A 196,599-nucleotide genomic window follows, 5' to 3' on the forward strand; every position below is an offset into this window, starting at 1 on the left:
TATTAAAGGGTTAGGGGGGAGCTAAATAGGGCTTGCTGAATAAATTGGAAAACTTTACAGGTAAAAGGTTTGAGGCATTTTGACTTTCAAAAAGTGCAAGATTTTATGGCGTGGGAACTTGAAAACCTTGCATTTCAGTTTGATTCCCAGTAAAAATTGCTCCCATCCAACTCTTGAAACTGTTCCCTGTTCCCTGTTCCCTGTTCCCTGTTCCCTGTTCCCTGTCTCCACGACAAGACTTTTTCAGCAAACCCTAAATATTTTTGATACATCACCAACGACTTTTAAAACATCCTCGCAGAAGTTGGAAATATCTATCATGAACAATCGGGAACTGTTTCCGAGGGAGGAAGCGTCATTGTGCGAAAGTGAAAGTTCTCAACTCTTCCCCTACTTTGGTACATCTGCCACTTCTCCCGTATACTTCCCCTTTTCATTGGGGGCTAATGTGGTTAACAATGGGTTGGATGTATTAAAAATAATGTGAATTTATGCCTAGAACTCCAAACGAATATGCCGTCTACATACTGTTGGAAAGTGGTCATCGGGAAGAAGTGCGCTTTCCCACTATTCAAGAGTTTCAAAAGTGGTATAGTGGTGAACTTGTACCAAAGTCTGCTTCTAATGATTTTATCAGCGTACCGATTAAGAATATTCAAGGCGAATATATGGTGGTACGCCCTTCTCGGATTGTAGGGATTCGGGTAGAACCAATTTTTAGTTCTAGTATTGAAAGATGATCAGAAAAACCCTTGCTTTGTTCTCCTTGAGTCTGGGAATTGCTTTTGTAAATCCAGTTAGCTCAATTGTAGCTCAAGTTACCATTCCCCAGCAAGTACCAGTACCGAGTACTCCTGAAGTTTTACCACCACTCCAACCCATTACCCCGGAAGCTGCTTGTAACTCCCAAAATTGCTTGGGTTGGGATGAGCAACTTTGGGGTGGAAATGGCGATCGCCAAGCTTTGTTAACTTCGATTGATAATAGTTTGCGTTATCTGGGAACGAATAAAGCAGCCACAGCGTATGCTAATTACCAGATTAAGGAGATTACCCTAGATCGGGTGCGTCGGAGTTTGTTACGCTTCCGGGAACTGGTTGTTAGTTCTACGTCAGCAGCTGAACTACAAGCAGCTGTTCATCGGGAGTTTGCGTTTTACCAGTCTATAGGTAACGATGGCAAGGGTACGGTCAAATTTACTGCCTATTACGAGCCTGTGTATACTGCCAGCCGTGTGAGAACTTCAGTATACAAATATCCCCTGTATAGAGTACCATCCGATTTTAAAGAATGGGCTAAACCTCATCCCAAACGGGTTGATTTAGAAGGTAAAAATGGTTTATTGGGAAATAAAAGTCGGTTACGTGGGTTAGAAATGCTTTGGTTCCGCGATCGCATGGATGCTTACATGATCCATATCCAAGGTTCTGCCCAAATTAGATTAACAAATGGACAGAGAACCTCTGTGGGTTTTGCAGGAGGAACAGATTATCCGTGGACGAGTATCGGGGGACAACTAGCAAAAGATGGCAAACTGCCACTCAGCGGTTTAACCATGCCCAAGTTAATTAGTTATTTCCGTAAACATCCCAAAGAGTTAAGTAATTATTTACCACGCTGGGAAAGATTTGTTTTCTTTCAAGAAACTAACGGTACGGCAGCTACAGGTAGCATTAGCGTCCCTGTAACAGCAGAACGTTCCATTGCTACAGATAAATCTCTCATGCCTCCGGGCGCACTAGCACTGATTAACAACTCATTTCCTTATCCTGCGGGTGGAGGTAGATTGGAGTCTCGGAGAGTTAGCCGCTTTGTCTTAGATCAAGATACAGGCAGTGCGATTAAAGGACCAGGAAGAGTAGATTATTTTATGGGTACTGGTAAATTAGCAGGCGATCGCGCTGGGATTACAGGTGGTAACGGTTCACTGTATTATTTATTGTTGAAAGAATAGGTAATAGGTGACAGGTAACAGGTGACAGGTGACAGCGATGAGTGATAACTGATCCATCTTCCCTGCTCCCTGCTCCCCTGCCTTTTCCCAGTTCCCAGTCCCCAGTCCCCAGTCCCCAGTCCCCAGTCCCCAGTCCCTAATATGGTGGATAAGCAAAATCATCATCATCAGCATAAACATAAGAACTGGTAACACCAGGCATTTCTGCTTTAGAAATGTCTGGTTTAATGACTTCCTTACCAAATTCTTTGTATTCTTCAAAAGCCTTACAAATTATTTCCGACTCAGGGGAATCTGAGGCGATCATATAATCAGTTAAAGTGGAAACTGTCGGATGTTTGTAATCTACAGTTGAAGCCACCAAAGCAATATTAGGTTCAATACCTCTTTCCTCACATTCAATGATGGGGCAAAAAATCCCGTGAGCATGAAATAACGGACCTTTGGGAGTTAATGGTTTCTTCTGAAAACCTGCATAAGCTTTTTCTAATTCTCCAGCAAAACCACCAGTAATTCTACCTTGTTGATATTCAACGTAACTCTTACCAAAACTAGCACCGGCTGAACCACTAAGAGTTAATTGTAAGGGTGATTGATGTAAAAACTTTTTATCTTCACCCACTAAAAAAATTAGATGGCGAGTATAAATTTTAAATTTAAGTTTATCAGCTAAAATTTCATCCTTGTAATCTTTGTATGTACCCAGTCTAATCTTTGTTTCCCGGTCTTGAACAGACAAAGGACCACGACGAACAATGACTAATCTGGGAGTAGTGCTAATAAACACCTTTTCGACTTCTCCAGAATTAAATTCATGGTCTACCTGTTGCCAGTTATCATCTGGTTGAAAACCAACAGCTTGGGCATTATCCCTGCTAATAGCTAAACCGTAACTCTGTAAACCATCTGTACCATAGCGAGGATTGATCATTAACCCCCAAGGGAGGACTTGGGATGGTGGGGCGTTAAATTTTTCGTCTTCAAAGTCGAATTTAGCAGATGCTTTCATGATCTTAGAATATCAGCGTGTTTAATCTTACAACTTTATCTTTTGTACCATAATTTGTACCATCCATCTGGGATGTGTGGCACTTTCTGAATTAGATTTTAACAATTTCGGTTTGGCTGTTGTTGGTTTGGGTTTAAGTAGGGGTAATTGGGTATAATTGCTACATGAGTTGGGAGAAGAGGGAATGAACCACGAAGGAGCGAAGAACACGAAGGAAGAGGAAAGAAGAGAAGAAGAAAGAAGAATGAGGAGGTTTAGTGATGAGGTGGAGAGTTTGTCTTATGCTGTGATTGGTGCTGCTATTGAGGTACATCGGGTGTTGGGGGCGGGTTTTTTGGAGAGGGTATATCATGAGGCGTTAGTTACTGAGTTTCGTTTGCGTGGTATACCTCATAAGTCTAAACATTTGGTAGCGATAAGGTATAAAGGTCATCCGGTAGGTGAGGGGGAGTTAGATTTTTTGGTTGGTGATTCAATTATTGTTGAGTTGAAAGCTGTGGAAAAGTTATCTCCTATTCATGAAGCGCAGGTTATTTCTTATTTAAAAATGACTAATTGCCCTCTTGGTCTTTTGATTAATTTTAATGTTCCCGTTCTCAAAGAAGGTATTAAACGAATTATCCTTTCTTCTTAACTCTTCCTCTTCTTCTCTCTTCTTCCTCTTCCTTCGTGTTCTTCGTGTCTTCGTGGTTCGTTAAAATTCATATTTTAAACACAAACAGAAAAAATAATTATTGCATTCTATGGAAATTGAAGAAATACAACCTAATATTCTAGGGGAAAAAACTTTTGAATTAATATGCCACTGGAATAATAATTTTGATAAGCCAGAAGAAATAGAGAAATCATCAGAATATAATATTTTTCGCCAATATGTAGAAATACCTTTTGAAATATTTTGTGAAGAAGTAGCTAAAGGGTTGCCTCCATATTTTAGTATTAATTTGATTAAAAAAACTCAAGATACTCTAAGAAATAAAAATACTTTATGTTTAAGAGCTTGTTTTACCAGAAGTAGATTATTAAATATCGAAATGACAAACGGCGGAATAGTCCTATTTACTGATAAAAATGTTCATGAAGAAATGATCAATAAAATAGCTAAAAATAAACCTGAAGAATTCGCAAGTTTACTTCTTAAAAGTTATCTGAAGATCGAACCAAATCAATTTACATTGCCTTGGTTTCATATCCGTAGCAATTCCTATATATCTTTAATCAACAAAGTACAAGGATGGTTTAAACAATGGCTACCGTTGATAATACTAGCAACTTGTGACGATCCTATACCACTTATTAATCATTTATACAATCCCAATAACTATGATTTAGACTGGGATGAAACAGGATTTTCTGAAAAAGAATTACAATGTTGGTTACGTGCTATCAATCGAAAAGGACAAGCTATTATATATGGTTCACCAGGAACAGGAAAAACATTTATTGCAAAACAATTAGCACAACAATTAGTTGGTAATTATGGTTTTTATGAACTTGTCCAATTTCATCCAGCATACACCTATGAAGACTTTATTCAAGGTATCCGCCCTCAAAGTGAAGATGGTAAATTAACATATCCACTTGTTCCCGGTAGATTTTTAGAATTTTGCAAAAAAGCAGAATTTTGTCAAGATACTTGTGTTCTGATAATAGATGAAATAAACCGTGCAAATTTACCACAGGTTTTTGGTGAATTAATGTATTTACTAGAATACCGTGATCAAGAAATTCCTCTTGCTGGTGGTAATAAATTTCGTATTCCTGAAAATGTCCGTATTATCGGCACAATGAACACCGCAGATCGTTCTATTGCACAAATTGATCACGCTTTACGTCGTCGTTTTGCATTTATTGAATTGCGTCCTAATTATGATTTGATTCTGAAATATCATGATGATTTAAATTTAGCTAATAATTTAATTAAGATTTTAAAAGAATTAAATCACGCAATTGATGACAAAAACTATGAAATTGGTATTTCTTTCTTTTTAACTCCTAACCTTAGAGAAGATATAGAAGATATTTGGAAGATGGAAATTGAACCTTATTTAGAAGAATACTTTTTTAATAACCCAGAAAAAGTAGATAAGTTTCGCTGGAATAATATCAAGTAATGACTAACTATATGAACTCAACAAATTTACAAATTATTGAAATCACAGAATATCAAAATAAATATTTTTCTCATGATGAAATTTCCGAAGAATACGGAATTACATTATATGAAAAATATCAAAACCAAGTAGATGTAGAATTTCCTAGTTACAAAACTCGCTATCAATGGAAATTAACCGCTAAAGGTTGGCATTTTTAAAACAACTCTTTTCTGAAATTATCTAGCCATATCTGGGACGATGTTCCGCTTACTCATTTCTGATATTGAGTAGAGATAGATATCAGTGGTGAACATAGCGATCGCTATTTGAAGAATGTAACCTCAATTTTGAGAAGTCAGGATCTGGGTATTAGAAACTCCTTAATAACTTGATTATTTTTTGAATTTCAGGAAATATAAGAGTTTTTGCTGTAGGTATAATCAATATTTTCGATTATCCTAGCTTTAGAGGGTTTTCGAGCAATTTCAGGGGAAATACCAAAAATGAACGCTATTAAGAAGATAGGAATTACTGCTATATCTGGAATGATGCTTTTAACACTACCATCCGTAGCCACAGCTAATGATCCGGGTGGTTGTTTTATGGTGACATCATCAGGTAAAACAGTCAGTTTGGGACAACTCTGCGGAATGACACCACCACCATCAACTCCCAAGGTTTTTAGAATACCTATTAAGCGTCGTATTGGTAAGACTCCGATTATAGATGTTACATTTAATGGTAATCAGGTTTTTGAGATGGTTGTTGATACTGGTGCTACTGGGATTTTGATTACCCAAGAAGTAGCCACAGCCCTGAAACTCCAACCTTCGGGAACGATGAAAGCCAGTATTGCCGATGGTAGCATAGTAGAATTTAAAACTAGCAATGTCTTGACAGTTTCTGTGGGTGGTGCTGTGCTGAATAATGCTAAAGTTGCGATCGCTCCCAAAGCTAGGATCGGGTTGCTAGGCCACGATTTTTTTGAGAAATATGATCTTAAAATCCTAGAAAAGCAAGTTGAATTTTATCCGCGTTAACACAGTTGATATCTGTATAAAATATTTACACCCTGGCTATTTAAACCAGGAGTATAAAAATTTAAATACAGAATTACAAACGTTGCAGTAAATTTAAACCGTGGGTATCAGTACCGCAGGTGTTAAATAGACCGTATTCTTCCGCTAACAGTTGCACTTCTTCCGATTCCACTACACATGGTTTCCAAGGACTGGGGTTTTTATAAGCGTAGAAAGCCTCAACGCCATCAATTCCGTATTCCGCAGCTTTGGGAATCAAATCAAAGTGCGATCGCCTGTAACGTGCTGGATGAGCAAGTACAGCTAGTCCTCCAGCGTCATGAATAGCTGCAATGACGTTAGCTGCTTGATAATCTCTGCCTATAGTCGCTTTTCTTTGCAGATAAGCTTTGATGCTGGAGTTTTCTATTTCAAACCCATAAGCCAAAATATGAACTTCTACATCCAACAAATTGGCATTAATTTCTACACCACTCCATAGGTGAGGAATACTGGTATCAGGATTACTCCATCTCCAGTCTTCTAACCAAGCGTGTGCTGCTTGATAACCACCAATACTATGATGGTCAGTAATTGCCAGCCCTTTTAAACCAATAGCGATCGCCTGTTCCATGAGTATATTCGGCTGCAATTTTCCATCCGAGTATACAGTGTGCATATGAAAGTTGAAGAACCTGGGACAGCTTTGAGCATCAATGCTTTGGAATACTTGTTTTAAAAGTTCTGTGGAAGCAGTAGTCCGGGCAAAATTTACAACCATAACCCCCTCTGAACAACAATATGCGATTTTGAATAAACCAACAAGCCACACTTACACAAGAGAAATTACTAGCACCGCAAACTAGTATTGGCCGCTACGCTTTCGGCTACAGTAATAATTTTTTTAGATTTGTTAAGACTACGTTAGCAAATCTCAATGCTCATGGTCATGAGTATTTTTGATTACTTCTATAAATAAATTCTAAAATTTTACCTAAATTTCTCTAAATACTGATAATATTTTAGCGCGAAGCCTTAAAAAAAGTTTGGCTTGATCAGAATTATTCTTTCTACCAAGCCGAAAACCCTACTCAACATTGGCTAGAATGTTTACTTTTGACTAAAGTTCTAAGTAATAAGACCTAATAATTCACCAGTTCCGGTCACAACTTCACCAATGGTATAAGCGGGAATATCCTGTGATTGAAAATGGGAAATGGCTTCTTCTGCTTGATGGGGTGGCAATAATAGCACAAATCCAACTCCCATATTGAAAGTATTATACATAGCTTCAGCACCAACAGAGCCAGCTTCAGCTAACCACTGAAACACAGGAGGAATAGTCCAACTACCAGGATTAATTTTAATAGCTTGACCTGTTCCCAGACATCGGGGTAAATTTTCTGGTAAACCCCCACCGGTAATATGAGCCATACCGTGAATTTCTAAGCCAGTTTTTAGGGCAGCTAAAACAGATTTAACGTAAATGCGGGTAGGTGTGAGGAAAGCTGCACCGATAGTTTCCCCATTTAATAAATCTGGGGTATCATCCCAAGAAAAACCGCCATCACTAACAATCTTTCTTACCAAACTCAAACCATTGCTATGAACACCAGCACTAGCTAAACCGATGGCCACATCCCCGACTTGTACCTGGGAACCATCCAACATTCGGCTTTTTTCTGCTATTCCTACACAAAAACCAGCCAAGTCATATTCACCCACTTGGTAAAAACCTGGCATTTCTGCGGTTTCTCCTCCCAATAAAGCCGCACCAGATAGTTTGCAACCAGCAGCTATTCCTGCCACTACTTGAGTTAACTGCTCTTTATCTAGCTTACCTGTAGCTACATAATCTAGAAAAAATAGCGGTTCTGCTCCCGATGTTAGCACATCATTAACACACATCCCCACTAAATCAATGCCAACGGTATCATGGCGGTTGAGAATTTGAGCAATTTTTAGCTTTGTACCGACACCATCAGTTCCAGATACCAAAACCGGTTCTTTATAACCTGTAGGCAGTTGAAAACAGCCCCCAAAACCCCCCAAACCTCCAATTACTTCCGGTCTAAAGGTACTATGAACCAAATTGCGAATTTGGTCTACAAAAGCTCTACCTGCTTCAACGTCAACACCTGCATCCCGATAATCCATGCCTAGTTACACCGTTATCATTCTGATTTTAACCCAGTCTTCTATGATTACATAAAACAGGGAATAGGGAACAGGGAACAGGGAATAAATTGGTGTGTACTTCATTAGACTGGGAAACGCTATATTTTTAATTATAAATTACGAATTAAATTGTAATTCATAAATAGCTATTGGTGCATCTTTGCCTTTAACTTTAACAGATTTATCTATAAGTTTCAAAGCAAATGATTCAGGATGGCATAAGCTTTTAACTACAGATTCTGTTAATAAAATACCACACTCATATTGCTTTGTTAGTCCTTCAATACGGGAAGCAACATTGACTGCATCACCAATAACTGTAGAATCCATGCGGGAGTTAAAACCCACTGTACCCATAACTACTGTACCACGATGGATGCCGATACCAACTGCAATAATTGGTAATCCTTTTTTGGCTCGCTCATAATTAAACAGTTCTAAAACCTGTTGCATCAAAATTGCTGCTTTTAGGGCTGAGTCTGTAGCTTCATCGTCAAACAATGCCATAATAGCATCACCTATATATTTATCAATAAAACCACCATATTCATCTATGGCTTTTCCCATACAAGCTAAATAGTCATTTAAAAATAAAAAAATTTCCATCGGTGTCATCGCTTCAGACATGGAAGTATAACCACGAATATCGCAGAATAAAATGGTCATTTTCCGCGTGGAAGCTATACCCACATCAATATTTTCTATTCCTTCGGGAGCGATAACGGAAACAAATTTATCTGGTACAAATTTCTCAAATGATTCTAATGTCTTTTGCAATTTACTAAACGATATCTGCAATGCGGATGACATTTCATTTACTGAAGTTGCTAATGCACCAATTTCATCTTCACGATTATAAATATCTGCTCGATGCTGCAAATCTCCATTGGCAATTTTAGCAACACTCATCTGTAACCGCTGTACGGGAACACTTAACTGGCGTGCTAAAATGTAGGCACACACCCAACCAACAGCCAATCCTACAGAACCCACTATCAAAGCTTGATTAACTGCATTGGTAACGGCACGGTTTACTCTTTTCAAGGATATACCTATTCTTAGTTTACCAAGTTTTCTACCCGATAGTGTGCGAATATCTGAAGCTACTTCCATTACCTGTTCACCCTTTTTCCCCCGCAACTTGTTAGCAAAATAAATATCGCGGAGGATAAATGTCTCGATGATGTGAGTAGATTTACTGGATTTTAGGGCATTGTTAGTGACATCTAAACTGACAACATCAGGAACATAATTGTTTTGAAATTCACTGGGGGAAGCAGCAACGATTTGATTGTCTTGAGATGAATCGGATACAAAAACATATACAATTTCTTCGTTTTCTCGTATTAGCAAATCTAGATTTAAGCGGATTTGACTCCAATTCTCCTCAGAAAATTCGTTGGAATATGTATAACTTAAGATATTGGATATAATTTTAGCATCATTCACTTTTTCTTGACGGTAGAGATTGCTTTCACTTTTTGCCCAGACTGTAACTATAGCAGTAACCAAACCAAGAATCAGCAAAGTGGTTGAAGTCATGATCTGGGTGCGAATAGAACGAAAAGTTAATATCTTCATAGTTGTGGAGTTAACTCTTCTACAAAAGTTACCCATCGCTGATTCTTGATTTTGCTAGAACAATCATCACCAAAGGCCAAAGTGACTGGACCCCCCATTTTTGCAGGAATTCGTTGTTTTTCCTCACCCCATCTAGTAGCTAAAATAATACTACATTCCAGTATATCCTCTGTTGCTAATTCTATTGGTTCCGAATTTTTACGATAAACAGGTGGTTTACCACGTACTACAACAGAAGTAGTAGAGTTTAAATTGACACCAGCTAAAGAGAGAACATCTCGCAGTCTAACACCATGTAAGTTAACTTTACCACTAGGCCACCACACCCGATAACCAACATTTTGCGTCAGGGTAACTTGGGGTAATTTGTCTAAATCCACTAAATTGAGTTCACGGTTGCCTATACGCACTTGGGCTTTTTCTGTACCAAATATGACGTGAGTCACATAAAATGCCCACATCCCCTCATCATACTTGTTTCTAATTTCTGGATACTGGCTATAGGGGAAGACTAAATATAGCAGTCCACCTTGCTCACGCGGAATTGGTTGACCATCCTTGGCAACTGCTAAGATAATTGGGTACTTGAGTAAGTCTTCTATTTTGATAGTCACCTGATAAGCGTCATAACAGACGAAAGTTATTTCCTTTATTTCTGTTTGATTACCTAACTTTTGCCATAGTGAATTTACAGACACTCCAGTAAATTTAAATACTTGTTTGGGATGAACAATGTTATTAGCATCAACAGTATTTATACTGGCTGTAGCTAAATCCTGCAACTGCGGCCAAGTTAATGTTTCCGTTTTTCCTGTTGCTGTCTGACCTTGTATAACTAAATTCCATTCACGCCGCTGGTTATTTTTGGCTTTTTCTGCCACAATTTCAGCATTGCGATCGCTCGCTTCTTTACGCCATACTGCCAATTGTTCATCTGTCGGACTTTCTGTACAACCTCCCAAGCAGACCATAGCTATCCCCAAGGATAACAAAGCCAAGTTTTTCCAGACATTCAATACAACCACATTCAAAACTATTACTTGAGACAGTTTACAAATGGCGCTAACTAAGTTAAAAACAGCACCATATTACAGTTTTACACCATATAGGTGACAGGTGACTGGGGAAGTGGGGAGATGGGAGATGGGAGATGGGAGATGGGGAAGTTAATAACCCAATGACTAATGACTAATGACAACTAACTACTAACAAACTTTATGGTATTACAAGTACAAAACAACACTTACGAAGCGAAAACACAGGAAATTGCTAAACAGGTTCTCGCTGCAACTGGGGATAATCGTTCATTTTTAGCTTCTTTACGCGACCAGATGCGCTGGGATGAGAAATTACTCGATTGGGCTATGAGTAATCCTGGTTTACGGGTACAATTATTTCGTTTTATTGACACTTTACCCGCTTTACACAGTAAAGCAGAAATTGCCTCCCATTTGCAAGAATATTTGGGAGATGAGTCTGTGGAATTACCCGCAGCTTTAAAAGGAATTTTAAACTTTGCTAACCCTGATTCTATGCCCGCACAGGTGGCAGCAACAACTGTGGGAACTGCTGTAGAAACTTTAGCACATAAGTATATTTCTGGTGAAAATATTAAGCAAGTCATTAAAACTGTTGAAAAGCTTCGTAAGGAAAAGATGGCTTTCACCATTGACTTACTCGGTGAAGCGGTAATTACGGAAACGGAAGCGCAATCTTATTTAGAAAGATACATGGAATTGATGCAGCAATTGGTAGCAGCATCGAAAAATTGGCCGCATATTCCCGCTATTGATGAAGCTGATGGGGAAATTATCCCCAAAGTGCAAGTTTCTGTGAAATTAACGGCGTTTTATTCCCAATTTGACCCGTTAGATGCAGATGGTAGTGAACAACGAGTCAGCGATCGCATTAAGATTTTACTACGTCGTGCTAAAGAATTGGGTGCAGCAGTCCATTTTGATATGGAACAATACGCCTATAAAGATATCACTTTAAAGATTCTCAAAAAGCTTTTACTCGAAGAGGAATTCCGTCAACGTACAGATATCGGGATCACCATCCAAGCATATCTGCGTGATAGTGAACAGGATGCTCAAGATATTATTGCTTGGTTAAAACAACGTGGTTATCCTCTGACTATTCGTTTAGTTAAAGGTGCATATTGGGATCAAGAAACTATCAAAGCTGCCCAAAAGCATTGGCCACAACCAGTATACAACGATAAAGTCGCCACAGATGCCAATTTTGAAGCTATAACTCAGCTATTGCTGGAAAATCATCAATATGTCTATTCTGCCATAGGTAGTCATAACGTGCGATCGCAATCTCGCGCCATAGCAATAGCAGAAAGTCTCAAGGTTCCCCGTCGTCGTTTTGAAATGCAAGTCCTTTACGGCATGGGTGATAAAATTGCTAAGGCTTTGGTAGATAAGGGTTATCGGGTGCGGGTTTATTGTCCCTATGGTGACTTGTTACCGGGAATGGCTTATTTAATTCGCAGATTATTGGAAAATACCGCAAATAGTTCGTTTTTACGCCAAAATCTGGAAAATAAACCTGCTGATGAGTTGTTAGCTCCTCCTATTTTATTATCTCACGCAGAGGAGGACACTTGCGTGGGCGGGTCTCCCGACTTGTGCAAAGTGTCCGTCGCGCAGAGGCGCAGAGAGGGAAATGAGGGTTTTGTTGGTGTTGCGGATACTGATTTTGCGGAGGAGGAGAAAAGAAGGGTTTCTCAAGCTGCTTTCCAAAATGTGCGTCAGCAGTTGGGTAAGACTTATTTACCTTTGATTAATGGTGAGTTTGTAAATACTACAACTTTTGTTGATTCTCTTAATCCTTCTAATTTTAGTGAGGTGGTTGGGAAAATCGGTCTTATCAGCGTTGAACAAGCTGAGGAAGCAATGAAGTTTGCTAAAGCTGCTTTTCCTGGTTGGAAGAAGACACCGGTTAAGCAACGTGCTGATATTCTGCGGAAAGCTGCTGAGTTGATGGAAGAAAGACGCGCTGAACTTTCGGCTTGGATAGTTTTGGAGGTGGGAAAACCTGTTAAGGAAGCTGACGGGGAGGTTTCGGAAGCTATAGATTTTTGTCTTTATTACGCTGAGGAGATGGAACGGCTGGAAAAAGGTGTAATTTATGACGTTGTTGGCGAAACTAATCGTTATATTTACCAGCCGAAAGGAATTGCTGTGGTGATTTCTCCCTGGAATTTTCCTTTAGCTATTGCTTGCGGAATGACTGTTGCTGCTTTGGTTTCTGGAAATTGTACTTTGCTCAAACCTGCGGAAACTTCTTCTGTTATTACTGCGAAGTTGACAGAAATCCTTATTGAAGCCGGAATTCCCAAAGGTGTTTTTCAATACGTTCCTGGTAAGGGTTCTCAAGTCGGTGCTTATTTGGTGAATCATCCTGATACTCATGTCATTGCTTTTACTGGTTCTCAGGAAGTAGGTTGTCGAATTTACGCAGAAGCCGCAGTTTTAAAACCTGGTCAAAAGCACATGAAAAAGGTAATTGCGGAGATGGGTGGCAAAAACGCGATTATTGTTGATGAAAGTGCTGATTTAGACCAGGCTGTTGTTGGAGTTGTCCAATCTGCTTTTGGTTATAGTGGTCAAAAGTGTTCTGCTTGTTCACGGGTAATTGTTCTCCAACCAATTTATGATGCTTTTGTCGAAAGGTTGGTAGAAGCAACTAAATCTTTAAACATCGGTGAAACCGAGTTACCCAGTACCCAAGTTGGCCCTGTTATTGATGCTAATGCACAATCTCGCATTCTTGAGTATATTGAAATCGGGAAAAAAGAGGCAAAGTTAGCTTTAGAGTTACCCTCACCTACCCAAGGTTATTTTATCGGTCCTGTGATTTTTTCGGAAGTTCCTGCAAATGGGGTAATAGCACAACAGGAAATATTCGGCCCTGTTTTATCGGTGATTCGCGCAAACGATTTTCAGGAAGCTTTAGAATTTGCTAACTCCACAAATTACGCTTTAACAGGTGGTCTTTATTCTCGTACACCTTCCCACATTCAACAAGCACAAGCAGAGTTTGAAGTAGGCAATTTATATATTAACCGGAATATTACCGGAGCAATTGTCGCCCGTCAACCTTTTGGCGGTTTTAAGCTTTCTGGTGTTGGTTCAAAAGCCGGCGGACCAGATTATTTGTTGCAATTCCTAGAACCAAGGAGTATTACGGAGAATATTCAGCGTCAGGGTTTTGCACCCATTGAAGGTAATGAATAACTAGATGATATCACCAGATCCCCGACTTCTTCAAGAAGTCGGGGATCTTTAAATCCATATATATTTATGGGTAAAAAAGATGATATTAAACAGGTTGATGCAATTGCGAGAGAATTTCGGATGTCACCAGAATTAAGAGATGTTTTTGGTACATTTCTAGAGGAAGAGAAAAGAAATGGTTATGGAGGAACTGGAAATAATAGAGGTGATTTTACAGATCAGGAACTTAGACAAAAAGCTAAAGAATTTTTAGAGGATATTAATTATGACTCCTAAAACATCTCTTGCTAATTCAATACTAAACTCAATCAAATTATTAAACCAATTATTGGCGAAACTTGCCGTCAAATTACATTTAGTTATGGGGATGAATTACGGTTACATTTTGGTGAACTGACTGCCTATTCTCATCCTAAATTAGCACATTTACGCAAAGGAACTTGGCGACTTAACACTAGGGCAACACCTTGGTATTTAATGATAGGAGATAATCTTTTCAGTCATTCATCTATGTTCGCAAATTATCAAAATGCTGCCGAACTTGCTAAAATACCGTTACAGTATTTGGAAAACAAAAAACTAACTAATTTTGTAATTGATAGTAATAATTTTAAACTCACTTTATCCTTTGAAGGTGATTAACAACTAATTTTAGAACCGGATTTAGAAGATGATTCTGGGCTTGCTTATTGGGAATTAATGATGCCAAATGAGCAAATTTTAACCGTTGGTCCGGGAATGTTTTGGGAATGTAAATCAATTCATTAACCTTATTAATCTGGATATCTGGATTCAGATAATATCCTCATCCTGTAAATCCTTAAATCCTGGATATCCTGATTCAGACAAAATCCCCATCTTGAGATATAATGAATAATTAAAATTGGGACTAGTCATGACTACTATTCCAGTTACATTAAAACCCTCAACTATTGAAGAATATTTAAACTATGACGATGGTACAGATACCCGCTACGAATTGGAAGATGGAGTATTAATTGAAATGCCTCCAGAAAGTCCTTTAAATCTCAGCATCGCTAGAAAATTACTATTCTATTTCTAAAATTACCACTCATATATGACCATAAATTGTGATTATGTTGGGTTTTCTCAACCCAACCTACAATATTTATTATCTATGAACTAGCTATTATGTTCCTGGACGAGAGCGAATATGATCAGGTATATGATAGCGATCGCCTAATATTTCTAACAAGGGACCATTAACGTCAAATTTAACCACACTTACCGAAGCGACCAAAATATTTACTCGATGACGGTAACATCCCAAATCAATTCCTAGTAAACTGCAAAGCATAATCCGAATTGTGGCTTTATGGGCAACTACTAAAACATTACCATCGGGATATTTGTCTATAATTTCACTAATCACAGGCATAGAACGGTTAGCAATTTGTACCGCAGTTTCTCCACCTAGTGGTGCATTCCAAGCAGGTTCTGACAACCATTTTATATAGTTTTCTGAATAATTCTCCTGCACAAAGGATTTACTCTTGGTTTCCCATTGTCCATAACTACCTTCTCTAAGTCCTTCCCTTACCTGCATCTCCATCCCAGTAGCATCACAAAAAGGTTTTGCAGTGGCAATGGTGCGTTTCATGGGACTAACATAAACCGCTTCCCATTTCAGTTTTTTATAAACATCGGCAAAACTCTCTGCCATCTGCATTCCTTCTTTTGTCAATTCTGCATTAGTTTCACCGCAGAAATTACCACTTTGACTAAAAGTAGTTTCACCATGTCGCAGTAAATATAAATTGAGTGTCATAGTTTGTATTGCGATGGGGATAAAAGAGCTTGTACAAAAATAAAATACCATTAATCTCGCAATCAAGTATGTGACACCAGGACAAAGGAAGCGGCCAAAAAAGTCAATTCCCTCACAAATTCAAAACTAGCGGTATTTAACCAAAATGAACCACGTCCGCGTAGCGTTCCGTAGGGATAAGTTTCTCAACCCAAGCTACTGTTACTATTCCAGCTTATCCACATTTACCTCGCAATTTCCTAATAACTCATCCAAACTATCTGGAAACGTCCCTCTTGTTACCATTTTAGTAAACACATCATAACAATCATCCTTAGCACCTTCTTTTCGCGGAAACCCCAACCACAAAATCACAATTGCTTTTAATTGGGGAGTATCAAACACCCGAAAAAATAGCCGATATCGTTCTGGTAAACCCATCTTTTTGACTCGACTATAGCGTTTTAATGCACCTGTCAAAGCAAAATGACTAGCAAAAGGATCAGAGGGAATTTTAGTTTCAATTGCTATAGTAATTGCTGCAAAAAGTTTCACCGTTGCATGAGTTTTAAACTCTGCTTCTGGTAATTGTTCTCGCAAATTAGCAACGCGATTTGATAATACTTGATATTGACTACCAAATAGTTGAGGATGAAAATAAATTTCCCAGTTATTACTAACAAATTTACTCATCGTCTAATGGCACACCTTCAATTAGTTGATGAGCAGCTTCAGACATTTCTGTTGTATAAGGTTGTAATGTATTATTTTTCAATGCTTCTGTGGTAGCAAAATCAAGAAACAGCCGCATTAATAGCGAGTCTTCTGCATCTTCATCATCATGCAATTGAGGAACAATTCGCACAATTGCTGTATCGGGTGATAAAACCTCAATCCAACCATCTGCATTCGCAAATTGGGGATGTTCACGATAAAAATCAGCAGGTAGTCGAAACCCTGCACTGTTACCAATTTTGGTACTACGAATATTGTAGGAATTGCTCATTTATTGTGTATGTACATGATGTAATTACATTATAGCAATAATCAATAATGTTTTGGGAATGCAAATCAATTCATGAACGTTATTAACTTGAATATCCTGATTCTGAAAATTACCAATCACCAACTACCAAATTTTAATATATCCCCAACTTATACAAAAAGCTGGGGATCTCAACCTAATTAATTATCTTCTTTTAGGACACTCAGGTAAACTTTTGTCAGTGTAATTACAATCAAAGTAAATTAATGCTTCTCTACTCGATTTAAAGTTTCTCGTTGTCTTGTAACTGTCTTTTTGCGGATCTTCATCTTTATCCCAAATCTTCAAATAGTATTTTTGACCATCATCCGAAGACCATAACTCATAACGGTACTCACCACCATAACCTTCACTTCGTAAGTAGTCAGCTAGTGCAGCATTGGGAGCAACTATAAGGGTAATTACGGTCAAGATAGGCAATATAGCCAATTTCAATATTTTAACTTTCTTCATAGACACACCTGTTAGATATTACATCTAAATCATAATGTAACTGCGTATCAGTGTCTAGATAAAAACCAGTAAAATTTACCTAAACTTTATAAATAATGTATAAAACTGTGCGCCTTTGTATTTGGGCGCAAAACAAAGATGTTAACATCCTCAAGATAGATATCCTCTCTCTTAAAGTATGCAAAAATAAGAATAGAAACAGATGTTAAAAAAATTTGACACCATTTTCTATTCTTAGCTACTTAACTCCTGAACTCCTATTCCCAGGAGGCATAACTTATGATAGATAAAGATATAAGAATTGTTTCTTTAATTCCTAGTGCGACGGAAATAGTTGCTACACTTGGTTTATGTGATGCCATTGTTGGGCGATCGCACGAATGTGACTATCCCCCAGAAATCGCCAATCGTCCTATTTGTACCCAAGCACGTTTAGATTGTGAACAGCCTAGCAATATCATTAATGATGAAGTGAACAAGATATTGCAATCTGCTTTGAGTATTTACAAAATTAAAGTTGATGTTTTAGAGAAATTGCAACCTACGCACATTCTCACTCAAGATCAATGTGATGTTTGTGCAGTCAGCTTACCAGAAGTGCAGAAGGCAGTCACTGAACTTACCCACAGTTCACCCCAGATTATCTCTTTACAGCCTAACACACTGCGGGATGTGTGGGGTGATATTGAGCGAGTTGGTCAAACCTTTGGGGTGGACTCAGTAAAAATAATTGAGAATTTAGAAGCTAGAGTTAAAATTTGTAACCGTAAAATTCAAGGCTTGTCTGTAACAGAAATGCCTAAAGTCGCTTGTATAGAATGGACTGATCCTTTGATCACGGCTGCAAATTGGATACCTGAATTAATCAACTTGGCAGGTGGACAAACGTTGTTTAGTGTTACAGGTAAGCCTTCTGCTCATTTGAACTGGGAAACATTGGTTGCTACTAACCCTGATGTAATTATTTTTATGCCCTGCGGCTTTGATTTACAACGGACTCAACAAGAAGCGAAGTTATTAACTCAGCGCCCAGAGTGGGAAAAACTCCACGCTGTCAAAGCTGGGAGAGTTTTCATTACTGATGGTAACTCTTACTTTAACAGACCTGGCCCGCGTTTGGTTGATTCTGTGGAAATTTTAGCCGAAATCTTGCACCCAGAAATATTTGAGTATGGTTATCAAGGCACTGGGTGGCAAACTTTACAAAACTAAAATTAGTGCAACCAATCGCTAAAAACTGTCTTTTCTTCGAGTTGGTACGTTAAATGTTGGAGACATCTGGGGAAAATTAAAATTAAATATGCGTTTTTTATAACCCCTGTAGAGACGTTCCATGGAACGTCTCTACTATTTATTTGTCGGAGATATCTTTCGCAATACCTTAACGCACCCTAGAACCACTACGCCTGTGACTCCTCAACTTGACCAACTCTGCGAATGTTAAGAATATCACTCATTTTTTTAATCTGCACAAACAAGTGTTCTAATTGAGAGCGATCGCGAATATCAATACCCAAGTCAATTAGTGCCGGTTGTCCCAAAGCAGTTTTCACGTTAGCATGACGCACATTTATACCTTGATCACTCAACCGCGATAAAATATCTTTTAAGATTCCCACTCGGTCAAGAGTTTCAATTTGAATCTCTATGGGGTAAGTGTGAGGACGACCATGATGTTCTATTCCCATATTCCATCTTACAGGTACTAGGCGCTCACATTCCACATTGTCCACATTATGACACCCTTGGCGATGAATAGATATACCCCGTCCCCGTGTCACCACACCAATAATCGCTTCACCAGGAATTGGCGTACAACACCCAGCTACATGATAAACCAGCCCTTCTACACCAATAATAGGTGAATCACTAGCACGGGAAGTAGTTGATGATGTTTCTCGTGAGGATTTGGAAATTGTTTCTTTAGGTAGAAAGGGGATCACATCAGCCACAGGTTGTTGTGCTTTCACCACTTCTCTCCAGCGATTCAATACCAAGTTTAAGGTAATTTCCCCGTAACCTAAACCCGCAAGTAAATCTTCCACACTGTGATAATTGCACTTCTCCGCCACAGTTTGCATAGAGGCTGATTTCAGCAGGTGTTCAAAACCAGTTTTACCAAGTTCCTTTTCTAATAAATCCCGTCCCCTCGCCACATTTTCTTCCCGGCGCGATCGCTTGTACCACTGTTTAATGCGATATTTCGCCGCCGAAGTCCTGACAAAATTCAACCAATCCAAACTAGGATGGCTATTCTTTTGAGTAATAATATCGACAATATCACCATTGTGTAATCGCGTGGATAATGGCACTATCCGCCCATTTACCCGCGCCCCCGCACAATGGTTTCCTACCTCTGTATGAATTCGATAAGCAAAATCTATACTCGTAGATCCGGGACTTAGAGGTACAACATCCCCCTTAGGGGTGAAGACATAAACATCATCTTCAAATAGATTGTCTTTAACACTATCTAAGTATTCTTGAGCATCTTTTAAATCACTTTGCCAATCCAATAGTTGCCGCAACCAAGTAAACTTCTCATCCGAGCCGGTCAGTTGGCTATGGGAAGAACTGCCTGTTTCTTTATACTTCCAATGTGCAGCAATCCCATACTCAGCAATATGATGCATTTCCATTGTCCGAATTTGCACTTCCAAAGGGCGACCGGTCAAACCAATGACCCCAGTATGCAAAGACTGGTAACGGTTGGGTTTTGGCAATCCAATGTAATCTTTAAATCTGCCGGGAATCGGGCGAAACGCATCATGAACTACCGCCAAAGCCCGATAGCATTCTTCATTAGTTTGTACAATTATTCGCAGTGCAGCCAAATCGTAAATTTCATGAAATTCTTTTTGCTGACGCTGCATTTTTTGATAAATACTATAAAGATGTTTGGGGCGGCCGCTCACATCCGAACACTGAATTCCTGCCTGTTGCATTCGTTCCCGCAACACTTCCGTAGCTTTAGCCAATTTTTCTTCCCGCGCTGTCCGCTTTTCAGAAACGTGCTGCTGCATTTCCCGAAAAGCATCAGGTTCCAAATACTTAAACGCCAAATCTTCCAATTCCCATTTAATCCGCCAAATCCCCAAGCGATTAGCTAAAGGTGCAAAGATATCTCGTGTTTCCTGGGCGCTACGGCGACGACTGGCTTCTGACATATACTGCAAGGTTCGCATATTATGCAAACGGTCTGCCAACTTCACCACAATGACCCGAATATCCTGCGCCATTGCCAAAAACATTCGCCGGAAATTTTCCGCTTGGCTTTCAGTTTTACTCGTAAAATTAATTTTAGACAACTTGGTGACACCTTCCACCAATTGCCTGACTTCTGCCCCAAAAAGCTCTTCTATTTCTTCAATTGTAACTTCTGTATCTTCAACTACATCATGAAGAAATCCAGCTGCTATCATAGCAGGACTGCCGCCCAAATCTCGCAGCAATCCAGCTACAGCTACTGGATGAGCTATATAAGCTTCTCCAGATTTGCGGTACTGACCTTGATGCAGTTGATAGGCAAATTTAAAAGCATTACAAATCAGAGCCATATCGCTATACGTTCGGTCATCTTCCGCTACGCTGCTTTTTACTGATGTTTCTCGTAAACATTTTTTAAGCCATTCCGGAAGACTGACATCTACTGAGGAATCAAGAAGTAAGCTGCTCATACAAGAGAAATGATAGGTTTTTGGTGGTTCAGTCAGATATAGACGAAAATGACAGCATCGTCAAAAGAAGATGCTGCTGCCTGCCTACAGACAGGTAGGAAAAACAGTGGGAGGATGACTTTTTAATTGCCTAGAATCATCCATTGCTGGTATTGAGGCACATAAGCCTGAATATCCATGAGTGGCAGACAACACCTCAAAGCATGATTTGAGGCGTGAGCTTTAATTGAGGTCTTCAAACAGTTTATTCTAGAAGGAAATTTTGTTAACACTAATATTTGCTAATTATATAGACAAATATCCAGTTTAATTAGTTGGCAAGTTGTACCTTCACAGGGTGAACTAGAACAGCCCTTGATTAACTTTTATCTGTCAACTGCTGCATTGACGTTTAACTTGGGACTTATAAGTGCAACCAGTGGTTGTTTGACAGCAGAACTTATTAAACCATTTTAGCTGATTTGACGTAATATGTCTAATGTCTAGAAAAGCAGCGACGTTTTGCAAAAATATCTTAACTAGCACTGGATGTCTTTGAATCAGGAAAAATATCAGGAATTCGCAACATTACTAGAGCAATTATGCTCTGATGTCACTAAAACTCAACTTGATGCCCCTACCCTACGGCAATGTCTTTTTGAGTTACAGCAATGGTTTGTCCAGCAAATTGTGTCTTTGACTGATTTGGACTCGCGCCAGCAGTCTTATCAGACGGAAATGAGTAAGCAACTACGTTTATTAGAAATAGATGTAATGTTTCTTCAAGGTGCAAGACAGTCAGCTACGGCACAGGCGAGAATCAAAACTATTGAAGAACGTCTAAATACTCTGATTCGATATTGTCAGGCTCTTCTGGAGTGATACGAGAAGTATTTCCGATCCCCGATTTCTTGAAGAAATGGGGGATATTTGCGTATCCTACAACATTTGTAGAGACGTTCCCCATGTAGGAATTCTCGGCTCTACATTCTTTTTCACCAGATGTCTAAATGATTTTAACTAAAATCAAAAGCATAGTGATGAGCATCTAACATCTACTTTTGCTAATCTGATAGACTATCCTAAATTTACGTTTTATATAAACAGGCAACCCAAAGCCGATAATTAACTATGAGTGAAGCTTTATTTAGTATTGAAAATCTCCGTGTAGCTTATCCCCAACGCAGCGGGGAAGAAGAAAACTGGGCAGTTGATGATGTATCTTTTACACTCCAACCAGGTGAAAAAATGGGGTTGGTGGGTGAGTCTGGTTGTGGTAAATCCACTATCGGACGGGCAATAATGCGTTTATTACCTGCTTCTAGTCGCGTTGAAGGTAAAGTAATTTTTCGGCGAGACTCGGTATTAGATTTAACGCCAGTTCAAATGCGGAAATTTCGCGGTGAAGCTGTAGCTTTGGTTTTTCAAGACCCAATGACACGCCTAGACCCGTTAATGACGATTGGTAATCATTGTCTAGAAACCCTAGAAGCGCATTCACCAGAATTATCCAAACAGCAAGCGAAGGAAAAAGCTTTAGCAACTTTAGAAAAGGTGAAAATTCCTGCCAGTCGCTGGAACCAGTACCCCCATGAGTTTAGCGGGGGGATGCGACAACGGGTGGCTATTGCGCTGGCTTTACTCCTCCACCCTAAGTTAATCGTTGCTGATGAACCCACAACCAGTTTAGATGTTACCGTTTCTGCCCAAATTTTACAAGAATTAACGCGATTGTGTGCTGAGGAAAATATGGGATTATTATTGATTTCCCATGATTTAGCAATGGTAGCGGAATATTGCGATCGCATTGGCGTAATGTATCAAGGTAAAATGGTAGAAATGGGTAAAACAGAAACTGTATTTGCTAATCCCCAGCATGAATATACCCAATCTTTATTAAAAGCAGCTTTGCATATTCAACAAGAAAAGGGAAAAGGGAACAGGAAACAGGAAACAGAAAAAGCAAATCCCATTTTAAAAGTTACAGAACTCAAACAACATTATACCATAGAACCGAATTTTATTGAACGTCTATTTAAAGGTGAAAATCAAACAATTAAAGCTGTAGATGGCATTAATTTAGAATTATATCCAGGGGAAATATTAGGATTAGTGGGAGAGTCTGGTTGTGGTAAAAGTACACTTTCTAGAACTATCTTACAATTAATTCGTCCTACATCTGGGAAAGTTGAATTTTTAGGACAAGAGTTAACTAACTTATCACGTCAAGAAATACGTTCTTCCCGCCGACAAATACAAATGGTATTCCAAGATCCTCATGCTTGTTTAAATCCAGCGATGACCGTGGGACAAAGTATAGCTGATCCTTTATTAATTCACAATTTAGCTAATGCTGAAAAAGCGAAAGAACAGGTTTTGTGGATGTTAGAAAAAGTCGGTTTAACACCAGCAGAACTTTATTATCAGCGTTATCCCTCGGATTTATCTGGAGGACAACAACAACGGGTAGCAATAGCACGAGCTTTCATTACTCGTCCTAAATTAGTAATATGTGATGAACCAGTGAGTATGTTAGATGCGAGTGTACAAACACAAGTCTTAGATTTAATGTTGCAATTAAAAGCCGAATTTGAATTAACGTACTTATTCATTACCCATGATTTATGGTTAGCGCGGTTTTTGTGCGATCGCATCGCCGTCATGAATGGTGGTAAAATAGTTGAATTAGGTTGCACCAAAGAAATTTTCGCCAATCCCCAACACCCCTATACACAAACCCTCCTAGCAGCTGCACCTTTATTAGCAAGAGTATAATGTCATTAGTCATTCGTCATTGGTAAAATTCTTACCCAGTCCCCAGTCCCTTCCAGTCCCCAAGCTAAATAATGTCTAAAAACCAGCCATCAAATCCTTACAAAAACAATATTTATCCTGCCGACAAATGGCAAGAAAGAATAGCACAAATAGCATATCGCTTCAATAAAGAATATCAAAAAGAAGCCTTTGAAGTTCCAAACGAAGTCCAAGAAATGCCAATATATAAAGAATGGAAAAATGGCATCTTAGCTTATAAAATTGCTTCCCCTTTTTGGGAAATTGCCCAACCTCAAAAAAACCAACATTGTTTAGATATTGGTTGCGGATTCAGCTTTTTAATCTATCCTTGGCGAGATTGGCAAGCATTCTTTTATGGGCAAGAAATTAGTAATATAGCTAGAGATACCCTAAATTCTCGTGGTTCACAGTTAAACTCAAAACTATTCAAAGGTGTGGAGTTGGGAGCATCACATCATTTAAACTACCCTTCCGAACAGTTTGATTTAGTCATAGCTACAGGATTTAGTTGTTATTTTCCCCTAGAATATTGGCAGGCTGTTTTACTAGAAGTCAAACGAGTATTGAAACCAGGTGGACATTTTGTATTTGACATTCTGAATTCAGAACAACCTTTAGCTGAAGATTGGGCAGTTTTAGAAACTTATTTGGGTGCAGAGGTGTTTCTAGAATCTGCGTCTGAGTGGGAAAAAACCATTAAAACTGGCGGTGCTAAAGTAGTAAAACGGCAATTAGGAGAATTATTCGAGTTATACAAAGTGAGGTTTTGAGATAAAAATTAGTCGTCTTATCCTACTAAAATATAACCAAATATAATATTATTAATCTAAGTTGCTAGTTAGAGAAAAGGGAACATAGGAGAAAGAAATTTAGAACTCAAAATTCAAAAACTCCTGACTACTGACTACTAACTACTGACTGCTGAACTACCAAGAATTTTGCCCAGATAGCCGCAATGATGATCCGCCATGCCACAGAAACAGACCTACCAACAATTGTAGCCATTTATAACGCTGCTGTTCCTACCCGCATGGCCACAGCCGATTTAGAACCTGTGTCTGTGGAAAGTCGCATGGCTTGGTTTCAGGGACGAGTACCCTCACAACGTCCCCTCTGGGTAGTGGAAATAGATGGTATAATTGCTGGATGGCTGAGTTTCCAATCCTTTTATGGTAGACCGGCTTACCATTGCACCGCCGAAATTAGTATTTACATTTCCCCAGACTTTCAAAAACATGGTTTGGGAAAGCAACTTTTAGAAAAAGCAATTAGTGAAAGTCCCAGCTTAGGTTTAAAGACCTTGGTCAGCTTTATTTTTGCTCATAATCACCCCAGTTTAAAATTGTTTGAAAAATTTGGTTTTCAACATTGGGGACATTTGCCCAAAATCGCCGATTTAGCAGGTGTTGAACGAGATTTAATTATTCTGGGGTTACGAGTTGGGGAGAAGTCATATAGCAGGTGACAGGTGACAGGTGACAGGGAAGAAAGCAGGGGAGAAACATTATCTTTCTTTTGACTCCTGACTCCTGACTCCTGAATTCTGCTGTATATTTAACGAGAGGTTAAACTGTCAAAGCGATATTCAGTACCTACTTTGAGTTGATTAGCATTGTACCGAGGAGACATCAACAGCGAAGAGTTGTAAGGATTCGGTAAATCAGGGGTGCGAAGATAAGGATCATTCTGTGCTTGTTGGACGAGAACATCGTGATAAACAGTGTTAACCAACTCAGCATCTTTAGCGATTTCATTATCCGGGAAAGTTGTTCCAAACTTAGCACCAGGACCTAATAAAGAATCTACCTGACGCTGTAAACTGCCATTTTCGTAGAAATTACGATCATTGCGAAAAAAAGCTCTCTCGACGGTATTGGTTATTGCTTCATAATTTTCTGATTCCATCTCGGCAACTGCAACTACAGGAAATGTAGCAGTAGCAACTATTACCAATAATCCACTCAATCCTTGCAAATTTATACTCATGTTTACAACTCCTCAATTTTTGGGCGAATCTTAATTTATGCTTAATTTCAGAACTCTCATCAGTTCAACCTTTGGTGTAGCACAACTTTTAACGGTTTGTAATGTCGTATTCTACTGAAACATCCAACCAATCGGATATTTGGGCAACTACTACTGATTTAACTACCCTGCGTCAGAAGTTACTGGATTTATTTTGCCAACTTGCTTATCAAGAAGGTGATTTTGTTCTCTCATCTGGACAACGTAGTTCTTACTATATTAATGGTAAACAGGTAACACTCCACCCCCAAGGTGCTTTGGCTGTAGGCAGGTTGATATTACATATCCTACCAGTAAATACACAGGCAGTAGCCGGTTTAACCCTGGGTGCTGATCCCATCGTTTCTGCTGTGAGTGTGGTTTCTGTCTATGAAAATAGACCCCTACCTGCGTTGATTATTCGCAAAGAAGCTAAAGGTCATGGCACAATGGCTTATATCGAAGGTCCAACTTTGCCAGCAGGTGCAAAAGTAGTGGTGCTGGAAGATGTGGTGACAACTGGCCAATCTGCACTGAAAGCCGTTGAGCGTTTGCAAGCAGCAGGTTATACCGTAGATAGAGTAATTTCTTTGATAGACCGACTTCAAGGGGGAGCAGAGTTATATAAATCTGCTGGCTTACAGTTTGATACGCTGTTTTCCATTCGGGATTTGCAAGAACGCTATCAGCAAATATAGCAGGTGATAGGTGACAGGTGACAGGGCAGATGGTGAGAAATTTCATTTCTTCTTTTGCCTCTTGCCTCTTACCTTTTGCCTACAGTATCTTTTTGGTAACTAAGCCACTTTTGAGTGCGTACTTTTCATTTTATAGAGAAGTATTTTAATATAAAAATCAATTGCACAGGATTTGTCAAAAATTTAATTTTTTCTAGGTTTATAATTGCCTTTCTTTGACTTCTGACTCCTGACTCCTATTTTAATAATAAGGTGAAATTATGTCTCAAAATACCATTAACTACATAATTCATGACCGTAATTTACGGGGTCATAGTCAGATTGACTGGCTTGATAGTTACCATACATTTTCATTCAGTCATTTTTATGATCCCAACCGCATGGGATTTCGTTCCCTGAGAGTGATTAATGATGATCGCATTGCACCAGGTGCTGGCTTCCCAACCCACGGACATCGAGATATGGAAATACTCACCTATGTTTTATCAGGTGCAGTTGAACATAAAGATAGTTTGGGTACAGGTTCGGTAATTCTTCCTGGCGAAGCACAAATTATGAGTGCTGGTACGGGCATCATGCACAGCGAATTTAATCCCTCGCAAACTGAAGAATTACACCTACTGCAAATATGGATGTTGCCAGACAAGCAAGGATTAAAGCCAAGGTATGACCAAAAAACTTTTCCTATGGAAGAAAAAAAGGGAAAACTACGCTTAATTGCTGCTAAGGATGGACGTGATGGCGCTGTAACTATTCATCAAGATATTGATTTATACGCCTCTATTTTAGAGCATGGTGATGTTGTCAATTATCATGTCCCGCATCATCGTTATGCCTGGTTACAAATAGCCAAAGGTGAAGCAACTTTAAATGGTAAAGAACTCATGGCCGGAGACGGAGTGCAAATTACTGGAGAAGAGAAACTAAAAATTAGTACAAACCTCAGCGCAGAAATCTTGCTTTTCGACTTGGCTTAAACAAAAACTGATCCCAGTACCGAAGATTTATTAACGGACTGGGCTTTTTTTTTGCTCAACCTAATGTTGCCCTTCTAAACGATATTTGACAATCAATAGACAATTTCTATTATCAGAATCACGTTCATAAACAACATGATCTGCCACACGCCGAATGAGAAACCATCCATACCCATGATCTTGTAGAGTACCTGGCTTTGGTTCAGGTATCTGATCAGGATTAAAAGGTTTACCATAATCCCAAATTCTGATTTCCAGTCTGTCTACCCACAGACTCAATTCAATTTCTATATTTGTTTCTGGCGGTAAAGCCCGATGAGCATGGCGAACTGCGTTAGTAAAGCCTTCTGCTAATGCTAAATTGAGGCGATAGAGTTGGCTTTCTGACCAGCCTCCTTGAGCTAAATATTGCAGAGAAAATTTTTCAAACCATTGTTGTACCTGGTTTTGGAGCTTAAGATCGCTCTTCACCGTCAGATGGTCTTGCTGCACTGTAGTAAGCATTGACCGTGACTTGAGTATTAAGTAAGTAAAAAAATGTGACTTTTGTTGGTTTTTTGGTGGTTTTAGATTTTGGAATTGGTTTTATTTTACATCCAAAACTTAAAATCCCAGAGCAAAAATAGACTGCGAAAATTGACACCTGTTTGTTTTCAACAGCATATAAACCATAAGTATGAGCAGCTAATGGGCTGTATAATCCTTGCGGGCAGTCTTTAGTCTCATAACTTCGGTATATGCTCTTGAAACTCACAGGTGTCACAGCACTTTGTGGAAACTAAAACTAGTGGAAACTAATTTAGAACAGTCCCAAAGTCAGAGATTTGTCTAAGGGTAATGCAGCACCAATACCTAACCAGATGGTGACAAAAGTACCAAACAAAAATACTGTTGTCGCTACTGGACGGCGGAAGGGGTTTTGGAACTTATTAACGTTCTCAATGAAGGGAACTAGAATTAGTCCCAAGGGTACGGAGGCCATTGCCAATACTCCCAACAGTTTGTTAGGAAGTGAGCGGAGAATCTGGAAAACAGGATACAGATACCACTCTGGCAAAATTTCCAAGGGGGTAGCAAAAGGATTAGCTGGTTCACCAGTCATGGCGGGATCTAGTACAGCTAGAGCCACAATACAGGCAAACGAACCCATAATCACGATGGGAAACACATACAGCAAATCATTAGGCCAAGCTGGTTCACCATAGTAGTTGTGACCCATGCCTTTGGCGAGTTTAGCTCTTAAGATAGGATCGCTCAGATCCGGTTTTTTCTGCGTGGACATTTTTAGATGTGTTCTCCTGCTTAGGTGAAGTTAAAGCATTCGTGAAAGCTATCAGATATTTAGGTAAGCCACAAATTTAGTATGACACTAGGGTCAGCTTTGCTAGTTGAAGTAAGTGTTCATAGCTTTTACAGCTTACAGTTTCAGAGAGTAGGGCTGGTTTTTAACTTATAAGTTATTTATTTGCCATAAGTTTAAAACAAACAACTTGGATCTGAGAACTGCTTTTACCTATTCACTGATAACTTTCGATTACAAAGGTCCAGAAATCCCTTGTTTGCGGATCATCAAGAAGTGGAATAGCATGAATACCGCAATTAACCAGGGTAAAACGAAGGTGTGGGCGCTATAGTAGCGAGTTAGTGTAGCTTGACCAACACTAGAACCACCACGTAGCAAGTCAGAAATCAGAACACCAACTACGGGAATTGCTTCTGGTACACCACTAACGATTTTCACAGCCCAGTAGCCAACTTGATCCCAGGGTAGGGAGTAGCCAGTAACACCAAAGGAAACTGTGATTACAGCGAGGATAACACCACTTACCCAGGTTAATTCGCGGGGCTTTTTGAAACCACCGGTGAGATAAACCCGGAAGACGTGCAGAATCATCATTAACACCATCATGCTGGCAGACCAACGGTGAATGGAGCGAATTAGCCAACCGAAGTTGACTTCATTCATGATGTACTGTACGGAAGAATAAGCTTCAGCAACTGTAGGCTTGTAGTAGAATGTCATCGCAAATCCAGTGGCAAACTGGATCAGGAAGCAAACTAGGGTAATTCCACCCAAGCAGTAAAAGATATTGACGTGGGGAGGTACGTACTTGCTGGTTACATCTTCAGCGAGCGCCTGAATTTCCAAGCGTTCCTCAAACCAGTCATAAACGTTGGCCATACAATCTCAAGTTCCTAAAAATTAGTTGCGGTTGATAAATCTCCCAATATCAATTTTGGGATTTTCACAAAGAGTAGCTCTGTTGCAGAATTGTTAAGATTTTCAGAAACTTAACACTCTGTAAATATCGAATATATTGCGATCTCTTTGCAAGCCAACGCTGAAAATGTTGGTTCCAAAGTAGATTTTATCGTTTTTGGGGAGGGATATGCACAGCAGCCGTTGATTAACAACTTGATGAGAGCAATGCACCTCTTCTATAAAAAAAGTAACATAGTCGAGAGATATATTTCATCAAAAACGTCGCAACTGGACATTGATAAGTAATTTGGGTTGAGGTGAAGTGGAAAATGGGGTTCATGAACAAACAGGTTTTTCGGTGCGGATTTTCGTTACTTCTGGCTTTTTGCTTGGTTTTTGGCTCTCTCATCCCACCAGCAACTGCTCTTACACAGCAGCAAAAGTTAGTTTCTGAGGTTTGGCGAATTGTTAATCGCTCTTATCTGGATGAAACATTTAACCATCAAAACTGGTCAGATATGCGGCAAAATGCTCTGAAGAAGCCGCTGCCAAATGACCAAGCAGCATACACGGCAATTCAGAATATGCTCAAAAGCCTCGATGACCCTTTTACACGGTTTCTAGACCCAGAGCAGTACCGCAGTTTGCAAGTTAATACTTCTGGAGAATTGACGGGCGTGGGTTTACAAATTGCCCTCAATCCCCAGACAGGTACATTGGAGGTAATTACACCTATAGAGGGTTCGCCGGCTGAAAAAGCAGGTCTAAAACCTCGCGATCGCATCCTGAAAATTGAAGGATTATCTACAGAAAATCTCACTCTGGATGAGGCTGCGGCGCGAATGCGCGGTCCTATTGGCAGTGTTGTATCTCTCTTAATTGGAAGAGAGGGAGAGGGAGAAAAGGAAATTACATTGGTGCGCGATCGCATTGAACTTAATCCTGTAGTAGCTGACTTGCGTTTATCCCCCCAAGGAAAACCCTTTGGCTATCTACGCCTAACTCAATTTAACGCTAACGCCGCCATGGAATTGGCACACGCTATTTCTAGTTTAGAAAAAAAAGGCGCGGCTGCTTATATTCTCGATTTGCGAAATAATCCAGGAGGGCTTCTGCAAGCAGGAATTGAAGTTGCTCGTCAATGGTTAGATTCAGGAACAATCGTCTACACTGTCAATCGTCAAGGTATTCAGGGCAATTTTGAAGCCTCTGGTTCGTCCATAACACAAGATCCTTTAGTGATTTTGGTCAATCAAGGAACTGCTAGTGCGAGTGAAATTCTGGCTGGTGCGCTGCAAGATAATGGTCGCGCCCAGTTAGTAGGTGAAACTACCTTTGGTAAAGGACTAATTCAATCTCTATTTGAATTATCCGATGGTTCGGGTTTAGCAGTGACAATCGCTAAATATGAAACTCCCGACCACCGAGACATTAACAAACTAGGTATTAAGCCAGACATAGTGATTACCCAACAGCCAATTAATCGGGAGCAAATTGGCACAGCAGCAGATAGCCAATATCAAGCCGCTGTGGAATTGTTGAGCAAAAATTCTGTAGTAGCAGGTTCGTAAGGAGGCAGGGGAGGCAGGGGAGGCAAGAGAGCAGGGGAGGCAGGGGAGGCAGGGGAGGCGGAGAAGTTATTTGTATTTTTCCCAGTCCCCAGTCCTCAGTCCCCAGTCCCCAGTCCCCAGTCCTCAGTCCCCAGTCCCCAGTCCCCAGTCCCCAGTCCCCAATCGCTCATAAGCTTGGTCGATGATGCGTTTACCTCGGAGGAAACCTGTATTAGCGCCGGGGCAAATGTATTGTAGAGTTTCTGGTGTAAAGCGATCGCGCAATGCCTGAACACTTTTCAGTTGTCTAGGCCAGTGAAAGGTTTTTGGTGTGCGTAATGGCACTGCTTCACCTTGCAGGTTGGGGAGTAAATGCCGTCCCGAAAATAATACTCCCCCAAATTCACGATAGTATAGACATGAGGAACCAGGAGAATGGCCAGGTGTCCAGATAACTTGTGTGGTATCATCAAGAGTCAATTCCTGACCGAAGGTAGTGACAGTTAAACCAGGTAACAAATAAGCTTCTTGCTCTTGAATGATAATCTCACAATCAAGGGCTTGTTGAATTTCTGCGGCTTTGCCAATAGCACCGCGATGAGTAATAAAAAACCAACGCACACCTTCTTGCTTAAGGTGAGTCCGTTGCAGGCATTCCCAAAAATCCTGATTTATTTGCTCTAGGGCTGGGCAATCGATGAGAATATTACCTTCATTTCTTACAATAAGATAAGAAGTCCCTCCTAATGTGTCTCGATTTGGTGGAAAGGCAATAACTTTGTTGATGCCCAAGTCGGTAGATGCTAATCCTGTTTCCGTCGAGGTGGAAAGGATTTCTCCTACTGGTATTTCTCCAGAAAGTATAGTTTGTGGCGGTTTAGTTGTATGACTTGGTTGTTGAGATAGGGGAAACATAGATTAATTGACAGATAAATAACCGAATAAATAAGTGACTAAATAGAGTTTTGGCGTAAGTTCTATATTTAATAATTTACTGATTTCTCAAACATTCTGACTCTTTAAACTCCTTAAACTCCTGATAGCGAAGCGTGGCGTAAGCCATAATCCTGAAATAATATGGCATTTTGGTTTTTACTCGTACTGGGACTAGCTACTTATCTGATAGTGCAGCGCAGTGTTGCTCATATCACCCGCACTCCAGTGTGGTTGTTGTGGCTTGTATTAATGACACCAGCATTTATCCTGTCTGGTTGGACGTTGGTCTATGGTGCAAAACAAGCACCCCCACCTGGGTTGATTATTTGGCCTTTGGTGATCAGTCTGCTGTTATACTGGATATTATTTCTGTCCGGGCATCGAGTCCCAGAAAATAGCCAGACTCAGCCCCAAGGGACAGGATCACAATCGGCTAATAATCCTACCGCAGAACCATTACCAGTGCGTCCTATTGAGCCAGCAGAAGAAACTAATCTGCGAAATTGTTTTCCTTGGTCGGTATACTACATTCAAAACATTGAGTATAGACCCCAAGCGGTGGTTTGTCGTGGTCAGTTGCGAACCACAGCTAATCAAGCTTACCAGCAGATTAAAGCCAATATTGAAGGGCAATTTGGCGATCGCTTCCTGTTGATATTTCAAGAAGGAATGGATGGTAAACCCTTCTTTGTCCTTGTTCCCAATACTCAAGCTGCTAAACAAAATACAAAACGCAGTCTAGAAAATGTAACACAAGCAGCAACAGCACTTACATTATTGTTACTGACTTTAGTCACTACCACCTTAATAGGTTCGCAAATTGCTGGAATTGAATTAGCGAAACTCAAATCTGACTTCACTCTCATCTTCAATGGTTTGCCCTACGCTTTAGGGTTAATCACGATCTTGGGTATCCATGAACTTGGTCACTATTTTACAGCGCGGTTCCATAAAATTCGCTCTACCCTACCTTATTTCATTCCTGTACCTTTTTTCTTGGGGACTTTTGGTGCATTTATTCAAATGCGAAGTCCAGTTCCCAACCGCAAAGCTTTATTTGATGTCAGTATAGCTGGACCACTTGCCGGTTTTATCGCTACTTTACCCTTACTTATTTGGGGTTTAGCTCATTCAGAAGTAGTACCCATGAGCGACAAAACAGGAATTTTAAACCCCAACGCTCTAAATCCTAAATATTCAATTTTATTAGCTTTACTCTCGAAATTAGCCCTGGGTAGTGAATTAACAGCAAAATCTGCTCTAGATTTGCATCCTGTGGCAGTAGCTGGGTTTTTGGGTCTAATTGTAACAGCATTGAATTTAATGCCCGTAGGACAATTAGATGGGGGTCATATTGTCCATGCTATGTTTGGACAACGCACCGCAGTTGTGATTGGTCAAATTGCTCGGTTGTTGTTACTCATACTTTCTTTTGTTCGTCAGGAATTTTTATTGTGGGCAATTCTATTATTATTTATTCCCTTAATTGATGAACCTGCACTCAACGATGTTACAGAACTAGACAACAAACGTGATGTTTTAGGTTTACTAGCAATAGCTTTGTTATTGTTAATTGTACTGCCACTTCCTGAAGTCTTGGCTCGTGTATTGCAAATTTAAAAGGTAACAGGAGGCAGGAGGCAGGAGAAATGAAAATTGTAACATTTGCCTCTTCTTGTTCCCTAATGCAAATTCTAGGAGGATAAAGGCTCAATGACACAGGAATTAATAGACCTCAGAGATTGTATTTTAAAACAGCGTTATAGCGAGGCTTTAGCTATTGTCGATGAATTAGAAGGGATGAGTAAAAAGGCGATATTACGACAGATTAAGTCTTTTTTAAAGGTGTTACTAATCCATTTAATTAAGAATCAAATTGAGAAGCGGTTAACAAATTCTTGGGCAGCATCCCTAAGAAATGCTATTTTAGAAATTCAAGATGTGAATTTAAAAGAAAATAAGAAATCATACTACATTAATCAAGATGAATGGAATAATTATATTGAAAATGAAATTGATGTAGCTATTCGTGATGCAAGTGTGGAAGTTTTAAATGGTGTTTATAGTCCATTTCAACTTGCGGAAATGGTAGATAAGGAAGAGATAATTAATCAAACTCAGGTTTTATTAGAGTTGAGTTATAATTCCTCAGTTAAGGAATTAGCAGCAGTAATTGATAATTATTTAGTTCAGTTACCTGGTGGTGAAGATTGGAAGTTAGGAAGAAGATGATCAAGAAATTATACTTCCTCATTAATTTCACCGTTGGTAGCTAAGGTAAGGGTTTAGCAATGCTAAACCCCCAATTTCCCAATCAAAAAGGTGTTAACCTGCGGGTGCATTAACTTTATTAGCTGCTTCCATAGCTTTTGTAGATGCAGCAGTGCTACCCATACGAATCTCAGAAGTGAAAGAAGCCATACTAAAGCCACCAAACCGCTTGAGTACACTTACCCGCATCCGCAGATTAGGACTAGCAAACCATAGCCTTTCTTCAGACCACATGGTTTCATACTCAGTAATCAGAGTTAAAGCGCCATCTTCACCAATTTTGTATGTTCCTGCTACGGGTGCTTTTTCTGCATAACCCATTTCTCGCAGTAACTTACCTTCACCTGCTTTATCTGCATCGGGTACTGTCACCAAAACAGTAGAACCTTCGTGTTTTTCTTCGTCCCATTCCATAGTCCCCTTCCAGGTAACTCTCGCACCACAGGAAGCTGCACTAGGATGAACTTCATACTGTTCACACAGCTTGATCACTTCTGGATGATCTGCGGCCAGCGACTCAATCACGATGTCTGATTTACCATCTTCCGATTGCTTAAAAGCCAAATGATGACTTGTCCGGTGAGAAAACCATTTCCCGGCACTTAACTCAAAAAATTCTTCAATATTCATGAATCAAACTATCCTGGATCAAAATACAAAAAATCCCACTTTTATTATTAAAAGGTAACAGGAAGCGTTCACCTAAACTTGATTTTCTATTTCTTCGAGTCTCTTGAGGGAAATGGTCGCAGCTTCAGCAACGTGAAGATGACTGTCTTTTTCTAAGTATTTCAAAGCTGAGACGCTCTTGGGAGTAGGGAGATTACCCAAAGCTTCTGCTAGACGCTGACGCACTAACCAATCCTCAGCTTGAGCAAAGCGCAGGATATGATCTACAGACTCAATGGATTTAATTTCTCCCAAAGCCGAAATAGCAGCTTGTTGGATCACTACTTCTTTGCTATCCAGTGCTTGAATCAGAATATCACGGGCGCGGGAGTCTTTAATATTACCTAAAGAAACAGCCGCACTAAATCTAACTAACCAATCAGTATCTTCATAAAATGCCCGTGATAGTGCTTCAACTGCTCTATTGTCACCCAAATATCCTAAAGCACCGGCAGCATCAGCGCGGATACCATAATCTGGATCAGTTTCCAAAATTCGCACCAGGAGCGGATAACATTCTGGGGTTTGCTTGATACCTAGAGCAAATACTGCCATGGAGCGCAGTTGCAGAGATTCGTCATCTAAGACCTTTTTAATCAAAGGTACAGCATCTTCTGGGGATATATGACGCAGGTTGGCAAGGGCCACCATGCGATCGCGCAAATTTGGACTTTCTAACTGAGTAGAAATTATTTCTAAGCTAGGAGCAGTCATTGAGTTTACAGCACTTTCTTTACTTATCTTTACTTTAACTTAATTAACTATCTCTACCCCAAGTCTCATTTTTATCTCCACAAATAGCAGTCAAACGTAATATCGAAACTGTATCTCAGGTGTGAAGAGAAGACTGAAGGCTAAACGTAGGGTTAAAAGGTACGACTTTTGAGTACAGGGTCAAACCTTCAGGAGAATAACAATGGTTCAACTCAGTGAACGTCCTGGCGTTAAAAGAATCACCAGCTTGCAAGATAAATTCATCTACGAAGTTGGTGCAATGTACGATGCTGAAAATCGCTTTTTAGAAGCACAGCAAGTAATGTGGCAATCCTGTCAAAACGACCAATTGAAGTCTTTAATTGAGACACACATTCGCGAAACCGAGCAGCAAATTAGAAACCTAGAGCAGGTTTTCAGTACCTTGGGACAACAACCACAACGAGTTACTTGTGATGCTGCTGCTGGTGTAATCAGTGACGGTCAAAAACTCATGCTACTAGCTGCTGATAATCACACAATTTTGGACTTGGGTCTAGCAGGAGGACAGTCAAAAGTTGAGCATTTCGAGATTGCCTGCTATCGTGGCTTGATCAAAGGTGCTGAACAAATGGGACAAAAAGAAGTAGTTCAGTTGCTACAGCAAAACTTGCAGCAGGAAGAACAGACGGCTCAAAGGATTGAACAGATAATACCGCAGTTACTTCAAAAAGCACAGACTGGTAACGGCAGAACAACTAAAACATCTCGCTAATTTACAGCGGGTTGCATTGAAATAAAAGTAATAAAATAAGTAGAGACGTTTTAGATAACGTCTCTACAATTCTAGGAGAGAGGTTTTCCATATAACTTTGAAATAGCCCTGGATTTGAGAGTAAGGTTAAAACAAAATCAATTCAGGACGATTTAGTTGTTCAATCAGCCAATTTTTAACTAACTGATAAATTTCATCTTTGACTTCATCTAGACCATGATTTGCATTTGGGTAGATAATTAATTGTTTAGGTTCTAGGGCAAGTTGATAAACGCGTTGGGAACAATAGGATGGTAGGACTTGATCAGCCACACCATGCACGAGCAAAATTGAGCATTGTGTGGCTAATTCAGCAACGGGTTCCGTGCCGTATGCTTGGGTAGCAAGGGTAACGACAGTGCGAACATCTGGTGATTGAGAAGCGGCTTGAATTACTACTGCACCGCCGAAGGAATGACCAACCAGAGCCAAATATTTAATACCTTCATCTTGTAAATAAGTCAGTCCTGCAAGAACATCGAGGATAGACTCTTCCAATTCCGTAGAGTAACGGTAACGCACTCTCAAAGAAGCGATCGCCTGAGATCTTAATTCTTCACATAAGCGGGGATAAAGTCCCTGTGCTGGTGTATCCCAGTCACCGCCAACACCCCCCACCCAAATCACCGCTTTTTCAGCACTATTCACCGGATAGTAACGACAATGAATTGAACCCCGACTGGTAATTAGTTTGACTGGAAAATATTCTCCCTGCTGTGGTGCAACTTTAACATCCTGCACCATCATCTCAAATGATTCATCATAGATAGGCTGCACAAGAACCTCCACAATCTTAATGGAATTCTCGGCTGTTGCTTCTGTTCAACACCCCAAGCTTTCCTTCATTTTCTCACCAGTAGTAAAGATTAACCTCTATCGACAGGTTAATAATGGATCTGGATAAAAATCTGATTCTTGAGTAGAGGTAATTCATGAATTACCTCTACTTTATGTTTTTCGTAAGTCCTGTTACAGACTAGGTGGCAAAATCAAATTATCAATTTGATGAATCACACCGTTGCTTGCTGGAATATCTGCTTTAGTTACCTGAGCATCATTCACAAGTACGCCCTTAGAAGGATTGACTTGAACATTAATTGTGTCTCCTTGTAGGCTAGTGACTTTACCAGATTTTAAATCGCTGGAAAGGACTTTACCTGGTACGACATGATACGTTAAAATTTTCACCAGGATTTCTTTGTTCTCTGGCTTTAACAAATCTCGTACTGCGTCTTGTGGTAATTTGGCAAAAGCTTCATCTGTGGGAGCAAAAATCGTGAATGGTCCAGATCCTTGCAAAACTTCTGTTAGTCCAGCAGCTTGCAAAGCTCTGATTAGGGTTTTAAAAGAACCTGCTGATTCAGCTACTTCGATAACGTTTTTGGTTTCTGTTGTACTGGTAGGTGTTTGGGTTGTCGGAGGTGTAGTAGTTTCAGGTTTTTCAGTTCCTGGAGTGCTAGGAACTTCTGTTTCCGGTTTTACGGGTTGAGTTGTTCTAGGTGCTTTACGATTTCTATAGCGAGGCTCATTGAAAATACTTGGTCTGGGATTGAGTACTCCACCGCCGCTAGACTGCGCTATCTGTGTTTTACTTTTAATATTGGCATCATGATTTTGGACTACTTCTGCTCCAGATGGTAAAGTAATCAGGATACTAACTCCGGTTACTCCTAGTATCCCAGCGATGTTGGTCAATAATTTGCCGTAATTAGCCTTCATAAATTTTATTTGTTTTCATTTTTGATGAGCTACATAAAAACTTATAACATTTCGCTCAACTAAAATCTAACCACGAGAGGTATTCTAGTTTTTGCCAAACATTAGACAACGCTGTTAATATAAGATTTGATAATTTGCTGATCTTGGTTTCCATCAGCAGGATTTAGCTACAAGCTAATGCGGCTTGGCCAATTCTTGTATGCGAGTTTGTTTGTTGTTTATATGCCCGGATGGCAAAATCCTCTATTTATGTCTCGACGAATACAAATTTTATAGTTAAAAAAAATTGACGTGACTATCTCATTTTCAAAAATACTTACAATCAGATATTTTTATATAGATAAAATTTAAGTTTTTCTCAATTAACAGCGACAAGCTAGAAGTAATAAACGATTGAGCAAAAAAGTATTTTAGAGGGATTTAAAAAATCATAACTAAATTAAATGATTAATAGCTGAGAAAAAATCATAAATTCAGATTTCCCCAGCAGAAGTTTGAGTCGATTTATATAGATAAAGTAGTGAGTTCGATAGATTGATAATTTCAGCTACCTGGTGTTTAGATAAATATTAATTGTGACATAGTTTTAGCAAATATTCAAATCATGGTTGAAATTAAATCAACAAGAAAATGATTCAGATTCGGAAAAATTACTTAAACTAAAGATAGAATTGTAAAATAGATAAATAAGTTAGTTAGTTAGCAGGAATAGAATATGCTGGAATTATATCAGTGGGAACTTTCTCAATATTCAGAAAAAGTGCGTCTATGCCTTGATTATAAAGGGTTAGAGTATCGCAAAATTGAGGTAACTCCAGGGATTGGACAAGTAGAATTGTTTCGTTTGACAGGTCAGAAACAAGTTCCAGTATTAAAGGATGGTCATAGATATATTGTAGACTCGACGGAAATTGCTAAGTATTTAGACTCAGAATATCCAGATCGTCCACTGATACCAACAGATAAGAAAAAACGCGCTGCGGCTTTATTGATGGAAGATTGGGCGGATGAGTCTATCGGTGTGAAGGGAAGAAAAGCTTTGTTTGCTGCGATTAGTCAAGATCAAAATTTCCGCAAATCTTTATTACCTGTCTCGACACCAGATATTTTAAAAAGTATGGTTGAAGGTGTCCCGGCTGATTTTCTCAATGTGTTGGGTTTGGGAGTTGGTTTTAGTCCCGATGTGATTACTTCTGCGATCGCTAGTTTAAGACAAGATTTAGAAATCCTCACAGAACTATTATCAGATAGTCCTTATCTGTTGGGAGATGAACCCACCATAGCTGATTTAGCCGTTGCCGGATTATCGATATTATTGAAGTTTCCACAAGGTCCTTACCTGGATTTACCAGAGTCCCTCAGAGGTAAAGGATTACCCATCTTAGCGAATAATCCTGATTATGAACGCTTTTTTACCTGGCGCGATCGCCTTTATGACCAATTTAGAAAACCCTTATCAGGTAAACCTCCATCTGCTGGAAGCGCACCAACTTCGATTCAAATTGATTAATTTTAGGTGACAGGTGACAGGTGACAGTAAGAAGTTCCCTGTTCCCTGTTCCCTGTTCCCTGTTCCCTGTTCCCTGTTCCCTGTTCTCTGACAAATAAAATGAATTCAGGACAACCATTAGGTTCAGTCATCGAAGGTTCGCTAACTGGGGGTTTAGAAGTTAGATTACACCCGGATATTTCTGTAGAAGATATGCGGGTGGGTAAATTTATGGTGGTACAAGGTGTGCGATCGCGCTTTTTCTGTATGCTTACAGATGTATCTTTAGGTGCAGCAAATGCGCGGATCATGGCTAATCCCCCCGGTTGGGAAGATACATTTTTGCGCGAAGTTTTAGCCGGAAGTGGTACTTATGGCATGATCAACCTCGCACCGATGTTGATGTTTACCCCCGAAACTCATGAGACTTCTTTCTCCAGCAATGGTAAATCTCTAAATCCGTTTATTCCATCTACCAATGGTTTAGCATCATTTCAACCCCAAACAAGCACGACGATGGAATTGTTACCTGTTAAAACCATTCCTAGTCACTTTAGCCAAGTTTACGAAGCCAGTGAAGAAGATTTCCGTAAAGTGTTTGGTTGGGAAGATGATCCCCACAGAAACAACTTCTCTATCGGTAAACCTTTAGATATGGATGTGCCGATTTGTATTGATTTAAATCGGTTTGTGGAACGGAGTAACGGTGTTTTTGGTAAATCTGGGACTGGTAAATCTTTCCTGACACGGTTACTATTAGCAGGTGTAATTCGCAAAAATGCGGCTGTTAACCTAATTTTTGATATGCACTCAGAATATGGGTGGGAAGCAGTCGCAGAAGGTAAAGAAGTTAACACCGTCAAAGGTTTAAAACAGTTATTTCCTGGTAAAGTCGAAGTTTATACTCTTGATCCCGAATCAACCAAGCGCCGAGGTGTACGCGATGCTCAAGAACTTTATCTAAGCTATGAGCAAATTGAAGTTGAAGATATTAAATTATGTGGTAGAGAGCTAGGACTTTCAGAAGCAGCTTTAGATAATGCCAATATCTTGTGCAATGAGTTGGGTAAATCTTGGATTCCTCAGTTATTCAATATGACTAGTGAGGATATTAAAATGTTTTGTGATGACAAGCCAGGACACCCAGGCTCAATTACTTCTTTACAACGTAAACTTCTGCGTCTAGATACTTTAAAATATATGCGAGCGGTTTGTCCCCAGAACTATATTAAAAAAATATTACAATCGTTAGAAGCTGGGAAAAATGTTGTCGTTGAATTTGGTTCCCAGTCGAATATGCTATCTTATATGTTGGTGACGAATATGATCACCAGACGTATTCATGAGCATTATGTCAAAAGAGCAGATAAGTTTCTGCAAAGTAAAAATCCATTGGATCGGCCAACGCCATTAATGATTACAATAGAGGAAGCCCACCGCTTTCTTGACCCAGCAGTGGTACAAAGTACAATTTTTGGAACTATAGCCCGCGAACTGCGGAAATATTTTGTAACACTTTTGGTAGTTGATCAACGCCCGTCTGGGATAGATAATGAAGTTATGTCCCAAATTGGAACTCGCATCACTGCTTTGCTTAATGACGAGAAAGATATTGATGCTATTTTTACAGGTGTATCTGGTGCGGGAGCTTTGCGCTCAGTCTTGGCCAAGTTAGACTCCAAGCAACAAGCCTTAATTTTAGGTCATGCCGTGCCAATGCCAGTAGTTGTGCGTACACGTCCTTATGATTCAGCTTTTTATGCGGAAATCGGCGACCAGGTTTGGGAACAAAAGTCAGATGCAGAAGTTTTCGCCGCCGCAGAACTAGCTAAAGCCGACTTAGGTTTTTAGTTATTGGGGATATTGAACTGGTAAGTAAATCCAAAATCCAAAATCCAAAATTTAGTAACATCCCTCCATCAAGGTAGCTTCATAAGTTCGGTTATCCGGCTGCTTTTAAGCAACAAAAGAGGGGTTTTTAACGTCACTATAGATATAGTCAGCGTTTTAAGGAATTTGAAAACAAGATTTAGCAGTCAGCCGATTTTGCTCTATAATAGGAAGATTTATCTGCTGCTCTTTACTATCTGCCAGATTTGCCGTACCATAAGAAAGTAAAACTCATACTGACTTCGCATTTGACAGTTGCTGTCAGCGGCTGAAGAAAGGAAGAATTCTTGAAAACAAACCAGTGTGCTTCTAAGATATTCCAAAATTAGAAAAGGGTCGGGGAACCCAATTCAGGGTAGCACCGTCGTGACAACGGCTATATAAATTAATTGCTTATAGTAGCTCAGATGATGTCTATTGATGTGTATGCCACCCTTATCCATCCGCCCTAGTTGAGAAAAGATACATTTTGTTTAGGGAGTAGAGGACAACGCACCAATGCCTACTGTTAACAGCGAAACTGAAAACCTGAACGCCAAATTCACGGCTGATATGGTGCGAACCTATCTGCGGGAAATTGGTCGTGTGCCACTGCTAACCCGTGAGCAAGAGATTGTATATGGGAAGCAAGTGCAGCAAATGATGACATTGCTGGATGCTAAAGAAGCTTTAGCTAAAAAACTAGACCATGAACCTAGTTTACCAGAATGGGCTGCCCATGTTAATCAATCTGAAACAGAAGTTAAGCAGACGGTAGCACTAGGTAAGCGAGCCAAGCAAAAAATGATTGAAGCAAATTTGCGCTTGGTGGTGGCTATTGCCAAAAAGTACCAAAAACGAAATATGGAATTTCTGGATTTAATCCAGGAAGGAACGTTGGGACTAGAGAGAGGAGTAGAGAAATTTGATCCTATGCGGGGTTATAAATTCTCGACTTATGCTTACTGGTGGATTCGGCAAGCAATTACGAGAGCGATCGCCCAACAAGGTCGAACAATCCGCTTACCCATCCATATTACCGAAAAGCTGAACAAAATTAAAAAAGTGCAGCGGGAATTGGCGCAAAAGTTGGGAAGATCCCCAACACCAACAGAAATCGCCAAAGAACTGGAGTTAGAACCTGCTCAGATTCGTGAGTATATGAACATGGCGCGTCAGCCAGTTTCTTTAGATGTGCGAGTTGGTGATAACCAAGATACCGAACTGCAAGAAATGCTGGAAGATGACGGTCCATCTCCAGAGTATTACACCACTCAGGAATTCTTGCGCCAAGACCTAAATAACCTGTTAGCAGAACTTACACCCCAACAGCGTGAAGTTTTAGCTCTCCGGTTTGGCTTGGAAGATGGTAATGAAATGTCCTTGGCGAAAGTTGGTGAACGGTTAAATCTCAGCCGTGAACGAGTCCGCCAATTAGAGCATCAAGCTCTTGCTCATTTACGTCGCCGTCGCGCCAATGTTAAAGAATACGTTGCCAGCTAAAAGTATAGGCAAGCACCCGCTTGTCAGTCATAAATACATATCACTTTTAGCGGTACGCCTCCTATATTTAGGGGGCAATTTTTTTTAGGAGGCAGAAGGCAGAAGGCAGGTGACAGGTGACGCGAACAAACGGACACGATATAACGGTATATATTATGCTTAACTGGGGAGTGTCATTTTTGTGCCAGTGATTACCATTCGGGAACAACAGCAAACAGCAACAGGGTTTGCAGCTAGTATCAGTTTTGGTGATGGTGAATATGACATTATTATTAGTGACCCCTTCACTCCCCAGGAAGAACAGGAACTAGAATGGTATTTTGAAGAGTGGCTGGTTTATCCCATTGTTGATACAGTCAAAGCCGAAAGAGCAAAAAATAGCGTTAAAACCTACGGTGAAAAGCTGTTTGACCAAGTTTTTCAGGATAGGAAAGCTTACAGCAAATATCAACAACTAAAGAATAATCTCAGTCAAGTACAAATAGAAATAGTTAGTAAAACGCCGGAATTTCAAGGACTGCATTGGGAAGCATTGCAAGATCCAGATTTTCCCCGACCTTTAGCCGTAGATTGTGTAATGCTGCGGAAAAGCGTTAACTCTGCTCTCGGTTCTGTAAATTTGCCAACTTCTCCAGTTATTAATTTGCTGGTAGTGGTAGCGCGTCCTGATGAAGAAAAGGATGTGGGCTATCGGACAATTTCCCGTCCGATGTTGGAATTGATCGAAAATGGTCAATTACGGGTAAAAGTAGAATTACTGCGTCCGGGAACATATCAGGCATTATCCCAGCATTTAGAAGATAAGGCGAATTTTTATCACATCATCCATTTGGATATGCACGGGGCGTTATTGACCCATGAACAGGTGCAACAACCCAGTGCAGTCAATCGTTATTTATTCAAAGGACGCTATGGACGGGATGACTTGCAACCTTTTGACGGTGTAAAGGCGTTTTTGGCATTTGAAGGGGAGAGTCAGGGAAAAGTTGATTTGGTCGAAGCGTCGGAATTAGCCGCTTTGCTGACTGGTAAGGGTATTCCTGTGTGTATTCTCAATGCTTGTCAGTCGGGTAAACAGGTGAAAACACCTCTCCCTAACCCTCTCCTAGAAGGAGAGGGAACTGGAAATAATTCTGCACTAGCGGGAGAAGATGAACTCCCCTCCTCGACACGGGGAGGGGTTGGGGGAGAGGTCAGAGAAACCAGTTTAGGAAGTCGGTTGATGAGTGCGGGAATGCAGATGGTGGTAGCAATGGGTTATTCTGTCACCGTGACTGCGGCTAAGTTGATGATGGAACATTTATATAAACATTTGTTTGCTGATAAACCTATCACGGAAGCTATTAGATTAAGTCGGCGAGAATTGTTTAATAATAAGGAACGAAAAGCCTATTTTAATAAGTTGATTAAGTTAGAAGATTGGTTGTTACCTGTGGTTTATTATAACCAGTCGGTGAATTTTAATTTACGTGCGTTTACATCAGAAGAAGAAGAGAAATATTTTGAAACTGTTGGTAGTCAATATCGCTTTTCTTTGCCGACTTATGGCTTTTTCGGGCGAGATTTGGAAATTCTCAAAATTGAGAAAGCGTTGTTAAAACACAATGTTTTATTGTTACAGGGTATGGGAGGAACGGGAAAAACAACTCTGTTAAATTATCTGCGGGAATGGTGGCAGAAAACTAATTTTGTTAAAAATGCCTTTTATTTTGGCTACGATGAAAAAGCCTGGACACTCGAACAAATTTTATTTTTTATTGGGCAACAGATATATGAAAAGTATGAATTTGCCAGGTCTCAAGTAATGATCCAAAGGGCGCAAATAGAAAAATTAGTCGCCAAATTGCGGGCTGAAAATTACGCTGTGATTTTCGATAATTTAGAATCAGTGACAGGACAACAATTAGCGATACAAAATACATTGCCAGAAACAGAACGGAATCAAATCCGCGATTTTATTGGGCGGTTGGTTGGTGGTCAAGCTTTGGTGGTGTTGGGTTCTCGCAGTCGGGAAGAATGGTTACAGCAGCAAACTTTTAAATTCAATGTTTATGAATTGCAAGGATTAGATCAAGAAGCGCGGACGGAATTAGCAGAGAAGATTTTAGAAATAAATTTACCTCCACACAAAATTGAGAAAATTCGCCAAGATGGGGATTTTCGGAAGTTAATGAAATTGTTAGCTGGTTATCCCTTAGCGATGGAAGTTGTGTTAGCAAATTTGCAAAAACAAACACCACAGGAAATTTTACAGGGTTTGCAAGCAGCGGATATAAATTTAGATGTTGCTAGTGAGGATAAAACTAAGAGTATTTTAAAATGTGTGGAATATTCTCACAGTAATCTATCACCAGAAGCGCAAAAATTACTGATTTGTTTAGCTCCTTTTAGTGGGTTTATTCATCGTACAGGTATTCCTAATTATATCAATGAGTTGCAGAAACTAGAACCATTTCAAGATTATCAATTTGATAAATTTGATGATGCTATTCAAGAGGCAATTAGCTGGGGTTTATTATCGCCGATGGATAAAGATTCACCCTTGTTAACAATTCAGCCTGTATTTCCCTACTTTTTGAAGACTAAATTAGCAACGGTTGATACTGCAACTCGTGAAGCATTGCAAGAAGGATTTAAAAACCATTATTTAGAATTGGCAGATTCTTACTATCAGTTAATGAAATCTAAAGATGCTCAAGAGCGACAATTAGGGATATTTTTCTGTAAGCTGGAGTATGAGAATTTATATAATGGATTGCAAATTTGTTTAGAGAGACAAGAAAATATTAGTATTTATTTCTGTTTATACGAGTATTTTGAGTTGATTAGTGATAATCCTAGCAACCTAAAATTAGCAGCAATAGTTTGTCAGCGGTTGGATAATTATTCAACTGCATTTATCAAAAGTGAGTTGGGTTATCAAATAGCATTTGCAATTGACAGACTTGGTAATTGCCAACGTACAGCCCAACAGTACAAGAAATCTCAAAAATCTTATGAAAAAACATTACAAATTTATGATGCCCTAGAGAGTGGAGAAGAAAGACAAAAACAACTCTGGAAAGCTAGTACCTACCACCAGTTGGGAAGAGTAGCCCAAGAAATGCGGGAATATGCACAAGCACGGGACTATTATGAACTAGCTTTATCCATCAAAATCGAATTTGGCGATCGCTATTCTCAAGCTAGAACCTACCACCATTTGGGAATGGTAGCCCAAGAAATGCGGGAATATGCACAAGCACGGGACTTTTATCAACTAGCTTTAGCTATCAAAATCGAATTTGGGGATAGATATTCTCAAGCTAGTACCTACCACCAGTTGGGAAGAGTAGCCGAAGAAATGCGAGAATATGCACAAGCACGGGACTTTTATCAACTAGCTTTAGCTATCAAAATCAAATTTGGTGATCGCTATTCTCAAGCTAATACCTACCACAATTTGGGATATGTCGCCCAAGAAATGCGAGAATATGCACAAGCACGGGACTTTTATCAACTAGCTTTAGCTATCTATATCGAATTTGGGGATAGATATTCTCAAGCTAATACCTACCACCAGTTGGGAACATTAGCCCAAGAAATGCGGGAATATGCCCAAGCACGGGATTTTTATCAGCAAGCTTTAGCTATCAAAATCGAATTTGGCGATCGCTTTTCTCAAGCTAGTACCTACCACAATTTGGGAGGATTAGCCCAAGAAATGCGGGAATATGCACAAGCACAGGACTTTTATCAACTAGCTTTAGCTATCTATATCGAATTTGGCGATTACTATTCTCAAGGCTTAATTTACCACAATTTGGGATATGTCGCCCAAGAAATGCGGGAATATGCCCAAGCACAGGACTTTTATCAACTAGCTTTAGCTATCTATATCGAATTTGGCGATTACTATTCTCAAGGCTTAATTTACCACAATTTGGGATATGTCGCCCAAGAAATGCGGGAATATGCCCAAGCACGGGACTTTTATCAACAAGCTTTGGCTATTTTTATCGAATATGGCGATGCCTACGGCGTGCCAAGCCTACACTTTTCTCAAGCTAGAACCTTCCACAATTTGGGATATGTAGCCCAAGAATTGCGGGAATATGCACAAGCACAGGACTTTTATCAGCAAGCTTTAGCTATCAAAATCGAATTTGGCGATAGATATTCTCAAGCTAGTACCTACCACTGTTTAGGTACACTGGCAGACGCACAGGAAAATTATGCGGAAGCAAGGGTGAATTTACAAAAAGCGTTAGAGATATATGTTGAATATAAAGAAGAATATTGGGGGAATATTGCGAGAGAGATTTTAGAGAGATTACCAGAGTGAAATGTAAGGGTTTAGCAATGCTAAACCCCTACCTGATATGCTTGTTGTAGTAATAAATTAAATAAAGAACCTTGGCGAATTATCACTGTTTATTTTGATCGCACCCAAAGGAATAAATTATGAAAGTACATATTGATGAAGAAGAGGATGCTTTATATTTACGTCTTGATTAATCCAAAATTATTGAATCTGAAGAAGTTTATCCAGGAATTGTACTTGATTTTAATAAAGAGAATCAGGTTGTAGGTATTGAGGTTTTACAGTTATCTAGTAGGATAAATCTGACTACCAAGAATATCAAGGTGGAAATTTCTCAATCTTCTTCTCAATCTTAAATTATATCATCAACCTGATAAACGCTGTAAAAATTCCGTGTGTTCTGGTGAATTTAATCCTGTTTGCAATACTTCTAAAACTTTAACCATATCTCCTGCTAATAATGCAGTTACAGATAACCATAATCCCGGCATAACTTGACTTTTAATAATTCCCTCTACATCAGGTTGCAGTAATATATATTCACTCTCATGTAACTGAAACCAATCTAATTTATTTTCTAAACTCTGCCAAACAATATATTCTTGAATGCCGTTCCGTTTATAGGCTTTTTTCTTATCATATAAATCATAAGCTGCACTGCTGGCAGCAATTTCCGCGACTAATTCCGGTGCGCCTTCAATATAATCATCATCGGTAATTCGAGATTTTCCACCCAAACTTTCATCAATTAATAAAACTCCATCGGGTTGAGGTTCATTATCTTGATCTAATCTAATAGTGGGTTCAATTCCTAGTTTAATTCCGGGGGTATGAATACGATAATTCCACAACCAACCGATTAAATTGCTGTGTGGTTCTGCATGACGTTGAAAGCGTAAAGGTGAGGCCACGTAAACTACTCCTTCGATTAATTCAGCTTTTTTAATATCGGGACTTTCTGCATAACGACGTTCAAATTCATGACGTGATAAGCGATCGCCATTTTCTAAAGGTAAAATTTGAGGAGTTGGGTTAGTTTGTGGCCGCTGCATTATCATTTGCTATACCTCCAAGAATTAATTGACACAATCAGCAGAGGACGGGAAAACCCGCCCGTATATAATCAATTATGGTGCTGGGGGTAAAGTTCCACCACTAGCAGTCGGGGGTTCGGTGTAATCGCAAAATATATTTACCCCTATTTTGAGGATATACAAAACTATAACAGTAGCAATGGCCGGATCTAGAGGTAAGCCGTTAGCTGAGGCTAAACCCACTAAAGAAACTATCGCACCTGTGAGTAAAGGTGAACTACCCGGATTTTTCGTATATTCCTTGATTTGACCACGAAACCCGTCATCGCCGCAAAGTTCATTTCGCAAGTTCTTCAGGGTGATGTCCCACAGAGACTTACCTTCCCCCATGATGACTTGACCATTTTTTTCTTGCCATAAATCTTGAAAAGCCTTTTCCATATCGCCATTGTGCTTTTCTAAATGCTCCATTGCTTCCAGTCCGGGGGTATAATCGGGCATTAATTCCCGCATAGCTTGGATTTCGCTGTTAGTGAGTTGCATAACTGATTCAGGCTTTTTACTGAGTGCGGTCAAAATTAACTACATCTCAGAGATTAGCATTTCACTTACCCAATAAATTTCCCTCTTCTTTTCCGAAATCCCCAGACTTGCTGTTGTAGTTAATCATCACACTGATATCACCAAGGTTTAAATCAACGGTGCATATCACAATTTGAGAGCAAATCAAGTGATCATAATCAACAATTTACCTGTTCTCACCCCTTGAGAAATGTACAAGTAAAATGTCAGACTCAAAATAGCTCAGATATTAAATCTAAATTTGGAAAAATAGATTTGTCATCCTCCAGAAGGGTGAAGACTTTAGGTAAAGCAGGAAATTTCTCAACAATGATATTTTTGGATTACCATCCAAAATCTATAAAAACTTCATTTTTTGAGGGTTTTTAATTCCAGATAATATATATAAAACCTTTGATGGAATGCCGAAGTATCAATGTTTAGTTATGATGCTAGGAAGTTTGAGACGAGTAGTTGATTTTATTAGAGGAGAAGTCGGGTGCTGCACAAAAATTCTAAGTTCATTCCCCAAGATAAGTTCAAATTTACCGCTGTTGGACTAGTTGTTGCTTTTGGGATGTTAGCTTTAGGTGTAATTGGGGAACGGACGAAAATAAACCTTAAATCTACAGTGATAGCAGCAGATTTACCAGGTTATACAAATCAGATTCAGAGTAGCAATGAAAACGCTCTTTTGTCAAAATTGAGAGATATTAGAGATCAAAGAGGTCAACTTCAGCCTAATACTCTTGATTCTCACGATTTACCATCCGAAGCTTTGACAAGCAATATTAGCACAATATCCACAACGACAAGACAACTACAAGGAAGAACACCTGTAAATTTTCCTGAAAAAGATGGAATTTATCTTTATGGTCAGTCCTCAACACCAAACCAGTTAGGACAGGGTTATATTGTGTTTCAGAAACAGCAAGGTAAGGTGATGGGTGCTTTGTATATGCCCAGTTCTGAGTTTAGCTGTTTTCAGGGTACAATCGCTAAGTCAGGGGAATTGGCAATGACAGTAAGTAGTTCTCCGGGTGAAGTTGGTGTAATTCAAGTATCAACTACCAGCAGAATACCCAGATTGACTGATGAAAATGCTAACACTTACGCGCATTCAATAGCACTGCAAAACTATCATCAGTTAAATTCTGTCAGTGCTAATGATAGACAAATTTTACAGGTCTGTCGTCAAGATTTAAGCAGTGCTAATCAGTAGTTTAATAAGTTTAATACTCAATTCCCGCTTGGGCTTTAATGCCTTGATCTTTGAAAGGATGCTTAACTAGAGTCATTTCTGTGACTAAATCCGCCTTTTCAATTAAAGCCGGTGGTGCGCCTCTACCTGTGAGAATTACGTGTTTATCTGGTGGTTTTTGGGCTAAACCTGCTAATACTTGCTCAACTTCTAAGTAACCGAGTTTGAGCGCAATATTAATTTCATCTAATAGTACCAGTTTAAAATCGGGGTTGCGGATGAATTCTAATGATTTATCCCACGCAGCACTAGCTTTATCTAAATCGCGATCGCGATCTTGTGTTTCCCAGGTGAAACCTTCACCCATGGCGTGAAATTCTAGCTGGTCTGGCCAATGACTGAAAACCCGCTTTTCTGAAGGTTCCCAAGCGCCTTTAATAAATTGCACGATCGCTACTTTATATCCATGACCGAGCGATCGCATCACCATTCCCAAAGCCGCAGTAGTTTTACCCTTACCATGACCAGTATTGACAATAATTAAACCCTTTTCTGGTTTTGCTTTAGCTATACGTTGATCTTGTATCTCTTTACGCCGCTGCATTTTTTGGCGATACTGTTCATCATTCAGAGATGATGACGATGACATTACCTCATCGATCAACCGCGAAAGTTCTTGATCAGATTTTAATTCTTCTGGTGTGTCGTTTTTCATTAAACTTCTGGGCTATAACTGTTATAATTACGGCAATCAATAATAAAGTATACTTGGTTTAGTTCGTTAATCAAATTCACTGGGTTTGAGCATTGTCTACATCTAGCAATATTACACTTGCCAATTTGGAAAACGTCTTAGCATTCAAAAGTTTATTTTTCAACAACCAAGTAAAACTGTATAACATACAAACAGAACCATTGACTTTAGAACCATATTGCTATTCTAGAGAATTCAACCGATTTATCACAGCACTTGATCAAGAAAATTTTGTTATTCCTTTTAACTGGACAGATTGGCAGAATGAAGGCAACCGATTAATTAAACATCCAGAATTCTTGGCTACTGCTGACTTATCTACATTACAGAAATTATTGACATTTCATGTTCGCCAAGACCGCTTTTGTAGCGGACACCTAGCAGCAATGATTGAGAATGGACATTTCCTAGCTATTTTAAATCGCCTCCAAGCAATTCACACAGAATTAATTTCCGTAAAAATAGATATATCCAATACAGAAATTATGCCAGAAAGATTGATCCCTATTCAAGGCGATATTACTAAATTACAAGTAGAAGCGATTGTCAATGCTGCCAATAATTCCTTATTGGGTGGTGGAGGTGTTGATGGTGCAATTCATCGTGCAGCAGGATCAGAACTACTGCAAGAATGTCGCCAGTTAAATGGTTGCGCTACAGGTGAAGCAAAAATTACCAAAGGTTATAAACTACCAGCAAAATGGGTAATTCACACAGTTGGTCCAGTATGGAAAGGTGGAAACCAAGGCGAAGATAATCTATTAGCGAGTTGCTATCTTCATAGTTTAGCCTTAGCTGAAGAACATAACATTAAAACTATTGCTTTTCCAGCAATTAGTACAGGTGTTTATGGTTTTCCTATAGAACGTGCTACTAAAATTGCAGTCACTCAAGTTAATAAGTTTTTACAAAGCCATAATTCACCCAAACAGGTACTTTTTGTGTGTTTTAGCCAAGATGCTTATCTTATGTATCAACAACTCTTGAAAGATTTGCTGAAAAGCTAGATAACATTAAATGCGGGGTATTTACCATTTGAGAGTGAGCAAAAATGTCAAAACTGCAAGGTAAGAAAATTGCACCCATACCCATGTCAGCCGATATTGGTGTGGTTGATTTGATTAATAACTATTTTACCGCTTACAACTCAGCCCGGTTGAGGGAAGCCTGTCAACTGCTGAGTCAGGATATATTTCAACCAGGTGTAACCGTCGGGGTTAGCCTTTCCGGTGCTTTGACACCAGCGGGTTTTGGAGTTTCCGCCCTCGCGCCTTTAATTCGTCATGGTTGCATTGACTGGATGATTAGCACTGGTGCAAATCTTTACCATGATATGCACTACGGTTTAGGTTTTGAATTGTTTGCAGGTAGTCCATTTTTAGATGATGTCAAATTACGGGAAGAAGGAACAATCCGTATTTATGACATTATTTTTGGCTATGATGTTCTGTTAGAAACTGACGCTTTTATCCGTAAAGTTCTCCAAGCTGAACCTTTTCAAAAGCGGATGGGAACGGCTGAGTTTCATTATTTATTGGGTAAGTATGTGCGGGAAGTAGAAAAGCAATTGGGTGTACAGCATTCCTGTTTATTAGCAACAGCTTATGAATGTGGCGTACCCATTTATACTTCTTCCCCTGGTGATAGTTCCATCGGTATGAATGTGGCGGCTTTGGCGTTGGAAGGTTCAAAGTTGATATTAGATCCTGCTATTGACGTGAATGAAACTGCGGCTATTGCTTACGCAGCACGGGAAACAGACGGTAAAAGTGCGGCTGTAATTCTTGGTGGTGGCAGTCCTAAAAACTTTTTATTACAAACACAACCGCAACTTCACGAGGTTTTAGGATTGGAAGAACGGGGACATGATTTCTTTGTCCAGTTTACCGATGCGCGTCCAGATACAGGCGGTTTATCGGGCGCGACTCCAGCGGAAGCGGTGAGTTGGGGTAAAATTGACCCAGATGAGTTACCCAGCGCGATTGTTTGTTATACCGATAGTACAATTGCTTTACCTTTGGTAACGGCTTATGTTTTGAATCAATGTCAACCTCGTACTTTGAAGCGGTTGTATGATCGACGGGAAGCATTGTTAGATACTTTGCAAAAAGATTATTTAGCAGCGAAGGATAACCCAGTAGTTAAGGAAGGTGCGGAGGAAGTAGCGACTTATCCCTGCGGTACGCCGGTTAAGCGTTAAGGAATAATACCTCTCCCTAACCCTCTCCTACAAGGAGAGGGGAAAGAAGTAATTTGCTCCCCTTCCCTTGTAGGGAAGGGGTTGGGGGTTAGGTTTTTAAAGTTTATTGGTTTGCCAATGATATGGCAAAATAAGAATATAGATAGATTAGTTATTAGCTTTATAACCAGTAGAGTACAGCAATGACTCAAACAAGTGATCTATATTCTTTGTATGATATTGATAATGAAAAATGGCTATTAGAAACGCTGCAACTTCTCAAAGAAAAACGTCTAGAAGATATCGACTTAGAGCATTTAATTGAGGAATTAGAAGCTGTGAGTCGTCGAGACAAGTTAACGGTTGAAAGTTTTTTAGAACAGATTATTAGACATTTATTACTTTTGCAATATTGGCAATTTCAATATGATTATAATGCCAATCATTGGCAAGCGGAAATTATGAGTTTTAGATGCCAACTTAATGATTATTTAAGTCAAAATCTCAGAAATCATTTACAAGAAAATCAAGCCAAAATTTATGAGAAGGCGTTAAGATATGTCAGGAAGAAAACAGGAATGAATGCTGATTTTCCTGAAGAGTGTCCTTATACTATTGAACAATTATTAGATCAAAATTGGTTGCCATAAATCGCTGATATGGTCGCTAATTGGGGGGGCGATCGCTTTTCCAGGTGTATCGCCCCTACATTTGTTCATCAGATGTCTATTTATTATTTTGCTTTGTGATTGCTTGTTGCACGACTTCGATATCTAACTCAAGTATACGAGCGATTTGTTCTACAGTTAGCCCCTCATTTAACAGTCTAGGAATCGTTTCTAACTTCGTTTCTTCTTTTACTTCTTGATAAAATCGGGTTTTTTGCCATTCTGTTAATCCAAACATTGCTTCTAACTCCTGACGACTATAGGATGAGAATTTGTAAACTAGCATTCTTTCTACTAATTCTAAAAGATTACGACTCTTGGCCGCATCTGCTTTTTCTACCAGATTGATCAAAGTTTTTGCTTGTTGGATAGCTTCATCTTCAGGGGAAACTACTAATTTAATAATTCCTAAACCAATTGAAGATGATGTATCAGTTATTTCATCTAAGTAAACGACATGAATTAGTCCAGCAGTTAGTAAAGTTTGATATGCTAAGGGTATACCAGGGTCAAGATCCCGATTTGCCCACAATACTACAGCTTGCCATGTTCTTTGCGGTTTATATTGGTTTAAGTAAAGAAATGCTTCTGTAATTAATCGCCAGTATAAATTATCATCGCTTTGAAATTGTACTTCTACAAAATAAATCGGGTCTTGTGGGTACTCTGGTTTGGGTAAAAATAAGCCATCTATTCGACGTGCTAATTCTTTGATTTCCACAGAGGAAAATTCGTAGTGTAAAGCTAGTGTAGGTGACTGTTCTAGCAGTTCAAATAAAACACTGGGTAGATTTTGCAGTAATGTGTAAAATATCGTGTCTGTCTTCATTTTATAAGTCGTTTAATGCACCCAATTGAATCTTTCTCATATTTTTATATTAGACGTTTTCTATTAATTTTTGAGAATGACATCTAATATTTCTGGCAGGGTAAAATAAATATAGTAAAGAATTGGTGTACCCACAATATCTATAGTTCCAAAATGACGACATAAATCAGAGTTAGGATAAGAGTTAGGTATTTTAAGTTGAGGAACTTTAATAGGAGTAGAGTTAATATGAAAAGTGATACACCATTTAGGTTTTACTTTTAATTTGCCATTTTCATCTCTATCTTCTTTTTTTTCTCCTAAGTCATAAAATAAATTATCATAAAAATAATCTATCTTTACCTTATTTACTTTATTAAATTCTTTAGCAACAATACTTTGCGAATAGGGAAAGTAAGATTCTACAAGATTGGGCATATTTTCCCCTATAGTGTCAAAAAATATTTTTACCTGTTCAATAATATAATCTGTAGCAATTCTCTTTTGCTGATCATTTTGAAAAGAAATTAATGGAACATAATCACTTTTTAAGGTTTGATTTTCTAGCAAAACAATTTCTTTCGGTTTTCCTAAAGGATGACTATGACGAATTTGCTGAGAATCATTTTCTGAGAGTAATAAAACATCTGATGCTTCAATAATTCCTAAATATACCTTTTGTATTACCTCAAAATCTGCTTTAAATATTTTAATACCTCTAATATTAAATCTAGATTCTATGTTTCCCAAAGAATGTTGATCATATTCCGTTTTGTCAGTAAAATAAAAAGGAATAAAAAATTGGTTTTGTATCAGAATATTAGGAAACTTTTGCTGTAAAGCTAATTGTAATGCTAATTCGTAACCAAGTTGTTTTTCTAAAGCTACTTTATAACTATGACCTGAATCGGTTTTTTCTAATTCTTCAAAAGATTTATGTCTATAATCTTCATATCTTTTTAAAGAAATATTTTTGAAGTCAATAATCTTGAAGTATTCAGAACCGTTATCTATTTCTCGTAAAACTAAATCAGGCGTTGGATAACGACGTAATAATTTACTCTTATCGAATTTACTTCTTTGATATTGTAAATCGAGAAAGATTCTAATATTTAAATCCCATTCTATACAGAATAATTCGCTACCATATAATGGTCTATAAGTATTTTGATGGAAAAGATTAGGATCATATTTTTCATATAACCGTTTATTACCTATGTACTTAATCGGAAACCCACCAACTCTATTTTCTTCACTTCTATGATACAAACGGTGATAGCTCTGAGGATTCTTATACCCATCTATTGTGATATCAGTATCTGCAAACAAGATATTAGGAAAATCATTCCTATCTGAGTCAAAATTTTTCTTAAAGAAATAAGTTTGACACATATCTTCCCAAACATAATCAAAACCTTGTTCTCCCTGTATACCCCAAAAATCACCATCATCTAATTCTGGGTTTAAACCTCCATATAAAAAAGTTTCAATCGCTTCATAAATTCCCCAGTAATCAGCATCTTTATAATGTGTATTCCTATCTATATTATCAAGTGCTTCCTTACAAATTGTAATAGTTTCCTCAAAGGTATCTTGATCAAAAAGAGAGTGATTAATGGTTAAATAATTATCTCTAAATCTTTGTGATAGAAATTTAATATCTTGACTTCTCCCATAAACATGATCAGGTACATCTTCCTGTAATTGTTCAATAATTTCATCCAGGATAAAACAATAAAGATTAACTATATCGGTACTTTCATAGGTTATAATGGGACGTGGTAAGTCCATCACATCAATATAAATAGCTCCATTATCTAAATAAATAGCTCTATCTAAATATTTATATATTTTAGAATAGTCTATTTCTTCACTACGTCTAACTTTCTTTTCAATAGAATTAATAGCTAAATCATCATAAGCTTCTAAGACTCTTTCAATCATAGAAAGTTTACTGTATAAAATACACTCACTCTCTTCTTGGTATTCTAAACTAATACCTCCTGTACTCAAAGTTGGTTGATCTTGATTTTTTTTATTTTTAGTATCTTTTCTGGTAACTCTGGAATTATTTTCATTGTCCCGATCAAATTTTCTGAATGTGCGATACATTAAAAAGAAAAAATCACGCACTTTGTTAAATTTACTAATATCCTCAGAATTAGTTTCATTTTGATATTTAGCAATAAAATCATCAAAACCTTTTGGTAAATAAAAAGCATATCCTTCAGGTTCAGATTTAATACCTACAAAGTCTGAAGTTATTTTAAGATTGAGTTTTGAAAAGTCCCACATAATACATCAACAACATTATTGAACAAGGAGGAAATTATGATGATTATCAATTAGATGATTTTGGTTAATACTTTAAAAGCTCCTCAACAAATTCTTTATGGGATTTAATAAAGTCTCCGAAAGTTACCAATTCCTTATCATTCTTACCTAACAAGACCCGAAGTGGCTTTTTATCTCGATTAAAAACACTATCCCAAATAAAAAACATCAGTTTATTTTTTATCTGATCTTCTGTAACTTTACCTGTGTTTATAAAACGATAACCTATCTGCATATCTTCTATTCTTCCACTTCTGACAGAATTATGGTTATCTTTAATAAAGTCGTTGAATTGTTTAACTAAATCTTTCCATTTTAAATCACCATTTCCATACCCTTCTAAAATGACATCATTTAGTTTTTCATCATTATCTTCATTCCAGTCTACATATTCCCATTCCCAACGTCTTTTAAAAGCGTTATCCATAAAGTAAATAGAATTATCAGAAGTATTCATTGTTCCAAATATGGAAAGATTGTAAGGAATGCGAATTGAACTACCAACTGCTTTGTTATTTTTTACTTCGATTTTAATTCTAGAAAAAATAGCTTTATAATGGTGTAAAAAATCTCCTTTATCTTCCGAATATATTTTTAAATACTCTGGCTTTGATGATTTTTCGCCCGGATATTTATATTTAAAATATTTCTCATCTGGCTCAAATCCGATTAATTCTACTAGTTTTCTAAATTCTAAATCTGAAATATTAATTCCATAAGCTGACCAACCCTTATCATTACCATTTTCAATACGATCTAAAAGTTGAAAAACTGTACCAAAAATTGCTGAAGAATTACCTCGATTAATTTCATCAATTACTAAGGCAACATTTTGAGGGATTTCTCCTTCCTTTGCAGCTATAATGTTTTTGTATGCTTCTGCTAATGCTTTTAAAAAATGACCTTCATAAAACTCATAATAAACATCTCCATTAGATTTAGTCTGTGGCATTAATTTTCCCATAAAATCGCCATAGGTGTATTCTGGATGAAAAACAGTTTTAATCAGATTCTCAGGATGAATATTTTTATCAATCTTTAACTCTGTTTTAACAATTCCGCCATCAATATCGTTAGAAATTTTGTGGCTTTTACCAGTACCAGGACAACCGAAAAATATTTTTTGAATTGGTTTTTGCATGGTAGTTTTTATAGAATTTTTATCATTATTTTGATTGGGTAAAATTCGCTCAAGATCATGTTGTAGCATTTTGATAACAGAATTATATGCAGTATCAGAGCGTTTGCGAGGCGGAGGAGTTGGGTTCATTTCATGGATATGTTAAGTTAAATTTTAGCTGAATTTTAATTATACACAGTATTCAGAAATAATACTAACTTATTTACACATCTTTATACAACAAAAATTGCAGCAATAATAGATGAAGAGAAATTACTTTTAGTTTAAAATCTGTGATAATTAGATTGACAATTAAAAAATATGTTGCAATTTTTAACAAAACTAAACCACTTTAATCCTGTTAATCCTTAAATCCTGGAAATCCTGATTCAGACAGTTTCTTAAACCATAAAAAAACACCCATCCAGTTATTTTTCTGAATGGGTATTAATCAAATAAAATCTACAATTCAATTATCAAACATTCCCATAAACAGGAATAGCTGCACCACGTACATCTTTAGCAGCTTCCGAAGCCAAAAAGCAAATTACCTCAGCAATAGATTCCGGTTTTACCCACTTATCCGCGTTTTCTGCACCCATAGCTTGCCGGTTGGTAGGGGTATCAATGACGCTGGGAAGGACAGTATTTGCAGTGATATTAGTTCCTTTGGTTTCATCGGCTATAGCCTTCGTTAATGCTATCACACCAGCCTTAGCCGCAGAATAAGCCGCTAGTTGCCCCGCAGGTTCTACACCAGCACGAGAACTGACAGTAACAATGCGCCCATAGCCATTTTCTAACATTCTTTTCAGGCTATATTTACAAGTCAAAAAAGTTGTATTTAGATTTAATTCCAACTCATGCTTCCAACTATCAAAACTGTATTCGTGAGTTTTCCCCATTGAGAAACCACCGACTAAATGAATTAAAACATCTACTCGGATCATCCGGCTGATGAGTTGCTCTACAGATGCTTCATCTTGCAAATTAGCCGGGAGAAATTGAATTCTGGCAATATCCGCTGGTGATAAAATTCCTTTGAGGCGTTCCACATCTTTAAGACTACGATAAGGAATTGTTACCTCAGCACCTTGGGCTAAAACTGCCGGTGTGACACCTAAACCCAGTCCACCAGTACCACCAGTGAGTAAAACTTGTTTTCCTTTCATAAAAGATGCACTTTTTTAATCTTCATGAATTAAGATAGCGCAGAACTGGTAAAAACTGAATTAGAGGATGTTTGTAAAGTTATTAGTTATACCTAAAAACCTCTCTCCTTGTAGGAGAGAGGCTTTGATTTTCTCCCCTTCCCTTGTAGGGAAGGGGTTGGGGGTTAGGTCTAATATTTTTGCTTCAAATACATGAAAATTGCTGTAAATTAGATCGGATTTATTTGGGAAAATCAGCCTATAAGATGAGAGATATCTGGCTAAATTTGGACTAAGATCAGATATTTATAAAAATCTATCATTTACAAAATGCTGCCTCCATCTTTTCAACCGATTACAAAACGCCCCATTTTAAAATTACCAAATCATGCCAGAGTGGCAGTTTGGGTTGTTATGAATGTTGAAAATTTCACTTTCGGCAAATTAGGAACAGCAATTCAACCCCATTTAAATAGCCATCCAGAAATTGCTAACTATGGTTGGCGAGATTATGGTAATCGTGTGGGTATTTGGCGATTATTTGAATTATTTGCTGAGTTAGAAATACCTGTTACCGCAGCAGTTAACGGTGAAATTTGTACACTTTATCCAGAAATTATCACTGCCATCAATGACTATGGCTGGGAAGTGATGGCACATGGCATTAATAATTCTACAGGTCATAGTGGCATGGATAAAAATCAAGAAAATGAAATAATAAATCAAACGTTAAATTTACTAAAACAATCAACTGGCAAACTACCAAAAGGCTGGTTAACACCTGGATTTTCAATTACAGAATCAACATTTGAATTATTACATTCAGCCGGGATTGTTTATACAGCAGATTGGGTAAATGATGACCAACCATACTGGTATGAATTACCTCATGGTGAATTATTAGCCATACCCTATACTATAGAAGCAAATGATATTAGCTTGTGCTTAAGTAACCGCTTTTCTGGTGCAGAATTTGCCCAAGCGATAGAAGATCAATTCGACCAATTATGGCAAGATGGCGAATCACAAGGACGAGTGATGGCTATTGGTTTACATCCATTTATTGTCGGTCAACCTCTGAGAATGAAATATTTAAAAAAATGCTTACAATATATTAAAAATCAACCTCAAACCTGGTTAACAACGGGTGAAGGGATTTATAATTGGATGAAGCATATTAAAGTTAATTAACCAGATCCCCGACTTCTCAAAGAAGTCGGAAATCTATATCTCAATTAGAAATTCCAAATATGACTATATCACAAACCGAAACTATTAAAATCCCTGTAATTGATGCCAACAAAGAAAACATCAAACCCTATGGACATTTATTAGGTGAGGATGTTAGCAAACCCGGTTTAGGAATTCCCTTTTATCAAGAAAGAGTATTAGAAGGTGAAAATATTGATTTTGTTTATCGGGGAAATGCCACTTTTAGAACTGCCAAAATCATGCCCGGATACCCGCCAATTATATGGCTAGAACGTCATCTGCACATGACACAAATGTTTATTGCTTTGGGTCAATCACCGTTTATTATGGTATTGTCACCACCCAATCATGAAAACGGCGAAAATTTACCAGATTTAAATTTAGTTAAAGCATTCCGGTTTCCTGCTGGACACGGACTATTATTGCATCTTGGTACATGGCATGATTTCCCCATAGCGTGTGATTTTCCAGTGGTTATCCTCACGGCAAATTCTGATGAAGTTGTCACTGCTTTAAGCCAAATGCAAACACCAGATGAAATGAACCAAGGAGATGTTTATAAAATTTCTCTCCCCAAAAGATTAGGTTGTGAAATTCACTTGGATATTTAATAAAATGTCTGAGAAATATCAAATTTTATTTAGATCCCCCCAACCCCCCCTTAGAGGATGTTTTAAAAGTTTTGAATGTATAAATAAACCCCTCTCCAAACCTCTCCCCGACGCGGGGAGAGGCTTTGAAACCCCCATTTCCTCGTAGGGAAGGGGGGAAGGGGGGTTAGGTTGCTGAAGATTATTGGTTTCATCTAATACTTTTCAAACAACCTCTTAAAAAGGGTGGCTAAGAGAAGTTTTAAGTATAAGTATCAAGGTTTTTTCAAAATGGTAATATCACCTTGAAAAATAGGTAATAAATCAATCAAAGTCCCCCTTTTTAAGGGGGATTTAGGGGGATCTACAAGTATTTGATACCACACGAAAAAGTTTGTTTTCAGAAATTATCTGACTCCTGACTCCTGAATTTTTTATGGACTTACCCAACATTTCCACTTATTTACGTCCTGATGATATCCAAAATATCACCCATTGGGGTGAAGATTGGACTTGGTTAGCAGGTGGAACTTGGCTATTTTCTGAACCTCAACCGCATTTAACAGTGTTGGTAGATATTCAATCTTGGGGATGGTCAGAAATTGAAGTAAAACAAGATAATTTAATCATAGGTGCAACTTGCCCGTTAATTAAATTATTAGAATATCCCTGGTTAAAAGAATGGACAGCAGGATCAGGATTTAAAACTGCTATTAATGCTTTAGCAGCATCATTTAAAATTGTTAATTTAGCTACGGTAGGAGGTAATATTTGTCTAGCTTTATCAGTGGGAACTTTAGCACCTTTAATGATAGCTTTAGATGCCAAATATGAAATTTGGAATTTACAAGGAGAGTCGCGTCAAGTAGCTGCTAGAGATTTTCAACTCGGTGCCAAAATCACAATTTTACAACCAGGTGAAATTCTCCGACGAGTTTTAATTCCTGTAGATAATTTAAAATGGCAAATTAATTATCAAAGATTTAGTATTGCTGCAACTGATCCTGCTTTAGCAATTGTAGTAACTACGAAAAATAATCAACAGATACGTTGTGTTATTGGTGCTAGTGTTCCTGCACCCATGTTATTAGGAGAAGCTGAAAATATAGAAACAGCAGAAAATAAATTTATTGCTGCTTTGGATAAAGAGAATTTTCTTGATAATGCTAAAGCAGGTGCAAATTATCGACGAGAATTAACAAAAATTTTAATCAAGCGATCGCTATCAGCTTTATGATATCAGAAAATTTAACTTTGCAAATTAATCATCAAACTTATACAGCCACTTGTCAACCGGGAACTAGTCTTTTAACTGTATTAAGAAATTTAGGTTTATTTGGTGTCCACCGTGTTTGTGATGCTGGTGACTGTGGTGCTTGTACTGCTTGGATAAATGATACACCAATTCACAGTTGTATTTATCCAGCAATGCGAATTGCTAATCAATCTATTACCACAATTGAAGGACTTTGTACAAATAATGAACTTGCAAAAATACAGCAAGCATTTTTAGAGAAACAAGGATTTCAATGTGGTTTCTGCACTCCGGGAATGGTGATGAGTGCGGCAAAATTACCGACATTATCAGAAGATGAATTGAGGTTTGCTTTAAAAGGGAATTTATGTCGCTGTACGGGATATCAAGCAATTATTGAAAGTATTCAACTCTCTCAAAATTCACAATTCATAACTCAGGAATTAACACCTAATATACAGCATTGCGTTGGTGAAAGTATTCCTAAACAAGATGGTAGAGAAATTGTCACTGGGAAAGCAGCTTATACAGGAGATATTGTACCACCAGGATTATTACATCTGAAGGTATTGAGATCGCCTTATCCCCATGCGCGAATTTTGCAAATAAATATCGAAAAAGCGAAAAATCTTGCTGGTGTAGTGGAAATTTTCACCCATGAAGATGTCCCCAGAATAGCCTATACTACAGCAGGTCACGCGGAACCAGTCCCCGACCCATTAGACCATTACATATTAGATCATAAAGTTAGATTTATAGGCGATCGCATTGCCGCTGTAGTTGCCGAAACACCTCAAATTGCCGAAAAAGCTTGTCAATTAATTGAAGTAGATTATGAAATCTTACCTCATGTAACTGACCCAATACAAGCAATGGATAGTGGAATTGTAATTCATGACGAACCAGAATCATCACAAATTCCTGATAGAAACCGCAACATTGCTGGAAAAATATCTTTAGAATTTGGTGATGTAGAAGAGGGTTTTTCGCAAGCAGATTTAATTCTGGAAAACACCTACACATTACCCGCAGTTCAACACGTTCACCTCGAACCACATATTACTATTTCTTGGTTAGAAGAGGATGGAACATTAGTAGTTCGTTCTAGCACTCAAGTACCATTTCACTGTCAGCGGTTACTCTCCCAGCTTTTCAAATTACCTCTGGAAAAAATTCGCGTTTATAAAGCTCAAATTGGTGGCGGTTTTGGCAATAAACAAGAAATATTATCAGAAGATATCTGTGCATTAGCAACATTGAAAATAGGGAAACCTGTACAGTGGGAATTTACCAGAAAAGAAGAATTTACCGCCACCAATAGCCGTCATGCTATGAAAATAAAAATTAAAAGTGGAGTCAAAACTGATGGTACATTAATTGCCCAAGATATAGAAGTAATTGCTAACACCGGCGCTTATGGAAATCATAGTCCGACAGTAGTATTTTTAGCAGGTTATTTGCCATTAGGATTGTATCGTTGTCCCCATAAAAAATTTACAGGTTTAGCAGTTTATACAAATACAATGCCAGCAGGCGCATTTCGTGGTTATGGTGCAACTCAAGGCACTTTTGCCATGGAAAGCCAAATTGATGAAATTGCCCAACAGCTAAAAATTGATCCTGTAGAAATGCGGTTAAAAAATTTGATTCGTCCAGGAGATATTATTCATCTAGGAAAATCCAAAGCCCACTTTAATTTAATTGGTAGTTACGGCGTTTTGGAATGTTGGGAAAAAGTAATTCAGTCCCTAAATTACATTCCCGGAACACCACCAATAGTTACAGGTTATCGCTGTCGGGGTGTAGGTTTTGCTGTTTCCATGCAAGGAAGTGGTTTGTCAAAAATTCATTTAGCTAAAGTGAAATTATACCGTTTAGCTAATCACAAATATGAATTAAGAACAGGTTCTGTAGATGTAGGTACAGGTTCCGATACCACCCTGCGACAAATAGCAGCAGAAGTTCTTAACGTCAAAGTTGCTGATATTTATATCATCGCCGGTGACACACAAGAAACCCCTTTTGATGCAGGTTCCTATGCTTCCGCAACAGTTTATATATCTGGGCAAGCTGTGAAATTAGCAGCAGAAAAACTTCTGCAAACTAATGAAAATAGTGTAGAAATTTCCTATGCAGCAGATGAGGCAACATTAACATTTGCAGTTCAAGGTGTAGAAGTAGAAGTTGACACCGAAACCGGAAAAGTTCAAGTTTTAAAATGTGTACAAGCAATTGATATAGGTAAAGCAATTAACCCACGCATTTGTCATGGACAGGCAACCGGGGGAATAGGAATGGGAATTGGCTATGCTTTAACTGAAGAGTTATTTTTTGATGAACAGGGAAACATCCTCAACCCTACATTGAGAGAATATCGCATTCCCACAGCCGCAGATATGCCACCTATAGAAGTCATTTTCATAGAAAAAGCCGACCCCTATGGACCATTTGGCGCAAAAGGAGTGGGAGAAATTACTACTAATTGTACAGCCCCTGCTATTGCTAATGCGATCGCCCATGCAACAGGATGTAGGCTTTACCAACTCCCCATGACACCAGAAAGAATTTGGAATCAATTAAACATTGAATGTTGAAAATTAAAAATAAAGATTCATGATTGAATTTTACCAAAAATTAGCAGCAAGTTTACAAAAAAATGCTGTTGTTTTAGCCACAGTCATCAATACCAAAGGTTCCGTACCTAGAGAAATTGGCGCGAAAATGTTCATTACCATTGATGGTAAAATCTGCGGCACAATTGGCGGTGGTGCAGGAGAAGCAAAAGTTTATAAACGAGCTTTGCAGGTATTAGAAACAGGGATAAAACAAATTGTAGAAATTGACTTTTCAGGCGCACCGCATCAAAAAACAGATGGAATTTGTGGCGGTATAATGTTAGTATGTTTAGAATTGTGGTCAGGAACTGAAAGCTTAAAATTAGTCAATCAAATTATAGATGTTTTATCATTGGGAAAATCACAGGTACTTATCACACCATTAGCAATATATGAAAATCCCTATTTACTAGCAGATGAACAATTAATTACTGACATACAAACTACAGGATTAATTGAACTTTTAGAACCACCACCTACACTATTAATTATTGGTGCTGGACATATTGCAGTACCTTTAGCACAAATTGCCAAAATAGCAGGGTTTCAAATTATTATCCAAGATGACCGCCCAGAATTTGCTCATCAAGAAAGATTTCCTCAAGCTTCTCTAGTGCTAGGAAAACCTATTACAGAAATTCAGAAACACATAGAAAACATCTCTAATTTATATGTTACCTTAGTTACGAGAGGTTATCAGCAAGATTTAGAAGCTTTACGGTTATTATGTAACTTAAAATTAAAATATATTGGCATGATTGGTAGTAAAAAAAGAGTCAACACTGTTTACAAAATGCTGCCTATTAAATCTACACAATTCATCAAATCAATTTATGCACCCATTGGTTTAGATATTGGTGCTTTAACTCCCGAAGAAATTGCCGTTAGTATTTGTGCAGAATTAATTAAAGTGCGTCGTGGTGGTACTGGAGTTTCATTATCTGATAAAATTTAGATATTAATTGAACCATTCATAGCAAATTAATATGAAGCTGCATAGAATAAGATATCAAGAATAATTGATCGCAGATAAAGACGGATAAATCAATGGATTTCATTATTAGACCTCTCCGGAAATATGGTAGAGACGTTCCGCTCCGGAAATATGGTAGAGACGTTCCGCCGGAACGTCTCTACAAGGGTTTCAAACCACGCACATTTAATTACCGGAGATGTCTATTATGTACAGCCTTCTGTACAGCCTCACATAAAATTGATTGGTATCAACTTCAACTATTTATGCCGTTTTTTTCTATTATCCTCGCAGCAGGAAAATCTATTCGCATGGGTAGTTGTAAAACTGCCATACCTTGGGGTGAAGGTAAAACCTTATTAACCTATCAAATAGAAACTTGGTTAAGTTTGGGTTTTACACCAGTGGTAGTTTTAGGTTTACATAATAACCATAGACAGAAAGATTGTCTTGCTGATAGTTTAGTAGTAGTGAATCCTCATAGTGATGCTGGTAAAACAACTTCTATTATCGCAGCTTTACGACATATTCCCCTATCTTTCGATGTATTAGCAATTTCCGCAGTTGATCAACCTCGAACATTAGAAGTTTATCAACAATTACTGCAAGCACATCAAGAAAATTCAGCTTTGATTACTGCACCTACATATAAAGGTAAAATGGGGCATCCCTTATTATTTGCAAATCAAATGCGATCGCACTTATTAAATATTCGCGAAGAAACATTAGGCTTACGTCAAATTATCAAAGAATTTTCCCACCTAATTTATCAAGTTGAATTTGCTCATCCAGCAGTAATTTTAGATATAAATACGCCGGAAGATATACTGGGATCATGTCCGGCTAATTACTGTTAATAACTTTTTCCTCTTCCCCCCGTATCCTTGTTTCTTGAAAGCGACACTTTTAATTATGGATATCTTTTGCTACCTGCACCCACGACACCGATTTTGTGGCGATAAGAAAGTTCAGCACCAAACCACCCGGTAAGGCTGGTTAAGGTTCCGACAATCAGGGAGAGAATTAAGCCCCAAGGCAGTATGCGTGATTCAGCATTGCCCCAACGAATAATAAAATTCAAGGCTGTGAAAACCAGGATAGAAACGTTAAGAATCAAATGTGTCCAGCCTGCGGCACGTTTACGAACTCTTTCAATTTGTAAAAAATCGCTCATGCCAATTGCTGAAGCGATCACGCCAGTCACTAAGCCCAGTCCAATTAACCAGAAAGAAGCCCTAGCCCAGAAAAAATCTCGCGTTAACCAATAGCCAAAGTCACTGCCTAAAGCTGCGGCTAAAAAGGCGATAGGAAAGATGATACTGAGGGGATGTAGGGGATGTCCAGCGATCGCAACTGTACTGGGTACACCACTATCTAGATACTCTCTATCGTCGCTTTCAATCATTGGCGGCACATTGGGAAATGGCGTGGAATTTGGTTTTGTAGTTTCCATTATTTAAGATCCTCTTATTCAGCAGTAGGAATTTTCTCGACATCAGCTTCAGCTTGTAAGGTCAATTTGCCTTTTTCTACCTCCAATTTATTAACTTGCAGGCTTATTCCTTCTAAATCAAAGTTGCTTAAGTTCAGAATTTCACTGGTTGCATCTATCAAAGCTTGTGTTAATTCCAGTGATATTTCTTGACCTTGGCTATACTCAACATCTTGTAAATCCACAGTTTTACCACTGGCATTAATATGAGGAACTGCTGTAAAGCCTATTTGTTTAATTTCGCCAGTTTCAACTAATAATATCTTGGACTTTATCAAAATTTGGCCTTCACCAGGTAGAGAAAAATCTACTTGTTGGGGTGAGATCGTTACCTGTTGTCCATTGACTAGGATTTTCTGGCTTTGCAGTTTATCCCGCACATATTCTGAGTTAAAAGCGCGATTAATATCTGCTTCGGTTAAAACAACTTCTGCTTTACCTCTGGTGGGTTTGGTAAGTTCAATTTTCCCGAAAGCAACACTCAGAGGATTAATCGCAACGCTAGTGATTTGCATATCCATTGCTGTCATGCGGAGGTCTTGTTCCATGACTAAACCCTCGCCGACAATATGCACTTGTTCAATTTCTCCCTGAATCAGTTTGAGCGGTTCAGTCTTGATGTTGACTTCTAAATTTTCGACTTCATCTAACTGGCTAGATAATCCTATTTCTGCGGCTTTATTCAGTGCTTGTTCTCCTATCCCTGGATTTTCTGACATTATCTCTTAATTTACTAATTGGCTATCCTTGAGTCAATCTAGAAAATTAGCCATAAAAATTTATCTATCTAGAGAGTGATAATAAGATAAAAAATTATATATCTTCTAGTAGAAGAAGACCCAATTTCCAGGGTTTTTTGGTAATTATTTCTGCCTTTCTATTCTGGGTTCATAAGTTAATCGTTCAAAAGAAAGATGGAAAATATTTAGTTACTATGCGAACCTGAAATTGGCAATAAATACGACTACTTTGGCGAGGAGAATCAAAAATGGTAGCAACTCTAGATGATACCAAAAGAAATGCTATTGCAGTAAAACTAGCAGATATGAAATTACTGCAACAGTTATTTATTCAAAATGAAGAACTGTTTTTGAGAGAATGCACTGACGGTGAAGTGGCTGATAGTATTCGCAAAATGCTTGATGATGACCGCAAAAATCAAGGTATTCTTGATACCGTAGTCATTCAATATGGCATCCAAAAAGATGCGGATTCAACAGCGCAACAAATGGTGCAAACGATTCGCCAATTAATGCAAGGTAATGAATTAAGTTTCTTTGAAAAAGTATTCCAGCATGAGTTGTTGAAGCATCAACAAGTGATGAATGGTATCACAATTCATAAAGCTGCACAGAAAGTTGGCGCTGATGTCATGGCAGCAATTGGTCCTCTAAATACTGTCAATTTTGAAAACCGCGCTCATCAAGAACAACTGAAAGGAATTTTAGAAATTTTAGGTGTGCGGGAACTGACAGGACTAGATGCAGATCAAGGAATTTGGGCAAGAGTTCAAGATGCGATCTCAGCTATTAGTGGTGCTGTAGGTAGTGCTGTTACCCAAAATTCTGACAAGCAGGATATGAATATCCAAGATGTTCTGCGTATGGATCACAATAAGGTAAATATCTTATTTACAGAATTGCTACAAAGTGATGATCCTCAAAAAATTCAAGAGTATTTTGGACAAATTTACAAGGATATCAGCGCCCATGCAGCTGCGGAAGAGGAAGTCGTTTATCCTAGAGTACGTCCTTTCTATGGTGAGGCTAACACCCAAGAATTATATAATGAACAAGCTCGCTGGGGTCCAATGTTTGAGCAATTGAGAGCAATTAGCCCTTCTGCACCTGAATTCAAAGACAGACTTAGACAGATATGGGATGAAATTGGCGACCATGTTCGCCAAGAAGAAAGCACCATGTTTGCGGCTATTCGTAACAACATGAGTAGTCGAGAAACTGAAGAATTAGCTACACAATTTAAAGCCGCTAAGAGCAGAATTCAAGAGCGAATGGGAGGAACTAGAACAGGAGCGACGGTTTAGAATTTATCAGGTACTTGTATCCCCGACTTCTTATAGAAGTTGGGGATATTGTCGTTAATTTAAAGAATCCCCAACATCCGATTAACTTGTGTTGACTGTAAGGGTTTGCGTTCTATATTCTGAAAACATTCAACTTTTTTTAGATATGTAGAAGCAGTTTTAAAATTACTCAGATTGAGTAAAACCATATCTTCATATACTGAGTCTTGGGGGATTTTAATATCTAAAAAAAATTCTTCTAGTTTATTTTGGTCAATCGCAAATTTTAGATATTTTAAAAATACTTCTCGCTTTTTAGAACGCACAGTTAACAAGTACCAATTACTACTCATAGGCTGTGGTGACGAAGATTCTAGAGGTTCTATCGGTGGCATAGTATAGGTTAAGTTTATGTAAAAATCAAAAGTTCTCAGTTATCTTTGAACTTGTGTGGATGAATAGCAGCTAAAACCCGATTTCTTAACTTGCTATTAATCAAAATAGTATAGCAGGAATTTTCTCTAACTTCACCTTTAGCAATAGGTTTAGTGAGTAACAACATTCATAAAGAACAACTCCCCCCAGTTGGGGAGCTATGCAGTAGATTAACATCTAAAAAATACTTAATATCGCTGTAGTTTATTTAGATTGCCAGTATTTATAAGCCGCATAAGCCAACGTCACAACCCCGGTAATTATGGCAGATTCATCAACTTCAAATTGCGGATGATGTAAAGGATGATTGATGATTCTATCTTTATAGCCTACACCCAAGCGAAACATGGAACCAGGAGCGTGTTCCAAATAAACAGAAAAATCTTCAGCCCCAAGGGAAGGTTCGGGTAATACTTGCACGCGATCGCTACTCCAAGCTTCCTCCGCTGATGATTGTAATAATTGTGTCAGACCATAATCATTTTGTACACTGGGTACACCTTGACGATAATTAACTTGATATTTTGCACCGTAGGAATTGCAAACATTAGCAACAATATTTTCAATCCAGTGTGGTAGTTGGGCGCGGGTTTCTGGGTGGAGCGATCGCACCGTACCCAATAACTGTACTTTATCTGCAATCACATTGGGCGCTCTACCACCATTAATCTGTCCAATACTCAAAACCACTGGACGCAAAGGATTTTGAGTGCGGCTAATAGCTTGTTGCAATGCGGTAATTACCTGCGAAGCAATCCAAATCGCATCAATGGCTTCATGAGGACGCGCCCCATGTCCAGATTCACCAAGAATAATAATTTCTAAATCATCTGCTGCTGCTGTCAATGCACCGTAACGAATACCAACAGAACCAGCCGGGATCGAAGGAAAAACATGAATCCCCAAAATAGCAGAGACATTATTCATCACCCCATCTTTTACCATCCAGCTTGCACCTTGGGCAATTTCTTCTGCTGGCTGGAATAAAAACCTGATTTTACCACCCAACTCATCTGCTATTTGCGACAGCACCATCGCTGTACCTAAACCTACTGTAGTATGAACGTCATGCCCACAAGCGTGCATTACTCCTTCCATCCGAGAAGCATATTCCAATCCGCTGCGTTCTTGTATGGGCAAAGCATCCATATCAGTGCGAATTGCCAACACTTTTTCATCTTGGTGAGTGCTGTGTAATTCACCGATCACACCAGTTTTACCCACCCCTTCTTCCACGTGCAAACCACTCGAAGACAATACACCAGCCACAAACGCAGCAGTTTGATACTCTTGTCCGCTGAGTTCTGGGTGTGAGTGAATATGGCGGCGAATCTCTACTAAGCGGGGTGCTAGGTTGGTGGCTATATCTTTAATCCGGGTTAGCATTTAATTGATTATAATTTACAAGCGTTGTTCCTATCATAGATAAGTGTTTATCAGTAAAATGCTCCCATCTGACAAGATATTCAAGAAGGGGTGTAGATCTTAGGGTGTAGAATGCCAAAATATTGTATTTTATAATACATAATTTAATAATTGATTCTCAAGACCACGGTAATTGTAAAGAATTTGTAAAATTATTGTAAAACATCATCCTGGGGGTAGGCAAAATGAAATATATTGGATATATTTGATTTAACTGCCTATACCGAAAGATTTATAGACTACGCAATATGTGATCCCCCTAGCTCGGAAAAAAGCCGCTAGGGGGATCTTGTTTTAACTGTTTATGTTTTTCTGTTATCTCGTTCCCAGTCTCCGACTGGGAATGCCATCACAGAGGCAGAGCCTCTGCTATAACTAAATAAGGCAGACCCTTCGAGAACTCATTCCCATACTCTGTACGGGAACGAGAAAATGGCCAGTTGTAATGGTTAACCTTTAAGAAGCCCGTTAATTTAAGTTTCAATTTATAACTTCTCTGCACATCAATCTATGATGAAATTTGTTTTGTCATAATTTGATTTAATAAAATTTACTTCGCTTATTTATTAATACTTCATTTTATTTTTATTTAAACTCAAGTTGTTGCCTTAACCAATCACGAAAACTAACATGATAAAGACTATATTGAATTTCTTCTACTCTTGATTCTAAATGGAAAAATTCTCGCCAATTATCTAAAATTACTTTGATGTCATATTCATCTTCATCTAATCTTTCTGCTATAGTTTCTATAGAAATTGATCGCTCTTGAATTAAGATATTTAACACCTGTAAAGCTATTGTTTGCTGTTCACTGGTTGTTAAATTCATCTTTTCTAAATGATTTTGATAATAAAGTTGTAAATTTTCAGGATAAATATTTTCATTAATAGCTGTCAAGATTTCGCTAACATACATAAAATTAGTTTCATCTTGACTCAGAAGTGTTAATTGATGATTAATATTCTGAAAGCTGAAATTTCTGATATATTCCTGAATATCAGCGCGATTTTGTTCTGGGTAATTTGATAAATCTAAAGATTGAGATGGAGTTTCAATTAATAAACCTGATTTATCTGATAAAAAAGGACGACGAGTAAGGATAAAATAAACCTTTTCCGGCAGATAACGGGGTAAATAGAAAAGATTTGAGCCGCGTGGTTGATTATTAATATCAATTCTATCACAACTATCAATAGTAATAATTAACCGTTGTTCTGGATGTAATCTATCGCTGATTTGTTGCAGTAATAAAGATAAAAAACTACTGTTTTCTGTGGTAGAATCAGAAAAATTAGATGTTACATTTTTACTGCCTTGATGTTGGGTAATTTCTATTAATTGAGTACAGATATTTGTCAGAAATTCCTCAGCGCGATTTTTACCCGCAATTTCGACATTGTAATAAACAATTCCGGGATTTTGGCTGACATAATGGGCAAGAATAGCACTTTTACCAATACCCGGTTCACCGATAATAGTAAAATAGCCCCGGTCATATTGATTAAGAAAATTATTAATAGCAGCAAAGACAAACTCACGACCGACAAAGTTGTGATTTTTAGCGGCGATGATTTGCTCAAATTCTGGCGGATATCTGGGAATATTGATTGTATTTACCATATTTTTTTCATGTTCTTTAATTTTAACTAAGGTTAGAAATTTCCATTCCTGTCTCCAAATCCCACACTTTTACAGTTTTGTCAGATGAACCAGAAACTGCTTTTTTCCCATCTGGTGTAATGGCTACTGATGTTACCATTTTTTCATGACCAGTCAGGGTAAAAATTATTTTTTCAGCCTCAAAATCCCACACATTTAAGTTATTATTATAAGCATCATAAATTGCTTTTTTGCCATCAGGAGTGATAGCAATTTTGTTGATCAAAAAGCCACAACCTATCCAGGGAATTCGCATTTTTGTTTCTAAATCCCATAATGTTAGGCCATCACGAGAACCAGAAAAAAGTTTTTTACCATCGGGTGTGATGGCTAATGTTCTTACATAATATTCATTATCTGTAAAGGTAAATTCTGTTCCTGTCTCTAAATCCCACAATATTATGTTGTCACGACAACCAGAAAGAACTTGTTTTCCATCGGGTGTGATGGCTAATGTATGTACGGAATTAAGATTAGCTGTTAGAATCGAGATTGCCTGATTTTTTTCTAAATCCCACACTATAATAGCGTTGTCATCTTCAGAAATAGAAAGGGCTTTTTTTCCATCGGGGGTTATAGCTACCTCTGTTACGGATTTTTCATGACCAGCTTTTTTGTATGGTTGAGAAGGAAGATTACTTATTTCCATCCCTGTTTCCAAATCCCATATTTTCATAGTCCTATCATTGGCAGCGGAAACGGCTTTTTTACCATCTGGTGTTATGGCCACCTGTGTTATCGAATCTCTATGACCAGTTAGGGTAAATATTTCCTGACCTGTTTGTAAATCCCATACTTTTAGAGTTTTATCATCAGAACCAGAAACAGCTTTTTTACAGTCTGGAGTTATAGCTACTGTCTTGACTGAGTTTTGATGACCAGTGAAGATGATTTCTTCTGCTGTGTCTAAATCCCACATTATCAAAGTGCGATCGCACGATGCAGAAATGACTTTTTTTCCATCTTGAGAGATAGTTATGGCATTGATCCAGCAATCATGACCTATAAGAATTAATATTTCTTGATCCGTTTGTAGATCCCATACCCTGATAGTAGTGTCATCTAGAGCAATAACAGCCTTTTTTCCATCTGGAGTCATGGCGATCGCTGTTACATAGTTTATGTTGTCTGTATATGTATATGCGTAGCATTCTGAAGAAAGCATAAAGATGACCTCCGCTGTCTCCAAATCCCACACTTTGATGATTGGTTTATCAGCAGCAGGGGGTTTTTTATCTGTGTACATAAACCTGATATCTGAAGAGTCATAGAGAGCAGCAATAGCCTTTTTTCCATTCGGTGTTATTCCTAAAGCCGATGCCCAATAGTTGTTAATATTGATATTAAAAATTACTTGACCTGTCTCTAAATTTAACACTTTCAGAGTTTGATTTAGATTTTGATCACGAACTTTAGAAATAGCTTTTGTGCCATCTGGAGTCATAACTAATTCATATCCCCAATCTGAAAGAACATTTACCTCAGTGATTTCTGTTCTTTGTTCTAAATCCCATATTTTTAAAGTCTCATTTTTTAAAGCAGAAACAACTTTTTTTCCATCTGCGGTAATGGCTAATTCTGCTACTGAGTAGTTACTACCTTGTAAAGTAGATATTTCCGTTCCTGTTTCTAAATTCCATATTTTCAGAGTTTTATCACTAGAACCAGAAATTGCTTTTTTCCCATCAGGTGTAATTGCTACTGTATTTATAGAGTCTTCATGACCACTCAGGGTAAATATTTCCATTCCTGTTTCTAAATCCCACAATTTTAGGGTTTTGTCAGATGAACCAGAAACGACTTTTTTCCCATCTGGGGTAATTGCTACTGTATTGACTGCACTTTTATTTCCTCTCATATATTTCCTATATTTATATCTGGATTATTAATGTAACTTTAAGTTTCTAACCGCAGGAAATGAACCCTTCCTGATTGCTCACCTACTACAATTGTCGATCCATCTGGGGACACTGCACAACACACGATAGATGTGTCACCAGTAAAAGTAGAAATATCTTTTCTTGTCTTTAAATCCCACAATTTCAGTGTATTATCATAAGAAACAGAAATAGCTTTTTTACCATCTGGGGTGATTTTTACTGTACCTACCCAAAATCTATGACCAGTGAGAGTAGAGATTTCCTTTCCTGTCTCTAAATTCCATAGTTTTATGGTCTTGTCACTAGAACCAGAAACGGCTTTTTTTCCATCTGGTGTAATTGCTATTGTACCTACCCAATCTTTATGACCAATTAGGGTAGAAATTTCCTTTCCTGTTTCTAAATCCCATAGTTTTATGGTCTTGTCACGAGAACCAGACAGGGCTTTTTTCCCATCTGGGGTAATTGCTACTGCACCTACCCAGTGTTTATGACCAATAAAGGTAAAAATTTCTTTTCTTGTTTCTAAATCCCACAGTTTTAGAGTATTGTCCTCAGAACCAGAAACCGCTTTTTTCCCATCGGGTGTAATTGCTACTGCTCTAACTGGATGATTATGACCAGTCAGGGTAAATATTTCTTCAGTTGTTTCTAAATTCCAGAGTTTTAGAGTGTTGTCATCAGAACCAGAAAGGATTTTTTTGCCATCATGAGTAATAGTTACTGCTCTGACTGCACTGTTATGACCAGTGAAAGTAGAAATTTCCGTTCCTGTCTCTAAATCCCACAGTTTTAGGGTATTGTCACCAGAACCAGAAACAGCTTGTTTACTATTTGGAGCGATCGCTACTGCTCTTACCCAATCATTATGACCTGTTGGACTAGAGACGGCCGTTCCTATATCTAAATCCCACAGTTTCAGGGTTGTGTCTGCTGAACCAGAAAGAATTTTTTTACCATCTGGTGTAATTGCTACTGTTCTTACAGGTCCGTTATGACCAGTGAGAGTAAAAATTTCTGTTCCTGTCTCTAAATCCCACATTTTTATAGTCTTGTCTCTAGAACCAGAAAGTGCTTTTTTCCCATCGGAGGTAATTACTACTATTCTTATTGCTCTGTGATGACCAGTAAGAGTAGAGATTTCTGTTCCTGTTTCTAAATCCCAGAGTTTCAGGGTGCTGTCCTCTGAACCAGAAAGTGCTGTTTTCCCATCTAGTGTAATTGCTACTGTTCTTATCGCTCCTTCATGACCAGTGAGAGTAAAGATTTCTGTTTCTGTCTGTAAATCCCAGAGTTTGAGGGTGTTGTCTTCTGAACCAGAAAGAATTTTTTTACCATCTGGTGTAATTGCTACTGTTCTTATCGCTCCTTCATGACCAGTCAGGGTGGAAATTTCTTTTCCTGTTTGCAAATCCCACAGTTTCAAAGTTTTGTCCAAAGAAGCAGAAACAGCTTTTTGACTATCGGTCGTCATAGCTACTGCTCTCACGGAATCTTGATGACCAGTTAGGGTAAAGATTTCCTTTCGTTTCTGCAAATCCCAGACTTTTAAAGTGTTGTCATCTGAACCAGAAACAACTTTTTGACTTAAAGGTGCTATCGTTTCACTTAATGATGTAGTCATAGCGATCGCTCTAACTGTATCTTGATGACCAGTCAGAGTAAACATTTCCTTTCCTGTTCGCAAATTCCACACTTTTATAGTCTTGTCAGCAGAAGCAGAAACCGCTATTTTGCCCTCTGTAATCAATACCGCTTCTAATCGGCTACTATGACCTGTCAGGGTACGTAATAAATTTCCTCCAGGAGTAGTTAAACTTGCTGTAATCGGACGAAATCGAGGAATTTCACTTTTACTTTGTGCTGCATCTGCCAATATTTTATTAATTTCTGGCTGTTGATTACTCTGTAGTCTTCCCCATAATTGACCTACTAACTGATTTTTATCTGCATCTACAACATGGGCTGATAATTCTAAAGTCCGTCGAATTAATTTCAGAGTGTTAATTTTTTCCAATTCTAAAACTTCATCTTTTTCTAAGCTATTTAATATTGCAGAATCTTGAATTAAATAATAATCTCTAATTAAAGATTCAACTCCAAATTTAGAATGATTTATTTTGAAATAAATAAAATCAAATTCTGTTAGCGTTTGATAATATTTTTCTGAATTACCTGCTTTTAATTGTTGTTCACAAAATTGTCCCAAAAATAAATTTTGGAATTCTGCTGATTTTAAAGATAATTTAGTGGCAAGTTCCCCCATTTATTCCACCTCCTTCAGCATATCTAAAAATTCCAACTGTAGGAAATGCACTCGTCCTGATTCTTCTCCAGCGACAATTTTTAAGCCGTCTGGGGAAATAGCACAGCAAATTATAGGACTATCTGCAATAAAAGAAGAGATTTCTTTTCCTGTGTCTAAATCCAAGAGTTTTAGGGTATTCTCATCAGAAGAAGAAAGGACTTTTTTACCATCGGGAGTTATTTTCATTGCATTGAACCATTTAGTATCAATGAGACAAGATATTTCTCTTTTTGCTTCTAAGTCCCATAGTAGAATGTGTGACTTTTTATCAGAAGTTTGATAATAATAAGATGGCAAATTCATTTCCTGCTTATAGAGGTTGGTAGAAGTTTCTATCCCTGTTTCTAAATCCCACAATTTCAAACTTGTGTCTACTCCCGTATCCCAGCGATAATTATAAGCAACAATGGCTTTTTTCCAATTTGGCGTTAAAGCTATGACATTTAATTTACAATCATTATTAATGTCTATATTATGATAGATAGCAAAACTAGAGATTTCTTTTCCTGTTTCTAAATTCCATATTTTGACATTTTCGTTATCAATACTCAGGACTTTTTGCCAATCTGGAGTTAATGCGATGAGATTTAATTTATCTCGATCATAGTATGACTGTTCCAACTGAATATTATCTATGGTAAGTGTAGAGATTTCTGTTCCTGTTTGTAAATCCCACACTTTCAGGGTTTTACCACAGGAAGAAATGGCTTTTTTACCATCTGAATTAATATCTACTAACTTAATTTGTGCATGATTTTTGCTAGGGATAGAGATTTGGATTTCTGTTAGTAAATTCCACACTTTTAGGGTTTCACCAGAAGAGGTAATGGCTTTTTTATTATTATAATTTATCGCTACAACTTTAGCAGTTTCTACGGTTTTTAATAATTCCTTATCACTGGTAAATTTAGATATTTCTTGAGAGACGTTTACAGTATTTAATTCTTGATCATCAGTAAGATCAGAAATTTCTTTTCCTGTCTCTAAATCCCATACATTTAATAATTTTGGGAAATAGAAATAGCCTTTTTTTCCATCGCTCGAAATTACCAATTTGCCAGAAATTTTATCACTGCTCATACCGCGAATAGCTTTATATTCATTGAGAGTAAAGATATCCTTTCCTGTTTCTAAATCCCATAATTTTACTATACCATCCAGAACATAGCCACTTTCATGAAGCCAGGTATGGAAAGAAAGGATTTTTTTACCATCAGGGTTAATAGCTGCTATCTCTATATTTTCATTAGGAATAGAAATTTCTGTTGCTGTTACTACATCCAATATTTTCAACATTTTCCGAAAACAACAAAGAACTTTTTTATAATCTGGGGTGATAGATACTGAGTCTAAATAGTCGTAGAATGTAGAATCTAAATTAGTCAACATAGAGATTTCTTTTCCTGTCTCTATATCCAACATTATCAGGGCTTGATAATTAGAACATAAGGCTTTTTTTCCATCTGAGGTAATGACTATGGAATCTACTTTATAAGAAGTGGGAAAAGTGAGAGTAGAAATTTCTATTCCCGTTTCTAAATCCCACAATTTCAAGGTAGCATCATCTGAACCAGAAACAGCTTTTTTACCATCAGGAGTCATGGCTATTACTGTGATATCTTTGTTATGACCTGGGAGTGTTCTTAAGAGGCTACCTCCAGGATTTGTTAAGCTGGCTGTAATGGGACGAAATCTGGGAATTTCACTTTTACTTTCTGCTGCATCTTGTAATATTTTCTGAACATCTGAATTTTGAAAACTCTGTAATCTTCCCCATAGTTGTCCTACTAATTGATTTGGGTCTTGATTCAAAATATGGTTTGATAATTGTAAAGCATTTTGAATTAATTTTAGGGTTTTGATTTGTTCAGTTTCTAATTTTTCGTCTTCTTCTAAATTATCAAATATTTCTGGATTGGTAATTAAATCATAATCTTTAATTAATGCTTCAATTCCAAAGTTAGGAGATTGAATTTTTAGAGAAATAAAATCAAAATCTATGAGGGTTTGATAATATTTTTCTGAGTTTCCCGCTTTTAACTGTTGTTCAGGAAATTGTCCCAAAAAAAAATTTTTAAATTCTGCTGATTTTGCGGCTAATTTAGTGGCAAGTGCGCCCATTTTATTCCACCTCCTTGAGCATATCTGGCAATTCTAAGCGCAGGAAATGCACCCGTCCCGATTGTTCTCCAGCAACAATTGTTAATCCATCTGGGGAAATAGCACAGCAAAATATAGGACTATCACCAATAAAAGTAGAGAGTTCCTGTCCTGTTTCCAAATCCCAGACTTTCAGGGTGTTGTCACTAGAACCAGAAATGGCTTTTTTGCCATCAGGGGTAATTGCTAATGTTTTTAGCCCACCAGAAACGGCTCTTTTGCCATCGGTTGTAATTGCCACTCTAAGTGAATCTTGATCAAGCGTCAGAGTAGAAATTTCCTTTCCTTTTTCTAAGTCCCACACTTTTAAGGTATTATCCCAGGAACCAGAAACAGCCTTTTGAGCATCTGGTGTCATTGCTACTACTTTTACTAGGTAATTATGACCCGTTAGAGTACATATTTCTGTTCCTGTCTCTAAATTCCAAAGCTTCAGAATTTTGTCACCATAAGCAAAAAGGGCTTTTTGACCATCTGGGGTGATTGCTACTGCTTCTACTGGGTAATTATGAACTGCCAGAGTAGAGATTTCATTCCCTGTCTTCAAATCCCACAGTTTCAATATATTTTCGACACAAGCAGAAAGAGCTTTGTAACTATCAGGAGCAATTGCTACTTTATCTACTGGGTAATTATGACCAGTCATGATTAAGGTAGAGATTTCATTTCCTGTCTGCAAATCCCACAATTTTAAAGTGCGGTCAAAAGAAGCAGAAACAGCTTTTTGACTATCTAGGCTAATAGCTACTGCTATGATTCCGTTGCTATGACCCATCAGGGTAGAGATTTCCTTTCCTGTCTCTAAGTCCCACAGTTTAAGAGTTGTATCATGAGAAGAAGAAACAGCTTTTTTGCCATCTGGCGTAATTGCTACTGCATTTACTGAGTGCTTATGACCTATTAGGGTAGGTATTTCCTTTCTTGTTTCTAAATCCCACAGTTTAAGAGTTGTATCATGAGAACCAGAAACAGTTGTTTTACTGTCTGGTGTAATTGCTAATGATTTTACCCAGTGACTATAACCAATCAAATTAGAGATTTGCTGACAGCTTTTCAAATCCCATAGTTTTAAATGTCCGTTAAAAGAACCAGAAACAGCTTTTTGACCATCTGGGGCAATTGCTACTGCTGTTACGAGGTCTTTATGAGCATTTAGGGTGGAGATTTCATTACCTGTCTGCAAATCCCACAGTTTTAAAGTGCTGTCCAAAGAACCAGAAACGGCTTTTTCGCCATCGGGGGTAATTGCTACTGCCCGTACCGCCTGTTTATGACCAGTGAGGGTACGCAGTAAACTTCCTCCTGGAGTTGTTAAACTAGCTGTAATTGGACGGAATCGCGGAATTTCACTTTTACTTTGTGCTGCATCATCCAATAATTTCTTAATTTCTGGCTGTTCAAAACTCTGCAATCTTCCCCATAATTGCCCTACTAACTGAGTATTATCTTCATTCAAAATATGGGCTGATAGCTGTAACGCACGTTGAATTAATTTCAGGGGTTTGACTTGTTCAGCTTCTAGTTTCTCGTCTGCTTCTAATTTATCCAAGATTTCAGAGTTTTCAATTAGCTCATAATCTCTGATTAGCGGTTCTACTCCAAAGTTAGGATATTGAATTTTGAGAGTTATAAAATCAAAATCGGTGAGAGTTTGATAACACTTGTCTACATTTCCCGCTTTTAACTGTTGTTCAGGAAACTGCCCCAAAAACAAACTTTTAAATTCTGCTGATTTTGAGGCTAATTTAGTGGCAATGCTCCCCATTTATTCCATCTCCTTGAGCATATAATCAGCCATACTCTTATTAACTTCTCTAAACAGTTTCCGACCTTTACCTAACTTATCTTGACTTTTGAGAAATTCTAGAAAACTGCGATGATAAATACTATAGTAAGTTTTCTGTTCATCTGCATTTATTTTCGGTGTGACATATTCAATCCAATCATCTAAAACATCTTTAATATCATATTCATCTTCATCTAGAATATCTGCAATCAGGTTTAGAGATATGGGTTCACCTCTTTCTACCAAAATATAAAGTATTTTTACCTTCTTTTCATTGGCTTCTTTATCCATCCCCATCCTTGTCCAATGACTTGTATAATAGTCTTGCAGACCTTGGGGTAAACCCTTCAAACTTAAATCATTATATTTACCTTCAGCAATTCCCGGTAATAAATAACGCAAATAGATGAAATTATTTTCACTCTTAACCGCTATTTCCTGAATAAAAGTATCTTCATAAATATTACGGTCATTAATCCAATTTTTGAGTTTTTGCTCATTATTCAAAGATAAGTGCAGATACTCTTTTACGTCTTCCTGACTCAAAGCAGTATAATCACTCTTGGTTAAATCCAATTCATATACAGGAGTATCAGGAGATAAATTTAAACGTTTTGTTTCTTGATTATAAGGTCTTCTCGTTAGTAAAAAATAAATGCCATCAGGCAGATTTTGTGGTAAATCTAAAAGATTACTATTTCCTTCTTGTTCTACTTCATCTAGTGCATCAACAACAAGGACAAGTTTTTGTCCTTGGAGTTTTTCACTAGTTTTTTCTAGTAAAGTTCTTAAATCAGCATTGTCTGCATTTTGGAGAGAATAACGTTTAATTAATTGTTGACGGATACCCGCTAAAAACTTTTCTGGTTTGTTACGTCCTTCTGCAAAAACGTTGAAATAACAGGGAAATTTAGTGGCTAAAACGTATTTAGCCGCAATGGCACTTTTTCCCATACCTGCATCCCCAATCACGGTAAAATAACCTTTGGGTTGAGTTGTGAAGAACTTATTAATAGCTTTGAATACAAAATCACGCCCACAGAATAAGCGAGTTTTTTCAAAAATTAAGGCTTTAAATTCTTTAGGATAAACATCTAAATTCCAATCTGGATAAGGCTGATATTTTGAGGCTTTTGTTTGTTTAGCTACAGCAATAAAAGCTTCTCCAAATTCTTCTAATTCAGCCGAGAAGTTAATTTTAGCATTGATGATTTGCGTTTTTATTTCACTATTTTGATTAAGAAACTTTTTCGTATTCTCTACAAACTGAAAGGGAGCATTATTACTATAAGCATCCCAGAAATAATCTTTAATTACTTTCTCTCTAAACAGGTTTAATATTGCTTCTGGCTTAAATACTCCATACTTTACCAGAGTGTAGCCATAAACAGTATCAACATCATCAAGAATTTGGGTAGGATTGAGTTTTAATTCTTGAAGAATTTTGATTACAGCTTCATTTTTTTGAGCTTGTTTAATAATTAGTTGACTAGCTTGCGGAGCGTATTTACTAATTACGGAAGTAATGGCGGCAAATTCTATCATAATTGATTACCTGAAATTAACTATTGTTATGAGTGTATTAATACACAATTAAAGCTATTTTCAGGTAAATATACCATATCTTTGAATTTTACGCATAAACCCGATAAGGATATTTGTAAACTTTTCTATATTTAATATGTATAATTAGGACTGCTAAGATGCTCGCACCACAAGAGTTTGATAAAATTGATCAAATTTAGCTGACAACCAGGAAAGCTTTTAGTCCGTTTTATAGCGGTATGCACTTGAATGAGAGACACAATTAACGTCAAAAATCCATACACTAAAAGACTTTCAACTCTGTTCCCTGTTCCCTGTTCCCTGCTATAACAGAGTTTAACTATTAGACTAGGAATTTATTCCCAGACTGTTTATGAATTACGAATTATCTCCATCCTAACCAACGCAAACAAGGAACAATCAAATAATAACTCAACCCTAAACAAAGACTAATTAAAATAGCAATAAAATCCAAAAAAGCTATATAAGTCAATAACTCTAACCAGCTTGGTGGATTGGAAAAATGGATAAATGAAATTTTAATTCCTAAATGTATCAAACCTGCCACAATATTGGCACTACCAAAAGCAGTTATAAAAGCATAAGCTAGGTAATGGCTGCGAAGACCTAAACCCAAAGTTAACATCGAAATTGATACTAACATCCAAGCAATTAAGCCTTCGGGGCTATCATGTGGTTTAATAAATTGCCAAGTTATCCAACCTGAACTGTAGCCAATTAAACCCATGAAAGCAGAGATTAAAAATCGTCGCTTTTGTCCAAAACTTCCTGATAAAGTAATTCCCCAAGCAGTTCCTAAACCAGCAACTGCATAGATGAGAATTTCTTTTGGATTAGAGGGTTGAAGATTGGGGATTAATTGGGGTAATTGACGTGATATAAATTCTGCAACGAAAGCACCTAATTTAGTGTGATAAGCCAACAAAAAACCAGCGATAGTTCCCAAACTAGCGCCGATACTACTTAAAATTATCGCCCAAATGGTAGCCAAACAAGCTAATAAGAATTTGAAAATTGCTTGAACTGTGAATAATGTAGTGTTACCTACAGCTTGGGTAAATTGGGTAACAGTTTGGATGATGGTGTTTTGAAGTTGGGTAAAAAACCCTGGTTTTGATTCTACAGGAACAATTTTTAATAACCGTTTTTGAATAATAGCAGCATGGGCTGGACGCGATCGCACATCCGTTTGTATCATTTCATCAAGTAAATCTGCGAGTCTGGGGTTAATATTGCATTGATTACGCCAGCGTAATTCACTGGTGATAGGATCTTCTAAATCCTGCGGATATTTACCAGTAAGTAATTCAATCATTGTCCGTCCCAAAGCATAAAAATCTGCCGCAGGACCAACATTACCTCCTGTAATTTGTTCTGGTGGACTGTAACCAGAAGAGAATAACCGTGTAGAAGGAGAATGCGATCGCAATATTGCTCCACTAAATTGTTTAGCACCGCCAAAATCAATTAACACCAACTGTTCCGCTTGTAGAGGTGCGGTAGGTGAAGGGGTACGCAACATTAAATTAGAAGGCTTAATATCCCGATGAATAATATGGCGTTTGTGCAGTTCCTGTAAAATTTTTACAGCTTGAGCGAACCAATTTAATACCAAATCCTCTGGACATCCTTGAGGATACTTTTTGCGAATTTCCTCTAAATTATGCCCATTAATCTTTTCCATCACCAGACAAGCCAACTGGTGCGGTTTAGGACTAGTCAAACTGATTTGAAAATACCCATCAGCATCAACTTTAGGAACACCGGGATGATGGAAATTACTTAAAACCTCCGCTTCTTGGATAAATAATTCCAAAGCTTTGGGAGAATCTTCCACCAACACTTTCAGCACCTTTTCAGTTTGGGTTTTGACATCCCAAACCGTATAAATTTGGGCAAAACCACCCGATCCCAAGGGTTCAATAGGGTAATAACGGTCTAATAACTGTAGTGGTGCGCCACAGCTATTACAAAATTTGTTTCCCCAAGGTTGGGGATAGGGACGTTGACAGTGAGGATTTATGCAGTTAACCGCACTCTGATTTATCTGGGACAAAACCACGAAAATACAAAGGCTGGAACAATTTTAGCGCCTATGATTGCCTTTTTCACTTTGATAACCCAGAAATGCTGATCAAGTAGCCATGCGGCTAGGATAGGAGGGGGGAAGTTCCCCGATGAGCATTTCCCGTCAAAGACTAGGAAAGAAGCAATTACCAAAGCTGAAAATCTTGTTTTTACCAGGTTTTCGCCCAAGTTAAGCAACGCTTGAATTCGCAAAATTTTGAGGCAGAATGTTTGACTCGTTAAAACATACAGATATCATTAAATATCCAAGATATTTCTCCTCCCTTGGCATACAGTCTGACTCTTTATATGCTAGAAAGTTTCGGGGTTACGGTTAAGCTAAAAAGCCAATACCCAGCACCAGAAATACGCTTATAAATTTGGACAAATGCGTTAACAAAGTTTAATAGTGAAGGTTTGTGGCATGGTATAGATTTAATTTGTCAATCTAGAGAAGAAGATACATATATTTTTCAAGGTTCTTTTTTACCTACTAGTCCAGGATAGTATGAATTTACTTATAGATTGGGGCTGAATCATGAAGATAACAAATGGCAATGGGCAGGCAACTTTGGAGAAAATGGCTATCTCACAGTTGAACCTCCATCGCCATCTATGACTTGGACACAAGGAGCAAATCACGTTGAGTTTCTGCCAGGTGTTTATGTTGGCAACTTTATCGCCGCTTCTCAGGCTGAAAAGCTGAAACTTGATGCTGTACTCAACTTAGCTTCTGAGTTCAATTTAGCTTTTTTATCTAGTTCTACTGTTACTTATAAAAAGATGAGTTTAATAGATGGAGCGCACAATGCTATATCTGATCATGCCTTGCTAGAAGCTATCAACTGGATAGAAGAACAGGTACAACAAAGGAAGAAAGTTTTAGTAAATTGTCGAGCCGGAATTGGTAGAAGTGGTTCTATCAGTATTGGCTATTGCTTTTATAAAAATCCACCTTGGAGTTATGAACAAACTCTCAACTATATATGGAGCAAAAAAGCAGATATTTATCCTCATAAACATCTTCAGGAAAGCTTGGAACGGCTATTTCCTCGCAGTCAATGTTAATTAACCCAAAACTCACACAAAAACTCTCAAACTCTGATTTCTCTGCGTCCTCTGCGTTCTCTACGGTTCGTTTGGAATTCCGCATCAGATGATCACTTATCAATCCAGTTGCGACAGTTGGGTTAAAAACTACTAAGCTGGTAATATAAGAGGTTAAAACTTTACCTAAAATTCTGCCTGGAGCGCAAAACCAGCGGTTCAAACTTTCTCACTGACTAACTTACGTTGTAATTACATTATGTTTGATGCACTATCTGACCGTTTAGAATCTGCCTGGAAAAAACTGCGGGGACAAGATAAAATCTCTCAATCCAACATTCAAGACGCTTTGCGCGAAGTGCGTCGCGCCTTGTTGGAAGCAGATGTTAACCTCCAGGTAGTCAAAGATTTTATTTCTGAAGTCGAAACCAAAGCTCAAGGAGCCGAGGTAATAGCTGGCGTGCGCCCTGACCAACAGTTTATCAAAATTGTTCACGATGAACTTGTACAGGTGATGGGGGAAGAAAATGTTCCCCTAGCAGAAGTTGAAGGTAAAACCACTGTTGTCCTGATGGCGGGTTTACAGGGTACTGGTAAAACCACTGCTACTGCTAAATTAGCCTTACATTTACGGAAGTTAAATCGTAGTTGTTTGTTAGTAGCCACAGACGTATATCGTCCCGCAGCCATTGACCAGCTAATTACACTCGGTAAGCAAATTGACGTACCTGTGTTTGAGATGGGCAGCGATGCTGACCCTGTAGAAATTGCCCGTCAAGGTGTGGAACGTGCCAGGGCAGAAGGCATCAATACGGTGATTGTTGATACTGCTGGACGCTTACAAATTGACCAAGACATGATGGCGGAATTAGCCCGCATCAAATCAACTATCGCACCTGACGAAACCCTGTTAGTAGTGGACTCAATGACGGGTCAAGAAGCCGCAAATCTTACCCGTACTTTCCACGACCAAATTGGCATTACCGGGGCGATTCTCACCAAGATGGACGGTGATAGCCGGGGTGGTGCGGCTTTGTCAGTGCGGCAAATTTCCGGTGCGCCGATTAAATTTATCGGTGTGGGTGAAAAAGTCGAGGCGCTACAACCGTTTTATCCGGACCGGATGGCTTCCCGGATTCTCGGTATGGGTGATGTTCTCACCTTGGTAGAAAAAGCCCAGGAAGAAATCGACTTGGCAGATGCTGAGAAAATGCAGGAGAAAATCCTGTCAGCGAAGTTTGATTTTACAGACTTTCTCAAGCAGTTGCGCCTGATGAAAAATATGGGTTCATTGGGTGGCATCATGAAGCTGATTCCCGGTATGGGCAAGCTTTCAGATGACCAGTTGAAGCAAGGGGAAACCCAGCTAAAACGCTGTGAAGCCATGATTAATTCGATGACCATGCAAGAACGGCGTGATCCCGATTTATTAGCGAGTTCTCCGAGTCGGCGGCGGCGCATCGCTTCTGGTTCTGGCTATAGAGAGTCAGATGTCAGTAAGCTGGTGGGAGATTTCCAAAAAATGCGATCGCTCATGCAACAAATGGGTCAAGGAAACTTCCCCGGTATGCCAGGAATGTTTGGTGGCGGTATGGGCAACCCCCTAGCCGCAGGCGGAAATGGACCTGCACCCGGTTGGCGTGGTTATCCCGGCGGCGCAGCACCTGCGAAAAAGAAAAAGAAAGAGAAAAAGAAAAAAGGCTTTGGCACTCTTTAGGTGATAGGTGACAGGTGACAGGTGACAGTAAGAAGGGAATAGGGTGTAGCGGGAGATTAATAACCCAATGCCCAATGACAACTGACAACTGACCAATAGCCGTTCATGCCTAGCAAGTGCTAGAATTATCATTTCATTCACAAAATCACTGCCTACAAACAGGAGAACAATTTCTCAAAATGATCAAACTGCGCTTGAAGCGATTTGGTAAAAAGCGGGAAGCAAGTTACCGCATTATTGCTATTAACGACCTATCCCGTCGTGATGGTCGTCCCCTAGAAGAACTAGGATTTTACAACCCCAGAACTGATGAAGTGCGACTAGATGTTCCCGGCATCGTCAAGCGACTACAGCAAGGCGCTCAACCCACGGACACCGTTCGTCGCATCCTAGTAAAAGCTAATGTTTTTGAACAAGTCAGTGCAAACGCCGCATCATAAGCTTGAGACGAAGTTACCAGCAGCCAGTCCTAACTATGTTGGGCTGGTGAAGTTTCTTGTGCAGCCGTTTTTAGAATCTCCAGAGTCTTTAAGTGTCGATTGTGAAATGTCTCACACCCTCAAACGGGCTTGGATTCGCATCGCTTTTGACCCTATAGACAAAGGAAAAGTCTTTGGCCGGGGGGGACGCAATATTCAGGCAATTCGCACGGTAATTGCCGCAGCAGCAGAATTGGCTGGGCAATCAGTATACCTGGACATCTATGGCAACAATTCCCAAAGTCGGGATGGGATGTCTTTTGATGAAGAACAGGAAGAAAGAATACCCCCACCAAAATCGAGAGAAAGAAGTGGAGACATACCCAGACCTGTTGCTAAACCACGCTTCCGCTAGGTCTAAACTGGTATTTTTGAGGAGACTCAGCCAGTAAGCAGTTCTGGGAAAGATGGAGACAGGTGGCAACAACATTGTCCAATTTTTTCGGAATCTCTCGTTGTTATAACGGAGTTGTCGGTAAAGTATAGACATTTGTTGCCAGCCTATTCTCAAAATCAAGAGGATTTGGGATTTGGGATTTTAAATGGGAATAGACTTATTTAGGGCTTGCTGAATAAAACTAAAACTGTTTATTAATAAGGGTTTTGCGAATTTTTAGAACAAAAAAGTGCAAGGTTTTGGCTTATGGAGTCTCAAAACAGTTGCATTTTTCCTTGTCGGATATGGGAAATTGAGGATATCCAGATGGCTGAAACTGTTCCCTGTTCCCTGTTAAGAGTTCCCTAACCTCACAGACAACTTTTTCAGCAAACCCTATTTAATCAGTGTCTCGGCTTTCCATTGGTTTAAGGATTTTCAGATGACTGATTTTTTCAGTATATTTTAGGTTAAAATATTGTAAATTCTTAATAAAGATTTAAAAAAATTCCCAAATTATTTTGCTCGCTGTTTCAGAAAAATATCACCTTGATCAAAAACTGCTCCTCACTTAATTATTAAAAAACTATGGCAGGTGCTTTAACAATTCAGCTGCCTAATATTCCCAGTGCGATCGCTCTGGCCGGATATGGGGAAGCAAATCTCAAGTTTCTATCTCAACAAACAGGAGCTAACTTGGTTCTGCGTGGACAGGATCTGCTAATTGCTGGTACAGAAAAGCAGGTTGATCTGGCAGTGCGATTAGTGCGATCGCTGGAAAATCTCTGGAGTAAAGGCAATAATATATCAACTGCTGATATTTTAACAGCCCGTCAGGCATTAGAGAGCGATCGCCAAGGTGAACTACAAGACCTACAACGAGATATCCTCGCTAAAAGTCGTCGTGGTCAAGAAGTCCGCGCTAAAACCTTCCGTCAAAAACAATATATTGAAGCTATCCGCAAACGTGATCTCACCTTTGGTATTGGTCCTGCGGGAACCGGTAAAACCTATCTCGCTGTTGTCGTCGCGGTTCAAGAACTGCTATCTAATCAATTTGAAAGACTCATTTTAACTCGTCCTGCGGTGGAAGCAGGGGAAAAACTGGGATTTTTGCCAGGAGACTTGCAACAAAAAGTTAATCCTTATCTCCGTCCTCTTTATGATGCCATCAATGAATTTATCGACCCCGAAAAAGTACCTAATTTAATGGAACGTGGTGTGATTGAAGTTGCACCATTGGCATATATGCGGGGACGAACTTTAAATAACGCTTTTGTGATTGTTGATGAAGCCCAAAATACCACACCAGCCCAGATGAAGATGGTTTTAACTCGCTTGGGTTTTGGTTCACGCATGGTGATTACAGGTGACATCACACAAACCGATTTACCAATGCACCAACAATCAGGGTTAACAGTAGCTTTACAAATTTTGAAACACGTTGAAGGCATAGCTTTTTGTGAATTTACCCAAAAAGATGTTGTCCGTCATCCTTTAGTTCAGCGAATTGTTGCTGCTTATGAACAATACGAAAAATAGTAATATCCGTTTCTCTGAATCAGGATTTACAGGATGTTTTTTGTGTTATGATTTTTTTATCTGAAATCCCGCTGCCGATTTTCTCCAAGCTTCACAAAAATTAAATAAAAGTTAAAAAAAATTCAAAAATTCAAAAAAAATTTCGTTTTTTGGGGTGTCAACCGATTGACTTTTTCCTCTAGAAGTGATATTTTTATAATGGGAATGCGTGCCTCGATAAAAATTTTGCTTACACTCCATTATATTGATAAAACTATCTTACCACAGCAGCCGCCCCGTGAACCCTAAAAATAAAAAATTTTTTGATAAAAAACTTATTTAAAAGTTATTTTAGAATAAGATTTGATTATTAATCAGGGAAAATAAGAGAGTTTTTTGATACATCAACTATTCTTCTGCTGCTAAAATTTGTAAAATATCCCGTGCAGCATGAATTAACCGGACAATTTCAATATATTCATCCCCTTCTAAATAAAAAATTAGATGCTTTTCAAATCCTCTAACTCCCCACTTCCGCAAACCAACTAAACGTGGATTTTTAACATTATAAATACTACCAATACCAGGCAGTTGTGCTAATTGTGAAAAAGTCTGCCTTGTAGCATCAAAAAAACTTAATACTGCATCAAAATTACTCTGGGCAATATAAGCAAACTGTTCATCAAGGTCAACACTAGCCTTTGGTCTAATTACAATTCGTCTAGTCATTGCTATTACTTGCGGAGTCTCTCAAGAAGCTGAGTGCGTTTTTGTTCCCACCACTCATCCGTAATCTCAATCGCTTCACCGCTATCTAAGCCTTCTAATAGTAATGTTTCTAGTCTTGTTTGTGCCACCCTTTCTAAGTCTTGACGAATCAAATGTCGAATGTATTCACTTGTGGTACTGTAGCCACCTTTTGCAACTTGTTCATTGATAAAGTCCCGCATAGAATCGGGAAGAGAAATATTTACTGTAGTCATAGCTAATAAGTTTTTATATTTCTGATTCTTTGATTATGGCAAATATTGTCAATTTTTATCAAATGTTTTGTAGGGATGTGGGAGGTACAATAGCGTATCCCTGACGGGACCGAAGGAATAGAGATAGCACTCCGTAGGAATCGCCTTTCTGCTGGGGTAATGGAAGTGCGATCTCCATACTAGAAATATAACTCTCGTTCACTTCTTATAAATCAAAAACACCGAACCAATTGGACCAAAGTTTTCCACATAAACCTGATTATTATAAAACAACCCCGGAGACATCCCTCCATCAAACAACATCCCCTCTTGAATTCTCCCCAAACAATTATTTCTCGCAATTCCTGTTAACACATCATCAAACTGACTTGGTAGCAACTCTTTATTAATAGTAGAAGTTTGAATACTAGAATTAGCTTTCACATCATTAACTAACAGAATCACATAACCTTTACTTGTAGTTGCTACCATAGAGCGATTAGTTGCACCCTTACAAGCAAACTCACCTAAAGCTTTACAAATATCTTTAAAATTACCTTGACGGTAAAATCTGCCATTACCTCCTACCAGATTATAATTAAGAAAATTTGCTCCTCTTCTTCCCGTATCAATAGTAGCGATACGTTCCCTTGGGTTTCCTCCAGATATCCCAAAAGAAGAACGTTTAGTTTTAAAAGCACCAGAATATTCTACACCACGAGAAATATTTAAACCTTGGGGTTTATTCACAGTATCTATATAATCAGCATTAATCGCAGCAATGGGTGATTTACCATTTAACTTAGAATTTTCATCAGCTATCAATTGACTAAAATATTTAGGAATGTATTCTCTTCTAAAATTCCCCCTAGCATCTTTAGCATATATTTTATGAGCTAAACCCACATTTACCTTAAAATCTAAACTTGGGGATTTAGGATTAAAGAGAATTACATGATTGATGCCTTTAGAATATCTTTCACCTTTATTATTAGTCTTAAAAAATTCAATACTAAACTGTGAATTATTACCGGGACAATTAGCAGATAGTTTTGGGGCTGAATTCGCTACCATATCCTGACTACCTAATAATAAACCTGTGGTAATGATGGAAATCAATAAAGAGAAAGAAAACTCAAAGCCTCTCTCTTTGTAGGAGAGAGGTTTGGAGAGAGGTATTAAATTCAATTTATTTATAAACATACAGACTTACAAAGAATTTTTATGACAACAAAAATATTTTACTTCTGCCTTCTGCCTCCTGCATTAAAAAATCGCTACAGCATTACTATAGCGGGTAATGCAGTCGTCTGGCTACCCAGAGGGTCTTACAGATGATAGTCCTATGTATGATTTCGATTTCTGAGAACTTTGTAAGTCATAGAATGCTAGTCAGTATCTAAGGGAATACACAAAAGCTAAGAGTCATTCTCTTTACGCTTTCTAGTCAGGTTATGCGTCTTACACAGTAACCTTAGTGTCGCGTGTTTCTTATGATATTCCTGCCAAGCCTCCCGATACGCACTATCAGATTCTCGGAATCTTTTACTGTATATTGTTCCCAATGCTTCATCAAACTCTGTGGGTATGTTGTTTTGGTCTTTCTCAAAGGCACTCACAAGTTCTTTAAATGATGGGTGCTGGTGGTCTACCTGTATCTTTTCTGATGAAGTGCAACCCGGATGATCACAACTCTGATTAGATTTTCTATCCAAAAACCGATAATCAGTGATCTGCTTTTGGATCGCTTCTCTGTACGCAGATTCCCTTCGTTTTTCTATCAATCTCTCCATCTTGGACTTGCACTTTTCATAACTAAAATCATCTATAGAGTCGTCTTCTCTAACAACCCAAAAACAATAGTGTGTACCCTGTCTTGAGCATTTAACTTCAATCTGCTTCACCCCTGTACCTATCTTATTATCAGCATCAGGGTGTAATAGTAGTAAATCAAATGCCAAAGCTAACTCTTGTCCACTTAATACTCTTACGCCCTGATTAAGTATTGACCTGATATGAAGATCACGATCTTTTAGGGTTCTAAAGGGGATACCCCCAAGCTCTGAAGGTTTTGCCACCATAATTAATCAAGCTAACTTTATAACGTTTGAAATACTGAGTATTATAAATATACTAGGTTAGCCTGTGAATATTTGTATTACCATTGCGTTAAACCGAGATGGTGAACATCAATCAACACTACACCGATCTGAATCAAACAGGGTTGGTTGTGCTGATCTTGCAAAGGCTTCTGTGGCCATAGCAGCATAGGGATAGATGGATATCAACCGATTTAGCTCTTGCACAGCTTCTGGTGGTAATACTTGGACAAGCTCGGTATACTCAGTTCTCTGGAAGTCTTCCCTAGTCATCCATAGGTTTATATTGTTACGTTCAAAGTTTCGGACTACACTTTCACTATCTGTAACCATTACATAAGCTAATGTATTATTTGTGGTCTTAAACTGATGTAAAACTGCCCCACTTACAAACCCAACTGCATACACCTTACATTTGCTACTGTCGAATGGTGTACTCGCTACCTCTGGGGCTATGTCTGGTAATTTTTTAGATTCGCTTAAGTCCCTCAATAGTGATATCCCAACAAGGATAACAGCAATCACAGCAGATGTTTTAGGGTACTTACAAGCAAGCACCCATAGTTTCTTTATCATTCTATTAGTTATCAAGTATTATTTTGTATATTTTACATATAAAACCCTTTAAGACTACTATAACCACGCTAATATGGTATACATAAATGCAAGACTAAAAGCAGCGAGTAAAAGATACCACAAATAGTATAAGTGTGTAGGGGTTAACCAATATGTCTGGTGTTATCAAGCTGACCGACGGTACAGTAATCAAAGGAACTGATTTAGATAGTGTAGTGGCACTAGATAGCAATAAGGAGGAAGTAGAAGAATACTGGGATAATGAAGTAGTATTCTACTACCGATTTTATTACTGTGATGGTCGTGTGCGTGACATTACCTCAAATAAAATCGATCCCTCCTCTGAAGAAGACCTACTAGACGCAATAGATACCATGTAGCAGTTGAGCAGGTTTGTTTATGTGGTAGCTATTAGGTATTTGGCTTTAGGTGTTGAATGTGGCGATCGCATCTGAGATAGTAAAACTTAGCAATAAGTCCCAAACACCCAACTACTAAATAGTAAACTTTTAGCGACAAATAAAGGACAGTTAGCTGTGAATCTGTAGTCAGAATGAAGGCTTGACAACCTTTAAGCTGAAAAAACCCGCTACAGCATTACTATAGCGGGAAATATTAAAAATTGCAGTTATGGCGTAATGTAAAATTCAAGACTTATGAAAGCCATTCCAGAACAGCTTCATCCTTGGTATTGGTATTGCGAGAAGGTGTTTCCCGTTCAAACTTCATGTGAATAGAACGAGTTTGTTCACCATCAGCAGCAACAGCCAAAATTGGGTAATCAATTACACCATCTTGGAAGGACATTTGGAAACGGAATGTACCGTCTGAATTGAGTTTAATAGGACGGCCACCAATAGTTACAGTTGCATCTGGTTCAGTTGCACCATATACAATCAATTCCGCATCAGCAATTAACCAGAACTTGCGGGGACGTACTGGTACAGCAGAAGCTGAGAAACCAACACCAGACATACCCACACCGGACATAGTTAAACCAGACACGGTGGGAACTGCCCACATACCCACACCAGATGGGAAGACGTAGGAACTGATAACTTGTTCTGGACGTACAGAACCGGCTACGTGCTGCATGGAACCGAACAGAGAACCAGCAACCCGTTGTGCTTCGGCTGATTCTGCCATACCAAAGATTTGGTCGTAAATGGGGTTTCCACCAGCACCAGCACCAGCAGCAGTAGTGGCGATTTTCTTAGCTGGGGGAACCAATTCATACTTGGTTTTACCGCGCAAGTCTTCTTCAAAGTCTACAGTGATGAAGACATCTTCAATCCAGTCGGAAGGATATACAGGAGGAATGTGGACTCTCGCAGAACGAGCCAATACCAACCAGCCACCATCGGGGGTACGATAACCGATATCTATCACATAATCGCGATCGCTCACAGGAATGGGTAAATACCATTCTCTGGCTAGTTCATCGGCTGGATATTCCTGGATGCTGTGAGGACTTTGATGCTCTAAACTAATATCAGTAACATCATAAATCCGCAGTGCTAGTTGCTGTCCACCTTGGCGGCGCAGTTCTTCTTTATGATCATTGGGAATATCCCAGTATGTGTAAGCCCATTGCGGATCACGTGGTAACAACACAATGCGACTTTCACCATAACCACCTGGTAAATCTGCCAATGCTTCATCGACATCAGCGAGGGAACCACCAGTACGATCTTCCTGACCTAATTCAAACTTTGCTGCTTCCACGGTCTCCTGTGCCTCCAGTGAACGAGATGGACTAAGCGATACTTTGCTGCGTTGGACTTCTTGAATCGATGCCAACAGTTGAGATTTACGCATTCGGCTATAGCGAGAAATAGCATACTCACTAGCAACTTTACGAAGCTGCCTTAATGTCATCTCCTCTAGCGGCGGGCGTTCTTTTGCCATTAATTTGGCCTCCAGTAGTTTTAAGGGTAAATGACTTCCCCTGGTTATAGAATGGTTGATAAAATGTCATCTATTCCAGATGAATTTCTTATTCCTGACTTCTGGTATTGCCCAGTTTATAAGTGTTTTAGTTTGTTTTTAAATGGAAATTCACTACCTGGTGATTCCTAGCTTTGCCATGATTAGCATTTCTTTGGGATCAGCGGCGTGTTTTTGTTAAAGAAATATTAACAGGTATTCATGCCTAGTGATCAAGGGGTATGAAGACTGTTTTTTGCTTGTTTGACGTATTTATCAGCCCTTGGGGGATCAATTTGTCATGGAATCATAACATTTAATTCTGGTCGGGGGCGTAATATCAAGATTTCCTGACATTTCCTTTTTCACTCTTGAAGTACCCCTATTTCTGGGAGAATTTGGGGAGCTTGGGTTCTGGCTTTCCCCTTGTACCAGGAGGGTTTTACTGCTGGAAACTGTGTGTTAAAGCGCAATGCAAAGCCTCTACTGACGGCTGCTGTATTTCTGTTTCAGTTTACCGTACACTCTCTGTATGAATAGTTTTGTTAACCGCAACTGGGTTAAATCTTGAATATTAGCCGAGTAATGGTTTTTGTGGTCGAAGAACTCATTAATATCTGATAAAATTACCCTGAACCGCTTAATAATATTCTCAGTTCGATACTCTGTTAAAATCTCGGATGGTAAAGTTAAAGAAACTGGAGATGATAAAGTTTTGAGAATTCGTTGCACATCATATTCTAGGGAATAACCAGCAATTTTATAACAATTAAATCCAGGATCTAAGTAATCAGAAAGTCCGCCGTTAACACTAGAAAAAACCTGACAACCACAAGCCAGAGCTTCCATTGGTTGCAAACCAAATCCTTCACTTACCCCCTGTTGCGCCCAATATTCAGCGGAGTCATAGAGATATATTTTAGCTCGATTGAATAATCCCGGTAAATCTTCAATATAAGAATCAACGACAAAGACTTTACACTTTTGCTTTAATGCAGGAATTAACTGTTTTATTAAATATTCAGAAGATTTTCGCGCCTGAACTAAAACATCAATATCTCTTTCTAAATGCAAATTTGTAAATTCATCAGCAATTTGATTAGGTAAATAATAAATCAGATTATTGGGTGATTTTTGCCCCCAATATCCCATTGTATTGCGGCTGACTGTAATAATAGGAATACTGGATGGAAGGCTAAAGTTATAACCTGCACTATGAGCATGATAAACCACATTATATTTTTGCAGTTTAGGCGCTAGTTTAGCAATATCAAATCCCCAGCTAATGACAAAAATCACATCATCTAAATTTTTAGTTTGCAGCAAGTCATCAAGAAAAAGTTTGTCCTTTTCTCTTTGTCGATAGGTGACAACTTCCGCACTACAAATATCTTGAGCTAAATTAAATGTTTTTAATTCTGCCCAAAGACCACCACAGGCAAATTTGCCATCTGTTCCTGGCAGTAAAAAGTAAAGCTTTCTCATGATTATGAATTATGAATTATGAATTATTCCCGCCATTTTACCCTAACAAAATGTGCCTCTCTTCCCCAAGTGTCCCGTGTACGAATGATATTTTCAATGGCTAGGTTAAAGGGGATAGCTGTTGTTAAATAACGTTGGGCGATTGTTCCTAAATCCGGTGCAAGTTCAGAAGCCGTAGTTGCTGCTAATCCTAAACCTATGAGTTGCTCAATTGGTCTAAATGGTAGCATTATATACATACTTACAGCAAGCCCAGCAGTTAACAACATTGCTACAGATAAATTTGTCCCGCAACGGGGATGGACAGCTAAATCCCATTCTCCGCTAGTGAGACGATGCTGGGCTAGTGTTACCGCACGCCGCAAATAACTGATATTTACATCACCATAAAGGTAAAATCCCTGTTCTGTGGATAAACCGCTTAATGATTCGTTATCGAACTGTACATTAGTGGGTTTTCGAGGAGAAGAGTAAACACTTTGAGTTTCGCCCAAAACCCAAACAGTAGCGTGTTCTAAGGCGTGAACCTGACGCAGCATGAGCATTTCTTGTAACCCAGGCACAAAAGATAGTTGTTTGAGTAAATCGCTATCTTGATGCGGTGATGGTGCTATCAAGTCAAGGTTAAAAAAATTAAAGGGAGATGAGCTAACTGGAAAAGAAGTAGGAGTATTCATGTTCCCCCAAGCTGATAAAGCAACATAGATTTCTTTTCAATTTAACGCTTGTACAACTAGATTATTGCTAATTTTTGTTGATAGTTTTACATATATAGCAATCCTAAATGATTCATGAACACTTTCTGTTCCCTGTTCCCTGTTCCCTAAAACTAAAAAACTTTGTACCTCACGAGCATGGGAACTGCTATATATTTGAGAAAAGGGTAAAGGGTAAAGAGTAAATAAAATTACACCTTTTCCCTGAGCTTTTCCCGGACTTCTGCAAGAAGTTTATAGATTCTTTGATCTTTTCCTCGGTAGTCTGTGGTGCTGAATCGAAAGAGGAATTCTGATTATAGGTTCCGATACCAAAAATTGGTTGATTTCCTTAGCATCAACTCTTACTAAGTGAAAATTACGGAACTTGTGGTAGAGGTTCACACTGAAAAATAGAGGTGAGGAGGAGAACAATCAGTAAACCTCAAAATTGACTTTTCAGCATCCACAGCGATTAATAGTAATCAACTAACCAATGGTTGAATCATTTTGGTTAGGTAGGGTACAGCAATTGACATCGTTTAAACAGACTTTTCCCCACTGTAAAGCCCAGCGAACCAATGCGACTCGGTTGTCCGTCTTGGTTTTGGTGAGGATATTGCTGATATGGTTATCAACTGTACGTTTGCTAATCTCCAGTTTTCCTGCAATTTCTTGGTTAGTTAAGCCTGCGGCCACTAAGTCGATAATTTGCAGTTCTCTGTCTGACAGACTAACAGGGGTCCCAGACTCACTAGCAGCCATGACTTATTTATTTCTCCCTTGGTATATGTACTCAATCACTCTTTCTAATTCTAAAAGATTCTCTCAGAGCTAGACGTTGTAAATGTTCCTAGTAATACCAAAGTCAATATTTTCTTTGGATTTAATCTGGAAGTTAATCGACTTGACAAACCTAACTAGTATTAAAATACACGGGATTTTGCAAAAATTTCCTTAGCTACTGAAGAGATAAATGATCGGATTTAATAGCATCATGTACTATATTTAGTGACAGAAACTGCTATTGTATTCTATGAATAAGTGGAGACAAAGGAATAAAGATTGTTGTAGATTTTATACAGATTCCTAATCCCAAGTCGTAAATCGAAAATGAGATGAGCAATCCCCATGTTTTGTGTCTTGGCGAAGTTTTGTTTGATTGTTTAGCTGATCAAATGGGGCTAAAGCTGGAAGAAGTCAAGTCTTGGACTCCCTACCCAGGGGGAGCGCCTGCTAATGTTGCTTGTGCTTTGGTGAAGCTGGGAACACCCGCAGGTTTTATTGGCGCAGTAGGAGAAGATGAACCTGGTAATACACTGGTGAAGCTATTACAAGATGTAGGTGTAGATACAACAGGTGTGCAACGTCATCCCATAGCACCAACGCGACAAGTTTATGTAGTCAGGGATTTGACTGGCGATCGCTCTTTTGCTGGATTTGGTAAATATGATACTAGCGAATTTGCTGATACCCGCTTACAAGCCCAGCAATTACCCCATTCATTGTTTAATGAGGCTGATTTTTTGGTGTTGGGGACTTTGGAATTAGCCTATCCTGAAAGTGAGGCGGCAATTCACCAGGCATTGAAATTAGCGGAACAATACGATCTCAAGATCATTTTAGATGTGAATTGGCGGCCTGTATTTTGGCAAGATGCAAATATAGCGCGACAAAAGATTGAGGCATTATTACCGCGTTTCGATTTTCTCAAACTGACTAAAGAAGAAGCTCAATGGTTATTTAATACCAATGACCCTGGAGCAATTACTTACAGAATGAACTCATTAGAAGGGGTTTTAGTCACAGATGGAGAAAATGGCTGTGCCTATTGTTTAGGTGAAAACGAAGGTAAATTACCTGCTTTTTCTATTCCTGTGGTCGATACCACTGGTGCGGGAGACAGCTTTTTAGCTGGGTTTATCCATAAGTTGAGTCAGTCGGGTATTCACAGTTTGAGGGATGCAGAAACTGCAAAACGAGTTATCACCTATGCTAGTGCTGTGGGGGCGCTGACTACTATTAAACCAGGTGCGATCGCATCCCAACCCACTGCGGCTGAAGTTGATGCTTTTCTGGCTTCCCATCAACTCCCATAAATTCTTAAAGCTTTTCTAATCTTCTCTACAATTACCTCTGGTGCTTCAGCAACATCAACAAAAATAGCATTATCTGGCTCCTCAAGGTCATTAAACTGGCTTTTGAGGAGTTTTTCACCCATAAAGTGATTTTGACGCTTTCTCAAACGGTCTTGAATGACATCAAAAGACCCCTGAATATATACTAGCTGGATGCGGCTATCACATAAGAGAATTTGGCGATAGCTGGCCTTAAGTGCAGAACAGGCTAAAACAACATTTTTATTTTCTTGCAGCCAACTTTTGATATAATCCTGTAAATCTTCTAACCAAGGCATTCTATCGGCATCATTGAGGGGAATACCAAGCTGCATTTTTGCGATGTTTGCTGGTGAGTGAAAGGTGTCAGCGTCATGAAATTTCCAGCATAATGAATCTGCTAAAAGTTTACCGATGGTGGTTTTACCGCAACCAGAGACACCCATGATAATAATTAATTTGCTCTTCAAAATTTAAATTTTAAAATTCCACAACTTAAATTTTAAGTGTTGCTAAACCCAAATAACGGATACCTTCTGGAGATATATCAAAACGGCAGGGTAAGACTTCTAAACCAAGGGCGATCGCTTGTCGTAACAACTGACCATATATAGGGTCTTTACTATCACCAGGGGCAAAGTCTGGACAATCTCCCCGATTAATAAAATACAACATCACTGCACGGCTTTGGGGTAAAACTTCCATTAATTCCCGTAAATGCTTTTGTCCTCTGGTGGTTTCTGTATCGGGAAAAAGTGCTAAATTACCTTGTGTCCAAGTAGTATTTTTAACTTCTAAATAAATTGGGCGTTGTTGTTCACTTCCTGTTAAGTAAAAATCTACCCGGCTTTTTTTATCTTTTCCATAAACCACTTCTCCCTTAATATGTTTATATTCACTTAGTTCGGCGAAAAGATATTTTTCTAAAGCTAGTTTCACTACTCGATTGGGTAAAGCAGTATTTACCCCCACCCAAGTGAGTTCTTGAGCATCTACTTGAATCAACTCTAAAGTATAAGCCAATTTGCGGTTAGGATTATCACTTTGAGACAACTGTACAGGACTACCAACTTTGGAAACTCCTGTCATCGGTCCTGTATTTGGACAGTGTGCTGTCACAACTTCCCCAGAAGCAAGTTCGACATCAGCAAAAAAACGCTTGTAGCGTTTGAGTAAAATACCTGTGTATAATTTTGGATATTGATAAAGCCAATCAATCATGAGGATATGTAAATTATGAATTTGAATTATTAGTAAATATACGATCAAAGTGGTTATGAACAGGCATTATATTTCTGAAAATATTTTGATATTTTTGCTGACAGATGAGTAACTATATAAAATACTGGGGTCAAAAATTTTATGTGCATCCAAATTGAATCACCAATGGCTGGTACTGAGTATTATTTACAGTCAATAGAGCGTTTGTTGAGAGTAGTTCAAAACCTATGTTTGGCACATACCTTAGAAGAGATTACGAAAATCGTGCTAGTAGCAGTCCGCGAACTGACAAATTCTGATGGGGCTACGTTTGTGCTATTAGATAATGGCTTTTCTTACTACGTTGATGAGGATGCTATAGCTCCCCTCTGGAAAGGTCAGCGATTTCCGATCAATACCTGCATTGGTGGTTGGGTTATGCAGAAGCGTCAGCCAGCGATTATTGAAGATGTATCTAGTGATCAAAGGATTTCTTGGGCTGTGTATCAAACCACATTTGTCAAAAGTATGGCGATGGTTCCCATCCGTACTGATGAACCTATTGGTGCGATTGGTACTTACTGGTTACAGCAGCATCAAGCAACTACAGAAGAGGTCAAATTGCTGCAATTACTGGCAGATAGTACAGCGGTAGCCATGGAGAAATTACAGATATATTCTCAACTAGAAAGACAATTGCGCGATCGCACAACTGCCCTAGAAAATGCCAACTCCCATTTGCAAAAAGAAATACAAGAACGCAAAGCGATGGAAGCAGAAATCCGCCGTCTCTCCCTCACAGACGAACTCACAGGACTACATAATCAGCGAGGCTTTCACCTGTTGGCTGAACAGCAGCTAAGATTAGCCAAGCGATCGCAAATGCATACTAGTCTAATGTTCATGGAACTGAATGGACTCGAAGAAATTAATGGCACCTTTGGTCATGAACTCGGTGAAGATGCTATCCTTGCAGTTGCAAGATTGCTCAAACGAAGTTTCCGCAGTTCTGATACATTAGGAAGAATTGGGGAAGATGAGTTTGCAGTGCTAATCCAAGGAAATGATCTGACTTGTGAAGTGATACAAAACCGAGTGGAAACCAATATCGATCAATTCAATCAGACTCAACGGTTACCATTTCACCTAACTGTAAATATTGGTGTCCATTCTTATGATTCCAATCAGACCATTTCTCTAGATGACCTGATTACTTTAGCTCATGTTCATATCTATCAAAGAAAGGCAACAGAGTAGCTGGAGGTCTTATTAAATATCCCAACTTAACAAGTTTTGTAGTCAAATTTACGGCAGTTCCCGAATAGTTGCGTATAATAGTTGTTACAGCCCTCTCATGTAAAAAATGGGAGAATTTCAAAATGCAAGGAGAAAAATCCTATGCAACAAGTCTCATCTTTGACGGAGTTAGAATATGCTTTTCTATTTACCCTTAGAAAAGTAAATTCGATTAATACTGAAGGTTTCCAGGCATTTTTTCAGAATTTACCTATTGATCCTTACATTAAGGGCAAATATCGCTCAAGAAGGTTATCACGGGTCGTGGTTTCTGAGAATAAGTTGATTAAACTCTCACATGGACATTTATTTCAAAGCCGAGATTATAATCCTTTGTTGGGTGATATCAAAAGAGAGTTTGCAGAATTAGAAGATGCACTTGTAGAACTAGAGATTTTTAAGAATCTGGTTTTAGCATTTAGTGATTCTTGCAAACTTCACCCGGAAGCAGAAATTGGGATTCATCAAATCAGAACCACCTGTTCACCAGGTCATTTAGGAAATCCTGCACCTGAAGGTATCCATCAAGATGGAACTGATTTCATTGGGATATTTTCTGTGGGGAGAGACAATATTCAAGGTGGAGAAACACATTTATATACTGCCAAAAAAGAGAAGCCAGTTTTTAACAAAATCTTGCAACCGGGAGAACTAGTTGTAGTTAATGATCATGATTTCTTTCACTTTACAACTCCCATTAAACCAGAAAATCCCGCACCGGGAACTAGGGATGTTTTCGTGCTGACTTCTCCTAGTTTAATTACAGAATAAGAGGATGTTTTGAAAGTGTTTGGTGATGTATCACAAACTCTAAGCTAGGGGTTGCTGAATAAAGCCAAAACCTCTATGAATAAAGAGTTTGAGGCTGATAAAAAAGAAAGTAGGTGCAAAGTTTTTGAAGGGTGTAGTACGAAAAGACTGCATTTTGGCACTGAATAAATCAGAAAATTTGACAGTAACAAACAGCTAAAACTGTTCCCTGTTCCCTGTTCCCTACCTCCACGAAAAGACTTTTTCAGCAAGCCCTAAGCTATCCATTAACAAGAGCGGATCAGGGTGTTTTTTATAGAGGCTGATACTTTATAGACATCCTCTAATACCAATTTTATGTGAGGCTGCACAGAATCATGAAATCCATGAATTCATCAGTCTTTATCAACGTTTAGGTTCGGTCAATTCTGTTTGAAATCTTATTCTATGCAACTTCATATTAATTTGGTATAAGGCTGCTCAATATAGTAATTTTCTTCAGACTTTATGAAAAATTGTTTCTATTCAGACACAAGGCTACCCAAAATTTCTAAAACTTCCTTGATATCAGCTTTAAAGTTAGCATCTTTATCACCAGCTTTACCACACCAATATCTATAGCTGTGTTCAAGTGATTTTGAAAGATAATAGAAATGAGGCAATATACCTGATGCTGGGAACATTTCTATAACATTAATCTTTTCTGAAAAAATGATATTAGTAAGCCCTGCACCATGAGGTGCTATGACACATATAGCATCATAGAAAAGCTCTATTTGTTCATCGACTGACATATCCTCAAGACTATATTTTTTGAAACCATAATGTTGAAGTTTCTCAATTAGTTCATCCTCATTTAAAACACAACGTTGACTAGACTTGTCCGATAATTTTCTTGATATATAAATACGATTTATCTTATTTCTTGGTCGTTTTGGAAGAACTTTACTCCAGAAGTAGTTTAAATAATTGGATGGCAAATATCCTGAATTTTTATGAGATAGAAAACTAGGAAAGATCAGATTTTCTATCATATAAAGTTTATCTATCTCTACCACTTTTATTTTAACATTTTCTGGCAAAATCTTATCTAAAAAATATTGTTCTATATTGGTTAATTTATCTGGAACTAGTAGTTTTATTTCTTCAATTTCTTTATAATCAGGTTGATCTATCAAATAGAGTCTGGGAAGATGATCTATCAGAGTATGGTAATAGTTGTTAGCACTAAAGACTGATCTAAATACACTGCTGACACCAGAAATTTTTTCTGGTCTTTTGAAGTATAAAGCCCTAAGACTATATTTGTCTAACCTGATATGACCCATCACTGAATCAACAATTAATTCTCGCTTCCAAGTAAAAAGACTATTGTACCTCGCATAATAAATAACCTGATATAAATTAGTAGTGAATATATTAGGTAGTGAGAATATATCTCCCTTCATCGCATAAGAATAAATCGGCATATCTTTAGTTTCTGGTGTGGCGACGATTTCTGAAGATATGTATTTTTTAGTAGATTTACAGTCATCATTAAGAGTTGTTTCATGTACTAACATCACTCGCAGATATTTTTGAATTGAGTTCTTTAAAGTTTTAATTAGCTTTAAAATTTCCATCAAGGAAAGTTGGGAAAATTGATTTTTTTTCATAATATGATTGCTGAGATTAATAAAATTGGTAAGTACCTGAGCGAAATTAATTGAATATTTTTGGAACAAATAAAAATCTCTGTATTGCTTATCTGTTCCCTATTCCCTGTTCCCCCTCCTAAATGTAAAATTTATTTTTCACCAATACTTATTGGTTATCTTATAGTAAAAATAGGATTCAATGCTGACTGATAACTGACAATGTACAGCTAGTGGGCAGTTTTATCGTCACCATTTTGCTCCTCTACTTAAGTAAACGTGTTTTAATAGTATACAGTAAACCCTCCACAATGCAAAGTTATGACTTCAGAATTTTACAATCGCGGATTAGAACAAGCGAAACAAAAAGACTATGGTGGTGCTATTGAGGCATTTAACCAAGCAATACAGCTAGATCCTTACTTTAGCAAGGCTTACATGGAACGGGGTTTGGCATATTACAACTCAGGTACAATTCTGCAAGCCGTCTTTGATTACACTGAAGCTATCAAACTAGATGCGGAAAATGCCAAAGCTTATTATTTTCGGGCTTTAGCAAAGTTAACTTTAAAAAATCTGCCTGGTGCTTTAGAAGATGTAGAAAAGGCGATTCAGTTTAAATTTAATGATGCTGCTGCTTATGATTTACGGGGAATAGTGCAGCGCAAACAAGGAAATATTCAAGATGCGATCGCTAATTTTAAAAAAGCAGCAGAATTATATTTAGAACAAAAAGATCAAGAAAATACTCGCCTTTGTTTAGAGAAGATTAAACAGCTACAACCAAAAGCAGAACCTACACCAAATCAAGCTATTACCAAATCTACACCAATTATATCTACTCAAGATTATTTTACACAATTATTAGAAAAAGCAGAAAAGGGAGACACAAAAGCAGCAATTTCTGATTTAAACTGGATATTAAAAGCTGATAATCAAGATGCCCAAGCTTATTGCTGTCGTGGGGTGGTATATTGCAAAATGGGAAATTATCGAGATGCGATCGCAGATTTTAATCAAGCCATAGAACTCAATTTTAAAGATGCTATTGTTTATCGGAATCGCGGAAAAGCCCGTTCTCAAATCGGAGATCATCAAGGAGGTTTAGCTGATATCAATCAAGCCCTGAAAATCCAGCCTCAAGAAAGTTTAGTATATATTGCTAGAGGTAATGTTTATCAAGCAATGGGTAATTATTTAGCAGCAATTCAAGATTACTCTCAAGCAATACAAATTAATTCTGATCATCCCTTAGCTTACTATAATCGTGGTATTGCCTACACTTGTTTAGAAGAAATGCCCAATGCTGTGGAAGATTATCAAAAAGCAGCTAGTATCTATTGTCAACAAGAAGATTGGGACAATTATCAACAAGTATTAAATAGCCTGCAAAAAATCCAGTCATCTATCCCAGCAACAAACAAAGCCACCTATAACTTATTACGTCAACGACTGTTACGCATGGTTGGGGGACACTGGGAAATAGCCCAGAGATTAATTCAGCAAAAGAAAGATTTTTATCCTGGTATGGCGGAGGAGTGGTATTTGCAAACAGTAATTGATGATTTGGAAAGAGATCGACGTTAATAAATTAGCAGTAGGGGCGAAGCATTCGGAAAATATCCTTTGGCTAAAACTGATAATTTATCACCCGAATGCTGATGCTTCCAGTCCCGTTAGGGATACGCCCGTACAGGAGTCAGGAGTCAGAATAAAGAATTTATTTTTTATCCTATTCCCTATTCCCTGCTGTACTGTGAAAAGCGCCAAATCTTAATTTTATTATCCTCTCCACCACTAACTAAAGTTTTACCATCAGCACTAAAAACCAGAGATGTGACTGTGTTGGTATGTCCAGTGACAGTTGAAAGTTCCTCACCTGTAGCCACATCCCATATTTTAATATTATGATTAATAGTTTGGTTACATTCCGTACAATCCCGATTACCACTAACAAGAGACTTACCATCTGGGCTAAAAGCTAAAGATGTCACATTATTATCTGGTTTTGTAATAGTGCGAACTTCCGTCTTTGTATTTATATCCCACAATTTAATTTTGCGATCGCGACTAGCACTAGCGAGATTTTTACCATCTGGGCTAAAAGCTAAAGATGTGACAGTTTGCGAATTTGGACTTAATGTATGTATTGGTTTTTCTTGGGTAATATTCCACAGTTTAATAGTCTTATCAAAACTACCGCTTGCTAGGGTGACACCATCAGGACTCATAGCCACAGAACGCACCCAGTAAGCATGGCCTTTGAGAGTACGAATTAGCTTTCCTGTGGCTAAATTCCAAACTTTAATTGTTTTGTCATCACTAGCACTCACCAAAGTTTTTCCATCTTTGCTAATAGCCAAAGCATGAACTGAGTCAGTATGACTGATGAGGGTATGAATCAGCTTTTTTGTGCTTAAATTCCAAACTTTAATTGTTTTGTCATCACCACCACTGACCAGATTTTTACCATCTGGGCTAATAACTACCACATTGACATTTTTCATATGTCCTTTCAGGACTGTAATTTCTTGACCTTTGGCAATATTCCATAATTTAATAACGCGATTACCACCGCTAACAATAGTCTGACCATCTGGGGTAATAGCAACAGATGAAACTAATTCATTTTGTTCCGCAATAGTTTTTTCTAAAGCCATCTTTTCTAAAGAAGTTGATGGTGGTTGATGAACAACAGCATCACTATTAGCTTTACTATTTTGCGGGGTATTCAAGCGAGAAGAAATAGCCGTTTGTATTTGGTGAAAGTGTCTATAGCCAAATTCTCCCAAACCTAAAAATACAATCGTCCCCAGTATTAAAAGTAAATTTCTCAGAAAAATATATTTTTTAGGATAATCCGCTTTCTTTAGTGGTGCTGCTAAAGATGAATTACTAGCTGGTGCTAGTAGATGTGTGTACTGTTTACTCAAATCTCTAATAACTTCATCAGCCGATTGATAGCGATTCTGAATATCTATTTGTAACAACTTATCAATAATTATTGCTAATTCATGACTGAGAGGACATCGCAAATAATCTGTCCAATTTTTTACCCAACTATACCCATGTTCCATCCACAATTGAAAAGGAGAAATTCCCGTTAATAAATGAAAGCAGGTAGCACCCAAACCAAATAAATCACTAGCAGGGTAAGCTTTACCATCTCTAATTTGTTCAATGGAAGAATAACCATGTGAACCAATTGAAGTACCATGTTTTTTCTGGACTGTTGCTGTTAATTGTTTGGAAGAACCAAAATCAATCAGCGTTAATCTTCCATCACTTTTACGTCTGATAATATTTTCAGGTTTGATATCTCGATGAATCACTCCTCGACTATGAATAAACTTAAGAATAGGCAACAAATCCAGCAAAATAGATTGAATATCCCAATCTCTATAGTTCTTCCCTAACTGCAACTCTTGTAATAAATTATTTCCATCAATAAACTGTTGTACCAAATACAAGCAGTTATCTTGTTCAAAATAAGCTAAGAGAGTGGGAATTTGTGGATGTTCTCCTAGTTCTCGAAGTCGCTTTGCTTCTTCACTAAACAACTCCATTGCTTTTTTTTGTGACCAAGTTCCTTGAAATTTTGGTGCTAACTGTTTAACTACACAACCGTCATTTAATTTATCTGTATCTTCTGATAGATAGGTTCTGCCAAATCCCCCTTCATCTGAAAGCACCCTAATAACGCGGAAACGATTTCTTAAAAGTGGTACTAAGGGGGTGTTACAAGTTAGACAAAACTGTTTTCCATCTGGATTTTGAGGATTTTGGCAATCGGGATTTAAGCAGCATATCATGATCTGAGAAGAGTGACTGCATGATAAATAATGCGTAATAATTCAGGAGTGAAAAGTATAAGCAGCTTCGCTTGATACTTTATTTTTGATTAAAATTTTTTACTTCATTTACCTGCAATTTAGTTTAATTATCTTTTGATTATACAGCACCCTAAATCAAAAATCATGTCAAATTGCCACGACAATATTTGATGGATATGTTAATGATTTCTCAATCAACAATATTCATCCAAATGTAATAATTCAGGAGTCAGGAGTCAGAATATTTACCAAATCAGGACTATAGAGAAGCAAATTTTTCGAGAAATCATGAAGGCTGACTCTCAGAAAATATCTGGAAAGTGTAAAATATCATCCTGTTCAAAGGCTTATTTATTCTGTATTCTGAATCCCATCAAATTTTTAATTTTTAAATAAAATTAAAAACTTGTTTTTGTTATAAACACTACTAAAATTATGTTACCAATACTCCATCAACCGACCAATGAGCAATGACCAATGACCAATGTTAATATGTTTGAAATGCCTTAAACCATTTATTCAGAACTGTATTGATAGTTTGTTTAATTTGATGCTTACGATTCCATTTTTGGAAAGCAGCTTCATACTCTTCACCTTTGCTTTGAAAGGTATTCCAGATATCAAGTACAATTGCTAGTCCGCAGAATAGCAAAATGTATAGTGACCAAGAAAGACTAGCACCACCAACCAAATCTACAAGTATGAAAAAACTATTGACAATTGCATAATTACCAAGACGTTTTTTGAATTTACCTTGGCGGTAAAGATCAAACGCTTTGCGTTGTTGTACTTCGCTTTGTTGGGCTATCCAGTCAAATTCAGCCTGTTTAACTGCTTCTGGTGAAATTTGTAACTCGCCAGCAATTTCAATGATTTGCTGATATGAAAATTCTTGATCACGATCATCGGTTTGACGGGCGATCGCTAATTGTAGAATTTGCTGCACCTCTTCTTGGCTGTAAGAACGCAGACTGTTAGATTCAAATACCGTCATAATTTTTTCTCTGATAAGAATTTTAAGAGAGAGCTATGCTACTATCAGCAATCTTCGCATTACTTCTACACTAGCAAATCTAGATGGGTCTGACGATATAGATTTTTGATAATTGGTGGTTGGTAACAGGAGGCAATAGGCAAAAAGGTTATTCTCCCCATCTCCCCATCTTTATTGTCACCGCTAAATTCAAGAAGTTGTGAAAACACTCGGAATATCTGCTACTGACTGGAATTTAACAGCGCATAATAGCCAAAGAAGTTGCAGCATAAGGGAAAAACCCCAATGGTTGAAGATAACGGATCAGTTCGCACTCTCTCAGTTGATATTGGCGGAAGTGGTGTTAAAGCTATAGTTTTGGATATCACCGGGAAACCGTTAACAGAAAGGGGAAGGCTAGAAACACCCCACCCAGCGACACCAGAAGTAGTAATTAATGCCATTGCTGTATTAGCCGCATCCCAAGGTGAGTATCATCGGGTTTCCGTAGGTTTTCCCGGTGTAGTTCGCAGTGGAGTTACAGAAACAGCAGCGAACTTGGATGCTAATTGGATTGGATTTGATCTAGCAACAGCACTATCTGAACAGCTAAATAAACCTGTGAAGGTAATTAATGATGCAGATATGCAAGGACTAGGAGCAATTGCGGGTAAAGGCGTAGAATTAGTAATTACCCTGGGGACTGGTTTTGGTTCAGCTTTGTTTGTAGATGGGAAGTTGGTTCCGAATATGGAAATGGGACATCATCCATTTCGCAAAGGGGAGACTTATGAAGAACAGCTAGGACGTGCTGCTTTAGAAAAGATTGGTGATAAGAAGTGGAATAGGCGTTTACAAAAAGCGATCGCCTCTTTGCAGCATCTCTTTAACTATGATTGTCTTTACATTGGTGGTGGTGAAGCCGTGCGCGTCAATATGAATTTACCCTTAAACGTCAAGCTGATTCCCAATATCACCGGGTTATTAGGTGGTATAGCTTTATGGAGGGAATGAGGGGTGCAGAGGAGCAGGAGAGCAGGGGTGCAGAGGTGCAGGGGCGCAGGGGCGCAGGGGTGCAGAGGAGCAGAGGTGCAGGGGCGCAGAGGTGCAGGGGTGCAGGGGTGCAGGGGTGCAGGGGTGCAGGGGTGCAGAGGAGCAGAGAAAAATTACTTCTTTCTTCTTCCTTCTTCTTCCTGAACTCCTGAACTCCTACATCCTATTCCAGAAATTTGGGACGATTTAGTTGATTTAACTTGAGCTTGTCTTCTAACAGTTCCCACTTTTCTTGTTCAATCAGGTTAATAAATGTGTCAAGATTTTGACGGTATTGGTGTAGTGAATTTACCAATGCTTGTCGATTATATTGCGCCATCATTACCCCTAATTCTGGATTGCCAGCACCAACACGGCTGGTATCACGAAATCCTGAACTAGCTAGGTTTTGGGCTAATTGCAAAATTTCTAAATCTGTTTCACTTAAACAAGCAGCCATCAAAGAGGCGCTCACCATGACGGGTAAATGGGAAATCCAACTCACAGCCCGGTCGTGTTTTTCTGGCTGACAATGATAGATAATAGAACCAAGCGATCGCACGATTTCCTCTAAAACTATCATGGAACTAGTTGGCGTTGTCTCTATTGGTGTGAGTACATAAGGCCGATTTACAAACAAATTTCGCTGTGCGGCCTCTATACCCACATCTGTATTTCCCGCCATTGGATGACCACCAATAAAATTTTTCCATAAAGGAGAAATTGCATTTACTATAGGTGTTTTTACTGAACCTACATCAGTCACAATAGTAGTCTCAGGCAAATGAGCAACTAACTGTTCAACTTGAGGCACAATAAGTCCTATAGGGGTGCAAATAAACACAACTTCAGCAGATGCCAATAGACTCAACTCAACTGAAGCCTGATCGACACTGCCGATATCAATAGCTTTTTGACAGGTTGATTCACGGCGGCTAACTCCTAAAACATGATGTCCTTGGGAGCGTAAATCAAAACCTAACGAACCGCCTATCAGTCCCAGTCCTAAAATACCAATTTTCATTTTTGCCCTTGACAACTAAACTTTGAAATATTCTCTGCATACTTTACCAACTATTAAAGTTGGCATCCGAGAGGTAGATTCATGACTATAGAGGAATTACTAGAAAAATATGCAACGGGAGTCTTAGATTTTAGTGGCTCTGAGTTGGCTGAAGTCAACTTAAGTGGCACTAAACTGAGTGGTGTTAATCTCAGCGACGCTAATTTGAGCGTAGCTAATCTCAGTGGCATCAATCTTACCGACGCTGATTTAAGTTATGCCAGGCTAAATGTAGCTAGACTCAGTGGTGCAAATCTGGCTGGGGCAATTCTTAACAATTGTAGTCTCAATGTTGCTAATTTAATGCGTGCGGATCTGACTCGCACTCAACTGCGTCAAGCTTCCTTCATTCGAGCCGAGTTAATTCGCACTGATTTTAGTCGCGCTGATATGTGTGAAGCTAACCTTAACAGTGCCGACTTACGAGAAGCTACACTGCGACAGGCAAATCTCCGGCGAGCTAATTTCAACGAAGCCAACTTAAGAGGTTCTTGCTTGCGGGAAGCCAACTTAGAAATGGCTAACCTCAGCGCCGCTGACCTGACTTCCTCAGACCTGAGTGGCGCAAATTTACGAGACAGTGAACTCAGGCAAGCCAATCTTTGTATGGCTAACCTCAGTGGAGCAGATTTAACTGGGGCAAATCTGAGATGGGCTGATTTAAGAGGAGCAAATTTAATTTGGGCGGATTTAAGTGGAGCTAAACTGAGTGGAGCCAACTTAACAGGAGCAGACTTGACTAATGCGAATTTAACAAATGCAAGTTTAGTACACGCTAATTTAACTCAGTCAAAATTAATTAAAGTTGAATGGATGGGTGCTGACTTAACTGGGTCTACCTTAACTGGTGCCAAGCTTTATGCTACCCCCAGGTTTGGTTTAAAAATTGAAGGCATCAAATGTGAATGGGTTGATCTTTCTCCCACAGGCGATCGCAGCATCATCCAAAATTTCAATGACGAAGAATTACGTGACTTTTTTAATGCGACACCGCCAACAATCCGTATTATTGTTGACTTACCCTTAGAACACGAAGCTAACTTTGTTCTTGCTGGTACTTATTACCAAATAGCTCAAGAATACCAGGGACTAATTCAGCCTCCAAGCCTAGAAATTAGCAGCCGCAGGACTGTTTTCACCTTTCGAGTAGATAGCGATGAAGCTTTATTACCCACAGCTTTTATGGCAATTCTTCCTTTTAAAGATGCCACTGCCACCCAAAAAGTTATTTACACGTTAGTAGATATGATTCGTCAAGAAGCAGTGACTAAAACTAGTTTCAAATCACCCGTAATAGCAGAAAAATTAATGTTGCTGATAGAGGAAACTATCAATAAATCTAAGACCATTAAACAAACGAAAAAAAATTTAGAAGTAGCGGCAAAACTAAGATTTTTTAAAGCACCGACCCAAACAATATTAACCAATTCTAGCGCCCAATCGTTGACCATCTATGATCATCCTAACTTTGGCAAACGATTTGTAAACCGTTATTCTAGTAGTAATGCAGATGATAATATATCTGGTGAATCAGAATATATTATGCCTTCATTAAAGATGATCATAGATTTTGTCAAAGGTTTTTACGTTATTCATCAGCAGTAAGTCCTAATTACTCTAGCAGGTGACAGGTGACAGGTGACAGTGAAGAGGACAAGGAGCAGGGAGCTTTCTAGCAGGGAGCAAGAGGGATCACTCTTCTCCCCTGCACCCCGCACCCCGCCCCCCTGCTTCTTCTGACTCCTGACTCCTGACTCCTGCTGATTCATTAACTAACCAAAGAAATTACTGGAGAAGAAAAATGAGCAATTTATTTAATAAAATGATAGGCAGAACTCGCTATGTAGTTTGTCGTTTATTTTTGCATTTAAGCGGTAGTGAAGTAGCACCAATTTTAGGAGTTTTAAACCGCGCTGCGAGAGAAGCCATTGATGCTGATGGCGATTTAGAAGTTTTGGGGCAAGAATTAGTAGAAATTTGCGAAACCCTGCTCAGATATGATGAATACTGGCTCTCAGCAGCTAACGAAGGAGATGTGTTTTGGAGTGAAGGAGAAGCGGGAGATTATGTCAATGAATTATTTACTGACTCCGCCCAAAGATATGGCACTGAATTCGATTTTAATTCTCCCTCTGGATTCGATGAACCTTTATCTATTCCTGTAACCCGCAACGTAGTGGTGATGCTGACAGCGGCTTATGAAGGAGAAGTTCCAGATTTGGAAACTGACCTTTCTAATATCCAAGCCTTAAAAGAAGGGTTGAAAGCTTTAATTAATTTACACCAAAAACATAAACTCCGAGCCATCCAAGTGCATTTTTCACCAGCGCAGTTAGGTGACGAACTGACTAATGATCAGTTATTGCAGTATTTTCCGGAATTGATCCCATTGTAACTTGTTGGTTAGTCTGTAGTTATGAGACTTACCATCGGTAATGATAGCTAACAAATTAGGACAATCATGCAATGATCAAAACTATAATGCGTAAATTTACAATCGCTTGTTTAGCCCTGAGTTTGTGCTTGACAACTGTCGCCTGTGGGGGAGGAAACCAAACTACATCTTCTCCAGGAAGTGGTAGCCAAAGTACCAGCCAAAGAGCTACTCCCACTAAGTTGAATGATGGACAGTATGAAGTACAACAAGCCAGCTATAACGATGCCAATGGCGAGTATACCCTGTTTTTACTCGGTAGTCAGCCGCCAACATTTACCACTGAAAAGCTACAAATGGCAAGGCTGACAGATGAAGAAATCAAAGCAGGTAAAAAAAGTTACTTAAAAGTAGAAAATGGACAACCAGCTTTGTACCTGACAGAAGACTTTAAACTTGAGTACGTTCACAACGTCACCGAGACCAAAACCAATCCTCAAACAGGACAACAAGAAACCGTCATTGTGCGGCGAGAATCTAACTTCTGGACACCTTTTGCGGCCTCTTTGGCTGGTAACGTAGCAGGTCAAGCTATTGGTAGTCTGTTGTTTAGACCTCAATATTATGTTCCCCCCGTTTATCAGCCAGGCGGGATTATGACCGGCTATGGTGGATATGGTTCTAGCTATGATTCAGCGGTTTCCAGCTACCGTTCTCGCTACAATGAACCACCCGCAGCCGTTAGAAATCGTACCGCTTTCCGCACTACAGGAGCAATTAGGTCATCTGGAAACTCAACTCGCACAACACCACGGACAAATACAAGTGGTCGCTCTACTGGTTCTGGTTTTGGTGGCAGTAACCTCCGTCCTTCTGGTAACTCCAACTCTAACCGCCGTAATTCTGGTAGTAGTTTTGGCAGTGGTGGCCGTTCTTCTGGTAGTCGTTCTTCGGGAAGCCGTTCTTCTGGCTTTGGTAGCAGAAGAAGATAGTTTTTAGGAGGCAGGAGTCAGGAGTCAGGAGTCAGGAGTCAGGAGTCAGGAGGTAGGGAACAGATAATTATTTATTCTCCTCATCTCCCCATCTCCCCACACCCTAAACTCTCTTCTTAACTGTCACCTGTCACCTAATCAAACGCCTACAAATGCGGGTTGTGGCCAACGACCTACGGCTTTACCAATCACCGCTAATTCTGACATCAACTGATCAAATTTGTCCGGTGTTAAAGATTGGGGTCCATCAGATAAAGCTTTAGCCGGATTGGGATGGACTTCAATCATGAGAGAATCAGTACCAGCAGCGATCGCCGCCATCGCCATCGAAGGTACAAATTCAGACCAACCCACACCATGACTAGGATCAATCATAATTGGTAGGTGAGTTAGCTTTCTTAACACAGGCACAACCGACAAATCTAGAGTATTACGCGTATATTGACGATCAAAAGTCCTAATTCCCCGTTCACACAAAATCACATTAGGATTACCCGCCGCCAAAATATACTCAGCGGCCATCAACCAGTCTTCAATCGTCGCTGCCATCCCGCGTTTTAAGAGAACCGGTTTCGATTGCGCCCCGACTTGCTTAAGTAGGGAGAAATTCTGCATATTTCTCGCCCCTACCTGAATCACATCAGCAACTTCGGCGATTTTCTCCAAATCACCCCCATCCATCACCTCAGTAATTATTCCCAGTCCGCTGACTTCCCGCGCTTTAGCTAACAATTCCAAAGCACTTTCACCGTGACCCTGAAAAGCGTAAGGTGACGTTCGGGGTTTGTACGCTCCACCACGGAGAAACTTAGCACCAGCAGCTTTGACACGCAGCGCCGTCTCTACAATCATTTGTTCATTTTCCACCGAGCATGGTCCAGCAACCACTATTAAAGGATGATGTTCACCAAATACCACATCCCCATTAGGAGTGTTCACCACCACCTCATAAGCTTCTCCGTGGCGGAACTGACGACTAGCTCGTTTATAAGGTACTTCTACCCTTAATACTTGCTCAATCCATGGACTGAGTTCCTGAATTTGTAGCGGGTCTAAATCCGCAGTTTCACCTACTAAACCAATTACTACCTTATGTTGTCCAATAATTTTTTCTGGTGTTAGACCCCAGCCAGCTAACTCCTCAGTTACACGGTCTATTTCTGCTGAAGGGGAACCGACTTTCATTACAACAATCATTTTTAAATCCCTGTATTTTTGAGTAAAATTTGCGTAAAATATTTACCGACTCAGGAATGTTGACTTGATTTTTTGCCCACTGGAATTATTAATAATTAAGCCAGAAAATATAGGAAAAATGTAGCGCCAGGTACTTTTTCTGAATATTGGGTATAAATCAGACAAAATTCCTTCGCCAATTTACCCAATATTGCAGTTATCTAAAAGATACCTGAGCGCCGCTGATCAGACGTTCTTTTTGCGTGTTTCACGCCAAACTTCAGTCATCCTTCCCCAGTTGATCCTAAATTCACCCAAACCTATTAAAGTTCCAGGGCTGTCTTCATCCCAAGAGGCAGAAAGAACACCATAAGTTATGCCTAAAACCCCGATACCAAATAATCCCATGTTCACCAATAACACAGCGATGGGAGGTAATTGGATATGAGCGTAGCTGACCAACAAATAGCTGGCCACCAGTGTAGTAATACCTAAAGCTGTAGGTATCCCACAAAATGCAGCGACTCTGCGGATCATCCGCTGGCTGACCACTTCTGGAATCGCCATTTCTTCTTTAGTGAAAGGTGGCTGCTTTTGCGACTTTTGACTTGATTCCTGTGCCTTGACTACGGGTTGAGTTTGAGATTTAACAGGTTTTTGACGCTTTTTGTTTGGTTCAAAAGGTAAGCGACTGCGCTCTGATTCTTCAGCAGACATAAGCTGTAGTTCCTAACCACGAATACCGAGGCGAGCAATCAAAGCTTGATACTTTTCCCGGTTGTTCTGCTGGATATAAGCTAGAAGACGCTTGCGTTGTCCGATCATCTTCAATAGTCCTCTACGGGAGGAGTGATCTTTCTTGTTAGCTTGGAGGTGCTGACTGAGGCGGTTAATGCGATCAGTTAACATAGCGATTTGGACATCCGCAGAACCAGTATCGGTTTCATGTACTTGGAAGCCAGAGATAAGTTCTTGTTTGCGCTGTTGCGTCAGAGCCATGATTGATTAAATTTCTATTTTTTCTAAATGTATGCAGCAGTGCTATACAAAAATTGACCAAACTTTTTTCAAGCTAGTCATTCAACTAAAGAAAACTTTAGAGGATCTGCTTCTTGCTTCAACCAAGGGAGTCGGCTCCTTCTTGTCCACAAGCGTAAATTCGGGTGTAGCCCACCCTATCTATTTTTTGAACGTCTCTCATAATATCACAGCTATCAAGCTCTGTGGTAAACTGCTCACATTGTACCGTAAGCTCGGTGTGAGCTTTTCGTAACCCTGAAGAGTCTGTACTGAGAGAAGAATCTCAACTGAGCTAATATTTTTCGACTCTTAACCGGAAAATACAGAAGTTAAGCTGTATCTCCCTAATAATTCAGAAGCCAGAATGGGGTCTTCCCAAGCAGAGCAACAGCCATAAGGTTAAAGCCATGCTACGCTATCACAATGCTTGCGATCACAGGAAATTTACACATTATATTTGTTTACATTATTACCCTAATATCTGCAAGCATGATTGATGATTTATTCTGACTTTTAAATTTTAATCCTTCTCATCATCTTATTACTATGCCTCCCAAAAAACAAGAACCAAAAGGATGTGGATGTGCCAATATTCCATTGTCTCTAATTCTAGCTATTTTAGGAGGTGGTTATTGGTGGTTTAGCCAGAAAGGAAATTTAGATATCAGCCACCTTTTGGCTAAAGGTCAACAAATAATTAGTCCTATTTTTAATCAAATACCTATTACTACTTCAACTCCTAGTCCTAGTTTAAATCCTACACCGATTGCTGTTTCAAAACCTACTCCTATTTTAAATCAGACACCGATTGCCATTTCAAAACCTACTCCTCCTGTATCAAGTATTGCAAAAAATATTCCTAGTAATCAGCAAGATGCGATTAAAAAAAATCCAGATCAAAAAATACCATTGCCTGCTACTCCTTGGCAGAAAAAAGTAATTAGAGGAATTTATTTCAGTCGCTACCAAATTACTAATAATGCCAATGAAAAAACGATTCGTGAAAGAGTAAAGTTTTATCGCTCTCAAGGATTTAATACCATTATTCACGGTGTTTGGGGTAATGGTTGTACGATGTATAATAGTAAAGTTATGCAGCAAACTCTAGGTTATAAAAGTTGTCCCAACTTATTTCAAGACCAATGGCTAGATTGGCTAATTGATGAGGCGCATAAACAGGGAATGGAAGTTCATGCTTATTTCGAGAAAGGAATTAAAATAGACGAAAAAAGCCCGATTTTTGATTTAGCAATTGCTAAAAAATGGATTGTTCCCGGTGTAGATAAAACATATCCTGGCATCGATCATTATGTCCTTGATGTAGAAATTCCTGAAGTTGCTAAGTTCTTTAAAAATATCGTAGTAGAGTTCGTCCAGAGGTATCCAAAAATTGATGCTGTACAATGGGATGATTATCTAGGTTATCATGCTGAATTACCAGGAAAAGTAGATCGCACTGCTAAGTTAACTACTTTTGTGCAGCAAATGATAACTGGTATGAAACAAGCTAACTCTTCAGTGAGTTTTGATATTTGTCATCATAATCCCTATTGGGCTAAACGTTATTTTGCCGCTGATTGGGAAAAATGGAATGTGGATAGAGTTTTTATTCAAGTTTATAATGATGCTAATTTTAAAGAAGAATTAAATTATGCTAAAAATTATGAAGGAGTTGCCATTACTGAGCAACAGTTTCATCGAGTAAAAGAATTAGTAGATAACCCTGCAATCAAGAGTGTTTTAGTTTTTCCTGGATCTGGAAAACCAGAAGAAACAGCTTCTGCTTTAAACAGATTGATTCAAAAAACACAATAAAAATTATTTGTCACTTCTAAGAGTATTTTTTTGATTTTTGAAATTCGATTATCCGTCTTTATCTGTGTTTATCTGCGTTTATCTGCGTTCAATTATTCTTGATATCTTAATTCTATGCAACTTCATATCAATTTGGTATGACAGGGAACAAGATTCAATACTGTTCGGTTAAGGATTTTAGTAGGTTGGGTTGAACAAAGTGAAACCCAACAAACCCTTGTAGATGTTGGGTTTAGTTCCTCAACCCAACCTACATAATTTCATTGTTTTGACCTTAACCGACAAGTATTGGAACTAGATTAGATTATTCTTGGTTCTTTTTTATCATGACTTACGCAAAGGGCAACAAATAGCCAATATCTTGTACCATTCTTAATCATTTATAAAAATGTATTTTTTGAACATCAAAGATTCTCAAAATTTGTCATTCTCAATAAGTAGCAAAGGTGATGTTTATGGTAAGACGAGACTTTGACTATATTAGAGAATGCGGAAAAGTAAATAGTACATCAGCCAAACCAGTTCCTGGGATTCTGTTAATTGGTGGTGCAGAAGGTAAAAAATCTGGAGAAGATGCAGCTACTCAATGGTTTCTTAAAAGAGCAAATCGGGGAAATTTTTTAGTGCTTCGTTCTGGTGGAGTAGGCAGACACGCTGATTGGATTTGTGATCATTATAGAGATTTTATCAGTTCAGCTGCTGAACTTTCTATTGACAGTCGAGAAGCAGCAGATGATCCAGAAGTTATTGAATACATCCGCCAAGCTGACGCTCTATTTATAGCGGGTGGTGATCAAAATGCCTATGAAGATTATTGGGAAGGAACAGCAGTAGAAGACGCAATTAATTATTTGATTAATGAAAAAAAGATTCCTATTGCTGGAACTAGCGCCGGTATGGCGATTTTGGGAGACTACTATTATGTACCTTCCCATCAGGGTGTGCATAGTTCAGAAATTTTAAATGATCCCTTTCACCACAATACAAAGGATATTTATCACAGTGATTTTATTAAAGTTCCATTTCTCAAAAATGTTATTACTGATACGCATTTAGATAGAATTGATAAAAACCATCAAGAAACAAGATACGGAAGACTTTTTGGATTATTAGCTAGAGTTGTTCATGATAGCAATCGACTTTCAGCTTTTGCCATTGGTTTAGAAGAAGGTGCTTTTGTTGCCATTGATGAAAAAGGAATTGCTAAAGTCTTTGGTAATGGTGCAGATAAAGGACAAGATGCCTATTTCTTGCAAATTAACGGTGCAGAACCAGAACAAGTTAAACGGGATTTACCCGTAATTTGGAATAATAACGGACAAGCTGTTAAAGCCTATAAAATTGCCGGAACACCGGAAGGAAGTGGTAAATTTGACCTCAATAACTGGTCAAATGCTTCTGGTGGAAGTTGGGAATATTGGTTTACTACTGGTGGATATGCTGGTTTCAAACGGAACCCAATTAAGTAGTCTGTTAGTGTATCAACCTCAGTTTTATTTATAAATTTCTCCCTTCTCAACCAACACCTCTTCCAATACTGTTCGGTTAAGAGTTTTTGTAGGTTGGGTTAAGCGACAGCGCAACCCAACAAATGCTTATAAATGTTGGGTTTCCTTCCTCAACCCAACCTACGTAATTCTATTTTTTGAGCTTAACCGACAAGTATTGACACCTCTCCCGTCAACCAAACCCCACTACCTAAAACTGCTGCACTTTCTAGTTATTACGCTATCAGACAAATTAATCAAATAACAATCCTGCAAATCCTGATTCAGACAAAATAACATAACCGACTGGGAATTCATTCCCAGTCTCATAGCCAAAGTCCGTTTTAACGGACTATAATAATGTTGTAGTTAACATAGGTAAAATCCTGTAAATCCTGAATTATTATTTATCTTCCTGCATACTTCTCACAATTTTCGTCACCAATTTTCTAGGAAAAAATCTGACACTTTTCGCCAGAATTTTATTTAAAAGTCCAGGAATAACTATTGTTTTACCACGCATTAAGGCATCATATCCAATCAGAGCTACAGTTTCAGCATCCATCATTTTTTGACCCTTAACTAGCTTAGAATCTGCCATTCCTGTGCGTTCATGAAATGCAGATACAGTAGAACCTGGACAAAGAACTGTCACTGTTACACCTGTACCTTCTAACTCATTAGCAATAGCTTCAGAAAACGATAAAACATAAGCTTTAGTGGCAAAATAAACTGCCATTAAAGGACCTGGTTGGAAAGCAGCAGCAGAAGAAACATTTAAGATTTTCCCCTTACCCCGCTTCACCATATCTTTGAGAAATAACTTAGTTAAATGGGTCAGACAAACTAAGTTTACTTGCAACATTTCTAGTTCATGATTCAAGCTGGTTTCATTGAATAAACCATAAGTACCAAATCCGGCATTATTCACCAGTACATCAACTTGGATATCAGCTTGTTGTAATTCCGTAAAAATTTCTTCAGGAGACGATGCTATAGATAAATCTTTGACAATGGTTTTTACAAGACTATTAAATTTTTCTTGGAAATAGACAGCGATCTCTAGAAGCTTGATTTCGTTTCTATCTACCAGGACAAGATGATAATTCTCAGAGGCAAATATACAGGCTAATTGGTAGCCAATTCCACTAGCTGCCCCAGTAATGAGAACAGTCTCTTGACACTGTAATTGACCTTTGATGTTCATATTAAAAAATGGTGATATTCACCTAAAAGTATTAGCAATTCAATGGTGCTAACATGATAATTTCGTAAGGTAGGCAATGCCCACCCTACGTTTTTAAGACTATAATTATGCGAGACTGAGGAAACCTGTCTGCATCAAATAGGAAGTGTAAGTTATCAACAATTGGGAATCAATGGTAGGACAAACAATGGAACTTGCTTTCAAAGCTTCTAGGGTTTCTTCGCAGCTAATGATTGGCCTTCTAGCTTGCAAATACAAATCAGGGATAGTGATTTGTTCATCAGACCAACGCTCTAATAAAAATGGTCTGAGGGTGTATAATGGATTCTCTTGGTCAGTGACATTATTGATTAAATCATTTTGCCATTGTTCGTAGGGAATCATTTCTAATTTAAAACCAAAAGTGCGTATCCATTCCACTAAAGATTTTAAAGAAGCTGGTTGGGGATGTTGTAAATGGAAAGCTTTAGCAATTGATGTTTCCTGTCTGGATAAATAAACTACTGCTTTGCTCACATAGTCTACCGGAGACATATCCAACATATAATCTACATCAGGGAATGAACCCATTTGTAGACAGCCTTTAATCATCAAATTGATAAAATCATGGGTGTTACAAATCCCGGTTTTGCTATCTCCAGCAATTAAAGGTGGTCTGTAAATAGTAATAGGAAGTCCTCGGTCGCCGGCAATTTTAACTAACTTTTCTGCTACCCACTTAGTTTGAGAATAACCTAAGAAAATACCTTGCCAATCATTAAAATCGTCCTGTTCTTTAACTACTTTACCAGCATAAGCAGTTGATTCAAAAACAGCGACACTAGAAACATAATGTACAGGCTTAACTTTAGTTTTACAAGCTAAACGCAAAACTTCCTGAGTTCCTAAAACATTAGCTGTTTTCAATGCTGAATAGGGATAAACGTAATTCAGCAAAGCACCACTATGATAAATGGTATCAATATTGGCAGCTAGATTTTCAAACTGTTCTGCACTAATACCTAAAAGTGGCTGTGCTAAATCACCAACAATTGGGATAATTCGGGAACTATATTTATCATCCCAAATTGCATACTGTTGGAGATTTTTTTCTAATTTGCTCTTACCTTCTGCAACATCAGCAGCACGCACCAAACAATAGAGAGTTGCTTGGGTTTCTGCAAGGAGTTCCTTAATTACAAAAGCACCTAAATAACCTGTTCCTCCAGTTAAAAAGATGTTTTTGGGATTGGTAACAGAAACAGCAGTATTACCCGCTGGTTGAATAGTTGGGTCAAGTACAGCTTCTGCACCTAAATCTAAGAAGGGGGGAGCGATATTAACAGTATTAACTGTTCCATTTCCCGCATCTTGTAGTTGAGATGCACCTGGTACTTCTTCAGATAAACGTTGAGAAAGTGCAGCAATAGTTGGATAATGCCAAAGTAAAACAGGAGAAGGTTTAAAACCTAGTAAATTCTCCAATTTACTAATAATAATCATAGCTTGGGCTGAGTCCAAGCCATAATTTTCTAAATGTTCTTGCACGTCGATTTCTTCTGGTGTTGTTCCTAAAACTTCCGCTAAGTTGGACACCATGAAATCTTGGATATCTTCAGCAGTATAAGCAGGTTTTAAATTCATTTTTACATCTCCAATGTAGAACGAACTGGGTGATATTGACTGTAGAAATTAGGAATTTGCAACCCTTGAAATTTCAAGCTTTGAATTCTGTATAAGAATGCTGTCCCTAACATAATTTGATGAGCAACATCAACAATATGACGATTTTGAGGTTCTGCTAAATAAGAACCACGTACCCAGTCATTGAAACCACCCATAGCGGGACCACACCAAATTTGATAATCAACTTCCCGACCTTTTTCACCAGAACTAGACCAACGGGAAGATAAGCCTAAATACCAGCGGAAAATTAAAGCCATTTTTAATTTAGGGTTATTAACAGCTTTCCCTAATTTTTCAGGATTTTTCTGTGATAAATAAGCGGCTGTTCCTTCCCAAACTTCAGCGATAGTTTTACGGAAGATTTGTTTTTCTAACTTCTCTCTATCGGCTAAAGGAATATCTTCAATTGAGTCATAGCTGCGGTATAATTCATATAATTTTTGCGCCCGCATGGGAAACATTGTTCCGCGTTTGAGGACTTGTAATTTGACTCCCATTTCAAACATATCCGCAGCGGGAGCCATCATCATATCCGCCATTTCTGCTTGAGCTAATAATTTTTTGGTGTAATCACAAGCTCCAGATTCAACGCAGGATTGATTAATTGAACCAGTGACTACATAAGCAGCACCCATCATAAAAGCAGCTAAGGCAGATTCTGGTGTACCAATTCCTCCGGCTACTCCCACTCTAATAGGTTTCTCGTAATTATATTGTGCTTGAATTTCATCCCGCAAGCTAATAATTGAAGGTAGCAAACAAACCAAGGGACGATTATCGGTATGACCGCCAGAATCAGCTTCTACGGTAATATCATCAGCCATGGGTACTTTGCTGGCTAGATTTGCTTGTAATTCGGTAATTAGCCCTTGTTCAAGTAATTCTTTGAGAATTCTTGCGGGTGCTGGTTGCAAAAATTTAGTCGCAACTTCCCGACGAGAAATTTTCGCAATGACTTTATGTTTGATTTCAATTTGATGATTTGCATTTAAACTTAATCCTGCTACTCGATAATAAACGATGTTAGGAGTTAAGTCTAAAAATGCAGATGCTTCTACTGTTTTTACAGTATATTTGAGATATAATTCTACAGCGCGGCGTTCTATTGCAGGTTCGTTAGGACTGTGAATTAAATTAAAAGCATAGGGTCCATTAGGTAAGGCTTCTTGTATACGTTGAATGGCTGTTTCTATCCGTTCTGGAGGTAAACCACCTGCACCAAAAGAACCTAACAGTTTTTGTTTTCCTAGTGCAATTACCATTTCTGCGGAAGCAATACCACCAGCCATTGCACCTGTCATATAGGCATATTTTACACCATGATCGGTGAGAAAATGGGAGTCGCCAAATTGTTGGAGTCCCAAAGGTGGTAATGATATTAATAGTTCTGCTTGTTCTGAAGAAGCATTGTTAGCGGGTGTTAAGTAACCGTCGTTAGTAACGCCTATGTTACCTGCTATTTTAACTATGTAACAGGGTTTTTCTAAGGTGAGTAATTTATCTTTGATGGCGTTTTGTTCAAAAGCGATACAGTCTATCGAACCTCTCCAAGTTTGGTTTTGATGGTTGGAGAAGCTGGAAAAGGTTAGTCCGTTATTGTGTTTATTTAGTACCGTATTGAATGTTGTCACGGTAGTTTTTTCCTCAGTTTATAAGTAATGAATTAGTAGGTTGGGTTGATGTAACTTTTTAATTACAGCTATTTTTAGGTAAATGAACCACGAAGGAGCGAAGAACACGAAGGGAAGAGAGTTTCAGAGGGTTCTTGCGTAAGTCCTAAGATTAATTGAGTAAGATTAATTCAATGGGTGGTTTAAATACGTGAAATTGCTGTAATTTTTTGGTTTGCGCGGTCGCTTAACCCAACCTACAAGAGATTATTTTTCTTGGTTGAGTAGGTTTTGAGCGCAAGCTAGTTGGAGTTGAATTATTTGGCTCATTTGTTGACTGAAATCTTGTCTAGCTTGTAGAAAGCTGGTGTGTGCTTTTGTTAATTTTGAGTTGTTGGTACTCAGTTTTTGATACTGATCTATTTTTAAATTGTTCATCTGAATTTTGTTGGTGTTTTTTTGATGTGTTGGTTTTTGAGTGCAGGTTAACTCAGAAGAGTTTAATTCTTCTTTCAGTTTAAAACCGTTATCCATGATAGTTTTCATGGTTTGTTTTTCTAGTTGAGGGTAAATTTCACTAGGGGGAATTTTGATTTGTGGCTTTAGGGAATTGATGATTTTATACTCTCGGTAATTGGGAATTCTTTGTGGTTGCTTTTGATGGTGATTCTTTTGGAAAAGCTGACGGTTTTCTGCACTCAAAATTGTAGCAGCCATGGATTTTCCGCCTAGTGTAACTTTTCTCAGGGCTGCTTTATTCTGTTTGCCTGTTGCTGAGGATAGGTTATAAAGTGGAGAGAGGTTTAATTTGACTCGATGACTGAGCAATTTTGCTAATGCTTTGACAATAGATGTATGGTCATCTATGCCGCGACGATTTAAGGATACGGTGATGTGTTCTTGGTTGCCGAGAATTTTATCTATCCAACGTGAACAGATTCCACCTGCACCTGCTTCAATAAATACTTTTGCTCCGTCTTGGTAAACGCGATTTACTAAGCGGGGAAAGTCTAATTCTTGACATAATCCTTTGGCAATATTGTGGGCAATTACTTCACTTTCTAAGGTAATTGGTTGATATTCAGCCGCAGAATAACAGGTAACTCCAGGAATTTTTTGTGCTGGTAAGTTGTTGAGTCTGAATAGTTCTGGGTATTCTGACTGCATTGCTGGAGCATGAATTACATGATCAAATGGTGCGGGAAAAGCATTACATCCCAGTTTTTTAATCACTCGCTCACAAGCTGCTGGTTCACCGGCAATTAATACTTCTTCTGGTGTGTTAATCTGGGTGAGGTAGACGCGATTTTCACCTTTTAAAGTTTCTCTGACTTGTTCGGGACTGGCGATCAGAACGTAGTTACTCCACAAATTATTATCATACGTTGCAGAATTTTTTGGTAGTCCCCAATACTCTCTGACTGCATTTTTTTGTCCAGATAATCTATCACCAAATAATGCGGAAGAGTTGAAGGTGTTACTCCCTTGATAGAAGTTGCTCCAAACCCCTTGGGCAACCATCATGCTGGTTTCACCTAAGCTGTAACCAAAGATATATTTGGGTTTAATTTGGAAGTCATCGCTGATAATTGTGGTGATGAATCTGGTAAAGAGCATTTCTGCTTCAAACATGGCCAGAGAATCATCTAACAATTTCTTTTCTAGTGTTTCTAGTTCCCTGGTGGTTAATTTACCCAGGCTTCTAGGAAATACTAGTTTCTCTACATCGGCTGCACGTTTGTAAAGACTTTTGACTATTACATCATCGAAGGCTTTAGGAAATAGCCGGAATAAGGTACGACCAATACCTACATAGGTGTTAACAGCAGCAGGATAAACAAAAGCTATTTCGCCATTTTTTCCTAGTGGTTTGGGTGTAAAATAACTACCAATGGGCGTTAGCCAATCTTTGCCATTTGCAAAGGCATTAGTTACACCTTTTTTGGCTGAGTTGATTTCTTTGAGTAGTTCTTTTTGGGTGCGTCCGGTGATAGATAGAGTATATTTTGCATCAGGATTTTGCTGAAATTTAATAAATGTTTGACTGGCAGTTGTTTTCAAACATTCAGCATTTTCAATTGCTTGTTGCAAGTGATCCAGCGCGGAGAATAAGCTAGACTGATCATCACCAGCGATAGGGAAAAGATTAAATGGTCTTGACTCTAAATATCTACTGCTGCGTTCTTCTTGTTGGGTTTCTTCTGATAAAATAACGTGAGCAAATGAACCGTCACAACCAATACTATTAATGGCTGAAATTCTGCATTTGACTTCTTTTTGCAAAAACCAAGGTCTGGACTCGGTAGCGACATAGAAAGGGCTTCCTTCCCATAGTTGCGGTGTTTTTACACCAGACCAGTTGGGGGTTGCAGGTATATATTTATAGTAAAGACTCAGGGCAGTTTTGATTAAACTGGCTATTCCTGAAGCAACGAAAGTATGACCAATATTGGCTTTGATGCTACCAATAGCACAGTGCAAACCATCACCAACGGGGGGATAAGCTTGGAGAATACCGTTAATTTCGGCTTCGTCTTCGTGGGGAATACCACTACCGCAGACTTCTAAATAGTTGACTTCTGTGGGTTGAATTCCTGCTTGTTGAAATGCCTGTTTACAGACTTGGTTGATTGTCTCACTATCTATGGCCATTGAGGAAGATTGACCGATACTGATACCATCAATTACTGCATAGATGCGTTGATTATTTTGCAATGCTGTATCATGTCTTTGCAAAACTACTGCACCTGCACCTTCTCCTACATTCCAACCTTCGGCTTTTTGGTCAAAACTTAAGGTATTTATCCCTGTATTTATGTTGCTAAATTGACTGCGAAGTAAAACGTTTTCTACACCACCAGCTAAGTCAACTGCACCAATCACTACTGCTTCCACCTCCCCGGTAGCTAGTAGCATTTGTGCTAATTCTAAGGCTTTAAAAGCTGCAGTTTCTACAGCACTAATAGTGAAGGAAGGTCCAGAGAAATTCCATAGAGAAGAAATGCGACTGGCCATAATGTTGCCGACATAACTGAGATATTCACCAATATCAACTTGGTGGTGAATACTATCTTTAACTATGGTTTCTAATTGGGTAATTTTTTCGGGTGATAAGGCAATTTCTGCCCCATTTAAACCGTCTTTAAGTTGCCAAGATGAATTCCACCGTTGTTGTAGCTGGTGTACAGATAATTCTGTATCTGCGGCAATAATTACGGCTACATTACTGTTAGGTTGAATTTTACCATCTTTGAGGGCGCGATCGCACACTTTTAATAATAACGTTTGCTGGGGGTTGAGTTTTTCAACTTCGTTGGGAGGGATTTTATAAGCTAAAGTGTCAACTTCAAATTCGGCAATGTACGCGCCGTTTGGTGCTGTTCCTGCTTCTAAACCATACCCTTGCAGTAACTTTTCTTGTTCATTGATACCATGCCATCTTTTTTCTGGCAAAGGAATAAAATGCTGTTTTCCGTCATATATACTGCTCTCAAAAGCATCTAATCCATTACATTCACCAAAAAAAGCATCCATGCCGACAATTGCCATTTTTGCGGTCTTATTTTCTTGAATACTCATTTGCTGACTTCCCCCTGTTCCAGAATTAAATGAGAGTTTGTTCCACCAAATCCAAATGCGCTTAAAGCTACGTGTTTAGTTCCTTTACTCGGCCAAGTTGTGGCGGTTCTGACAATGTTTTGAGGCGAAACCACATTATTTTCAGAACCCATAGGTTCACTGACATTAATGGTTGCTGGAATAACATTATGAGACATACTTAAAATCGTCTTTGTTATCCCCACCATGCCGGCAGCAACGAGTAAATGACCGACGTTATTTTTAGTTGAACCCACCAAAGGTGGGGCTTGGTTTTGACCAAAAAAGCCTTGAACAGAGTTAGATTCGGTGGTATCTCCTAACAGAGTGCCGGTAGCGTGACACTCTAAATAATCAATTGTTTGGGGGTCAAGTTCTGCCTCAGCATAAGCTCTTTGGTATGCAAGAGTTTGTCCTTGAGCATTAGGACTGAGGAGGTGCTTACCTTTACCATCATTAGATAAACCATTACCGCAAATTGTTGCTAAAATTTTGTCTCCATCTCTAACAGCATCACTGTATCTTTTGAGCATTACCATTCCTATGCCTTCGGAGGTAATTAACCCGCGTGATGCTTTATCAAGAGGACGACTAATGCCATTTTCTGGATATCCTTGAATACCCGAAAATAACATTCTTAAAAACAACGGGTCTGAGCAACTAATAGCACCAGCTAACATCACATCAGCTTTGCCAGATTGCAAATAATGGGATGCTAATTTAATGGCATAAAATGATGATGAACAGGCAGCATCTATACATAAATGAGTTCCAGAAAGCGCAAAGGCACGGGAAATTATGGCAGCAGGTAAACCAGAAACCATCGCATTATATGGTGATGCTTTGGCTGTGGTTAATGAACCACCTAAACGGAAATCTTTTTCCTGTAGAAGTTCACCAATAGCAGGTTCAATAGTTTGCTGATAAATGGGAGCAAACAATTGATTAGATGCTTTGGTTGGTAAAGCCAGAGTTCCTAAAATTACGCCACATTTTGAGAGTGCAGATTCATTTCCCCAATAGCCACTGTTAACAATTGCTTGTTTAGCTGCATACAGTGACCATTTAAATGTATTATCTAAGCTTTGTACAAATTCCGCAGGTAAATTGTACTCGCTAGGATTAAAATCAAAGTTCCGAATAAATCCACCTTTGAGAAAGTAGAATTTTTCCGGTTTGCCTTTGGTAGAATCGTAGAATATGCTAGGATCTAAACCTAAATCGGCTACGCTAATATCAGAGGTTGAGTCTTTTTCTTTGCTGAGATTCTGCCAAAATTGTTCAGGATTATTGGCATCTGGAAAGAGGCATGATAATCCAATGATGGCTATTTTTTCCACTGTTGAAATCCTCGTTGGGGTAGAAGGGAAAGAAGTAAGTTTCTCACGCAGAGGCGCAGAGAGAGAGATTTTTACTTCTTTTCCCAAGTCTTTTAGGATTTACGCGATTCCCCCAAACGTGGTTATTAGTTGTTGTAGGTTGGGTTGACGTAAGGAAACCCAACATGAGAAAAATCAAAATTTTGGTGATGTTTTTGGGTTGCGCTGTCGCTTAACCCAACCTACAATTTTTGTCTCTTGGTTACTTCTTGTTTAACATTTTCATTGGCCAAATTACTGCTTTTGCACCTAAGATACGTGAGTATATTCTTCCTTCACGACTGTGCAGAATAAAATTAGCAGTTGCTCCAGTATCTGTCTTATTTTCGATTTCACAAGATACATAAAAGGGTGAGTTACAAGGTACAGCTAAAAATTGTTCGGAATATGTTAATTGTCCTGGCAAACATACTTCTTGATGACAGTGATTTAACCAAATCCAAAGTGATTGTGTACTGATGTCGGTTGTATAAGGATTGTGCCATTTTACAGGGAATTGTCCTTGTTGTTGTGCGGAGATTTCTTGCCAACAACACTCGACTGTTATTTTGTGAGAGTTAACATTTAATACTCTGGTGATTTCCTGAAATGCTGGCCCATGAAATAAGGATGAATCCCCATTTTGATAAAATCCTTTACCTGTAGTAGTAATGATATTATCTTCTACCAGATTCATTGCTTCATATATGGGTGCTTCTGGCATTTTTCCCACTACCTTGACGATAGCAGAGAAGTGATAATGAGTTTTACCTTGAGGGTTTTTACTCAATATCTTGGCTTGAAATTCAATATATTCACCATTGGCTTTGGAGAGTTCTTGAATTTCTAGAATATATTCATCTGCGAGAGTTGCATTAAAGGTAATTCCTTTCAAAACCTTAAATTCTCTACAATTTAAGTAGCGATAACCTGGATAAATCTCTTCACAAGCATGAATCATCCAAGACATAGCACAGGTGGCTGGTAATACTTGCGCCCCGGCTATGGTATGATCATACAAAAAGGGGTTTTCTGCTAATGTCATCCGTCGTCTAATGCGATGACTTTTTAGCTCTGGTTCTAATGGTGTTGGTGGTAGATTCATGGGACTACCTATCACAACTTGAGAAGAATTTTGATAGGCTGGATGTAGTTCATTAACTAACATTTGTGTGCCTATTTCTACAGGAATAATATCAATTCCTCTTTCGGCAAATGCTTTTTTTAGTTGTGGTGTTACCATACCACTATCCCAACCACCCCAATTAATTGCAACTACATGAGATTGCGGATAATTTTTCTTAAATTGGTGGGCTGATTTATTGAGAATTTCGTTAGCTATGGCATAATCACTTTGTCCAATATTCCCATAAAAACCAGTCACGGAAGAAAACAAAACTAAATGCTGTAATTGCTGAGGATTAATACTATTAAGGAGATTTTGTAATCCTTGCACTTTGGCAGTGTAAACCTTTTCAAAATCTTCAGATGTTTTCTTCTCAATTAACTTATCAGCTAAGTTACCCGCACCGTGAATAATGCCTGTAATGTGACCAAACTTCTGAGCAACCGCATGAAGTTTTTCTTTCAATGCTAATGTATCAGTCACATCAACGCTAATATATTCAGCCTTTGCACCTGCTGCTTGAATTGCTGCTAAAGTCTGCTTAATTTCCCGACTGGAATTAATTTCATTAAATATCTTCTGCACCATCATGGGTGTTGGTTTCTCACCTTGAGAAATCAAATTTTCCATGATGCGTTTTTTCAAGGCTGCATCTTCTAAACAATCACGTGCATATTCTGGTTCTGGAGTGATTTCGGAACGACCTAAGAGAATGAATTTACAAGGGTGATGTTGTGCTAATTTAATTGTGCATTGTGCAGTGATTCCCTTTGCTCCACCACTGACAACGAAGACAGATGATGGATTAACTTGAAGTGTTGCTGTCATAATTCAACTTTATAATTGATTCTGTGTTGATGAATAAATTTATGATTTTTTCACGCAGAGGCGCAGAGGCGCAGAGAGAAGAAAGGAAGGAAGACGCGAAACACAATTTTTGTGTGGTGGGCATTGCCCACCTTACAAATTACTCGGCTTCAGCTATGAGTGTGACTCGTCCTTGGGAGCTATAACCAACTTCACCGATATATCTGTTAGAATCATGCAATTCTGCTACAATATATTCTGCTGATTGGTGCGGGTCTAAGGTTGGGTTTAAATCAATTGCTCTGAAGAAAACTTTTGGCCATTCCCATCGCAAACTCTTGGTTAGTCCAAATAATCCTGCACCGATAATTCCGAAGTTTTCTGTGTGGTCTAATCCAAATGCACCGTCGAAATGGGCAACTGTGCAGAAGCTGACTCTTCCTTCTAAATTAGCGGCTGTGTTGAGCGATTGTTTGAGATGTTTCGCCATCAAAAATACTTGTTTGACAATCGCTTTTTCTGCTTCTAAATAGGAAGTTTGATTTGGGTTTGCGGTTGTGAATTGTGGATGTAGGTGAATGAATGCCCCAATCTTGCCGTGTTGAATGGTGATACTCTGTAATAGTAATTGCAGATGTTCTTCACTCATGTTTGCCAAGGTGATGCGGGTAACGCCTGTTGGTAATGGCAATTGTTCTGCAACTAATGATTGGGGGAAACTTAAAACTACTACTTTCCAACCTTGTTCGCTGAGTGCATGAGCTAGTTTGCTGGTGGTGAGGGAACCATCATCGGTGATTAAACCAATGTGTCCCTCTGGTAGTTTGCATTCCCAAAAATCTGGTCGGGGTAAGGTTTTTAGTTGTACCGGACGACGGGGGAGGTTTGGGTCTGCTGGTGGTGGAGGGGTTAAGTCCACCACTTCTTTTATTTGCTCAAAATCAAGCTTTTTTTTTTCACCTCCCACCAGCTTCTGGAGGTAGTTAACTATTTGTCCAATTGTCCGCAGGTCGCCTAATTCTTCTATATTTGGTTTGGGTAAGTCGGGGTATGCTTCTTGCATCGCTCCCAGAATTTCTACCCGTTTGATGGAGTCTATCCCTAAGTCGGCTTCCATGTCCATGTCTAGTTCTAGCATCTCGACTGGGTAGCCTGTTTTTTCACTGGTGATGTTTAACAGGGTTTGACCTAAATCTGCATAGTCGTTGCTGTCTTCTGGGGGTTGGGGACTGGGTACTAGGGACTGAGGACTGGGAAGTGGGGACTGGGGAATGATGATTAACTCTTGTGTTACTTCCTCTGTCACCTCTATGACTTCTTCTGTCACCTGTAAGCTGTCACCTGTCACCTGTTTTTGCAGATACTCAACAACTTGACCGATGGTGCGTTTTTCTGCGAGTTCTTCTAAGTTTGGTTTGGGTAGGTCGGGGTATAATTCTTGCAATCCTCCCAGAATTTCTACCCGTTTAATGGAATCAATTCCTAAGTCGGCTTCCATGTCCATGTCGTATTCGAGCATTTCTATGGGATAGCCTGTTTTTTCGCTGGTGATGGTGAGGAGGTTTTTACCTATTTCCTGAATATTAATGCTGGGACTAGAAGAGATTGTGGGAATAAATTCGTCTTTCTCCTCTGCTCCTCTGCTCCCCTGCTCCTCTGCTATTATTTGGGGGATAGGTTCTGCAATTTTAGGAATAGAAGGAACAACCGATTCTATTACTGGTTCTATTGCTGGTGCTTGGGTTTCTACAATTTTGGCGGTGGGAGGAACAACTGTTTCTGTAATAGTTGGTTCTGGGCTGGGGGGCATTAATTCCCGCAGACTGTTGGTGTGTGTTTCGGTGAATTGGGGGGGAATTACAGGTTGAGTTGTTTCTGCGTCAGCAATGAGTAGAGAATATTCTTGTTGAATGAGTTGGAAAAAGTTTTTGGTGTATTCTACTTGTTCACGCAGGTATTGTTCATGAATGCGGAGGGTTTCACTTTGTTGGCTGTGAAACTGCATCATGCTCCGCTCGAAAGTTTCCATGACAACTTGTTTGAGTTGGGCGGTTTCTGAAGGTTTACTATTAATAAATAATGTGTTCTGTTGTTGCATCAGTTGGAAAAATGTTTTGGCATATTCCATTTGATGGTTCAGATATGTGCCGTGAATGTGTAGGTTATCACTTTGGTTTTCTTGAAACTGGTTCAGGAGGTTTTCTAAACTTTCCAGAACCTGGTGGAAGTTGTGATTTTTATCTGGTGTTTCCATTTTCCCTCCTGGACGTTCTGCGATTGCATAAAGGGCTGTAGGTAATAATTCTTTGGTTGTTTGATTTGCAGGTGTGGCAGAATTCATCTGAGGCTGATGTAAGGAAGTAACTACTGGGGTTTTCTTGTGTCCGTTGCCGTTGCTGTTGTGTCCGTTAGTAGCAGGAATTACGGGAGTTGTAGGAGTTACAGAATTTGGAACTTCTAATTTTTGAGGTTCTTGAATTTCTAAAGTTCTAGACTCCTGAATTCCTTTAATTTGGAAACCATCTTGCAATGCTTCAGCGAAAGCATTTTTAGTTTTTTCAGAAACGTAGTTAATGCCTCTTAATTTGACGTTTAAGGCTTTTTTGGTTTCAATTGCGGGTATGGCTGCTGGTAGTTGGTAAGGATCTAGATTACTCAAATTCATACCAATAACGCGCAGTTGTATTGCTGCTTCTTTCAGAGAGCGATCGCTGTTTTTCTGGGTGCTGGGATTGAGTGATACTGTAATGTGAGGGCGATCGCCTAAAGTATCTTTGACCAGGTTGCTAAGAATTCGTTTTGGTCCAAATTCTACGAAGCAGTAACCACCAGCAGCGTAGATGTTTTCAATCTCTTGCTTGAACAGGACTGAACTAGAAAGGTGTCCTTCCAGAACTCTTTGAATTCCTGATGGTTCTTGGGGATATTGTTTACCGGTGACGTTGCTGAAAACAGGAACTTTGGGATTTTGGAACTCTACAGATTTAGTAGCGATCGCAAATGATTTTTGAGCAAATGCAATTAAAGGTGTATGGAAAGCAGCGGAAACTGGTAACAATACCGCCCCATATCCTAACTCTTGAAACTTCTGCTGGATCTTCTTAATTTCACCAGTTGGACCAGCCAAAACAACTTGCGTGGGAGAATTAAAATTAGCGATCGCAACCTGGGGAAAATTCCGCAGCACCGCTTCCACTTTATTAATATCTTCCTTCACCGCTAACATACTACCCGCGTCATGGTCTGGATCTTTCGGTGCAGCCATCGCTTGACCTCTAGACTTAACCAAGAACAAATAATCCTCCTCAGTCAGCACTCCCGCAGCCCACAAAGCTGTCAATTCACCAAAACTATGTCCAGCGGCAAAATCTGACTTAAACCCAGCTTGTTGGAAGATAGAATACAAACCGGCACTAAATACCCCAATTGCAGGTTGAGCATATTCTGTTCTTTGCAAAGCTGCAATTTGAGCAGTTTTTTCTGCTTCCTCAAAAGTCGGACGGGGGAAAACAATTTCCGAAACAGGCTGCAAATTATCTTGAATTAACAGACTATCCATCAACCCATACAAACGTCGCAAAGCCGGGAAATTCATCACCGCTTCTCTACCCATTTCTAGGTATTGAGAACCTTGTCCAGAGAATAAAGCAACAACTTTTCCTCCTACTTCCATCCCAGAAGAACGGTAATAAATACCTTGAGGATGTTCCCAAGAAACTGCTGAAGGCTTATTTTTCAGCAAATCAATACTAACTTTGAGTAACTTACAAGTCTCTTGCAGATTTTCAGCTACAAACCCAATTCTCGCCGCAGTTTTGGGAATAGTTAAAGATTTCGATTCTTGAACTAATTGAGAGTAATGTCTTTCTCCCTCGTTAGATTGCAAATTATTGAAAGTCGCTTCTAACTTGTTGATTAATTCACTGGGATTGGCAGCAAATAATAACATTTCACTCGCCGCATTATGTAAACGATAAGCCTGTTGTTGTTCTGCTTCGTATTCTTCCAAAACAACGTGATAATTAGTGCCACCAAACCCAAAGGAACTTACACCAGCCCGTCTTGGCGCTTCACCTTCTGCACGAATCCAAGGTCTAGTTTCCGTGTTCAAATAAAACGAAGAATTTTGAATATCGAGCTTAGGATTTGGCTCAGTAATATTGATAGTTGGCGGTAAAATCTTGTGATGTAGCGCCAGAGCAGTTTTAATTAAACTTGCTGCACCTGCGGCGGCTTTGGTATGTCCAATTTGAGATTTTACACTACCTAAAGCAATATGCTGTTTTTTGTCATCATATTGACTAAAGAAATCTCGTAAAGATCCGAATTCTGTGGGATCTCCAGCCATTGTTCCTGTACCATGTGCTTCCATCAAGCCCACAGTTGCAGGAGAAAAACCAGCATCATTATAAGCACGTTCTAGGGCTTTAACTTGTCCTTCTTTGCGAGGAGCGTAAATACTCTTGTAGCGGCCATCGCTAGAAGTGCCAATACCTTTGATAACTGCATAGATTTTATCACCATCTCGTTCCGCATCTTCGAGACGTTTAAGAACAATCATGCCGATACCTTCACCTAACATCATCCCATCAGATTTAGCATCGAAAGGTTTGACGTTTTCGCTAGGAGTAACAGCAGGAGTTTTACTAAAAGAAATGTAAGCCATGATGGTGTTATCGGTATCAACACCACCGGTTAGCATCATATCGCTACGATACTCAATTAGCTCACTAATTGCCATTTTTAAAGCACCGAATGAACTAGCACAAGCTGCATCAACTACACAGTTCATTCCGCCAAAATTCAAGCGGTTGGCAATTCTTCCCGCAACCACATTAGCCAACATTCCAGGGAAAGCATTTTCATCCCATTTAATGTATGCACTTTTAATTTTCTCCACGATTTTCTGAGTATCTTCATCAGATAAACCGCTGCTTTTGAGGACTTTTTCCCAAACAGGATATTCTAATCGGGCAGATAATGGCATCCCTAGCTGTTTAGCCATTGCTACGCCTAAAATTACCCCCACATTCTCGCGGCTAAATTCACGAGATTGGCCATAACCCGCATCTTCCATTGCTTCTTTCGCAACTACTAAACTTAACAGTTGCGATACATCCGTAACTTCTAAAATGCTGGGAGGAATACCAAATTCCATCGGGTTAAAATCTACTTCGGGGATAAATCCACCGCGTTTACAATAGGTTTTATCCTCTGGTGTTCTGGGGTTGGGATCATAGTAATCTTTAATGCTCCAATGGGTATCAGGAACATCGGTAATACAATCAATTTTGTTAACAATATTCGCCCAGTATTGCCTTAAGTTTCTGGCTTGTGGTAATAGAGAAGCCATGCCGACAATTGCAATGGGATTTTGTTGCAGTTGTCTGTTAATTTTGTGAGTTGACATTTGATTTTCTGACTTCATTTTTTTTCCCTCTATAAACCTAATCAAATCCTTTTCACAACTGTTAACGAGGCTCTCTAACTCTGCCAAGGCAGTATCAATTGAATCAGCAGATATCATGGCATGGAGTAATCTTGAGGACTGTGGATTGTTTAGCTACAGGAATTGCTGTCGCTTACACATAAATAATGAAGCTATTTCTTCTTACCAGTATTAGTAGCTGCATAAGAAATCAGGCTTTTTCATCCATCAACACCACACGGTAAATACTGCCTTGATTCCACATCTAAATAATTGCCATTATTGGTGTATTGATGCAATTTAGTAACACTGAATTCAGGAAAAAATACTATACAAGGTTATCTTTCCTTTTTTTGTTTTCTCAGAGCCTTTATGAGTAAATACTGGGGCATATTAGAAAGGTAAATTTTGTCCACAGCATTTAGGAAACTTTATACAAAGGACTCTAGATATTGTAGAAACTGGTAAAATATTCTGAACGTGCTTTAGGTACTAAACTGGTGAATTGCATCCCATTGTCAGGGTAAATATTTTGGGCGTTTTTATCCCACTGAAGGGAAACTGAAAAGTAGGGATGAAATTAGAAATGTGTTTTTTCCTTGCCCCATTTGGATGATCTAGCTGCAATACAGAAACGCAATTAGTGTGAATCATAACGTTCTGTCTCTTGATAAATACCATAGCCAGTTTCACCGTCCAGGATAATCTATTTTATGCGATTCAAGCAATAAAAGCTGCCAAGCTCGTTACAGAAAGAACACAACCTTGAATCTAAATTCATACCAAGTGAAAAAATACTTAAACGAGTTGATGGGGTGAATAACAGTGGCTAGGTTATAGTATTTTTTCCTTTTCACGCTTAATTAATTGACTGATGCCTTGCTGCTTTTAAATATTGAATTATTACAAAGATTAGCACACTTTATAGAAATTGAATAGTTCATTTAAAGTAAGTTTATAAAAAATATTTTTGGTTCAGAAACTCACTTGGAAATACTCAACCCGTATAATCGTATAATCTTTGACTAAAATTTGTGCCGCAAGGGTTTTGGTGTTTAGGTGTTATCCAATCTTTTTACCTAGAGCTATGAATATTTGTAGAGAAACTGTCTATTAAGTCACAAATCATTAAATACACATTTTGTTGTTTTGAACATAAATATCTTTTTTTCAGAGAAACATCATAATTCAGCTTTAGTATTTGATGAATTTTTAAGATAACTTATTTTGTTACTCAAAGTGGTTATTTATAAAGCAAATATTAATTTAGTGAATGTAATAGAATCAACACAAATGCCTGACTCCAAGCTTCGCGAATGGGTGAATGTGTGATGAAATCTGCACATTTTTACTTGAAAAAGCCTTATCTGATAAGGGAAATACAGATTTAATAGTTAATTTATGAGCTTTTAAAGGAATGGTCTATATAAAACACATATTTTCAGTTATGTTTTTGAGTTCCAATTTGGTTGTTAATGTCAAGAGAATTAGTTATATTTTATTTGTTGACAAAATCAAATACTTTTGGCAGAATTGAATTTAAGTTTATTCAGTTTTTCCGGTTCATTGCATCAGAGATTCAATATATCTGGAAACCAATATCTTTAGTAAGCGTTATTGTATTTTTCGCTACTTCATGAAACGCCAATTAAGGATAAAACTGAGGAAAATTGGAAGTAATATCATTGTTGATTTTGCCGTTCATCTTGTAATCTTTAGCGGCTACAAAATCTGAAAACAATTCATACAAAACTAATTAGGCTTGTCCACTGCCTGGGAGTAAAACTATGGGGGATAAGTTCTCTTAGGTAATTTGCGGTATTAAGACTATCCCTGTTCAGAAAATAATGGGAATAAAAATATGGCAGTAAACAAAGAAAGCCAATTATTGAAAAGAGCCTCTAGGAAGTGGAAAATAATTTTAGCAGCTTCCCTTGCTTTAGCTACTGGTTTAGCATCTTTCTACAGTTTTTCTCAATTGAAGGTAAAACCTAATTCTCCGGTTCCATCTTCTGGAGTCAACTCTCCCAAAGCAACTCCTGTAAAAGTTGCTGTAACGGCTTTAGGACGTTTGCAACCACAAGGCAAAATTACTTATTTATCTGCTCCCAATTCCGTCAACGGTGTGCGTGTAGAAAAACTGTTGGTAGCTGAAGGAGACGAAGTAAACGCGGGACAAGTATTAGCTTATTTAGAAGACTATGCTCGTTCTCAAGCTGCTATTAAACAAGCTTTTGATAAGTTACTAGTTGCTAAAGCTAAACTTGCACAGGTAAAATCTGGAGCAAAACCCGGTGATATCAATGCTCAAAAAGCAACAATTACTCGTTTAGATTCACAATTAAAAGGTGAAGTTGCTGCTCAAACAGCGACAATTAACCGCATTCAAGCGGAAGTAGATAATGCTCAAAAAGAGAGCGATCGCTATCAGCAATTGTACAAAGATGGTGCAATTTCAGCTTCCATCTCCGATACTAAAGCCTTGCAACTCAAGACAACACAACAACAATTAACAGAAGCTAAAGCTACTCTTCTACGAATTCAAAACACCTTACAAAATCAAATTCAGGAAGCAAAAGCTAGACTCAACAGCATTGCAGAAGTACGTAATGTCGATGTTGCGTTAGCAGAAAGTGAAGTCAAGAGTGCTGAAACTGCTATTCAACAAGCCAAAGCAGACTACGATTTAACTTACATCAAATCCCCCATAGATGCCAGAATTTTGAAAATTCATACCAAAAATGGTGAAGTAATCGCTAATTCTGGCTTTGCTGAACTTGGTAAAACTTCAAACATGAATGTAATTGCTGAAGTTTATCAAACCGATATTCAAAAAGTGCGTGTTGGTCAAAAAGCGATCATCACTAGTCCTGCATTTTCTGAAAAATTACAAGGAACAGTCAGGGAAATTGGTTGGCAAGTTGACAAACAAAGAATCTTTAGTATTAACCCCACTTCAGATACAGATCGCAGAATTGTTGAAGTAAAAATATCCATTGATAATCCTGCTGATAGCAAAAAGGTATCTCGCTTAACTAACTTGCAGGTAGATGTTGCTATTCAAATCTAGTCATTAGTAGGTGACAGTTATTAATTATCCTTACCCATTACTAATGACTAATAACTAATGACTAAATATATGAATGTAAAAATTCCTTTAGCATGGCTACAGTTAGCCCAGCAAAAAGTCCGTTTTGTCGTAGCTGTAGCTGGTATTGCCTTTATTGTGCTGCTAATGTTCATTCAACTTGGTTTCCAAGATGCACTTTATTCTAGTGCTACAGCAGTACATCAGAATCTCAAAGGTGATTTATTTTTAGTCAGTTCTCAATATAAATCTTTGACTTCTAATCAAAGCTTTTCTCGAAATCGTTTATACCAAACATTAGGGTTTAATGGTGTCGAGTCAGTTAGCCCTATGTATTTGCAATTTGCAAAATTAAAAAATCCTGCTACTGGCGAAAAATATTCAATCTATGTAATTGGTTTCGATCCGGGGAAACCAGTAATGAATATCCCAGAAGTCGAGCAGAATTTAGATAAGCTGAAAATTCCTGATGTCATGTTATTTGATAGGGATTCTCGACCAGAATTCGGTCCAATAGCAGCAAAATTTGATCAGGGAAATACAGAACAAACAATTGAAATCTTTTCCTTCGATTCTCTGCAAGGTTATCGAGTCAGAGTAGGTGGTTTATTCAGTTTAGGCCCTTCCTTTGGTGTAGATGGAAATTTAATTGTTAGTGACTCAACTTTCTTAAGAATCAATCCTAATATCCGTCCTGCAGAAAATATAGATGTAGGTATTATTAAACTCGAACCAGGTGTTGATCCAAATCAGGTTTTAAAAAATTTGCAGGCAAATTTACCTAATGACGTACAGATTTTTACTCGTCCACAATTTATTAATTTTGAAAAACAATATTGGGCCGCCAGAACACCCATTGGTTTCATTCTGAACTTGATGTTAACAATGGCTTCTGTAGTCGGTGTAGTTATTGTCTATCAAATTCTTTACAGCAACATTGCTACTCAATTTATTGCCTACGCAACCTTAAAAGCTATCGGTTATGCCAACGGTTATTTATTAAATGTGGTTTTTCAACAGGCATTAATATTGGCTTTATTAGCTTATATACCAGGATTTATTGGTTCAGTTGCTTTATATGACTTTGCTATGCAAGCAACTAAATTACCCATCGTCATGACTTCTAATAATGCCCTAATTGTCTTAACCTCTACCGTTTTAATTTGCATAACTTCTGGAGCATTAGCCATTAATAAACTTCGCTCCGCAGATCCGGCTGATATTTTCTAAGCAATCTGGATCAAATTCAGAAATTCAAGTCAACATATTTACTAATCAATACTATGAACCTCAACAACAAAACTATTCTCATCACTGGAATTGACGAATTTATCGGCTTACGTGCAGCAGAGTTAGCTATAGCTCAAGGAATGAAAGTACGTGGTTTACAAACTTCTTCAGCACAGGATAAAAACCTACAAAATTTAGGAATTGAAATTATAGTTGGTAGCATCACTGACGAGAAAATTGCCCAAAAAGCTTGTCAGGGAGTAGACATTATTTTACACACCGCTCAACTGGCAGAAGAAGCTGGAGAACTTAAGCATTTTCGGGAAATCAATGTTAATGGTAGCTTGAATATAGCTAAAGCCGCAAAAGCAGCTGGTGTAAAAACCTTTGTACATCTTTCTACAGTCTTAGTTTATGGCTTCAACTATGCCAATAATATTACAGAAATCGGTGCAGTTTCTGGGGATAATAATTCCTACTGTCAAACAAAAATTGAAGCAGAAACAGAAGTTTTAAAACTGAATTCACCTCCAGATTTTGGAGTAATAATCATTCGGGCAGGAGATGTTTATGGACCAGGAAGTATTCCTTGGATAGTGCGCCCAGTATTGATGATGCGACAAAAATTATTTGCCTATGCGAATGATGGTAAGGGTGTGATGAATCACTTGTATGTCGATAATTTAATTGATGCCATCTTTTTAGCTATAGAAAAAGAAACCTATGGCGAAGTTTTTAATGTTACAGATGGGGAAGAAACATCCTGGAAAGACTACTTCATTCACTTAGCAGCAATGGAAGGTTTACCTGCTCCCATGTCTCTGCCTAAAGAGGAAATGAAGTTATTCTTACGAGTGCGTAACCAGGGACAAAAACTGTTTCGGAAAAAAGCCGATATTCTCCCCGAATCTGTAGACTTCATGAGTCGTCCTTATTCTTATTCTATTGCTAAAGCTACAAGTTTATTAAATTATAAACCCAAAATTGACCTCGAAGAAGGCATGAAGCGCACTCATCAATGGTTGCAAAAAACTGACATTCAAAAATTGATGAAATAGTAGGACTAGGATAAGTTTGTGGGGAATAGCGTATGTATAAATCTCGACCTCAATTAAGTATTGGACTACCTGTATACAACGGCGAAAAATTTCTTCAAGCATCTCTAGATGCTCTGTTAAATCAGACTTTTAGTGATTTTGAATTAATTATCTCAGATAATGCTTCTACAGATAATACTGAAGAAATTTGTAGAAATTATGCCGCAGAAGATCAACGGATTCGTTACTATCGCAATTCTAGTAATATCGGTTGTGCTTGTAATTTCAATCGTGTTTTTAAGTTGTCTAATGGTGAATACTTTAAATGGGCAGCTTATGATGATTTACACGCTCCTGATTTTCTCAGTAAATGTATACAGGTACTTGAGGAAAATCCTAATTATATCTTATGCCATTCTCACACATCGTTTATTGATCACCAGGGTGAGTTTCTCCAACACTATGATATTAAACTCAATACTAATTCAGAAAAACCACAAGTCAGGTTTGATGAATTACTAACTAAACATCTGTGTTATCAAATGTATGGTGTAATTCGCCAAAGTGCCTTAAAAAAAATCCCTCTTATGGGTGGTTACGGTAATGCAGATGGAATTTTACTATTAAGGCTGTCCATAATTGGACAATTTTATGAAATTCCCGAACATTTATTTTTTGCCAGGATTCATCCCCAGCAATCTCTGAGTATGTTTTTTCCCCATTACCTATCATTTACTCACAAAAATCCTCAATATTCATTAGATATGTTACCAGATTTCTATGAGTATTCTGTGTGGTTTGATTCAGCTAATAAGGGGAAGATTTTATTTCCTCATTGGCGAATATTTAAAGAATATTTACTTTCAATTAATCAAAGTCAACTGAATTTGTATGAGCAACTATTGTGTTATTTTAGTGTTGCTAAAAAGCTGGCTGGTACAGAATCTTTATTAATTAAAGATTTGTGGTTAGCAGCCAAAATGTTGAAATTGCAAAAATTAGCAACAAAGGATGCTTTAAGTTGAGCTAATTAATATTTAATCAATCATATCTAGCCGCTTATGTTGAAAATATCTCGTGTTTCTTATCTATTGTTCGCGACTTTGTTAAGCTTCAGTTGTGCTAACACTGTTCATGCAGAACCAACCACAGCATTAACTGTAGTCGTGAATGGTATACGTCACAAAACAGGTGAAATTTGTTTCAGAATTTACGATTCTGAAAAAGGATTTCCTCTGAGTAATTCTAGTGAAGTTCAAAGTGGCTGCACTAAAATTTCTGGTAGTTCTGTTAAGAAGGTATTTTCGGGTTTGAAACCTGGTACTTATGCTGTTGCATTAGTTGACGATCAAAATGGCGATCACAAACTCAATAAAGACTTTTTTGGCATTCCCAAAGAAGGTTTTGGAATTTCCAGAAATCCCATTGTTTCCATCCAAACTGGTACACCAACATTCCGCAATGCCAGCTTTAAAATGAGCAAAAATACAACTATCAATATCACCATGAAATATTCTCTTGATCCCTAGAGAATAGGTGACAGGTGACAGTTACAGGTTACAGGGAAGGGTTTGACAAATAACAACTGACAACTGACAACTGACAACTGACAATAAATTTCATGGAAGATGTGACTACATTTCTGTCTAAGTCTTTGATAGGTTGGCTGGTTATGCAGGTATGTTTCACGCTGATCTTTTTATGGTATCTGCGTTCATACAAACAACCATTACTATCAGATAACCAGTTACCCAAAACGGCAGTAATTCTTTGTTTACGAGGTGCTGATCCGTTTTTACCTAATTGTGTGCGATCGCTGTTAAAACAAAACTACCCACAGTACGATTTAAAGGTGATCGTAGATAGTCCAGAAGATCCAGCTTTTAAAGTTGCCAAGGAAGTAATAACTGAAATTGGTGCAACTAATTTTCAAATTAGCACCTTGAGAACAGTACGCCACAATTGTAGTCTCAAATGCAGTTCTTTAGTACAAGCAGTTTCCGATTTAGATGACTCTTACCAAGTAGTTGCATTAGTAGATGCTGATACCATAGTTCATGCTAATTGGTTAAGAGAATTAGTTAGTCCTCTCATCGATGAAAAAGTAGGACTAACAACAGGAAACCGTTGGTATGTACCTACAGGTAAATATTGGGGTTCTTTGGTACGCTACGCCGGCAATGTCTCTACCGTGGTGCAAATGTTCCTATTTCAAGTTCCTTGGGGTGGTAGTTTAGCAATTAAAAAAGAAGTGCTGCACCAAACAGAACTACTTGAGAAATGGGGAGAAGCTTTTGGTGACGATATGCTCATGCACAAAGTCCTCAAAAAGCAGGGATGGCGGATTAAATTTGTCCCTTCTTTGTTAATGGTTAACCGGGAAGAAAGCGATTTACCCAGTTTGTTGACATCTCTCAAACGCTTAATACTTTGTTACCGACTTTATCACCCAAATTGGTTGGCTTTAGTCAGTGATGCTGTTTCCAGTATTTTCTTTCCCACTGTCACCATCGTATTAGCTTTAGGATTGTTGTTAGCAACAGAATGGAATACGGCATTTTCCTTATTTAAATCCTATAGCATCTACACAATTGGATTACTTTTGTTGATGCTAGTCATGGAACTAGGAATACAAGAAGTAATTCGCTCTCAAGGTCAAGTGACTCCTCAAGTTTCACTAACTACAATCATGAAAATGTTGATTGCTATTCCTTTGACACAATGGGTTTATGGATTAGCAATGCTATCTTCCCTGTGGATGTCTACAGTCACATGGCGTGGTCTTACCTATCGAATTCAAAGTCCTTGGCATATTCGCTTAGTTGAATATCATCCTTATCAATGGTTAGACCAACCCATTGATCCCAAAATTTCTCTGTAATTTCATTCGGGCATTTTATTAATTATCAGAGCAAACATCTACAGTTTCATGAAATAGTTGCTGCGTAAATCCTAAACCCAGCACGTTCATGAAATAATTTACCTCAACCATGAAAAAACAACCTCTCCGCATCGCATTATTTACAGGCTTATATGCTCCTTTTTTAACAGGCGTATCAGTTGCCGTACATCAGCGAGTCCATTGGTTACTTGAACAAGGACACGAAGTTTTTCTCATTCATCCACAAATCAATAATCAGTACAGTAAACAAGTTGGGAATCGTCCCATGTCGGGACTAGAAGAACTACAATCTTTTCCCAACTTTTCATCTTATGCTTTCCCCACAGAACCGCTGATCTTCTATAAATCTCTACCCCAACCATTGAACTATCGACATTGGAGCGATACTCAATTACTAGAAAAGTTTCAGCCTGACATCATCGTAGTTGAAGAAGCAGCCCAGATGAGAGGGCTATACTCATTTTTCCTACAAGGTTATGGACGACCTGTAGGAGTTGATTACGCCAAACAAACTAAAACCCCGATTATCTCCGTTTTTCATACCGATATCGTCGCCTATATTCGATATTATTTAGGTGATGTATTATTCGGACTCCTGCGTCCCATTATTCCTCTTTTAGTTCAGCAGTTTAGTGAGGCTTATAACCTCAACTTATTCTCTTCTAAGGAACAACTATCTAAGTACGAAAAGCTGAAATGTCAACGTGGGGAATACCTTCCCTATCAAGGAATTAATTGCGAAAAATTTCATCCCCGCAACATCTGTTATGATCCAATTCCCAACGATAAAAGACCGACAATTTTATTTGTGGGACGTATCACCGCAGAAAAAAATGTTACTCAGCTTTTAGATGCTTATCCCTTGATTGCTGCTAAAATTCCAGATGTCCATTTAGTGATTGTGGGTAGCGGACCTTTAGATAAAGAAATTCATCGCCGCGCTCAAAATTTCCCAGGCAATGTGACTATTTGGGGTGAATCTCACGGTACAGAACTTTTGGGATGGTTTGCTAGAGCCGATGTTTTTATTAACCCTTCAGTTACGGAAAACTTCTGCACTACAAATAACGAAGCTTTAGCTTCTGGAACTCCTGTAGTTGCTGCTATTGCTCCCTCAACCGCTGAACAGGTAATAGTTGGTTATAATGGCTTTCTTGCTCAACCCAACAACGTCAAAGATTTTGCTGAAAAGATCATTACAATTTTAGAAAATCCGGATCTTAAAGCTCAATTATCTCAGCAAGCTCGCCCCTCTATCTTAGAATTTGATTGGTCAGTATGTAGCCGCAAGTTTGAAGATAGGCTCTACCAGTTAGTGGATATACCCCAAAAAGTTGAGTTGTCCTCATAATTATTATCGCTCATAGGTCAAAAAAAAGCCAATTTGGCTACATATCGGTGATTTTGTCTGGTAGAGTATTCAAGTAATTGACCTGTGGGCTTTTAGGTTGCAAGTTTGAGACCTTAGCAAACTTTGCCACAGTTTTATCAGTGGAGCTATGACCTACTCTAACTGATAATAGTGTTGGTATTGCCCTCAACTGTGCCTAAAAATCTTTAGACCTCATAAGTAATAACTTCTTATGGGGTCTTTCATTATCTAAGAGTCTGGAAATAAAAAAAATTCCAGACAAAATTAAAGTAATTTTGTCTGATGTTTTAATCATTTAACTTAAGCAATATATCAAGTTGAGATTTTTAGCAACTACTTAAAATACTAAATAAATATATTTGAGGTTTGAAAAACTGTGATTGCTCAGACATAATTCCTGGAGTTAGGTCTTAAGCGTTACATTCAAAAACTTGATTTTTTATATTTAGTCAGCAAAAATATAAATAAGTCTAACATCTTGTAGGCTCTCTTGGTGACAACTTAACCTTATCCAATGTCCACAGTCCGCACCTGCGGACTTTTTTTTAGAGCAACGAGGAGTCCAAGTAATACTGTTAATACTGTTCAGTTAAGATATTCAACTGATCATCTAGCTTGGGGAAAAGTTAAAGGGTAAATGTTTTTCTTACCCCTTGCAAAGTTAAATACACATCATTAATATTTCTAATCAAAATTAGATTATTAATAATATTTATTAATTAATTAAACAAAAACAGCTAATTTTCAGTCATCTTCAAAATTTTTGGACTGAATATTTGAGTCTTTCAGCAGTTTTGTGATATTTTACAGCGATTATGATAATTATCTTATGTATTTTTTGGTTAACTTTGTTAAAAAAAATTCAATATTTTTCAAAATATACATAATATCTATATTATACTAACTATTACAAAAATACCAAAAACACTGAGTTTGCTCAACGTAAATTCAGTAAATTTGCGGATAACTTACAAGGAAATAATGCGTAAAATAGAATCTAGGTGTAGTTTACGTTTAAATACCTAAATCCTAAATATTGCCGTTTAGCCAATCCCACTGTCATTAAAAATATCAACAGGGTGTAAAGTATTAAATAAATCATCTGCTCAATTATCTTTAGAATCACTTTTAATCAAGACTAAACAAGTGCTGTATAACAATAGTATAGGAAAACAAAGGGTGCTATTCATACCGTTGAGACTACATATGTTTCTGTCAATTTTCAGGGGATTACTGACTCCTGTGTGGATAATATTAGATTCTCTAGAGGCTGACTTATTGATTACAAGGAACAAAGTATGACCAACTCAGAACTCATAGAATCTCATAACTTACTGAATGAGTTTAAAACCTGTACTCAGTTTCAATACAATGGAAAATTAAATATTAAAAGTTCCAAAGGCCGTCAATGGGCTTTTTACTATCGCCTCGGACGGATAGTTTGGGCTACAGGTGGAACTCATCCCTTCCGACGCTGGCGTAGACAAATGGCTCAATATTGCCCCGATATCGACCTAGAGAAGATTCGCTGTCGAAGTGAGGATTTTGCCATCGATTACTGGGATTATAATATCTTGGATATCTTATACAAAAGACAGAAAATCCAACGAGAACAAATTCAAGCTATTGTCGAAAACACAATTGCAGAACTATTTTTTGATTTAGCGCAGGAAGTTGATTTTGCTTCTGTAAGTTGTAATCTAAGTCAGGAAGTGATATTAGATATGCCCATGAGCTTCACAAGTGCAGATATGTCAATCAAACATATGCAAGACTCATGGGCGATTTGGTCACAAGTCGGTTTGGCGAATGTTTCTCCTAACTCATCACCAGTCCTACGGAGACCAGAACAACTCCAACAAATGGTTAGTGCATCTGTATACAAAAACTTTGTCAATTTAATTAATGGCAAATACACTCTGCGAGAACTCGCTGTAAAAATGAAACAGGATGTGATGCCTGTTTCTCGTTCCTTACTTCCCTATATCCTCAAAGGAATCATTGAGTTAGTAGAATTACCTGACTTACCTCTACAAGTTACTGATGGAGACAATTCCAACTCCAGACAAACCAGAAATCGGATTCATCGCATTGCACCACTGATAGCTTGTGTTGATGATAGTCCTCTGGTGTGTAAAACGCTAGAGGATATTATTACCTCTAATGGACTGAGATTTACCAAAGTTCAAGATGCTATACAAGCTTTACCTGTTCTGATTCAAGACAAACCAGATTTAATTTTCTTGGATTTGATTATGCCTGTAGCCAGTGGTTATGAAATTTGCACTCAATTACGGCGCATTCCTGCTTTTGCTAATACACCAGTAATTATCTTAACTGGCAATGATGGTCTTTTGGATCGAGTGCGCGCCAAGGTAGTGGGTTCGACAGATTTTATCTCTAAACCAATAGTGGCTGATCGAGTCATGGGTGTAATACGTAAATATTTACCTGTACAGGCTAACTCAACTGTTAGAAATACGGCTAATTTAGAAGTTCCTAATTAGAGTGATGTTTACTTTGCACCGAGATATAATAGTTGATAAAATATACCTCTGATCGCAAAACAATTACAGCCAAATTGTTTTTTTCCTCAGTTGGCCTCATTCAGGATTTTTTAATTCACTTAAATCATGAACTTACATGATGTAAATTTATGTTGGTAAGTTTACTGATGGAAATATCTATACAATGATTCAAGATATAATGGCAACACAGACTAGTGTTATATTCATCTGTCTGAGTGTATACCTAAGTCTTTACTTCCAGGCTGAAAAAATAATTTAATAGGTAGTTCCCATGAGTACTGTTTTAGTAGTTGAAGATGGTTTGACTGATATGGAAATTATCAGCCGTTACTTGCGACAGGCAGGCTATTCTGTGATTTCTGCCACCAGCAGTGAAGAGGCACAACAAAAAATAGATGCGAATAAACCTGATGTTATATTGCTAGATGTAATTTTACCGGGTAAAAGCGGTTTTGAAATTTGTCGAGAACTACAAAATAACCCTAATACTAGCCAAATACCTGTGGTTTTCTGCTCTACTAAAAATAGTGAAGTAGATAAGATTTGGGGTAATATGTTGGGCGCTAAAGCTTACCTATCAAAACCAGTAGATAAGGAAGAATTAGAAAAGACTTTGAAAACATTGATCAACAAGTAAGTAGGTCGGTGTTAAAAATTGTCGTTATGACAAGGCAGGAGGCAGGAGGGAAGAGGTTTTTAGACAACGTTACTTTTTGTTACATACTTCTGTATTTTCGCGCCTTTCTACTTAGAAAATATTTCATTAAATCAAAAAAACAATAGTCACTATTTAAAATTGAGTTTTAATCATTAAATAGTGGCTAAAAAATTATCTAATAAAAAGGAAATTGACTTTGGAAACCAAACAGAAATTTTTAAGTTTTAATTTGGGAGAGAGAGATCAAGCAGTAATTTCGTTACAGCATATCACCGAGGTATTACGTATATCCTTAAGTGAAATTTGCGTAGTTCCACAGATGCCAAACTGCGTATTAGGTATTTATAGTTGGCGTGGCGAAATGCTGTGGTTGGTTGATTTAGAAGAAATGTTAGGTTATCCACCTCTTTTGCAAGGTTCAAATTTACTCACAAAAATGATGGCAATTGTGCTAGAAAACGAGGGTAAATATTTGGGGCTGATGGTGCGCCAATTGACCGATATTGAGTGGTTGGATACGCAGCAAATGAAGATTCCCTCTCCTGACCTATTTTATCCAGCAATGTCACCTTTTCTGCACGGATACATTACTAACGGTTCAGAGCAGATGATTTTCAATTTAGACGCTCTGGCAATTCTCCAATCACCAATGTGGGGTAGTCATAACTAACAAATTTTCTGGTAACAACTAAAAAAAATAGGTAATTTGCATCTTACCTACCATTGAATATTTTATGGATCACAACTGGAAATTGCTAGTAACTAAAAAATAAATTGAGGGGAAGCAAATGACAACTTTATATCAAAGTAATGAAGACCGAGGAAATATCTTTGCTGAAGTGGAAAAATCAGACAAAGAAAATGGCAGCACCTTAGAAAAATTTGCCCGCAATGATGTATCTACATCTAAGGCTATTTCTCAGGAATTTAAAGTCTGGCGGCAACGCTTTCAATACATAACAACGCAGATGGGTCAAGCCCCGGATCTGGATTCTTTACTAAAGATAACTGTAGCGCAAGTTAGGGATAAAATTGGTGGCGATCGCGCATTAATTTATCAATTTACTAACTCTGAAGCTGGTACAGTTTTAGCAGAATCAAGAACTACAGGTTGGACACCATCTTTAGGTGAGAATCTGCCCGCTATTTTGTTTGGATTATATACCAATCAAGATTATATTGAAGCCGTAGCAATTGACGATATTAATCAGATTCAAGTAACTCCCTATCAGAAACAACTACTGGATAAATTTCAAGTTACAGCTAGTTTAAGCCTGCCGATTCTGATAGATAGTAAAGTATGGGGTTTATTAGTAATCCATAGTTGTGGTTCAGAACGTCAATGGCAAGAGGCAGAAATTACTCTACTCTCGCAAATAACTACAGAAATTACCTACAGATTGCAGAGTTTTAAATTACAAAAAGAACTGCAACAGTCAGCATTGGCCAAGCAATCAGTAGCTAAAGTCATCAGCAAAATTTTACAACAGCCAGATGTAGATAAAATCTTTCAAACTACGACTCAAGAAGTCCGTCAATTACTCAAATGCGATCGCGTTGGTGTTTATCGTTTCAACCCTGATTGGAGTGGGATATTTGTTTCCGAATCAGTGGGTAACAATTGGACGAAAATCGTCACCCCTGACTATAAAATGGTTTGGGAAGATACCCACCTACAAGAAACCAAAGGTGGAAGATATGCCAAAGGGGAAACCTTTGTAGTTAATGACATTTATAAAACAGGTCATGCTCAATGTCACATTGAGATATTAGAGCAGTTTGACACCAAAGCTTATATCATTGCTCCCATCTTCTCAGGTGAAAAATTGTGGGGTTTACTAGCAGCTTATCAAAATACCGGGGCGCGGGAATGGCAAGACTGGGAAGTGAGCTTTTTAACACAGATAGGCTTGCAATTTGGTGTGGCTATTTCCCAGGGAGAATATTTGGAACAAGTGCAGAAACAAAGTGAGCAACTAGCCCAGATTAATAAACAAGAAAAATTTCTAGGCAAGATTGTTAACCGCATTCGACAAGCTTCCAACTTAGACGGCATCTTCAAAACTACAGTACAAGAAGTTCGTCAAGCATTAAAGTGCGATCGCGTCGGTGTTTATCAATTCCAACCAGACTGGAGTGGTCAATTTATCGCTGAGTCAGTGAGTAGTGGCTGGATAAAAATAGTTACGCCTGACTTTAAAATGGTCTGGGAAGATACCCACCTGCAAGAAACTCAAGGTGGTAGATATGCCGCAGGGGAAAGTTTTGCAGTCGATGACATTTATCAAGTTGGTCATGCTCAATGCCACATTGAGATATTAGAGCAAATTGAAGCCAAAGCTTACATGGTTGCTCCCATCTTCTTCGGGGAAAAACTCTGGGGTTTGTTGGCAACTTATCAGAACTCTAGCACCCGCCAATGGCAACCTTGGGAACTCAGCTTTTTACAACAAATCGGCTTACAATTTAGCCTCGCTAAAACACAGATCGATTATGTAGAACAAGTAGAATCTAAATCTCAAGAACTAATTCAGATTGCTGAACAAGAGAAAACCCTCAACAAAATTGTCAGCCGCATTCGTCAATCCAGAGAAGTAGACGAGATATTCACAACTACTACCCACGAAGTTCGGCAGGCATTAAAATGCGATCGCGTCGGTGTTTATCAATTTAAACCTGATTGGGGTGGTGAATTTGTAGCTGAATCAGTCGGTACTGGTTGGACAAAATTAGTCGGTCCAAATATCAAAACCGTCTTAGATGATACCTACTTACAAGATACGAAAGGTGGCAGATATGCCAAAGGCGAAACCTTTGTTGTTAATGACACCTATAAAATAGGTCTAGCCCCTTGCCACATTGCAATTTTGGAGCAGTTTGAAGCCAAGTCTTATGTAATTGTGCCGATATTTTTTGGCGAAAAACTCTGGGGCTTGTTGGCAGCTTATCAAAATACTGGATCTCGTGAATGGAAAGAGTCAGAAGTCAACTTTTTAAAACAGATTGGCTTGCAATTTAGTCTGGCTAAATCACAGTTAGATTATATAGAACAAGTACAATTGCAATCTCAAGAAATCACTCAGATTGCTGAACAAGAGAAAACCGTCAACAAAATAGTCAACCGCATCCGCCAATCCTTCGATTTAGAAGACATCTTCAAAGCAGCTACTCAAGAAGTTCGCCAAGCTCTAAAATGCGATCGCGTCGGTGTTTATCAATTTAAACCTGATTGGAGTGGACAATTTTTAGCAGAATCAGTAGGTAGTGGCTGGATGAAAGTTGCCACAGCCGACTTTAAAATGGTTTGGGAAGATAGCCACTTGCAAGAAACCCAAGGCGGTAGATATGCCAAAGGCGAATCCTTGGCAGTCAATGACATCTATCAAGTCGGTCACTCTCAATGTCACATAGAGATTTTAGAGCAGATTGAAGCCAAAGCTTACATAATAGTTCCCATCTTTTATGGAGAAAAATTGTGGGGATTACTTGCAGCTTATCAAAACAGTGGAACTCGTGAATGGCAACCCAGAGAAATCAACTTTTTAGAGCAGATTGGCTTGCAATTTAGTTTAGCGAAATCTCAGATTGATTATATAGACCAAGTAAAATCGCAATCTCTGGAAATCAGTCAGATTGCTGAACAAGAGAAAACAGTCAACAAAATAGTCAACCGTATCCGCCAATCGTTCGATTTAGAAGACATCTTCAAAGCAGCTACTCAGGAAGTCCGTCAGGCATTGCGGTGCGATCGCGTTGGTATTTATCAATTTCATCCTAATTGGAGTGGACAATTTATAGCTGAATCAGTATCAAGTGGCTGGATAAAAGTTGCTACCCCGGACTTTAAAATGGTGTGGGAAGATAGCCACTTGCAAGAAACTCAAGGCGGTAGATATGCCAAAGGTGAAAACTTCGTTGTTAACGACATTTATAAAGTTGGGCATTCTCAATGTCATGTTGAGATTTTAGAGCAAATTGAAGCCAAAGCTTACATGATAGTTCCCATCTTTTATGGAGAAAAATTGTGGGGATTACTCGCAGCTTATCAAAACAGTGGAACTCGTGAATGGCTAACCAGAGAAGTCAACTTCTTAGAACAAATTGGTTTGCAAATTAGTCTTGCAAAATCTCAGATTGATTATATAGAACAAGTAAAGTCTAAATCTGAAAAACTAGCTCAGATAGCTGAACAAGAAAAAGCCATCACCAAGATAGTCAACCGCATCCGCCAATCTTTAGAAGTAGAAGAAATCTTCAAAACTACCACTCAAGAAGTCAGACAACTACTAAAATGCGATCGCTCCGTCGTTTATCAATTTACATCCGATTGGGGAGGCGAATTTGTAGCCGAATCAGTATCTAGTGGTTGGGTGAAACTAGTCGGTCCTGGTATTAGAACCACCTTAAATGACCCTTGTCTACAAGACAATGAAGGTGGGCGCTATAAAAAAGGTGACACCTTAGTAGTCAACGACATTTATAAAGCTACCCTTGATCCCTGCTACATAGAAATCATTGAAAAATATGAAGCTAGAGGATACATCATTACTCCCATCTTATTTGGAGATAAACTCTGGGGTTTACTGGCAGCTTATCAAAACTCCGCACCTCGTCATTGGGAAGAATCAGAAATTAACTTGTTGTCACGTATCGGCGACCAATTAGGACTAGCCTTACAACAAACAGAATACTTAAAACAGCTACAAACTCAATCTTCCAAACTCTCAGAAGCAGCCCAAAGGGAAAAAGCCGCCAAAGAATTACTCCAACAACGGTCTATTCAACTGCTTAGAGCTATTAGTCCAGCACTCAGCGGTGATTTAACAGTTCGCGCCCCCATTACAGAAGATGAGTTAGGTACAATTGCCGATGCTTACAATGGCACACTGCAAGCACTACAACAAATCGTCATTCAGGTACAAACCGCTTCCCAAGAAGTTGCCCAAACCTCTATCCACAGTAATTCTTCACTAGTAGGATTGACTGATTTAGCAAAAGAACAGTCCGACGAAATCACCCAAGCCTTACGCGATATTCAACAGATGGTAGATTCTACCCAAGCGGTAGTAACCAGCGCCCAACTAGTACAAATAGCTGTACAACAGGCCAACAAAACTGTAGATTCTGGTGATACAGCCATGAACCAAACAGTAAATGCTATTCAGGCCATTCGTGAAACCGTCGCCCAAACTAGCAAAAAGATTAAACGCCTGAGTGAATCATCACAAAAAATCTCCAAAGTAGTAAATTTGATCAGCAACTTTGCCTCACAAACCAACGTACTGGCTTTAAATGCTGCTATCGAAGCTACTCGTGCCGGTGAATATGGTAAAGGCTTTGCAGTGGTAGCGGATGAAGTTCGTTCTTTGTCTCGTCAGTCCGCAGCAGCAACCATCGAAATTGAAAAATTAGTCCAAGAAATTCAAACTGAGACTGGGGAAGTTGCTGTAGCAATGGAAACGGGTATCCAGCAAGTAGTAGAAGGGACAAATTTAGTTAGTGAAACTCGCCAAAACTTGAACGCCATTGTTTCCGCCACTGCGGAAATTAGTCAACTCATTGAGCGCATTACTGAAGCCACTCAAAAACAAATGGATCAATCGGTAACAGTAACAGCATCAATGAATGATGTGGCTGCAATTGCCAATAAGACCTTTGGTGAATCTCAAGAAATTGCTACCGTGTTCCAAAACTTATCAGGAATGGCTCAAGCTTTATTAACAACGGCTGGTAAGTTCAAAGTCAAGTAAAAGATGGGGACTGGGGACTGGGGACTGGGGACTGGGGACTGGGAATTGGGAACAGGGAACAGGGAACAGGGAACAGGGAATAAAGAATAGGCAAAAGATAAATATTCTGCCTCCTGACTCCTGACTCCTGCCTCCTGCCTCCTGCCTCCTGCCTCCTGCCTCTTGCCTCTTGCTATAATTCCTAAAATTAAAATCAAAACTTATGATTACAGACACTGAAATTCGCGAACAAGGCTATGCCTACTTTTTGGCGGAAGCCCCAGATTTATTACAAGTAATTGAACAAGATTTATTTAGCCTATCAGAAACCTATAGCATCAATAAAGTTCATAACTTAATGCGGGCAACTCATACAATTAAAGGGGGAGCCGCTACTGTTGGGCTAGATACAATCAATATGATAGCCCATTCTTTAGAAGACATATTTAAGGCTTTATATAGTCCTGACGTAGTTATAGATACTGAATTGCAAACCCTCCTACTAGAAGCTTACGAATGTCTTCAGTTGGCTGTCACCGCAGAATTGACATCAAATAATATTAATAGTGAAGAACTTCTGCAAAGAGCAACTTCTGTATTTGCAGAACTACAAACAAAATTAGGTGATGCTTTTGGGGCTGAGTCTCATATTCCTACTTCTGAAGAATTAGGATTTGATATTGTGCAGTCTATTTTTGAAGTAGGAGTTGCCCAACGTATAGAAAGTATTGCTGAAGCTATTAATAATTCCCTAACCAATCAGGAATTAGGCGAGTTTTTAAACTCTCACGTTGAAGTATTTCTAGGGTTAGCTGAATCTTTAAATCTACCTGGTTTGAAAGAACTATCTCAGACCATTATGGCTGTATTAGTAGCTCATCCCCAGAAAGTACATCAAATAGCAGAAATTGCTTTAGCTGATTTACAAGCAGCACAAAAAGCAGTTTTAGCAGGCGATCGCACAGTTGGAGGTTCCCCTTCTGCTGCTTTGCAAGCACTAACAACAGTGGCAAAAGATGACTCACCTGTTAAACCCACTACTAGCTCTTTGGCTAAAGTCCCCAAAAATGAGTCAGGAATCATCCATAAGAACAACTCTTTTGCCAACAAATTTTTCAGCCTCACCACCGAATTTTACCAATTTTTAACCACATCTGGTCACAGAAACGACGAGCCTTTAAAACCAGCAAATGCTAAATTTTACTTAAAAGTTATTCGCTATATTTTCGGCTGGTTTAATCACGAAAGAGAAATACCAGAATCAGATCTGAGTTTAGATTTATTAATTCCTAGAGATCATCCAGATTATTCAGAAAATTATGTGGAAATTTGGCTCAATCAATTTCAGGATTTTATTAAAGATGAACAAGATCAGCAGAACCTTTGCCTTTATCGTCGGGGTGTTATTTCCATAATTATCCTAGCTGTTGCTGAATTTGAGTATTCAGTTAAAAAAAATGATAATGCCATATCAATTATTAGCACACTCCGAAAAGAAATCCGCAAATTAGGAAAAGAATATAAAAATTATCCTCCTGTGACAGAGGAAGAAAAAAAATGGCTAGACAGTCCCAAGTTACAAGAATTATTAGTTATTAAAGAAGTATCCACCCCTGTAGTTACTGCCACTGACTATAATCTAGTGGAGGAAATATGGGGAGGAGATACTATCTCAGGAACAGTCGGGCAATCTCTGATACCACATACCGCCGAAAATGTTAAAGATGATAATTATTTAGAAAGTGTCACATCATCAGTTATCAGTGATCAAGTATTTACAAATACTCCTGATTCAAACTACGAAATTATTACTGATGATTCCGAAACCAAAAATAGAGAATTAGAAGATAAATCTCAACCATCCCCAAATAAGAATACCCGACAATCTTCATTTGTGCGTGTAGATGTAGAGGGATTAGAACGCCTCAATTACTTGGCTGGAGAATTACTTATTTACCAAAAACGACGATCTTTATATGATGATCAGATTATAGAATTAATTGAGCAGTTAAGTCAGAAATTAAGCCAGCATCAAGCAGTTTTACAAAAATTACGTGATTTGCCTTTGCAGGGAAACAATTTTTCCATAGCAACCAGCCAAAAAGTTTCGGCTGTACAATTTGATGCTTTAGAAATGGATGTCTATACAGAATTTAATCTGACATTACATGAAGCACTAGAGGAAACACTGCAACTACAAGAAACATCAGAGTCTCTTGACTTGCTGATTAAACAATCTGGTCAAATTAGTGAGAAAAAATATAATTTAACTCTTGGCATTATAGATAACCTTGCCGAAGCAAGAATGCTGCCTTTGGGAACCATCTTAAATCGCTTTCCGCAAATGGTCAGCAATCTGGCAAATGTTTATGCAAAAAATGTAGAATTAAAACTCACTGGTACACAAGTTCCCATAGATAAAGCTATTGCCGAAAAACTCTATGATCCCTTAGTGCAATTAGTTCGTAATGCTTTTATTCATGGTATTGAATCTCCAGAAATGCGCCATGAACTTGGCAAAAATCCACAAGGTTTAATAGAAATACGCGCCTATCATCAAGGAAATCAAACTATTATTGAAGTTCGAGATAATGGTCAAGGTTTAAATCTAGAAAGTATTCGCAGGAGAGCTATTGACCTGAATCTTATACCAGATGATAATAACCCTCAAGGCTATTATCACCAAACTGAATCAGAACTGATCGATCTAATGTTTTCACCTGGATTTTCCACCGCTGGCAAGGTGAGTGAAATTTCTGGACGTGGTATGGGATTAGATATTGTCCGTACTCAGTTGCAATCTCTTAATGGCATGATTTCAGTACAATCATTGCCCAATGAAGGAACAACATTCATACTCAAAATCCCCTTTTCTATGACCACAGATAAACTAATGCTAGTCCAGTCCGGGGGTATTGTTTATGCCTTACTGCTAGATAGTATCGAGAAAATACTAATTCCCTCGGAGCAGCAAATCAAAAAATTTGAAGGCAAACAAATTTTATATTGGCATTCGGGTGAGGAAGAACTTGTTGTCAACCTCATCAAACTTGAAAGTTTAGTGTATTACAATGGTTCAGTTGTTGGTAGCAATTATTTAAATAATATACCCAAAAGTGCTGATACAGAAATAATGAAAAATCCTGTGCTTCTACTCAAACGCAATCAGGGGATTTTGGGTTTAGAAGTTGACCAAATTATCGGTGAACAAGAACTAGTAATTAGACCTTTAGGTAGTACCATCACTCCACCAAAATATATTTATGGTTGTAGTAGTTTAGCTAATGGCAACCTGATTTTAGTGCTTGATGGCACTATGTTGATAGATTCTCAACAGATGCAGGCCACACTTGATGTTAGAACTCTACCAACAACTTCTGGGTTCCACAAACAAGCTTTGCCAATGTCGGAGGATAATGTATCTATATCATCTACACCGCTACTGACTGCATCTTCTACCTCCAATACTATCGAATCTCCACCAAATTCTTATGCAGCGATAACCCCAAAATTACCAAAAGTAGTTTTGATCATAGATGATGCTATTAGTGTCCGACAAACTATTGTTATGACTTTGCAAAAGTATGGCTATCAAGTATTTTCAGCCCAAAATGGAGTAGAAGCGATTGAGCAGTTAGAATTACATCCAGAAATTGAAGTGGTTATTTCTGATTTAGAAATGCCTCGGATGAATGGATTTGAATTATTAAGTCATATCCGTCAACATTCAGCCTGGGCTAAAAAATCGGTGGTGATTCTCACTTCTCGTAGTTCTGAAAAACATCGTCAGTTGGCTCAAGAATTAGGTGCAACGGCTTATTTAACTAAGCCTTATTTGGAGCATGAGCTTCTTTCTACTGTTGAGAGTTTAGCGAACCGCGATAGTGGTGGTTTGAATCAGGGGTTAATTTCAGCAGGTAAATAGATATAGGACACATTACAAAAAGGTTGAATATACCACTTTTTTTCATCTTTCAACCTTTTTTTACTATATTATTTATGAGTTTAGGCGCTTAATCTTGTTAAATCGAAACTATGATTCACAAATGTAAATACAGGCGAAATTATCCATCTAGCTTCCCAGTCATTAGATTGTTGTAACTACGATTAAATGCTATTTTTATATTTGAATGTTTTCTGTTTTTTGACTTAATATCTATTTCTCATATGGAATTTGACTTTAATAATTTAGACCCACTACTAGCAACTTTGACTGATATTTTTGCAAATGCTGGAGATACAAAAAAAGTTGCCATACTTGCAGAAGCAACTGCAAAAATTAAGCATATAGATTGTGACAACTGGAACGGTGGAACTGATGTTTATAATTTATATTTAACAATTCCCGCTTATCTATTTAGCCAAATTGCTGATGAGCAAGAGACCTTAGAGCAAGAAATTCAGGAAAATATATCCTATGTACTAAATCCATATATGGAAAATTGGTGCATTAAATGGGTTGTCATATCACCAATATTATCAAGTGATACTCAATGGAGAGAAAAAGCAAAAGCTTTTGTAGAAGGGCAAGGTATCAACAATCAAGGACGTGTACGTTCAGACAACATTGCAAGTAAATCCTGTGATGGATTATTATTTCGATCTCAACCAGAAATCTATTTGTATGAGGGGTTTAAGAGGCTTGGAGTTCCTTTTGCACCTCTTGCGGTATTTATTCGAGGGGGTCAAGATTATCGTCGTATTGAACCAGATTTTCTAATTATTAAAGATGGAATAACAATGATTGTTGAGGTTGATGGTGATACTGTTCATAGAGAATTACCCGCACAAGCTCATGATAGGTTAAATATGCTCACTCATGAGGGAGCTATTGTAGAACGGGTATTAGCAAGCGAATGTGACACGCCTGAAAAAGCAAAACAATGCGCTTCTTGATTAATAGAAATTCTTAAGAAGCGAAAAAAAAATATGTAATGACATATGATCGCATCCTCATTGCTGTCTTGGTAGATATGATCGCACTAAGGCTTAATTCCTCCCTTATTGACAGTGGGTGTAGAGATGTAACTAATTAATTTCCAAGTTTCCAATTATCGTAAATAATTTCTACTTCTTCGGTGTTGCTTCCCCAAATTTGATCACAAGTGCGATCGCTATACTCACCACTAAAATTAACGTCATACTCAAAGCTGAACCAAACCCCCAATTTTGAGTAGCACCAAGAAACTGGTTATAAACTAACCTAGCAGCAGTCATACTAGAAGCACCACCCAGTAATTCTGGATCAATAAAATCCCCCAAAGCGGTGATAAATACCAACAAAGAACCAGCAGCAATACCTGGAAAAACCTGTGGTACAGTCACCTTCCAAAAAGTTTGCACTGGATTTGCACCCAAATCAGCTGCGGCTTCCAGTAACTGCTGGTCTAGTTTTTCCAGAGAGGCATACAACACTAAAACCATATAAGGTAATAAACTGTAAGTCATGCCAATTAATACCGCTGGATTGCGGTGAAGCAATTCCAACGCTGGTAAACCTATGCTGGTGAGTATACTATTCAATAATCCCGTAGGACGGAGAATAGTAATCCAAGCATAAGAGCGCAGTAAAGAAGAAGTCCATAAAGGCAAGACAAAGCCTAATAACAGCAAATTGCGCCAGCGTTTTGGTGCTATTTGAGCAATCCAATAAGCCACAGGAAACCCTAAAAGTAAACAAATAATTGTTGTATTAATTGCCAAAAATAGGGAATTAAATATTACTCGTAAATAAAGCGGTTCCAGAATACGGATATAGTTGTCAACACCGTTAGGATTGACAATATCCCCTGGTCGGATATCCGTTACTAAACTCAATTGAAAAATGATTAATGTGGGCAGTAACAATAACAGTAATAACCAAATCCCAGATGGTGCCAGTAAGGACACAGGTGGCAACCATTTAAAAGGATAGTGATGCCATTGCGTTTTTTTGACAATATCGTCGGGGGATTCAATTAGGGAATTAGGACTTTGAATAGACACGACCAGATACCAATTTGTTTGATTTTAGATTTTGAATTATGAAAATAACACTAACTAATTTTAAGCTAGTAATTGAGTCCAGTATCGCTCATAAACTTCTTCAAATTCGCCTACTGGAGTGAGACGTTCACACTTGTCTAGAATTGCTTGTGGAGGAAATAAACTAGTATTATATTGAATTTCTTGTGGTAATTGTTCAAATCCGGCACGATTGGGAGTAGAAATATTCAGTCTTCTGCTGATTTCGGCGGCTACATCTGGTTGCATGAGGAAGTTAATCCAGCTATAAGCTCCAGGGATATTAGGGGCTGTTTTGGGAATGACAATAGTGTCTGTCCATAGAGAAGAACCACTGCGAGGAATCACATATTTAAACTTGGGGTTTTCCTTGGATATCTTAACTCCATCAGCAGAGTAACACATAGCTAATAATAAATCTCCTGCCAGCATTTGATTTTGCCAAGCATCGGTATCAAAAGCTGCGATCACAGGTTTTAAAGACCTCAATTTTTCATAAGCTGCTTTAATTTCAATCTCATTTTGTGAATTATAAGAATAACCTAGCATCTTTAATGTTGCACCCATCACCTCCCGCACATCATTGAGTAAGGTCATCCGCTTATAAAGTTTCTGCTGGTTTTGCCAAAGATACTCCCAATCTTCAGGTGGAGTTTCCAGTTTTTCAGAGTTGTAAACTAACCCTGTTGTTCCCCAATTAAAAGGCAGACTATAACGGTTATTAGGGTCATAAATAGGATTTTTAAATTGGGTAAATAAATTTTCTAACCCTATTAAACGTTCATGATTGATTTCTGCTAACAAATTTTTCTCTACCATCTTCTGCACCATATAATCAGATGGATAGATAATGCTATAAGTACCACCACCTCCAGCTTGTAATCTAGCCAGCATCACATCGTTGGAATCAAACGGATCTGCCAAAACTTTGATGCCAGTTTGGGTGGTAAAGGTAGATAGCAATTGTTGATCAGTATATTGACTCCATGTATATATATACAATTCATCACTTTTCCCAGAACTAGTAAAATGATTGGCGCTCACATTAGCTAATCTCCACCCACAACTACTTAAAGACAAGCTAGAAAGCAGCGCCATTTTTTTGATAAATTCTCTTCTCCTAGTCATTTTCTGTTAATTAACCCTTGATGTTTGACCAATAGCTAAACAGTCAGTTTCTGCCCACCAAATGTAGATGGGTGTATTTTGGTCGGGTAAGTTACCAAAGGTGTTGGGTTGTAAAACATTAACATTCACGCCGTTGGCTAATTCCACGACATAATTAACATGAGTACCCAAATACATGACATTAACTAGTCTGCCTTCAAAGCAGTTTGTTGGCAGATTGGGTTGATAAAGGGAAATCTGAATTTTTTCAGGACGCACACTTAAGACTACCGCTTGTAATAATTCAATGGGTGTATCTTCTGTACGAGCAGCAACAATTGACAGTCCAGTTTTAGTCAAAATCTGCACACACTCGGCATCAATGGTAGTGATTTCACCGCTGAATAAATTTGTATCACCAATAAAATCAGCGACAAAAGCGGTTTGAGGACGTTCGTAAATTGTGCTAGGAGTACCGATTTGTTCAATTTTGCCTTGATTCATCACCGCGATCCGATCAGATAAACTTAGTGCTTCCTCCTGATCGTGTGTAACCATGACAAAAGTTAATCCTAACTCTTTGTGAAGATTGCATAGCTCAACCTGCATTTCCTTCCGCAGTTTTAAATCTAATGCCCCCAAGGGTTCATCTAGGAGCAAGACTGTGGGACGATTAACTAAGGCCCTAGCTAAAGCCACCCGTTGCTGTTGACCACCAGAAAGCTGAGAAGGTAAGCGCGATCGCAAACTTTCCATTTTCACCAGCTTTAAAGCTTCCGTGACTCTGCTATTAAGTTCTGATTTGGATAATTTTTTTAACCGTAATCCAAAAGCAATGTTATCCCACACATTTAAGTGATTAAACAGAGCATAGCTTTGAAATACAGTATTTACAGGTCTCCTATAAGGAGGCACATCAGTCATCGACTGACCTTGAATTAGCAACTTGCCTGCATCAACCCGTTCAAACCCGGCAATTAACCGGAGTATAGTTGTCTTACCACAACCAGAAGGTCCTAAAATACTAAAGAACTCTCCCTGTCTAACATCCAAGTCCACGCCATGTACTGCCGGTTCTTGGCTGAAAAACTTGAATACGTTTCGCAGTTCAACATCAAGCGGCTGATAATTGCTTACACTCCTCTGATTCTGCATCACAGTTTGAGCCATAATTTTCAGTAGAATGCCTTGATATGATGAAACTTGGTTGAGCAATGTAGGCTATGAAATAGACTACAAATCACACTTTGATTTATTGTATCTGGCAAGAACACCCTTGTTAAAAATATATAGGAATCCGGTTTGATTACTGATAACTTGCGTGGCGTAGCCATAATTACTTGTGTAGGCCAGAGGCCAGAGGCCAGAGAATTAAGGAAGATTAAGGTATACCCAGCGGGAGCAAAAATCAAATAGGAGTCCTCTACTAGCCATTGTTTTAGACTCAATGCCGGATAGGAGTTAGAAACTATTGTTTACAGATAATATTAATTTCATGCAACCTTTTAATCTTATGGCTATATTACCATCACCACTTAGTAGTCAAAAAAATACGCGCACAGTTGGGCGTGGTTCTCAGTCGGTATTTTTAATACTATTCACTTTATTGATGACCTCTGGAATAGGCGCTCGTTTAGCTTATTTGCAAATTATTGAGGGTCCAAAACTCCGGCAACGGGCAGAGTCTAACCGAATTCGGATGATTCCCAAACAACCAGAAAGAGGCAACATTTTTGACCGTAATGGCAAACTGTTAGCGACTACTCGCTATCCGCGCTCTGTTCATTTGTGGCCAATGGCACATACTAAGCCCTCATGGTCAGTTGTGGGTCCGCGTCTGTCCCAAATCCTCGATATTCCTCAAGAGGAGATGGAAAAGAAACTGATAGAAGCAGGGGCCAATTCTTCTTCTCTCATTCGCATTGCTCGTGACTTAAATGATGCACAAGTTACAGCCTTGAAGGAATATGAGACGGAACTGACAGATGTAGAAATCAATACGGAAGCTGTGCGTCATTATCCTGATGGTAGGCAATTAGCGCATATACTCGGCTATACCCGCGAACTGACAGCAGAACAGCTAAAAAAACGGAAATCTGAAGGCTATCGTCTCGGTGATGTGATTGGCCAAATGGGTGTAGAAAAAGCCTATGAAAAAACCCTCCGGGGTGAATGGGGAGGTCAGCAAGTAGAAGTGGATGGTGCTGGTAGACCGCTGCGGGTATTGGGAGAGAAACAGGCGAAAGCTGGTAATGATTTACACTTGACAATCGATTTAGACATCCAAAAAGCAGCGGAAAAAGCTTTAGGTAAGCGCAATGGGGCAATTGTCGCACTCAACCCCAACAACGGTGAAGTCTTAGCAATGGTATCCCATCCTACCTATGACCCAAATATTTTTTCTAAACAAAAACTCTCTCAAAAAGACTGGGAAAGCGTCCAAGGTGCTGAACATCCTTTGGTGAATCGGGCTTTAAGTGCCTTTCCCCCAGCTAGTACGTTTAAAATTGTCACCACGACAGCGGGCATAGAATCGGGTAAGTTTTCTCCTAACGTAGTGCTACAAACCTATGGTTCTTTAACTATTGGTGGCACAAGATTTGGTGAATGGAATCATGCGGGATTTGGTCCCTTGGGTTTTGTTGGGGCTATGCAGTGGAGTAGTGATACTTTCTTTTATCAAATTGGTAAAGGTGTAGGGGGTCATAAATTGATTGAATGGACTCGCAAATATGGCTTTGGTGAAAAAACTGGTTTTGACTTTTCCACAGAAGAAGCAAAGGGTTTAGTTCCCGATGAAAACTGGAAACGCAAAGTTTGGAAAATGCCTTGGACTGTAGGCGACTCTATTAATATGTCCATTGGTCAAGGTGCTTTACAAACTACACCCCTACAAGTGGCTGTAATGTTCGCTGTACCGGCTAATGGTGGTTATCGAGTGCAGCCCCATTTAATTAAAGACAATGGAGACGCACAAAACTGGCGCGAATCTTTAAATATGAAGCCAATAACTATCAAAATTCTCCGTGAGGGATTGCGGAAGGTGGTGTCTGAAGGTACGGGTAAGGCTTTGAATAAACCAAATATTCCCCCAGTGGCTGGTAAGAGTGGTACAGCGGAAGCTTGGAAGGGTAGAGCAAAACAGAATCACGCTTGGTTTGGCGCTTATGCACCCGCTGATAAACCAGAAATTTTAATTGTGGCTTTTGCTGAACATTCCGGGGGTGGTGGCGGTAGTGTGGCTGCACCAATGATTTTAGAAATCATGGAAGAATATTTTGCCCGGAAGTATCCAGGGAAGTATAAAACAGGTGACAGGTGACAGAAGAAGCAGGGGGAGTAGGCGAGCAAGGGAGCAGGCGAGCAGGGGAGTAGGGGAGCAGGGGAGTAGGGGAGTAGGGGAGTAGGGGAGCAGGGGAGTAGGGGAGCAGGGGAGTAGGGGAGCAGGCGAGCAGGGGAGTAGGGGAGTAGGGGAGTAGGGGAGTAGGGGAGCAGGGAGCGGAGGAGAAAAATCCAATCCCCAATCACCAGTCCCCAGTCCCCAGTCCCCAATCACCAGTCCCCAATCACTGCACAGGTTTAATGTTTCTGGCTTTGTAGAAAGTTTCTAAGCTATTGCGATCGCCTACAAAACGCCAGTGCCAAGGTTCATAACTTACGCCTTGAGAATTATCCTTGGGAAAAGATAACTCAAAGCTAAAACGGGCAGCATTTGCTTGTAGCCACTGATAGGCTTTGGTATTCTCAAAAGTAGCTTGCAGGTTAGTAGCTGGTACTGCTCCATCTCCTATATCTACTGCATAGCCTGTATGATGCTCACTATGACCAGGAGGGGCGCTGAGGGCGGCTCTTTGGGCGGGGGTTTGATTACGTTGAGCGCCTACATTAAAAAATAACTGTTCTTGGTCTTTGACTGAACGAAAACCAGAAAGAGGCGCTAAAATTACACCTGCACTTCTGGCTGCTTGTGCCATAGCTTGAAACCTTTGGGCGGCTGCTTGTCGCATTCTGATCCGGCCATCGGCAGTAATTGGTAACAATTCTGATTCTGGTGCTTCAGGATATGCCAAATGCCCCAAAATTGCATCATTATTTGTAGTTGGGGTATTAGTTACTGTTGGTATAGAACTAACTGGTGTTGGTTGAGAATCAGCATTTTGTTTGGGTGCTGTAATAAAAAATAAAAAACCACTACCTACAGCCAGAAACATAAATCCTACTAATCCCCCAATGACCAAAACTAGCGGTTGCACGCGCAGTCTAGATCCAGTATCAGGAGTATCGCGTAAAGCAGCTGGAATATCATCACCAGGATCTGATGATGAGTTTTGCGGTTTTTCTGGAAACCCAGCCTTTTTCAAGTCTCTACTCCTGGTTGTTTACAATTTGGGATTTTAGATTTTAGATTTTGGATGGTGAAAAACTGACTAAATTTAGCTTTTCGCTTGCCATTGCTGCAAAACATTTTTATTGGTGTTATTCAAAATTTGAGCCTGGAAAAAAATTACCAAAATAGATATCATTTTATATCTCTTTTTTTAAGTAGAATCTTGATAAATCTCTTAGAACTATATATCAAATTGGTAGGATTAATCCTAGTAGGAGTAATTCTAGGACGCAAATTACCTGCTACATTTCCTACCCGTTTAGGTCAATTTCTATTTTGGATAGGAGTACCGATAAGTATTGTTGCTTTTTTAAGACAAACCGACTTATCAGGACAGATTTGGATTGCACCTGCGATCGCCTATTTAGCCATTTTACTAGGAGCATTTTTAGCTTGGATAGTGATCCAAGGTCAAGCCTATTTGACAAATTCTCTCCCCCAACCATCGACCCAAGGTAGTTTAATTCTAGCGTCAATGGTTGGTAATACAGGTTATCTGGGCTTTCCCATCACTTTAGCAATGGTCGGCAAGGAATACTTCGCCTGGGCTTTATTCTACGATTTATTGGGGTCACTTTTCGGGGCTTATGGTCTGGGGGTATTACTAGCAACCCGTTTTGGCAACGCAGGCCAAAATCATGGACAAATGGCTAAAGCTATTAAGGCTATATTAATCAATCCTGCCTTATGGAGTTTTGGGTTTGGGTTACTATTTCGCCAAGTGACAATTCCCCCGGTTATGGAATTTGGCTTAGATACATCAGCTTGGTGTGCTGTAGCTTTATCCTTGATTTTAATAGGTATGAGACTTTCACTGTTGAGTTCTTGGTACAAACTCAAACAAGCAGGAATCAGTTTGGTTATTAAAATGCTGTTAGTTCCGCTGATTTTAGGCAGCACATTATCATTTTTTGGTGTCACTGGTGAAGCTGCAAAGGTCATAGTCTTACAGATGGCCATGCCTCCAGCTTTTGCCACACTGGTATTAGCCGAAACCTTTGATTTAGACCGGGATTTGGCTGTGACGGCTTTAGCAATGGGGTCTATGGTATTGTTAGTAACTCTTCCGTTTTGGTTGTGGTTGTTTTAATTGGGAATCCGCCAATTGAAATTGCGGAAGAATTAAACGCAGATGTAGCTTGCTTCCCGCAGGGTACACAGATAAACGCAGATAATTTTGTACCTCATTATAGGAAAGGCTGTATAGTGCCAAAAAAAGAAAAACTTAAATAATTGGCTTCAAATTAATGTAAACAATTCATGAATTTTGGTAAGATAAACACAAGTATGGAAAAAAGTATTAAAGAATGACAGTCACTAATTCATCAAAGTAGAGGTAAATTATGACCGTAAACACAGATTTACAATCTTTATATGAACTAGATGAAAATTTATGGTTAGAAGAGACAATTATTTTACTAAAGGAAAAACGTTTTCAAGATTTAGACTTAAATAATCTAATTGAGGAGTTAGAAGCTTTGGGCAAAAGAGATAAAAATGCTGTTGCTAGTTTATTAGAACAAATAATTAGACATTTTTTATTATTACCCTATTGGACAGAAGAATATGAAATAAATGGTAATTATTGGCAAACAGAAATTATTGGTTTTCGTAACCAACTTGAGAGATTATTAACCAATAATTTACAAAATTATCTCCACAGTAAATTAGAAAAAATTTATAGAAGTGCTTTAAAATATGTGAAGCAAAAAACTAGATTTAAAATAGATTTTCCAGAAGATTGTCCTTATACTTTAGAACAACTTTTAGATGAAAATTATTTGTAAATCTAGAATCAATATAGAGACATTTACTAGAACATCTCTACAAGATTTATTGATAGCATATATAGGACTTACGCAAGATTGAACTCAAAACCTGATTCTTGCGTAGGGGTAATACCGCAACGGGCAAGCAAGCTACATGAATTACCCCTACTTCCGCTCTGTTTTGCGTAAGTCCTGATATATTAAAATCTGGTCTTATGATTATGTAACTGCTAAATTTTGCTTTTCTGCCAATTCTTTAGGGGTTGTATGTTCATAGATTTCAAAAGGTTGATGAATCCAGGGGTTATCGGGTAAATAATCAGTGTAGTAATCTGGGGCAATAACTGAACAGTCTTTATACCAAATTACAGCAGTACGGATTTCTTCAATGGGAAACTCGCTATGTTCTTTTAGCCAAGGGATAGTTTGTTGCAGAGTAATTCCCGAATCCACTAAATCATCGACTAAAAGAATTCGGGAACCTAACCTGTCGGTTGTCATCGTTAAGTGAGGGGAAACAATTAAACCACCCCTTTCTTGTTTACCTGCGCCACTGTATGATGAAGTAGCTAAAATTGCTAATGGTTGATTATATATCCGGGAGAGAATATCTCCTACACGCAGTCCCCCTCTGGCAAGACAGACAATTTGATTGAATTCCCAACCGGATTGATAAATCTTCACAGCTAATTGTTCAATTTTGTGGTGATAATCTGACCAAGAAACGTAAAGGTCTGACATAAAACTCAGGGAAGTATTTTTTAGTTAGCACTGAAAGCAAATCCAAACTATCTTAATATGAGCGTAAGTTATTATGAACGATGCTAATAGTGAAAAATTAGCCAGTGAAAAGTTAGATTTGAAAACGAAACTGGCTTATGGGGCTGGAGATTTAGGCCCGGCAATTACTTCTAATATTGCTATATTTTTTCTGCTGGTGTTCTTTACTAATGTCGCTGGTATTCCAGCGGGGTTAGCTGGTAGTATTTTGATGATTGGTAAAATTTGGGATGCTGTCAATGATCCAGTTGTGGGGTTATTGACTGACAAAACTAAATCTCGTCGCTGGGGTCGTCGTTTACCTTGGTTGTTATATGGTGCAATTCCTTTTGGTATTTTCTTTTTCTTGCAATGGATTGTACCACAATTTAGCCCAGAGCAAAGTAGTAATATTTGGCCATTGTTCTGGTATTACGTCGTAATTGGTGTCATATCTCAAGCGTTTTTTACTGTGGTCAATTTGCCTTATACGGCAATGACACCGGAATTATCTCAAGATTATGATGAACGGACTAGCCTGAATAGCTTTCGCTTTACTTTTTCCATTGGTGGCAGTATTTTATCATTGATTTTAGCGCAAATTGTTTTTTCTGTGATTGATAATCCTCAACAACAGTATCTAGTTTTAGCCGCAATTTGTACTGTGATTTCGACTTTATCTTTATATTGGTGCGTTTATGGAACACGCGATCGCATTATGGCTTTTGAAGCTAAACGTATCCAATTGGAAGAAACAGCAGAAATTCCTTTTATTGAACAGATCAAAATTGCCTTCAGTAATCGACCTTTTTTGTTTGTTATTGCTATCTATCTTTTTTCTTGGTTAGGGGTACAAATTACCGCCAGCATCATTCCCTATTTTGTTATTTACTGTATGGGGATGAAAAACTCAGAAGTTCCCACAGTTTTGATTGCGGTGCAAGCAACGGCTTTATTAATGTTATTTGTCTGGAGTAATTTAAGTAGAAGGTTTGGTAAAAAACTTGTTTATTTTCTGGGAATGAGTTTATGGATAATCGCTGCTGCGGGACTATTTTTCTTAAAGTCTAATCAAATTGGTTTAATGTATGTGATGGCTGTAATGGCTGGTTGTGGTGTTTCTACAGCTTATTTAATTCCTTGGTCAATGATTCCTGATGTGATTGAATTAGATGAATTACAAACCGGACAAAGACGGGAAGGAGTTTTTTATGGGTTCATGGTGTTATTGCAAAAGTTTGGTTTAGCTTTTGGGCTATTTATAGTAGGTAATGCTTTACAAGCATCGGGTTTTAAAGAAACTGTAGTTGGACAAAGTACATTACCTATACAACCTGAATCAGCGTTGTTAGCTATTAGAATTGCTGTAGGTCCAATACCCACAATTTGTTTAATTATTGGTTTGATTTTGACTTTTTTCTATCCCATTACCCGCGAGATGCACGCGGAAATTATGTTGAAGTTGCAGGAAAGACGGGAGAATAATTCTTAGGTTTTTTCTCCCAATTTTTGTTTGATGCGTGGATATAAATTGAACCTGAAACTTGTTGGACTTTTCATTGAATTTCCCGATCTTTTTGGTTTTGATTTGGGCGTTCTTTCACGCAAATAGGTATTAGCAATTTCTTCTAGTAAATCATCAACACTATCTAATGAACCTGGTTCGGTGATTTGAATGCTATTTATCCATTCTTGTGCTATTTTCAAGATTATTTCTTGATAGGAAACTTCATTTAGCTTGTCTTCTGAAAAATAGATATCCTTCTTTAACGTTATTCTCCATGAGACGAGCAAAATTTTTGAGAAATTTAATATCTTCCATGCCAAAAATTTGCACTCTTAGCCAATTCTTCAGGAAGCGTACACGAATATTTTGATTAAGTAACTTGGCACAATTAAATATAAAACCTCTCTCCAAACCTCTCCCCTACCAGGGGAGAGGCTTTTACTCCCCCTTCCCTAGTAGGGAAGGGGGCTGGGGGGTTAGGTTTATATTATATTTTTTAACGCCCACTTACTTATCAAAAGCAATAACACCAATATTGATCCGTTGATCTGCGATTGGATCAGGAACATACTGAATTACACTATATTTGCTTGCCATAGAACTTAGTTATACATTTGCTAAAGATATTCCCACAATTCGTACTGGCGTTTGATCAAGACGGTATCAGTATTTAAAACACTCAATCCCAAAATGAGGCATACAATCTAGATAATCCTGCCAAAATTCTTGACTAAATTCCTTGATACCTTCAGGAGAAACTAGCATTTTTTGCCAACGTATATCTTTAAAACCAACTTTTTCCAATACCTTTTTATATGTATCTTTGCTGAGATAATAGTTATCAAAACTAAATTGTTTATCCGCAACAGAAAATATCAGCTTTATAGCTGTTCCTGGTTGCAGTGGTTCAGTAATAGTTTTAATAAATCCATATTTTTCAGTTTTGAGGTAGGAAATAGGAGATTGTTCACTATTATTATTTAATGTCACAAAACGCCCTCCTGGTTTGAGATTTGTAAATATGGTTTGACACATTTTTTGTAATTGTTCTTCAGTTTGGGCATAATTAAGTAAATAAGAAGCAACAACTAGATCAAAATCGCCAATTTTACCTAGTTCCATCACATTACCGACAATATATTGAATATCAAGTTGATTTTTAGCTTCTTCCTGTCTTGCCAGTTCCAGCATTTTCTCGGAAATATCAACTCCTACAACTAAAGATGCACCCTTTTGTTTAAATTGTCTAGTATATAATCCTTCTCCACAAGCTAAATCAAGAATTGACTTCCCTGTGATATCACCAAGCATATTAAAATATGTATATCTTTCAATATGCAGACGGATCGGCAACTCTTTGGCTTTTTTATATTCTTGGGCTATGCTGTCGTAATGTTCTGCCATTTTTTTACCTACTGCTACATTTATAGTTAAATAACTAAATAAAATTCACACATCTATTATTGGAAATATCCCACAACAGAAACACCCCAACCAATTAAACCACCACCTAATACCAACCATGCTGCATTGATGCGATAGCGAATGGCTAAAACTGCGGAAATCAAGAAAATAACTAAACCAAAAAAATCCACATAAAGCGTTTTTGTTAAAGTTAAAGTCGTGATTCCTAATTGCAATGTAGTCACTACCATTAAAGCTACAGCACTGACATTCACTGCATCTAAAAAAGCCCTTGTCCAAGATGAGGCACGTAAGCGAGGAATGAGAGGATTTAAAATAGCCACGAATAAAAATGAAGGGAGGAAAATTCCCACCGTTGCCACAATTGCACCAGGTATATCAGCAATGATATAACCTATAAAGGTAGCTGTGGACAGCACTGGTCCAGGAGTAAATTGACCGATAGCAACAGCATCTAATAACTGCTGTTGTGTTAACCAACCATATTCATTTACTAACCCACCTTGTAAAAATGCAATTAGTAAATAACCACCACCAAATAACACACTACCAACTTTGAGAAAAAATAAACCTAATTTCCATAAAGGTACAACAGGAGTTATAGTTATTACTGGCAAAGTTGTAGAAATAGTTAAAGCGGTAATAATTAAATTAATTTGATTACTATTACGTAACCAAATCATTCCTAATATTCCCCCCAACAACAAAGCAATAACTTCATTAATATTACCAAACCAAGTTATTAACCCAACTGCTACAGCAATTATAAGTAATTGTCTGGTTTTTACTGCTTTTTTTCCTAAACTCCAAAGGGCATTCAAAATAATAGCTAAAACCGCAGGTTTAATCCCATAAAGTAAAGGCGAAAATTGGGGTAAAGTTCCATAATTCACATAAATCCAAGCCAAGATACCTGTAATTAAAACCGCAGGTAAGATAAAACAAACACCCGCAACAATCAGACCTAGCCATCCTGCATAAATGTATCCTACATGAATGGCCATCTCTGTAGAATTGGGACCAGGAATTAAATTAGTCGCACCCAACAAATCCAAAAAATGCTCTTGTGTTAACCACTGACGACGCTTGACTACCTCATCTTCTATCATGGCAATATGGGCAACTGGTCCCCCAAAACCAATCACACCCAGTTTAAAAAAGAGTTTAGCAACTTCACCCAAACGATTTAAAGGTAAGTTATTCATATTATTTATCAATCTATAGGACTCCTATTTGATTTTTGATAGCTTGCGTGGCGTAGCCATACAAACTCAGTACACCTTATATTCCTTCTTTTCTGTTCCCTGTTAAGAGTTCCCTGTTCCCTACCTCTACGAGTAAATTCAGGAATCAAACCGGATTCCTATATTTACACTGGTTACAATATAAAATACAAACTAGAGATTAAAAATAGGTTTTGAAATTGCTAAAAGTAGTCAAGTATACAAAATCGATTGATTTAGTGTAGTATAATAGGATATCTGATCAAAAATTCAGTGACTCTTTCAGCAGTAACACTTAGTATAATTTGCAGAATTGACTGTTACATAAATAGTTAACAGTCAATTTACTCAAAAACTAATTACTGATTAAGGTGCAGGATTAGGGTAGTATTGTCAACTGCATCTATTTCAGCCAAAATATCTTTATTGAGAACAACATTTACACTTTCCAAGTTTTCTTTTAGTTGTTCCATTGTAGTAAGTAAGTGGGCGTTAAAAATTGTCGTTATGACAAGGGAACAGGGAACAGGGAACAGGGAACGGGGAAGAGGGTTTTGGTGAATTTACTTTTTGTTACATACTTCGGTTTTTCCCCGCCGACTTACTTAGCACCGATAATTGTACTAGCTACAAACCAACGACTTCGCACAAATGCTAAAGCTAATTGTGCAGGTTTTATTTGATAATGTTGGGCAATTTCTACATAAGCTGTAACTGCTTGTGTGACATTGGATTTTAAATAAAGCTGACCAAAGTTGGCAAATAAAGCAACTCTTGATTTTTCAGGAACACCATGCAGATATTTACCAGATAAAAAAACCAAATCCCAAAGGAATATGAGCTAGTAAACTTTAATTTACTTTCACCTAGTTGATTGTATTGCATATCCTGATATTATTAGTTGATTATGTTTATGTTATACCAAATTGATATGAAGTTGCAGAGAATAAGATATCAAGAATAATTGACCGCAGATAAACGCAGATAAACACAGATAAAGATGGATGATTCAATTGATGTCATCATTCTGTGCAGCCTCACATAAAATTGGTATTATACCAATTTTCTAGAATTTTACTATCAATTAGTTTTAGTTATAGTAGCTTCTCTCACAGCTACAGCAGTATCTGTAAAGTCACTAAATACTCCATCGATACCTAACTTAAAAAACAGTTTATATTCCTCTTGGGGGTTGTCTTGAAAATCTAAAGGTAAGAAGTAATTTTCGTTGCGGAATGTCCAAGCATGAACTTGTAAACCAGCTTGATGAGCATCTCTAATTAAAGATGTTGATGATAGTAATTTACCTGTACTATCTCTGGGTATTATTAAGTTTTTATTGACTCCTATTACTTGTGCATATTCAGCAATTTCTTTTAAACCAGCTGGCTTGATTATGTCTTGATATGTGCGAGGTTCCCCAGTGATGACAAAATCATAAGGTTGACCTGAATCATTGATTAATTGTACTAAAGGAAAATCTGTTTTTTTGGCTAGTTCTTGCAGGTTACTAACTTCAAAGGATTGAATAAATACAGGCAAATTAGTTTGTTGTAAAATTGCCAATAGAGTTGTCTCTAATGGCAAACCAATTGACTTAAAGTATGTTGGATGTTTGGTCTCTGGGTAAATACCAATAACACGACCATTTTTTAAACTTTGATTCTGGACTAAATCAATGATTTCTTGTAGTGTAGGAATTGTTAAACATCCATTATATGCAGTATTTTGGAGACGTAGTTGGGGAATACGTTCTTTAGCTGTTAATGTTTTTAATTCTGCTAATGTGAAATCTTCGGTAAACCAACCTTTTTTAATTTCACCATCAATTATTTTCGTAGTTTGCAAATGAGCAAATTCAGGATGATTAGCAACCTCCGTAGTTTCTGATATTTCATTTTCATGACGCGCAATTAAAATACCATCTTTGGTAATAACTAAATCTGGTTCAATATAATCAGCACCTAAATCAATCGCTAATTGATATGCGGACAAAGTATGTTCGGGTCGGTATCCGCTTGCACCTCTATGAGCAAGAATAAGTGGGAGTTTAACTGATAATATATTTGCCATTTCTTTAGAGATTCTTTAGAAACTGTTAGTGAAGTAAATATAAAATAAATATAATTATTTATAACTTGTTTACAAAAAAAAATTAAGGTTTGTAATATTTTCGATTTGCTTTCAGTTTGCTATTACAAAATTATACACAATTTCTTAGTTATTAATTTGGTAAACGATGACTGATGATGTGGTTGCAGCATAGTGCAGGTAAATGAAGTACAAAAAAGAGTGAAAAAGCCTTAAGGATTTTCCTGCTATAAGTATGTTTAATTTTATTAAGTAACTTGGCACAATTAAATATAAAACCTCTCTCCAAACCTCTCCCCTACCAGGAGAGAGGCTTTGACTCCCCCTTCCCTAGCAGGGAAGGGGGTTGGGGGGTTAGGTTTATATTATATTTTTTAACGCCCACTTACTTAACATAAATTAATATAAGATATTATTGCTAAATAAACCTAGATATTACTAATTAAATAATCCAAGAAAAATTTACAAAATTTACGCTAAATTTAGTTCTATTATCTACAAAGTACCTATAGAATGATAATTAGTAAACTCTTGTACCTTTAAATTCTATAATCACGACAGACAATATGCTCCCTTTCATATTTTCTCCACCAAAAATGTGTAGATTAAATATGAAAGAGATTTTTTATAAAGTTTTTATAGAGTTTAGAAATATAAAGAAATAATAATTTACCAAAGGATAACCAATGATTAATGTACAAATAACTAATTCACTCTAATTATAAAGATATTAGCTTTCTAGTTTTGACTGATTCAGTTCAAATTTAAATATATAAATCTATGAGTACCCACACGGCTACCGCAACGGATATCGAAAGAAGCCAGGTATTTGATGAATTTAGAAAATGTATGCAAATACAATATAATGGCAAGTTAACGGTTGTCAGTCCAAAAGGACATAACTGGAGCTTCTATTATCGGTTAGGACAGATAGTTTGGGCAACGGACGGAACTCACCCCTATCGCCGTTTGCGTAGGTATGTAACTCAAAATTGTCCCCAGATTGATCCGAATAAAATACAGTTAAGTCCTCCTGAATCAATATCAATAGACTATGCGGATTATTGTTGGTTAAAAACTTTATATAAAAACCAACAAATCAAACGAGAACAGATTAACGAAATTGTAGTCCATACCATAGTAGAAATGCTATTTGATTTAGCCCAAAATGTAAATCTGTTCTCTTTGAATTGGGAACTAGACCAGAAAGTTATTTTGGAAGCGCCAATTATGTCTACTTCTGCAATTATGTCTATAGAACATATGGAAAAACGGTGGAATCATGTCTCAGAAGCTTGGTTAGCTAGTGTTTATCCTCACTTAAAACCAATATTTTACAAGTTAGATCATTCGTCGGAAATCTATCTCATTGGGCGTTTTCTGATTAAGATTTTTGATTAAAAAACTTACTTACAGCAGATTGCAAATCAATGAGGCTTCCGTGAGCGTCAGCCGATAGCTTGCGTGGCGTAGCCATACGGTACAGAATCTAAATTCAAACCTCCCTTTACAAACCCAGACTAAAAATAGTCGCGTGGAAAGCTTCAATTAACGCTTCCTTGTCCTTCGTTCATGGGGGTTTCTTCCATGAACGCGTTGGTTTTTTAACACCAACTGACTGAAACCTCTAGCAAAAATTTATCTGGATCAGGATTTCCGTGAATTGGTATCAGCGATGGGATTCTCAATAGAAATGATGTTTTGGCATCTTTATAAATATTTTTTATACAAGTTTTATCAAAACTATTATACGTATCGTTACTAAGTAAGTTTAGGTTTTAGTATTGAAGAATACATATTTTTAGTTTAATCCAGTCCTAACCTATGTACAGATATTTGATAAACCTTTGACCAATAAGGCGGAATTACCAAGTATCACACAAATCTAAATTAAATCTTATACATATGCCTTTTTGATGTTTACTATGATATTGTATAAAATATGTGACCATCAAATAGGCAGTTACTGAATTTCTTTACATCTTTCACGTAACCCTGATGTTCGGAAACCGGATAAATCTATCGATTTTGCAGTCAACCTATCAATTACAAAGATTATGAATATTTCTGAAAAGCAGGAATCGATGAAACTAATTGAACAGTTTCAAATTTGTACGCAACTTAGGTACAACGGCAGACTAGATATTAAAAATTCTCAGGGTAAAGTCTGGAGCTTATATTACCAATTTGGACAGCTAGTTTGGGCAACAGGAGGAACGCATCCTTATCGTCGTTGGATGAGAAATATAAATCAGAATTTTCCTGGTATAGATATTAATAAAGTAAAGAATGACTCAACAGTTAAATCGATAGATTTCTGGGATTATCTCCTATTGTTCGAGTTATATAAGAATAATGTCATCCAGTCTGAGCAGCTGAAAAAAATTGTGGTCAATACGATCAAAGAAATTTTGTTTGATATTTATCAACAAGGAAAATCTTCAACTTTCACATTTGAACGCAAACCAGAAATAGTCTTAGATATCACAATCCTTTCCACAAGCACCAGGATGCTACTTAAACAAACGCAAGAGGAATGGAATAACTGGATAATAGCAGGAATGTCCAGCATTTCTCCCCATTTGTCACCAGTAGTAATAAGACCTGAACATCTGCGTCAAGCAGTTAGTGCGGTGGTATACAAAAATTTTGAGAGGTTAATGAATGGTAACTACACTCTGTGTGATTTAGCTATAAAAATGAACCAGAATGTTTTAGCCCTTACTCGTTCATTGGTGCCATACATTCGCCAGGGAATTATGGAACTGAGAGAAGTCCCTGATTTACCTTTACTATTTAATAGTTTGACACACAATGATGCTGGTAAATTAAAAAGTAAGAGCAAAGTACCTCTAGTAGCTTGTGTTGATGATAGCCTCCATTTTTGCAAATTGTTAGAGCAGATTATTACCTCTAATGGTATGAGGTTTACTAGTATTCAAGATCCTGTGCAAGCTCTACCAAATCTAATTCAAAAAAAACCTGACTTAATTTTTTTGGATTTGATTATGCCAACTGTTAATGGACATGAACTCTGCGCTCAATTACGATGTAGTTCTATTTTTGCAAAGACACCAATTGTGATCTTGACAGGAAGTGATGGCGTTTTTGATCAAGCAAGGTCTAAGGTTTATGGTGCAACAGATTTTATTAATAAATCTGTGGCTTCGGATAAGGTTTTAGTGACAATAAATAAGCATTTAGGAATGACCTTACCTGCTGAGATGCCCGTGCTTGTTGGTTAAGGAATAAAGGGGAAGGGGAAATAAAAAACCTTTACCATTTCCAGGCTCACAACCTAATGCAGTATTGGTTGAGATTCTATCTAATTTTGTTTTTTGCCATTAACATAGTGGTCTGAACAACAAATTAGCTGAAGTCTCAGAATTGATGCTACTCAGCAATCAAATTTTCTTAGTATATGGTGTATCTACCTATTTTTCGCAAACATTTATTTAAATAATTCGTAATAGTGCCTCTGATTACCGTTAGAGATATGTAATAATGTATGTAATCAAATACATAAATGTAGTTAGGATGCGTATAATACCGTATTAAAACCCCATCTGAACAGTCACTAAACATTCGCACAAGCGTCTTATTCGCAGAAAAAGAGGGTAAATTTCTCCAGTACATAATTCCTAATCCTGTAAATGTGGGAAAATTGCCCATAAGGTACTGTTTATTATTTTCAATGAATAGGGATAATTATTAATGCTTTGATAGATATTTTGCTATAAGTCTTATGGTGCAAACTCAGCCTGAAGCCAAGCGTGTAGAAGAATTGCGGCGGTTATTACAACAAGCCAGCTATGCTTACTATGTTCTAGATGCACCAATAATGGAAGATACAGTTTATGACAGACTGTATCGAGAATTACAAGAATTAGAAACGAACTATCCAGAATTAATCACTCCTGATAGTCCAACTCAGCGCATAGGTGAGCGACCTGCGACTCATTTTACCTCTGTACGGCATAATATACCCCTCTATAGTTTGGAAAATGCTTTTAATATTGAGGAGTTGCAAACATGGGAACAGCGTTGGCGGCGACACTTGCCGTCTCAGTATTCTGCCGGTGAAGTTGAATATGTAGCGGAATTGAAAATTGATGGTGCTGCTTTGGCACTGACTTACCAAAATGGTATTCTGGTGAGAGGTGCGACTAGAGGGGATGGGGTGATGGGTGAAGACATTACCCAAAATGTGCGGACTATTCGCTCAATTCCCTTACGTTTGAATTTTGACGGGTTAGAAAATATTGAAAAGGTGGAAGTACGGGGAGAGGTATTTTTACCTTTGGAGGTGTTTAAACAAATTAATGAGAAAAGGCAAAAAGCAGGTGAGCAGTTATTTGCTAATCCTCGTAATGCTGTAGCTGGTACACTTAGACAATTAGATTCCCGCATTGTTGCACAGCGTCAGTTAGATTTTTTTGCTTATACGCTGCATATTACGGGGATGGATGACTCTAGTATTGCCAATACCCAATGGGAAGCTTTGGAATTGTTGCAAAGGCTGGGTTTTCGCGTTGATACGAACCATAAACTCTGTCATTCTCTCAATGAAGTGGCAGAATATTACCAATATTGGGATACTGAACGGCTAAATTCACCCTATATGACGGATGGGGTGGTGGTAAAATTAAATGCTTTTAAGCTGCAAGAACAACTGGGGTTTACACAGAAGTTTCCCCGGTGGGCGATCGCTCTTAAATATGCAGCCGAGGAAGCCCCTACCCGTGTAGAAAATATTACTGTAAATGTGGGCAGAACCGGAGCTTTAACACCGTTGGCGGAAATGCGCCCAGTACAATTAGCAGGAACTACTGTTTCTCGTGCTACTTTACATAACAGCGATCGCATTACTCAATTAGATATCCGCATCGGTGATACTGTCATTGTTCGCAAAGCTGGGGAAATTATCCCGGAAGTGGTACGAGTAATTAAAGAACTCCGTCCCGCACATACTCAACCTTTTATTATGCCTACCCATTGTCCCGTATGTGGTCAACAGGTGGTGCGGGAGTCAGGGGAAGCGGTGACAAGATGTGTAAACGCTTCCTGTGCTGCTATTCTCAAAGGAGAGATTGAACATTGGGTGAGTCGTGATGCTTTAGATATTAAAGGTATGGGTGAGAAACTGGTGCATCAACTAGTAGATAAAGAGTTGGTGCATTCTGTTGGCGATTTATACGACTTGACAGAAGACAAGTTATGTGGATTGGAAAGGATGGGTAAGAAGTCAGCACAAAAGTTAGTCAGTGCGATCGCTCAATCCAAAAATCAACCTTGGTCTAGGGTATTATATGGTTTAGGCATTCGTCACGTAGGTAGCGTCAACGCCCAATTATTAACCGAGAAATTTACCACAGTTGAACAGTTGACAGCCGCTAGACAATCAGATATTGAAGGTGTTTATGGTATCGGTGCAGAAATTGCTCAATCAGTTTCTCAATGGTTTCTCACCCCTGCCAATCAAACTTTGATTTCTCGTCTTCAAGCAATAGGTTTGCAATTAGCCAACACCGAAGCACCGAAAGCAGCAGGTGAAACAAATCCCAATTTTGCTGGTAAAACCTTTGTGGTAACAGGTACTTTACCCACCTTAAAACGGGATGAAGCAAAAGCATTAATTCAAAAAGCTGGTGGTAAAGTCACTGATTCTATTAGTAAAAAAACTGATTTTTTGGTTGTAGGTGCAGATGCAGGATCTAAATTAGAAAAAGCCCAATCTTTAGGAATTACACAGTTAAATGAAGCACAATTGTTAGAGATGTTGGAAAATTAAAAATGAAATCTGAATTTCAATACACCACACTCTCTCACCCAGAAGATATTAAACAACTAGGATCTATCCTCAACCAGTCTTTTATCACTTCACCTAGTGACGAGGAATTATACATCAATTGTATTGGCGCAGAAAACTTCCGCATTATCCATCACAATCAATATATTGCTGGTGGACTGGCAACTTTAAACATGGGACAATGGTGGGGAGGAAAGCGTGTACCGATGACAGGAATAGCCTCAGTTGGTATTGCTCCAGAATATCGTGGAGATGGTGCAGCTTTAGCTTTAATGCAACATACCATCCAAGAACTTTATGCTCAAGAAGTACCTATTTCCGTCCTCTATCCAGCTACACAAACCCTATACCGAAAAGTTGGATTTGAGCAAGGGGGTAGTTATTGCATTTGGGAAATTCTCACTGATAGTATTCAGGTGTGGGAACAACCTTTACCTGTGCAACCTGTAATGTTGACTGATCATCAAATATTTCATGATTTATATCAGCAACAAGCACAATTAATTCCCGGATATTTAGACAGAAATTCAGCACTTTGGCAACTACTCACTCAATCAAATGATCAGCAAAAAGTTTATGCTTATTTTATTGGTTCTCAACAACAACCCCAAGGCTACATCATCTTTAACCAAGAACGAACAGAAGATGGCGCAATATTAAAAGTAATAGATTGGGTAGTTCTCACAGATGCTGCTGCACAAACTTTCTGGTCTTTTTTGTTCAAGCATCGCTCCCAAATTAAAAAAGTGCAATGGAAAAGTAGTGTAATTGATTCCTTAAAATTGCTGTTACCAGAACCAATTGCCAAAATATCACTTCAGAAACTTTGGATGCTGAGGGTGATAAATTTATTTAAGGCTTTGGAAATGCGGGGTTATCCAGCGGGAATTCAAGCTGAACTGCACTTAGACATTAAAGATGATTTGCTACCTGCAAATAACGGTAAATTTATTCTGTCTGTCGTCAATGGATGTGGTAAAGTGACCAAGGGTGGAAAGGGTGAGCTACAGTTAGATATTAGAGGACTAGCACCACTGTACACAGGTTTATTTTCCCCTCATCAGTTGCAGCAATTAGGAAAACTGGATGCTACAGAATCAGCACTTTCAGCTGCTACGCAAATATTTACCAGTGTTTCCCCTGGGATGGCTAATTTCTTTTGAGACTTACCCGGAACTAAGAGTCAACAGCACGAAGTAATTATCTATTCTTGATACTTGACTTGTGTATAAACATGATTCAACCACCTATAACTACATCATGCATCAAACTTCGGGTCGCTGGCGTTTAGGACTAGGTTTATCGTTACTAACGGTGTTTTTATGGGGAATTTTACCAATAGCCTTAAAGGTAACGCTACAAGCCCTAGATGTCTACACCATCATTTGGTTTCGCTTTTTGATGTCGTTTGTATTGCTGGGAATTTATTTATTTGTACAGAAAAAATTACCAACTCTAGAACAATTACGTTCTAGTTCTGGAAAATTATTAGCAATAGCGACAATATTTTTGGGAGGAAATTATTTTCTCTTCATGCAAGGTTTAGCATTAACCACAGCTGCTAACGCAGAAGTGCTAATTCAGTTAGCTACTGTTTTATTGGGTTTTGGTGGTTTAGTTATTTTTAAAGAACGTTATACATTATGGCAATGGCTTGGTGTTAGTCTCTTAACGTTAGGTTTTCTGTTGTTTTTTAAATCTCAAATCACAAATTTAATAACAGCACAGGGACAATATCTTTTAGGAAGTGGATTAATTTTATTAGGTGCTGTTTCATGGGCTATTTATGCCTTGGCACAAAAGCAGCTATTACAATCTTTATCATCCTATCATATTATGCTGATAATTTATGGTGGATGTGCTTTATTATTTACTCCCTTTGCCAAAATAAATACAATTTTTAATCTGGATATTTTGCCTTTATCAATGCTGCTATTTTGTGGTTTAAATACTTTAATTGCCTATGGTGCTTTCGCTGAATCATTAGAACATTGGGAAGCTTCCAGAGTTAGTGCAGTCGTAACTTTAGCTCCCATTATCACTTTAATAGCCGTTTGGTTGGTTGCAGACATTTTTCCTAATCTCATTCCCCCGGAACACATTACCTTAATAGGAATTATTGGCGCTTTGTTAGTTGTTTCTGGTTCTGCGGCGATCGCTTTAGGCAAATCTGAAAAATAGAATTTACAGCAGCAGTCAGCTTTAAATTTGATTTAATTTCAGTTAAATAGTTCTTCCTTATCAAGGATAAGCATATCATCTTATGAAGTCCAAGTCAATACTATAATTTCTTAATTTTGGCAAAAAATATTAACAATTTTGTAAATTTATTTGATATTTAAAGCTACATAATAAACACTGAGGTAAAGGCTTATTTTATTGACTAAAATCTTAGCAGAATATATAGCTCCTATATAAGTCAATAGAGCCACATCGATTCAGGTGGCTATTGCTATTTCCTTCTTGAAAGTTGATTTTTTATTCCAGAGAAAAAAAGTTCAAAACTATCCAGAAGACTGAGGCAAACAAGAGTATATAAATTAATCAACAGGGTGTCTGAATAACTACCAAATTTAACGCCTCGCTAAACAACATCACTGAAACATTGGAGCGATGAATAGTTTGTTTGGTAATTGGTCTAGCAGACTGAGAAGAAATTCTCTATTGCTGGTACTGTCAATTTTGCTGCCAACATTTGGAATTAGTAATTCTGTCATGGCAGCAGAAAAAATATACGCTTCTTATTCTATACTAGAAATTCCCATTCCTGTGATTAGTTTAGAAACCTATACTAAAACAGGAAGAATTGATGATGAGTTGGCAGTTTATCAGCAATATATTTCATCTCAACAACTGCAAGAATTACGCCAAATTTTACTCAGGTCTATAAAAATTAGTCCCGCAGTTGCGTCACAATTTCTGCACACACAGCAGGGAGAATTTCTATTGCGACGTTTGGCTAAATTAATTACAACTAAATTTTCTCAAACTGAATCAGAATTTGATGATTTACGGACTGCAATAATTTCAGCATCTGGAGAACCAGAAGGCTTAACATTATTAAATTTATTACGGAAGTATCCCAGCAGTATTATTCGTCTTAACTTAGCTGATAGTCTAGAAATAGCTGGGGAACTGGAGAAATTAATTAGTGAAACCAATCAAGCGATCGCTGTAATTCAACAACAATCAAAAATAGAAGCTGCTACTATCCCCAACTCCAATTTATCCTTCCTAGCAGATTTACAAAATCAAGGTATTTTTACATCTAAAAAATCTACGCTGGAATTTTTTGATGTCGCTCGAAATCGGCATTTATTAACGGATATTTATCTTCCTAATATTCAGTCTAGCACACCAGTAATTGTCATTTCTCATGGCTTAGGTTTAGACAGCAGTAACTTTCGTTATTTAGCCAAACACTTAGCATCCCATGGGTTAGCTGTTGTCGTTCCTAATCATCCTCATGGATCTCTAATTAATAGTAATAATAAAAAATTAGAAGAAGCAAATGAATTTATCAATAGACCTTTAGATATAAAATATATATTAGATCAACTAGAAAAAGCTAACAGGTCTGATCCAGAATTTAAAGGTAGATTAAATCTACAACGAGTGGGAGTAGTTGGCCAGTCTTTTGGTGGTTATACTGCGTTAGCTTTAGCAGGGGCAAAAATTAATTTTGAACAGCTACAAAAAGACTGTAAAACAGATGCGCTACGAAATACCTGGAATATGTCTTTATTCCTGCAATGTCGCGCTTTAGAATTGACAACTAAATCTCAACAACAAAATAATTTTAATTTGCGGGATGAGAGAGTAAAAGCAGCGATCGCTGTTAATCCTATCACCAGTTCTATATTCGGTAAAGTTGGTTTAAATCAAATTCAAACTCCGGTCATGTTTATCGGTAGCAGTGAAGATACAGTCGCACCAGCTTTATATGAACAAATCTTACCTTTTTCTTGGTTAACTAATCCCCACAAATATCTTGTTATGCTTGTTGGTGGAACTCATTTTTCTAGCATTGGTAATAGTAACCCCGGAAGTCAACAAGTAGCATTACCCGCAGACATGGTTGGTGATGCTTCCCAAGCGCGTGCTTACATCAATTCTTTAAGTTTGCCTTTTTTCCAAACTTATGTATCTCAAAAGCCCCAATATCTTCCCTACCTGAACGCTGGTTACGCTCAAACTATTTCTACTCAGTCTTTGGGTTTGAGTCTCGTTCAATCTCTCAACAGTCCACAGTTAGCACCAGTATTAGGTAATAATCATCAAGAAGCTATCCCCGGAAAAAAAAACTCTCTTTAACTATAGTCAGATGGGGATTTTGGATATTAGATATTGCTGTTACCTTGCTTCATCACATGATTTTTGGGTGATGTTTTTTTTGCAATATTTTGTATCAGTTAGGACTTACGCAAGTGTCACATCAAATATCTCTTTTCGGGTGCGTCAGTCCTGAACAGTGTTAGAGGGTGTTTGAAAAGTCTAAATTCATACTACCGTGAGCGATTAGAAATCGCGCCTACACCGACAAAACCCACCTGCGTGGGTTCAAAACCTTTATTTTTCATTAGTCCACGGAGGTGGACTTAGTTTGTGTAGTAGTGTTCGCGCCAGCGTGGCGTTCGCGGTAGCGTGCCGGAGGCATCAGCCATATTATATTCGCCAAAAACTTTTCAAACATCCTCTTAAATTAACGTGGAATATAATTAATTACCAATTCTGAATTATAAATTATTGGTCACGACATAGAATATAATTAATTACGAATTACGAATTACGAATTACAAATTACAAATTATTCTGTGCAGGGTTTTCTCAACTTAAACAAACCTTATGACTGGACTTCCCATGACTGCGTAGCAAGGGTACGGAAACTGCTGCGTTTAAAACGGGTAGGACACGCAGGAACCTTAGACCCAGCAGCTACAGGCGTGTTACCCATCGCCTTGGGTAAAGCTACCAGATTATTACAATATTTACCAGGTGAAAAAGCTTACAAAGCTACTGTTCGCCTTGGCATACGTACAACTACTGATGATTTACAAGGCGAAGTTATCACCTCTCAGCCTTGTCCGGGCTTAAATTTAACGGACATAAAAACAGAACTTTCCCGATTTATCGGCAAAATTGAGCAAATTCCCCCCAGTTATAGCGCCATTCAAGTGGAGGGAAAACGCCTATATGATTTGGCACGTCAAGGAGAAATTATACAAGCACCAGTGCGGACAGTAGAAGTTTTGAATATACAAGTTTTAGACTGGCGTGATAGTGATTTCCCGGAATTAGATTTAGCGATCGCTTGTGGTGCAGGAACATATATTCGAGCGATCGCCCGTGATTTAGGAATTATATTCAACACAGGTGGAACCCTCGCCGCTTTAACAAGAACTGAAAGCAGCGGGTTTCACTTACAAGATAGCCTCACATTAACAGAATTAGAAACCCAACTTCAAAGCGGGACATTTCAACCCATCTCCCCAGATACAGCCTTACAAAAATTACCATCTGTAAATTTACCAGGAACATTTGCCAAAAAATGGTGTCAAGGACAGCAAGTTCCTGTAAATTTTGATGTGTTAGGAATAGTGCGAGTCTATGAACAAGAAACCCGCTTTTTGGGGATTGGACAAATACAAGAACATCTATTGATTCCCCAAATGGTTTTTGAACCGATTTCCTAATGTTAACCACAAAATCCCCGAATTCTTCAAGAATTCGGGGATGTGAGACCAAAAAAATGGTTGTTAAAATGATTTCTTCGCTGAACGCAAAATATTCTCTATCCTTGGGTATAAATTTTGTATAAATACGGAATTTATCTTTCTAAATGTGGATTTGAATAAAGTATCAAGGGCAATCTCACTATGATGAATTTGCAAAAATATATTAATTCTCTCTTCAAAATTGCGATCGCACTTTCTCCATCCCTGATCATTATATCTACCTTTTCTTTACCCTCACTAGCACAACCTACCCCAACCCCAGGGCTTAGATTTCCTGAAGCACCTAACCGAGACAGCCCAGAAAGAACAGGTGCAGGAGGAAGACGGATTCAATTCCCATCGGGACAAGACCGAGGTAAACCTCAAAGAACAGGTGCAGGAGGAAGAAGGGGAAGGCAAAACTCTTGTATTATTACCGATAATGGCCAACCATCACTAACAGCCTTAATGCCGACAAGCGATAATCAGGGACAAACAGTGGTTGAAAATCCGAAATTGTATGTGTATGTTCCCAAAACTACGACACAAACTGGAGAATTTGTAGTCATAGATGATGAGGGAAATGAAGTTTACGAAACTAATTTTACACCACCTACTCAACCGGGAATAGTTCAACTGAGCATCCCAACCAGTGCTTCCTTAAAAACAGGCAAAAAATATTTCTGGTACTTCACTTTAATTTGTAATTCTGAAGATAGAAGTCAGGATGAATATGTATCTGGTTCATTGGAACGTACTACACTAGGTTCACTATTAAATAGCTCCCTTCAGCAAGCAACACCTCTCAAGAAAGCTGAAATTTATGCAAAGAATAAGATTTGGTATGAAACTATCAGTAATGTTGCTTCCTTGCGTACTGAAGATCCAGAGGTATGGACAGACTTGTTAAAATCAGTTGGTCTAGAAGATTTTGCCCAAGCACCTTTCGTTGACTTTGGTAAACCAAAACCTTAATTTGGTCAACTCTATTCCCAAGTTCCTACATCCCGCAATACATGGGGTATTTCTCCCTGTGATAAGGGAAACTCTAATATAGTTTCCCTATAACCCAAATATCCCGATTCAGTAAAAGACATCAACATCCGCGCTAGTGCTAACCACACCTCAGACTCATATTCCCAATCACCAGCACGTCTAGCACGACCAGCTATAGAACGTAACGCCCAAAAATACGAATTTCTTACCACTGACCCACCTTTTTTAAATTCAGGTACATCCTCGTGATGAAGAAATAAAACATTATTGTCAATTCTCGCTCTCATAGCAATTTTATATTTTAGGTAATGATATAGGAATCCGGTTTGATTCCTGAATTTACTCGTAGAGGTAGGGAACAGGGAACAGGCAACAGGGAACAGAAAAGAAGGAATACAAGGTGTACTGAGTTTGTATGGCTACGCCACGCAAGCTATCAAAAATCAAATAGGAGTCCTATAAGTAAGTGGGCGTTAAAAAATATAATATAAACCTAACCCCCCAGCCCCCTTCCCTACTAGGGAAGGGGGAGTCAAAGCCTCTCCCCTGGTAGGGGAGAGGTTTGGAGAGAGGTTTTATATTTAATTGTGCCAAGTTACTTAGTAATCAGGACTTACGCAAAACAGAACCGAAGTAGGGGTAATACCGCAACGGGCAAGCAAGCTACATGAATTACCCCTACGCAAGAATCAAGTTTTGAGTTCAATCTTGCGTAAGTCCTAGTAATATTAAACAATAAGATATCCAAATATTTTTATAAAAAAGTAGGTTCGGTTGAGTTAGGAAACCCAACATCATTATTAAAGTTTTTGTTGGGTTGCGCTGTCGCTTGAACCAACCTACATAAATGGAGAAATTATATATTCGTAGTTAAACCCAGCCGAAAAGTAAACCCAGGACTATAAATCCGATTAACTCGTTCATATTGTTCACCCAGTAAATTTTCTAAGTAAACAGTCAGTCCTAAATTTTTACTTACAGGAATTCGACCACTCAAATCTAAATTCACAAAAGATGGCGAGAAATCTGTACTTTTATCACCACCAGCAGTATTGGCAAAAACAGAGCGACGAGTACCACTATTATAAGTCAGATACAAATTAGCTTGCCATCCATCCTTTTGATAACCAATTCCACTTTGCAACAAAGAGAAAGGAATTAAACCTAATTGTAACCCTTTATCTGTTCCCGTTTTGATTTGGGCATCTGTATAAGTATAGTTAACAAAAGTAGACCAATCACGAGCTATTTTTAATTGCAAAGCAGCTTCTAAACCATTGGTATCTACTAAGCCGATATTTTCCCATCTCCCACTAATAACTCCTAACCGATTATCTAAACTGCTGCCAAAATAAGTAAACTGTGCCAGCAATTTACTAGATAAATTAATATCCACTCCCGCAGTCCAAGTTGAACCAGTTTCTGGTTTTAAATCCGGGTTGGGATTCCAATTATGAACCGTATCAAAAACATATAATTGATCTAAACCTGGATTGCGTTGCGCTCCAGCCCAACTTCCGCGAATTGCAACTACAGGATTAAGGGCATAACGTAAGCCAACACTAGGATTAAAATAACTACCAAACTGGCTATCAAAGCTTTGTCTTAACCCTAAATCAACTAGCAAAGCATCACTAATATTCCATGTATTAACAGCAAATAAAGCCGTATTTAAAACATTTCTATCTTCCTTTTCATTTTTATCAGCAAGAGTCGGGTTTGTACTTAAAACATCCCCCTTTAAGTTAGTATTCTGTAAATCAATACCCCAACGCAATTGATTATTTTGACTCAGTTTCCACTCGTGATCAACCCTGGCCGATATCTGTTTAGTATCTAAAACTCCAGTTCGGTAAAATCCCAGTCCTGTTGGTCCATAAGTGCTAAAGTAATTTTGGTTATAACCGATGGTAGTTGTCAGATTTGAGTCGTTATCCTTACCCAGTCGAGTTTTCCAAGATAAGCCAATATTCAACCCATCATGGTCTAATCTATCTCTTTGCAAAGGAAACCCAAAATAAATTAAACCCCGACGACTGCTAAGTGTAGTAACATCTAAATTCAAAGAATTTTTAGCATCTAAATCTAAACCAATACTACCAAAATAGGTACTCTTTGCAGTATCAGCATTGAATAAAAAACCTTCGTTATCACGATTTGCAGCACCAACAGGAACACGGTAACGGTTATCTATAAAATATCTTTCAAAGCTAAAGTTATATTTTACTTTATTAGCTGAACCAGCATAAGTTATCTGTTGATTATTTAAACTCAATGAGCCAAATTCTATACTACCAGTTAATTTTGGCTGACTATAACCTTCTTTGGTAATTATATTAACAATTCCTCCAAAAGCTGAGGAACCATATAACGAGGAAGCAGCACCGCTATATAATTCAACTCTTTCAATTGACTCTACAGGAATGCTATTTAAATCTGTGCTACCGTGATAATTGTTGATATTTGTGTTTATAGGTCTACCGTTAATCAAGAAAACAGATTGATTAATAGATGCACCACGATAGTATGTACCTGTGTGAATATCTGCACCATGTCCGACATCATTGATAGCAAAACCAGGCATTCTTTTTAAAACATCAGCGACGCTAGTAGCACCTTGTTTTTGAATTTCTTCTTTTTCAATTACATAAATTGGTGTAGATTCGGGTAAAGCGTCTTTTTCTCCAATTGCTTCTATGGAAATATCTGCATCATTTGTAGGAGTTAAATCTTCTTCTGGCTCAATTTCTGGCTCAACTTCATTTGCTGCGGGTTGTTGAGTTAATAATTTTGCATTTGTGGCGGGTATTTGGATTTCATTTAAACTAGGAATATGTGAATTTATGACGTTATCTTTAGTTTCATTATCATCAGCTACAGCAGGAAAAGCTACCAGTAAACTTAGTAAAGAAACTGGTAAAAAAAAACTCTTATTCATATTTCTGATCTCACACCTGGTAAAAACAAATGCAAGTATTGTCTCTATTAATAAAAAACTTGTCAAAAGACAAGCTGTCATATTTCAGATTCCCGACTTCTTCAAGAAGTTGGGGATGTTTAAGAAGTTGGGATATTGTTCTTTAATGGTTCTTCGGTACTTGTTATGCTAAATTACCAATCGTGTATAAAGGGAACAGGGGGAAGAGACAATATTTTTCCATAATGTTAAAAATTATGGTTTAGTTCCTATACATACTAAGCTTCCTGAGATTTTTTTGTCTAGATTTTGCATATTAGGTACGGAAGAACCTCTTTAATTACTATTTTCTGAATTCTTATTTGACTCAGGAGGGGTTGTAGAAGAAGGTGCAGCTACTTCCTCAGTTCTACTTTCATCAGCCTGATTATTTGTATCCGATTTGACTGGTTGACTGGGGGGAGTTGGGGTAGAAGCATCTTTTTCAGGTTTTTTCTGTGCTGCTTCTCTCTGTGTTTCTCTTCGTCGTTCTTGAAGTTTGCGGTGACGCTGTGATCCTTGAATAGCAAAATTAACTGAAGCTCGCACTCCTTGTCTACCAGCATCTGTAGGTTTTAATTTCCATTCTTGTGCTGCTTGTTGAGCAGCTTCATCTAGTTCGCTATCACCACTGGAACGAATTAACCGCACAAGAGTAACATTACCATGAGCATCTGTATCAATAGCAACTTCTGCTTTACCTTCTATACCCCGCCGTCTCGCTCTATCTGGATATTTGATATCACATCTAATACAATCTGCTCGATTTAATTTTGAACCATTTTCTTGAGGAGGTTTTGGTGCTGTCGCTACTGGTGTATCCTCTTTTTTTGGTTTGTTCTCAACTTCATTACCGCCACTATTTCCAGTCCCATTTCCCTGACCGTTACCCACGCCATTTCCAGTCCCATTTCCGTCGCCATTTTTAGTACCTTTACTGAAGCCATTTCTTAAACGATTACCTAAATTACTAGAAGTATTTCCACTAAGTGGACTTCTGGAAGTATTGTTAGAAGTTACACTGACTGGAGTTGTTGACTTTGGCGCTTCAACATTATTTGAAAGTTTTGTGTTCGGTATGACAGTTTGATCCGGTGTGGGTTGAGTAGTTGCTGGTGTCTCTAATTTTTCAGTTAATTTTTCTATGGGGGTAGTTTTTCTGATCGGTTGTGTTGTTGTCGGTTCAGGAGTAATTTTTTCTATGGGGGTAGTTTTTTCTGTAGGTGGTGTTATCGCAGGTTCAGGAATAGTTCGCGTCTGGGGTTGTTTGACTATAGGTGTAAGAGAAGGGTTAGTCACCCTGATGGCGGTTGCTGCTGAAATAGAACTTTTAGGGTTATTATTACTACCACCGAGACTACCACCACCACCAGAATTTATCTTTAGTTGGGATTTTTGAATTTCTTGTGGTTTGGTTACTTTTTGGGGTACTGTTTCAATAATTGTGATTTCAATTGGTTGATCTTTGGTTTCAGGAACTCTTTGTAGAAATTTACTAATACCTAAGGCTAGGATACCAATATGTAATCCTAATGAACAAATGAGACTGTAGAGGAGAAAAGATTTCAGTGCTTTTAGCTCTTTTTCTCGCTGTTCTACAGCGACGCTGGAAAACCCCATATTCGATTATTACTTGTGATAATTAGTTACTTAAATAGAATACAGCAAAATTGACTATTTTAAGCTAATTAATAAAATTAATAATTAGTAATTATTGCATCTGTCAAATGTGAGCTTTAAGTAATTCTTACGAAGTATGATATTTGTTGTTGAACAGTTTTAATTAAGTCTAAATTTTTCTTATAAACAAGAGGTTGTTCTTGTTTTGCAGAGTATTCCGATGCTGTTTGTAAATCAGCGATCGCTCTTTGATAATTTCAGCCATGAACAATTAGCGGGGCTTTTATTCCCGCTAATTATTAAGTGATTAACTTAGATATTGGGTTAATTCCAGCCAGCTTCAGCTTGTTCCAGTACGTAAGCAGCTACATCTTCAATTTGGGCTGCTTTTAAACGATCCTTGAAGGCAGGCATAGCACCTTTACCATTTGTAACTTGAGCAATGATACCTTCTGTTGAGTACAGACCGTACTTTTCCAAAGCTTCTTTTTTCAGGCTTTTAGCAGCATTGACTAAATTTTTACCACCTGCATGACAAGAAGCACAATTAGCACTAAATAGTTTAGCGCCACTAGCCGCATCTGCTGCTAAAGCTGGACTACTGAAGGCAAAGGTGAAGATGGTGATGCCTAGCAGTAATACAGAAATAATCTTTTTCATCTCGTGTTCTCTCTACAACAATTGCTGATTAGGTGCAATCTCTTCTATAATTCTCTTTTGATTAAGTTGCATAAGTCAAACGACAGGCTGTAAAACTTGGGCTTGATAATTGAGGATTTTAGATTGATTGATGGTGAGCTTAAGGGTTTGGGATAAATGTAAATTTATATAACCTAAAATTTAGGACTGGCAAGAATAAATTAAACATTAAGGATGAAAGGAAAGTTTTAAGTAGGATATAGATCCCCGATTTCTCAAAGAAGTCGGGGATCTGGGTATTGGGTTTTTTAAAGTAAGGATTGAGAATACAAAAGAGCCTCCAGCACGCTACCGAGAACGCCGTCCCCGTTCCTCTACTTACATATTTGGGATGCTCGCTCTTAAAAAAATGTAGAGAAGTTCCATGGAACCTCTCTACAAGTGAATTCTTCGCATTTTTATTTATTTGCCAGCTGAGTTATTGCTGCTTCGCTCACGCGACAAATTCGCCAATCTTCTAAAATATCTGCTCCCATACTGCGGTAAAATTCCTGTGCCGACACATTCCAATCTAAAACACTCCACTCTAAGCGGCCACAATTGCGCTCTAGAGCTATTTTTGCTAATTTAGTCAGCAGTGCTTTACCAATACCTTGGCGGCGAAATTCAGGGAGAACAAATAAATCTTCGAGATAAATTCCTGGCTTGGTAAGAAAGGTAGAATAATTGTGAAAAAATAATGCAAATCCCACCGCCTTACCTGCAACTTCAGCTAAAATTGCCTCTATATATTTTGGTTCACCAAATAGATGCTCTTTTAATGCTTGAGCGTTACCAGTAACAGCATCAGATAATTTTTCGTATTCTGCCAATCCCTGAATCAATTCAAACAGTACAGCACTATCACTAGCTTGGGCGAACCGGATAATTAAGTCACTATGGTAAGTCATTAGTATTGAGCGTATAGTTCAAAGTCCATACATAGCTTATAGCTAAGTGTGTAAATTTTCTTAACTAATGACTAATGACTAATGACCAATGACTTAGATTAACCAACCCTTTAAGCGTTTAGCTATATGGGGACGGCGTAATTTCCGCATAGCTTTACTTTGAATTTGGCGTACTCGTTCACGGGAAAGATTGAACATATTACCAACTTCTTCCAAGGTGCAGGGTTCGCTGGTTGTCAGTCCATAGCGTAAAGAAATTACGTCTTTTTCCCTGGGGGTGAGTACGTCTCCTAAGACTTCCCAAATCTCCTGACGCATCATGTTTTCATTCATTTTTGCTTCTGGAGATTGGTTATCTTCGTCTTCCAGCAAATCCATTAATTCTGTGTCTTCTTCTTTACCGACACGGTGGTTAAGGGAAAGTGCTTGACGACGCAGTTGCTGAAGTTGACGCAGTTGTTGGACGCTAATTTCCAAACATTCTGCCATTTCGGCTTCCGTGGGGTTGCGAGCTAGTTTTTGCTTAAGTTCTCTTTGGGCTTTTTTAAGTTTGTTGAGTTTTTCAACAATATGGATTGGTAGACGGATAGTGCGAGCATCATTAGCGATCGCTCGTGTAATTGCCTGTCTAATCCACCAATAAGCGTAAGTCGAAAACTTATAGCCCTTATCAGGATCAAACTTCTCTGTAGCGCGATTTAAACCCATGGCCCCTTCCTGAATCAAATCCAGAAAAGGAACACCCCGGTTGAGATATCGTTTAGCAATAGAAACTACCAACCGTAAATTCGAGCGAATCATTTTCCGCTTCGCTACCCGTCCTTGATACAACCGACTTTCCAGTTGTTTTTCTGTCATGTCAAACTTAGCAGCGACCTCGCTTTTGCTGGGGTTTTGTCCCAGTTCTGCTTCTAAAGCAGCTTGTAAGTCTTTTACTTCTTCTACAAACCTAACCCGTCGCGCTAACTCTACTTCTTCGTCCGGCTTAAGGAGGGGATAACGCGCCATTTCTTTAAAAAACGCGCCCACAGCATCGTCATGTTCGGTCTTATTATATCCCGACGGACGAGCGGCTGCCATTTCATCCCCATCCCGTTCATCTGACTCCAAATTTTCGACAATTGAAGAGTCTTCAAATACTACTGCATCTAAACTATCAAGTGATGGTTCTTCATGATCAGCAGCGTTATCCAGTATTTCCATTGTTCCCAATTCAGCAAGATTCATAGTTTCCTTTCGGGATAGTTGCTTTGTTTGGTACATAATTTAGTGACAGCTGCTCGTTTGAGAATAGTTAGTTTTTACTAGGGGCATATTCACCCATATACTCAGTCAAATACAATCTTCTTGAAAATTCCTGAGTCGGAATGAAAATCTGTATCTGCCTGTCATGTTTTGGTCACATTTAGATACAACTTATCTTGTCTTTGCACCCAAAATACCATCTTTTCCCACTACCAGCAGACATATTCCTAATTTTTTTCTTAATCACCAAATATGTCAAACCCCCCTCAAACATTCTCAACCTTAACAAATATAAAAATTCCATCTAAAGACCCTATACATTAAATTTTCATGTATTTTCATGAAGTTTTGTCTGATTTGGAGTAAGAAAGTTAAAGCTTCCCAAGTTAAAGCTTCCCAAATGATCCAAATTACAAAAATGGTAGCTTAAAATCCGGACAATCTTGATTGTATAAGAGCATCTCACATACAAAATATCTTGAATATCTATCGATAGGTGGAAAAACCCTACTACCTATTTAGTAGATAAAAAAAATGATTGATTAACATCTAATACCAATTTAATATGAAGCTGCATATAATAGAGAAAACAAACTTGATAAATCAAAATAACCATGAGCCGTACTTTTAAAATTGAAATAGCAGAGAGTGAA

Annotated in this window: 155 protein-coding genes and 2 pseudogenes; 77 read left to right on the plus strand and 80 right to left on the minus strand. The window is 38.2% G+C overall.

Going from position 1 to position 196,599, the window contains the following annotated elements; genetic code table 11:
- The first annotated feature begins 491 nt into the window (after window positions 1-491).
- Together H6G06_RS13965 and mltA are read left to right on the plus strand one after the other, a co-directional pair.
- Window positions 492-740: a hypothetical protein gene (locus H6G06_RS13965; RefSeq protein ID WP_190561071.1), complete on the plus strand. Its 249-nt coding sequence runs from the start codon at window positions 492-494 to the stop codon at window positions 738-740.
- The gene (mltA, locus tag H6G06_RS13970; protein WP_190561359.1) at window positions 740-1,954 is read left to right on the plus strand and encodes an MltA domain-containing protein; all 1,215 of its coding nucleotides are present in this window, start codon (window positions 740-742) and stop codon (window positions 1,952-1,954) included. The genes H6G06_RS13965 and mltA overlap by 1 nt, the downstream gene beginning before the upstream one ends.
- 136 nt (window positions 1,955-2,090) lie before the next feature.
- Here mltA and H6G06_RS13975 read toward each other — a convergent pair whose 3' ends face one another.
- Window positions 2,091-2,963 (minus strand): DUF5895 domain-containing protein, encoded by an 873-nt coding sequence (locus H6G06_RS13975; RefSeq protein ID WP_190561073.1) that lies wholly within the window; start codon window positions 2,961-2,963, stop codon window positions 2,091-2,093.
- A 184-nt stretch (window positions 2,964-3,147) separates the two neighbouring features.
- Here H6G06_RS13975 and H6G06_RS13980 point away from each other — a divergent pair, with 184 nt between their 5' ends.
- The 4 genes from H6G06_RS13980 (at window position 3,148) to H6G06_RS13995 (ending at window position 6,099) form a co-directional block, all read left to right on the plus strand.
- Complete coding sequence (locus H6G06_RS13980; RefSeq protein WP_190561075.1) at window positions 3,148-3,597, plus strand: GxxExxY protein; 450 nt, start codon at window positions 3,148-3,150, stop codon at window positions 3,595-3,597.
- 109 nt (window positions 3,598-3,706) lie between these two features.
- Window positions 3,707-5,077 (plus strand): McrB family protein, encoded by a 1,371-nt coding sequence (locus H6G06_RS13985; protein WP_190561077.1) that lies wholly within the window; start codon window positions 3,707-3,709, stop codon window positions 5,075-5,077.
- Window positions 5,077-5,277: a hypothetical protein gene (locus H6G06_RS13990; RefSeq protein ID WP_190561079.1), complete on the plus strand. Its 201-nt coding sequence runs from the start codon at window positions 5,077-5,079 to the stop codon at window positions 5,275-5,277. The genes H6G06_RS13985 and H6G06_RS13990 overlap by 1 nt, the downstream gene beginning before the upstream one ends.
- A gap of 285 nt (window positions 5,278-5,562) precedes the next feature.
- Window positions 5,563-6,099, plus strand: a complete 537-nt coding sequence (locus H6G06_RS13995) for a retropepsin-like aspartic protease family protein (RefSeq protein WP_190561081.1) — start codon at window positions 5,563-5,565, stop codon at window positions 6,097-6,099.
- A gap of 73 nt (window positions 6,100-6,172) precedes the next feature.
- Here the strand turns inward: H6G06_RS13995 and H6G06_RS14000 are convergent, their stop codons facing one another.
- From H6G06_RS14000 to H6G06_RS14015, 4 genes are all read right to left on the minus strand, one after another.
- Entirely contained in the window at window positions 6,173-6,859 is a 687-nt protein-coding gene (locus H6G06_RS14000) for a PHP domain-containing protein (protein ID WP_190561083.1), read from the minus strand.
- Window positions 6,860-7,206: 347 nt separating this feature from the next.
- Window positions 7,207-8,235, minus strand: a complete 1,029-nt coding sequence (purM, locus tag H6G06_RS14005) for a phosphoribosylformylglycinamidine cyclo-ligase (RefSeq protein ID WP_190561085.1) — start codon at window positions 8,233-8,235, stop codon at window positions 7,207-7,209.
- A gap of 138 nt (window positions 8,236-8,373) precedes the next feature.
- Window positions 8,374-9,837, minus strand: a complete 1,464-nt coding sequence (locus H6G06_RS14010) for an adenylate/guanylate cyclase domain-containing protein (RefSeq protein ID WP_190561087.1) — start codon at window positions 9,835-9,837, stop codon at window positions 8,374-8,376.
- The gene (locus tag H6G06_RS14015; RefSeq protein WP_190561361.1) at window positions 9,834-10,862 is read right to left on the minus strand and encodes a molybdopterin-dependent oxidoreductase; all 1,029 of its coding nucleotides are present in this window, start codon (window positions 10,860-10,862) and stop codon (window positions 9,834-9,836) included. The genes H6G06_RS14010 and H6G06_RS14015 overlap by 4 nt, the downstream gene beginning before the upstream one ends.
- Window positions 10,863-11,054: 192 nt before the next feature.
- Between H6G06_RS14015 and pruA the strand changes: the two genes are divergently transcribed.
- The 3 genes from pruA (at window position 11,055) to H6G06_RS14030 (ending at window position 15,147) form a co-directional block, all read left to right on the plus strand.
- On the plus strand, window positions 11,055-14,084 hold the full coding sequence (gene pruA, locus H6G06_RS14020) for an L-glutamate gamma-semialdehyde dehydrogenase (RefSeq protein ID WP_190561089.1): 3,030 nt from the start codon (window positions 11,055-11,057) through the stop codon (window positions 14,082-14,084).
- A gap of 66 nt (window positions 14,085-14,150) precedes the next feature.
- Window positions 14,151-14,360 (plus strand): hypothetical protein, encoded by a 210-nt coding sequence (locus tag H6G06_RS14025; protein WP_190561091.1) that lies wholly within the window; start codon window positions 14,151-14,153, stop codon window positions 14,358-14,360.
- A 619-nt stretch (window positions 14,361-14,979) separates the two neighbouring features.
- A complete protein-coding gene (locus tag H6G06_RS14030) occupies window positions 14,980-15,147 on the plus strand; it encodes a Uma2 family endonuclease (protein WP_199306705.1) in 168 nt (55 codons plus the stop codon).
- A gap of 87 nt (window positions 15,148-15,234) precedes the next feature.
- On the opposite strand, the gene H6G06_RS14035 is transcribed toward H6G06_RS14030, so the two are convergent.
- The 4 genes from H6G06_RS14035 to H6G06_RS14050 all read right to left on the minus strand — a co-directional run bounded on the left by H6G06_RS14035 (window position 15,235) and on the right by H6G06_RS14050 (window position 17,326).
- Entirely contained in the window at window positions 15,235-15,873 is a 639-nt protein-coding gene (locus tag H6G06_RS14035) for a histidine phosphatase family protein (protein WP_190561093.1), read from the minus strand.
- Between the two features lie 204 nt (window positions 15,874-16,077).
- Entirely contained in the window at window positions 16,078-16,545 is a 468-nt protein-coding gene (locus tag H6G06_RS14040; RefSeq protein WP_190561095.1) for a type II toxin-antitoxin system YhaV family toxin, read from the minus strand.
- Window positions 16,538-16,858, minus strand: a complete 321-nt coding sequence (locus H6G06_RS14045) for a hypothetical protein (protein WP_190561097.1) — start codon at window positions 16,856-16,858, stop codon at window positions 16,538-16,540. Before H6G06_RS14045 ends, H6G06_RS14040 begins: the two co-directional genes overlap by 8 nt.
- A 183-nt stretch (window positions 16,859-17,041) precedes the next feature.
- Window positions 17,042-17,326, minus strand: coding sequence for a hypothetical protein (locus tag H6G06_RS14050; protein WP_242039699.1), 285 nt, complete (start codon window positions 17,324-17,326; stop codon window positions 17,042-17,044).
- Between the two features lie 303 nt (window positions 17,327-17,629).
- Between H6G06_RS14050 and H6G06_RS14055 the strand changes: the two genes are divergently transcribed.
- Complete coding sequence (locus H6G06_RS14055) at window positions 17,630-18,562, plus strand: cobalamin-binding protein (protein ID WP_190561099.1); 933 nt, start codon at window positions 17,630-17,632, stop codon at window positions 18,560-18,562.
- 188 nt (window positions 18,563-18,750) lie between these two features.
- On the opposite strand, the gene H6G06_RS14060 is transcribed toward H6G06_RS14055, so the two are convergent.
- Window positions 18,751-21,027: a RelA/SpoT family protein gene (locus H6G06_RS14060; protein WP_190561101.1), complete on the minus strand. Its 2,277-nt coding sequence runs from the start codon at window positions 21,025-21,027 to the stop codon at window positions 18,751-18,753.
- Window positions 21,028-21,555: 528 nt separating this feature from the next.
- Between H6G06_RS14060 and patD the strand changes: the two genes are divergently transcribed.
- The 4 genes from patD (at window position 21,556) to H6G06_RS14080 (ending at window position 25,267) form a co-directional block, all read left to right on the plus strand.
- Window positions 21,556-21,888 (plus strand): heterocyst frequency control protein PatD, encoded by a 333-nt coding sequence (gene patD / locus H6G06_RS14065; RefSeq protein WP_190561103.1) that lies wholly within the window; start codon window positions 21,556-21,558, stop codon window positions 21,886-21,888.
- A gap of 249 nt (window positions 21,889-22,137) precedes the next feature.
- A complete protein-coding gene (locus tag H6G06_RS14070) occupies window positions 22,138-23,781 on the plus strand; it encodes a dipeptide ABC transporter ATP-binding protein (RefSeq protein ID WP_190561105.1) in 1,644 nt (547 codons plus the stop codon).
- Window positions 23,782-23,852: 71 nt separating this feature from the next.
- Window positions 23,853-24,572 carry a class I SAM-dependent methyltransferase gene (locus H6G06_RS14075; protein WP_190561107.1) on the plus strand — a complete coding sequence of 240 codons (720 nt, stop codon included), beginning with the start codon at window positions 23,853-23,855 and terminating at the stop codon, window positions 24,570-24,572.
- Window positions 24,573-24,757: 185 nt separating this feature from the next.
- Window positions 24,758-25,267, plus strand: coding sequence for a GNAT family N-acetyltransferase (locus H6G06_RS14080; protein WP_190561109.1), 510 nt, complete (start codon window positions 24,758-24,760; stop codon window positions 25,265-25,267).
- 89 nt (window positions 25,268-25,356) lie between these two features.
- On the opposite strand, the gene H6G06_RS14085 is transcribed toward H6G06_RS14080, so the two are convergent.
- The gene (locus H6G06_RS14085; RefSeq protein ID WP_190561111.1) at window positions 25,357-25,788 is read right to left on the minus strand and encodes a hypothetical protein; all 432 of its coding nucleotides are present in this window, start codon (window positions 25,786-25,788) and stop codon (window positions 25,357-25,359) included.
- Window positions 25,789-25,889: 101 nt separating this feature from the next.
- On the opposite strand from H6G06_RS14085, the gene pyrE reads away from it, so the two are divergent.
- Both pyrE and H6G06_RS14095 read left to right on the plus strand, forming a co-directional pair.
- Complete coding sequence (gene pyrE, locus H6G06_RS14090; protein WP_190561113.1) at window positions 25,890-26,504, plus strand: orotate phosphoribosyltransferase; 615 nt, start codon at window positions 25,890-25,892, stop codon at window positions 26,502-26,504.
- A gap of 260 nt (window positions 26,505-26,764) precedes the next feature.
- Window positions 26,765-27,481, plus strand: a complete 717-nt coding sequence (locus H6G06_RS14095) for a pirin family protein (RefSeq protein ID WP_190561115.1) — start codon at window positions 26,765-26,767, stop codon at window positions 27,479-27,481.
- Window positions 27,482-27,541: 60 nt separating this feature from the next.
- On the opposite strand, the gene H6G06_RS14100 is transcribed toward H6G06_RS14095, so the two are convergent.
- The 3 genes from H6G06_RS14100 to petB all read right to left on the minus strand — a co-directional run bounded on the left by H6G06_RS14100 (window position 27,542) and on the right by petB (window position 29,663).
- Window positions 27,542-27,985: an ATP-binding protein gene (locus H6G06_RS14100; RefSeq protein WP_190561117.1), complete on the minus strand. Its 444-nt coding sequence runs from the start codon at window positions 27,983-27,985 to the stop codon at window positions 27,542-27,544.
- Between the two features lie 295 nt (window positions 27,986-28,280).
- Window positions 28,281-28,763: a cytochrome b6-f complex subunit IV gene (gene petD, locus H6G06_RS14105; RefSeq protein ID WP_190561119.1), complete on the minus strand. Its 483-nt coding sequence runs from the start codon at window positions 28,761-28,763 to the stop codon at window positions 28,281-28,283.
- 252 nt (window positions 28,764-29,015) lie between these two features.
- Window positions 29,016-29,663, minus strand: coding sequence for a cytochrome b6 (petB, locus tag H6G06_RS14110; RefSeq protein WP_190561121.1), 648 nt, complete (start codon window positions 29,661-29,663; stop codon window positions 29,016-29,018).
- A gap of 350 nt (window positions 29,664-30,013) precedes the next feature.
- On the opposite strand from petB, the gene ctpA reads away from it, so the two are divergent.
- Window positions 30,014-31,255, plus strand: a complete 1,242-nt coding sequence (gene ctpA, locus H6G06_RS14115) for a carboxyl-terminal processing protease CtpA (RefSeq protein WP_190561123.1) — start codon at window positions 30,014-30,016, stop codon at window positions 31,253-31,255.
- A 123-nt stretch (window positions 31,256-31,378) separates the two neighbouring features.
- Here ctpA and H6G06_RS14120 read toward each other — a convergent pair whose 3' ends face one another.
- Window positions 31,379-32,149 (minus strand): MBL fold metallo-hydrolase, encoded by a 771-nt coding sequence (locus H6G06_RS14120; RefSeq protein ID WP_190561125.1) that lies wholly within the window; start codon window positions 32,147-32,149, stop codon window positions 31,379-31,381.
- A gap of 162 nt (window positions 32,150-32,311) precedes the next feature.
- Here H6G06_RS14120 and H6G06_RS14125 point away from each other — a divergent pair, with 162 nt between their 5' ends.
- Window positions 32,312-33,790 (plus strand): site-2 protease family protein, encoded by a 1,479-nt coding sequence (locus tag H6G06_RS14125; protein WP_190561127.1) that lies wholly within the window; start codon window positions 32,312-32,314, stop codon window positions 33,788-33,790.
- A 93-nt stretch (window positions 33,791-33,883) separates the two neighbouring features.
- A complete protein-coding gene (locus tag H6G06_RS14130; protein WP_190561129.1) occupies window positions 33,884-34,402 on the plus strand; it encodes a DUF29 family protein in 519 nt (172 codons plus the stop codon).
- 93 nt (window positions 34,403-34,495) lie between these two features.
- Here the strand turns inward: H6G06_RS14130 and H6G06_RS14135 are convergent, their stop codons facing one another.
- Window positions 34,496-35,071, minus strand: coding sequence for a phycobiliprotein lyase (locus H6G06_RS14135; protein ID WP_190561131.1), 576 nt, complete (start codon window positions 35,069-35,071; stop codon window positions 34,496-34,498).
- Between the two features lie 72 nt (window positions 35,072-35,143).
- Window positions 35,144-35,824: a HEAT repeat domain-containing protein gene (locus H6G06_RS14140; protein WP_190561133.1), complete on the minus strand. Its 681-nt coding sequence runs from the start codon at window positions 35,822-35,824 to the stop codon at window positions 35,144-35,146.
- Between the two features lie 202 nt (window positions 35,825-36,026).
- Here H6G06_RS14140 and H6G06_RS14145 point away from each other — a divergent pair, with 202 nt between their 5' ends.
- Window positions 36,027-36,578: a YciE/YciF ferroxidase family protein gene (locus H6G06_RS14145; protein WP_190561135.1), complete on the plus strand. Its 552-nt coding sequence runs from the start codon at window positions 36,027-36,029 to the stop codon at window positions 36,576-36,578.
- Window positions 36,579-36,704: 126 nt separating this feature from the next.
- Here the strand turns inward: H6G06_RS14145 and H6G06_RS14150 are convergent, their stop codons facing one another.
- Window positions 36,705-37,394, minus strand: coding sequence for a dienelactone hydrolase family protein (locus tag H6G06_RS14150; RefSeq protein ID WP_190561137.1), 690 nt, complete (start codon window positions 37,392-37,394; stop codon window positions 36,705-36,707).
- Window positions 37,395-37,586: 192 nt separating this feature from the next.
- Window positions 37,587-38,336, minus strand: a complete 750-nt coding sequence (locus H6G06_RS14155; RefSeq protein WP_190561139.1) for a fasciclin domain-containing protein — start codon at window positions 38,334-38,336, stop codon at window positions 37,587-37,589.
- A 715-nt stretch (window positions 38,337-39,051) separates the two neighbouring features.
- On the opposite strand from H6G06_RS14155, the gene H6G06_RS14160 reads away from it, so the two are divergent.
- From H6G06_RS14160 to H6G06_RS28125, 5 genes are all read left to right on the plus strand, one after another.
- Window positions 39,052-39,846 (plus strand): glutathione S-transferase family protein, encoded by a 795-nt coding sequence (locus H6G06_RS14160; RefSeq protein ID WP_190561141.1) that lies wholly within the window; start codon window positions 39,052-39,054, stop codon window positions 39,844-39,846.
- Window positions 39,847-39,945: 99 nt separating this feature from the next.
- On the plus strand, window positions 39,946-41,676 hold the full coding sequence (locus H6G06_RS14165; protein ID WP_190561143.1) for a helicase HerA domain-containing protein: 1,731 nt from the start codon (window positions 39,946-39,948) through the stop codon (window positions 41,674-41,676).
- Window positions 41,677-42,213: 537 nt separating this feature from the next.
- Window positions 42,214-43,197 carry an RNA polymerase sigma factor, RpoD/SigA family gene (locus H6G06_RS14170; protein ID WP_190561145.1) on the plus strand — a complete coding sequence of 328 codons (984 nt, stop codon included), beginning with the start codon at window positions 42,214-42,216 and terminating at the stop codon, window positions 43,195-43,197.
- A 181-nt stretch (window positions 43,198-43,378) separates the two neighbouring features.
- A complete protein-coding gene (locus H6G06_RS14175; protein ID WP_190561147.1) occupies window positions 43,379-47,521 on the plus strand; it encodes a tetratricopeptide repeat protein in 4,143 nt (1,380 codons plus the stop codon).
- Between the two features lie 182 nt (window positions 47,522-47,703).
- Window positions 47,704-47,856, plus strand: a complete 153-nt coding sequence (locus H6G06_RS28125) for a DUF2283 domain-containing protein (protein ID WP_422387051.1) — start codon at window positions 47,704-47,706, stop codon at window positions 47,854-47,856.
- 9 nt (window positions 47,857-47,865) lie between these two features.
- Here H6G06_RS28125 and H6G06_RS14185 read toward each other — a convergent pair whose 3' ends face one another.
- Together H6G06_RS14185 and H6G06_RS14190 are read right to left on the minus strand one after the other, a co-directional pair.
- Window positions 47,866-48,558, minus strand: coding sequence for a Uma2 family endonuclease (locus H6G06_RS14185; RefSeq protein ID WP_190561149.1), 693 nt, complete (start codon window positions 48,556-48,558; stop codon window positions 47,866-47,868).
- Window positions 48,559-48,627: 69 nt separating this feature from the next.
- The gene (locus H6G06_RS14190; RefSeq protein WP_190561151.1) at window positions 48,628-49,077 is read right to left on the minus strand and encodes a hypothetical protein; all 450 of its coding nucleotides are present in this window, start codon (window positions 49,075-49,077) and stop codon (window positions 48,628-48,630) included.
- 517 nt (window positions 49,078-49,594) lie between these two features.
- Here H6G06_RS14190 and H6G06_RS14195 point away from each other — a divergent pair.
- Window positions 49,595-50,317: a hypothetical protein gene (locus H6G06_RS14195; protein ID WP_190561153.1), complete on the plus strand. Its 723-nt coding sequence runs from the start codon at window positions 49,595-49,597 to the stop codon at window positions 50,315-50,317.
- Window positions 50,318-50,327: 10 nt separating this feature from the next.
- On the opposite strand, the gene cobO is transcribed toward H6G06_RS14195, so the two are convergent.
- On the minus strand, window positions 50,328-51,011 hold the full coding sequence (gene cobO, locus H6G06_RS14200) for a cob(I)yrinic acid a,c-diamide adenosyltransferase (protein ID WP_190561155.1): 684 nt from the start codon (window positions 51,009-51,011) through the stop codon (window positions 50,328-50,330).
- Window positions 51,012-51,103: 92 nt separating this feature from the next.
- Here cobO and H6G06_RS27425 point away from each other — a divergent pair, with 92 nt between their 5' ends.
- The 3 genes from H6G06_RS27425 to H6G06_RS14215 all read left to right on the plus strand — a co-directional run bounded on the left by H6G06_RS27425 (window position 51,104) and on the right by H6G06_RS14215 (window position 53,879).
- Window positions 51,104-52,057, plus strand: a complete 954-nt coding sequence (locus tag H6G06_RS27425; protein ID WP_242039700.1) for an O-acetyl-ADP-ribose deacetylase — start codon at window positions 51,104-51,106, stop codon at window positions 52,055-52,057.
- Between the two features lie 44 nt (window positions 52,058-52,101).
- Window positions 52,102-53,250, plus strand: coding sequence for a homospermidine biosynthesis protein (locus H6G06_RS14210; protein ID WP_190561157.1), 1,149 nt, complete (start codon window positions 52,102-52,104; stop codon window positions 53,248-53,250).
- Between the two features lie 182 nt (window positions 53,251-53,432).
- Window positions 53,433-53,879, plus strand: a complete 447-nt coding sequence (locus tag H6G06_RS14215; protein ID WP_190561159.1) for a DUF29 domain-containing protein — start codon at window positions 53,433-53,435, stop codon at window positions 53,877-53,879.
- 76 nt (window positions 53,880-53,955) lie between these two features.
- Here H6G06_RS14215 and H6G06_RS14220 read toward each other — a convergent pair whose 3' ends face one another.
- The 4 genes from H6G06_RS14220 to fabG all read right to left on the minus strand — a co-directional run bounded on the left by H6G06_RS14220 (window position 53,956) and on the right by fabG (window position 59,331).
- Complete coding sequence (locus H6G06_RS14220; RefSeq protein ID WP_190561161.1) at window positions 53,956-54,726, minus strand: Rpn family recombination-promoting nuclease/putative transposase; 771 nt, start codon at window positions 54,724-54,726, stop codon at window positions 53,956-53,958.
- A 63-nt stretch (window positions 54,727-54,789) separates the two neighbouring features.
- Window positions 54,790-57,000 (minus strand): hypothetical protein, encoded by a 2,211-nt coding sequence (locus tag H6G06_RS14225; RefSeq protein ID WP_190561163.1) that lies wholly within the window; start codon window positions 56,998-57,000, stop codon window positions 54,790-54,792.
- 64 nt (window positions 57,001-57,064) lie between these two features.
- Window positions 57,065-58,309 carry a restriction endonuclease gene (locus H6G06_RS14230; RefSeq protein ID WP_242039701.1) on the minus strand — a complete coding sequence of 415 codons (1,245 nt, stop codon included), beginning with the start codon at window positions 58,307-58,309 and terminating at the stop codon, window positions 57,065-57,067.
- A 326-nt stretch (window positions 58,310-58,635) separates the two neighbouring features.
- Entirely contained in the window at window positions 58,636-59,331 is a 696-nt protein-coding gene (fabG, locus tag H6G06_RS14235; RefSeq protein WP_190561165.1) for a 3-oxoacyl-ACP reductase FabG, read from the minus strand.
- Window positions 59,332-59,640: 309 nt separating this feature from the next.
- Here fabG and H6G06_RS14240 point away from each other — a divergent pair, with 309 nt between their 5' ends.
- The 6 genes from H6G06_RS14240 to H6G06_RS14265 all read left to right on the plus strand — a co-directional run bounded on the left by H6G06_RS14240 (window position 59,641) and on the right by H6G06_RS14265 (window position 66,812).
- Complete coding sequence (locus H6G06_RS14240) at window positions 59,641-60,501, plus strand: polysaccharide deacetylase family protein (protein WP_190561167.1); 861 nt, start codon at window positions 59,641-59,643, stop codon at window positions 60,499-60,501.
- Window positions 60,502-60,560: 59 nt separating this feature from the next.
- Complete coding sequence (locus H6G06_RS14245) at window positions 60,561-61,133, plus strand: ureidoglycolate lyase (RefSeq protein WP_190561169.1); 573 nt, start codon at window positions 60,561-60,563, stop codon at window positions 61,131-61,133.
- 415 nt (window positions 61,134-61,548) lie between these two features.
- Window positions 61,549-62,349: an FAD binding domain-containing protein gene (locus H6G06_RS14250; protein WP_190561172.1), complete on the plus strand. Its 801-nt coding sequence runs from the start codon at window positions 61,549-61,551 to the stop codon at window positions 62,347-62,349.
- Entirely contained in the window at window positions 62,346-64,961 is a 2,616-nt protein-coding gene (locus tag H6G06_RS14255; protein ID WP_199306706.1) for a molybdopterin-dependent oxidoreductase, read from the plus strand. Before H6G06_RS14250 ends, H6G06_RS14255 begins: the two co-directional genes overlap by 4 nt.
- A gap of 19 nt (window positions 64,962-64,980) precedes the next feature.
- The gene (locus H6G06_RS14260; protein ID WP_190561174.1) at window positions 64,981-65,937 is read left to right on the plus strand and encodes an XdhC family protein; all 957 of its coding nucleotides are present in this window, start codon (window positions 64,981-64,983) and stop codon (window positions 65,935-65,937) included.
- A gap of 284 nt (window positions 65,938-66,221) precedes the next feature.
- Window positions 66,222-66,812, plus strand: coding sequence for a nucleotidyltransferase family protein (locus H6G06_RS14265; RefSeq protein WP_190561176.1), 591 nt, complete (start codon window positions 66,222-66,224; stop codon window positions 66,810-66,812).
- Between the two features lie 53 nt (window positions 66,813-66,865).
- Here H6G06_RS14265 and H6G06_RS14270 read toward each other — a convergent pair whose 3' ends face one another.
- The gene (locus H6G06_RS14270; RefSeq protein ID WP_190561178.1) at window positions 66,866-67,408 is read right to left on the minus strand and encodes a DUF2231 domain-containing protein; all 543 of its coding nucleotides are present in this window, start codon (window positions 67,406-67,408) and stop codon (window positions 66,866-66,868) included.
- Between the two features lie 14 nt (window positions 67,409-67,422).
- Entirely contained in the window at window positions 67,423-68,166 is a 744-nt protein-coding gene (locus H6G06_RS14275; protein ID WP_190561180.1) for an LmeA family phospholipid-binding protein, read from the minus strand.
- 269 nt (window positions 68,167-68,435) lie between these two features.
- Between H6G06_RS14275 and H6G06_RS14280 the strand changes: the two genes are divergently transcribed.
- Window positions 68,436-69,491: a hemerythrin domain-containing protein gene (locus H6G06_RS14280; protein WP_190561182.1), complete on the plus strand. Its 1,056-nt coding sequence runs from the start codon at window positions 68,436-68,438 to the stop codon at window positions 69,489-69,491.
- Between the two features lie 59 nt (window positions 69,492-69,550).
- Here H6G06_RS14280 and H6G06_RS14285 read toward each other — a convergent pair whose 3' ends face one another.
- From H6G06_RS14285 to H6G06_RS14325, 10 genes are all read right to left on the minus strand, one after another.
- Window positions 69,551-69,865 (minus strand): chromosome segregation ATPase, encoded by a 315-nt coding sequence (locus tag H6G06_RS14285; protein WP_190561184.1) that lies wholly within the window; start codon window positions 69,863-69,865, stop codon window positions 69,551-69,553.
- Window positions 69,866-69,900: 35 nt separating this feature from the next.
- On the minus strand, window positions 69,901-70,032 hold the full coding sequence (locus H6G06_RS27830) for a hypothetical protein (protein WP_277875202.1): 132 nt from the start codon (window positions 70,030-70,032) through the stop codon (window positions 69,901-69,903).
- Between the two features lie 77 nt (window positions 70,033-70,109).
- The gene (locus H6G06_RS14290; protein WP_190561186.1) at window positions 70,110-71,291 is read right to left on the minus strand and encodes a M20 family metallopeptidase; all 1,182 of its coding nucleotides are present in this window, start codon (window positions 71,289-71,291) and stop codon (window positions 70,110-70,112) included.
- A gap of 624 nt (window positions 71,292-71,915) precedes the next feature.
- A complete protein-coding gene (locus H6G06_RS14295; protein ID WP_190561188.1) occupies window positions 71,916-72,953 on the minus strand; it encodes an ATP-binding protein in 1,038 nt (345 codons plus the stop codon).
- A gap of 22 nt (window positions 72,954-72,975) precedes the next feature.
- The gene (locus H6G06_RS14300; protein ID WP_190561190.1) at window positions 72,976-74,850 is read right to left on the minus strand and encodes a WD40 repeat domain-containing protein; all 1,875 of its coding nucleotides are present in this window, start codon (window positions 74,848-74,850) and stop codon (window positions 72,976-72,978) included.
- A gap of 38 nt (window positions 74,851-74,888) precedes the next feature.
- Window positions 74,889-77,138: a WD40 repeat domain-containing protein gene (locus tag H6G06_RS14305; RefSeq protein WP_190561192.1), complete on the minus strand. Its 2,250-nt coding sequence runs from the start codon at window positions 77,136-77,138 to the stop codon at window positions 74,889-74,891.
- Window positions 77,139-79,301, minus strand: a complete 2,163-nt coding sequence (locus H6G06_RS14310; RefSeq protein ID WP_190561194.1) for a WD40 repeat domain-containing protein — start codon at window positions 79,299-79,301, stop codon at window positions 77,139-77,141.
- Between the two features lies 1 nt (window position 79,302).
- The gene (locus tag H6G06_RS14315; RefSeq protein WP_190561196.1) at window positions 79,303-81,105 is read right to left on the minus strand and encodes a WD40 repeat domain-containing protein; all 1,803 of its coding nucleotides are present in this window, start codon (window positions 81,103-81,105) and stop codon (window positions 79,303-79,305) included.
- The gene (locus tag H6G06_RS14320) at window positions 81,106-82,671 is read right to left on the minus strand and encodes an AAA family ATPase (protein WP_190561198.1); all 1,566 of its coding nucleotides are present in this window, start codon (window positions 82,669-82,671) and stop codon (window positions 81,106-81,108) included.
- Between the two features lie 385 nt (window positions 82,672-83,056).
- On the minus strand, window positions 83,057-84,754 hold the full coding sequence (locus tag H6G06_RS14325) for a protein kinase domain-containing protein (RefSeq protein ID WP_190561200.1): 1,698 nt from the start codon (window positions 84,752-84,754) through the stop codon (window positions 83,057-83,059).
- A gap of 620 nt (window positions 84,755-85,374) precedes the next feature.
- Between H6G06_RS14325 and H6G06_RS14330 the strand changes: the two genes are divergently transcribed.
- The 5 genes from H6G06_RS14330 to H6G06_RS14350 all read left to right on the plus strand — a co-directional run bounded on the left by H6G06_RS14330 (window position 85,375) and on the right by H6G06_RS14350 (window position 89,920).
- The gene (locus tag H6G06_RS14330) at window positions 85,375-85,827 is read left to right on the plus strand and encodes a dual specificity protein phosphatase family protein (protein ID WP_206754715.1); all 453 of its coding nucleotides are present in this window, start codon (window positions 85,375-85,377) and stop codon (window positions 85,825-85,827) included.
- Between the two features lie 238 nt (window positions 85,828-86,065).
- A complete protein-coding gene (gene ffh, locus H6G06_RS14335) occupies window positions 86,066-87,523 on the plus strand; it encodes a signal recognition particle protein (protein WP_190561202.1) in 1,458 nt (485 codons plus the stop codon).
- 179 nt (window positions 87,524-87,702) lie between these two features.
- Complete coding sequence (gene rpsP, locus H6G06_RS14340) at window positions 87,703-87,963, plus strand: 30S ribosomal protein S16 (RefSeq protein ID WP_096566147.1); 261 nt, start codon at window positions 87,703-87,705, stop codon at window positions 87,961-87,963.
- Window positions 87,926-88,357, plus strand: coding sequence for a KH domain-containing protein (locus tag H6G06_RS14345; RefSeq protein ID WP_190561204.1), 432 nt, complete (start codon window positions 87,926-87,928; stop codon window positions 88,355-88,357). Before rpsP ends, H6G06_RS14345 begins: the two co-directional genes overlap by 38 nt.
- 609 nt (window positions 88,358-88,966) lie before the next feature.
- Complete coding sequence (locus H6G06_RS14350; RefSeq protein WP_190561206.1) at window positions 88,967-89,920, plus strand: PhoH family protein; 954 nt, start codon at window positions 88,967-88,969, stop codon at window positions 89,918-89,920.
- A 387-nt stretch (window positions 89,921-90,307) separates the two neighbouring features.
- Here H6G06_RS14350 and H6G06_RS14355 read toward each other — a convergent pair whose 3' ends face one another.
- The 5 genes from H6G06_RS14355 to H6G06_RS14375 form a co-directional block, all read right to left on the minus strand.
- Window positions 90,308-90,628: a type II toxin-antitoxin system RelE/ParE family toxin gene (locus tag H6G06_RS14355; protein WP_190561208.1), complete on the minus strand. Its 321-nt coding sequence runs from the start codon at window positions 90,626-90,628 to the stop codon at window positions 90,308-90,310.
- Window positions 90,629-90,633: 5 nt separating this feature from the next.
- Window positions 90,634-90,882 (minus strand): type II toxin-antitoxin system ParD family antitoxin, encoded by a 249-nt coding sequence (locus tag H6G06_RS14360; protein WP_190561210.1) that lies wholly within the window; start codon window positions 90,880-90,882, stop codon window positions 90,634-90,636.
- Window positions 90,883-91,080: 198 nt separating this feature from the next.
- The gene (locus H6G06_RS14365; RefSeq protein ID WP_242039705.1) at window positions 91,081-91,935 is read right to left on the minus strand and encodes a phosphodiester glycosidase family protein; all 855 of its coding nucleotides are present in this window, start codon (window positions 91,933-91,935) and stop codon (window positions 91,081-91,083) included.
- A 344-nt stretch (window positions 91,936-92,279) separates the two neighbouring features.
- Window positions 92,280-92,942, minus strand: a complete 663-nt coding sequence (locus tag H6G06_RS14370; protein WP_190561212.1) for a DCL family protein — start codon at window positions 92,940-92,942, stop codon at window positions 92,280-92,282.
- A gap of 108 nt (window positions 92,943-93,050) precedes the next feature.
- On the minus strand, window positions 93,051-93,536 hold the full coding sequence (locus H6G06_RS14375; protein ID WP_190561214.1) for a hypothetical protein: 486 nt from the start codon (window positions 93,534-93,536) through the stop codon (window positions 93,051-93,053).
- A 152-nt stretch (window positions 93,537-93,688) separates the two neighbouring features.
- On the opposite strand from H6G06_RS14375, the gene H6G06_RS14380 reads away from it, so the two are divergent.
- Window positions 93,689-93,916, plus strand: coding sequence for a hypothetical protein (locus H6G06_RS14380; RefSeq protein WP_190561216.1), 228 nt, complete (start codon window positions 93,689-93,691; stop codon window positions 93,914-93,916).
- Between the two features lie 274 nt (window positions 93,917-94,190).
- Here H6G06_RS14380 and H6G06_RS14385 read toward each other — a convergent pair whose 3' ends face one another.
- From H6G06_RS14385 to pedR, 4 genes are all read right to left on the minus strand, one after another.
- Window positions 94,191-95,444, minus strand: a complete 1,254-nt coding sequence (locus tag H6G06_RS14385; RefSeq protein ID WP_190561218.1) for a DUF4912 domain-containing protein — start codon at window positions 95,442-95,444, stop codon at window positions 94,191-94,193.
- 501 nt (window positions 95,445-95,945) lie between these two features.
- Window positions 95,946-96,947, minus strand: coding sequence for a glycosyltransferase (locus H6G06_RS14390; protein WP_190561220.1), 1,002 nt, complete (start codon window positions 96,945-96,947; stop codon window positions 95,946-95,948).
- 23 nt (window positions 96,948-96,970) lie between these two features.
- Complete coding sequence (locus H6G06_RS14395) at window positions 96,971-97,624, minus strand: DUF6391 domain-containing protein (RefSeq protein WP_190561222.1); 654 nt, start codon at window positions 97,622-97,624, stop codon at window positions 96,971-96,973.
- A 507-nt stretch (window positions 97,625-98,131) separates the two neighbouring features.
- On the minus strand, window positions 98,132-98,407 hold the full coding sequence (pedR, locus tag H6G06_RS14400) for a photosynthetic electron transport-dependent transcriptional regulator PedR (protein WP_190561224.1): 276 nt from the start codon (window positions 98,405-98,407) through the stop codon (window positions 98,132-98,134).
- A 353-nt stretch (window positions 98,408-98,760) separates the two neighbouring features.
- On the opposite strand from pedR, the gene H6G06_RS14405 reads away from it, so the two are divergent.
- Window positions 98,761-99,741: a carbohydrate kinase family protein gene (locus H6G06_RS14405; protein ID WP_190561226.1), complete on the plus strand. Its 981-nt coding sequence runs from the start codon at window positions 98,761-98,763 to the stop codon at window positions 99,739-99,741.
- Here H6G06_RS14405 and H6G06_RS14410 read toward each other — a convergent pair.
- Both H6G06_RS14410 and sfsA read right to left on the minus strand, forming a co-directional pair.
- On the minus strand, window positions 99,729-100,205 hold the full coding sequence (locus H6G06_RS14410; protein ID WP_190561373.1) for a gluconokinase: 477 nt from the start codon (window positions 100,203-100,205) through the stop codon (window positions 99,729-99,731). The genes H6G06_RS14405 and H6G06_RS14410 overlap by 13 nt on opposite strands.
- A 49-nt stretch (window positions 100,206-100,254) precedes the next feature.
- On the minus strand, window positions 100,255-100,980 hold the full coding sequence (gene sfsA, locus H6G06_RS14415; protein WP_190561228.1) for a DNA/RNA nuclease SfsA: 726 nt from the start codon (window positions 100,978-100,980) through the stop codon (window positions 100,255-100,257).
- Between the two features lie 141 nt (window positions 100,981-101,121).
- Here sfsA and H6G06_RS14420 point away from each other — a divergent pair, with 141 nt between their 5' ends.
- Window positions 101,122-102,216 (plus strand): sensor domain-containing diguanylate cyclase, encoded by a 1,095-nt coding sequence (locus H6G06_RS14420; RefSeq protein ID WP_190561236.1) that lies wholly within the window; start codon window positions 101,122-101,124, stop codon window positions 102,214-102,216.
- A gap of 141 nt (window positions 102,217-102,357) precedes the next feature.
- Window positions 102,358-103,026, plus strand: a complete 669-nt coding sequence (locus H6G06_RS14425) for a 2OG-Fe dioxygenase family protein (protein ID WP_190561238.1) — start codon at window positions 102,358-102,360, stop codon at window positions 103,024-103,026.
- A gap of 500 nt (window positions 103,027-103,526) precedes the next feature.
- On the opposite strand, the gene H6G06_RS14430 is transcribed toward H6G06_RS14425, so the two are convergent.
- Window positions 103,527-104,660 carry a glycosyltransferase family 61 protein gene (locus H6G06_RS14430; RefSeq protein ID WP_190561240.1) on the minus strand — a complete coding sequence of 378 codons (1,134 nt, stop codon included), beginning with the start codon at window positions 104,658-104,660 and terminating at the stop codon, window positions 103,527-103,529.
- Window positions 104,661-104,960: 300 nt separating this feature from the next.
- On the opposite strand from H6G06_RS14430, the gene H6G06_RS14435 reads away from it, so the two are divergent.
- A complete protein-coding gene (locus H6G06_RS14435; RefSeq protein WP_190561242.1) occupies window positions 104,961-106,226 on the plus strand; it encodes a tetratricopeptide repeat protein in 1,266 nt (421 codons plus the stop codon).
- Between the two features lie 152 nt (window positions 106,227-106,378).
- Here H6G06_RS14435 and H6G06_RS14440 read toward each other — a convergent pair whose 3' ends face one another.
- Window positions 106,379-108,451 carry a serine/threonine-protein kinase gene (locus H6G06_RS14440; protein WP_190561244.1) on the minus strand — a complete coding sequence of 691 codons (2,073 nt, stop codon included), beginning with the start codon at window positions 108,449-108,451 and terminating at the stop codon, window positions 106,379-106,381.
- 508 nt (window positions 108,452-108,959) lie between these two features.
- The gene (locus H6G06_RS14445; protein WP_190561246.1) at window positions 108,960-109,466 is read right to left on the minus strand and encodes a 2TM domain-containing protein; all 507 of its coding nucleotides are present in this window, start codon (window positions 109,464-109,466) and stop codon (window positions 108,960-108,962) included.
- 285 nt (window positions 109,467-109,751) lie between these two features.
- Between H6G06_RS14445 and H6G06_RS14450 the strand changes: the two genes are divergently transcribed.
- On the plus strand, window positions 109,752-110,459 hold the full coding sequence (locus H6G06_RS14450) for an ROK family protein (RefSeq protein WP_190561248.1): 708 nt from the start codon (window positions 109,752-109,754) through the stop codon (window positions 110,457-110,459).
- Window positions 110,460-110,661: 202 nt separating this feature from the next.
- Here H6G06_RS14450 and H6G06_RS14455 read toward each other — a convergent pair whose 3' ends face one another.
- Entirely contained in the window at window positions 110,662-111,501 is an 840-nt protein-coding gene (locus H6G06_RS14455; RefSeq protein WP_190561250.1) for a prephenate/arogenate dehydrogenase, read from the minus strand.
- Window positions 111,502-111,582: 81 nt separating this feature from the next.
- Between H6G06_RS14455 and H6G06_RS14460 the strand changes: the two genes are divergently transcribed.
- The 3 genes from H6G06_RS14460 to H6G06_RS14470 all read left to right on the plus strand — a co-directional run bounded on the left by H6G06_RS14460 (window position 111,583) and on the right by H6G06_RS14470 (window position 114,906).
- A complete protein-coding gene (locus H6G06_RS14460; RefSeq protein WP_190561252.1) occupies window positions 111,583-113,145 on the plus strand; it encodes a pentapeptide repeat-containing protein in 1,563 nt (520 codons plus the stop codon).
- A 196-nt stretch (window positions 113,146-113,341) separates the two neighbouring features.
- On the plus strand, window positions 113,342-113,935 hold the full coding sequence (locus tag H6G06_RS14465) for a DUF1517 domain-containing protein (RefSeq protein ID WP_190561254.1): 594 nt from the start codon (window positions 113,342-113,344) through the stop codon (window positions 113,933-113,935).
- A 71-nt stretch (window positions 113,936-114,006) separates the two neighbouring features.
- Window positions 114,007-114,906: a hypothetical protein gene (locus tag H6G06_RS14470; RefSeq protein WP_190561256.1), complete on the plus strand. Its 900-nt coding sequence runs from the start codon at window positions 114,007-114,009 to the stop codon at window positions 114,904-114,906.
- 138 nt (window positions 114,907-115,044) lie between these two features.
- Here the strand turns inward: H6G06_RS14470 and aroF are convergent, their stop codons facing one another.
- From aroF to rpsO, 3 genes are all read right to left on the minus strand, one after another.
- Entirely contained in the window at window positions 115,045-116,103 is a 1,059-nt protein-coding gene (gene aroF / locus H6G06_RS14475; protein WP_190561258.1) for a 3-deoxy-7-phosphoheptulonate synthase, read from the minus strand.
- Between the two features lie 225 nt (window positions 116,104-116,328).
- A complete protein-coding gene (locus tag H6G06_RS14480; protein ID WP_190561260.1) occupies window positions 116,329-116,799 on the minus strand; it encodes a PAM68 family protein in 471 nt (156 codons plus the stop codon).
- 12 nt (window positions 116,800-116,811) lie between these two features.
- Entirely contained in the window at window positions 116,812-117,081 is a 270-nt protein-coding gene (rpsO, locus tag H6G06_RS14485) for a 30S ribosomal protein S15 (protein ID WP_190561262.1), read from the minus strand.
- Between the two features lie 567 nt (window positions 117,082-117,648).
- Between rpsO and H6G06_RS14490 the strand changes: the two genes are divergently transcribed.
- Together H6G06_RS14490 and H6G06_RS14495 are read left to right on the plus strand one after the other, a co-directional pair.
- Window positions 117,649-118,917, plus strand: coding sequence for a family 10 glycosylhydrolase (locus H6G06_RS14490; RefSeq protein WP_190561264.1), 1,269 nt, complete (start codon window positions 117,649-117,651; stop codon window positions 118,915-118,917).
- A gap of 455 nt (window positions 118,918-119,372) precedes the next feature.
- Window positions 119,373-120,386, plus strand: a complete 1,014-nt coding sequence (locus tag H6G06_RS14495) for a cyanophycinase (RefSeq protein WP_199306711.1) — start codon at window positions 119,373-119,375, stop codon at window positions 120,384-120,386.
- A 421-nt stretch (window positions 120,387-120,807) separates the two neighbouring features.
- On the opposite strand, the gene H6G06_RS14500 is transcribed toward H6G06_RS14495, so the two are convergent.
- The 7 genes from H6G06_RS14500 to H6G06_RS14530 form a co-directional block, all read right to left on the minus strand.
- Window positions 120,808-121,611 carry an SDR family NAD(P)-dependent oxidoreductase gene (locus H6G06_RS14500; protein ID WP_190561268.1) on the minus strand — a complete coding sequence of 268 codons (804 nt, stop codon included), beginning with the start codon at window positions 121,609-121,611 and terminating at the stop codon, window positions 120,808-120,810.
- A gap of 105 nt (window positions 121,612-121,716) precedes the next feature.
- Window positions 121,717-123,234: a thioester reductase domain-containing protein gene (locus H6G06_RS14505; RefSeq protein ID WP_190561270.1), complete on the minus strand. Its 1,518-nt coding sequence runs from the start codon at window positions 123,232-123,234 to the stop codon at window positions 121,717-121,719.
- Window positions 123,235-123,236: 2 nt separating this feature from the next.
- Window positions 123,237-124,907, minus strand: coding sequence for a PfaD family polyunsaturated fatty acid/polyketide biosynthesis protein (locus H6G06_RS14510; protein WP_190561272.1), 1,671 nt, complete (start codon window positions 124,905-124,907; stop codon window positions 123,237-123,239).
- A 246-nt stretch (window positions 124,908-125,153) separates the two neighbouring features.
- Window positions 125,154-128,465, minus strand: coding sequence for a PfaB family protein (locus H6G06_RS14515; protein WP_190561274.1), 3,312 nt, complete (start codon window positions 128,463-128,465; stop codon window positions 125,154-125,156).
- Window positions 128,462-129,823, minus strand: coding sequence for a beta-ketoacyl synthase N-terminal-like domain-containing protein (locus H6G06_RS14520; protein ID WP_190561276.1), 1,362 nt, complete (start codon window positions 129,821-129,823; stop codon window positions 128,462-128,464). Before H6G06_RS14520 ends, H6G06_RS14515 begins: the two co-directional genes overlap by 4 nt.
- Before the next feature lie 241 nt (window positions 129,824-130,064).
- Window positions 130,065-131,795, minus strand: a complete 1,731-nt coding sequence (locus tag H6G06_RS14525) for an SDR family NAD(P)-dependent oxidoreductase (protein WP_190561278.1) — start codon at window positions 131,793-131,795, stop codon at window positions 130,065-130,067.
- A 139-nt stretch (window positions 131,796-131,934) separates the two neighbouring features.
- Window positions 131,935-137,301: a type I polyketide synthase gene (locus H6G06_RS14530; protein ID WP_199306712.1), complete on the minus strand. Its 5,367-nt coding sequence runs from the start codon at window positions 137,299-137,301 to the stop codon at window positions 131,935-131,937.
- 1,762 nt (window positions 137,302-139,063) lie between these two features.
- On the opposite strand from H6G06_RS14530, the gene H6G06_RS14535 reads away from it, so the two are divergent.
- From H6G06_RS14535 to H6G06_RS14595, 13 genes are all read left to right on the plus strand, one after another.
- Window positions 139,064-140,272, plus strand: coding sequence for an ABC exporter membrane fusion protein (locus H6G06_RS14535; RefSeq protein WP_190561280.1), 1,209 nt, complete (start codon window positions 139,064-139,066; stop codon window positions 140,270-140,272).
- 69 nt (window positions 140,273-140,341) lie between these two features.
- On the plus strand, window positions 140,342-141,520 hold the full coding sequence (gene devC, locus H6G06_RS14540) for an ABC transporter permease DevC (protein WP_190561377.1): 1,179 nt from the start codon (window positions 140,342-140,344) through the stop codon (window positions 141,518-141,520).
- 53 nt (window positions 141,521-141,573) lie between these two features.
- Window positions 141,574-142,578 carry an NAD-dependent epimerase/dehydratase family protein gene (locus H6G06_RS14545; protein ID WP_190561283.1) on the plus strand — a complete coding sequence of 335 codons (1,005 nt, stop codon included), beginning with the start codon at window positions 141,574-141,576 and terminating at the stop codon, window positions 142,576-142,578.
- 32 nt (window positions 142,579-142,610) lie between these two features.
- Window positions 142,611-143,582: a glycosyltransferase family 2 protein gene (locus H6G06_RS14550; RefSeq protein ID WP_190561285.1), complete on the plus strand. Its 972-nt coding sequence runs from the start codon at window positions 142,611-142,613 to the stop codon at window positions 143,580-143,582.
- A gap of 36 nt (window positions 143,583-143,618) precedes the next feature.
- On the plus strand, window positions 143,619-144,086 hold the full coding sequence (locus tag H6G06_RS14555; protein ID WP_190561287.1) for a DUF2141 domain-containing protein: 468 nt from the start codon (window positions 143,619-143,621) through the stop codon (window positions 144,084-144,086).
- Between the two features lie 92 nt (window positions 144,087-144,178).
- Window positions 144,179-145,438 carry a glycosyltransferase family 2 protein gene (locus H6G06_RS14560; protein WP_190561289.1) on the plus strand — a complete coding sequence of 420 codons (1,260 nt, stop codon included), beginning with the start codon at window positions 144,179-144,181 and terminating at the stop codon, window positions 145,436-145,438.
- Window positions 145,439-145,547: 109 nt separating this feature from the next.
- Entirely contained in the window at window positions 145,548-146,810 is a 1,263-nt protein-coding gene (locus tag H6G06_RS14565) for a glycosyltransferase (protein WP_190561291.1), read from the plus strand.
- A 1,319-nt stretch (window positions 146,811-148,129) separates the two neighbouring features.
- A complete protein-coding gene (locus tag H6G06_RS14570; protein ID WP_190561293.1) occupies window positions 148,130-149,338 on the plus strand; it encodes a response regulator in 1,209 nt (402 codons plus the stop codon).
- A 292-nt stretch (window positions 149,339-149,630) separates the two neighbouring features.
- Window positions 149,631-149,996 (plus strand): response regulator transcription factor, encoded by a 366-nt coding sequence (locus H6G06_RS14575; RefSeq protein WP_190561295.1) that lies wholly within the window; start codon window positions 149,631-149,633, stop codon window positions 149,994-149,996.
- A gap of 217 nt (window positions 149,997-150,213) precedes the next feature.
- Window positions 150,214-150,687: a chemotaxis protein CheW gene (locus tag H6G06_RS14580; protein ID WP_190561297.1), complete on the plus strand. Its 474-nt coding sequence runs from the start codon at window positions 150,214-150,216 to the stop codon at window positions 150,685-150,687.
- Window positions 150,688-150,805: 118 nt separating this feature from the next.
- On the plus strand, window positions 150,806-155,767 hold the full coding sequence (locus H6G06_RS14585; RefSeq protein ID WP_190561299.1) for a GAF domain-containing protein: 4,962 nt from the start codon (window positions 150,806-150,808) through the stop codon (window positions 155,765-155,767).
- A gap of 202 nt (window positions 155,768-155,969) precedes the next feature.
- On the plus strand, window positions 155,970-159,671 hold the full coding sequence (locus H6G06_RS14590) for a hybrid sensor histidine kinase/response regulator (protein WP_190561301.1): 3,702 nt from the start codon (window positions 155,970-155,972) through the stop codon (window positions 159,669-159,671).
- A gap of 242 nt (window positions 159,672-159,913) precedes the next feature.
- The gene (locus tag H6G06_RS14595; RefSeq protein ID WP_190561303.1) at window positions 159,914-160,642 is read left to right on the plus strand and encodes a hypothetical protein; all 729 of its coding nucleotides are present in this window, start codon (window positions 159,914-159,916) and stop codon (window positions 160,640-160,642) included.
- A 171-nt stretch (window positions 160,643-160,813) separates the two neighbouring features.
- Here H6G06_RS14595 and H6G06_RS14600 read toward each other — a convergent pair whose 3' ends face one another.
- The 3 genes from H6G06_RS14600 to H6G06_RS14610 are packed head-to-tail and all read right to left on the minus strand — an operon-like array spanning window position 160,814 to window position 164,026.
- Window positions 160,814-161,731 carry an ABC transporter permease gene (locus H6G06_RS14600; protein ID WP_190561305.1) on the minus strand — a complete coding sequence of 306 codons (918 nt, stop codon included), beginning with the start codon at window positions 161,729-161,731 and terminating at the stop codon, window positions 160,814-160,816.
- Window positions 161,732-161,791: 60 nt separating this feature from the next.
- A complete protein-coding gene (locus H6G06_RS14605) occupies window positions 161,792-162,877 on the minus strand; it encodes a polyamine ABC transporter substrate-binding protein (RefSeq protein WP_190561307.1) in 1,086 nt (361 codons plus the stop codon).
- A 6-nt stretch (window positions 162,878-162,883) separates the two neighbouring features.
- Complete coding sequence (locus tag H6G06_RS14610; RefSeq protein WP_190561309.1) at window positions 162,884-164,026, minus strand: ABC transporter ATP-binding protein; 1,143 nt, start codon at window positions 164,024-164,026, stop codon at window positions 162,884-162,886.
- A gap of 343 nt (window positions 164,027-164,369) precedes the next feature.
- Here H6G06_RS14610 and mrdA point away from each other — a divergent pair, with 343 nt between their 5' ends.
- The gene (gene mrdA, locus H6G06_RS14615) at window positions 164,370-166,178 is read left to right on the plus strand and encodes a penicillin-binding protein 2 (protein ID WP_190561311.1); all 1,809 of its coding nucleotides are present in this window, start codon (window positions 164,370-164,372) and stop codon (window positions 166,176-166,178) included.
- Between the two features lie 244 nt (window positions 166,179-166,422).
- Here the strand turns inward: mrdA and H6G06_RS14620 are convergent, their stop codons facing one another.
- A complete protein-coding gene (locus tag H6G06_RS14620; protein ID WP_190561313.1) occupies window positions 166,423-167,217 on the minus strand; it encodes a M15 family metallopeptidase in 795 nt (264 codons plus the stop codon).
- A gap of 189 nt (window positions 167,218-167,406) precedes the next feature.
- Between H6G06_RS14620 and H6G06_RS14625 the strand changes: the two genes are divergently transcribed.
- Together H6G06_RS14625 and H6G06_RS14630 are read left to right on the plus strand one after the other, a co-directional pair.
- A complete protein-coding gene (locus H6G06_RS14625; protein WP_190561315.1) occupies window positions 167,407-168,333 on the plus strand; it encodes an AEC family transporter in 927 nt (308 codons plus the stop codon).
- Between the two features lie 253 nt (window positions 168,334-168,586).
- The gene (locus tag H6G06_RS14630; protein ID WP_190561317.1) at window positions 168,587-169,030 is read left to right on the plus strand and encodes a DUF29 domain-containing protein; all 444 of its coding nucleotides are present in this window, start codon (window positions 168,587-168,589) and stop codon (window positions 169,028-169,030) included.
- Between the two features lie 201 nt (window positions 169,031-169,231).
- Here H6G06_RS14630 and H6G06_RS14635 read toward each other — a convergent pair whose 3' ends face one another.
- Window positions 169,232-169,753, minus strand: coding sequence for a phosphoribosyltransferase (locus H6G06_RS14635; RefSeq protein ID WP_190561319.1), 522 nt, complete (start codon window positions 169,751-169,753; stop codon window positions 169,232-169,234).
- Window positions 169,754-169,826: 73 nt separating this feature from the next.
- Here H6G06_RS14635 and H6G06_RS14640 point away from each other — a divergent pair, with 73 nt between their 5' ends.
- Window positions 169,827-171,263, plus strand: coding sequence for an MFS transporter (locus H6G06_RS14640; protein WP_190561321.1), 1,437 nt, complete (start codon window positions 169,827-169,829; stop codon window positions 171,261-171,263).
- Here H6G06_RS14640 and H6G06_RS14645 read toward each other — a convergent pair.
- The 6 genes and pseudogenes from H6G06_RS14645 to H6G06_RS14675 all read right to left on the minus strand — a co-directional run bounded on the left by H6G06_RS14645 (window position 171,260) and on the right by H6G06_RS14675 (window position 175,999).
- Window positions 171,260-171,598, minus strand: a complete 339-nt coding sequence (locus tag H6G06_RS14645; protein WP_190561322.1) for a hypothetical protein — start codon at window positions 171,596-171,598, stop codon at window positions 171,260-171,262. The two genes, H6G06_RS14640 and H6G06_RS14645, sit on opposite strands and share 4 nt — an antisense overlap.
- 343 nt (window positions 171,599-171,941) lie before the next feature.
- Window positions 171,942-172,682 carry a class I SAM-dependent methyltransferase gene (locus H6G06_RS14655; protein ID WP_190561326.1) on the minus strand — a complete coding sequence of 247 codons (741 nt, stop codon included), beginning with the start codon at window positions 172,680-172,682 and terminating at the stop codon, window positions 171,942-171,944.
- Between the two features lie 56 nt (window positions 172,683-172,738).
- Window positions 172,739-173,908, minus strand: coding sequence for a chromate efflux transporter (chrA, locus tag H6G06_RS14660; protein WP_190561328.1), 1,170 nt, complete (start codon window positions 173,906-173,908; stop codon window positions 172,739-172,741).
- Window positions 173,909-174,292: 384 nt separating this feature from the next.
- Window positions 174,293-174,405, minus strand: a pseudogene (gene tas, locus H6G06_RS27430) (NADP(H)-dependent aldo-keto reductase); the annotation flags it as partial.
- A gap of 128 nt (window positions 174,406-174,533) precedes the next feature.
- Window positions 174,534-174,774: pseudogene (locus H6G06_RS14670) on the minus strand (aldo/keto reductase); the annotation flags it as partial.
- Window positions 174,775-175,006: 232 nt separating this feature from the next.
- Complete coding sequence (locus H6G06_RS14675; RefSeq protein ID WP_190561330.1) at window positions 175,007-175,999, minus strand: glycerophosphodiester phosphodiesterase; 993 nt, start codon at window positions 175,997-175,999, stop codon at window positions 175,007-175,009.
- 798 nt (window positions 176,000-176,797) lie between these two features.
- On the opposite strand from H6G06_RS14675, the gene H6G06_RS14680 reads away from it, so the two are divergent.
- The 8 genes from H6G06_RS14680 to H6G06_RS14715 all read left to right on the plus strand — a co-directional run bounded on the left by H6G06_RS14680 (window position 176,798) and on the right by H6G06_RS14715 (window position 188,515).
- Complete coding sequence (locus H6G06_RS14680) at window positions 176,798-177,418, plus strand: hypothetical protein (protein ID WP_190561332.1); 621 nt, start codon at window positions 176,798-176,800, stop codon at window positions 177,416-177,418.
- 656 nt (window positions 177,419-178,074) lie between these two features.
- A complete protein-coding gene (locus tag H6G06_RS14685) occupies window positions 178,075-179,262 on the plus strand; it encodes a response regulator (RefSeq protein ID WP_190561334.1) in 1,188 nt (395 codons plus the stop codon).
- 500 nt (window positions 179,263-179,762) lie between these two features.
- Complete coding sequence (gene ligA, locus H6G06_RS14690) at window positions 179,763-181,808, plus strand: NAD-dependent DNA ligase LigA (protein WP_190561336.1); 2,046 nt, start codon at window positions 179,763-179,765, stop codon at window positions 181,806-181,808.
- A 2-nt stretch (window positions 181,809-181,810) separates the two neighbouring features.
- On the plus strand, window positions 181,811-182,989 hold the full coding sequence (locus H6G06_RS14695; protein ID WP_190561338.1) for a GNAT family N-acetyltransferase: 1,179 nt from the start codon (window positions 181,811-181,813) through the stop codon (window positions 182,987-182,989).
- Between the two features lie 97 nt (window positions 182,990-183,086).
- Entirely contained in the window at window positions 183,087-184,007 is a 921-nt protein-coding gene (locus tag H6G06_RS14700) for a DMT family transporter (protein ID WP_190561340.1), read from the plus strand.
- 432 nt (window positions 184,008-184,439) lie between these two features.
- A complete protein-coding gene (locus tag H6G06_RS14705) occupies window positions 184,440-186,140 on the plus strand; it encodes an alpha/beta hydrolase (protein WP_190561342.1) in 1,701 nt (566 codons plus the stop codon).
- A gap of 500 nt (window positions 186,141-186,640) precedes the next feature.
- Window positions 186,641-187,519, plus strand: coding sequence for a tRNA pseudouridine(55) synthase TruB (gene truB / locus H6G06_RS14710; RefSeq protein WP_190561343.1), 879 nt, complete (start codon window positions 186,641-186,643; stop codon window positions 187,517-187,519).
- 183 nt (window positions 187,520-187,702) lie between these two features.
- A complete protein-coding gene (locus tag H6G06_RS14715; protein ID WP_242039702.1) occupies window positions 187,703-188,515 on the plus strand; it encodes a DUF928 domain-containing protein in 813 nt (270 codons plus the stop codon).
- Between the two features lie 11 nt (window positions 188,516-188,526).
- Here the strand turns inward: H6G06_RS14715 and H6G06_RS14720 are convergent, their stop codons facing one another.
- The 6 genes from H6G06_RS14720 to H6G06_RS14745 form a co-directional block, all read right to left on the minus strand.
- Complete coding sequence (locus H6G06_RS14720; RefSeq protein WP_190561345.1) at window positions 188,527-188,823, minus strand: hypothetical protein; 297 nt, start codon at window positions 188,821-188,823, stop codon at window positions 188,527-188,529.
- Between the two features lie 569 nt (window positions 188,824-189,392).
- Window positions 189,393-191,474, minus strand: coding sequence for a TonB-dependent receptor plug domain-containing protein (locus tag H6G06_RS14725; protein ID WP_190561347.1), 2,082 nt, complete (start codon window positions 191,472-191,474; stop codon window positions 189,393-189,395).
- A gap of 315 nt (window positions 191,475-191,789) precedes the next feature.
- A complete protein-coding gene (locus H6G06_RS14730; RefSeq protein WP_190561349.1) occupies window positions 191,790-193,112 on the minus strand; it encodes an energy transducer TonB in 1,323 nt (440 codons plus the stop codon).
- A 324-nt stretch (window positions 193,113-193,436) separates the two neighbouring features.
- On the minus strand, window positions 193,437-193,772 hold the full coding sequence (petJ, locus tag H6G06_RS14735; RefSeq protein ID WP_190561351.1) for a cytochrome c6 PetJ: 336 nt from the start codon (window positions 193,770-193,772) through the stop codon (window positions 193,437-193,439).
- Window positions 193,773-194,209: 437 nt separating this feature from the next.
- On the minus strand, window positions 194,210-194,701 hold the full coding sequence (locus tag H6G06_RS14740; protein WP_190561353.1) for a GNAT family N-acetyltransferase: 492 nt from the start codon (window positions 194,699-194,701) through the stop codon (window positions 194,210-194,212).
- Between the two features lie 93 nt (window positions 194,702-194,794).
- Window positions 194,795-195,964: an RpoD/SigA family RNA polymerase sigma factor gene (locus tag H6G06_RS14745; protein ID WP_190561355.1), complete on the minus strand. Its 1,170-nt coding sequence runs from the start codon at window positions 195,962-195,964 to the stop codon at window positions 194,795-194,797.
- Window positions 195,965-196,599: the final 635 nt, after the last annotated feature.

Origin of the sequence: Anabaena sphaerica FACHB-251, assembly GCF_014696825.1 — a bacterium.
GTDB lineage: Bacteria > Cyanobacteriota > Cyanobacteriia > Cyanobacteriales > Nostocaceae > RDYJ01.

Bases quoted from the DNA above. Each gene is read 5' to 3' on its own strand.
- H6G06_RS13965 (WP_190561071.1), top strand. From the start codon at position 492: ATGCCTAGAACTCCAAACGAATATGCCGTCTACATACTGTTGGAAAGT.
- H6G06_RS13975 (WP_190561073.1), bottom strand. From the start codon at position 2,963: ATGAAAGCATCTGCTAAATTCGACTTTGAAGACGAAAAATTTAACGCC.
- H6G06_RS13980 (WP_190561075.1), top strand. From the start codon at position 3,148: ATGAACCACGAAGGAGCGAAGAACACGAAGGAAGAGGAAAGAAGAGAA.
- H6G06_RS13985 (WP_190561077.1), top strand. From the start codon at position 3,707: ATGGAAATTGAAGAAATACAACCTAATATTCTAGGGGAAAAAACTTTT.
- H6G06_RS13990 (WP_190561079.1), top strand. From the start codon at position 5,077: ATGACTAACTATATGAACTCAACAAATTTACAAATTATTGAAATCACA.
- H6G06_RS13995 (WP_190561081.1), top strand. From the start codon at position 5,563: ATGAACGCTATTAAGAAGATAGGAATTACTGCTATATCTGGAATGATG.
- H6G06_RS14000 (WP_190561083.1), bottom strand. From the start codon at position 6,859: ATGGTTGTAAATTTTGCCCGGACTACTGCTTCCACAGAACTTTTAAAA.
- purM (WP_190561085.1), bottom strand. From the start codon at position 8,235: ATGGATTATCGGGATGCAGGTGTTGACGTTGAAGCAGGTAGAGCTTTT.
- H6G06_RS14010 (WP_190561087.1), bottom strand. From the start codon at position 9,837: ATGAAGATATTAACTTTTCGTTCTATTCGCACCCAGATCATGACTTCA.
- pruA (WP_190561089.1), top strand. From the start codon at position 11,055: ATGGTATTACAAGTACAAAACAACACTTACGAAGCGAAAACACAGGAA.
- H6G06_RS14025 (WP_190561091.1), top strand. From the start codon at position 14,151: ATGGGTAAAAAAGATGATATTAAACAGGTTGATGCAATTGCGAGAGAA.
- H6G06_RS14030 (WP_199306705.1), top strand. From the start codon at position 14,980: ATGACTACTATTCCAGTTACATTAAAACCCTCAACTATTGAAGAATAT.
- H6G06_RS14035 (WP_190561093.1), bottom strand. From the start codon at position 15,873: ATGACACTCAATTTATATTTACTGCGACATGGTGAAACTACTTTTAGT.
- H6G06_RS14040 (WP_190561095.1), bottom strand. From the start codon at position 16,545: ATGAGTAAATTTGTTAGTAATAACTGGGAAATTTATTTTCATCCTCAA.
- H6G06_RS14045 (WP_190561097.1), bottom strand. From the start codon at position 16,858: ATGAGCAATTCCTACAATATTCGTAGTACCAAAATTGGTAACAGTGCA.
- H6G06_RS14055 (WP_190561099.1), top strand. From the start codon at position 17,630: ATGATAGATAAAGATATAAGAATTGTTTCTTTAATTCCTAGTGCGACG.
- H6G06_RS14060 (WP_190561101.1), bottom strand. From the start codon at position 21,027: ATGAGCAGCTTACTTCTTGATTCCTCAGTAGATGTCAGTCTTCCGGAA.
- patD (WP_190561103.1), top strand. From the start codon at position 21,556: ATGTCTTTGAATCAGGAAAAATATCAGGAATTCGCAACATTACTAGAG.
- H6G06_RS14070 (WP_190561105.1), top strand. From the start codon at position 22,138: ATGAGTGAAGCTTTATTTAGTATTGAAAATCTCCGTGTAGCTTATCCC.
- H6G06_RS14075 (WP_190561107.1), top strand. From the start codon at position 23,853: ATGTCTAAAAACCAGCCATCAAATCCTTACAAAAACAATATTTATCCT.
- H6G06_RS14080 (WP_190561109.1), top strand. From the start codon at position 24,758: ATGATGATCCGCCATGCCACAGAAACAGACCTACCAACAATTGTAGCC.
- H6G06_RS14085 (WP_190561111.1), bottom strand. From the start codon at position 25,788: ATGAGTATAAATTTGCAAGGATTGAGTGGATTATTGGTAATAGTTGCT.
- pyrE (WP_190561113.1), top strand. From the start codon at position 25,890: ATGTCGTATTCTACTGAAACATCCAACCAATCGGATATTTGGGCAACT.
- H6G06_RS14095 (WP_190561115.1), top strand. From the start codon at position 26,765: ATGTCTCAAAATACCATTAACTACATAATTCATGACCGTAATTTACGG.
- H6G06_RS14100 (WP_190561117.1), bottom strand. From the start codon at position 27,985: ATGCTTACTACAGTGCAGCAAGACCATCTGACGGTGAAGAGCGATCTT.
- petD (WP_190561119.1), bottom strand. From the start codon at position 28,763: ATGTCCACGCAGAAAAAACCGGATCTGAGCGATCCTATCTTAAGAGCT.
- petB (WP_190561121.1), bottom strand. From the start codon at position 29,663: ATGGCCAACGTTTATGACTGGTTTGAGGAACGCTTGGAAATTCAGGCG.
- ctpA (WP_190561123.1), top strand. From the start codon at position 30,014: ATGGGGTTCATGAACAAACAGGTTTTTCGGTGCGGATTTTCGTTACTT.
- H6G06_RS14120 (WP_190561125.1), bottom strand. From the start codon at position 32,149: ATGTTTCCCCTATCTCAACAACCAAGTCATACAACTAAACCGCCACAA.
- H6G06_RS14125 (WP_190561127.1), top strand. From the start codon at position 32,312: ATGGCATTTTGGTTTTTACTCGTACTGGGACTAGCTACTTATCTGATA.
- H6G06_RS14130 (WP_190561129.1), top strand. From the start codon at position 33,884: ATGACACAGGAATTAATAGACCTCAGAGATTGTATTTTAAAACAGCGT.
- H6G06_RS14135 (WP_190561131.1), bottom strand. From the start codon at position 35,071: ATGAATATTGAAGAATTTTTTGAGTTAAGTGCCGGGAAATGGTTTTCT.
- H6G06_RS14140 (WP_190561133.1), bottom strand. From the start codon at position 35,824: ATGACTGCTCCTAGCTTAGAAATAATTTCTACTCAGTTAGAAAGTCCA.
- H6G06_RS14145 (WP_190561135.1), top strand. From the start codon at position 36,027: ATGGTTCAACTCAGTGAACGTCCTGGCGTTAAAAGAATCACCAGCTTG.
- H6G06_RS14155 (WP_190561139.1), bottom strand. From the start codon at position 38,336: ATGAAGGCTAATTACGGCAAATTATTGACCAACATCGCTGGGATACTA.
- H6G06_RS14160 (WP_190561141.1), top strand. From the start codon at position 39,052: ATGCTGGAATTATATCAGTGGGAACTTTCTCAATATTCAGAAAAAGTG.
- H6G06_RS14165 (WP_190561143.1), top strand. From the start codon at position 39,946: ATGAATTCAGGACAACCATTAGGTTCAGTCATCGAAGGTTCGCTAACT.
- H6G06_RS14170 (WP_190561145.1), top strand. From the start codon at position 42,214: ATGCCTACTGTTAACAGCGAAACTGAAAACCTGAACGCCAAATTCACG.
- H6G06_RS14185 (WP_190561149.1), bottom strand. From the start codon at position 48,558: ATGATAATGCAGCGGCCACAAACTAACCCAACTCCTCAAATTTTACCT.
- H6G06_RS14190 (WP_190561151.1), bottom strand. From the start codon at position 49,077: ATGCAACTCACTAACAGCGAAATCCAAGCTATGCGGGAATTAATGCCC.
- cobO (WP_190561155.1), bottom strand. From the start codon at position 51,011: ATGAAAAACGACACACCAGAAGAATTAAAATCTGATCAAGAACTTTCG.
- H6G06_RS14210 (WP_190561157.1), top strand. From the start codon at position 52,102: ATGTCAAAACTGCAAGGTAAGAAAATTGCACCCATACCCATGTCAGCC.
- H6G06_RS14215 (WP_190561159.1), top strand. From the start codon at position 53,433: ATGACTCAAACAAGTGATCTATATTCTTTGTATGATATTGATAATGAA.
- H6G06_RS14220 (WP_190561161.1), bottom strand. From the start codon at position 54,726: ATGAAGACAGACACGATATTTTACACATTACTGCAAAATCTACCCAGT.
- H6G06_RS14225 (WP_190561163.1), bottom strand. From the start codon at position 57,000: ATGTGGGACTTTTCAAAACTCAATCTTAAAATAACTTCAGACTTTGTA.
- H6G06_RS14230 (WP_242039701.1), bottom strand. From the start codon at position 58,309: ATGAACCCAACTCCTCCGCCTCGCAAACGCTCTGATACTGCATATAAT.
- fabG (WP_190561165.1), bottom strand. From the start codon at position 59,331: ATGAAAGGAAAACAAGTTTTACTCACTGGTGGTACTGGTGGACTGGGT.
- H6G06_RS14240 (WP_190561167.1), top strand. From the start codon at position 59,641: ATGCTGCCTCCATCTTTTCAACCGATTACAAAACGCCCCATTTTAAAA.
- H6G06_RS14245 (WP_190561169.1), top strand. From the start codon at position 60,561: ATGACTATATCACAAACCGAAACTATTAAAATCCCTGTAATTGATGCC.
- H6G06_RS14250 (WP_190561172.1), top strand. From the start codon at position 61,549: ATGGACTTACCCAACATTTCCACTTATTTACGTCCTGATGATATCCAA.
- H6G06_RS14255 (WP_199306706.1), top strand. From the start codon at position 62,346: ATGATATCAGAAAATTTAACTTTGCAAATTAATCATCAAACTTATACA.
- H6G06_RS14260 (WP_190561174.1), top strand. From the start codon at position 64,981: ATGATTGAATTTTACCAAAAATTAGCAGCAAGTTTACAAAAAAATGCT.
- H6G06_RS14265 (WP_190561176.1), top strand. From the start codon at position 66,222: ATGCCGTTTTTTTCTATTATCCTCGCAGCAGGAAAATCTATTCGCATG.
- H6G06_RS14270 (WP_190561178.1), bottom strand. From the start codon at position 67,408: ATGGAAACTACAAAACCAAATTCCACGCCATTTCCCAATGTGCCGCCA.
- H6G06_RS14275 (WP_190561180.1), bottom strand. From the start codon at position 68,166: ATGTCAGAAAATCCAGGGATAGGAGAACAAGCACTGAATAAAGCCGCA.
- H6G06_RS14280 (WP_190561182.1), top strand. From the start codon at position 68,436: ATGGTAGCAACTCTAGATGATACCAAAAGAAATGCTATTGCAGTAAAA.
- H6G06_RS14285 (WP_190561184.1), bottom strand. From the start codon at position 69,865: ATGCCACCGATAGAACCTCTAGAATCTTCGTCACCACAGCCTATGAGT.
- H6G06_RS27830 (WP_277875202.1), bottom strand. From the start codon at position 70,032: ATGTTGTTACTCACTAAACCTATTGCTAAAGGTGAAGTTAGAGAAAAT.
- H6G06_RS14290 (WP_190561186.1), bottom strand. From the start codon at position 71,291: ATGCTAACCCGGATTAAAGATATAGCCACCAACCTAGCACCCCGCTTA.
- H6G06_RS14295 (WP_190561188.1), bottom strand. From the start codon at position 72,953: ATGGTAAATACAATCAATATTCCCAGATATCCGCCAGAATTTGAGCAA.
- H6G06_RS14300 (WP_190561190.1), bottom strand. From the start codon at position 74,850: ATGAGAGGAAATAAAAGTGCAGTCAATACAGTAGCAATTACCCCAGAT.
- H6G06_RS14305 (WP_190561192.1), bottom strand. From the start codon at position 77,138: ATGGGGGAACTTGCCACTAAATTATCTTTAAAATCAGCAGAATTCCAA.
- H6G06_RS14310 (WP_190561194.1), bottom strand. From the start codon at position 79,301: ATGGGCGCACTTGCCACTAAATTAGCCGCAAAATCAGCAGAATTTAAA.
- H6G06_RS14315 (WP_190561196.1), bottom strand. From the start codon at position 81,105: ATGGGGAGCATTGCCACTAAATTAGCCTCAAAATCAGCAGAATTTAAA.
- H6G06_RS14320 (WP_190561198.1), bottom strand. From the start codon at position 82,671: ATGATAGAATTTGCCGCCATTACTTCCGTAATTAGTAAATACGCTCCG.
- H6G06_RS14330 (WP_206754715.1), top strand. From the start codon at position 85,375: ATGACTTGGACACAAGGAGCAAATCACGTTGAGTTTCTGCCAGGTGTT.
- ffh (WP_190561202.1), top strand. From the start codon at position 86,066: ATGTTTGATGCACTATCTGACCGTTTAGAATCTGCCTGGAAAAAACTG.
- rpsP (WP_096566147.1), top strand. From the start codon at position 87,703: ATGATCAAACTGCGCTTGAAGCGATTTGGTAAAAAGCGGGAAGCAAGT.
- H6G06_RS14345 (WP_190561204.1), top strand. From the start codon at position 87,926: ATGTTTTTGAACAAGTCAGTGCAAACGCCGCATCATAAGCTTGAGACG.
- H6G06_RS14350 (WP_190561206.1), top strand. From the start codon at position 88,967: ATGGCAGGTGCTTTAACAATTCAGCTGCCTAATATTCCCAGTGCGATC.
- H6G06_RS14355 (WP_190561208.1), bottom strand. From the start codon at position 90,628: ATGACTAGACGAATTGTAATTAGACCAAAGGCTAGTGTTGACCTTGAT.
- H6G06_RS14360 (WP_190561210.1), bottom strand. From the start codon at position 90,882: ATGACTACAGTAAATATTTCTCTTCCCGATTCTATGCGGGACTTTATC.
- H6G06_RS14365 (WP_242039705.1), bottom strand. From the start codon at position 91,935: ATGGTAGCGAATTCAGCCCCAAAACTATCTGCTAATTGTCCCGGTAAT.
- H6G06_RS14370 (WP_190561212.1), bottom strand. From the start codon at position 92,942: ATGGTGGCAAAACCTTCAGAGCTTGGGGGTATCCCCTTTAGAACCCTA.
- H6G06_RS14375 (WP_190561214.1), bottom strand. From the start codon at position 93,536: ATGATAAAGAAACTATGGGTGCTTGCTTGTAAGTACCCTAAAACATCT.
- H6G06_RS14380 (WP_190561216.1), top strand. From the start codon at position 93,689: ATGTCTGGTGTTATCAAGCTGACCGACGGTACAGTAATCAAAGGAACT.
- H6G06_RS14385 (WP_190561218.1), bottom strand. From the start codon at position 95,444: ATGGCAAAAGAACGCCCGCCGCTAGAGGAGATGACATTAAGGCAGCTT.
- H6G06_RS14390 (WP_190561220.1), bottom strand. From the start codon at position 96,947: ATGAGAAAGCTTTACTTTTTACTGCCAGGAACAGATGGCAAATTTGCC.
- H6G06_RS14395 (WP_190561222.1), bottom strand. From the start codon at position 97,624: ATGAATACTCCTACTTCTTTTCCAGTTAGCTCATCTCCCTTTAATTTT.
- pedR (WP_190561224.1), bottom strand. From the start codon at position 98,407: ATGGCTGCTAGTGAGTCTGGGACCCCTGTTAGTCTGTCAGACAGAGAA.
- H6G06_RS14405 (WP_190561226.1), top strand. From the start codon at position 98,761: ATGAGCAATCCCCATGTTTTGTGTCTTGGCGAAGTTTTGTTTGATTGT.
- H6G06_RS14410 (WP_190561373.1), bottom strand. From the start codon at position 100,205: ATGGGTGTCTCTGGTTGCGGTAAAACCACCATCGGTAAACTTTTAGCA.
- sfsA (WP_190561228.1), bottom strand. From the start codon at position 100,980: ATGATTGATTGGCTTTATCAATATCCAAAATTATACACAGGTATTTTA.
- H6G06_RS14420 (WP_190561236.1), top strand. From the start codon at position 101,122: ATGTGCATCCAAATTGAATCACCAATGGCTGGTACTGAGTATTATTTA.
- H6G06_RS14425 (WP_190561238.1), top strand. From the start codon at position 102,358: ATGCAACAAGTCTCATCTTTGACGGAGTTAGAATATGCTTTTCTATTT.
- H6G06_RS14430 (WP_190561240.1), bottom strand. From the start codon at position 104,660: ATGAAAAAAAATCAATTTTCCCAACTTTCCTTGATGGAAATTTTAAAG.
- H6G06_RS14435 (WP_190561242.1), top strand. From the start codon at position 104,961: ATGACTTCAGAATTTTACAATCGCGGATTAGAACAAGCGAAACAAAAA.
- H6G06_RS14440 (WP_190561244.1), bottom strand. From the start codon at position 108,451: ATGATATGCTGCTTAAATCCCGATTGCCAAAATCCTCAAAATCCAGAT.
- H6G06_RS14445 (WP_190561246.1), bottom strand. From the start codon at position 109,466: ATGACGGTATTTGAATCTAACAGTCTGCGTTCTTACAGCCAAGAAGAG.
- H6G06_RS14450 (WP_190561248.1), top strand. From the start codon at position 109,752: ATGGTTGAAGATAACGGATCAGTTCGCACTCTCTCAGTTGATATTGGC.
- H6G06_RS14455 (WP_190561250.1), bottom strand. From the start codon at position 111,501: ATGAAAATTGGTATTTTAGGACTGGGACTGATAGGCGGTTCGTTAGGT.
- H6G06_RS14460 (WP_190561252.1), top strand. From the start codon at position 111,583: ATGACTATAGAGGAATTACTAGAAAAATATGCAACGGGAGTCTTAGAT.
- H6G06_RS14465 (WP_190561254.1), top strand. From the start codon at position 113,342: ATGAGCAATTTATTTAATAAAATGATAGGCAGAACTCGCTATGTAGTT.
- H6G06_RS14470 (WP_190561256.1), top strand. From the start codon at position 114,007: ATGATCAAAACTATAATGCGTAAATTTACAATCGCTTGTTTAGCCCTG.
- aroF (WP_190561258.1), bottom strand. From the start codon at position 116,103: ATGATTGTTGTAATGAAAGTCGGTTCCCCTTCAGCAGAAATAGACCGT.
- H6G06_RS14480 (WP_190561260.1), bottom strand. From the start codon at position 116,799: ATGTCTGCTGAAGAATCAGAGCGCAGTCGCTTACCTTTTGAACCAAAC.
- rpsO (WP_190561262.1), bottom strand. From the start codon at position 117,081: ATGGCTCTGACGCAACAGCGCAAACAAGAACTTATCTCTGGCTTCCAA.
- H6G06_RS14490 (WP_190561264.1), top strand. From the start codon at position 117,649: ATGCCTCCCAAAAAACAAGAACCAAAAGGATGTGGATGTGCCAATATT.
- H6G06_RS14495 (WP_199306711.1), top strand. From the start codon at position 119,373: ATGGTAAGACGAGACTTTGACTATATTAGAGAATGCGGAAAAGTAAAT.
- H6G06_RS14500 (WP_190561268.1), bottom strand. From the start codon at position 121,611: ATGAACATCAAAGGTCAATTACAGTGTCAAGAGACTGTTCTCATTACT.
- H6G06_RS14505 (WP_190561270.1), bottom strand. From the start codon at position 123,234: ATGAATTTAAAACCTGCTTATACTGCTGAAGATATCCAAGATTTCATG.
- H6G06_RS14515 (WP_190561274.1), bottom strand. From the start codon at position 128,465: ATGAGTATTCAAGAAAATAAGACCGCAAAAATGGCAATTGTCGGCATG.
- H6G06_RS14525 (WP_190561278.1), bottom strand. From the start codon at position 131,795: ATGACAGCAACACTTCAAGTTAATCCATCATCTGTCTTCGTTGTCAGT.
- H6G06_RS14530 (WP_199306712.1), bottom strand. From the start codon at position 137,301: ATGATATCTGCTGATTCAATTGATACTGCCTTGGCAGAGTTAGAGAGC.
- H6G06_RS14535 (WP_190561280.1), top strand. From the start codon at position 139,064: ATGGCAGTAAACAAAGAAAGCCAATTATTGAAAAGAGCCTCTAGGAAG.
- devC (WP_190561377.1), top strand. From the start codon at position 140,342: ATGAATGTAAAAATTCCTTTAGCATGGCTACAGTTAGCCCAGCAAAAA.
- H6G06_RS14545 (WP_190561283.1), top strand. From the start codon at position 141,574: ATGAACCTCAACAACAAAACTATTCTCATCACTGGAATTGACGAATTT.
- H6G06_RS14550 (WP_190561285.1), top strand. From the start codon at position 142,611: ATGTATAAATCTCGACCTCAATTAAGTATTGGACTACCTGTATACAAC.
- H6G06_RS14555 (WP_190561287.1), top strand. From the start codon at position 143,619: ATGTTGAAAATATCTCGTGTTTCTTATCTATTGTTCGCGACTTTGTTA.
- H6G06_RS14560 (WP_190561289.1), top strand. From the start codon at position 144,179: ATGGAAGATGTGACTACATTTCTGTCTAAGTCTTTGATAGGTTGGCTG.
- H6G06_RS14565 (WP_190561291.1), top strand. From the start codon at position 145,548: ATGAAAAAACAACCTCTCCGCATCGCATTATTTACAGGCTTATATGCT.
- H6G06_RS14570 (WP_190561293.1), top strand. From the start codon at position 148,130: ATGACCAACTCAGAACTCATAGAATCTCATAACTTACTGAATGAGTTT.
- H6G06_RS14575 (WP_190561295.1), top strand. From the start codon at position 149,631: ATGAGTACTGTTTTAGTAGTTGAAGATGGTTTGACTGATATGGAAATT.
- H6G06_RS14585 (WP_190561299.1), top strand. From the start codon at position 150,806: ATGACAACTTTATATCAAAGTAATGAAGACCGAGGAAATATCTTTGCT.
- H6G06_RS14590 (WP_190561301.1), top strand. From the start codon at position 155,970: ATGATTACAGACACTGAAATTCGCGAACAAGGCTATGCCTACTTTTTG.
- H6G06_RS14595 (WP_190561303.1), top strand. From the start codon at position 159,914: ATGGAATTTGACTTTAATAATTTAGACCCACTACTAGCAACTTTGACT.
- H6G06_RS14605 (WP_190561307.1), bottom strand. From the start codon at position 162,877: ATGACTAGGAGAAGAGAATTTATCAAAAAAATGGCGCTGCTTTCTAGC.
- H6G06_RS14610 (WP_190561309.1), bottom strand. From the start codon at position 164,026: ATGGCTCAAACTGTGATGCAGAATCAGAGGAGTGTAAGCAATTATCAG.
- mrdA (WP_190561311.1), top strand. From the start codon at position 164,370: ATGGCTATATTACCATCACCACTTAGTAGTCAAAAAAATACGCGCACA.
- H6G06_RS14630 (WP_190561317.1), top strand. From the start codon at position 168,587: ATGACCGTAAACACAGATTTACAATCTTTATATGAACTAGATGAAAAT.
- H6G06_RS14635 (WP_190561319.1), bottom strand. From the start codon at position 169,753: ATGTCAGACCTTTACGTTTCTTGGTCAGATTATCACCACAAAATTGAA.
- H6G06_RS14640 (WP_190561321.1), top strand. From the start codon at position 169,827: ATGAACGATGCTAATAGTGAAAAATTAGCCAGTGAAAAGTTAGATTTG.
- H6G06_RS14655 (WP_190561326.1), bottom strand. From the start codon at position 172,682: ATGGCAGAACATTACGACAGCATAGCCCAAGAATATAAAAAAGCCAAA.
- chrA (WP_190561328.1), bottom strand. From the start codon at position 173,908: ATGAATAACTTACCTTTAAATCGTTTGGGTGAAGTTGCTAAACTCTTT.
- H6G06_RS14675 (WP_190561330.1), bottom strand. From the start codon at position 175,999: ATGGCAAATATATTATCAGTTAAACTCCCACTTATTCTTGCTCATAGA.
- H6G06_RS14680 (WP_190561332.1), top strand. From the start codon at position 176,798: ATGAGTACCCACACGGCTACCGCAACGGATATCGAAAGAAGCCAGGTA.
- H6G06_RS14685 (WP_190561334.1), top strand. From the start codon at position 178,075: ATGAATATTTCTGAAAAGCAGGAATCGATGAAACTAATTGAACAGTTT.
- ligA (WP_190561336.1), top strand. From the start codon at position 179,763: ATGGTGCAAACTCAGCCTGAAGCCAAGCGTGTAGAAGAATTGCGGCGG.
- H6G06_RS14695 (WP_190561338.1), top strand. From the start codon at position 181,811: ATGAAATCTGAATTTCAATACACCACACTCTCTCACCCAGAAGATATT.
- H6G06_RS14700 (WP_190561340.1), top strand. From the start codon at position 183,087: ATGCATCAAACTTCGGGTCGCTGGCGTTTAGGACTAGGTTTATCGTTA.
- H6G06_RS14705 (WP_190561342.1), top strand. From the start codon at position 184,440: ATGAATAGTTTGTTTGGTAATTGGTCTAGCAGACTGAGAAGAAATTCT.
- H6G06_RS14715 (WP_242039702.1), top strand. From the start codon at position 187,703: ATGATGAATTTGCAAAAATATATTAATTCTCTCTTCAAAATTGCGATC.
- H6G06_RS14720 (WP_190561345.1), bottom strand. From the start codon at position 188,823: ATGAGAGCGAGAATTGACAATAATGTTTTATTTCTTCATCACGAGGAT.
- H6G06_RS14725 (WP_190561347.1), bottom strand. From the start codon at position 191,474: ATGAATAAGAGTTTTTTTTTACCAGTTTCTTTACTAAGTTTACTGGTA.
- H6G06_RS14730 (WP_190561349.1), bottom strand. From the start codon at position 193,112: ATGGGGTTTTCCAGCGTCGCTGTAGAACAGCGAGAAAAAGAGCTAAAA.
- petJ (WP_190561351.1), bottom strand. From the start codon at position 193,772: ATGAAAAAGATTATTTCTGTATTACTGCTAGGCATCACCATCTTCACC.
- H6G06_RS14740 (WP_190561353.1), bottom strand. From the start codon at position 194,701: ATGACTTACCATAGTGACTTAATTATCCGGTTCGCCCAAGCTAGTGAT.
- H6G06_RS14745 (WP_190561355.1), bottom strand. From the start codon at position 195,964: ATGTACCAAACAAAGCAACTATCCCGAAAGGAAACTATGAATCTTGCT.